This window comes from Mucilaginibacter hurinus (assembly GCF_003324525.1).
In the GTDB taxonomy this organism is placed as follows: Bacteria; Bacteroidota; Bacteroidia; order Sphingobacteriales; family Sphingobacteriaceae; genus Mucilaginibacter; species Mucilaginibacter hurinus.
Map to the genome: position 1 here is coordinate 115,344 of NZ_QGDC01000004.1, position 230,686 is coordinate 346,029.

The window sequence follows — 230,686 nt, forward strand, 5'->3', positions numbered from 1 at the left end:
AGTTTTATTTTTAACAGCAAAACTATCCATGCTATCTTTGAGCTCAATTGCTATACAATGACGCTCCTCGACTTCAAAGCCTCCCTTCAATTCCCTCACCCCGACAGCACTTTTTCAGTCTATTTAAAAAGCCTGTGGTATGACGGCAAAGGAGACTGGGACCGCGCACATGCGGAAGTTGACCAGCTCAGCGACCGGCAGGCGGCGTGGGTGCATGCCTATCTTCATCGTAAAGAGGGTGATATTTGGAACGCGGATTACTGGTATAAACAGGCAGGGCGGCAACGTCCGTCGGTGTCTTTAGCCCAAGAATGGGAACAGCTGGTAAACTACTTCCTTACTAGCTCTAATCCGCGTTAGCTGGCATCTGTTGGGTTTTTGTGAAAGTTGCAAGGGATATCACTGTTCAAATATAAACTTAAGTTGATACGACTATCCTCATCTAATGCCAAATTACCAATCTGACGTTGCCCCACCACCTGAGAACCCCTTATTTGATTGTGAGTCCCGGCCCTTATTTCCGCCCCAGTTGCCGTATTTGCTGGTATCGCTTTTATATCCATTAGAAGATTCAGTCTTATATGATCGTCCCGGACGATCTGACTGTCGATCATACGGTCGGTAATCACGTTCACGGTAACGTTGTTCAGGTATAGCATTAAAGGTGCGGCCCCTATTAATCAAATCCATGTATCTTTGGTTTTCAATCACTTTTATATTTTTACGCACGGCCTTTATAAAGCGTATCAAACCATAAAACAGCGTCAAAATTACTAAAAGGACTATGCCGGCTATTACATAATCATACCATTCAACGACGGGCAAAGGTGGTTCGTCATTGCTATAGGTTTCCATGGCTAATTGTCCTAAATCAACAGATAGTTCTTGTGCAATGTTATCTACCAATACATTTAAGCCATTGTAATAATTTTTATTTTTAAAATATGGTTTTAAACGCTCCATTATTTCAAAAGCTATTATGTCAGGTATCTTACCTTCTAAGTCTCGAGCTACCTCCATGCGTTGCTTTCTCTGGTTTATAGCAGCTACATAAACCAATCCGTCATCATTTTTGCCTACCCCCCATTTCCGTGCTATCAGCAATGAATAATCTTCTATTTCATAATCTTTGGGAATTTCGTTAACCAATACCAGCGCGAGCTGTACCCCTGATTGCTTTTCTATAATATGTATTTTTTTGTTTAACGAATCGATTTGATCCTCATTTAATAGGGAGGCAAAGTCGTTTACATAAGTATCCGGCAAAGGCTTTGGTATTTGAGAAAATGCAGTTAAACCGATAAAAACAAACAGGATAGTAAACAATCTTTTCATGTGCAGGTTGGTAAAATTAAGGTGAAAATAAAAATAATTTTTTACTTACCTTAAACGCATAATTAAACCAATTACTAAACATGAACGCGGGCGCTTTAAAAATCGCGGTTATTTATGTAGTTGCGGGCATTTTGTGGATCACATTAAGCGACCAGTTACTGCTGATGCTGCAAAATAGCCTTGATATTCAATTGCTTTTGCTGTTAAACGGCGTAAAGGGCATCGGCTATGTATTAATTACCGGCTTGTTGTTATATAAGCTGATTAACATGCATACAAAACGCCTGGCAGAAAGCGAGAAGCAATACCGCAGCTTTTTTGATTATAACAGTAGCCCCATGTGGATCATTAACAGGCGCACGATGCTATTTACCACTGTTAACGATGCAGCTACGGTTGCGTATGGGTACAGCCGCCACGAATTTTTAACTATGTCTGCCCTTGACATTAGCTTGCCAGAAGATATTAATAAATTGATTGGAGCCTTTAAAGATCTAAAAACAGGTATTAACTGCGTAGGCGTGCAACGTCATGTTAAAAAAAACGGGGATGTAATGACCGTAGAAATAACCGTGCATGTTATTGCCGGCCAAAAATCCGGGAATGTCATGTTAACAGCTATACCGACTGATGGTTATCAAGTAACTATTCAATAATCAATTTGCCTGCCCGGGCATACTCCCCCGCGCTAATGATTATAACATAAACACCTTTTGTTAATCCGGCCAGTTCCAAAGCCATAACGTGGCTCCCCGCGGTCTTTTGACCGGTTTCAAAAGATTTTAACGCTTTGCCATGATCGTCATAAATTATAACCGTGGCGTTTGAATTAAAGGGTAACGTGTATTTTAGATTTGTATAGATTGACGCCGGATTGGGATAAATGGCTATTTCATCCTTAATTACTTTGTTAACCGGAAGTTTATTGATCGTTAGTAGCGACGCGGAAGCCTCAGTGCGGTAAATGTCAATACCAAAAGCACTTCCAATCATTATTTCAGGTAAACCATCTCCATCAAGGTCACCTATCCAGTCGGGCAGGGTACTTACCGGGCAGGTAACTTCGTCTTTAAAATAGTCCTTATTTATTTGACCCGGCCCTGCCTTGTTGTTATATAAACTAACAGCACTAAAATCGGTGTTGTAGGTTACCAAATCCGGCCTGGCGTCGCCGCTAGCATCGGGCAATACAAAATTATTATAGTAATCACTTACCAGGTTAATGCTGTTAAGGCTGATTGGTATACCGCTGAATTTCCCCGTTGTTGATGTATTATGGATAAGCACCGGCGCTTTCCCCCCGGTTTTGCTGATAAGGACGTCTGTTTTGCCGTCTTTATCCATATCGCAAAGACTGAAGTTCACCGGCATAAAATTTAGAGTCACACTTACATACTGAAACGAAGAAGCGGTAATGACGCCTTTTAGCGCATTATTACGCAAAAGTGCCAGTGCCGAAGTTGAGGGGCTCGCCGCTACGATATCCGGCTTACCATCACCGTCCATATCACCTATATTAAAGCTTGACGGCTCAAAATCAAAAGGGATTGCAACCGGAGCACCAAACATGGTTTTAAATGGCTTGCCTGCAATATATACGTTGCGATATATTGATAGGTATCCGGCTGAATTAAGAACAAGCATATCCGGTTTACCATCGCCGTCAACGTCATGGAAGCGCGTCACTTTATCGCCCGGTTTTAGCTGAAAGTTATAACTTGCAGGTGCTTTTTCAGTGCTATCAGTTATAACAATGTTGAATAATTTTATATGTCCCGGCGTACTTACATTTTGAAAAAAGGACAGAGAATTGTTCGCGTTGGCAACAGTGCTATACCCTGTATTCATTAATATCACATCGCGTTTACCATCGCCGTCAAGGTCGTTTATGGCTACAATGCCTGGTTGCGGGCCGGTTGTATACTTTATCGGAGCAGCAAAAGAACCGGTATCTATTTCTCCTGTCTTAGTTTTATTTCGCAACACTATAAGCTGGCGCGCGGTAGGCGACGTGGCAAGCAAGTCCGCCTTACCATCGCCATCCATGTCGTTCAATTGCAAATCAGCAACACCCGTTATGCCGGGCAACCTTACTTTACTAGCGAGCGACGTAGGTTCGGGCGAGAAAGTAAGCTCAAAATCCTTGTCAGACATACAGCTAAGCCGGGTTTGCTTATTGATAATGTTAACCGGTCCGAACTTAGCGCCAGCGGGCACTGTAACCAGGAGTCGCGTAGAATTAGCACTATTAATACTTGCGCGTACGGGGCCAAAAAACACTGTGTTACTATCGGAGATAGCAGAGAACCCATCACCGCTTATAGTTATTTGTGTACCCACCGGTCCGCGGGATGGGGTTAATGTTGTTACCTTGGGCTGAGCGAAAACGCCGACGGTAGTTGCTAATGCCAGCAACAGTAAAAGCAGGGCATTAAAATTCATGGAAGACATGTAAGGAATTACGTTAAATTACAAAGATGTTTTCGCCAGCTTTAAGCGGATATGTTTTTCCCTTCCAAACAAAAGTGCCCGAAGTATTTTGCGGCAGGTCAATACCTATCTTCCACTTGCTATCTTTCAACACATAAGCTACCAAAATCTTCCCGTTGGGATGGGGTATCTCTCCGCTAGCATTGGTAAGCGTACCCAGGTGGGGTTCAATCTTTACCTTTTTAAAACCAGCGGCATCACTATCAATCCCCAAAACGCTCCTGAAAAACTCAATGTTCGGGCTGCATCCCCACGCATGGCAATCCGACCGCGTATTGTTTAAATCTGAGGTTTCAGCCCATGTAGTAAGCCCCATATTGATATTATTACGCCAAACGTCGAGCCAGTTTAAGTAGTCGTCGCCTAACCCGGCTTTTACAAGTGCCTGGTGCAGGTAATATTTAAAATAAATAGTGCATTGTGTTAATCCGGGAGTGTTTAACAGCCTTTTACCAAACGCAGGCATATCCTCATCGGCTACCATATTTGTTAGCAAAGCCAGTGCGTTGGCATGCTGCGAAAATGTGTTTTTTTCCTTGGTATCAGCAAATAGCTTTTTACCGGAATCCCAGTATTTTGATTGGATGGTTTGCTGCAACTTCGTGGCTTTACCTGCATAAAGCGCGGCGTATTGCACAGACCCGATTTTAGCCTCCATAGCAGCGGCCCATTGGTACGCCCACAGCAATTGCAGATCAACAATAGCCGAGCTTCCATCGCTTCCTTTGGGCGCCGCACCGTCTCGCCAGCCGGTACCGCCTACCCAGTCAACAAACGTCCAGTACGGTGTATTTTTTAAGGAGCCATCGGGTTGCTGGTACTTAGCAAAAAATTCCATTATGGCTCTACAACCCGTAAGCTTGTTTTTAACAAAGTCCGCATCGCTCCGGTACATCCAGTAATCGTGCAACATACCAATATACCATAATGAAAAGGTAGATATGATTTGAGTGGTATGGCTAGGGTACCGGCTCAGTGTAACACCCTCGGGTAAACGCGAGTGATCCATAAGGTTTAACGCATAGCGCGGCAAACGGTCATCGGCGCTGTTAAAATAAGTTACCAGCGCTTGTATGCGCGTATCGCCTATGTACTGCAATTGTTCATAATACGGGCAGTCGGTATAAGTTTCAAAAGCATTTAACCTTGCTGTGCGCCAACCAATATCCAATATCTTTTGTATCTCGGTATTGTCTGAACTGAAAACCGATGGCTGCTTGAACGGATAGCCGGTAAAAGTGCCGTACAAACTATCAATTACCAATGGTGAATTTTTTGTTTGCACATATAGCCTTAAATATCTGTATGTACGAAAGTTAAACGTAGTAAACGCCTGACCGGCTTTGCCGTTAGACGTAATGGTGTCTGTTAAACCCCTGAAATCCTTGCCCGCTACGTCATTCCGATTACTTTTACGCATGCCTTTTGTAGGTATATAATCAAACAGAGATTCGGCGTAACCTACAGACAGACCGGCACCCTGGCCCTGGCTAAACTTTAAGGTAACGTATGCGTTGGTTTCATAAGTTTGGTCCAGTAATATCATCACCTTCTTGTTGGCAGGAATAGTTAACGGCAAAACTTTTTTGGGAATGGGATTTGGTACGTCCATACCGGCAACCTGGCGCACTTCCGTAATTGGCTGGTAAGTCATCTCCATGGCTGGCAGCGGCGATGGTACCAGCATATAACCAAACCCGTCAGTAAATCCTTTGGGCTGTCCCGCAAAAAGGCTTGCTGCCGTTGGCCATTTACTGTCGTCAAAGGCTGCTGTATGCCAGTCAGTTATAGTTTTATTCATGTCAACCTTTTGGCCGTTTATTGCCACAAAATATCCCCATACCGCATCAAAGGCTTTATCCTGAACACACTTCCAACTGCCGTTAGTATTAATTACCTCCTCGGCGGCCGTGTTACCCTGTACAATAAATGCAGACCGGAGGCTTGACTGATACTCGGGGCGCAGGTCGGCCTCGTTCCAAACAACTGCGGCTATGCTGTTCTTACCAGCCTTAAGATATTTGGCGATATCAACCGTATTATAGTTCCAATTATAAAAGTCGCCGCGTGTTGGCCCGACTGACGCCAGCTTACCATTAACATACAGCTTATACCGGTTATCGGCCGAAACATGAATAATAAACTTTGACGGCTTACCTGCTACATCAATACTTTTACGGAAATAATAAACCCCATATGTTGTTCCCTTATCAAACAATATATTCACGCCTATCCATTGCGCATTCCAGGCGGTGTTTGCTCGTAAAGTGTCCTGGCAGCGGCCTTGTTTGGTTAATAACAAACACATACCAGCGACTAATACAAAAAGGTATTTCATGATAAATAAGAAAATAGCGGATTATAATTCCTGCTAAAATAGGCGGCACTGTTTTAACAACTGTTATGAACTGTGATGACATTTAAGAATGGACCTGGCTATGGTTGGTGCAGCCATTAATTATAACAGTACTGCTTAGTGCGGTGGCAGCTGTAATTTATTGTTTTATAGACAATTTGCGCCACCTGGGCGGTTTGCTAAGTAGCGGTTACATAATTAGCCTGGTCGTTAATTTTTTCATTTCGGATAGGAATTGTGCTTGGCCTACATGGCGCCATGTGTGACTAACCCGGAATGCACAACCCAATGCTAAGCGGTTAGGCTATCAAATGCAGTTTGAGTACTATTAAAGCATATATCCTTTTATTAGTATCATCAATGTAGCATTGTATGGCTAGTTCACGTAATATCTGCAAAGCTATTTGAAGTGAACATTACTACATTATATAAAACCTTAACACTGGCATTAGCGCTGCTGGTATCTACAGGCCCAATGGGATGTAAAAAAGATGATAATAAATCAAAGAAAGCCGACGGCGTTGTATTAGATTTTGGGAATATCAAAGCCGACGGCTGCGGCTGGGTTATACGTATAGACCAGATAGATTACTCACCGCAAAATCTTGACGAAGCGTTTAAACAGGATAACCTGAACGTTACTTTAACATACGATCAATTGGCTACCCGCTTTCAATGCGGCCTTGCAGCAAATATTGGCTTACCGCAAATAAAAGTTAATGATATCCGTCAGGTTAATAAGGATCCACATCGGGCTGAATGATGCTCCCTTTACTTAATTTGGTGGTTTGAAACTGTGTTATAATATCCCTTATAACAGTTTTTGCTTTGTTGATAGATAAGCCGTCTTTTTCAAACTTGAGCATAATCGCCTGTATATAGTAATTGCGTATACGGCTTACTAAAGGTGGATGCGGCCCGATTACGCGTTCGCCGAATTGCTTACGAAGTTCGTTTGCTAAATATACTGATTGGTTGTACAGCACCTCAGGATCTTTATGCTTAATATCCAGATTTACAATTCGATAATATGGCGGATAATGAAAAGATTTACGTTCCTCCATCTCGGTAAAGTAAAGGTCATGATAGTCGTTTTCGATGACTTGCTTTATTACCCGGTGGTTGGTGTCATAAGTTTGTATAACCACCTTGCCCCTTTTACCACGCCGGCCGGCCCTGCCGCTAACCTGCGCCAGCATCTGGTAACTGCGTTCATTTGCCCTGTAATCCGGAAACCGCAGCAGGCTATCCGCGTTTATAATACCTATTACCGTGACGCCCGAGAAATCGAGCCCTTTGGCTACCATTTGCGTGCCTACCAGTATATCTATTTTTTTTTCTTCAAGGTCATTTAACATATTTTGCAGGGCATTGCGCGAGCGTGTGGTATCCATATCCATGCGCGCAACGCGTGCATTCGGCAGTATCATCCGTAGTTCATCCTCAATTTTTTCGGTACCAAACCCCTTATATTCCAAATGTGTTGATCCGCAAGCCGGGCAAATTACAGGCGAATCCTCTTTATAACCACAGTAATGGCAATGCAGCTTGCCACTGCTTTTATGATAGGTAAGGCTTACATCGCAATTAATACACTTTGGCGTGTGGGCACAAATCCTGCACATGAGCAGCGGGGCGTATCCACGCCTGTTTTGAAACAATATTACCTGTTCCTTATTGGCAAGCGCCTCCTCTATGTCTTTCATCAATACGCCGGTGAAATGCGATTGCATGGTTTTCTGTTTGGTTTCTGCAGTAATGCTAACCACTTCGGTTACCGGTAATTCCACACCGCCAAATCGTTCTATCATTTCTGCAAGGCCATACTTATGTATACGGGCATTAAAGTAGCTTTCAAAAGAAGGCGTAGCTGACCCGAGCAGTACCTTACCCTTATATAAGTTGGCCAAAAATATCGCCACGTCGCGTGCGTTGTAGCGCGGCGCCGGGTCAAATTGTTTATAAGATGTCTCGTGCTCTTCGTCAACTATTATCAAACCCAGGTCGGCAAACGGCAAAAATACCGATGATCGCGCGCCCAGTACTACCTTGTACTCATTGTTCAGTACTTTCTGCCAAACCTCCGCCCGCTCATTATCATTAAAGCGTGAATGGTAAACGCCGATGGACGCAACAAAGTAAGCGCGAAGCCGCTCAATGATATGTGTGGTTAAAGCGATCTCCGGCAACAGGTATAATACCTGCCTGCCGGTGGCAATCATCTCCTCTATCAAACGTACGTATAATTGCGTTTTCCCTGACGAGGTAACGCCATATAGCAGCACTGTATCTTTGTCCTCTAACTGACGCCTGACATCATCCAGCACAGTTTGCTGGGTATCGCTTAAGTTGAACAAGCCCGTCTCTTCTTCAGCCTCATACAGTAAACGGCTCACATTAACTTCCTCAGCAACAAAAACTTCTTTATCCAAGAGTGCCTTTATAGCAGCCGCTCCTGCCCCGCTGGCCTCTATTATATCGTTTTTTGATACAGATTTTTGCTGTCGCGACAGCTTAATGTATGCAAGTAAGGCATCTGCTTGCTTTGGTGCCCGCTCCAGTATGGTGAATACCTCACGAAGGTTGTCCTGGTCGCGGTATAGTGGGTTAAGGGAAATAAAGGTACGTTTTCGCGGTTTGTACTTATCGTTAACCTCTTCAGATATATGAATAATGTTTTTTTCAAACATCATTTTTAATACAGGCATCACGGTTTTTTGCCCGAGTAATTTGGCTATATCGCTTACAGTTAATTCAGGCTGCAGGTCCAGCGCTTCGGCTATTAAAAACTCCTTGTCATGCAATTGTGTACGGTCGTACTCAAAGCCTTTATTTAAAACTATCCTGGTTTCGCTTGCAAGCTTTAATACCGATGGCAGAGCCGCATGCATTACCTCGCCTATATGACACATATAGTACTCGCTTATCCATTGCCACAATTGCAACTGCGCATGGGTAACTAATGGCTTATCATCTAAAACCTCCAGAACGTACTTTGCCTCGTATTTTTCAGGAGCTTTCTCCCCTATTGATAAAATGATAGCAGTATAAAGCTTGCTTTTACCAAACTGCACTACCACCCTCTTGCCTATCTCTATAGCTTCGTTCATCTCATAGGGCACACGGTAGGTGTAGTTTTTCGCTATCGCAAGCGGCAATATTACCTCTATGAACAGTGTTTTTCTATCCGCGTGTTGTGCTTCGGCAAACTCTAACATCGGCTGGCTTATTTAAGCTGCTTCCACGCGGCAATGGCCATCAATACCCACCCGCAAATAAGTGATAAACCGCCCAGGGGTGTTACAGGCCCCAGGATAGCCAACCAGCTCCAGCCCAAAACATAGCGACAGGCTAACAGGTATAGTGAGCCCGAAAACAAGATAATGCCTATCAGGTACGCGTAATAAGCAAATCCTACCAGGCCGCCGCCGGTTTGCGTAAGTGTTGACAGGAAGAGCAAGGCGAAAACGTGGTAAAAATGATATTGTACAGCAGTTTGCCAAACATCCAATTCGGCCGGAGCGATATGCGGTTTCAAACCATGTGCGCCAAATGCGCCAAGTATTACAGCCAAAGCGCCCAGCACGGCTGCGGTCAATATGATTTGTTTTTCCATTTTAAGATAAAACCCCTAAGTTACTCAATTTTGGAAGATACCTGTACGCTTGGTATAAAATCGCTAAATTGCAAGTGTAAACACGTAGATGAAAAGATTAGTTATACTCACCGGAATTTTGCTGGTAGCCGCCGGCTATATCACCTACGCTTATTTTAAAAATTTAAGCCCGCCCGGCCTGCGTACTGATCAAATAATACGTAATATACCCGATAGCGCTGCTTTGGTATTTGAATTTACCAATGATGAAGGCTTTTACGACATTTTTAAAGATAACAGGCTTTTAACCGCCGTTGCCGGCAAGCAAACGCTCGCCGAGTTAGACACCGTTCGTAAACACCTGTTAAAGAAAACCACGCTCAATTCTTTTTTCTACGGTCAAAATGTCTTTCTATCCGTGCATCCCGCAAAAGGCTACGGTGCCGACTTTTTAATGACTATGGCAGCCGAAAATGGCTTTGAAAGTAGCGAGCTTGATAAACTTACAACCTTAGCAGGTAAAGACATGACCATATCCCCGTTTAACGCATCAGGAAAACGAGGTTATGCTATCTTCATTAAAGCCTTAAACAAGCCCTTTTTCATTATCAACAAGGGTAAAAATATTTTTTCGGGCAGCTTCTCTAAAGCGCTTATTGAACAGTGCGCCCATTTCGGCATACGTGATAAACAGCGTTTTAGCCTGCTCCCGGCCCAACAAAACTCTAACTCGTTAGCTAACCTGTATATCAACTATACCCAGGTAAAGCCACTTTTAAGTAGTTTATTTAAGCATGAAACAGGATTATTCAGCAATATAAAAAAGCTTTCGGCTACCGGAATTTTAAGTCTGAATTATAAAAGCGACGCGTTAATGTTTAACGGCACTACTACGCCGGATATTGGCACCTCTGCCAGCTACATTAATTTGTTCATTAATCAACAAGCGGTAGAAAACAACTTAAAAGACATTTTCCCGTCTACAACGGCTTATTATTCAAGTTTCGCCATGTCAAATATTCGCCGCTTTATTGCGGACCTGTCGTTATTGCAAAAAAATCAGGGCATTGCTAAAAAACGCAACGCGTTGTTTTACAGCATTGATAACGAAACCGGCGTAGACCTGAGGTCAGCGTTTAACGACGCGCTGGGTAACGAGTTTGCTATAGTAACCACCCGTTTTCAGGAGAAAATTGCTATTATTTCAGTAAAAAACGGCTCACGGCTTACACCCGTACTAATGAATGTGAGCACCGCAATAAGCGGCGACCGGGGCCGGTTTAATTATGACCGTGTGCCGTACCACTTGCTTGGTGACGCTTTTGCCATGTTCAGGAAACCTTACTTTTTGATAATTGACAATTACCTCATACTCGCCAATAGTATAAAAGAGATTGACAGTTACTATGAAACCTATATTAACCGTAAATTTTTGGCTAAAACCGAGGGATACGACGACTTTGATAACCTGATGTCGCAAAGGAGCAACGTATGCGCATTTATTAACTTCAAGAACTCGAACGCCGTATTGAAGCGTGACCTGCTGGGCGAAATTTATACCCAATTTAACGATGAGACATCCGGTTGGAAAGATGTTTATGGTGCATCATATCAACTAACCGCTTCGGATAAAAACTTTTATACAAACTTTTGTATTGGTTTAAACCCGTTGGAAGACGAAGACACCATAGAAACAGCTAAGTAACCAGCCGAACATATCTCAGCAAATGACGTACAAAAGAAATTTTAACCTCGTACATTAAAACACAGGTTGCTTATATGAAGAAACTCATATTGCTGGGATGCTTGTTGATTTCGTCTGCCGAGTTGCTTGCGCAACAGTTTCTTCAATACAACACCGAAACGGTTTATGATTCATTTGAAAACCCTTCGCAACGCTCCTTTATCCGCGATACCACCCGGAAATTTGCTTTCAACTTTTTCTTTCCGAGCATCACTACAAATGGTTATTTAACAGGCAATGTGCAGCAAACACTGGTTAACCGCCTTAGTAACGCACAATATGATAATAGTAACCTGCAAATTGGTGAAGGTAAGCGCAATTACTTAAACCTGAACATAAATGCCTACTTGTTTATGTTTAAAGTTTACCTTGATCAAAAAGGCGACCAGGAACTTGGCCTATCCATGAAGCTGGTGGGTGAAGGCAGGGCCAATGTGACTGACGAAACCATAGCACTATTTAACGGCGGTCGTGATTTTGGAATGAATGATTACTCAGGCGTGTTTAATTCAAGCGGAGCTGCACAGGTTTACCAGCAATATGGCCTGTCATTTCGCGAGAAGGTAACGCCAAGGCTTGCACTTGGCATCAAAGCAAATTTCTTACTGGGCGTTGAGCAGCATAAATTAAACGTAACGCGGTCTGACCTGGCAATAGACCGTGCGGCCAATACCGCTACGTTTAGCGCGAAAGGCTCATATTATAAAACAGGGCGCACCATAATGGGGCTAAAAAACCCGGGGCTTTCTGTAACATTAGGTGGCACATACCTCTATGAAAACGGGATGATTTTGCAGGGTAACATTAAGGATCTCGGTTTTATCTACTGGGGGGACGAGCCAAGCCGGGTAAGCATTGACGGTACCGTTGTGATAAATAACTTTACGTCAGGACAAAGTGAAAAAAATGTCGACGACAAACTCTCCGGTTTAATAAACCGCAGTCCATCCAACAGCAAAGGCTTTTTTACTGGCACCAATGGCCTTGCAGAAGCAAGCCTGTCAAAACGTTTTTGGCTTGATGACAGACACCGCTTCAGGGCGTTCCCGACTTTGCTTTTGCAGAAACAATTGTTTTACGATGGTATAACGGGTGTGCTGATGAGTCATTTTCAATATAATAAGTTTAACTTATCTGTATCATCAAGTTATGATAACCGCAACCTGTTTGCAGCAGGTATGCAATTCATGTACAAAGCCCCCAATTTTGAAGTTTTTGCCGGTACAGAACGAATTATACAAACAAGGCGGCTGGCTTCGTCACTTATGTCAGATAAGATTTACAATAACACGGCATACACCGGCGCCGACATATTTTTAGGCATGTCTTTTAAATTTGGTTATCCCATAGAAAGCCCGGCCAATAGTAGTTTTGTTCCAATGGGCAGTGAAGGCCCTGGTTTTTTGGGCCGTATTTATAATAAAATTTTTAAAGGAAGCGCAAAAAAGGTTGGTGAGATGGAACGCTACTGATCTTTAATTATTACACCTTTTTTGTTCCCGCTATAAAATCTTTGAGATAATATGGCTCAAAATAGGCTACGTCCTCTACATCTCCGGAAGACAACTTTTCAAACGCTTTATTTGTGAGGTAAGCTGCCGAGTTTGCAAACTCAGGCATAAACAGCGCGTTAGGATTACCGCCAATTACATCCCGGCATTTTTCTGCCCCATCGCCAAAGAACAGTACAGGCCTATGTTGTAAATAATCATCAAAACTACGTTCCTCTATTACTAGGGCGGCGGTAGCTTGCAGTCTATTGCTTGCTCCATCAAATACGGCGGTGTAAACTTCCATACGGCGTGCATCTATCATAGGGCATAGCAAAGTTCCCTGCGGCAAATCAACGCTGTTTATAGTTCGTACACCATCGGCCATAGCCTGTAAGGTTTCTACGGCAATTAACGGTTTATCCAGTGCATAGCACAGGCCCTTGGCTGTTGAAACCCCTATACGCAACCCCGTGTATGAGCCGGGCCCCGAGCTAACCGCTATCGCATCTATATCAGCATAGTTTACAGCATTGCTTTTAAGGAGCTCATCTATAAACAACGTGATAACTTCGGCATGGATATTTCGTTGATTTATTTGTTTTAAGCCTATAACCTCCCCATCTCTGGCTAAAGCTACAGAACAGGCAGTGGTTGCAGTTTCTATCTGGAGTATCGTCGTCATAAATCAATCAGGTACCGGGTCGTGGCCATGCCCTCCCCACGGGTTACAACTGGCAATGCGTTTTAACGTTAGCCACCCGCCTTTAAATGCACCGTGCTTTTTAATAGCCTGAATGCCATAATGAGAGCAAGTGGGCGTATACCTGCACGAGGCGCCCGTTATTGGTGAAATAAAATGCTGATAAAATCTTATCAAAAGTATAAAAAGCTTTCCAGTAATATGTTTTATACCACTCAATATCGTTTTCATTTAGCAACCTCCCCGCACAGCTGAACTAACAATTTCACCATCTTTTTTTCAACTTGTTCATAACCGGCCAGTTCTTTACCAATATATCCAATGGAGATAATAATCTTTTTACCGGTACCGGTAAGCTGGTTATACAAGTGCTGCTGCTTGTGCAAGCGATAGGCCTCGCGGGCCCGGCGTTTTATAGCATTACGATCTACAGCTTTTTTGAAACGCTTCTTTGGAACCGCAAATAAAACTTGCGCAGGGAAGTGCTGAGATGCCGCAGAAGGCAACCATGTTACCCTGAAGGGATAACATAAAAAAGAAGAACCACTATGAAAAAGCTGCTCAATGAGCACTTTATTACATAACCGTTCTTCTTTTTTAAAAGTATACATTGTGTTGCGTTTATTGGAACCCAAAAGTTATTAAACAATCCGGTTCACGTTTTCGCAACAGAAAAACCAGGATTAAGCTTTGTGACGACGCTCGTCAGATACAGTTAACCTTTTGCGGCCTTTAGCTCTTCTTGCAGCTAATATTCTTCTGCCATTGGCACTCGCCATGCGCTCACGGAAACCGTGTTTATTTCTTCTTTTTCTTTGAGAAGGCTGGAACGTTCTTTTCATTGCTATATATTCTATCCGTTGCTTTTAAAAACAAGAGCGCAAATGTAGCTGATTTTTCGCACTTATCAAACACCTCTTATGCAAAAATTATTAACTTATCCACGTTGGCCGGCCAATATATCGCGAATTTGGGTAAGCAATACTTCTTCTTTTGAGGGTGCCGGCGGTGCTGATGGCGCTGTCTCTTCTTTCTTTTTCAGCGCGTTAATTGCCTTTACCACCAAAAATATGCAAAAGGCAACAATCAGAAACTGGATAACCGTGTTTATAAATTTGCCGTACAAAATAGCAACCTCAGGCGTTTTGGCCGCCTCGTCCGCCGCTTTAAGCAAAATCTTTTTGTCAGAGAAATCCACCCCGCCCGTCAGGTATCCAATCGGGGGCATAATCACGTCATTTACCAGGGAGGTTACAATTGAACCGAAGGCGGCGCCAATAATTACACCCACAGCAAGGTCAACCACGTTGCCGCGCATGGCAAACTCTTTAAATTCTTTTACAAAGCCCATAGTTTTAAAGTTTGAGTTTTATTAAAGGTAAAAATTATTATTCCGTTAAAACAAATAAATTCTTTTTGCCTTTAACATCAAAGCAGGCCACCGCTAACTTATTTTTAAAGTTGTTAATTAATTGATGTATTTTTGGGCCTCTACTGATTATGCTAAGACAAAACCTTCAACAAAAACTTTTACAAAAACTATCACCTCAGCAAATACAATTTATAAAATTGCTGCAGGTGCCTACAGTGGCGTTGGATACCCGGATAAAAGAGGAACTGGAAGAAAATCCGGCACTTGAAGACCTTAGCCTAACGATAAGCGAACCAGAAGAACAGTATCCTGACCGCGACCCTGACGACGACGACTATAACAGTGATAATGAAGGCAGTGAAACGGATGAGTTTAATATAGACGATTACCTGCAGGATGATGATATGAATGATTATGGCTCGCGCTATGATCAGAATGGCGACGATGAGGATGAAAAGAAAGAGATGCCCATTGCCATACAAAGCTCTTTTATCGAAAACCTGCAATCGCAGCTTGACATGCTGCCACTATCTGATAAAGATTTCCAGATAGGGCGCCAGATAATTGGCAGCCTTGATGATGATGGCTACCTGCGCCGCCCCATTACTTCGCTTACTGATGACCTTGCATTTTCGCAAAATGTAATGGCTGAAGATGAAGAAGTAGAAGATATGTTAAAAGTAATACAGGGTTTTGATCCGGCCGGTGTTGCTGCACGATCATTACAGGAATGCCTGCTGATACAGTTGCGAAAAAAAGACGCGAATGACCCTGTAGTTAAAAAAGCCATTTTAGTAGTTGAGGAGTACCTTGACGAATTTACCCGTAAACATTATGACAAGCTTGAGAAATCGCTTAATATGTCATCTAATGAACTGAGGGCAGTAGTTAACGAGATATTGAAGCTTAATCCTAAACCCGGGGATTCGAGCGAGGTGAACACCAAGCAAATGCAGGTGATACCTGATTTTCACATTACTAATAATGATGGCGTTTTAATTCTCACTTTAAATTCAAAAAACGCGCCCGAACTGAAGGTGAGCCGCTCGTACCAGGAAATGTTCCAGCATTACGACAAGGCGTCGCAAAAAGATAAAAAGCTAAAAGAAGCGGTGCAGTTTGTAAAGCAAAAGCTTGATTCGGCCAAATGGTTTATCGACGCCATTAAGCAACGCCAGCAAACATTGCTTAAGACAATGAATGCCATAATGCATTATCAATACGACTTCTTTTTAACCGGCGACGACAAGAGCCTTAAACCGATGATACTGAAAGACATTGCCGATAAGATAGGCATGGATATTTCAACCGTATCAAGGGTAGCCAATTCCAAATACGTACAAACCGAACACGGGACGTTCCTGCTTAAATCATTCTTCAGCGAAGCGATACAAACCGAAAGCGGTGAAGAAGTTTCAAATAAAGAAGTTAAAAAGATACTGGAAGAGCATATTGGCAAAGAAGATAAGCGTCACCCGCTTGCCGATGAAAAGTTAACCGAAATACTAAAAGAAGCCGGTTATAACATAGCGCGCCGTACGGTGGCCAAATACCGCGAGCAAATGAATATACCGGTAGCCAGGTTAAGGAAGGAGTTGTAAAGGCATCTTGTTTGAAATACCCCTAAAACGAACCATCGTCCATTATAAGGCAGGTAGACAGAATCCCGACAAGATGTCGTCACAGTATAGCTTTATAATTTCAGCTCACTCAAACACTATCAAAAAATTAAAAAAGCGTCATTGCGAGCGTAGCGCGGCAACCTCTTTAGGCAGGCAAATATACAAGGTTGAGTTACACAGTTCAGCGATTACTACGCCACCCCCGCAAGACACCGGGAATGTTATAATGAGTTATTAAAAGAACTTGTCCGGGTTAGGTACAATATTTAAAAACTTCTCAAAATTTTCAGTGTAGTGCGTTTGATCAAGCTTATAATAAAACGCGCCTTTTTTTGAGGATAGCTTATCTTTTTCGGCCAGTTTGATCAATAAGCCGGTGGAGAGGAGTTTACGGCTAAAGTTACGGTCATCAAATTCTGTTTGATATACGCCCTCATATAAAGCCTGCAATTGCGGGATAGTAAACTTTTCAGGCAATAGCTGGAATAAAATAGGGTGCAGCGCGGCTTTGTACATTAATTGCTTGCGGGCCATTTTAACCATCTCGTTGTGGTCAAATATCAGGTCGGGCATTTCGTCAATCAAAAACCACTCGGCATGGTGCTCGTCATTCAGCTGCTTCTCATATTTATGTATATCAATAAGGGCGTAATAGGCTATAGATAACGTACGTTCAACTGGGTCACGGTCCGGCTGACCGAAAACCTTAAGCTGATCCATGTAAACGTTTTTTAAACCGGTACGATGCTCCAGTACCCTGTTGGCTGCATCGTCGGGAGTTTCTGTGGGTTTCATAAAACCGCCCATCAGGCTCCAACGTCCCTTTTCGGGTTCAATATTACGCTGTACCAGCAGTAGCTTAATCTTCCATCCGTCAAATCCGAATATTATACAATCCGTGGCAACTAAAACTCGCGTCTCGCCGGTATACTTTTGCATTTTATCCACTAATTACATTATTTTTTTGAAGATCCCCGGATAGCCAGTTCAGTGTGTAATGTTATCGCATGCGTTTTAACATTTTCAGCCGCCGGATTTAGTTTACTTAATAAAGTCGTAATTACGTTATTAGCAATTTCCTCCGTAGGCTGCGAGATAGCCGTAATTGGGGGCGAGTGGAGTTCATACACATCCGAGTCGTCAAATGATACTACGGCCAAATCACTTGGTATACTTATGCCCAGGTTGTTTATAACCTTTAAACCGCAGGTGCCTATGTGGTTGGTTCCAAATATTATGGCATCAATGTCTTTACGCTTTCTCAAAAAAGAAGTAATGGGTTCAACCAGGTACTTAGGGTTCTGGTTAAAGGTTAGCTCTTTTAAAATAGGTTTAAGGTTATTTTCCTTCAGCGCCATTTTATAGCCTTTTGCCCGATCCTGCATTTGCGACTGGTTGGAAAAGAATGTCAGCAAGGCAATATTCTTATACCCCTGCCCTATCAGGTGCTGGGTGGCATTGTACGCGCTAAACAAGTTATTTACTATGATATAATCCGTATCAACCAGCGGCAAATATCTGTCAAACAACACTACGGGCAGGTTGTCTTTTAACAAATCACTCACATCGTCCTCTATACCTTCAGGCGGTGCAATAATGTAACCATCAACATGCCTGTCACGAAACATACCAATAAGATCCTTGGTTTTCTCGGTATTGTTATATGTGCTGCAATAAATTATCTTATAACCATTTTCATAAGCACGATCTTCTATAAGTCTTGCAATACTGGAAAAGAACGGGTTCGAGATGTCCTCCACCATCAAACCGATAATATTTGACTTACCTGTACGTAAACTTTTTGCCAGCGAATTAGGTTTGTAACCTACTTCTTTAACGAGCTTTAACACGCGTTCCACCAGTTCGGCGCTTATCCGCTTTTCCTGCGCGCGGCCGTTAAGTATAAAGGATACAGTAGTTTTGGATATATTTAGTTGATTAGCTATATCTACTATCGATAATCTTTTTTGTGGCATTTTGGGGTTTCAGGTACGGGTCAAAATGAAATAACCCCCTAAGATATTACTTTTATTTATAAAATTGAACAATCGATTGTGTAAATAGGTGCCCTTGGCTACTTGGATTAATGTATGCCTTAAAGTTTTATCCGTGGATTTAACTTAGTGTAAAAGAAAGCAAAACTGAATATAACAGCGTAGCAAATTATTGGCAGATAATAGGCCTCAGCTATATTTTTGTCTGCGATTTTACCCATTAAATAAGGGAATACCGCACCGCCTGCTACACCCATTACAATAAATGATGAGGCCTGCTGGGTTTTACCGCCAAGGTCTTTAAGTCCAAGGCTAAATATAGTGGGGAACATGATGCTGAAAAAGAAATTGATAAATAATAACGCGCAAAACGAAACCCAGCCAAATGCCTGCGCCACTATAATACACATTACAATATTACAAAAAGCGAATATTGCAAGCAGCTTGTAAGCAGCTATATAGCGCATTAAAAATGTGCCGATAAACCTGCCAACCATCATCATAACCATACTCACGGCAAACCATTTGGCAGCTTCAGCGTCTGTCATTTTCAGCACTTCATGACCGTAATTTATAAAATAGGCCCACGTGCCACCCTGTGCAGCAACATTAAAAAACTGGGCAATTGCCGCGAAAACAAAATGCTTATTTTGAAACAATTTTTTTTCGACGTGAAGATCGCCTTCTATTGCATATGTATCTGTTGCTATTACGTGTGGATCGGTCAATGCCGGCACTTTTACAAAAGAAAACACCAATGCTACCGAGGCTACAACAGCCCCTATAACTACGTATAATATTTTTACCGATGTAAGATCAGTGGTATTAAGCGTATCGCCGAATATCACGTAAGCTCCGATAAGCGGTCCAATCACTCCGCCTAAACCGTTAAAAGATTGTGCAAAATTCACGCGCTGGTCACTCGTACGTTGATCGCCTAATGAAGCGGCGAAAGGGTGCGCCACTGTTTCAAGTGTTGCCAACCCACAGGCCAGCACGAATAAGGCAATCCTGAAAAAGTTGAATGATTCGGCGTTAGCTGCCGGTACAAACAAAAAGGCACCTGCAGCATACAAACAAAGACCTAATAATACACCATTCTTGTAACCATACTTTTTCATAAACAAACCTGCAGGTATACCCATAATGGCATAAGCGCCAAAAATAGAAAACTGCACCAAGCCTGAATCGGCTTTTGATACGTTGAGTACGTTTTGGAAATGCTTGTTAAGTGAATCACCTAGAGTAATTGCAATCCCCCAAAGGGTAAACAGTGAAGTAACAAATGCAAATACAACATAATATTGTTTCTCGGTGAGACGGGGTTTAATGCTTTCCATAGCTGATTATAATGTAGGTTTGTTGATTTAAAAGTGGGCTAAAATAGTATATATAATATAATTACATTGATTTTGGGTAATAAAACTTCTGCACAACCGCTGAAAACTTAAACATGCAACCAGCTTATTGTGCAATTACCGGGAAAGACGATATCCGTAATCTTGCTGCACCCATTGGCACCAGTGTTAAGGCTGTTTTGGGTTCGGTTGATGTTACCGGACTGGCAGGTAATATGCCGCACAAACCATACTGATCTATCTGCCATGCGGGTATTTGCCGGCCCTCGGCATTTATTTGTATGGGCGGTGCAGACGTATTAGCAAAAGGATTATCATCTTTTGGCCATGCCTTTCTTACTACCGTAAAAGATGCCTCAGGTTTGGCCGGATTTAAAATTAACCCGTAATTCCAGGCGCTTGCAGGGAATATCTCCCAGCTCGGCCATTTAGACGCGTCAACGTTTTCCTGCCACCGCGAATCATGTATGGCGGTTTCCTTGCTGTCTTTTTTTACATAATTCTCGTCTATCTTCAGCGAAAATGTAAGCGGGCCGTAATTCACGCTTGCGCTATTTTTATTTTTAACCCATTCCCTAATTTTTACTTCCATGGGCAGCCTCAGCGTTATACGGTCGCCATTTTTCCACTCATTGTTTAATTTTATGTACTCCCCTGCTTTGGTGATTACTTTTATAGCTTTTCCGTTAACTTTTACGGTAGCGCTATTGCACCACACCGGGACACGTAAATAAACCGGGAATGCATTCTTTTCAAAAGTGATCACCTTCATTTCTACCGTTTCTTCAAAGGGATACTTTGTAGTAGTAACAATTTTGGCCAAACTGCCGTTACCTACTTTTGCTTTCACCTCGCCCTCGGCATACAATTGCGCCACCAGACCGTTATCCGGCGTAGCCATCCAGCTATTTTCTGTATAGTACACCCATCCGGCAGTATGGTTGTGCTGGCAGCAGCGGCTGCTAAAAGGGTTCATATTTAAAAACGGGCCTTCGTTATAAATTCCCGGTGCATGGTTCTTGCCGTCGCTTATTACCATATTAGGAGCGGTTAGGTATCGCAGCGACTTGTAATCGCCGGTAAATGCCGCCGGGAAGGTATTAAACGCTACATCTTCACAATTATCCGCCCAAAAAGCATCGCCGGTAAATTGCATCAGGTACCCGTCGGATGTTATTTGTTCTACCATACCGCAGGTTTCAACCGCCTGCCGCGGATCTGTGTAACCCTCGCGCGAATGCTCATCACCGCCGAACATACCGCCCGGTACCTGACCCCATATTGATCGTATCCAGTTATGGTTATCATAAGTGGCCTGCAGATCTGCAGGGTTATTGCTTTGCAGATAATAGGTAGCCGGTTCCCTGAAACCTTGCGCCACATTTACATTGTGAAGGTTGGGCAATTTATCTTTTTGGCGCCAGTTAGCCGTATTATTATGCAGCTTGGTAGCCAGGTCAAGCAGCCAGGCCTCGCCGGTACGGTTGTACAGCCAGTACACGCTAATGATGTTATCACCACCGCGGCTGTTCTCCCAATAGTCTTCCAGCAATTTGTCGTCTGGTATGCTCAGCTCCCATTTAAAATATTTGCCCATCAGGTCGAGTACGCGTTTGTCGCCTGAGTATTCGTAATAAGATTGCAGGCACCACAACATCGGCATATTGGTCCACAGGTCGCGCTTACCCTCACCTCTTTCCACAGCCGGGCCGAAATCGCCATTTTCGCGCTGATTAGTTAGCACGGCCTCAATCCAAAATTTGGTTTGCTCCAGCATTTTGGGATCATTCAGTACATAAGCTATGTTACCGTAACCCTTTAACCAGTAAGGTAACTCTTCCCACCCGTAAGTACCCTTTCCCTCTTTATTGAGCCAGGCATTATCCTGCTTGCTCAACCAAATACTTATATCACCTAAGTTACCTGTAAGCCCATCGCGCTGCAGTTCCAGTTGCTTTTTAAGCCAGCCACCGGGCTTTACAGCACCAACCGGCAATTTAACAAAATGCGATGGCCGTAGCGGGGCCTTGTTTGATACGTAAAACTTATTCAGCTCTTTAATATCGGTGGTTTTTACCGAAATGGCTGTTTGTGCCTCCGCCAGTCCGCACCATGCAAGCAGCACATTTGCAACTACGATACTCTGTAAGCGCATTATTTTTTGTTCAGCTTATCGTTTAACACTTTCATGAAATAACCACCAACAACGCTGCGTGCCTGGAAACCGACCATTTTACCGTCCGTTGTTTCGTGCCAATCGTTCAACGGTACGCGCGAAGGCGTTTCCATGGCAAATTTATATATCGGGTCTACCAGTTTATTGAAATCCTCCCGGCTGTCTGCAAGGGTGGCGGTCCACATTATCCAGTCAGACTTGGTGTATGTTTTGCGGCTATCTAAAGGCAAGCCGTATTTCTCTTGTTTAGTTAAATAATATTTAACCTCTTTATTATATACCGTCTGCGGGAACAAATTAAGACCTAAAACTTTATCCCAAACAGTATTATACTTTTGGCTCCACGTACCTTTATTGTCAAACGTAAGCGCATAATGGTCTCCGTCATCAGCCAGTTCCATCCAGCGGTTAACCATATCTTTTGCAATGATGCGATATTTTTCAGCTGTGCGTTTTTCGCCTATCTGATCGGCCATTTTAGCATAGCAGGCAATACCAACTATAGCTTTAACAGAAAGGTTGGCATTGCGTGCCAGGTGCCCGGCAAAGTCATCAGTGCAAAGCTGTGTTTTAGGGTCAAAGCCTTCTTCAACCAGGTAATTCACCCATTTAGTAAGTGTGGGCCAGTGTTTTTTTGCATAACCGGCATTGCCCTCTACTTTTGCAATGGCCGCCGCGAGTATAATCATGTTACCTGATTCTTCTACAGGCATATCCTCGCCATAAGTTTGCCCGTTTGCCAGCGGATAAGTACCCAAATCATGCGCGGCGAAGTTTTTAGGGAACTTACCACTCTCACTGTAATAAAATATACCGTTCATCATCCCTTTGAGTAAACCCGGGTTGTAAATAAGATACAACGGTGCCGACGGATAAGTAATGTCCACCGTGTTGATAGATCCATTACTAAAATTTTCCTTAGACATCCATAACAAATCGCCCTGCGGACTTTTTACCAACTGATGGCCCGCTATACTTTGCCGGTAAGCCAATACGCAAAGATCAGCGTATTTTTTACCACCTGCATCTTGGGCATCCCTATACATGCTTTTATTGAAGTTTTCGCATTTTTCAATAACTGAACTGTATTGACGTTCAGCAAGCGCTAACTGACCTTCTATTGTTTCTTTACCGGACGTATTCCACCACGGACGAAGGTTTTTCCCAAAGTATTGAATCGAATAAATATCATCATAACCTATCTGTAAAAATTTCTCGATAGGCACATTACCTACCCTGCCGAAAGGTATCACTGTGTTTAAGGATAAATTTCGCCCTGCTGATGCCGTTGATTGCACGCTGCCATTACGAAAAGCTGCAACCGCTTGTTGTCCTGCCGTAATGTATTGTGCTGCGTTAGCGGTTTTAGGGGCAGCTATATACATATAACCCCAATCTATACGCAGGTCATCGCCCTTTTTTTGCAGGATAGGCTGTTCCACAGTCCCGGCTTTTAGTATGGACAACGTCGGCGTGGTATATTTTGTAGCCTTTACCTCCTGATGCGGCTTGTTAACAGCAATATCAGTAGATGCGTTAAGGCACACTTTCACAGCGTGAGTTTTACCATCATTAGCCTTTACTTTATAAGTTATATAGGATACCGGCCGCGCCAGAATTCCGAGGTCACTCATAAGCAGCGGAGATGTAAAGATTATTGAAAGATCTACTTTGCCGGCAGTGAAGTTGTAAATGGTTTGCGTAGCATTTATTTCAACGCTTTTCTGATCGGCGATGGCTATTGCCTCCTCAGGTTTCTCTTTTTCTTTATCTACTAAACCAAAGTCAAGCCACTGGCCGCCTTCGCTGCTAAAAATATGTACGGCAATTACATTTTTACCTACTCTTAATTTATCCTTGTCGGCATCTTTAAGCGGTATCATGGTAAAATCGTTTGTCCAGCCTTTACGGTCATAAATCCTGTCGCCGTTTAAATATACTTCCACGTTGTCATCGTGCGAAAGTTTCAGAAAGAGCTTGTTAATATCCTCTTTACCCAGTGTAAATGTGCGGCGCACCCACATATCCCTGCTTGTCCAACGGGTTTTAGCACCGTCGCCGTCGCCGATAGGCGCCAATCCTGTTTTCCAGTCATTGTCGTTGAAGTCGCTGGCGTACCAATTCGCCGCAGGTTGGTTTTCGGTATACTGCACCTGGTAGGCCTTTTCATCAGAGGCTGCCAGTACTGTGCGGTATGTGTCAGGTTCCTTGCCCAAAAACCGGTAAACCGTGCCATCAACCTTGATAAGACCCATTAAAGATTGTTGGGTACCTGTCCAATGTTTTGTCGGCGAATCGGTCAACTTATCAGTGGTAGACCATATACTGAAGTATGGATTATGTGTTATTAACGGGTACGCGGGTGCCTTCCGGTCCTGTGCTTGTACCAACTGGGCAACAGCCAGCATCAACGCTGTTAAAAGAGTGTGTATTTTCATGGTATGTATAGTTAATAATTGTCAGTACGACAAAAATAAAAATTAAGTCATCATTCCTACTCCGGCGCGCCGCGTCCCGGCAACAACGCAGAGCACGTATAAAACAATGCTATGCCTTGGTAATTGCGTATTAATGTACTAATAAACCATGATCAACTGATCTTCGGTTTACTATTTTTTTCCTACACGGTTAGCCGGATCATAAATAGCTACCGCCACCTGCGAGTCGGCACATCCGTAGTATAAGTACCATTTGTTTTTAAAATAGGCTAAACCTTCTATAAACACGGTACCGGCCGGGTATTGACCACTTTTTTCGAAAGGCGCTTCGGGTATTAAAAAAGGCTTATCTAAACGGTAAAGTACTTTGGTAGGATCTGTAGCTGAAAACAGTATCTGACCGGCGCAGTAAGCGTTGGCAGTATAACGGGTATCACCGCCAACCGCGTTATTTTTACCATTGTACATTAAAACAATACCCCTGTTAGTGAGAACCGCGGGTGGGCCGCATTCGGTAAGCTGGCTATCAAAAAATCCCTCGCGGGGTGAGGCAAGTTTTTTCAGTGTGCTGTCTGCGTTAATTAATGGCGTCCAGTTAATCAGGTCAGGCGATGTAGCAGCATAAACATGCTCCTCCCCCCAATACATAAAGTACTTGCCGTTTACTTTTGTTATAATCTGCTTGCCGTTCACCAATTTTGTAACAATAGAGGCCGACTTGGTGGGGATATTGAAGAACTTACCGTTATATGCTTTGCGAAAAACAGATCCATATTTCGTCCATTTTACAAGATCTTTTGAGTGAGCTACGGCCAGACGCGGCACTTTTTTGTTCCACTGGGTATACAAAATTACGTAAGTACCATTTGCAGTGACCGCCACCCGGGGGTCTTCGCAGCCCCCCGGCCATTCAAATTCTTTTTGGTTGTCTTCGGCAGGAAATAATACCGGCACCGGCGATCTTTTCATGGTAACGCCATCAACACTTGAGGCTAAACCAATGCGCGAAGTTCGGCTTCCTATGCCTTGCCCTGAATTGTCTTCGGCGCGGTATAACACCTGTATTTTTCCATCCTTTACTGTCGCAGCGGGATTAAAGGTGTCGCTCGGCTCCCACCTGGCCATCTTTTTCTGCATAGGGTCGTTAAACACCGACGACGTATCCGGACTAATTACCGGGTTAGCTCCTACAGGACGAACAAAAGGCCCTAACGACCACGATGGCAGGTTGGTTTGTGCCTGCTGGGCGATAGCATTTCCGCTGATAAGCAGGAATGCTATTGCCACCTGCATTAATTTATAAATTTTATTCATTTTTTGGTTGTATATCATCATAAATTATTCTTATCTGTTGATAAGGGAAGTTAACATTAAAATAAGCCCTTTTTATTCAATCCCCCCATGCGTGAAGATAAGATTATTTAAGCTTCACCAGGTTTAGATCAACACCCTCTATTTTAATTATCGATACGACGGCTGCTCAATACCAGTTCCCCAGTTTTTATCCGGGTAATCAGATAACGAAAAGTCGACCGTACCGCCATTTTCTAACTGTTTTAAAGGTATCCACGGATTATTCCAGGTTTTGCCATTTATCTTTAACGACGTTACGTAGGGTTTATGTTCTGAGCCGCCTTTAATAGTTAGTACTTTTCCGTTTTTAAGGTGAACTTTTATTAATGGAAAAGCCGGGCTGTTTACTGAAAAACCACCAACCCCCGGTATCATAGGGAACATCCCTACATTGGCAAATACATACCATGCACCCATAGCGCCCAGGTCATCATTACCAGGTAAGCCCATGGGGCGGTTGCTGTACTGCTCTTTTACAATACGGCGTATCAGCGCCTGCGTTTTATATGGCTTGCCTATCCAGTTGTAGGTCCATGGCACTTGGAAGTCGGGCTCGTTGCCGGCGGCAAACCATTCCTCGTGATAATTTGCATTTAGTTTCTCAAAATACTCATCCAGACGTTTGTCCGCGGCTTCAGGGCCACCTATCGTGTCAACCAACCCTTTAATATTGTAAGGCACCATCCAGAAATAACTTTTATAACTAGCCTCACGCATATCATCATTTTGGCCTTTCCAACCACCATCAGCGGTACGGCCGCGCAGCCATTTGGTGCCGGGGTCATAAAGTTTCTTCCATAATCGCGAGCGCTCCAGATATTTTTGGTAAGTAGCTGTTTGCTTTTGCGATTGCAGCGCGAACTGACCGATGGCGAAATCGGCTGAAGTGTACTCCAGGCTCCGCGACGCATCCGCATAACCTTTCCAGTATTCTTCCAGTTGCGGACGGGTAAGCCTGTCCTGTGATTTCGTGCCTGGTATTTCTGCGCCTCGGCGCATTACTTGCAGTGCGGCTTTGGTGTCAAAACTTTTAGCCCCAAACGCATAAGCATTAGCGATTACTATTGATGTTGGATCACCTTGCATTATACCCGTCTCGGTGCTGGCCATTACCCAGCGCGGCAGACCGCCGCCACTCATATTAGCGAAATTGACGGTTGAGGTGATCACATCACTTGCTTCTTTAGGCGCAAGTAATGCCATCAGTTGTATTTGGGTGCGATAGGTATCCCAGTTACTAAACGACGTATAGTTATCAAAACCAACAGCCTTGTGCACTTTATAGTCAGCCCCTATGTATTCGCCGTTTATATCATTTGAGATATTAGGATGTGCCAGTGCATGGTATAAGTGGGAATAAAATTGCGTGGTTAAGTCTGCGCTTCCGCCCGAAACTTCTATTTTTCCCAAATACTTATTCCACGCCGATTGGGTTTGTGCCTTTACGGTGTTGAAATCCCATCCTTTATTTTCGGCAGCGAGGTTTAACCTGGCATTTGCAAGTGATACATATGATATGGCGAACTTATAACGGATAATTTTGTTTTCGGCCACATTAAATGTAAAGTATGCGCCGGTGTTAGCACCAACAGCAGATTTCGAGCCTGCTTGTATATTCTTGCCGCTCCAGGTTCCAGAAGCAACCGGCGTAACATCAAACTTAGCAACAAAATAAACCCGGTAATTTACAGGTTGCTCTTTGCCGCAAAAGTAACCACCGTCGGCATAACCTTCGCAAGCACCCGCGCCCGTAATATTGATATTTGCTTCTGATAATACTGTGCCATTAGTACCGGAGCCTATTACTATAGTAGCACGTTTCTCTCCTGCCGGATACGTGTATTCGGCCATACCTGTACGCTTTGTTACTGTAAGGCGCGCCTGTATATCATCAAATAAAGTAGTGTTGTAGTACCCTGCAACAGCTTTTTGCACCTTATAGTTCGGCTTAAAACCTGTCATACCATCCGGTGATTGCGTTAATTCTCCTTTAAGCGGTAACGTCGGAAAGTTACCCATGTGGTCGCAACCGGCACCGCTTAGCTGATTTACCACAAAACCCCGGTCAGCCTCAAAAAATGTAGGGGTAAATTGTACCAGGCCCATGGGATATAGCGCACCCGGAAATGTGTACCCGGCTTCAAGATAGCGCTCATGCACACCATGACCTTTTCCCAGGTTGCCAATTTGGGTATTTACCTTATCAGCATAATTCACACCAACCTGTGCAAATGTAAAGTTTGGTATTGCTACCAGGCATGCTATTCCAGCTGTTATTAACGCGCGTGGAACTACGCTTTTTTTTGCTTTTTGTATAAATGTCATTTTTGAGGATTATAAGCGGATACGAAGTTATACCAACATTGTAAACAATGCATAGGGTATGTACACCACGCCCATCAACAAAAATAATTAATAAAAGGATTTAGCAAAATATAAATATGCAAGGATTTTTGTGTGTGCCTAGTCGTCAATGTACTATTTATCTCGCCATACAACTTTACGCCCATAAAGCAAATAGCCACTAGTTATCCCGCACGCATCTAAAGCCCAAATGTTCCATGCCGCTGTCTTCAGTAGTTTTCATCCGCCTTGCAACCCGGTAACCGGAGCAGTAACTATCGTTACATAAAAAAGAACCGCCTCGTATTACCCGCTTTTTAGCATATGGCTCTTCAGGGTCATAACTACTTTCAGGCCCTTGAGGATTATCTGCTAAGGAGGCTTTATAATAATCTGGGCGGTAATAGTCACTGCACCATTCCCACACGTTGCCGGCCATATCATACAGCTGATAACCGTTAGGCGCGAAAGATTTAACCGGGGCACTGTAGTAAAACTTGTCCTTTAAGGTGTTTTTTTCGGGGAAGTCGCCTTGCCAGCTGTTCGCTTTCGGCGCGCCGGTATTTACGGATTCATTTCCCCAAGGATAAATGTTATTCGTCAATTTCCCCCTGGCCGCCCACTCCCACTCGGCCTCAGTAGGCAAACGCTTGCCTGCCCATTTACAGTACGCCTGTGCATCATACCAGGAGATATGCACCGCCGGATAATTCTCTTTGCCTTTTATGGATGAGCCCGGTCCCTGAGGGCGTTGCCAGCTTGCCCCTGCTTTCCACTCCCACCATTGCCCGTAATCATTCAGATCTACGTTTCTGCCGGGTGATTTGAATACCAGCGATGCGGCGATAAGCATACTTTCATCGGGCTTTTCGGTGCCGGGGGGAAGTTGCTTTTTTATCTCCTCCCAGTCGGGCTTACGCTCGGCCGTGGTAATATAGCCCGTAGCTTTAACAAATTTCATAAACTGAGCGTTCGTAACCTCCGTTTCATCCATCCAAAAATCATCCACGGTAACCTTATGTTTAGGATATTCATCCGGCGACGCCTGGCTGTTATCACCACCCATCTGGTAAGTACCGCCTTTTATATAAACCATACCACTATTTGAACTATCCGCGACTGCGAACTTGTCTTGCGTTACAGCGGTTGGAAAGCGTGGCGGGATATCAACACAGCAGGCTTTTTTTTCCTTTTCACTGCTTTTTTCATTACACGCGGTTAACATAACTGCTGTGGATAAGAAAAAGCAAAGTGTAGGTATTGATTTCATATCTGGTAGATAGACGTATGAAAAATTCAACGGGACCGAAAGGGATAAAAGATTTTGATCACAAAGTTTATAGCGATTTTACATAGCGATGCGCTGACTTGTGCAATGACTAATAAAAGTCTTAACGCGCTAAATATATATATTACAAATTATGGTTCAGTTAACTCTCGTGGTTTTGGAACAATTAAGTGGCTTTCGGTTTTATATTGCCAAACAATCTCCGTTGATAAGCAATAACTACCAAGCCAATAGTTCCGCCTAAAATCATAAAAAAGCATATAAGTTCAGCCTGGGTAAATGCCATGCCTAAAAAATGATATTTGGGGTTTATGCGAATAGATTCCATCCACATCCGCTCCGCGCCGTTCAGAAGCAAAAATATGCAAAACATTATTCCCCCAGTGCGTATATATTTACGAATAGCCCATAAAAAACCAAACAATAGGATACACAAAGTAGCTTCATAAAGTGGTGTAGGATATACCCCTTGTGCAAGTTGGTTACAATATTCACCTATGCAATTTTTTATTGGTACCCCCTCGTTTAATACGTTGTGCGGATAGGTGTATGACCATGCCCAATCTGGCAGCCAGCCTAACCATCCGGGCTTGGGGTTTGTATTTACTATCCCCCAGTCGCCGTCACCTGATAACTGGCAACCTATACGCCCCACACCATAAGCAAGCATCATTCCCGGTGAGCCGTTATCTGCCAGGTGTATTAACTTCATGCCGCGGTTGTACCCTATATAGAGGTAAGATAGTGCACCGAACACCAATCCTCCATAGTAGGTAAAGCCATTGAACGAAAATAAATGGCCAAACGGATCTTGAATAAAAAAGTGCCAGTTTTCGAGGCAATCAAACAACTTGGCGCCTATAAATCCCCAAAAACCTACTGAAAAAACGATAAGCGGCATTAACTCATAAGGGTGTACCAGTTTGTCAACTACAACGGGCTTTTTTCTTAGCTCCTTTCTTCTATCGCTATAAGCCCAATAAGCAAGCCCGGCGCCGCACAAAATACCGGTTAATAAGTTGCCCTTAAGTGAAAAAATAAAGCCTCTGGGATCGGAGGTAAAATCTGACAAGTAAAAGAGGATTCCGAGAATTTTATAACCCGCGATGAAACCCAGCAAACCATTGACCAATAGTTCCAAAGCCGACGCGGGTCCGCCGACTACTTCCTGTATCGTGTATGGTTTAAACACTCCTATTTTTTCGCGTCTTTTAAATTCTGATTTAAAAACGAAGTAGGTAACTATAAAGGAGACCGCAATAAAAAAGCCTAACGTTTGGATAGGTAATACAACTTTAACACGAAAGAAATATTCGACAAGATGTGAAAGCGTAGGAAACATAACGGTAGTTTGCCGTCTAAGTTACTTATTGGAATAACAACAACAGTTACCTTTCTAATTATTTAACAAAAAAAAAGCACTGCAATTGCAGTGCTTTTTTTTTGTTAAATAATTAGAAACCAACCTGTAGCCCTAAATTTATGACACGCGCGTTAATGTAAGCATCACCAGCGGTGTTTGTCTTAATCTCTGGGTCTTGCTGATATTTGTTGTAATTAGTCCAAGTAAATAAGTTATACCCGCTCATATATATACGGGCGTTATTAAGTTTAAACGGCAACAAACTGTTTGGTAGCTGATAACCAATATCGACTGTTTTTAAACGTATGTATCGAGCATTAACCTGCCAATAATTAGACGGATAACTGGTTGGGCTATTAATTGACGTTGGTAAAGATGTTAACCTCGGGAACTGTGCATTTGCTGCATTTTCAGGAGTCCATCTTTGTAGATAAATAGGCTGGAACTGGCTTTTGAATGGTTCAATACCGTTGCCCTGTACAATAAAGCTGTACCCGAAAGCCCCCTGAAACAATACGTTGATGCTAAATCCTTTATACATTACGCCAAAGGACAAACCCAAATTGGTAGTTGGAATGTTAGGGTTGCCAATGGCTATCTTGTCAAAGTTGTCAATCACCCCATCACCATTTTGATCCTCATATTTCAGGTCGCCAGGACGAATTACGTCAGTGGCACTGCTTAAAGAGTACGATGGTACAGGAACTGGGGATTTATAACCAGTAATAATTTGCTGACCCGGGTTATTAGGGTCAGGACCCATAACAGGAATACCAGTAGTGTTATCGAGCACATAATTTCTAACTTGTTCAACTTCCTCCGGTGAATAATATCCTAAAGAGTTGAAACCAAACGGCTGGCCAATTGGTCTGCCTGTCGTACGCAACCATTCAAATGCCGGTGAAGCTTCATCAGCAAAAAGTATTTTGTTGCGTGCGTATGAGAATACAAAACTGGTATTAAATTGTACTTTACCAATTGAAGAGTTGTAAGTGATTTGACCGTCAAAACCTTGATTTTGCGTGCGGCCAATATTCACAGCCGGCAGGCCAACGCCTAATATCTGCGGCGTGCCGTTTGGCGTGATCAACTGATCGTACCTAATATCCCGGAAAACGTCTAGCGTTAATGACAATTTATCCTTCAGGATATTCATATCCAAACCAATATTAGCTTTCTTTGATTTCTCCCATACTACAAATGCATTACTTTGCGCGCCTTCAATTATGGCGGTATAGTTAATAGGCGTTTCACCGAAATTAGTGCTTCCACCTTGTGAATAGGTTTGCAGGTAAACGTACCTGTTACCCGGAGCTGCGTCCGAACCAACTAAACCATACGATCCTCTTAGTTTAAATAAACCTACTCCTGGCAATATCTTTTTGAAAAAAGGCTCTTCAGAGAGACGGTAGCCTACCGAAAATGCAGGAAAATAGCCGTACCTATTGTTTGCCGCAAACCTGTCGGTACCGTTATAGCCCACAGTTGCATCAAAAAGATATTTGCCTTTATATTCATAAGTTGCCTTGGCAGAAATACCCCTAAAGCGCTGTGGTACCCCAACTAAATCTGGCGCCAGAAAAGGACGTACGTAAACGGTATTAGATATTTGATTTAATAATATCAAACCGGTAACATGGTGATCTTTTGCAAATGTACGGTCGTAAGTTGAATATAGTTGTAAATTAACATTGGTTGCAAACTCATCTGTTTGACCAATCTGGGAATACGTGCCAAATACGTAGCTGCCACTTGGTCCTGGATTAAGAATATACGGATTTTGTCCTAACTCATCCAATGCCCTGTCATAAAAAAAAGATGGTAGCGTGCTTCGTATAACACCTTTTGAAAAACGATCGATACTTGAGTAAGCAATTTTAGTAGATAAAGTTAATCCTTTGGTTATTGAAGATAGATCCTGGTTTGCGTTCAATAATACGTTAAAGTCAGTTCTCCTTTCATGGTTATAACCATAGCTGGCAAGCCTGGCATTCAAAGTTGGGAGTCTTTCCTTATTAAATATAGAGTTAGCATAAGCATAGCTGCCATCCGGGTTAAGGAATGGAGCTGACATAGACGACTGCTTATTAAAGTCATATATTTCGGCAACGGCTTCCTGGTTCCGAGGGGAATTCAAATCCGAGAAACGCGTAGTTATATCCAACCTTACGTTCAATGTTTTATTGGCCTGCAGATCTAGATTAGAGCGAAAGTTATACCTGTTGAAATAGTAGTTTGTATTTACCAGGTTAGTAGGATCAGAAAAATCGCGCACGTTGCCGTTTTGAATGAGCGCTCCACCTGACACAAAATACTTTAATGCGGTAGTACCACCCGATATATCGATATTTGTATTCGCTTGGTATGAATTTCTGCGGAATATTTTGTTATACCAGTCTGTGTTGGGACGGCCATCAAAATCATCGTTGTTGTTAAACAACTCTAGATCTTTTTGTGTATAAGGCTCAGGTACGCCATCGTTACGATAGGCCTCATTGATTAAAGTAGCTGACTGAAACGAATTTAAAAACTTAGGAACACGTGTTGGAGCTTGCGAACCGCCTTCAACTCTCAAGTTAACCTTAGGAGAGCCTGATTTACCACGACGGGTTTTCACTACTAAAACACCATTTGCACCTTTGATACCATATATTGCGGTTGTAGACGCATCTTTAAGTATCGAGATCGACTCGATCTCGTTAACATTTATTTGTTGTAATTGTTCATAAGAATACTCAATATCGTCAACGATGATCAGCGGCCTGTTACCATCAGGATTTAACGAGCTAATACCGCGAATAAAGAAATCGGAAGCATCACGACCCGGCTGGCCAGAAGACTGTTGCGAAAAGAACCCCGGCAATCTACCTGTTAGAGCATTCTGTACGTTAGCTGTAGGCACTGTACGTATAGCTGAGGCGGATATAGAACTTACTGCACCTGTAGTGGTAATACGGGATACATTACCATAACCAACTACTAAAACCTCGTCAAGACTTTGAGTACTTGCCTGAAGTGTAATATTCGCTTCTTTACCCGCAGTTACATTGAACTCCTGCGGAGAATAGCCTACAAACTTTACAACTAATACATTGGAACTGCCCCGTAACATCAGTTTGAATTTACCATTAGGATCTGTTACCGTAGCGTTTACCGGTGTAACCCCTTTTTCGGTTACAGTAGCACCCGGTAGTACTCCGCCAATGTCTTTAATTGTACCTGTTATTACCCTGTTTTGTGCAAACAACAAGGCAGGTAGTATCACCATTATAATTTGAAGGAGAAGTATTTTTTTTCTCATAACTGCTTAATTATTAATTTGAATAGTTTGTTACCAGCCTGGATTTTGTTTCATATTAGGGTTCTTCAGCACTTCATCATATGGTATCGGATAGAAATATGCCTTTGGTGCATCAAAGTTGGTAGTTGCCACTGACGGTTGGTAGTTATATATAAAATTATTTCCGGCCCTTACAATCGATATTCCACGTCTTGGAGTATTCATCACTGTTTCGGCTATTTTCCATCTTCTAATATCAAAATACCTTTGTTCTTCAAACGCTAATTCAATGCGTCTTTCGTTGCGAATAATTTCACGCATTTCCTCTTTTGTCATATTAGCTTTTAGGCCAAATCTTTGGCCCTCACCGGGTGGGATTCCGGCACGTAATCTTAAAAGTCTCAATGGATTATAAACGCTCGCATCTGGCGCACTAAGTACTTCGTTTTGCGCTTCAGCATACATTAGCAGTACATCGGCATACCTAAATATTACCCAATCGTGCCATGCATTTCCATAAGTTCCTTCCTCTTCCCAATTGCCCATAAATTTCCGCATATAATAACCAGTACGAGTTTGCGTCTGGCCGATATTAGGCTTGCTCTGACCACCTTCATAGGTTTGTACATTGGTTGCAAGCCAACGCCTGTTATTATAAATAATGTTAAATGCTAGTCGGGGATCGCGCTTAGGGGCGTTATTTAATTGGCCGTATGGATCATCTTGATTATATCCTGATGTTGGATCGCTGATGGCTTTCCCGTTTTCCATGGGAAAAGCATCAACCAGGTCCTGAGTGGGGCTTGTAATACCTTTTCCAGATGGACTATTCAGACCAACCGGACCATTATTTATTTCAATACTATTATTGTTGCTGCCTTGACGGACAAAAATCACTTCTTTATTGTTTGGTGTTATAAAGGCTTTTGTATAGGGCATTACAGTATCCAACCCCGGCAAATCAACTACAACTTTAGCTGCCGTTGCAGCAAGTTTCCAACGATTTGCATCCGCAGAAGCATAACCTGTAAATGGGTTCGAACCTTCGATATTGCCGCCGTTATACAATGGACTAGCTGCCAATAACAGGGCTTTTGCTTTTAACGTAAGCGCGGCGGCATTAGTAGGCCTGTGTGCATCGTTATTACCAGCCGGAAAAGAAATAAGCGTATCTTGAATAGCATCGCACTCTGATACGATATAATCAATACATTCAGCAAATGAATTACGGGGTAAACGTACATCATCGTCTATCTGATAAACCTTATCGCCCATTAGCGGTACGCCGCCGTAACGCTTAACCAACTCAAAGTAAAAGTATGCACGCAAGAATCTTGATTCTGCCTGCCATACTTTGTTCACGGGAATGCCTTTACCTGATTTAGCTTTAGTTGGCACCACCATTATGTTATTAACCATGATGTTACATTTGCGTATGGCCTGGTAAGCAAGTGCCCAGATATTTTCCTGCTCGGGCAGATTAAAAGAGTTATATGCGGTGTTGGCCAACACAATTGTACCATTGGTGTTGTTGGTTAACGATGTAATAGCATCGTCACTTGCTGCATCCAGGTAATCACCACCTACCCTGTTATGGCCGTTAGGCAACAGGCGGTATATGCCTAGTAAAAACTGGCGTGCCTGGGTACCATTTGAATCCCTTTTGTCAAAAACATAGTCTATAGTAACCCGATCAACCGGATATGGCTCATATTCTTTTTTCTTACATGAGGTCACCAAAATCACTCCGCACACTAACAGCGCTATTTGATTCTTAAAATTCTTCATAATATTAACAATATATATTGTTCGTTTTTTATAGTTTAACACTTACACCTGCACTTATCACCCTTTGTATAGGATAAGGAAAATTGCCCGAGTTTCCGAAATAAACCTCTGGATCAATACCTATACCTTTATAACCTGCAATTGTCCACAAGTTGGTACCATTAGCAAAAACGCGTATTCCAGATATCTTCAGTCCTCTGATCCAGTTGTAAGGCAAATTGTAGCCGATCTCAGCATTTTTTACCCTGAAGTAGTTACCTGATTTGATGAAGAATGTTGAATATTGTGAGTTATTACCATTACCCAATGATAACCTTGGCAAAGTAGCGGTTGATGCAGTTTCAGGGGTCCACCTATTGTAAGCATTTGAGTACGCCTGGCCCCAAGGTGCTATATAGCCAAAAATTGACGGTTGACCCAGAAACGGAGTAGTAGTTAAAGTAGAATTGATTTGACGGTTAAATACGCCTTGTAAGATAACACTTACACTAAAGCCTTTATAATTAATCCCTAAACTTGTGCCATAAAACCAAAGTGGCTTTAAGCCGGCAATAGCTTTTTGGTCAAACCTGTCAATAACATTATCACTATTTAAATCAGCATACTTAATATCGCCCGGTTTTAAAGTGTACCCTGGTGTTGAGGCGCTTGAAGCAGCGTCCTCACTATCTTTAACAAGGCCTAACGCCTGATAGCCAAAAGAAGCAGTTGCTGGCAAACCGGTGCGTCTCATCCAGTCGTACGGGTAAGGCGGCTCGTCCATAAATACCCTTTTTGACGAAACTATAGAAGCATTTCCACTGATAAAATAATTCAGATTATCAATGTTGTTCTGGTAAGTCATGGTTAATTCGCCACCTTTGTAAACTGTAATACCTAAGTTTTCCGCGGTATATGGCGTACCTAACAGTGCGATGTTATTACCGCGTACTTGCAGCAGATCAAAATACCTGTCGCGATAAAAGTCTGCTGTAATAGTCAGCTTGTTTTTAGCTATTGATATATCAGTACCAATGTTAAACTTATTTGCTTTTTCGAAGGTGATATATGGATTAGCCAGCGGACTTTCATTAGTTGTTGGTATACCCGAGTGCTGTGTACCTACAGGGTAAGTGTCGAGCGCGGCACCAGCATATGTTTGCAAGTAACCATAATATTGGAATGCATCGATATTGTTATTACCTGTGCGGCCGTAAACTGCGCGCCATTTCCATGAGTCAATCCATGAAATATCTTTCATGAAGCTTTCATTGGCCATTTGCCAACCTATGCCAAATGCATAAAACGTACCGGCGTTATAGCCATCATTGTAGCGATTATAGCTACTTCTGTTCACTGTTGCTTCAGCGTAATACTTTTCATCATAATTATATGATGCCTTTAGAGCAGTATTAAGTGTTTTACCTGAAAGGTCATAAGTGAGTGCGGTGAAACGGCCATCAGTCATTAACATAGCGCTTACATTATGCTTTCCTTTAAATTGCCTATCGTAAGTTAATGCGCCTTGTACAAACGAGAACCTTGATGATATGGTAGTATAGAAAGAGTTATTTTGCGGAAGAGCCGTACCTGCTACGCCATATTGGTCATTTCTGAAAAAAAATGTTGGGTTTCTGAGGCTGCGGTTAAGCGTATTTAATGACTGAAATGCTAAATTGCCTTTAACTTTTACAGCTAAGCCCTTTACAAAATTATCAAGGGAGTACCGTATATCTAAATTGGCTAATATGTCTTGTGCGTTATTTTGGATATATCCTGATAGTTGCGACATAGCCAATAAATTGTTTTGGAACGGACCGTCAATAGTACCACCCAATGAACCGTTAGGATTACGGATAGGATAGGCATTATTAGGTGTGTAAAAAACACGGCCTAAAACTCCTCTGAAATCGCCGTTGCCATCACCACCAGGCTGGTTGCTTTTAATAATACGGCCATATAACTGCAAATCAATGTCAAGGTTTTTGGTCACTTTAACGGATATGCTTGAATTTATAATATAGCGGTTTAAATTAGTATTGGAATTATACTTAACATCGGGGCTGGTTTTAAATAAACCATCTTGGTTAAAGTAACTCATTGATATGGTATATTTCGCCCTTTCAGATCCTCCGTTTACGTTTAGCTTATAGTTTTGTATGGGCGCATTGTTACGGATTATCTGCTCATTCCAGTTTATATCAGGATATTGAATTGGATTGCTTTGGCTGCGGTAGCCCGCAAAGTCAGCCGCCGAAAACCGTGCGGGTTGCCCGTCGTTCGATAATGCCTCATTATATAAATAAGCATATTCATAGGCCGATAAAGGATCTTTAGGCAAACCCAAATTTTGCTGAACCCCTGCTTGTGCCGTAAATGTTATACGTGGCTTACCAGCCCGGGCACGTTTTGTTGTAACCAACAAAACGCCACGTGAGCTGTTAATACCCAAAAACATTGTAGATAATGCATCTTTTAAAACTGATATGGACTCGATATTTTCCATATCAATCCCGGTTATATCACGCTGAATACCATCAATTATAGTTACAGGTGCCTGCCCCCTTAACAGCAGGTTAAATTCGCTGTTATCACTCGGCGTCATGTTATGTGCGTCCTCGTCAATAAAGTTTAGTCCTACAAAAGGCGCAACCGGATTAGTTACTGTAGGTATCGAAAACCCACCAACCTGAGTGGTATTTAAGCCTGCAAGTTGCCCTGGCAACGCGTGTAGGAAAAGTGACGAATTTGTTGGCGTTAATTGGTTGGTATAGATAGTACTTACCGAGCCTAATAAAGCTGATTTTTTTTTCGTTTCGTACAACAAAACTATGTCGTCAGGATTTTGAATATAAGTATCAATTAATCTTACAACCAAACTATCGGTATTCTTTACCGATAGCTCCATTGTGTTAAAGTTTGGAGCTTTAAATGTTAGAACGCTGCCAACCGGTGCGGCAATCTCAAATAAACCCTCTTCATCTGTTGATATTGACGATGTATCTCCTTTAACATTTACGCTGGCACCCTTTATCGGATGCGCGTCAGCATCGATAACCAAACCTGATACTACGTTCTTTTTTTTAGCACCAGTAGTATCCTGCTGCACGGCGGCCAAACTACTTTGGGTTAGGAAAAGAATCAAGGCAATGATTCCAATAAAACATTTTTTTGAGTAGCAATTAAGCATCGAGTCAAATTTTAATTGTGATAACTTTTGTTACAGCCAGCTCCAAAATTCCAGAGCTGACTGGTGCTGTATTATTTAGTATAACTAATTACACTTAAACTTAAATTTAAAAGGCTCAGCGGTGTTATTGTAACCGACCTGTACCGATTTTGACGCATTAGTTATATAATAACTCAATGAAACTAATTTTTGAGTTTTTGAGATATTAAAGAACTTACGTGGCCATATAACTTTCTGGAACTTTCCACTGCCAGGTAAAGTTTCTGTCAATTTCGTTTTATCAGATATTTCGTCAACGGTAATAGTTTGCCCATCCTCGGTCACAGCAGTTCCCTTAAAATAAACAGCGTCTGCACCTTGCAATGGGTTTGTAGCTGCGTTACTGTCAAAAACAATAGTTGTAAAATCATTGTCTAAAGACTTTGGAGGATTTATTATTCCTAACTGAGGGGAACAAAAATCAATAAGATCGCCAGTGGTTCCACCAGTTACACTTAAACAATCAGTGTAAAAATCGTTATAATATGTTCCAAATTCGTTAACCACCAATCCATCTCTTCCTGAGGTAATAACGTAGGCAAGCCTCACATTGGCATCATTGCCGTCAGCTCCCACCTTTAATTTTATAAATAGCTTTCCCTTTGTAGTTTCGTTATTACCATAAGTAACATCCTCAGAACGGAACACCACCCATTCCAAATCTTCAATAAAATTATTACCTATACCAAACTTGCGTTTAAGATTGGCTGGCCAGTTTAGGCCTCCGGGATTAAAGCCCGAACCACCTGCAGCCACCTCACTGTCTGGTATATGCTTCATTTTACCATCCCCTTTTGTACTTGTGTACTCTATAGTGGTATTTTCAGCACCTTTCCATCCAACTGGCATGAGCATAGCAAATATCATAGGCCCTGTTTGTGAAGGGTTTTCATTCGTCACTACAGTAAAATCCACAGTAATATCAATTACATCTCCTACTTTAGCAGTATATGGCTGGTCTACCTTATCCACTTTGAAACTACAGCTAGCTATAATAACTCCTATAATTGTACAAGCTAAGATTGTCCATAACCTTTTAGCTTTTATCTTTATATTAAAATTCATTTTCAATTTCTTTTAATTTTTAATGTCCCGGAATCATTCTGCCTCAACCAATGTGTATACATACGTGGTTTGAGTACAACCTGAGCTAAAATTAAGCTCAAGCCTACGTTTTCCGTCAACGGTAGGATAATTGAAAGCAGTAGATGCAGCGCTTCCCCCAGTTGGGGTAAAAGTTATTTTAAACGGATATTGAGGATCATCCAACCCAAAACTGCCATTCTCATAAACCAGAAACGGAAGCTCATCTGTTAGAGTATAGTTGCTACCCTCAAATTTTATCCTAAACTTGGTAAAATCATAACCTGCAGTAAGGTCGGTACCATTACGTGTAGCTTTCAACACCTTCCATGACCCTGATAATTGTTTATTTGGTTCAGTTATGGGGGTAACTTTTTCGACTTTACATGACGACCATACCATCATTAGCATTGCTACAATTACAATCCCAACGTAATTCCATTTACATTTACTTTTCATTATTTTATAACCTATAATTGAATAATCTTACTAATACCCGGGGTTTTGACGCATTTCAGGCGACTTAGCTACCTCATTTTGAGGTAACGGCCACAAATACATAGCAGTGCGGAAATTGTGTTTGCGTAACTCAAATACTCGGTAGGTTACATTTTTACCACTACGCTTTACCTCCATGCCATGCATCATTTTATCGAGTTCGGTTCCTTTTTTCCATCTGCGGACATCCCAAAAACGATGTCCCTCAAAGGCAAGTTCTACACGGCGTTCATTGTGTATGACCTCTCTAAATTCTTCTTTACTTAATGAACGCGATATTGTGTAGGGGCTTAAACCAGCACGCTGCCGAATAGCTTCAATAGCTAGAAAAGCGTTTTCTCTGTCAGCATTTAATTCGTTTAAAGCTTCTGCATAGTTTAACAAAATTTCGGCGTAGCGCATGAGCGGTATAAGTCTATCGGTACCAGCTTGCAAGGCTGCGGCTACGTTAGCACTATCAACCATTTTGTTAGTATAGTAGCCGGTCCTGGTCCCTCTGAAAACGGCGTCCTGATCTTCCAGTATAACCACTTGCTTTCCTTCGTCATCTAATACCGGATTACCATTTGCGTCAACAGGAGTGTAAGTTCCTGTAAACGTGTTAATCGGTGAATAGCCTGGTATTGTACCTGTTGAACCGCGGATAGGGAACAAACGTTGATCATATACAATCGAATATTTTAAACGCGGGTCACGGTTAGCATACGGATTGTTGGGATTATATCCTGATGTAGGATCAGTAATCGGCTTGCCATTTTTCATCCCGAAAGCGTCAACAGTTTCTTGGTACGGAAACGCGCCGCCACTACCCGCTCTTGACGGAGGATTAAATAACCTCTCCAAATCCTGGTTTGCTGAACCGGTTGGCTTCATTACCTGGAATATATATTCGTCGTTTATCCGCTTCGGAAAAAGTTCATAAAATCCAAGACCCGGTTGGGTGTTATTAACATTCAGACTATAACGGCCAGTACTAATAATAGCGAATGCGGCATCAGCTGCGGCCTGCCACCTTGCTTGGCTGGTCCCGCTAGTATGGCCCACTAAAGGTTTAACTTCTGCAGAAGCGATACTCAACGGACTGTCACCGGCAATGCCAGAGTCTTCATTAAATAAAGGGCTCGCAGAATACAATAGCACCCTAGCCTTTAACGCCATACATGCCCCGCCAGAAGCTCGTCCGTAGGTCTGTCCACTTTGCTCAAACGGCAACACCGCTGCAGCTGCATCACATTCAGTTATAATATATTCTAAAACTTCATCGTAAGTGTTGCGTTTACCTGATATTTTATCGGTATAGTTATATAACGTGTCACCCACAATCGGAACACCACCGTAATGTTTGAGCAATAAAGAATAATACCAAGCTCTTAAAAAACGAGCTTCCGCCTTCATCTGATTCTTACGAGCTTCTGCCAAAGGAATTATCGGAAGTCTCTTCAAAAGCAAATTAGCGGCTCTAATCTGTTTGTAACAAGTATTGTATATATCTACCGTACAGATACCGCCGCAATTTGGGTTATCCGGGCTTACAGTTGTGGGATTAACCTGTCCAGTGGCAAATTGCAAAGACGGAGACGCTGTAATGCTACCTACCTCAGACTCATCGGCCGCAGCATCTAAGCCACCGTTCCCAAAACGGTCGGCTTGTTCGCTATAGCCTATGCCTATATAAATATTAGCTAAAAAACCAACACTATACGCGCTATCAGCAAATACAGTACTGTCATTCAGGTTAGTGGTGCTGCTTGGCTCAAAAAAACCACTTTTCGTACATGATACGAATCCGGATCCCATTAAGGCGAACAGAATAATTGCAATACCAGGAACGTAAATTTTCTTCATATTAAATTGTTTATAAATTATTTTTCATTAACTCAATTCTCTGTTCTCCCCCACAAACCCCTAATATCAATTTAGTTAACACACGTATACCAACGCGTCACTCAAAATGGTTGGATGGTTTTGGAATTGGTTGATAAAATTTAGATTTCTGTGATAAAAGTAAATATTAAATAGACTCTTGTCAAACTTTTTTTTTGAAAAAACGTTAAAGCACACGTTAAAATGGCTGTTTTTTCAAGTTATCAATTTTCATTTTGACATGTAAATACAACTAGCTTTTTAAAAATATCAATAGCAAAGCACATTCTTTAGTTATATCTTAAGAGTTAACCGACCTTATTGCAATAATGCTAATAGTATTCCTTGTAGCTATCCTGATTTGAAATCACTTTGTTTTTGTGAAAAAGTGATTGAAAAACAAGGCTTGATACCCTATTGCATCTGCCCAATATTCCCACGTATGGCCTCCCGGACGGCTTATAAAGTCGTGCGAAATATTATTATCAAGCAATTTTGTATGTAATGCTGTATTTACATTATAAAAAAAATCTCCGGTGCCGCAGTCGATAATTATCTTGAGCGAGCCCGGCACCAGTAAATGGGTTAAATTTATTACTGTGTGTTCATCCCACCGCTTATTAAACTCGCTGTACTTACCCAACCTGTCAGCAATGTTCCAGTTTAACGGAAAAGGCCTGATATCAACACCTCCGCTCATGCTGCCGGCGGCACCAAAAACGTCCTGATGTTTGAAAGCCAGGTATAGCGCACCATGTCCTCCCATACTCAAACCGGTTATAGCCCGTCCCGAACGATTTTTTATTGTAGCGTATATTTTATCGATAAAGTTCACTAATTCAGTAGCTACATAGGTTTCGTATTTAAAAGATGCGTCAACAGGACTGTCAAAGTACCAGCTCGAAAACCCACCGTCAGGACATACTATAAGCATGTTATGCTGGTCGGCTATCCGGGCGATACCAGGAACGCTTTTTATCCAATTGGCATAGTTACCGCCGAAGCCGTGCAACAGGTAAAGTACCGGATAGTTTTTGTCTTTTACATAACCCTCGGGCTTAACTACTACCGCTTTGATATTCTTTTTCATCGCGGCGCTGTAGGTTGACGCCGTGTCAACCGAGGCCGCATTTAAAATGGCTGTATTGGCGAGTATAAACAGCAGTAAGGTTGAAATTTTTACTCTAATCATTTGTTTAAATGTTGGTACAAATATATATTTTATCTAATTTTCACTAAAACGATTTTACGAACTAGCGGCTTGTTGATAGTGTAGATCGCGTCTGTAAGTACGTCCATTTGTTTTTGCCATGCATTTCGTACGCTTTTAAATTGCGATTTGGTGTAACTATCTTTATTCCCGTTTATAAAAGGTTGAGTTTTGGCATACTTTATTACGGTATCCATAGCGGCTTTATCATCTGCAAATAATTTTCCTTTCTCTTTTAAAAGGTCAAACTGCATAAATGCATACACCCTGAAACGTTTTTCTATCTCCCAGCGCTCTTCATTCAACTCACGTATTTGAATAGCCTGCTGATATTGAGGGGTGTACATCTGCTCGGCCAGGTTTACACCAGCAGCTATTTGCTCACCAGACCACTCTCCTATTTGCTGATTATCGATTAATAATTTGTAGGTGCCTGCGGTTAGCCCTTTTACGGTTATAACTTCACGGTTAAATTCGTCCATAAAAGGCACTACTTTTAAGGCTTTGGACTGCGGGCTTTGCTGCCCCCAACCCCGTGCTATGGTATCCAGTGGATATGGCAGTGAACCGGCCAGGTAATCAAAGCTAATATCGTTACCCTTTACAAGCACATTTGTTACGGTTGCATTTACGGATTTCTCGACACGTCTTTTTGAGGCATTGATTACTACATCTGCAACAGGCTTGTTGGCAAATCCCTGTGCCTTTAAAAATAGATACGCCATAACCATATGCCCATCGTTATCCGGATGTATACGATCGGTAGGTGTTAAACTGTACAGTGAATCCGTCTGCTGACCTTTTCTATTGATCTCCGTCATCGGGTGATAAAAATCAACTAGTCCCCAGCCGCGCTGCTTCACAGCTTGTTGTTGAAACGCGATCACTTTTTTAAAAGCATCCGCTTTACCCGGATAAAGATTGCCCTTTATTTTCACTTTATCGTCATACGGCGATCCTAACATTAAAATTTTACGGATTCCGATTAGCTTCTGCAGCTTATCTGCCGCAACATTAAATGCCGCAAATGAACGCTCTAGTTTTTTTTCGGCTATTGCTTTTGCGTCCGGCTTGTACCATTCAAAGTAACCCGTATCATTCATGCCCCACGTAAAAGCAATCACGCTCGGTTTTTTCGAAAGCACGTCTTCCTCTAACCTGTTCCCCATTTGTACCACGTCATCTCCGCCTATACCTGCATTTAAAATAGTTATGCGTTGGTTAGGTAAGCGTGTCATGTAGTATAACCATATATAGCTATGGTAATGCCCGCCATCGGTAATACTGTTTCCTAAAAAAGCTACCCTATCACCAGTTTTAAAAGGAGCTACCTGTTGCGCATTAACCGATTTAACTACGGTTCCTGCCAATATTAACCCCACAAAAAGTTTTACTCCTTTGTACATCTAAGTTATTTTACAGTTTAGTTATTATTTAACAGGTTCTATACGTGCCACCCAACCACCATCTTCCACCATTTTTATGTCTATAACTTCGCCAGCGCTTATTGGCATAACCATCCGCTTAAAGTCCATTGCCTGTATATCAGCGTTAATCCCGTCTTTTATAAACGTTATTTGATACTTTACCGCTTTTTTTAAGAAATCCGTTTTAATACTAAGCGTGCGCGATTTACTATTCGTCATAGCACCTACAAACCATTTGTCATCCTTCCTTTTAGCAGTAACAATGTACTCACCGGCTTGCCCTTCAAGCACACGCGTTTCATCCCAAGTTACCGGAATCTGTGTAATAAATTTGGTAGTCTCGGCCTCGCGCAAGTAATTAAACGGATTGTCGGCCAACATTTGCAGTCCGCTTTCAAACACTACGTACATAGCCAAAATGTGAGCACGGGTACCTATACTCATTACATTGGGCCAAATTTTATTACGGTGATCTTTAGGATGTGCTGATAACATTGCTCCCGGAGTATAATCCATGGCACCTACAGCATTACGTAAAAACGGGAGGTATAAATTATTGTCGGGCGTTGCAAAACTGCTGAAGATGTTTTGCTCCATGCCTACCACCCCTTCGTACGACAATACGTTAGGGTAAGCTACTTCCAGCCCAGCCGGTTTAAACGCCCCGTGAAAATCAACCAGTATGTTGTGTTTAGCAGCCTCTTTAGCAACCCGTGTATAGTAGTTTACCATCCATTGATCGCTGCGGTCCATAAAATCTATTTTCACACCAGCTATGCCCCATTTTTTAAGCGTTTCAAATACGTTAAAGTTATTTTCAACAGCCAGCCAGGTAAACCATAGTATAATTTTCACGTTTTTTTGTTTGCCATAGGCAATAAGTTCCTGTAAGTTTATGGTAGGGTTAGGCTCAAAGGGATTCATGGTGGTTTTAGCCCAGCCTTCGTCCATAATGATATAAGGGATACCGAACTTTGAGGCGAAATCAATATAATATTTATAGGTATCCTGGTTATAGCCAGATTTAAAATCAACGCCGTATACATGCGCGTTATGCCACCACTCCCACGTCACCTGGCCGGGTTTGATCCAGCGTGTGTCTTGTAACTGGTTAGGCGTAGACAGGTTGTACACCATCTGGTTTTCTACTAATTTAGCATCGTCGGCGGTTATAACCATAAACCGCCATGGAAAAGTGCGCGTGCCGGCGGTTTTAGCAATATAGTCTGCCTCTTTAACTACCTTTAAATTCCTGTCGCCATTGGGTGCGTACGCTAACGGTAATTTCGCAAAAGTTGCATTTACAGCTTTGTCACCAGTTGGTTTAATAAAAAGGCACGGATAATCATATAAGTCGGCCTCAGATAGTAAAACTTTATATTTCCTATTATCAAACAAAACAGGCAGCGGAGACATCCTGTCTGTACGCATCGCTTTCAGGTCGCCGCGCGTATAGCGTATTTCGTAGTTAGAAAAACTCTCTGTTTCCTGGTAAGAGGCTTCTACTGCCGCATCAAAATTAAGATGAACATCTTCACTGTTTACCTCGATCGAATCCTTTTTTGCGGTGATAAACCGGTAAGCAATGCCATTATTATATGCTCTAAACTCAACGCTGAATTCATTTTTGAAATCCATGCGCAATAAGTTATAATGGTTAACTACTGTGCTGTTTTTTAGCGGTACAACCGGTTTTGACGTTGTGTTTACGGCAGAAAATATCTTTTTAATAAGTTTCGGATTTTCGCCTAACCTGCCCTTATTAATATTGAGCTGCAGGTATGAATTGCTCAACAGCGGATACCCGTTAAATGTAACCGAGTAAACTATCTTCTTGTTCAAATCGATACTTACCTTGATGCGCTTATCAGGCGAGAGTAAGTCTATCGGTGTGCTGAAAAGCGGCACACTAACTCCTAGCAATAAACAAGTTATAAGTATCTTTTTCATCTTTGAATTATTTGGTTACGCCCCACGTTTTTGACGGTTTGGGCCCCATGGTTAATTCCAGGTAGCCGCCTGCTGCAATATCGCTGTAATCAATATAGCATTTTTTATAAGGTTTGCCGTTAAGACGTGCGCTTTGGATGTATACGTTTTTAGCCGAGTTGTTTTTAGCCGCTATGGTGAAAGTTTCACCTTTAGCATACTCTTTATCCAACTTATATACGGTTTTATCAAAAGATGGGCTGGTTATTTCCTGCCTGGTATCGCCCGGACAGATTGGATGAATTCCGCTTGCGGCCAGTACATACCAGGCCGACATTTGGCCAACATCTTCATTACCCACTAAGCCTTCTACCGAATTTTTATAGGCCCTGCGTGTTATTTCACGCGTCCATTTTTGCGTATCCCATGGCGCGCCTAACCTGTTAAACAAGAACGGCACCTGGTGAACCGGCTCATTAGCGTGATTGTAAAAATCGTTCCACATCATGTTATCGGGCGTTTTGTTAAACATCCAATTCATATCGGCTATCATTTTCTTATTTCCACCAATTAACTTGGCTAAACCAGCAACATCATGAGGTACAAACCAGCCCTGTTGCAGGGGGTTGGTTTCCATACAACCGTACCATTGCTTAAGTCGGCCCGAATCAGGCCACGCGGTCCAGTTACCTGCTTTATCTTTTACCCTAAACCAAGCCTTCTCCACATCCCATATGTTATGATACGCCTGTCCGCGTTTGTTGTACTTTTCGTAGTCGGCGGTTTTGCCAAGTGCTTTGGCCATAGCAGCCACGCACCAGTCGGTATAGGCATACTCCAATGTATGGGCAATACCAAAACCTTCACCTTCGGCTGTATAACCCTTTTCGCCATTGCCAAACTTTTCAACCGAGTTAACCGACATATCGTAGGCTTTCTTAACATCGTAATTACGGATACCCTTAGCATAAGCGTCAGCTATCATAGATACAGCAGGGTTACCAAGCATACATCCGCTGTATGAATTCAAAAATTCCCAGCGCTCTAAATAATTTTTGCCCTTCTCATCCCCCAGCGTTACCAGTGAGTTAATCATATCATTTACAAGCGATGGGTTAATAATGGTTTGCAGCGGCATCTGACTACGAAACACATCCCATCCGCTAAAAATGGTACGTTTTTGAAATCCGTTTGGCTTATGGGGTTTATTATCTCCGCCGTTGTAATGCCCGTCTACGTCACTAACAATACGCGGATCAATCATTGTGTGATAAAGCGCGGTATAAAACACGGTTTTTTGATCCTTCGTTCCGCCGGTTACAGTTACTTTTGACAGGGCGTCATTCCATAACTTTACAGCTTGTTTATGCACACCGTCAAAATCCCAATCAGGTATTTCAGCTTCAAGGTTATTTTTAGCACCGTCCATGCTTACAAAAGATATACCCGTTTTTAACAGCACCTGCTCATTGGCATGCGTTGCAAACCCGGTGTAAAAACCTAAATGCTTACCCTCTTTTTCTTTTACATTGGGCAACACGTCGGCAATTGAAATTAAGTGCTGATACTCTTTACTTTCAATAGCTTCGCGTTTGCGATTTTGACCTTCAGGAATATTAGCGCTCCAAACTCCGTAGCTGGTAAGCGGCCGATTAAATTTTGTATAAAAGTAAACCGTATAATCGCCATTGCCGTCACTATTTCCCCAACCGCCTCCATCAGGCGTGCATTTCATCCAGCCTTGTATGGTGTAATCGTCAACCACTTTAACATATTGCAAAGTTGAAGTTCCGCCTACCCTGCGGGCAAGATCGATTTGAATGCGTGCATCTTGATGTTCAGGAAAAGTAAATCGCATAATGCCGCTATGTGGAGCTGCGGTCATTTCAGCCTTAACTTTGTACTTGTTCAGGAAAACGGAATAGTAGCCTGCAGTAGCTTTTTCACTCTTTTTATAATAAGTTGACCGGTATCCCAATTCAGGATTGCTTAATTGCCCTGAAAAGGTGTTAAGCTTGCCTGTAGTTGGCATAACTAAAAAATTACCCAAATCACCAAACCAGCCAATGCCGCTCATTTGTGTAAAGGCAAATCCTTCGATACTGGTATGCTCGTAGCTATAGCCCGAGCCGTTATCGCCGCCTGTTATGGTATTCGGATTTACCTGCACCATGCCATAAGGCGTTGTAGCACCCGGAAATGTTTTTCCTAAGCCATGATATACACCTGCATCGGCAGTACTTGTACTGGCCCCAATGAAAGGATTTACATAGTCAGCAAGCGTTTGAGCGTTTAATTGTCCGCTTATTAAAAAAGAGGCAGCTACAGCCAGTACGTGTTTTTTTATCATTTTATTGGTTAGTAATTGCAGATAAACCTGAAGCCCTTAGCTTTTGCATATCAATGATACAAATTATCTACCTGCCAAGTTATATTTTTATTTTTTTATGTATTGCTAATTAGATTTAGCAGCATTAATAAATTTAATGGTACGCACACCAAAACGTGTCGCCGAAACCATTACAGACGCGTTCCCCCTGGCGTTTTTAGTAACCTGCAGGGTTTCTTTTTTATCGCCATTCAATTCTACCATTTCCACTTTATCGGCACTGAAGTTGAAAGATAGTTTGCGTGCAAGGTTATCGCCCTCGGCATTAAATAACCGTACCAACATATCATCTCCCTCAAACGTAACCGACGATACCTCGTAACCTTCGCCTTGTACATGAATAAGCGACTTTCCGCTGTCATTTACACCCGCATTACTTTGCACCGCTACTAAAGGCTCATTCCATTTCACACTTTCACTCCATATGCCCGCTTTGTCCCATTTGCCTGCATGCGGTACTAATGCATAATTTACAACGGTTGGGCCGTCAATTTTGTAGTTACGCCCCCACAGACCAACGCCCGAATACTGCAGCGTAAGCCCCAGCGGATGGTCCCCACCATGTGCGTAGTTGGTAGTATGGTCGGTGAATAAGGCCATGCCGTAAGTATTGTCCTTATCAGTAACATCAACCCAGTTAAGCAACACGTTATGTTTTATTTTATCCCAGTCGGTAAAAAAGGTGTTGGTTAAACGGCTTTCTGTAACGTCATACGGCGCGTTCTTGTAAACCTTCTGTCCCTGTAAGTTAAGCGGGAATAGTGCCATCAGCTTTTCCTTATCGTTATAAAAACCTTTGCGGTTATCATCCGCCTTATACGTTCCGGGTGCGGTGGGCTCACCAATTTCAGGATTGCCGCTGTAATTTATTTTTACTTGCAGGTCAATTTTCTTTTCACCCTGTATAACAGTAAGCGTTTGGGTGAATTTGTGGTTGCCAATGCTACCTTTTATCTGCAGCTTTGAACAGTAAGGACCATTATCCAAAATGGTTACCTCAGCTGGCTTATCCTGGCTTGATAAAAAGCCTCCCTCTTTGCTGAAATTGCCCCTAAGTTCATTAAAGCCGCGTACGTTAGCTTTGTCAACAAATTCCTTATTACTTAATTTTTTGGCCACCAGGCTTTCGATATTACCACCTTTTGCGGGGTTGATGATAATAGTATATAAATCGCTCTCAATTTTGTACTTGCCATTGGCTTGTTTGGTGACCATAGTACTTTTAACTGCAGAAGGGGTTTTCACAGATTCCCTGAAATAGGTATTATACCCCATTGCAGGCACGGTAGCCTTAAATATAACATGTGGCGTAGCGTCAGCTGTATCACGTATAACCTGTCCTGTAACAACTTCTGTATTGCTTACCATTTTCACCGGCCCGCTACCTGTATAACCAGGCATGGGCACGCTCACCCAGCCGGTACGTGCAACGCCTAACGTGTTGTATACCCGCACCGTGTTCATCTTCGCCTGCGTGGTACTTATATGCATTGTACTGTCTGCCACGCGGTTAGTGATACCTGTCCATTTCACCACCTTGTCGGCCCAGGTATTACCTTTGCGGCCATTGTAAGGCACTATCCAGCAGTCGTGATGTTGCGAAAGCATCAATCCGCGCCACGCGTCTGTAAAACCGTCCTCGGGCCAGGGGGCATTGTTATATACTTTATTTATAGCGGCAATTTTTTCAGCCATAATTATTTTATTCTCTGCTACGCGCACCTCCTGTGCCAGCTTTTGCAGCACCTGCGCTCCCCAAACTAAACTCACCAGTACATCTTCCTGGCTGAAATTCCAGTCCTGCGAAGGCTTTTTTACAGCCACGTTTTCAAAATAATTTCGCCAGGTTGTATACTCGGTTGGTTGGTAAGATTTTTCGCCCTTGCCAAGGTATAAACCATTTTTCCATCCGGCATCCTGCAGTGTCATACCTATCGGATGTTCCATACCATAAGCAAACGCATCATTAATGTAATCGTGATGATTGTAAAATGCGTTGGTTTGCCAGGTTGAACCGGGAAGCAATTTTTCGGTCGCGTAACGCGGAGATGTAGGAAGTTTAGTACCGTCGGGCCCTACCCAATTAATTAATTCGCCGCCAAATGGTGCTACATAGCCACCCCAACAGGTATTTGGATTTTTTAATGAAGCGTGGGTAAAACCAAATGATTTAAGTATCTGCGGCAGTGCGCTGGTAAAACAAGGCTCTTCTGACGAATATGTGGTAAACCGCACGGTCGGGAAATGCTCGTTCACCATCTTAATACCGTACTTAAACTGGCGTATGATGCTCTCGCCGGATATGTTATAGTTGTAGGCCTGCGCGTAACCCGGATTCACATATTCTATACGCATTGTTTTAGAAGATTGATCTTCTATCAGTGCCTTAAGTTCGTTATAAGCGTCCGGGTCTTTTTTCCTGGTATCGGCCCATGTTTCAGGTTCTATCTCAAGGTTCATCTTCCATTGCGGATGTTGCTTTACAAGATCAACCATAAAGCGTGTATACCAATCGGGATAGTGTCCCCATATCCCACCGTGATAGCCATCAATAAAGTATGCTTTTTTTTGCTGGCCGGATGCGGTACCAGTAAATAGCGCGAGTGCGAGTATGGTAGCGCATGCCGTTTTAGGGAATGTAAACACCCCTGCAATCTTAAATCTCATAAAATGTCAAACTGGTTAAATGTTGCAACATCAACAGGCCGCAAATATATCGAATAAATTGTTTTAGCAATTCTCTATCTAAAATTTTACATCAGTTGTAACCACGCAAAAACTATTTGCAAACGGTCCGTTAAACTTTGTTTACTACTATTGAATATTACAGCAGCTTAGGCGTGCCCGATGTGTTGCCAAATCGATAGTTAAGGGTAACTTCATGTATGGCATTGTTAGCTACAACAAGCCCTGATGATGCACCACTAAACTGGTAGCTGTAACCTAGCCGCACTGAGCTGAAGTTGAACGATACGATACCTGCAAACTGGCTGCCGTCCCCGTCACGAAGATAATTTGCGCCCAGCCCTAACATTTCTTTTAAATAAAAGGTACCTGATACGTTGACCCGTACCGGCAGACTGTTGGTTACCGCTATAAGGGTTGCGGGTTTAAATTTTACATCTTCATTTAACGTTGCCAGGTACGCCCCCGTTAAATAATAAGTACTGCGGAAATTGGTGTTATTGTTATCTGTTTCTGAACTGCCAAGTTGGTTTATGGTAAGCGTTGGCAGGGATAAGCCTATGTAATACTTACTGCTGTAAAACATCACACCGAAACCCAAATTAGGCCGCGTCTCCCGCACATCATACGGAAAGGTTGGATCGGCGTAGGGAGACAGGCTCGTGTTATCTACAACAAAGCGGCGTACTCCCGCGTTTAGTGAAACTGCCAGAAAATTTTGGGTGGTTAGCTGAACTGACTTAGCAAAAAAGAGGTTTACATCAGTAAGATTTTGATTACCGATACCGTCATTTTTCACAATTGCACCAATTGTTCCGCCGATTGATTCGACAGGAAGGTTAGCATTAAATAATACAGTTGTTGGCGCTCCTGGAATTCCGGTAAATTGTTTGCGGACAACCGTGTTTAACGATCCGGCCTTATCCAGCAGCGAATAAGCCGCGTTAACCGGTGTCAGGTTATCCATATATTGGGAATAATCTGAATTGATTTGTGCGTTTGCCGTATTGTTAAATAATAATATTACTACACTGGCTGTTGTAATAATTTTAGCGTATTGCTTGCTTAAAAAAGGTTTCATTAACCGGAAAGTAATATTTTGCCCTAAGATACTAAATTCTCCGTGTTACACTTACCTTTTTTATTAGACCCGGTTCTGCGGGGCGCCGCTACTGATAGATTGTAAATGGCCCAACCTGCTTCTTAGCTACTATTGTTTATAAATGCAATCAGGGAAAACAAAAAAGCAGGACATGCGTCCTGCTACTAATGTATGAAATATTGTGATGGTTGCTTAAAACCTGAAGGTTACATTTCCTAACACCGCTCTTGTGCGCATCGGCTCGATAGTGCTCCACCCTTTATAATATTGTTTATCGGTTAAGTTATCAACTTTAACAGATACAGTAAACGCTTTAACAGCATATGACACTGAAGCATTTAAAACGGTGTATGCAGGCAAGGCGAAATCTCCTGTTGTCGCCCGGCTAAGTATGAGGTTTTTGCTGGCATAGTTACCACCGAAGCCAAAACCTAAGCCTTTTGCCGCGCCCCGCGGTATAAAGTAGCTTAACCATGCGTTAACTAAATGCTGCGGCCCTGCGCCTTCGGGTCTCTTGCCTAAATAATCAGCTACATCGGTTTGTACAACTTTGCTGCTGTTGCGGCTATAGCCTGCTATTATATTCAAGCCCTCTGCCAAATTTGCTGTAACGTCAGCCTCAAAGCCGCGACTGTAATTTTTACCGTCTTGCGAATAAGTCAAATCGGGTCCTCCGCCAATTGCGCGGACAACGTTCGATACGTTTATTGAATAATAACTAAATGTGGCTACTATGCGGTTATTGTCCAATATATTTAATTTAGTACCAAATTCCAGTTGATTTGCCTGTTCCGGACTAAAAGTCACCCGTCTGTTCCCACCATCTAATCGCGGGTCTACATTCGTAAAACCGTTCATGTAGTTACCAAATATTGATACCCGGTCTTTAATCGGCTGGTATACCAAACCAAACTTAGGCGATATATTTGTTTGTGTGTATTTACCCGACGCTACATCCTGCAGCCCGTTATCAAAATGGCTTAAACGGGCACTTATCATGGCTAAAAAGTTAGGCGTAATGTTAATTACGTCTGATATATAGGCGGCGTAGTGTCTTTGCTGTGCGTTACTTACAGACCCGCCGGTAGCCACCAATATGCTATCAACATTCGGCACAGTCAATACACCAGAATCACCTCCTCCAATAGTTACGTCGCCTACAACACCATAGCCCGTTCCGTTATCAATATTCACCCGGTTGAAATAATCTAGTCCTATAACTACCCGATTATGCATTCCGGCAATATTAAAATCCCCATTAAAGTTCTGCTGTAAATTGGTTGTTGTAGTTGTTGAATTTAGCTTGGTGATATAGCGTTGGAATACTGATGGGATATTAGGATATCCGGGTACGTATTGCGAAATCTCATAAAGGTAAGAATAGTAACCGTCCGACTTCGCGGTACTGCGCGACACAATTGTTTGCGACGTCCACTCGCTTGACAATTTGTAGAGCGCCTGCGCCTGCACATTAGTTACCGGATTTTTGATACTAAGGTTGTTGTTGGTATATGATAATCTGGGATTGTATCCTAAATCTTTTATGTTATCAACCTTTAACTTAGCTCCCCTATCTAAAAACAACATTGTCGGGTTAGTACCTTCAGCACTCAGTATTTCCGCGTTAAACAAAAAAGTCAGTTTGTCATTCACGTTGTAGGTCAGTGACGGGGCAAAAAAGCGGTTTTTCCTGAAGCCTTGATCCTGAAAACTGTTTTCATCATGGTAAGCTCCGTTAATACGAAGTAAAACCTTCTTTTCTTTGTCAAGCGGTGTATTAACATCAACAGTAATACGATTAAGCCCAAAACTCCCCGCAGTATAGGAAACCTCACCGCCAAATGTTTCGTAAGGACGTTTGGTTACCAAGTTAATTAAACCGCCATAGGATATCAAGCTGCTGCCAAACAAAGTACCCGAAGGGCCTTTAAGCACTTCAATACGCTCGATGTTTGCAATATCTAAACCTCCGTTAGTTAAACCAGCCAAACCGTTCACCAAGGTTGGCTGTACCGCAAAGCCACGTAGCGAGAAATAGCCAGCACCATCGCCGCCACGTCCCGTTGATGACCAAAGCTTATCTAAGCCTGGTACATTTTTTATTGCGTCGTCAAAGTTATTGATAAGTTGCTGTTTCATTAATTCGCTTGAAACAACATTATACACCTGGGGATTTTCAAGGTTTTTAAGCGGCATACGCGCCACAAAATCACTCTCTTTGTTGATGATCTTACTATCCTTTCGTCCCTGCACAGATACTTCCTGCAAATCATTCATGTTTTCAGTAAGCATAACTTCAATAAGTCCTTGCTGGCCGGCGGCAATTGTTACTGTTTTTTGTTGGGTTGACAAGCCAACCGCGCTAATCACAACGGTATAATTACCGGCCGGGATACGGTTAATAAGCGACTCTCCTTTTTCGTTGGTGGTGCCCCCCTTTTTTATTTCCTTTATCAAAACAGAAATACTTGATGCGGGTAGGCCATCAGACGTAGTTACAATGGTTTTTAAACTGCCTGTTTGCTGGGCAAATAATAACAGTGGGCTAATCAATAATAAAATTGTGCAGGTAAAAAGTTTCTTTATTTTGTTTATTTAGACCAATTACAAATAATGGCGCAAACAAAAGAAAAATTATCCGGCATTCAAAATATTTGGTTAAAAATTTAGGAATATTATTTATATGATGTTCCCCGGGTGGGTTCTGAAATAGGCTAACTTTGCCTTAAACATATCTGCCATTTTACCGGCACGCCATTTAGCTTCAGAGGCTTTTTCACCGGCAAATAACTCATCTACCGTGGCATTAAACAGCTGCAGCCATGCTTCAAAATGAGCCGATTCGATAGGGAGTTGGGCATGCGGCGGAAACGGGCGGCCAAAATATGTATACTCTTCAAGCAACACGGTTTGCCAAAACGAATACATCTTTTGCAAATGTGGTTCCCAGCTATCGCCTATCCGCTGATTGAATACAGGCGCTAATAATGGGTGTAACTGCACTTTACTGTAAAATGTATCAACCAAAAGTTTAATGTCATCAAGTTGAAATATGTCCTGTGGCCCGTCTTTCATTAAATGCAAAGATAAGTAATACCCTTAGTGTCAATAAATGACTGTGATCATTTAATTATTTTTAAATTTATAATATCACTCTAGATAGTAAACAAAACGTCACCAATTGCTATTTAACTACCATGAAAGAAATGCCTGTCACTGTACGCCGGTCGCTTGAATTATTAGGACTTCTTGCCGCGGGCACATTATTTATCATCGGCCAAAATATCATCATGCCATTACTTATGGCATTTTTTATCAGCCTGATGCTGCTGCCCGTACTGCGTATGTTACGTAAGATTAAGATACCTGAAGCGGTGTCAATATTTTTGCTCATCCTGTTGCTGTTCGTAGTCCTGGGGCTTATTGTATGGCTTTTCTCGGCGCAGATAGGCTCGTTGATAACCGATTTTCCGCAAATAAAGCAAAATGTAAGCAAGCATCTTGACGCTTTAAGCAAGTGGATAGCCGAAAAATTTGATTATTCGGCTACAGAACAGTTGAAATTTATAGATGAGCAAAGTAACAGCCTGCTAAGCTCCACTGGTAACATTTTAAGCGGGGCCGCAAACTCTGTAACTGGCTTACTGTTATTTTTTGGACTAATACCTATATATATATACCTGATACTGCTATACAAAAACCTGCTTATTCGCTTTGTTTTTATGTGGTTTGATGCCGAACAGCATAAAAGTGTGGAAGAAGGTATGCGTGCCACTGAAGGAATTATAAAAAGCTACCTTATCGGTTTGCTGATACAAATAACCTACATCACCGTTTTATTAGGCGGAATACTTTTCCTTTTCGGTATAAAGCATGCCTTACTTATAGGTATTATTTTCGCCTTTTTAAACCTCATCCCCTATCTGGGCGCTTTAATAGGTAATATTTTGGGTGTGCTGATAACATTGGCATCTTCTCAGGAGATATCTGATATAATTATTGTGTTGGCTACCATTGCGGTGGTGCAGTTTTTGGATAACAACATTTTAATGCCCCGCATTGTGGGCTCCAAAGTAAAAATAAACGCGCTTATTGCTATAGTAGGCGTAATTGTAGCGGGCACTATGGCAGGTATATCAGCCATGTTTTTAGCGCTGCCTATGATAGCCATATTAAAAATCATTTTTGACCGCTCAGAGCAATTTAAGCAATGGGGTGTATTGCTGGGAGATGAACGGCCGCAGCAAAGCCCTATGAAAGTGCCCGCTTTCCGAAGAGGTAAAATCCCAAAGGAGCCTACCACGCAAAAGCCTATTGGTCATTAGTCAGTCGGTCGTTGTTCAATAGCAGATATTATCAAGCCGAAACGCTTAGCTAAAATGAATGATGATAAATGTCTATAATAAAAAGCGTCATGCGAAAATGATTCGCATGGACGCTTTTTTAAAAACTTAAATTTTTATCGCATCCTTTCAGCGGCGGCATCCCAGTTTACAACGTTCCACCAATTCTCAATATAATCAGCGCGTTTGTTTTGATATTTCAGATAATACGCATGCTCCCAAACGTCAAGAGCCAGTATGGGCGTGCCTTTTATTTCTGCATTGTCCATCAGCGGATTATCCTGGTTCGGTGTTGAGCCTACTTTTAGCTTGTTTCCATCTTTAACCAGCCATGCCCACCCAGAACCAAAGCGTTTAGAAGCCGCCTCACCAAATGCAGCTTTAAATTTATCTAATGAACCAAAAGAAGCATCAATTGCGTCCATTAGTTTGCCGGGCTGCACGGGCATACCGGGTGCACGCATACTGCTCCAAAAAAAATTATGGTTCCAGGCACCGCCGCCGTTATTACGAGCCTTGGCTGATAGTTTTGAGGTATTAGCAAAAAAATCTTCAACCGTGTTATACGGTATCTTCTCAGCAATAATAGCTTCATTTACAGTTTTTACATAAGCTGCGTGATGCTTGGTATAATGTATCTCATTGGTCTGACCGTCAATATAGGGCTCTAATGCTTTATATTTAAAAGGCAAATCTATTTGCTTAAATTTCAACGGCTCAGCTGCGCTAACAGGCGTAACATCCCCGGCCAGGGTATTTGTGATAAACGAATTACTGATGCCAATGGCCGCGGTAGCGGCCAAAGTATGCTGAATGAATTTTCTGCGACTGTTGGATTCCATAGCTGCTTGTTTTAGTTTGTTCGAAATTACATATTTATCCCTAACAACATCAGCATGTAACAGATGTTTTAACATAGCGGCATAGGCGGGCATAAAGCTATTTCAACGCCGCCGCCATCCTGTTCAGCTGCCATATGTGTCTTTGGTTATGGTAAGTAACAAAGGTTAACGCTTCATACCTGGTAAGGTATTCAGGCCCGGGCTTAAATGAGGTACACGTTTTACTAAGATCAACACTTTTAACCAGTGCCGATAAATCTTCCCGGGCGTTTATAAGCGATGTAATCAAACCGCCCCGGTCATAATCCTTTATATCGGGCAGCACAAATTCCGGCGACTCCATGTGTATGCTATAGTTTAAAAAATCTTCTTTTATCTGGGCGGCGTATTCATCAGTCTGCCTATGAGTATCCTTAACCGGCCCGTTCAGCATATCAATAAACCCGGTTGTCACCTTATGCACATGGGCCGCCATCTGGCCGGGCGTCCAGCTACCTTCATAAGGTATAATATTCACCTCGTTGTCTGAAAAAGTTGATAGCAGGTTTATCAGGTCATCCATTGTGCTATCAAATACTGCTATCAAAGGCGCTGCTTCAATTTGTTTATTCATGGCTGTGAGTTTTACTCAAATATCGGTGCTATTCAAATCTGCAAAAAGGTATAAACGCGACCATATAGGGGGTAATTTAGGACAAAATATCGCTGATACAGACTTCAATGCGTAACTAAAATTATATTTACTTTCTTAAAACTATAATATTTTATTAAGTGTTGCCTATATATCAAACCACAAAAAACTAACAGTTATGAAGGCAGCAGTATTTCACAAACCAGGCGATATCAGTGTTGACAATGTTGACGATCCACGAATTGAGGATCCGGGAGATGTTATATTGCGTGTTACCTCAACCGCTATTTGCGGTTCAGACCTCCACATTCTTAGCGGCGGTGTGCCACAGGCTTCAGACATGGTTATGGGCCACGAGTTTATGGGCATTGTTGAAGAGGTTGGCGCGGATGTAAAAAAATTAAAAAAAGGCGACAGGGTTGTAGTTCCATTCCCTATTGCGTGCGGTCATTGCTTTTTTTGTACCCATAATGCATCGCCTTCATGCGAAAACTCAAATTATAAACACTATGGTCCCAATGGCGACCTGCTTGATCAAAAAGGCGCGGCGTTATTTGGCTATACAGACCTTTACGGCGGTTACTCCGGCGGGCAGGCAGAATATGTGCGCGTGCCTTACGCCGATATAAGCCCGCGTATAGTGCCGGATAATATGACAGATGAGCAGGTGCTTTTTTTAACAGATATTTTCCCTACCGGATGGTCGGCCATTGACTGGGCTCAGCTTAAAGGCGGTGAAACCGTTGCCATTTTTGGCTCAGGACCTGTAGGCTTAATGGCACAAAAAGCCGCCTGGATAAACGGCGCGGGAAGGGTAATAGCGATAGACGTGCTGAATTACAGGTTAGACAAAGCACGCAGCGTAAATAAGGTTGAAACACTTAATCCGCATGAGGTAGACGTAGTAGAAGCCATAAGGCAAATGACAGGCGGTCGTGGCGCCGATGTTTGCGTGGATGCTGTTGGTTTTGAGCCGGAGCGTAATTTTTTAGAAAAAGTGAAAGCCGCCGTTAACTTTGAGGCGGGCAGTATGAAGGTGCTGGATATGGCTTTCAAGGCTGTGCGCCGTAGCGGCACCGTTACTATAGTAGGAGTTTACGGCACGCCTTATGATAACTTCCCATTGCACCGGATGTTTGATAAAGGCTTAACTATACGCCAGGGACAAGCACCGGTTTTAAATTACATTGATCACCTCATTAATCTTGTAAAAGAAGAAAAAGTAGTGCTTGACGACATTATCAGTCATACTTTACCTCTTAGTGAAGCTGCACGCGGCTATGAAATGTTTGAGAAAAAGGAAGATGATTGTGTGAAAGTGGTATTAAAACCGGGAATGTAGACGGTATTGACGCAAATAAAGCAAGAACTTAAAAATTGAACAATGGAAAACAATAAGTATGCATTAATAACCGGTGCCACAGAAGGCATTGGATTGGAGTTGGCAAAATTATTTGCCGCGGATAAATATAACCTGGTTATTGTAGCGCGTGATCAGCAGCAACTGGCTAATACAGCGGTTCAATTACGCCAGCAAGGCATCGACGTAGTTACGGTTGTTAAAGATTTGTTTAACCGCGATGAGGCATTTGCCTTATACGATGAAGTAAAAAGTAAAGGAATTGAAATAGATGTGCTGGTGAATAACGCCGGGCAGGGTGTTTACGGCCTGTTCAAAGACAACGACATTGAACGGGAACTAAATATTATAAACCTGAACATTGCATCGCTGATTATAATAACGAAATTGTTTTTAAAGGATATGGTTAGCCGTAACCAGGGTAGGATATTGCAGCTTGCATCAATAGCCGGCACAGTGCCTGGCCCGTGGCAGGCAGTATATCACGGCACCAAAGCTTTTGTGTTATCATTTAGCGAAGCCATACGTAACGAACTAAAAGACACTAACATTACTGTTACAGCGCTGCTGCCGGGTGCCACAGATACTGCATTTTTTGACAAAGCCGGCATGCTTGAAGCAAAGATTGCGCAAGACCGTGAGGCCATGTCAGATCCGGCGGACGTTGCCAGGGATGGATATGAAGCGCTGATGGCGGGTAAGGACAAAGTAGTATCCGGCTTTAAAAACAAAGTGATGGTTGCAATGGGTAACGTTACCCCTGACACGGCAGCCGCTGAAATGATGAATCAGCAACAAAAACCTGCAGACTTAGATAAGTAAACACCTGCCACCCCCGCTTGCCGGGTGTGGCTTATTTTTAACCGCAATATGGATCCTTCAATAAAAAAAGACCAACACACCAACCGCGACGGCAAGAATGTAAGCCTTTGGCAAGACGGGGTAAAACTATACCGAGCTGAAGCATTATTTATTGACAATGTATATGATGTACTGGTTATTGGCGGCGGCATTACCGGTATTACAACCGCATTATTGTTACAGCAACAGGGCAAAAATGTTGTTTTAGCGGAAGCCAAAACAATTGGATTTGGCACTACCGGCGGTACCAGCGCTCATCTTAATACTTTTTTTGATGCCACTTATCCTGAAATAGACAGTGACTTTGGTGCAGACGCATCTAAATTACTTGCCCAGGGCGGCATTGAGGCTATGGCATTTATTGAAGAAATGGTGAAAAAATATGCAATTGACTGCGACCATGAGTATAAAGATGCCTATCTTTTTTCACAAAATGAGGATGAGTCAAAGCAATTGGACGACATTTTAACTTCGTCAAACAACGCTGGTATAAAAGTTACGCAAGTTGATACAAACGGGGTAAATGTGCCTTTTGAAAAATCGATCCTGTTTAAAAATCAAGGCCAGTTTCATCCGCTTAAGTACATTAGTAAACTTGCGGAAGAGTTTGTTAACGCTGGCGGTGTAATATTAGAGAATACATTTATAAACGACATAAAATCTGACGACGAGATACATATTGCCACAAGCGGTGATTTAAGTATAAAAGCTTTTAACATGGTGTATGCCACCCATATGCCACCCGGCATCACGTTGTTTAACTTTAACTGCGCGCCATACCGAAGCTATGTAATAAGTGTTACATTGGCTGATGACAACTACCCCGACTGCCTGGCATATGACATGAAAGAGCCCTACCATTACTTTCGTACGCACACTGTCGACGGAAAGAAACATCTTATAGTTGGCGGAGAGGACCATAAGACAGGACACGACGACCCTGAGAAAGCGTTTGAAGAGCTGGAGACGTATGTACGTCAACATTACAAAGTTACATCGGTTAATCACAAATGGTCATCACAATACTACGTGCCTGCAGACTTACTGCCCTTCATAGGCCGTTTGCCAATGGCTGCTAACAACGTATTTGCAGCGACGGGTTACAACGGTAACGGAATGATGTTTGGTACTCTTGCAGGTAAGATACTGGCCGATTTAATTGCAGGTAAACAAAACCCGTATGCAAAGCTCTTTAGCCCATCCCGTATCAAACCAATTGCGGGCTTTAGTGAATTTGTAAAAGAAAACGCTGATGTTGCTTACCGTTTTGTAACCGATCGCTTCTCGGCAGAAGAAATTGATTCGCTAAAAACACTTGAGAAAGACAGCGGCGCCATTGTAAAATATAATGATCAAAAGCTTGCCGTTTATAAAGACGCTGAAGGCGGGATACATGCCCTAAGCCCGGTATGTACACATGCCGGCTGTGTCGTAAATTTTAACGCTTCTGAAAAAACGTGGGATTGTCCATGTCATGGCGGACGGTTTGATATAGACGGCAACGTGCTCACAGGCCCGCCGATGAAAGAGTTAAAAAAAGTAAATCTTACTTAAAAAAACGCGGCAACCGTTGTAGCGTTCAAGAGCACCTCTGCTTTAGCAGAGGTGCTTTACACATAATTCCCGCTCAGCTTTTTATAGGCGGCAGAGCGCATAGCCAACAACGTAATTACAAGCCCCATTGCCCCGGTGAGTGTAAATAATAATGCTAGTCCCCTTTCGGGGCCCACGCCAAACCATCCGCCAATTAAATCAACGCCCCTGCCTTTCGTCATGTACGGGATAAAAATAAACTGAGCTATCGGGCCTATAATGAATGCGGTAACCGGCGATGCCGCCTGTTCAATACTTTGCGCAAAGCCAAATACCCTTCCCTGCCGTTCCGGTGGTATTAGCTTTTGCATAATAGTTTGCTCTGAAGCCTCTACTACGGGAATAAGGCACAAATAGATGAACATACCTATCGCCAGCAACACAATAGACGATTGAATTGTAAAGAAACAGCATATGGTCCACATTATGATGTTACTGATAAACATAGTGTAAACAGGATTTTTGCCTAATCCTTTTTTTGAAACAATGATACCCCCTATAATAAAACCTAAACTCAACACTCCCCACAATACGCCCCATACTTGTACTGAAACCAGCGCAAGGCCATAAGCATCCATAAGCGACATAAATACGCCGCCTATAAAATTATTAAAGCTGTTAAAGAAGATAAGCCCAAAAAGCCCCGGTACCACTTTAATGGCGTTGATGGTTCCGCGCACATCAATTTTACCTGTTCCGTGTTCTTCGACGTGTACTATGCCTTTCTCTTTTATGGGCAAAAATAACAGGTGCACAAGTGCTATAAGTGTTAAAACCAATGCAAATACGAGCACCCAAAGCATACCTAAAAAACCGATGGCCATCCCGCTGAATATGGAAGCCACAAGGAACGAAACGCCATTAGATGTGCCTACCATACCGTTTGCCCGATCCCTGTTTTCTTCAGGGATAAGTATAGTAACCAGTGTGGAAAGCGCTATAGTGCGGATATTTCCTGCTATTGCTCCAAACAAAACCAGCACAATAAACACCCACAATATAAGGTTCCCCGGATTCTTGAATACCGGTTCAGGTGTGAATATGTAAATCAAAACTGCACCTGTATACAGTATTAACGTTGCGATGCTTGATATCATCATCGCTTTTTTCTTTTTAAACCTATCAACCAGGGAGCCTAAAAAAAAGCCCGAAATCGCAGTTGTGCCCAGGTATATCCCTGCCATTATCGACGTGGCCAATACCGATTTTGTTTGAAGATAAAGCCAGAAGGTAACAGCGAACCAAACAAACATGTTGGTTAAAAACGCCGTAAGAGAATTAACCAAAACGGCATAAAATACTCTAGTCATAAAAATATTATCTCAGCTTATAAGCGTCGTTTACAACCCTACGTAAACATAGCCAATGTCGCTACAAAGATATTTTATTAGTTACCGGTTATCACGGGCGTAAATGCGACTAATTGAGGGGGTGAACTAGCCACAGTTAAGTAAAAACGCTGTATATCTTACCAGTTGGTTTGTTAGTTATTAGGCGCCAGTTTATATTGGATAACTAACGTGCCTAACCGGGTATGCCTACCCTTAATAGGCCTTGTAGCTAACAATACTTTATCATTCTTATTCACCAGTTTCACCTCATTACTATTTAATAAGTTCTTATCCGCTATCCTGCCGAAATCTTTTCCCTGATAGCTTTTATTAGTGGCTACAATAATTTTCCCTTTCTCATCAATTACAGCCAGCAGCATAAAATTTTCCTCCTTCACCATTTCGTCCAGGTAGCGTTCAACTTGCTTTAAATTGCGTTGTTCTATCTGGGCTGCAAGAGCCCATACCAAGGGTTTGGTAAGCAATTTAATATGCTCTTCATGCGAATGCACCACCTCCTTTTTTGCCTGCCCCTTAAAACGGATACTTGATTTTTCAGCCTCTTCCTTAACATGGATCACCTCATTGGATTTAGTTACCCATACGGCCACAACAATTATTACAGATAACAATGCCACTATCCACAACCTGTTCTTAACGCTATAAGATGATAAACCTGCCTCAATTTCCTTTAAAGCAATTTCATCTTTAATCTCATCATTTTTTTTGTCCATAACATTTTATATTAATTAAGGCTTTAGCATGCGGGTTACCCGCTTGCTGTTACCCACTATCCATACAGTGTCCCCCGGTTCAAATACAAGGGTAGAATCGGGATTGAGTATACGTTCGCCATTACGTTCAATACCTACTACAAGGCCCTGTGTATTTTCGCGGATACCTGAATCGCGTATGCTGTGTCCGCAAACCGGCGACTTACTGCTTAGATTTATTTTGTGGAGTTGCATAGCGTTTTTTATCTCTTGCTCATCGCCGTTATAAGGTTCAGCTACTTCTACCACCGCTTTAATCCTTGCCATTTGCTCATCCGTACCAATCACTAATAATTTATCGTACGGATATATCCTTTCATCGCGGGCAGGTGTGGTAATCATGTGTTTCCCGCGCTCGATAAGGGCAATGTTTACGCCATATTGTTCGCGCACTGCAATTTCCGCAAGGGTTTTGCCTATAATTCCAGATCCTGATGATACGGTGAGTTCAGACAAATGCGCGTCCCACGGCACAATTCCTGCCTTTGGGTTCTCTATTTCGCGCTCATTCAAATTATTAAAAAAACGTTTCTCCAGGCGGTTGTAAAACGATTGTAACTTACGCGAGAATACTAATATGGCGAGTGCTATTATCAGTGCGGCGAAACCAATGGCCAGGATAGTATCGAAAAATATATTTAATAGAAATCCAACAAAAAACACAGCCAGTGCAACACGCAAACCTTCCAAAGCCACAAGCGGGCCGCGACTGTATTTATTATTTAACCACAAGTGAGAGTAAGCTTTTTTCTGTATGCGACGTATTGCTATGGCCCACAGGAAAGGGGCCATTAATAAAAATGTTATAGCAAGCGTTACGTAATTGGCATTGGGCTCATCAATAAATCCGGCAACAAACGGGTGCAGAAAACGTTCGGAAAGGAAAATGAGTGCAATGATAATAACCGAATGAATAAAGAAGTTAAACAAGTAAGATTTAAGTAACACTTTCCAATCACTTGACGTTGTTATTGACTGCGTGCTATTGCTATAGCTATTGATATTAGTAATCCATTTTTTGGGGACTGTGCGCTCAATAAAATTATAAAACGGATCAGATACTTTTATGAGATAGGGAGTTGTGAATGTGGTGATAGCTGATACCGCTACCGCTATAGGATACAAAAATTCGCTTGTTACCTTTAAAGTAAGACCAAGGGTAGCAATGATAAACGAAAACTCCCCTATCTGGGCCAAACTCATGCCAGCCTGTACCGATGTTTTTAAAGGCTGACCAGACAATAGCGCCCCCGCTGAAGTACTTATTAATTTACCGGCTATGGTAACACCGGTTATAATAAACACAGGACCGGCGTATTCAACCAGCACTGCGGGGTTAATAAGCATACCTACCGATACAAAGAAAATGGCAGCAAAAAGATCTTTTACAGATTTTGTGAGGTGTTCAATACGTTCCGCCTGCGAGGTTTCGGCTAATATAGAGCCCATGATAAACGCTCCCAGCGCGGGTGAAAATCCCGCCTGCACGGCCAGGATTACCATAAGCAAACACAAGGCCAGCGAAACGATGAGCATCGTTTCGTCATTCATCAATTTACGTGTGCGGTTTAAAAATGTTGGCACCAGGAATATACCGCCTAAAAACCACAATGTTAAAAAAAAGCCCAGCTTTAGCACCGATATAAGCATCTCATCGCCGGCAAACTGGCGGCTTACCGATAGTGTGGTAAGTAATACCAGGAGTAATATGGCTATAAGGTCTTCAACAATAAGTACCCCAAAAACAAGCCCGGCAAATTTTTTATGTTTTACCCCCAGTTCTTCAAAAGCCCGAATGATAATTGTAGTGGATGAAACGGAAAGTATGCCGCCTAAAAAAATACTGTCCATTGCCGACCAGCCCATTAGCGCGCCTGCTAAGTAGCCAAACCCAAACATGCTTACTGCTTCAACAGTAGCGGTTATAGATGCGGCGCCGCCAACCTTGGTTAACTTTTTAAAACTAAACTCAAGCCCAAGGCTAAATAGCAAAAAAATCACGCCTATTTCGGCCCAGATAGCTATACTTTTCTCATCGGCAACGGTGGGAATAAATGAAAAATGCGGTCCTATCAGTATACCTGCCAAAATATAGCCGAGCACTAAGGGTTGTTTTATCTTTTTAAAAACCAATGTAGTCACTGCTGCTGCAGCAAGTGTAAGCCCTAAGTCAGTTATCAGTTGCGGTAAATGCACCATAGTATTGCGGTAAAGTGTTAATATTAACTAAGGTTTAATGGCAATATAGCCAAAATAGCTCGGTAAAAAAAGCACATGAATAAGCATGATAAGTTATTTAACTGTAAACAAGTAAAGTACGTGCACCAAAAAATTAGTCCGTTTTAAAATAAATCAGTGTTTAAACACTAGTTGTTAAAATATGGTTAGAATAAGCCGGACAAGTAATTATCGAAACCGTGCTCCTGGACGGTAAGCTCAAAGTAATATATCAAAACTAATTCCCCGACGAAAAAAAACGCTATTTTTGCACCCTTAATAAAAATACTGTTTTTCAACTATGAGCACCGCCCTATCCGAACAGGAGATATTACGTCGCGAATCATTACAGCAATTACGAGCATTAGGCATCAACCCCTACCCTGCTGAAGAATTTAAGGTAACCGCCCTGGCCAGGGACATAGCCGAAAATTTTGACAGCAAGCCGGATGCTTATAAACAGGTAGTGATTGCCGGCCGTATCATGACGCGTCGTATTATGGGCAGCGCTTCTTTCGCTGAATTGCAGGATTCTAGCGGCCGAATACAGGTATACCTTAAACGCGATGACATATGCCCGGGCGAGGATAAAGCTTTATATAACACCGTATTTAAAAAACTGCTGGATATTGGCGACTATGTAGGTGTAAGAGGGTATGTTTTTTTAACCCAAACCGGCGAGATATCTGTACACGTGCAGGAAATGACTGTCCTGTCTAAGTCGCTAAAGCCCCTGCCGGTTGTAAAACGCGATGAACAGGGCAACATCCATGATGGTTTTACCGACCCCGAACTTCGTTATCGTCAGCGCTACGTTGACCTAACGGTTAACCCGGAATTTAAACAAATCTTCATCAATCGCTCAAAAGTGATTAGCGCTATGCGCGGTTACTTTAACGCGCAAGGCTGGATGGAGGTAGAAACGCCTATTTTGCAGCCTGTACATGGTGGCGCAGCAGCACGTCCGTTTGCTACGCATCACAACACGCTGGATATGCCCCTGTTTTTACGTATAGCCAATGAGTTATACTTAAAAAGATTGATAGTAGCCGGCTTTGACGGTGTATATGAGTTTGGCAAAATGTTCCGTAATGAGGGCATGGACCGCACACATAACCCAGAATTTACCGCCATGGAGATATATGTAGCCTACAAAGACTATATATGGATGATGGGCATGGTTGAGGAATGTTTGGAGACGGTGGCAAAAGCTGTGCACGGCAGCGCTGTAGTTAAGGTAGGCGAGCATGAGATAAATTTCAAAGGGCCGTATGAGAAACTTTCCATGTATGACTCAATATTGAAATACACGGGCATCAATGTATCAGAAATGGACGAGGCAGGCTTACGTAAAGTATGCGCTGATTTGAATATTGAGATTGATGACTCAATGGGTAAAGGCCGCCTTATCGATGAAATATTCAGCGAAAAGGTTGAGGCGAACTTAATACAGCCAACCTACATTACCGACTACCCTATTGAAATGACCCCGCTGGCAAAAAAACACCGCAGCAAAGAGGGTTTGGTTGAGCGTTTTGAGTTATTTGTATTAGGGAAAGAAATCGGGAACGCATACTCAGAACTAAACGACCCTATAGATCAGCGTGAGCGGTTTGAAGAACAATTAATTTTAGCCGGCCGCGGCGATGAGGAAGCGATGGCCATGGACGACGACTTTTTACGCTCCCTGGAGTACGGTATGCCGCCTACATCGGGTTTGGGTATAGGTATTGACCGCCTGGTTATGCTAATGACTAATCAGACTACGATACAGGAGGTGTTATTCTTTCCGCAAATGAGGCCTGAGAAGAAGTCAAAAATATCGACACTTGACGATTTTTTAAACATCGGCATACCGGCGGAGTGGGTACCTGTACTTAACAAAATGGGATTCAATACCATTGAAGAGTTAAAAGCAGCCAATCCAAACAAAGTTTTCAATGACTTGGGATGTATGCGTAAAAAGATGAAACTCGACAATGTTATGCCATCTAAAGATGATGTAATGAAGTGGTTTTAGTAAAGCGGCAAAACAATTTCCACAGTTTTAATTCACATATGTGAAAAAAATAGCGGCTATTGCTTAACAATTTCTTAACAAAAGAATAACTCTCGTAAAACTTTCGCATAAAAACAGTTGTTTAATTTTATAGTTAAATACTATAAACAATAACTGTTATGACAAATTCTATAATTGAGATTACAGAAAACGAATACCTGATAAAGTTAAACAAGAGCACATTCGACTTGTCCCTTATACGAAATATTTTAAGGATGGTTGAAGTTTCAAACCCAACCGAAGACGACTTTACGTCGAGCGACATGCATATAGCGCTGGATACAAATTCATCTGAACCCGGTTACTACGGAACGCTGGAAGAAAAATAATTGAGGAATAATCCTTTTTATTGGATTAAAACTGCGGCCTTCCGCTACGCACAACCTGCTGCTTGTCCATCTGTGCCATCTGCGCTTTCATCATTTTTATCTGATCAGCAAGCAATTTATTCTTATCGTCTTTAGCAGCCTCCTGCAAGTACATTTGTGCTTCGCGCTTATTACGCTTAGCCATTGATATGCCCGCAAGGCTAATTTTTGCCAGCGCCGTGTTATGCGACATGCTCATGCCCAGTTGCAGCGCTTTTTTAAAGTATCTTTCTGATTTCATCGGTGCCTTGCGCGATTCTATCAACCCTATTAGCAGGTTATAGTAGCCGTGCTGTCCTTTGTATAATTGCTTCTCGTAGTCGGTAATCTTTAATAGCCATTGTTCCGACTTTTCTGTGTTCTCCTTACGTAAAAAGTATTGCGCCATAATCATGTTTTCGTTATAAAAAAAGCTAAGAAGTACAATTCCGCCTAAAAGAAAAACGGTGATTCCCCAGCCCCAATAGCCGAAACCGCAAAGCGTTACGCCGCTACCCATAATTAAACACGCGATAATTAACCGGACAATATTTGACATAATTTTTGTATACTATTTTAAAGTGCAAATATCCGTTTATTTGTACTCTAAATCAAACATCCGGATATAAATTTATGGCGATAGACATTCACCCGTCGTGGTTAAAGGTTTTAAAGGACGAGTTTAATAAAGACTACATGATAAAGCTCCGGCAATTCCTGAAGGATGAAAAGGAGGCCGGACAGGTGGTTTTTCCTAAAAACAAAGACATTTTCAATGCATTTAATACGACCCCTTTTGACCAGGTTAAAGTAGTAATTTTAGGGCAAGACCCTTACCACGGCGATCACCAGGCACACGGCTTATCGTTCTCAGTGCAAAGGGGCATAGCTATACCCCGCTCGCTTAATAATATTTATAAGGAATTAAAAACCGATATACCGGGCTTTAATTTACCGGCGCATGGTAACCTCCAGGAATGGGCCGAACAAGGCGTTTTGCTGTTAAACGCTACTTTAACCGTACGCAGAGGGCTGCCTGCATCACATCAAAAAAAGGGATGGGAAACTTTCACCGATGCTGTGATAAAAAAACTATCCGACGAGCGGGGCGGAATTGTATTTATTTTATGGGGCAGCTACGCGCAATCAAAAGCTGCTTTAATTAATACATCCAAGCACCACATCTTAAAATCTGTACACCCTTCACCACTGTCTGTTGAACGCGGTTTTTGGGGATCGAAACCATTTTCAAAAACTAACGAGATACTCGTAAAGGAAGGAAAAAAACCTATTGACTGGCAGATACATTAATTATACTTTGCAGGCAAGCATGACGAAAATTGCCATCTACCAACCTACTTATTAATAGTTAGTACACTGACTGCGTTGGGCTTCATGTCCAGCACATTATCTTGTGCCAGTGTGCTGGTTATGGCTGCATTTTCGCCCGAAATATCGTCTACAGTTGAAACTTTAGCCCTCTTAAAATCAACCGGAAGTTTAATCACTGTATTGGTATTACGTTTATTTACTATTAATAGCTTTTTTCCTTTCGGTGTGATAAATGCCTGATAAGCATAATCCAGTTCATTCCATTCCAATTCCGGCTCGATCAATTTATCACCGGGGCCAAAATTATCATTAATCAGTTTCAGTGTCCAGTACCTGGCGTTGGGCTTTGCGTTTTCCCAGTTCATCATGCTTACATCAGGATATTGCCCGGGATAACCTACCAACTGCGAGGATGATATAACATCGATGCCCAGTTTATTCAACTCAATAAACATATAGGCATACACTGCTGATGCCAGGTTCCAGTATGATGCAGGGATAGGCTTTTTGCGCATTTCGTCGGTCAGGAAAGTGCCCAGTTCGTTAAGTGTCACTTTAACGTTGGGATTTAACCTTTTGCGTATGCTTTCAATATATTTTACACTCGTTACAAAATGATCAACACGATCGTAATACGAATACTGGAAATGCTCAAACGGCTGTTTAACACTACCACCGGCATAAAAATGATATGATATCATATCGATGGGCACGCCCGGTTTATGATTTTTGGGGTTGAGAAAATACTCGAAGAATGTAGGATTTTTGTAATCAACAGACGACATGCCGACAAACTTTGTTTCGGGGGACAGCTTACGCAAGGCCGTTACAATACTGTCGTACAGCCGGGTATATAGTTGTGGCTTGATATGATGCTCCAACTCAGGTTCGTTAAGTATCTCCCAATACGGTATTTTAAGGTAATGTCCTGATTTGTGATATTTCCCTAATTCGTCTGTAAACCCGCCTTGTGTATACCAGCTGAATACACGCACAAAATAATCGGTTACCTCTTTCAATGTAGAATCACGAAATTCACTGCCGCCTGTATAATTAAACGCGATTTCATCTGGATCTGCAGGGTAAGGCACCGGCTTTGTCGTCTTAAACATCCACTGTGGTATGGTAGAAAAATCTATGTGTGTTACATGGCCTTTAGATGCGTTTAAAAAATCAAAAACCAGCGGGTCGATCAAGCTGAAATCCCAGTATGTACGCTTGCCGTCCGGCGGTTGGAGTTCAGCCACAGAAAGTTTGGGATAAGGATACCAGGCAAGGAAACGTGCATGTTCAACTCTGACATCGCGCAAAGCCTTATAAGCACCGTCATACATATTTGATCCTTTGCGCAATTTAGCATTTACCACTACCAGCATGCTTGGCGATGATTTTGAAATTGATTGCACGTTGTTCCAGTTGATGTTAAGGGATGATTGCGCAAAACAGCAGATGTTACATAAAAGAGTTATAACAGTCAGGAAATTCTTCATTTTAAAAAGGATCTAGTTTACATTGGCCGACTAATATAACTAAAAACAAATACCTGAAACAGCAACGGCCCCGTAACCGGGGCCGTTGCTGAACTGTTAATTTTAAGAAAAAATTATTCTGCTGCCTTATGATTTAATAAGGCCAGTTCTTCTTTTGATATAGGTGCGTCTTCGTCATGTTTACGACCAGCCAGCCTGTCTTTTAAACGGGTACGCAGCAAATACATACATGGCACCAATATCAATGTGATTATGGTAGCGAAAGCTAAACCAAAAATCATCGTCCATGACAATGGCCCCCAGAAGGCTACGTTATCGCCACCAAAGTGTATGTGTGGCTCGAATGAAGTAAATAATCCTACAAAGTCAATATTAAAACCTACCGCCAGTGGCAATAAGCCCATTATAGCTGCAAAGGCGGTTAATATAACCGGTGTCATACGTGTACGTCCGGCTTCCACAACGGCATCGTGCAGGCTCATGCCCTGCTCCAGCAGCAAATCGGTAAACTCAACCAGCAATATACCATTACGCACCACCACACCGGCAAGGGCGATAATACCCACACCGGTCATTACAATGGTGATGGTCATGCCGAAGATGCTTACCCCCAGGAATACACCGATGATACTGAAGAATATCTCGCTGATGATAATTAGCGTTTTACCAAATGAGTTAAACTGCATCATCAGTATAACTAATATAAGCATAAACGAAATAACCAAGGCCGACAGAAGGAACGTTGCGGCTTCAACCTGATCTTCCTGACCACCGCCCTGGCGTATAGTAACACCATCGGGTGCTTTAAAGTCTCTTATTGCCTGCATTATTTGCATATTAACCTCATTAGCATTAAAGCCTTGTACCACGTTTGAACCAAGTGTAACCACCCTGCGCTGCTGCTTGTGCTTTATATTGCTATACGTGTTTTTATACTCAATAGTAGTGAAAGCCGAGATGGGTACCTGGCGGACCTGGCCACCCATGGCCATGTCGCGATAGGTTATCCTTAAGTTTCGGATTGCGTCGATATCATGGCGCTGCTCCTCAAGGGCTTTCACCTTAATTTCGTAATTATCCTCTGTAGTATTACGGAAATCGGCCGCCTTGGCACCATATATAGTAGCACCCAAAGCCTGCGTTATCTGGGCCGAGCTGATACCTTCGCGATTGGCGCGTTCACGGTCAACCGTAAATACAACCTGTGGCTTATTAGCCTGCACATCCGGCTGTAATTCCTCAATACCGCCAATATTTTGCTTTATCAGGAAGTTTTTAAGCTTGACGGCCGCTTTGGTAAGCGTATCAAGGTTGCTGCCTGCTATCTCTATGCTTATATCCTTTTGCGTTGGCGGGCCTCCGCTTTCCTGTGCCACGCTTATTTGCGCACCGGGTACCACCCCTTTAACAGACTCACGTACTTTTGCAAGTATCTCTTTAGTATCAATACCCTCACGTTTGGCAAATTCAACAAAGGCTACTGTTATTTTGCCTTTGTTAGGATATTCACCCTGGTCTTCGTCCGTCGGGTCAGTTACTCCTACGGTTACGTTTGATATAATTGATTTAACAACGTCTTTATAAGGCGTTACGGTAGCAGCAACGCGCTGCTCCAGTTTTTTGGTCACCTCATCGGTATATGCCTGATCGGTTCCTGTAGGCAGTGTTATGTATACATAGGCAAAGTTAGGATCTGCCTGAGGGAAAAATTCCACTTTTGGTGACCTGATAGCAGTAAACACCAGACTCAGAAAAAACAGCACAATTACACCACCTAGTACCCACCACGGACTGCGCACAGCCTTTTCCAGTATTCGGGCATACCAGTTTTGGAAACGTGGCCAGGCACCATTCTGGAAGCTGTCTATCCACTTTACAAACACAAAGTGGTTAAGCATGTAAAGTACCCACGCAAATACAACAAAGTTGCCAACACCAACATTTATAAGGTAGCCGATAATGGCTATAATCGCCATTACTATGCTAACCTTTTTAACGGTTTTATCAAACGTCGGTTTATTATGCTCGCCCTCAAGGTGCGGCTTCATAAAGTCAACCGCGAATACCGGGTTAATAATGTAAGCCACCAGTAACGATGCCAGCAAAGTGATGATAAGCGTTATAGGCAGGAAGAACATAAAGTGACCAATCAAACTGTTCCAGAATGCCAGCGGGATAAAAGGTGCAAGCGTAGTCATGGTGCCAGAAAATACCGGTAGGAACACCTCACCTGCAGCCATTTTTGCGGCTTTGGCAATGGGTACTTTACCGTTATCAAAAATACGGTGCGTGTTTTCAATAACCACAATGGCATCATCCACCACAATACCCAGCGCCAGCAGGAACGAGAACAGCACAATCATGTTCAGCGTAAAGCCTATTGCCGGCATAACCAGGAATGCGATGAAGCATGATAACGGAACGGATAACGCCACAAATATGGCGTTAGTAGTGCCCATAAAAAACATCAATATGATGGTTACCAGTATAAAGCCGATAATGATGGTGTTCACCAGCTCATTAACCGTACTGCGGGTCTTTTCGCTTTGGTCGCCTGTAACTGTTATATCCAGTCCTTTCGGAAACTCTGTTTCCTTTTTGTTCTTAACCAGCTCGTTTATTTTATCTGATGCCTCAATGAGGTTTTCGCCTGCACGTTTGCTTACATTCAGCGTAATTACGTTTTTAAACACCTTCTGATCATTGGTTTTTAAACGGGCATAGCTTTCCTGGTCGGCAAAACCATCGCGAACTTCGGCAATATCGCGCAGGTAAACAGCCTGGCCGGTAGGGTTGCGTATAACCATGGCGGCAACCTCCTCGGCATTTTTAAAATCCTGCCTGATGTCGATACTACGACGCACTCCATCCATTTTTATGGTACCGGCAGAAGCAATGATATTTTCACCACCCACAGCCTGAATAATATCACCATACCCAATTTGCGCCGCTGTCATTTTGTTGATATCAACATTTATCTCAATCTCCGGCTTAAGAGCGCCGACCATATCAACTTTAGATATCTCTTTCATGCTCTCAACTTCATCTTTCAGGTTGTCGGCATACTCCTTAAGCTTCTTTAAGTCGTAATTACCTGAAAGGTTTATGTAGAGGATAGGGAGATCGGCAACGTTAATGTCTGAAATGGAAGATTCTTTCAGGTTGTCGTCGCCTTGGGGCAGGTCTGGTTCAGCCTTATCTACAGCCTCTTTAACATCTTGTTTGGCATCGCGTATATTAATGTTGGCGTTAAACTCGACAGTAATAACCGACACGTTTGGCAAAGAGTTAGAAGTAACTTTTTTTAACCCTTTTAGCGACTTCAATTTTTTTTCTATCTGCCGGGTAACCAGCAGTTCAATATTCTCTGGCGATTGCCCCAGGTACATGGTTTGTACAAACACTTTGGACTGGGCAATATCCGGGAAATTTTCTTTCGGCAGGTTAATATAGCTTATTAACCCCAGCACCGTTATAATAATGGTAAGGGCATATACTGCCGTTTTGTTATCTATGGCCCAACTGGAGGGCTTAAATTCTTTTTCAACATCTTTCATAAACACATCAGTTTAATTGTGATTAATTAATGCCTTGCATTACTTTTACCTTATCGCCGTCTTCAAGATCGGTTGCACCTTCAACAATAACCTGTTGTCCGGCACTAAGACCCGAAACTACTTCCACACGGCCATTTGATATGTTCCCGGTTTTTATTACTACCTGTTTTGCAATACCGTTTGCGTTCACAAAAATATAATCGCCGGTCTCCGATTTTTGAACGGCCTTGATTGGTATGGCAAGCGCATTAGTTTTGGTGTAATCCGCAATTTTCAGCACAGCTGTCATGTTAGGCCGAAAGCTGTTGCGCGATGGCAACTTTACCTCTACAGGAAAACTACGGGATGCTGCATCAATAGCTTTACCGGCGAAGCTAACTTTAGTAACCACTGAATCGCCAACGTCAGGCACTACTACCTTTACGCTGTTGCCGGTAGCTACGCTGGCCGCATATGACTCCGGCACATTGGCTTTTACTTTCAATATAGCATCATTAACTACGTGCACCCCTGTTTGACCCGGACTTGCAGCCTGGCCAAGTTTTAGGTCCATTTGGTCGACTGTACCGTTAATTGGTGATATAATGCGAAACTGGTTTGATTGCTGACGTAATGCAGATAATGATTTCTCTGCACTTTGCAAATTTGTTTGAGCTTGTAAAAATTGCACTTCGGTACCAATTTTCTGATCCCAAAGATTTTTTTGCCTGTTATACAGCTGGCGCATTAATGCTACCTGTGATTCGGCCTGGGCTATTTGCTGGCGCAATACGCTGTTATCCAGCTGCACCAATGTTTGGCCTTTGCTAACACGCTGGCCGGTTTTAACGTAAATGTTGGTGATAACACCCGGTGCTTGCGGATAGGCAATAACGTTATCCTGGGCATCTATGCGGCCCTGAATTTCAACGTAATTACTGAACTTGCCCGGCTCTACAGCATATACTGTTACATCCATTACCTGGGCAGAATCCGTCGGCCCTATCTCGGCCTGTAGTTTTGCAATTTTGTCGCTAAGTTCACCCTGCTGCTTTTTTAAATCTGCCAACTGGGCTTTTTTATCTTTTGGTTCGCTTGAGCAAGCTGCTAAAAACAGCATTGCCGCTATGTATACTAAATTTTTCATTTTAATTGTATGTTGTGATTGTGATATTGTTAATTGATGCGTCCGTAAGCCTTGTCAAGATCAACCTTGCTCACCAATACATTGTAAAGCGCCTCGATGTACTGATTGTCAGCCTGCTCCAATGCGGTTTGTGCCTGCGATACTTCTATACTTGAACCTACACCCTGCTGGTATTTGATCCGAGATACCCGTAATACTTCCTGCGCCAGCTTTTGATTATTTTTTTGGTTATTGAGTGAATGAAGATTGTTAAGATATGTTGTGTATGCTGACCTTGCCTGTAACTTTATCCCGTTTGCCGCGTTATGCAAATTGTTCTTTGCCTTCTCAACATTAATCCTTAGTTGTTTTAACTGATTGATACGCTGTCCGCCACTGAAAATAGGAATATTCACATTGAAGCCAACGTAACTGAAAGTATAAAATCTGTCAAACAAAAATTTCCATTGATTTTCTTGAAATTGACCAGTGTAACCACCATTAGCAACTATTGTGGGCAAAAATTCAGCCTTTTTAGCTTTTGCGTCCAGTTGATTAAGTTGAACGTTGTTTTCAAGTAATCTATACTCTATTCTATTACGGTAGAAGGCTGTATCAACACTATTTTCAGCCACCTGCTTATTTATGTCAATGTCTTCAAGTTTATTAATAAGAATCAACTCGTCTTCAAGTGGCATACCCATTTGAAATTTGAGCATCTGATTGCCCAGCGCCAACGCCCGAACAGTGTTTTCACGAGTTGTTACGAGGTTATTATATTGTACTGATAATCGGTCAACATCGATTTTTTCTACAAAACCCTGCTTGTTTGAGGCTGTGGTTTCGTCAAGTTGTTGCTTAAGCTGCCTGATGTTTGCATCAAGCAATTTGATTTGTTCATCGCTAACCAATACTTGGTAATAAGCCTTAGTAACTGCGGCATTGGTTTCAATTTTTGTACGAATCAAACTTCGCTGTGATAGTTCCTTAAATACTTTTACAGCTTGCAGCCCTACTATAAACGTGCCGCTAAACAACAACTGGGTTCCCTGTATTGTATAATTATTTGTGTACTTGATCGGGCCAAATGGAAATTGCACTAGACGTGCATTCAAATCAGGCACCTGTCCCGGTTGCAAATTAAAAACGTTTGGTCCAATTGTAACCGGCGACTTTAGATAATCATTAAAGGTTATTGAGCCGTTTATCTGAGGTAACCCGGTAGCAATTGTTTCCTTTACTTTGTATTCTGCACTTTTAACATCCAATTGAGCATTTTTAACCGAATCTTGATTTTCATAAGCATAGTTTATAGCATCCTGTAAACTAAACTTGTATAAGCGCGGCCCGGGAGGAGGGCTTTGCTGTGCCACACTGTCGAGCGCGAATAGACCGGCTAACAGTGAAAAAATTATTTTTTTTGTATTCATTTATTAAAGTGATTGTGAGGGTTAATATTCTATTGTTTAAAGATGACTGGGGTAATTATTTCTTTTATTTCCATTGGTTGATTGTTTTAACTACAAAATAACTGGGTGTGTTGACAGCCTTGTGTCAGCAGGTATATTTATTATTTATCAAGGGTACTTCTATATTCGTCAAGTAATTTATATCCTTTGAGCGTACAAACGCCGAAACAGAAATGCTCTAAGAACTGGAACTGAACCTTCCAGGTGTTAAATTCGGTTACAGGGAATATCCGGGTGTTAAAACCCATTTCAACCTGGCTTACCCGCATACGTGCGATGATACTTACATCAAGTTCATGGCGTATATAGCCTTGCTCCTTACCCTTGATCAATAGTTCTTCTAATATTTTCACAAGGAAGTCTGCTTTGAAATTTTGAAACATTCCCCAGGCTTCGGGATGATATTTTTGCATATCGTGTATTACTATCGGGTTAATACGGGAAAAAATCTCTTCAGAGCATTTCATCATGTTAATCATTTCCTCAATAACATTGCCCGATTGTGCCACGATACCACAAATACGGTCTTCATCTTCCTGAAGCTTTCGTTTAACCAGTCCGCTTACCAATTCATTTTTGTCCTTAAAAAACTGGTAAATGGTTTTTTTTGACATACCCAGGTGTCTGGCGATGTCATCCATGGTAACGCTTTTTATACCTGCTGTCAAAAAAAGTTCTTCGGCACCTGCGATTATCCTGTCTGTCTGTTCCATATTTCGACACAAAACTAAGGAAACATTTTATGATTTTAAAGTTTCCTTTGTTGTTTACGTTGTTATGACATTTACGCTTATTACCGATACCGATGATATAAATTTTTGTCGTACGTAATAGTAATTCACTAATTCATGGATGGTTCATTCGTCAATCACTCAATCGCTCATCAAACAAATAACTATCTTTGCGAAAAAATAATACTCATGCAGCTAAACGCTTTAACAGCTATATCTCCTATCGATGGACGTTACCGCAATACTACCGCTAACCTTGCCGCTTACTTTTCAGAATATGCCCTGATAAAATATCGTGTGTATGTAGAGATAGAATATTTTATTGCCTTATATGAGCACCCGCTGCCACAACTTCAGGATTTTGATAGATCCTTGTCAGAAAAGTTACGTGACATTTACAAACATTTTAGCGAAGCCGATGCGGAAAGCATTAAACAGATAGAGAAGACCACCAACCACGATGTTAAGGCCGTGGAGTATTTTATAAAAGAGCAGTTTGACAAGCTGGGTATCCAGCAATACAAGGAATTTATCCATTTCGGCCTTACCTCGCAGGATATTAATAATACCGCTATACCCTACTCATTTAAGCTTGCGCTTACCGAAAGTTACTACCCTGCTATTGCAGAGCTGGTGAACACCTTAAAGGGTTATGCTGCTGATTGGAAAGATATACCCATGCTGGCACATACACACGGGCAACCCGCATCGCCAAGCCGTTTAGGTAAAGAGATTGAGGTGTTTATTGAGCGTATAGAAAAGCAGCTGGAGCAATTACAGCGAATACCATTTTCGGCTAAATTTGGAGGCGCTACGGGTAATTTTAACGCGCATAAAATTGCTTACCCGGCAATAGACTGGAAAACCTTTGGCAACCATTTTGTAAATAACGTACTGGGTCTTAGCCGCTCGCAGTTCACCACGCAGATAGAGCATTACGATAACTTTGCTGCTCAATGCGACGCGCTTAAACGCATTAACAACATACTGATTGACCTTGACCGCGATATGTGGACTTACATCAGCATGAATTATTTTAAGCAAAAAATAAAAGCCGGCGAAGTAGGTTCATCAGCGATGCCGCATAAAGTAAACCCTATTGATTTTGAGAACTCGGAAGGGAACCTGGGAATTGCTAATGCATTATTTGAACACCTGGCCGCCAAGTTGCCTATATCCCGCCTGCAGCGCGATTTAACTGACAGTACCGTTCTGCGTAACATAGGCGTGCCCGTAGCACACACGCTAATCGCTATTAAATCAACTATACGAGGACTTAACAAGCTGTTGTTAAATGAGGCTGCCCTCAATGCCGACCTGGAAGCTAACTGGGCAGTAGTGGCTGAAGCTATACAAACCATATTACGCCGTGAGGCTTATCCAAATCCATACGAGGCTTTAAAGGAACTTACGCGTACTAATTCAGCGATAAATGCTGCCTCTATTGCCGAGTTTGTGGACGGCTTGGATGTGAGCGATGCTATTAAAGAGGAATTAAAGAAAATTACGCCCCAGAATTATACAGGGGTATAAAATCCAGTTGCCTAACGTCAAGTTATTTTGGGCAACCAAGCGGAAAATGGTAACTGTATTTGAGATCATAAGTCGCGATCTAGTCAACCTACCGTTGTCACCCACAGGTCATAACTAATTCAGGACATACAACAAAGCGAAAAAGCTGCTTAAATTTGCTTTTTATAAATAAGGACCAGACATGAACATCAACGTATATACTGAAGCTACCCCAAACCCGGCGACCATGAAGTTCATTGTGAACAAGTTGCTGATAAATGGCAGTGTTGATTACCCTACCAGAGAAAGCGCAGAAACATCAGCCTTTGCTAAAGAACTGTATAAATTCTCATTTGTAAATGGAGTATTTTTTGCCAGTAACTTTGTTACCGTTACCAAAACCGAGGGTGCCGACTGGGCGGATATTGAGCCGATACTGAAAGAATTTGTTAAAGGCGCGGTGGAATCAGAACTTACAGTGCAAGCGAAAGAACAGGAGGATGTTAATTTTGAGGGTACCGATACTGAAGTAAAGATACAGCAAATATTGAACGACTACGTACGCCCTGCGGTTGAACAGGACGGCGGCGCTATCGCTTTTAAATCTTTTGATGAAGGTGTAGTTACCGTTGAGCTTCGCGGTTCATGCAGTGGCTGCCCTTCATCAACAATTACTTTGAAAGCCGGTATTGAGAATTTACTGAAACGCATGGTGCCTGAGGTTACCGAGGTAGTGTCGGAAGCATTGTAATTATTTGCACATCGCATAATAGTAAAGAGAAAGCCCGGCAAGCCGGGCTTTCTCTTTACTATTTAACGTTATTACGAGCGGTAGCGTGGCAATCCCGCAAGCGACGTAATCGCTCGAATGTTCGCAATGCATGGTTTAGAGATTGCTTCATTCCTGGCGATGACGCGAGGGGTTCCAATCAATTTTTTTTAAAAGTACTTCTGTATCACTCCTAACAGCTCCCCTGTTATTTTCCCGTTACTGGCTACAAGTTCGCGTGAGTCAATGCATTCATCACCGCCTTTAAAGTTTAAACACTCCCCTCCGGCTTGCCGGACTATTACTATACCTGCGGCTACGTCCCACGCGTTAAGGTTATACTCATAAAACGCGTCAAATCGGCCGCAAGCTGTATAAGCCAAGTCAACTGCGGCTGACCCTAAACGGCGCACGCCATGGCAATTCTTCATCAGGTCGGCAAATAGTTTCAGGTAGGCGTCCTGTTTCCCTAAATCATCATATGGGAATCCGGTAACCAGTAAGCTCTTATCAAGGGTAGATGTGCTACTTACCTTGATTTCGGCATCATTTAAATAAGCAGGTGCTCCTTTCCATGCATAAAAGCATTCGTCCATGTTTATTTCGTAAATAACGCCGGCTATCAGTTCGTCGTTATTTTTAAGAGCAATACTTATAGAGAACAGCGGCATGCCGTGTATAAAATTGGTTGTACCGTCCAATGGATCGATTATCCAGTTGTAATCCCTACCTACGCGTGTACTTGTTTTTTCCTCGGTGATAAAACCGGCTTCAGGCAGTATTTTTTCTAATCCGGCTACCAGCTTTTCTTCAGCAGTTTTATCTACGTATGATACCAGATCATTAAGCCCCTTGTATTCTATCTTATCGGTACTAAATGTCTTTCTTTCCTGCCGGATGAAATCACCCACCTCGCGCGACAGTTCAACTGTACGACGCACTACTTCTTCTAAATTCATTTCTTTTTACTTGACAAACCGAATGTAAACACCTTATGTATAAAATAGCTTGCAAAGAACAAACTTAATGCCGTTAATATGCGCGCCAGCGGAGCGTAAACATTAAGCGGCTTTACAAAAAGATCCATAATGAGCATGCTGGCAAACAACCCGACAACCGCTATGCTGGCAAAACGCAAAAACTGTGTGCGCGGCGATAGCTTCGACTCACTAAATACAATATAACGTGTAATTAAAAAATTGACGATAACACCTAAGGAAAACGATACAGTAAGTGAAAGTGTATGGTTGCCTACATTAATCCCTATAATAGGGTACTGCCGTTTAGTGAAAATATAATTAAAGCATACATAAAATGAAGATACATCTACAAAAAAGCCTGCCCCGGCAGACAGCAGGAACCTGAATATCCGGCTTTGCATTAAGGTATGCCAGGTGTTCATCATCACTTTTGAGCAATCGTGGCTGTTTTTCGGGTGCCTCTAACAATCAACACTGCACCGGCCAAAACCAGTACGAGGGATATTAACTCGGCTTGTGTAAACATTATTCCAGCTACATGATATTTGGTATTTACCCTTATTAGCTCAATAAAAAAGCGCTCTATTCCGTTTAACACCAGGTAAATACCAAAAAATACACCCGGTACATGTATACGATGACGAAGAGTCCACAAAAACCAAAACAGCAATAGGCATACTACGGCCTCATAAAATGATGTTGGATATACCGGGTAACGTAATTCATAACAAAATTTACCTATACACCCGGGTATAGGCGTATCAACCATATTTACATTATGCGGAAATTTAAATGCCCACATCCAATCAGGCGCCCAGCTTAGCCAGGCCGGTTTTGGCGAAGTATTGATAATACCCCAATCGCCGTCGCCGGATAGCTGGCATCCGATGCGCCCAATGGCGTAGGACAACATCATGCCCGGACCCCCGATATCAAGCATGGTTAACGGCTTAATACCATGTTTGCCGGCTATATATAATACCGCCGCGCCACCGCAAATTAAGCCGCCATAAAAAGTAAGCCCGCTAAAACCAATAAGCATGCCTACGGGATCAGCCATAAAATCGCCCCAGTTTTCCAACGCGTTGAACAGCTTTGCCCCGGCAAACCCTGCCACCGCCGCCCACAGCAATATAGTGCCCATCAATTCGTGCGGGTGCACTGTAACGCGTTTGGTAATAGGCTCTGCAAGCAGTTGTTTTTTGTTTTCGGCCCAGGCCCAGTAAACAAATATACCGGCCATAATAATACCGCCCAAAATATTGCCGCGGGATGAAAGAATAAATTCCTGGGTATCATTAACCAGTTGCGGGTAGTTTATAATGGCATCCAGTAGTTTGTATCCTACTAAAAAACCAAAAACACCATTGCCCAAATATTCGCCAATTGATAATGGTTGCCCTATAGTAACCGTTTTTTCAAAAGGGTGTACCTGGCCCAATCTTTCTTTACGCTTAAACTCCTGTACAAATGCCCAATATGCCGCCATAAACGCAAGCGCCACGAAAAAACCAAAAGTTTGTATAGGCAAAGGGATGTCTAAACCGGTGAAATACTTTATCAGATCGGATATACCAGGAAACATAGGCAATAAGTTTGGGGGCGAATATAGCCTTTAATGAACAAATATTTCTTCGGCCTCTGTAACTTCTACATCACCATCCGGTGAAATATTTGTTAACTGCACCTGTTTAAGCTCGTTAACCAATACAGGGTCATACTTCGCTTTCACCTTGACATAATTACGTGTAAAGCCATGCATATACCCGTCCTTTATGTCACCCTCAAATAACACTTCAGCTGTGTTACCCAACTGGGACTGATAAAAAGCGCGCCGCTTTTTATCGCTTAAAATATGCAGCATTTTGCTCCTGTCGGCACGGGTTGAACCTGGTACGGCACCGGGCATTTCAGCAGCAGGCGTGTTTTCACGCTCCGAATAGGTAAATACGTGTAGGTATGAGATATCCAGTTCGTGCAAAAAGTTGTAAGTATCTATAAAATCTTCGCGCGTTTCGCCGGGGAAGCCGACGATCACATCAACGCCTATACAGCAATCGGGCATTATCGCTTTAATCTTTGCAACCCTGTCAGCGTACAACGCCCGCTTGTAGCGCCGACGCATCAGGCCTAAAATTTTATCAGAGCCCGACTGCAGCGGTATGTGAAAATGCGGCACAAACCTTTTTGACGTGGCTACAAACTGTATGATCTCATCCGTAAGTAAATTGGGCTCGATAGACGATATCCGTATTCTTTCAATACCCTCTACCTCGTCCAACGCTTTTACCAAATCAAAAAACCTATCCTCGCGCTGCCCGTTACGGATCCCAAAATCGCCCAGGTTTACGCCCGTCAATACGATTTCTTTAACGCCGGATGCAGCAATCTGCTGCGCCTGCTGCAATACATTTGCAATAGTATCACTGCGGCTTGCGCCACGGGCCAGTGGTATGGTACAAAAGGTGCATGAGTAATCGCAACCATCCTGAACTTTTAGAAAGGTGCGGGTACGATCGCCAATAGAGTATGACGGTACAAAGGTATTCACCTCGGTAATGGGTTGATTATAAACCACAGCCTTTGGCCTTTTAGTCAGGTCGGTAATATGATCTACTAACTGAAATTTCTCGGCAGCACCCAAAACCATATCAACCCCAGGTATCTCAGCAATCTCTTTGGGCTTTAGCTGGGCATAGCAGCCAACAATAGTAATGTAAGCATCAGGCGAAACCTTCAAGGCCTCCTTCACTATCTTGCGGCATTTCTTGTCGGCATTTTCAGTAACCGAACAAGTGTTTATAACATATACATCAGGCCTATCGGTAAAATCAACCGTGCTATAACCAGCCTGCGTAAACATGCGGCCTATGCCTGATGTTTCCGAGTAGTTAAGCTTACAGCCCAAGGTATAAAACGCTACTTTCCTGTTCATTTGAAGCTGCAAAGATAGGGATTTTGGTTGAATTGTTGATTGGTGTTGAATGAATGGTTGATGAAGTTAATTAGGTAAGTAGTTGTTTTCCTACTGTAATTTCTAACGAAGAGAAATATTATACGCCAGACAAATCAAAATGTATGTTGTATAGAATCTCACTCTTTACCCAATAGCAGTCTGGGAAAGATGACAAATAGGAATTGTGTAAAGCAAGTGCAGTGGCATCTGTTCACGTTTATCCCCGCTTTCTGCTCATACTGCACAGGCATTAGCCACTGGCCGGTATACGCGTCAACCAGGTTCATATTGCAGGGCTATTATCTGTTTACAGCAAACCTACTTACACTGCGATAATTTATTAACAAATACGTTCACCGGATAATCAGGCGTTACTTTTTTCACGCCGTTTGTCGGGTCGAAATCTGTTTCGCTGGTAAAAAATCCGGCATGGTATATATTGCCATTTTCATCTACGTTAATAGCTTCACCGGCTTGTGCATTTAAAATAGAAGAAATATTGTAAATGCCTCCGGCGGCTACAAAAGCCCCGGCAACAGAGTATTTATCCATAAATATCTGCGGCTGCGAAGAAAGTGTCATGTCTTTTAACCTAAACCCTCCGTTCCCATTATCAAAATCAGGGTTACCTGTGTAAGTACCTGTAAAATACACATTGCCATTACGGTCGATAGCCATATCATTTCTTTCTATATATTGCTCTTCAGCTGGCAGTTCTTTACGCCATACAACGCTTCCGGTAGCATCATCAATCTTAAGTAATACCTCGTGATAACTTGTTGAGAACAGCTTTATATGGACGTATATATCGCCCATAGCACCTTTTTCTGTCATCATTTTCCGGTAGCTGCTGGTTGTAAAACCATCAGGTATCAGTTTAAACCAAACCTGCTCGGCATTGCTGTTAAACTTTGCCACAACAATGCCGCCTTTATTGCTGATAAGTGACTGCCCAATTATTATAAATCCGCCATCGGCAGTAAGGTGTAATGAATTTAATTTTTCGAGGCCCTTAAGCGCGGTTTTCAGGAACAGTTTATTTATTGGCCTTGAGCCGGAAGGGCTCCATTTTTGAAAGATAAAACCACTGCCCGGCAAATCCGTATCAGGCTGTCCGTGTGTACCTATTGAGTAGCCTGCATCGTAATTGCCTATCATAAATTGGTTACCGGCGTTATCAACTTTCATATCCACATACGTATTGCCTTTCCGGTTTAATACAATCGCAATTTCGTCATGCCGTACAATAGCGCCTTCACTGTTCAGCACAGCGCAATAAGTGCTGTTAAATAAGTGAGGATAATCAGGCCGCATATAATCGATAGTTTTAAAAACAGCATATATTTTGCCGTCATCGGCAATGCCCATGTTTATAATAGGTTCAACACCTCCTATTTTCTTCGTCCATTGAAGTACGCCAGCAGCATTATATTTTGTAATACTATTTTCGGGACCGTAGGCGGCAATATATACATTGCCGGCTTTATCAAACTGTATGCCGGTTGCCTTGTTGCCATTTAGCTGTACGGTTCCTTTATACGCTACGCAACCGCTAGCAAATAGATTCTTTTTCCCCTGTAATGCTTCTTGCATACCTTTAGGCCCAGTAAGTACTTCAGTTTTTTTACATGATGTTACCGCAAGCACCGCAATAGCTAATAAGCTGTAGTTTTTGATAAATTTCATATATGCGATAAGGTTTATATAGTATGCATTATTGTAAAATCTTATTAATCAATGCTTTGGCAAGATATAAAAAATAACATAACTTCAATCAGGTTGAATATGATTAAACGTACTCATTTCGGTTACGGCAATAAGTGTCAATTTAAATTGCTCACCCAGGTAAGCAATGGTAGCAAACAAGTGCAAGATATTGCTTACTCAATCAACTATACCACCGGTAACTATCATTCTCCAGCCCTATCAAATCTATTACCCGGTTAACCACTGTCATAGCTACATCCTCAATGGTTTTGGGCTGACTGTAAAACGAAGGTATAGCCGGGCAAATAATGCCGCCGGCAAGGGTCACCGCTTCCATATTACGGATATGTACTAGGCTAAAAGGCGTGTCGCGCGCCACCAGGATAAGTTTCCGGCGTTCTTTAAGTATTACGTCTGCCGCGCGCGCAATCAAATCGTCAGATGTACCCGAAGCTATACGACCGAGTGTACCCATAGAGCATGGCACTATCAACATGGTATCAAACTTTGCCGAACCCGAAGCAAATGGCGCGTTAAAATCTGTTTTACTGTAAAATTTAAAGGGATAGCCGCGATAATCTTCGTTACCAAGCTCAATTTTCCAAACCTCTTTGGCATTGTCAGACATTACTACCGCTACTTCAGCTATTTGCTTGTTTAGCTGATGCAATTTATCAAGTAATAGTTTGGCGTAAATGGCACCGCTTGCACCGGTAAGGGCAACAACTATCTTTTTTTTCATAGTACAATGATAACAAAACAGCGGGGATAAAGTTGCTGCACAAAAAAGGGTCGAATATGACTACCCGACCCTACATCTACCTATGAAAAACATGCCCTATGAAAGGGCATTACAAAGATAATAACACTTTTACGATAATTTAATAATTTATTCAAAAATAATTTACGTACGCACAGCGTAATTCTTTTCGATAAGTGTTTGTATAATCCCATCTACCATACCCACGCTGGGCACATAAATATTTTTAATGCCCGCTGTCTTCATAACCGTCATATATATTTCGCAGGCAGGGATGATAACGTCTGCCCTATCCTGGTTTAAGCCTAACACATTTATGCGGTCTTTTAACGAAAACGACTCCAGATATTGATACATGCTTTTTAGCTTGGTAAACGGGAGTGGCAGCTTATCCTTCTGATCGCTTAGCTTGTATATTTTATTGATGTTCCCCCCCGTGCCTATACCAGCGATATCTTTAAATCCTTTGGTATGCTTGCGAATGAACTCGCGCATTTCGTCCCAGGTTTCTTCTTTATCCTGGTTGTCCAATATGCGTATAGTACCCAGGTTAAACGAGCGGGAAGCTATTAGTTCACCTGCCGAAAACAAAGACAACTCGGTACTACCCCCCCCCACGTCTATATACAAGTAATTTTTGCTTTTGTCGATATTTTGCTCGGCATGGCTGGCATAGATAATTTTTGCTTCCTTTTGGCCATGCACAATCTCAAGGTCAATGTCTGCCTCGTCTTTTATCCTCTTTACTACATCGGCACCATTTTTTGCTTCGCGCATAGCGGATGTAGCGCAAGCCATATAGTCGCCTACTTTATAAACATCTATCAGGTGCCTGAAGGCCTGCATAGATTTCACGAGGTCGGCTGCTTTTTTTTCAGATATCTGCTGATTTAAAAAAGCGTCGTCTCCCAGCCGTAGCGGCACGCGTATGAGGGTATTTTTTTTAAAAGATACTTCAGCATCATTCTCAATAATGTCTGCTATCAGTAATCTTACAGCGTTTGATCCTATGTCTATTGCGGCGTATCTCACAGGGTTTTATTTTTTAGGTAATTGTAAATTTCTATTTGCGCCCGGTGCGGAATGTCTGACCGGGTTTTATGGTACTTATTGGAGTTGGCAGCGTTTATTTCCCGCGCCTTGGTATTATCAGCCAGTTGTATATCAATAATATCCCGTATCTCTTCTTTCAGCCGCTCGTCATACACCGGGAAACCCACCTCCACGCGGTTATCAATATTACGGCTCATAAAGTCTGCTGAAGTAAGGTAGATGAGTTCTTTGCCGCCATTACAGTAAATATGCACCCGGGCATGTTCCAGATATTTATCTACAATGCTTATTATACGTATGTTTTCGCTGTACCCTTTTATCCCCGGCACCAGGCAGCACATACCCCTTACAATCATCTGTATTTTTACGCCAGCGTTGCTCGCCTGGTAAAGCTTTGATATCATTTGCTCGTCAGCAAGGCTATTCATCTTCAAAATCATGTACGCCGGCTTGCCTGCTTTTGCATTTTTAACCTCATTATCTATAAACTTATAAATGGCCGGACGCGAGTCTATCGGTGAAACAATAAGGTGCTTAAGTCCTTTAGGCAACGCACCTTTATTTAATGCCTTAAACACATTTACCAGTTCAGCGGTAAGTCGTTTGTCTGCTGTAAACAAAGTATGATCTGCATATATCTGTGCGGTTTTTTCGTTATAGTTGCCTGTAGAAAGGCAGGCATAATGTACCATTTTACCCTTCTCAGTTCGTGTTACCAAACATATTTTTGAGTGTACTTTGTAGCCCGGTATGCCATAAACTACTTTTACCCCCTCCTCTTCAAGCCTGCTGCTCCACTGTATGTTGTTTTGCTCGTCAAAACGGGCACGCAGTTCTACCAGGCAATGTACTTTTTTGCCATTTTTTGCTGCGTTAATAAGCGCGTGCACAACCCGTGAATTTTCAGCTAAACGATAAACCGCTATGCTGATCTCTTTAACCTTCGGATCAATAGCCGCCTCGCGTAAAAAGTGAATAACGTAATCAAATGATTGATAAGGTGTACTTATTAAATAATCTTTCTTCGCGATCATTCCCATCAAACTTTTTCCAAACGATAAGTCACTTACCGGCAATTGCGGGTACCTGGTGTACTCAAGTTCTGGCTGGCCAACATTGGGGAATGCTATAAAATCTTTAAAATTATGATAACGGTTGCCAGGTATCAGGCTCTCACCCTGCAAACCCATTTTTTTTAACAAATGCTGCATCATGTCATTGGGCATTGCCGTGTCGTAAAGCAAACGCATGGGCTTACCTCTACGCCGCTTTTGCAAGCTTTTAGATAATGCCTCTATAAACTTATCGCTTACTTCTTTATCAAGGTCCAGCTCAGCGTCACGGGTGAGCTGTATTGAATACGCTTCGATGGTATCATGATCAAAGATGAAAAATATGTCTTCCAGGTTATACCTTATGATGTCGTCCAGCAGGATGATAAACTTAAGATTATTAGTTTCGGGCAATACTAAAAACCTTGAGAGATTATCAGGAAATTCTATTAAAGCATAACGCGATTTTTTATTTTTAGTGAGCTTCACAAAAAAATAAATGGTACGATCGCGCAGCTCTGGCAATGGTTCGCCGTCATGCAACATTACCGGCACTAAGGTAGCAAGTAGTTTTTCGCGAAAATAATTCTTCACAAAAGTGCCGCGGGCAACGTTCAATTGCTTTTCGTCCAACAAAAATATTTTCTCTTCGGCAAGCTGCTTTACTATAATGTTCTCATAAAGGTTATTGAACTTGCGCTCCTGCTTTACTACAATATTCTTTATCTGGTTCAGTATTTTTTTAGGGTTATACCCAAGTATCTGTTTGGATTTTTCGTTAAGGTTAGTAAGCCTGTTCAGGGTGGCTACCCTAACCCGGTAAAACTCATCAAGATTAGATGAAAATATGGCTAAAAACCTTATCCTGTCAATTAAGGGAACACCCGGGTCGGCAGCTTCCTGCAACACCCTGTCATTAAAGTATAGCCAGCTTATCTCCCTGTTAATTAAAGGTATCTGTTTATTATCCATAAATACTCCAACCAGACTACAGCCGGGTGTTGACAAATTTGCTATTTATTTGTTAATTTAATATTAACGCAATATTAGCTTCGTTATTTATTAACGTTTGAATGTAGCTATTATAACGTAGCTTTGATGTAATTAAAACCAATACTATGCCATCATTTGATATTGTAAGCAAGATAGACGGCCAGACACTGGATAACGCTATTAACAACGCAAAAAAGGAAATACTTAACCGTTATGATTTTAACGATTCAAAAAGCACTGTAGAACTTGATAAAAAAACGAATGTAATTACGATTGTTACGGAGAATGACATGCGTTTAAAAGCGATAGGTGATTCCATTATTACCCGTATGATGAAGCAGGGACTTGACCCGAAAGCACTTGACTTTGGCGATGAGCATTACGCGTCAGGCAATATGATACGCAAGGAGATAAAAATTAAGGAAGGTCTGGATAAAGAAGCCTCAAAAAAAGTAGTTAAGAAAATTAAAGACAGCGGCCTTAAAGTACAAGCCAGTATTATGGACGACCAGGTGCGTGTGCAAGCCAAAAAGATTGATGATTTGCAGGCAGTAATAAGTCTTTGCCGTGGAGAGGACTTTGGGCAGCCGCTGCAGTATATTAATATGCGGAATTAATATCAGCAAGAATAACGGCAGCGGATTTGCTGCTGTTATTCCTGTTATATATATTATTGATATTGATAAAAAGTATAATCTACATATATAGGATCGCCATTGTAAGAAGACACTGACAAATCGACATCATCAATAACTGGTGCCGCGCCGTACGGTCCATATCCGAATGTTAACGTACCATAGCTTGTACCTTGATATATAGTCATTGGAAATGTTGCCGGGAACCCACCTACTGAAACAGTGACATCCATATCAAAATCCGCTGGCATTGTCAACCTGCTACTAAAGCTATTTGTTCCTGTTAAAGTTACCCACGCATATCCTGTATATCCAGGCGTCGTTGTCTGGTATGCAAAGTGTACTGTATAACTAGTAGTCAACGAATAATACTTTAAGTTCGAAAATGACTTAGCTTGTGGCAAAAACGGATTTTTTGCAAATGCTGAAGTAGCAAGCATAACAAGCAATACTATTCCAATTAACTTTTTTACTGTTTTCATAATGTTTGAGATTAGGATTTATTTTTGGTTAATAATTATCCTAAAATTAATTACAATTAACTAGATGTCAAAGAGTAAGCTGAATTAAATATTTTTATTTTGCTGACTATACTATATTTTGATTTTTGCAAGAAAGCCGGGGGCAGTACCTCCCGGCTCAATAACAACTACCAGGTAGGCTGTATGGAACTTAAGCTGGCATCAATGCTGCTAAAAGGTACATCAACAAACTTAGGGCGATAATTGTCGGCCGGCCATTGCGTCGTACCCTCATCATTACAAGTACTTGGCGGGCACCATGAGTCATTTACGTATTGTTTCAACAACCTACAGTTGTTGACATAAATAATTGTATATATGTATGTACATTTAGTGCACTTTGCCAAAAAAAACCGGGTATCTTACCCGGCCTTTTTTGTGTAATTCTGTTACCAGGTTTGCTGCACAGTGCTTAAAGTACCATCAATGTCAGCGACCGGAACGTTGATGAATTTTGGACGATAACCAGAAGCCAGACGTTGTTCAGTACCAGTATTACATGCAATAGTTGAGCACCATGAATCATTAACATTATATGATATGATGAGGCTATTACCCCCCACAGTTAATTGCGGATGTACCTGCGCATCATAGGTCATCACGTTTGCATCAGGTATGGTGTACAATGTTTTACGGGCCGGAGAATTTGTAAATGGTCCCCATGGGTTAGCTTTTGGTGCATAGGCGTATATTTTACGACCTGCGGAGCCGGTGCCGCAATCCAACACCGGTTTTGCCGACTGGATCAAAACATATTTGTTACTTACTTTAACAACGCTTAGGTGGTTGCTGATATCAGATAAAGCAGGAGCAATATTTAATGGAGTAGTTGATGTGGTTGACCAGGTTGGCACCCCACTGCTGTTAACAGCGGTGAGAAAACTCCAGGTGCTTCCGTTGCCAATATTGGCTTTAGTGGTTTTTGCAAGATATATGCTGGTACCCTGGGTGCCATAAATGTAAACGTCGCTGCCTGAAACAATGGTCCATGCGCCCCACAAACAAGTTTGAGCGCCATTTACATTACGTATAGTAATAGGCTGGCAAACAATATCTGAGGTAGTCCCGGTTGTATTACTAAATGAGCCTAAATAAATTTTAGAGATCACCATACTGCCGTCATATTTGCCCATCAGCACCTTGATGTTAGTACCATCCTGAAAGCCATGATGCGGCCACAGCCTGTAGCCAGTGCCTGTTGTCCAGTAGGCCAGCCCGTCTTCAAACTTTAACGGCGAAGCTGCATAGCCGCCTGATCCACCCCAGTTACCCTCAATAGACTCCCAGGCGGAAGTGCTGTGGGTAAAACGACGGATGTTGTTTACTGCCTGGAACATGCAATTACGGGTAGCTGTTGCAGGGTTAGTGCCTGTAATGCCGCCGATATGGCTATCGCCATGGAAGAAGAACGATTTGGTAAGTACGCCACTGGATACGTACGGAATTGAGATTGTGGCATCGCCCGCAGTCCAGTCCCAGGCCCCGCTGGGCGCAAAGTAATTAGTCCACGTTGGGTTTGTAGTTGTTGCGTTAACTTCAAGGCCACGTCCCGATAATGAGTTTTCATTTTTTTTTAACTCATTTTTTTGACAAGAGGTGAAAGCCAGCGCTACGCCAATGCCCGAAAGAATCAGGTTCTTTTTCATAATTAAGATTGGTTTTAGTAAATGTATTTGTTTATAAATGGTAAATCTAATTTATATTGTTTATATGTATATACATAATAATTGATTCATTTTATTTCTAAACACTTGACTTACAGGCCAATATTTTGTAATATATGTACAAACATACATTATAATCAAAGTTTTTCATGCCACTTATAATGAAAAAGGCCATACTCCCCGGGGGGAGTATGGCCTTTTATCAAACCAACTTATTATGAAAACAAACCTTATAATTACTTAATAGCTATCTCTCTTGATTGAATTTTAGCTTCCTCTTTTTTAGGCACAGTTAACTTAAGTATGCCATCAGTATAGTCGGCCTCAATTTTACCATGGTCGACAGTTTCGGGCAAGGTGAAAGAGCGTACAAATGAATTATAGCTGTATTCGCGCTTGCTGTATTTCTTAGTATCTTCTGCGTTATCGGTTTTCTTATCGGCCGATATGCTTAATACGTTTTTGTCGAGATTGATCTTAAAATCTTCCTTTTTTAAGCCGGGTACAGCCAACTCAATATGAAACTCACTATCGTTTTCAGAAATATTTACGACAGGTACGCGGGTTGCCAGTTTATCGCTTACAAACTGATCATGTAATATCGAGTCAAATACATCGTTAAAAAATGGGTTAACGGCAAAGCTTTTTTTCGGGTTGTTAAATTTTACTAAAGTCATTTTTTATGTCCTCCTAAAGTTTTTAAATCTTTTTATTTTACCTTCGCTAACGTTTATCAACTGCTATACCAAGCACGTTTTTTAAGCAATACCCTGACCTTTTGTCGCGCATAAAAATATTTAACCGACTTTTTGACATCAATGGCTGAAAATCTTTCATATTATAAATATAAAACAGATATACCTATCCGTTTTTCGGATATGGATGCTTACGGGCATGTAAATAATGCAGTATATCTTACCTATTTTGAAATTGCCCGCTCCAACTATTGGCGCGATGCTATAGGCTGGGATTTAACCAAGACGGGTGTTATACTCGGCAGATCAGAGATTCAATATTTAAAGCCTTTAACGATCAATGATAAAATATCATGTTATGTACGTACTACGCGCATAGGCAATAGCAGCTTTGATGTAATGCACGTATTGGTTAAGCATACACCCAATGGCGACGAGGTTTGCACCACCGGCAAAACCGTTTGTATCAGTTATGATTACGCCGCAAATAAATCAATTCCTATACCGCGCGAAGAACGGCAGAAGATGATAGAGTATGATGAGCCGCCGTTGATATTGAATACGAATTAACGGCTCACTGACTTAAAAAGAGGAAATCGTGCGGCGCTTGGCGCTAAGTACTGCGGTCAGTGGCCGGGAATGCTTTATATCTTTATTTTAAAGTTATAAGCGCCTTCAGCACTCCGTCAATTACTTTACCCATGCGAAAAATATCGAGCGTTTCCAGAGTGTCTGTTACCTCATGATAGTTTTTGTTTCGGTAAAAGGATGTATCAGTGATCATTAACGCACTAAAGCCGAACTTCCAGTAATTTAAATGATCGGAAAAATCAATACCCGGCAACATTTCCGGCCCTGTAAACTTCTTTGTTTTAATGGCTGCCGATTTAAATTGCTTGCAAAACTCCTTTGCAAATTTGCCTGAGCCGAATTTTCTTACCAGTGTAATATAATCACCTTTGTTACCGTAAAACCATGAGAGCATGCCTAATGGGTAATCCTGTGATTTTTTTTCGTCTTTAAAATAACCTATCATCTCCAGCGATACCATCCCATAAACATCTATTTTATTTTCAGCCAAATATTTCGCATGCACATAACTACCCATGTACTCTGTACGAAAATAAGGCGGTTCTTCTAAGGTATACGCCACTAGGTCAATACGATAATTTAGTTGTTTACCTTTTAACAGCCGCGCCAATTCAAGCAAGCCAACCACCCCGCTTGCGTTGTCATCTGCGCCTTCCTGGTTACCGCAAACATCATAATGCGCACCTATAACTACCCTCTTTTTGTTTTCAACACCGAACGAACATATTACATTTTTATAAATGTGCTCACCAATCTTATACTTCTGCACAGTAACATCTTCGGCATAAGAGCTAAACACTTTTTTAATATAATCGGCGGTTTTATTAAGCTGATCGATATTAGCGTGCGTACGGTAATCTTTTGTCTTGGTAATGGATGTTAAGTGCTGTTTGATTATAGCTGTATCGGCAAGTGACGTTGCAAAACCAGGCAAGGCAAGAAATACAAGCATGCATGCGAACATGTGCTTTAATGGTGCGATCACTTTCGCGCATGAGGTTCTCATTTTATTGATATTGAAGATACTTTGATTGTTTACAAAGTCTGAGACTAAAATAAGATATCACCGCCTTTTGATGCCTTGGTTTTTATTGTATTTAACATTCTTACAATGATTCAATTTAAAATCTCCGGCATCTGTATCCATTCATTAACAAATCCGCACATCTTCTAAGTTGCACGTCTAAAATATCTTCCCCGGATTCAAAATCCCGTTAGGGTCAAAAGCCTTTTTTATTCCCTGCCACAACTCAAAATGCACTGGCCGGTATTTCACCGGCATAAATTCCTTTTGCACTAATCCAATGCCATGCTCGCCGGATATGGTGCCGCCTAAAGCTACAGTGAGTTTAAATATCTCGGTTATGCCGTCATCTAACTTATGTTCCCAATCGTGGTCGCTCATGCCGGCCTTTATAATGTTAACATGCATATTACCGTCACCCGCATGGCCAAAGCAGATTGAGTCGAACCCGTATTTATGCCCGATGTGTTTAACACCCTTAAGCAACTGTGGCAAAAGTGCCCTGGGCACAACAGTATCTTCTTTTTTATAGACAGGATTTCCTGCTTTAATGGCCGGGTTTATACTTCGGCGTATGCGCCACAAACCTTCCTTTTGAGCTGCCGTATCAGCAAACAAAACATCGGTGCAATTGAAGCTCTCTAAAACGTTGTTTATCTTATCCGCATCCTTTAGTATTACATCCATGTCGGCCCCATCAACTTCTATCAGTAAAAACGCCTGTGCGGCATCATGCAAAGTAAAACTAACAGAACTGTATTGAAGCACAAGTTCAACTGCCGGCCGCTCAATAAATTCAAGGGCGGATGGGGTAACACCCGCTCTGAATATGGCTGATACCGCTGCGCATGCATCCTCGCTGCAAGTGAATGACGCCCACATTAATACATTGAATGCAGGCAAGGGTATTAATCGTAACACTGCTTTAGTAATAATACCTAAGGTTCCCTCCGCCCCTATCATCAATTGTGTTAAATTATAGCCCGACGAATATTTTAGCGTGTTTGCGCCGGTCCAAATAATTTTGCCGGACGGCAAAACCATTTCCAGGTTCAGCACATATTCGCGTATGCCACCGTACTTCACTACCCTTGGCCCTCCCGAGCAATGTGCTATATTCCCACCTATCATACTGCTTCCCTTACTCGATGGATCTATCGGGTAGTATAAACCTTTATCGGCACAAGCATCTATTAGCACTTGTGTGATTACGCCCGCTTCAACTGTAGCCTGAAGATTGGCCGTATCTATATCTACTATTTTATTAAAACGCTCCATCGACAGCAGCAGGCCGCCCATTACCGGCAGCGCGCCGCCGCTTAACCCTGTGCCGCCGCCCCGAGGCGTAATGGGTATCAGATGCCTGTTACAAAGCTTTAACAATTCGGCTATTTCTACGGCAGCGCAGGGTTTAACCACTACTTCAGGATAAAATACTAAACCGGACGTTTCATCCCTGCTGTACCTTTCAATCTCCGGCTTTCCTGTTAACACAAACTCGTCACCGATAATATGCCGGATACTATCCAGTATCTGATCTGTTATTATGTTAAAGCTCATTCTTTATAGTAATTAACCACAATGCCCGAATTTTTAACATTCCCTTTCATTGGTGGAAACATCTTTTTTAAGGTAAGTTGTACATGGGTTATATAGGGGTAATCGTTTTTTATCCTATCTACAATCGCATATGCTACGGTTTCGATAAGCTTCCGAGGGGTTTTCATTTCCTCACAACAAATATTAAACAGGCGTTCGTAGTTTATTGTCCCGTTCAGGTCGTCATGCGCTGCTGTATTATCCCGGGTAAAGCTGACAGCCAAATCAATAACAAAGGTGCAACCCAAAAGCTGCTCTTCGGGGTAGTAACCATGGTGGGCGAAAAACTCAGCCCCTTGCAATAGTACTGTTGTCATCCTTCAAAAGTAAACAAGATAAATAAATCCGGTAGCTTTGACTAAATTTACGAACCAAATTTGTGAACCGATGGCTAAATCTGACCTTTTTGAATCGCCTGATTACTATTTGCTCGACGAGTTATTAACCGACGAGCATAAATTAATACGCCAAACAGTTAGGAAATGGGTGAAAAAGGAGGTTAGCCCTATTATTGAGGCACATGCCCAAAAAGCGAGGTTCCCTAAACAGTTGTTAAAGGGGTTGGCCGAAATAGGCGCCTATGGCCCCACCATACCCGCCGAATATGGCGGAGCTGGGTTAGACTACATGGCCTATGGCATTATTATGCAGGAAATTGAACGCGGGGATTCGGGTATACGCTCCACCGCATCTGTACAAGGTTCATTGGTAATGTACCCTATCTATGCATATGGCTCTGAAGAACAAAAAAGAAAGTATCTGCCCAAATTGGCTTCTGGCGAAATAATCGGCTGTTTTGGACTTACGGAGCCCGACCATGGTTCTGACCCCGGCAGTATGACCACTAATTTTAAGGATGCCGGTGACCATTATATTTTAAACGGTGCTAAAATGTGGATATCGAATGCCCCTTTTGCAGACATAGCAATTGTTTGGGCTAAAGATGAAAACGGAAAGATACGTGGGTTGATAGCGGAGCGCGGTATGGAAGGTTTTTCTACCCCTGAAACACATGGCAAATGGTCTTTACGCGCTTCGGCTACGGGTGAACTGGTATTTGATAATGTTAAAATACCCAAAGAGAATATTTTACCAAACATAGCAGGTATAAAAGGTCCGCTGGGCTGTCTTAACCAGGCGCGCTATGGTATAGCGTGGGGGGCTTTAGGCGCGGCGATGGACTGTTACGATACCGCTTTAAGATATGCCAAAGAGCGCAAGCAATTTGGGAAACCTATAGCTGCTTTTCAATTACAGCAAAAAAAACTTGCCGAAATGATAACCAGTATAACTAAGGCCCAACTACTGGTTTGGCGCCTGGGGACACTCAAAAATGAGGATAGGGCCACACCCGCACAAATATCAATGGCTAAGCGAAATAGTGTTGAAACGGCCATAACCATTGCCCGGGAAGCGCGGCAGATATTGGGTGGCATGGGTATAACAGGCGATTACCCTATTATGAGGCATATGATGAATCTTGAGTCGGTAATTACCTATGAAGGAACGCATGATATACACTTACTTATAACCGGCCTTGACATTACAGGGCAGGAAGCATTCAAATAACGCTTTTTTATTTACTCTTAAGTTCGGTTTTAATTTGTGAACAGTTATATTTGCTTTGTTATCTGTTAGTTATACTATTGACCCATTACCTCTTTTATTTATTGCAACGCATATTGTCTTTCGGCTATGGCCGGGTTTGCCTTTTAGCGCTTTTCATTTTAGCCGGCTGTACCAAGCCGGAGGTTAACCAGGCCGAATACTCGGAAGAATTTAAGCCTATCTTTGAGACTGTTACAAAACTATATGATCAAAACCGGCCAGCCGAGGCGATCCGGCATCTTGACTCAGGGTTTCATAAAATAGCCAATCCTACTATAAACGATTATTTCAGGTATTATTCCTTTAATTACGTTGATGCCAAGAAAATAAAGCACGACTATTTTAAGGGGCTGCTTTATGCTGATACTATGTTTATGTACGCTAAAAAAAGTGTTAACGAAAAGCAGTACGCCGCAAATTTCTCTGAAGCGAACTATGCCAAGGGCGACGCCTTTTTTGCACTGAAAAAGTATACCGAAGCCTATCAATACTATTACCAGGGATACTTGTTAGGGAAAAATTATCTTAATAAGGCGGCCCTCGCAGACTTTACTTACCGTATGGGAATGATCATGTACAAGCAAGGTCATTTTAAGCACGCAGTAAAGTATTTTAAAGAAAGTTACGGGCAAACACCTTTCAATAAAACAGACTTTGCAGCATTTTATCGCCGGCAGGAAATACTTGACAACATCGGCCTGAGTTATAAAAAGCTTGGGAAGGACGACAGTGCTATGGTATACTTTGACAAAACGCTTGCCTACATTGACAGTAATACAGCCGCATATAAAAACAGGGACAACGTACTGCAAATGGCGCGGGGCGTTGTATACGGCAATAAAGCTGAGGTACTGATGAACCGCAGACAGTATACCGCTGCTGAGAAAATGCTTAAAAAAAGCATAGCTATAAATCTGCAAAAGGGGAACGACTACAGCGACGCCCAGTTAAGCGAAATAAAACTAGGACGCTTGTATCTTACCCGGAATGAACTTGCGCCTTTAAAAGATCTGCTTGATTTGATGGCTATACAGTTTGATACGGTTAAAAATGAAATAGCTGAAGCTGATTGGGCAGCACTACAGGCCGAATACCACATCAAAAATAAAGAATTTGAAAAAGCTGTTGAGTACCTGCAGTTACATAATTTGCGAAAAGACTCTATAAATACAAGATTAAGTTCTCTTAAAGAAACAGACGTTACGCAACAGGTAACCAACTACGAAAACCAACGTAAGATTGATACGCTGCGAAACAACAACCAATTACAAAAAATATATCTTGTACTGGCACTGGTGTGTGCTATCTTGCTAACGCTAATAATATTTTTAATACAGCGAAACTGGAAACGCTCGCGAAAGGAAGTGTTAACTGTTAATAAGCTTAATAAACAAATTAATGAGCAAAATACGGTACTTGAAAATGCCCTTACGGAATTGAATTTAAGTAGCCGGGAAAAGGACAGGATATTGCGCACTGTTGCTCACGATCTGCGTAATCCACTTGGGGGAATTGCTTCATTGTCAAGTGTAATGATGGATGATGAAGATTACACGGCAGACCAAAAAGAGCTTATAAACCTCATTAAGGAAACCTCAAACAACTCGCTTGAACTAATTAATGAAATACTAGAGGCTACCAATAGCGGCACGGCCAAATTTGTTACGGAACCGGTAGAAATAAATTCGCTGTTAAGTAACAGTGTTGAATTGTTGCGCTTTAAAGCTGCTGAAAAAAATCAAAACATACAACTTGAGCTGCTTGACCATACCAAAGAATTGAATATAAGCCGCGAAAAAATATGGCGTGTAATCAGCAATCTTATCAGTAACGCCAGTAAGTTCAGTCCCTTTGGTGGTACTATAAACGTTAAAATAACAGATGAAGGTGACGAAGTAAAAATCGCCGTTAACGATCATGGTATAGGAATTCCTGATAACATTAAAAACGAAGTTTTCAATATGTTTACCGATGCTAAGCGCCCTGGTACTGCCGGCGAAAAATCATTCGGTCTCGGGCTGTCAATTTGTAAGCAGATCATTGAGAGACACAAAGGTAAAATATGGTTTGAAAGCATCGCCGGCACCGGCACAACATTTTATATAAAGCTAAATGCGGCGTAATTGAAGAGCGGCGGAGTTAAATTACATTGCTATCATTCGCCTAAAAACGCTGCATACCATTTACCTGATGCCTTTATAATGCGCTGTTGCGTGTTAAAGTCAACGTAAACCAGGCCGAAACGGGGATGGTAACCTTCGGCCCATTCAAAATTATCAGTTAGTGTCCATACAAAGTAGCCGCTAACGTTATATCCCTCCTGCTTAGCCTTTAATACTTGCTGCAGATGCGTTTGCAAAAACTCCACACGCTTAGGGTCTTCAACCTTACCATCGTTAACCCTGTCCGGAAAAGCGGCTCCGTTCTCCGTAATGTATAGCTTCCTTATTTGCGGGTAAGCATTAAACTGCTTCAGCATATGGTATATGGCCGGCGGATACACCTCCCACTTCATATCGGTTAACTGCACTTTACGCTTTTCAGCCTTTACCAGGGTAGCGCCGATGTATGGAGTAAAAAAAGAGTATTTTACTATCTCGCGGGTGTAGTTTTGTATTCCTATAAAATCAAAATCAAAGTGCATGTTATCCTCGTCGCCGGGGTGCATATATTTCTTCAGTTTGTTTAAAACCGGTAAATCGTTTACCGGATACCCTAACCCTAGTATCGGTTCAATAAAAAGCCGGTTTATTAATGCATTAGCCCGTTTTGCTGCGCCAATGTCGCGAGGCCGAGTAGAATAGGGCTCAATATACGAGCAGGAAAAAGTAGTGCCTATTTGTGCCTGGGGGCATAGTTTACGCAGCAGCCTGCCGCCCGCAACCATACACAATACCGCATGGTGCACTGCCGGCAAAAAATTCTTCAGCCCGCTACGGCCCGGGGCATGTATCCCCAAAAAATACCCTGCCCCCGTAAATACGGATGGCTCATTCATCACCATCCAGTTTTTAACCTTAGTCCCGTAGCTTTTTGCACATACCTCTGTATAGTTGCTAAACCAATCAACAACGTCACGATTCGTCCACCCTCCGCGATTTTCCAGCGCTTGCGGCAAGTCCCAATGGTACAAGGTTACCCATGGTTCTATGCCCTGCTCAATACAGTAGTCAATTACTTGATGATAATGGTTGATACCGGCCGTGTTTACTTCGCCCGTGCCATTGGGCAATATGCGCGACCACGCAATAGAAAACCTGAAATTAGGTACATTGAGCTGCTTAACAAGGTCAATATCTCTTTTATAGGTATGGTAAAAATCACAGGCGGTGTGCGCTTTATCGCCGTTAAGTACTTTGCCCTTTCGGGCGGTAAAAGTATCCCAGATAGATTGCCCCTTTCCATCTGCATCACAGGCGCCTTCAGTTTGAAAAGCGGCAGTAGAAACTCCCCAAACAAAGTCTTCGCCAAAAAGATCTTTTTTTATTGCAGGTTGATGTATGGGACGGTCCATTAAATTGAGCTAAAAAACAAGCCCAAAATGTACAATATAATTGTATTTACGAAGCGTTTAATGATAAAATACTTAGTGTATATATAATGAGCGCATGCTCCTCATCAATATCCACTCACGGATGGGTGCAACAACAGAAATAAATATCCTGGCAATTTTCATAGCTGTATTTTTAATCAAAGTTAGCATGCAGGTATTAAAGTATGGCGCTGTTAATGTTACGTTATTATTAAAATTCAACAACCTATATTTTAACCAGGTTAGCTATTTTTGCAGGATGAAGGCGCATTTCATAAAGTTATTCAGGTACAACCATTACTACAATATGCAAATGTTGCCTCTTGTTTTAGACGCCGGAGAAACAAAGCCCGCGATATTACTGGCCCATATTTTAGCCGCCCAGCAAATATGGCTGGCTCGTTGCAAAGGATTACCCATCACAAACAATATAGTATTGTGGCCTGCAGAAGTAAACCTTACTGACTTAGGAGATGGCCTCACCCATAACCACACCGAGTGGGAGGCTTACCTTGATAACATCAGCGAAAGCCGGTTGGATGATATGCTGGATTATAAAAACCTTCAGGGTCAACCTTTCACGAGTAAATTAATTGATATTTTTACACATGCTGTTAACCACGGCACTCATCATCGCGCTCAAATAGGTCAGCACTTAAAACTAACCATATTGCCGGCAACGGATTACATAGCTTTTACACGACTTTAATTTTCCGATACACATGAAAAAAACAGCATTATTGGCACTGCTTGCGGGCATATTATACAGTTGCAGCGGCAACAGTAGCCAGGAAACCGGAGCGGATACCGCACAAACACAAGACGAAGCTAAACAATTATTTAGCAGGGTTATTGCCGTACATGACGAGGTAATGACTTACGAAAGAATGATATTGGAAAACCGGGCAAAATTGGATAGCATAGCTAAGCTTGATTTACCCTCCCCTGTTAAAGATTCGGCAATTTTATTAAGCAAAAACCTCACCGTAGCAGAAAATGCGATGAGCGATTGGATGCATAAGTTTGAGCCTGATTATTCTGCAAAATCAAAAGGTGAAGCCATAAAGTATCTTACGGCTGAAGAGTCTAAAATTAAAAAGGTGGATACCTTAACCAAAAATGCTATAAGGGCGTCATGGGAGTTTTACACTAAATACAAAAAGTAATGAGGCAACTTTTGGGTATATTAATACTATGCTTGCTTTTCGCATGCACATCAAACAAAATTAAAACGTTACCGATATATGGCGACCGCGAACCCATTACCAAAATAACTGACGGCAAGGAGGTAACCGACACGCTTTACCATACTATACCGGCATTTGCCTTTGTAAACCAATATGGCGACAGTATAACTAACGACAGTTTAAATGGTAAGATTTACGTTGCTGATTTCTTTTTTACTACCTGCCCTTCAATTTGCCCCAGTATGCACCGCAATATGTTGAAGGTATATAAAGAATTTGAGGGCGCGACTGATTTCAGGATACTTTCACATAGTATCGACCCAAAATACGATAGCGTACAAGTGCTTAAAAAGTATGCCGATGCACTTGATGTAAAGGGTAACACATGGTGGTTGCTGCAGGGCGACAAAGAAGCTACCTACACCTTATCAAAAAGTTATCTGGTGACTACACCGCGTGAAGATGAAAAAGAAAAATTCATTCACGATGGCTATTTCATCCTGATAGACAAGCAAAAGCGGATACGCGGAGCTTACGATGGCACGGTTGAAGAACAGGTAATAAAGCTCATAGAAGACATCAAGATATTGCGTAACGACCCTGAACAAGCCACAAAATGAAAAAAGCCGGCATAATAATATCACTGTGTGCCGCTATAATTGTTTTTGTAGCATCGTGCCAAACTGATCAGCAGATAGAATATATGCGTTACTATAGCGGCGGCCAAGGGCTGTACACTGTTAACTGTCAAAACTGTCATGGTAAAAATGGCGAGGGATTATCAGCTTTGATGCCCCCTTTAACAGATACAGCTTTTATCAGTAAAAACAAAGATCAACTTGCGTGCTATATTAAAAATGGCATGACCGGAATGGTAAAAGTGTCCGGAAAATTTTATAACAACACCATGCCTCCGATTGAATTATCGCCCATTGAAATAGCTAAAGTGTTAACGTATGTAGGTAACTCTTTTGGTAACCGTGTAGGTTTGATAAGTTTAAAAGACGTTGAGAATAACTTAAAAAATTGCAAATAGTGCTAAGCTCCAGGCATAACTTTATGTATGCGCAGCCGTGCAACTAATCTATAGCTCAAAATCGTTAACTTTGCGACGCAAAACGTTCTATCGCTATCCCGATTTGTCGGGAGGGAGGAAAGTCCGGGCAACGCAGAGCATCCTGCTTCCTAACCGGAAGGCGCCGACAGCCGGCGACAGCCAGTGCCACAGAAAATATACCGCCCCAACTTGTTGGGGTAAGGGTGAAAACGTGAGGTAAGAGCTCACGGCGATTACGGGCGACCGTAGTGGCGGTAAACCTCAGGAGTTGAAAAACCAAATAGGTCCCGGAAGTGGAGTGGCTCGCTCCCGTATAACGATTTATCGTATCGCCGGGATGGGTAGGTTGCTAAAGCCTGTCAGCAATGGCAGGCGCAGATTAATGATAGAAGTCGCTTAAGCGATACAGAACCCGGCTTACAGATTTGCTGCTGATTAACCCCTTTCTCCGGAAAGGGGTTTTTTATAGTGCCTATCCGCATGGCAGCGAGGTGCAAAGATGCTGACGGACAAAAGTAGACCTCAGAAATGGGTATCGTCCGGCATTTATGATAAGAAATTCTACTGATCATATCATCCGTTTCAAATAAACATTCATTCTCAAAAACCAAAAGTGTTTATTTTTGTATACATATAATATATTAGCAAAATTCAACTTTTATCTTTCTCAATAACATAACATATGGCTAAAATTTTAATTATTGATGACGAACGTGCTATACGCAGTACCCTGCGTGAAATACTAGAGTATGAAGATTACCAGGTAGAGGATGTAGACAATGGCGTAGATGGATTAGAGATGATCCAAAATAACGACTACGATCTTGTGCTGTGCGACATAAAGATGAACCGGATGGATGGCATGGAAGTGCTTCAGGAAGGATTAGCCATTAAACCCGATCTTCCTTTCATTATGATATCCGGGCATGGCACAGTTGAAACCGCGGTTGAGGCCAGCAAAAAAGGAGCATTTGATTTTATATCAAAACCACCCGATCTTAACCGCTTGCTTATTACGGTACGTAACGCCCTTGATCGCGGCAGTTTGGTTGTTGAGGCAAAAACTTTAAAACGTAAAGTATCTAAAGTTAGGCCGATACTCGGCGAATCGCAGGCTATAGTTAAAATTAAGGAAACGATAGATCGTGTCGGCCCTACCGATGCGCGGGTATTGGTAACAGGCGCCAACGGCAGTGGTAAAGAACTTGTTGCGCGCTGGCTGCACGAAAAATCAAACCGGGCAAATGCGCCGCTCATAGAAGTTAACTGCGCGGCTATTCCGTCAGAACTGATAGAAAGCGAGCTGTTCGGTCATGAAAAGGGATCTTTTACCTCGGCCATCAAACAGCGCATAGGCAAGTTTGAGTCAGCCAGTGGGGGCACTTTGTTTTTGGACGAGATAGGCGACATGAGTCATTCAGCACAGGCAAAAGTGCTGCGCGCCTTGCAAGAAAATAAGATAACACGCGTGGGCGGCGAGAAAGAAATAGAGGTGGATGTACGTGTTATAGCGGCAACAAATAAAGATTTACTTAAGGAGATAGAGGCCGGGAATTTCCGTATGGACCTTTATCACCGGTTGAGCGTTATTTTGATACACGTACCCCCGCTAATTGAACGAAAGGATGACATCACTTTGCTTACCCAAAACTTTTTAGAGGAAATATGCGCCGAATATGGCATGCCTGTTAAAAAGATATCTGAGAGCGCCCTTGATGCCCTTAAGGCGCTGCCATGGACCGGTAACATCCGCGAACTGCGTAACATGATTGAGCGTCTGATTATCTTAAGTGATAAAACCATTACCGACAATGATGTGCGTGCGTTTGCAAACCCTTCGGGCCCGGCAACTGTTACAACTGGTGGCGCAGCAGCAGCGGCCGCAGCACCGCAAACCGACTTTAACCAGTTTAAAAACTTCCAGGAGTATAAGGATTTTGCCGAACGCGAATACATAAAGTTTAAGCTGGAAAAAAACAACTGGAACGTTTCAAAAACAGCTGACGACATTGATATTCAGCGCAGCCACCTTTATAGTAAGATAGAAAAATACGGTTTAAAAAGAGGCGAATAAAACAGCCGGGAGAGGCCAAATAAAAAGAGCTATGGCAATCGCCATAGCTTTTTCTATTTCAGCGATCCGTCTTTCAACGCTCGCTTAACACGGTCAAGTATCATCCCTACCCCATTGGTCTTTATCTCAAACACTGTAGCCAGTATCATACCTAATTTTCCGGCCGGGAAGCCTTTGCCATGCAGCCATTCGAGATAGTAGACCGGCAGATCGCATATTAAAGTGCCTTTGTACTTACCAAAAGGCATCGTCATTTTTACAGCATCAATCAGTACCTGCGGGTCGGGTTTAATATTTTCCACCCTGTAAATATAGCGTATTAACGCCGGGCAACAGCCCGTGTAATAAAAAAGGCTGCCAGCGCGGCAGCGGCTGTTACCGCGCCAACCTTTAACTTTATTTTACTATCCTCGGTATATGACGGGATATATTTAACACCTGTCTCGTCGGCAATTGCAGCCCGCTTAACATACCTGCCATGCGCGGGCACAGCAAGCTCCTTAAAATGATTGGCGAGGTAATTCAGGTCCTGTTGCAACTCTTTGCCGCGCATAACAAGGCCATGGCCAGTTGCTGCTATGCGAGGTTGCAAAGCCGCCAGTTTTTGCACTGATTTTTGTGCTGAATGCCAATCGCTGGTAAAATACTTGGGGGGGCCTGATAGTTTTTTTATGAAGTTAAGCGCGTATATCGCAGACTCCTGCCGGGTAGTTACAAAAGCGTCACCTGCTATCAGTGTAGTGTTTAAAGGAAAAAACAGTGAAATATGCCCCGGGCTGTGGCCGGGCGTGTGTATTACCTTCCACTCAGGTAATTGCGGTATGCCTTCGTATTTATCAATAGGTATTACCCGGCCGCCCAGGTTAATAGGTTTTGTTGGATAAGCCCATGCCATCAGGCTCATTAAGCCTCCACCCACTGTAGGGTCGCCGGGAGGGTATGATGATGCACCGGTAAGGTAGGGTATCTCCAGCGGATGCGCATATACCGGAACATCCCAATATTCAAGCAAATCCTCAAGTGCCCCTACATGGTCAAAATGGCCATGTGTCAGTACTATCGCCGCAGGTTTAGTGCCCGGGCCAAATAGCGCCTCGGCCATAGCGATTATCTTTTTTGCTGTTCCGCGTAAACCGGCATCAACTAACACCCAGCCCTTACCGGCACCCCTGCGGTTAGCTATCATGTAAATATTTACAAAGGTTATTTTCATCCCCCACACGCCCTGCGAAACCTGGAAATAATTTGGCTTTCTCATAATTAAGATATAATAGCAGTTAACAAAACGTCATTGTTAATGGTTTTAATAAATATTTAATACCAATTTCATATACAATGTAAACGCCGGGGTATAAATACCTATTGCTTAAAACAGAAACTAACGATGGCTGTTCCTTTAAAAAAAGGATAGTTATGGATATGATAGAAGCTACGTTAACAGGATCAGACAGCGAAGTACCGGGTACAGTAAGGCAAATTGGTTACGATGGATTTGATAACGCTTATGAATTTACTTCAATAGATGGCACCTTGCAACTGGTAATTGCCCGCGATGAAGACGGCCACTGGGTGCGCGTTGCCGGCAGCGAGCCATATTTTTCGGGCTGGGTTGATGAATTAGTTGAACAGTTAAAGGTTTTAAGAGTAAACGGTTAAAATGCAGTACAGGGAAATAGGCAAATCAGGTATACAGGTTGCGCCATTGGCTTTTGGCGGTAACGTTTTCGGTTGGACCGCTAACGAAAAAACATCTTTTAACCTATTAGATATGTTTGTGGATAACGGCCTTAACCTGATAGATACAGCTGATATGTACTCCACCTGGGGACCCGGTAACAAAGGCGGTGAATCAGAAACTATTATAGGTAACTGGTTAAAGAAAAGCGGAAAACGAAATAAGGCAGTGATTGCAACCAAGGTTGGAAAGCCTATGGGGAATGGCAAGCAAGGTCTTTCCAAAAAGTATATTACTACTGCGGTTGATGACTCATTAAGGCGTTTACAAACTGATTACATTGACTTATACCAGGCGCATGAGGATGACCCCAACACCCCGTTGCTAGAGACCATGGAGACATTTGACATGTTGATAAAGCAGGGTAAAGTACGCGCAGTAGGCGCTTCAAACTATAGTGCAAGCCGCTTTGAAGAAGCACTACGGGTAAGCAAGGAGCATAACATTGCTGCCTACCAAAGCCTTCAGCCTGAATATAATTTATACAATCGGAAAGAGTTTGAAACAGAATTTGAGCCGTTATGCCTTAGGGACGATATCGGCGTAATAACGTTTTATGCGCTGGCTAAAGGCTTCCTTACGGGGAAATACCGCTCGGCGGCTGATTTAGATAAAAGCCCTCGGGGTGGCGGCGTAAAGGAATATTTAAACGAACGCGGCTTTAATATACTTAACGCATTGGATGAGGTTGCGTCCCACTATGCTACTACGCCTGCTGCCGTAGCTATAGCCTGGGTTATGGCGAGGCCCGGCATCACGGCCCCTATTGCCAGTGCAACCAGCAATGAACAGTTAAACGGACTTGTAAAAGCCGCAGGAATAAGTTTACAGTTGGCTGACCTTGAACTGCTTAATTCAGCTAGTGGCTATGAGTAGCGGGCCGCTTTTGGTGCAAGCCCGCTACTATTAAGCAATTAATTGATAATTGCACGCAAGCATTTGTTTTGCTTTACCCGCCGCGCGGTTTATAGCTTCCTGTATCCTTTCGCTTTTTACGTCATCAGTCGCTTCAATTAGTGCCCGGCGATATTCCGCTATTGCGCTTTCCCAATTCTTCTGGCGCTCGAGGTACAAGCCTGATAATTCATAAATACCAGAGGTGTCTGCTCCGGGTATAGTCAATGCTTTCGCCTTTATATGGTTTACCAGCCGCTCCATATTTAAAAAAACGGCAAGATGCATATAGTGGTAATATACATCCGGGAATAAGGGTTCCAGTTCTGCGCAGGTTTTGTAATGGTAACCCGCCGTTTGATAATCCTTAATCTGGTAATAATATATCATACCCAGCTGATAATGAGCACGCGCGTACCTGTTGTCGCTGGCGATGATTTCGTTTAATAATCGCAACCCCTGTGGCGACTCACCATAATTCAACTCATCAACCGCGCGTAAATATTTCTCTTCAATAGTAGTATAAATGTCCATAGTATTGTCCAAATAAGCCTGATATACATCAAGCATATAAATAAGTAATAAAAATAAAATGTAATGTCCTAACGTTAAGCGTTAAAACGGAGATGAGACGCGGAGTGACGATGCAAAACGCTCTCTGTACGCAACCATAGGCCACGCGACATGTACAGAAAGATAAGTGTTTTTAAGTAGCATCGTAGTATGTTTTGCGCAAAAAAAAAAATAACCTATTGTGTTGCAAAACATTATGAAGAAATCAACATACTTACGGCTGGCATAAGATGCTTCGTTTTGTTACGGGCAAACCCGTATGCAAGAAAAATTATAGCTTAATTAAGCGCTGCGTAATCGTTGTATCTCTTCAAGCACTTCTGTATTCTCAACAGCGCCTGCAGCAATAGCTTTGCTTTTTACAGCCTCAATAAGGTAATTGTTTTTAAGTTCCTTTTCAGATACCAGTACACTGAAATCGGTATACTTCATCCCTTCTTCATAGGGGTACACTGTATAGCCCCTTTTGTCGGCATCATAGTGACCCAGTTCAAATACCTCTTCCTGCTTTTTTCCTTTTATTTTTGCACCCCTCACCAGTTGGTAGGCATCATTTATCGTTTCGAAATTTACGTTTTTCATAGTAATGGCCTGGTTGCAATAACTTTGCCATTTTTTTATATAAGGCTATGAAAACCATGTAAAAATTTCATTTTGTGTAAGTTGTGTTTTATTTTCTCCTTTAATATCTTTTATAATACACCCCTCGCTCATCTGTATAATTCGGTTTCCGTAATTATAGGCATCTTTCAGGTTGTGGGTGATTAAAATTGAGGTCAGTTTAAAGTCTCTGATAATATTATCAGCCGTTTTCATCACTATATCGGCAGAGCGGGGATCAAGCGCTGCCGCAGGCTCATCAAGCAAGAGCACTTTGCAAATATCTGTTACGCTCATCAATAATGTTAGTGCCTGGCGTTGCCCGCCGGATAATGTACCCATGAGCTGCCCGGTCTTATTTTCCAGCCCCATACCCAGCGTAGCTATCTTCTCCCTGATACTATTTTTAAAAGCGGTTGTTACGCCCACTGAGAAACCTTTGGCACTGGTACGTAAAGCAGCTAACCTAAAGTTGTCTATAATACTCAGGTCGGGCGCTGTACCGCTTAACGGATTCTGAAAAACACGTGCAATCCATTTGCTACGATCATAATCATTCAGGCGTGTAACATCGGTGTTATTGATGCTTATGGTACCCCGCCCAGGTAAAACGCTCCCGGCTACCAGGTTAAGCAGGCTGCTTTTTCCTGAGCCGTTAGATCCTACAATCACCAAAAACTCGCCGTCGGCAACTGTAAGGCTCACGTTATTAACTGCATGTACCTGGTTAGCCTTACCACTGTTAAACACCTTATCTACGCTGTCAAGTACTATCATCCTGAATGTTTTAATAACAAACGAGGCAAGCTTACAATAAGCAATACAAACAAGGCGGTTACCATCTTTAACAAATTGGCATCAACACCTAAGCTTAAGGTAATGGCTAACACCATTTGAAAAACTATGGCTCCACATAACACTAATGCCAAGCTTGTCCAGGTTGATATAATGCCAAGCCAGTTTATAATTGTTTCGGCAATTATTACCGAACCCAAGCTTACTATTACAATGCCTATGCCCATGTTGATATCGGCAAAACCCTGGTATTGTGTAGTAAGATACCCGCTTAGCGCTGTAAGCGAATTAGCCAGTGCCAGCCCTGTTATCTTCATTTTATCGGTATTTACCCCCAGGGCGCGTATCATGGTTTCGCTGTTGCCCGTGGCGCGCATGGCCAAACCAAAATCTGTTTTTAACAAATAGCCTATCTTAACGGCAAGTATCAGCACAAAAAAGGCCAATATCCAAAAGGCATTATTGTTGGGGTCGGTTGAAATCTGCAGGATGTCAAACAGCGTATGCGTGCCTATCAGCGGGATATTTGAACGCCCCATCAAGGTAAGATTTACTGAGTACAAGGCCGTCATCACCAATATACCGGCGAGTAAGGCATTAATTTTAAGCTTAGTATGAATAATACCGGTTACCGCCCCGGCCAAAGCGCCTGATATTATTACCGCAGGCAGTGTAAAATATACCGGCTGATGCTGGGTAAGCATTATAGCCGTAACAACGCCGCCTAACGTGTAACTGCCGTCGGTGGTAATGTCTGGTATGTTAAAAATTTTCATGGATATATAAATTCCCAGCGCGATGCCTGAAAAGCACAATCCCTGTAACAGCGCGGTGAGATAGAAATCCATGTTATTTTACGGGTTCGAAGTTAGCAGGTATACTGATATTATATTTCTTTGCCATTACCGGGTTATAGGCATGCTTGCGCACCTTAACCATTTCCGGCTTTAACCCTTTAGTACTTTTGGTTTTAAGATATTGCGCCGCCTGCTCACCGGCCTGGTAGCCCCATTGGTAAATATCGGCACCAAAGGCGGCAACGGCGCCGCGTTGTACCAACCCGGCTTCGCTGGTAAAGATCGGCACGTTCTTTTGGTCGCAATTTTTTCGGATAGTTTCAAAAGAAGCAAAAACGGTATTATCGGGATTGGCAAAAAAAGCGTCGATATTTTTATTCAACAACGATTGCGTAACCAATTGGGCATCGGCAGATGCGTTTACCGGTAACGCCACAAGCCGCACGTTAAGGGATGCAGCCAGCGTTTTAATACGCTCCATAGCGTCAGCCGATTGCGGCTCAGATTGGTTGTATATCATGCCGACAACAAGCTTTGCCCCCTTAGGTTTTATCAGCTTTGGGATTATAGAAAAAGAGGTATCAATATAATTCATATCCTCTACCGCGCCGAACAGATTTGCCGGCGCTTTACCGCCCTGCTCAACTTTCATTAAAGCCGGCGTAGGCGCAACCATGGCAAAAATGGGAATGGTTTTATTTTTTTGTACGGCAGTAAGCGTGGCTAAAGTGGTACAGGTAGCGTAAAGGTCAACCTGTTCGGTAGCAAAATAATTTACAATTTGTGTAAGCGAGGGTATATCGCCCTGTGCGTTGCGATATTCTATATGTACAGTGCCGCTTGCATCGCTAAAGCCGTTTTTTTCTAAGGCATCAGTGAAACCGGTACGCGCCTGAGCAATGGTAGCATCCTCAAACGCATCTACAAAACCTATAACAGGTACGTTATTGTCTTTTTTAGACTTGCAGCTTACTACAGCCGTTACCACTAAAATTGCAGCAATAAGTTTAAAACGCTTCATGGCACTAAGTTATATATTAAGCCGGAAAGCTGAAAGCATGGAAAGGGAAAAGCTACTACCGTATTCAGCTAAACCAGCTTATAATTCTGACTAATTTTTCGGATTTCAAAAGCCAAAATCCCTTCATGCTTTCGGCATTCAGCTTAAAAATCATATTTTAGCCCGTAATGATACCTTTAATTTCAAAGCTCCCGCAAACCGGCACTACTATTTTTACTACCATGTCGGCCTTAGCCAATGAAGTTGGCGCAATTAATCTCTCGCAGGGCTTTCCGGATTATGATTGTTCGCCGGAGTTGACCGAAATGGTTAACCGTGCGATGAATACATCATGCAACCAGTATGCACCTATGGCAGGTGTGCTGGCATTACGCGAGCAATTATCCATAAAAACCGAAAAGTTATATGGTGCTTATTATAATCCTGATACAGAAATTACCATAACCGCCGGCGGAACGCAGGCTATATATACCGCTATAAGCACCGTAGTAAACCCCAATGATGAGGTGATTATTTTTGAGCCTGCTTTTGACAGTTATGCCCCTGCTATAAAACTGATGGGGGGCGTAGTCAAGTCGCTGTCATTGGAACCACCTGAGTACCGCATTGACTGGGAAATGGTGAAACGGCTTATAACTGGCCGTACCAAAATGATTATTTTAAACTCGCCGCATAATCCAACTGCAACCATTTTGCATAAGGAAGATATAGACCAACTATATAGCATTATTAAAAACCAGGATATATTTATTTTAAGTGACGAGGTATATGAGCATTTGATATATGATGGTGCCGAACACCAAAGCATGGCGCGGTATCCTGATTTAAAGGAGCGCAGTTTTATTGTCGCGTCGTTAGGCAAGCCCTTCCATGCCACCGGGTGGAAAATAGGCTATTGCATGGCGCCCGAATATATGATGAAAGAATTCAGAAAGATTCACCAGTTCCTGGTGTTCAGTGTAAATACGCCAATGCAATATGGATGCGCTGAATATTTAAAAAATGAGGACCATTGTCTGGGGCTTCCAGATTTCTTTCAAAGCAAGCGCGATTATTTCAGGCAGGGACTGGCGCAGACCCGGTTTAAGCCTTTGCCTTGTTACGGATCGTACTTTCAGTCAGTAACATACAATGACATTACTGATGAAAAAGATATCGACTTTGCCATTCGCCTTACGCGTGAGGCAGGCGTGGCTTCAATACCCGTTTCGGTGTTTTATACCAAAGGAACAGATAACAAGATTTTGCGATTTTGTTTTGCTAAAGCACAAGAAACGCTGGACAAAGCCGTTGATAGATTGATTAAAGTGTAACGACAACTAAATTTTATTCAGTTTCGTAAAAGTAATAGCAGCCGAACCCCTAAGCAATTTTTAAGTTATGGATAATCTTAAAGTAACTGTTTTTCAGGCATACCTTTTTTGGGAAAACCCTGATAAGAACCTGAAAAATATATCATTGCGATTATCTGCCATACGCGAGAAGACCGACCTGCTTATACTACCCGAAATGTTCAACACCGGCTTCACCATGAATGCCGAAGCGCTTGCCGAAACCATGGAGGGTAAAACGGTAACCTGGATGCACGAAACCGCAAAAAAATTCGACTGCGTGGTTACAGGCAGCCTGATTATAAAAGATAAAGACAGATTTTACAACCGCCTGGTATGGATGCGTCCTGACGGCAGTTACGAATATTATGACAAGCGCCATCTGTTTGGCCTTAGCAAGGAAGACGACACTTACACTGCCGGGTCTGAAAAACTGGTAGTAGAACTAAATGGCTGGAATATTTGCCCTATTATTTGCTACGACCTCCGTTTTCCGGTATGGCTGCGTAACGTTGGCGGCGAATATGACCTGTTGATTGTGGTTGCGAACTGGCCTGAGCGCAGGGCGCTGCATTGGCGTACACTAATACCGGCACGTGCAGTAGAAAACCAGGCTTATGTAATTGGTGTGAACCGGGTGGGACATGACGGGAATGAAATATATCATTCAGGCGACTCAACCTGTATTGACCCGAATGGCAACGTAGTGTATTATAAACGCGACGAAGAGGATGTTTATACTTTTACTATAAATTTAAATGAGGTACAAAAGGCCCGTCGCGCCCTCCCCTTTTTAAAGGATGCCGATAGCTTTAATTTGAAAAAATGATAGCACGGTTACGCGTTATGCTATTTATAGCGACGTTATTTGTATTAGCTATCCCGGCATCAGCTCAAAAAAAGAAAGATAACACGTCTATGGTAAACGTGTTTATTGGCACACAAGGCGAAGGCCTTGCATCGCCCGGCCCGGCGCTGCCCTACGGCATGGTACAGATAACCCCGATTACCCGGCTTTCAGCTCCCGCTTATCAATACACAGATACTGTTATTTACGGCTTTACGCATAACACGGTTACAACATCTGACAGCACAAAAAACAACAGCCTGTTATTTATGCCTACTACGGGCACGCCGGACTTATATGGTAAATCCAATTGGTCTGCTTATGCAAAAAAAGAAGAACAGGCATCGCCGGGTTATTACAAAACATTGCTTACGAGGTATGGCATAGAAGTGAGCATTACCGCAACAATCAGGGCGGCGTTGCATAAATACGATTTCCCGAAAACAGATAAGGCCAATATTATTATCGACTTGCAGTATGGCACCACTGCGCAAAACGCCTGGCTGGAGATAGTCAATAAGCATGAGATTCGAGGCTGCCGAATGACAAACAACCGCCGCTTGTATTTTTATGCCAGGTTCTCAAAACCTTTTAAATCATCCGGCATAACAACGGGGAATGCACCTGAACAAGAAAAACCCAGGATGGAAGGCAAAGCCGTTAAGATGTTTGTGCAGTTCGATAATCCCGGTGATGTTATGGTAAAAGTAGGTTTATCACGCGTAAGCGAAGCTGGGGCTTTAAAAAACCTGGAAACAGAAATACCCGGATATAATTTTAAAGACATTCAGAAATTGGCAAAAACCGCTTGGATTGATGAACTAAGCAAAATACAGGTTGAAGGAGGCGGACCAACAAGGCAAACCCAAAATGCAGCTGCATCTATGAGTGGCATAAATCCCAGCCGGCGCGGCAAAACACCTGCACCTGATTATGGCCTGCTAAGGCGTACTGCGTTCTATACCGCACTGTATCATGCCAAATTAAGCCCATCCGTAGGCAGTGATATTGACGGACGATATGGTGATGATACAGGTAAAACAGCTGTCGCAAAAGATTTTATTTTTTATGACGTGTCAGGCTTGCCCGGGTCAAGTAGGCATAATTACCAGTTGTTAACACTGCTGGATCATAAGCGAACGCTGGATATCATTAAAAGCTTCACGGCGTTACCAGCTACAACAGCATTAAAAAATGACTTCAGTACATTGCTTGCTGATGCCTTTGCTAAAGGCATTATACACGGTCAAGTTATACAGTCTGATAAATACACGGCGGCGAAACTTAAATATGTTCCGATGCGTTGGCACGAAACGCAACTGGATAGTTTGTTTAAAAATCCGCCCGGCGTAACCCAATACAGTTATTTACCTTTCATGTACGGCCTCACAAAGTCGCCCTACAAAGCACAAGTAGTGCTTAATAGGCTGTTAAATACCTTTACAAATGCCTCCAATGGGCTCCCTAGTGGTGATGCAGCGGGGGAGGTATCGGCATGGTATGTTTTAAATAGCATGGGTATATACAACTTATTGCCCGGTAACGGGCAATACGCCATAGGTCTTCCTCAATTTGACCGGGCAACCATAACGTTACCGCTAGGCAAAAATTTTACTGTATTAAATGCCGGTGCCAGCATAACACTCGGTAATATATATTTACAGGGGATAAATCTTAACAAAGAGCGCTACACCAGGTTGTACATCAATTACAACGATATGCTTAAAGGTGCCGAACTTGAAGTATTTACCGGCACCATGCCCAACCAGCTTTTTATGGAAGATGCGGAAAAGCCGTTGTTAGAATAAGGCCATAAAACAAAAGAGCTGAAATCATCGGATAACAGCTCTTTTGCTTGGTTTAACCGGGATTATCGTGTTACACCCTCAGTTATATGTACCACGTAGGCGTCATGGGCATCAAGCCATGGGAAAGTTATATCAAAGCTATCTTTCATAGGCATTACCGCATCATATACCGTTTCAAGACCATTAACCGGCGCACCGCCGTTCTCCCCTATTTTCTGCACCTGTACATGTATAAGTCTTGATGGCGGAAGATAGCCGGGGAAAGCCCTGCTCAGCTTAGCAAATTTTACCTTAACATCACCGGGCACCAGGGTAAGCTTGGCCCCAAGCAATATGTTAATAGATTTGTCGGCAGCGTTTTTGCCGGCGAAAAGATCGACATTCTTACCCGGGATAGTAGTAACAGTCTTACCGGTTACGTCACCGTAACCCTTGTATACCCACCATGATGCTTTGCGCTCAAATGTTGGCGTTAAAATATCATTAAGGGTACCGGTAGACTGGTCGCTCCAGGCCGCGTGAATGGCTGCGTCAACCTGTGCCCTTTCCATTTGTGCAATTAACCATGCATGTTTACCGGCGTATTGCTCAGGCACAAGGGTATATTCGTTAATATTGATTTTGATTTGGCTAAAGCCGTTTATTTTTTGCCACACGCGTATATCCTCTACCTGCTTTATCACGTTAGAGGGGAAATGCCAGCTTATAACATCTGGTACAACGCCGTGGCGCTTTGCCCAATCTAAAAAGTTAATCACTGTATTGGCATTGTTTGATGATAAACTTGGCGCTACAATAACCGCCTTAGGAAGCATCTGACGTATGATTCTGTAAGCCCTAAAATATGCGTTTAGTATTTGGTCCTGCGGCCGTGGCCAAAAATAAGGGTGGTCGGCTTCGTTCCAAATGTCAAACTCAACATTGTCAGTTATACCTGCTTTTATCACCTCGTTCACCTCGTTCTTAACAAAGGTTTCCCATATCTTCCAGTCGCCGTTATCACCGGGCATAAACGGTGAGGTATAACCAAAATACCAGTTGTCTGATAGCACAAGTTGCTGCTTAATGCCCAGTTGCTTCATGCGTGCAGCCTGTGTACGCGTAGCCGGTGGCGTGGCCCGCACCATAAATATCTTCAATGGTAGCACAAGCGAATCATGCGGCGCAATCCCGTCTGTAGTGAAGCCGTGCAAAAAACCGCTGGCAACATGGTTAATGCTTCTGCCGGTGCCGGTAAAGTCAACAGTAACTGAGTCTGCTAATGAGGGCGGCTGTACCCCTTTTTCAGTAGCTAAAACGCTGCCCGCCCATGTAAGGCCAACCTTAATACCATCCACAGTTAGCGTTGGGCTGGTTGTAGTTACATTTTGTCGCAGCCTGAAACTCTCTAAGCTTGTTACGTCGGCGTTGATAGGCACATTAGTAAGCATAGGCGCAGGTTCGGCGCCTGAAAGATCAGGATTTACCCATAACGAAGCGATGTCATTACCATCACCCTCAACAAACTCGTAAGCGGTTACAACCAGGTAAGTTTGGTTAAGGCTGTAAGTGTCGGGCAACCAGGTTGCTGTTCCTGACCCACCGTCTAAACCGATGTTGATACCCTCGCCCGCAGCGCGCACCATAATCCTGTTTTTGAACAAACTGCCGAAGAAATGAGCAAAATAGTCGCCGGTGGCGGTAGCTGCGCTCACGTTAATGAGCATTGATGCATATACCCTAGTGCCTGCACCAGATCGTTCGCCAAAGTTTAAATTCAGGTCTTCATTGCTGGCATTCAATAATTCAACCTTATTACCAACTTCGCCGGGCAAATAACCTTCATAGCTGAGGTTGCCTGCAACTATTTGTGTTTGATCGGCGGTGCCACCTATTCGCGTCCAGCCGCCCGTGCCGTTTAGCTTGCCGGTAGTATAGTCAAATGGTTCAAATATAAGGTTATTAGGATCGGCCGCATGCACAGATAGCTTACCGGTAGTTTTTCTGTCGGCAGACGAAAAGTTATCTTTTTTACATCGTGTTAGGCCGCATAATATAGCAGCCAACACTATTACACTGGTAAATTTGTTCATACAAAATAAAGCTGTTTTTAAGTTTATTGGTGGTTTATTTTTAACGCAGATAAATGTTGCAATAAAAATTTGTATATACAAGTTAACATTGAATTTAAAAGCTAAAATTCCCATTGTATAAACTTGTAAACACCTGAAAAACAAAACCTCTATCAGCTTTCATTCTGCAGCAGGCTGGCCATATTTTGCAGCTCTGCTTTCTCTTCGGCAGGCAAAACCGGGTATTTAAGATCAAGACTCTTAAGTGTATCTAATATTATTGCTGAAACCGCTATCCGCGAAAACCATTTTTTATCAGCAGGAATAACATACCAGGGACAATCATCAGTAGCCGTCTCTTTAATAGCTGTTTCATACGCATCCATGTAGTCATTCCAATGCTCACGTTCCTTTACATCACCTGAAGAGAATTTCCAGTTTTTTTCCGGCTCTTCTATCCGCTTTAAAAAGCGCTTCTTTTGTTCATTGCGCGATACATTGAGGAAGAACTTTATCATCACTGTACCACTTGCATGTAAATGCTTCTCAAATGCGCGTATGCTTTCGTAACGATGGGCCCAAAACTTTTTATCAATCTTTTTCAGGCTGTCAATACCGGGCAAATTTTCGTTAAGTATGTATTCAGTATGCACCCTGGCAACCAGTACATTTTCATAGTGCGAGCGGTTGTGTATGCCTATGCGTCCGCGCTCCGGCAAAGCCTTATAGTGCCTCCATAAAAAGTCGTGATCATACTCTTCGCTACTGGGCTGCTTAAAGCTAAAAACCTGGTAGCCTTGCGGGTCAAGGCCTGACATGGTACGTTTTATAGTGCTATCTTTGCCGGCAGCATCCATGGCCTGGAATATAACCAGCAGGGCGTATTTGTTGGTTGAGTACAACTTATCCTGCAACAATGCAATCTGGCCGGTAATATCCTTTAAAACCGCGTCGGCATCTTCTTTACTAATATCCGCTGTGTATGCCGTATCATGGGCCTTAAGTGCAAATCCTTTACCACTGGTAACTTTCAGTTTATCAATTACACCTCTCATAAACATTGTTTAAAACAGCCATTAAAATTTAGCTGTTAAATTTGCGTTATAAATATTTGTAATGCCTGTTATCAATTAAAAGGCATAATTTTTTCATCTTTACCACATGTTCCGACGCATACATAACCAATTCCTGCGCTATTTTGTTATCCTCATATATTTTATAATTATCTTTTTTTGTGCGATAGAATTAAACTTCCTGTGGATATTCGGCTATTCGCCTGATATGCAGGATATTAAAAATCCCGTGCTATCAGTAGGCTCAGAAGTTTACACTGCTGACGGAAAACTCATAGGCCATTACTACCGCGAAAACCGTTCGCCTGTTGAATTTAATAAGATATCGCCACACCTTGTTAACGCGCTTATAGCAACAGAAGATGCGCGGTTTTATAACCATAATGGTGTCGACATTTTTTCCTTTTTCAGCAGCATGCTGTCAACCGCGCAGGGCGACAAGCGTGGGGGGAGTACTATTACCCAGCAATTGGCTAAAAACCTGTTTAATACCCGTAAACGCAAATCGCAGGGCATCGCAAAGAATATTCCGGTGTTGCGCACCGTGGTATACAAGTTTAAAGAGTGGCTCACAGCGTTTAAAATTGAGCACGTATACAGCAAGCAGCAAATACTAACATTATATTTTAATACAGTTCCGTTTGGCAACAACTCATTCGGCATTAAAACGGCTACGCTAAAGTTTTTCAACAAACAACCCAACCGCGTTAACGCTGCACAAGCCGCCACGCTGATAGGCATGCTTAAGGCTACTTCAACGTACAACCCTGTACGCAACCCTCAAAAATCGTTTGAGCGGCGCAACATTGTGCTCGGCCAAATGAAAAAGTACAAGTATATAAGTGATGCGCAATATTCGGCATATGCAAAACAACCGCTTAAACTAGATTTAAGTTATGTCGATCAGGATTCGCATGGCGACTCATACCTACGCCGGGCGGTTGAGAAGTGGCTTGACAAGTGGTGCGAAGAAAATGACTACGACCTATATGAAGATGGTTTAAAGATATACACTACCATCGATTCGAGGCTCCAGCAATATGCCGAGGAAGCTGTTACCGAAAAAATGAAGTCGCTGCAAAGGCGGTTTAACAATGTGTGGGGCAATCAAAACCCATGGCGGGACTCAAAGGGAGAGGAAATAAAGGATTTTATATTAAAAAATGAACAGCGCCTCCCGATATATAAACTACTCAGAAAAAAATATAACGGCGATAGTGTAAAAATACAGGAGTATTTTAATACGCCCAAGCGGATGAAGGTATTTACATGGAATGGCGAAAAGGACACGACCTTTTCCAGTGTGGACTCCATAAAATACTACGCCCGGCTGCTGAATACCGGGATGATGACGCTTGAGCCATCGACAGGGAAAATAAAAGTGTGGGTTGGCGGTATTAACTACAAGTATTTTAACTATGACCACGTTAGGCAGGCCAAACGGCAAGCCGGATCAACTTTTAAGCCTTTTGCCTACCTCACAGCGCTTGATAATGGCTTTACCCCCTGCGATAAGTTTACCGATAAGCCGGTAACTATCAGGTACAAGGATAAAGGTAAAGATGAAGAGTGGTCGCCTAAAAACGCCGACTTTAGCTTTTCATACCGGGATATGTCATTACGCTGGGCGATGGGTAAATCGGTAAATTCCATTACAGCTCAGATAACCGAGCAGGTTGGCTGGGATAAGGTTGTTGAATACGCGCATAAGTGCGGTATTGAAAGCCACCTCGAATCGGTACCGTCGGTTTCATTAGGATCAAATGATGTATCGGTTTACGAGATGGTTAGGGCATACAGTACCTTTTTAAACAAAGGAGAAAAGGTTGACCCGTTGCTGGTAACCAAAATAACCGATCACCGCGGAAATACGATTGCCGAGTTCAGCTTAAAAAAAGAGCGCGTGCTTAGCGAAGAGATAGCCTGGCTTATGCTATATATGTTTAAAGGCGGTATGGAAGAACCCGGCGGCACATCACAGGCCTTATGGGAGTATGAGTTATGGAAAAAAAATAACCAGATAGGCGGCAAAACCGGCACCTCATCAGATTATGTGGACGGTTGGTACATGGGTATCACGAAAGATCTTGTAACGGGGGTTTGGGTAGGTGCGGATGACCGCAGCGTGCATTTTAAAACCTCAGAAACAGGCGAAGGATCGCGCACTGCCCTACCTATATTCGGACGCTTTATGGAGAAGGTTTATGAAGACCCTAAATCCGGTTATACCTATGGCCCGTTCCCTAAGCCGGGTGTTAAAATCACAAAGCAATACATTTGTCCTTCGCCCCGTATAGTTATTGATACCGTAGTTGTTGACAGCTTGGATACAGGTATAGATTCATTAAGTACCGACCCGATTATCAGCGTGCCCGAAAACCCCGAAGGTATTACGCCGCCCGCACCCGAGCCACAGCAGTAAGCTTTTCATTAACCAGCCATTTGAGTAAATTGCATTGCTTTTGAATAGCCACTATGGATAAACTTTACACGTTATTTTTACGGCGAAATACAACAAAATATGCCGTTATTATTGTTTGCCTGCTGCACTTGCTCGTTACCGGTTTTGAGGCCAGGGCCCAATATTTCGGCCAAAATAAAGTGCGCTATAAAAAGTTGAATTTTAAAGTTTACAAAACACCGCACTTTGACGTGTACTACTACATGAAAAACGACAGCCTGGTTAAGCGGCTGGCGCAAGAAAATGAAGTATGGTATACATTGCATCAAAAAATTTTCAGGGATACGTTTGAAAAAAGGAACCCGGTAATTTTTTATAACAATCATCCTGATTTTCAGCAATCAACGGTTATTGAAGGTGAAATTGGCGTAGGCACGGGTGGTATTACCGAAGGTTTTAAAAACAGGATTATTATGCCTGTGATGGAAACTCATCACACCACCCGGCATGTTTTAGGGCATGAACTGGTGCACGCCTTTCAGTATCACATGTTGTTAGGAAAAGATTCATCCAGTTTTGAAAACCTGGCCAATATACCGCTATGGATGGTTGAAGGCATGGCCGAATATCTCTCCATCGGAAAAAAAGACGCTTACACGGCAATGTGGATGCGGGATGCCTATCTTAATAAGGACATTCCTACGGTTAAAGCGCTTACCAGTACTAATAAATATTTTCCATACCGATACGGCGAAGCTTTTTGGTCGTTTATCGGTTCAACGTATGGTGATACGGTGATTGTACCGTTTTTTAAAAACACTGCACGCTTTGGCCTTCAATACGGCATCAGGCGTACTTTTGGATTTGATGATAAAACCCTGTCAACGTTGTGGAAAAACTCTATTGAGGCCACATACAAGCCGTTGCTGAAAGATACTGTGCAAAATGTAGTGGGTTTAAAAGTGATTGATAACAAAAACGGCAGCGATATGAATGTTGCCCCTGCCATCAGCCCGGATGGCAATTACCTTACATTCTTATCATCAAAAAGCCTGTTTTCAATAGATCTGTACCTGGCAGATGCGCGCTCGGGTCGAATTATAAAAAAGCTTACCAGCAAGGTTTCGGCCACGCATATTGATGAGTTTAACTTCCTGGAATCAGCCGGAGCCTGGTCGCCGGACAGCAAGCAATTCGCGTTTAGCGTATTTAGCCACGGCAGAAATAAAGTAGTGGTGGTTGATGTGCCAAGCGGCAAGGTGAGGCACACTATTGCCATGGGTAAGGCCGAGCAGATCAGTAATCTTTCCTGGTCGCCCAATGGTAAAACCATTGTTTTTCAAGGATTGGCCGAGGGGCAGGGCGACCTGTACTCGTATAACTTTAACACCAAACAAATAAAACAACTCACCAACGATTGGTTTTCCGACTACCAGCCCAGCTATTCAAAGGATGGCAGGAAAATCATATTTACCAGCGACCGTACCACTTATGACAAAGGATTGGCACAAGATGTAAGCTTTAACCTGGCCGAACTTGATGTTGCTACGGGAGCTATTACTGATATAAAGGTATTCAACGGCGCAAACAACTTAAATCCGCAATACAGCGGCGACGGCAAGAAAATTTTCTTCCTGTCAAACCGCGACGGTTTCCGCAATTTATACAGTTACGAACTAGCAACCGGTAAAACCGATAGGTTGACCGATTACTTTACAGGAATAAGCGGCATAACCGAGTTTTCACCGGCGCTTAGTGTTTCAAACAATGATGATATTGTATACTCCTACTACCGCGCGCAAAAATACACCCTGTACAATGCCAAAGCCACCGATTTTAAATCCGTAACGATAGATCCCGGTCAAACAGATTTTACGGCGGGTATGCTGCCACCTCCCCGCGCAGTTGGTGTAGACCTCATCAACGCTAACCTTAATAATTTTCTGGCCTTTCCGCGCTTGCCGGTCGACTCGATAACTCCCGCGCAATACCGCGCTATGTTTAAAATGGACGCGGTGAAAAGCAGCGGAATAGGTATAGGTATAAATAGTTACTACGGCGCAGGATTATCAAGCGGTATACAAGGGATGTTCAGCGATATACTGGGCCAGCAAAAAATTTATGCGGGTGCTGCAGTTAACGGGCAGATATATGACTTTGGCGCATCAATCACTTACATCAATCAAAAAAGCCGGTGGGACAAGGGCATTGGTTTGTCACACATTCCTTACCAATTTGGTTTTTTTAACCAAACCGCTACGCCAACCACATATAAGAACAAGCCGGGATATATCATCCGGAATGACAGTTATTTTGTGCGAAACTTCGAGGATGCTGTAAATATTTTTACATCATATCCCATCTCGCGAATTAACCGTGTGCAATTTGGACTGGGCGCCTCATACAACTCATACCGCACCGACAGATACAGGGATAGTCTAGTTAGCCTGCCATCTGTTGATAGTACCTATTACTTAGGCAGTGAAAGAAAAAAAGTAAACAACAGTGAGGCAGAGCGGGCACTGGGCTTCAGACTCAACTCTTATAGCCTGGTGCGCACCAGTGTAGCTTTTATAGGAGATAACTCATTTTTCGGCGTAACATCACCGCTGAACGGGTATAGGTATCGCATTGAGGCTGAATATATTTTCGGCACATTCAAGTTCTTCTCACCTACCATAGATTTAAGAAAATATGTGCGCGTAGCACCTGTTACCTTTGCAGGACGCTTATATGGTACAGGCCGCTTTGGTAATGCAAATGGGTTGTATCCTTTATATGTAGGTTATCCGTTTTTAATTAGAGGTTATGAGGGGCTAAGCTTTTACAACAACAGGGCAGCCAATTCAAATGCCTTCGGCATTAACCAGTTATCAGGGAGCCGCATAGCTGTCGCTAATTTAGAAATTAGGTTACCCTTTACCGGGCCCGAAAAACTTGCGCAGATAAAGTCGGGGTTTTTATTTACCGACTTAAACCTGTTTTTTGATGCGGGCCTGGCCTGGAATGCCGGAGACAAAATTTATTTACAGAAAGAACCGCCGGTTATTGGCCAAACCCAACAACTGGATAGCAACGGGCAACCGGTTATAGATGCCGGGGGCAACCCGGTGCTTACCCCGGTTTATGGCCGCACCCCGGCGTTCAGCGCCGGTATATCAATGCGCGTAAACGTTTTTGGCGCTTTTGTGCTCGAACCTTACCTTGCGATACCTTTTAACAGAACCAATATAAAGAAACCGGTATTTGGCGTGGCATTTGCACCAGGATGGTAAACGTGTATGGACCAATAAACAAAAGTGTTAGAGATAGCTGATTACCTTAAAATTTAAATAAATGTTAAAGCATAAAATAGTACTGGCATCTGTTTTATTGGCCTGCAGCCTTGGCTCGATGGCACAAAATAATATTCAGTCGAAAAACATCAACGGAAGTATATTTTTGCCATCTCGGAACATAACGGATAATCTTGCTGCCGCGCCTGATTTTTCTGCATTCTACAATTTGCTTAAGGCATCCGGAACCATTAACACGCCTGCCCCACCGGTCACTTTCCTGGTTCCTGGCAATAAAGCGTTTGCCAAACTGGCGCCGGGTGAGTTAGACACTCTGGTTAAACCGGAAAACACAACAGCATTGGTTGCTATGATCAATAAACATATTTTGCCCGGCAAATTAACGGCGGCGTCAATAGCACAGCTGATTAAGCAAAACAACGGCTCAACCGTACTTACTACTGCCGCAGGCACAACCATAACCGCTAAAATAGATGCTAACCGCAATATCATCCTCACTGATGCTGATGGAGGTACGAGTGTCATAAGCCGCTTTGACATTGCTGTGCAAAACGGTTTAATGCACGTTGTTACTGAAGTTTTGTAAGGCCGGTTTTTACTTTTAATTATTAAGCATATTTGCCAGTATGCAAAACCCGGGGCATTTGATCAAAAGTTAGGTAACAAGGTCAGGCGCACTTTACCGTCCATAAGTTGGTACTGATTTAAGTATACGCAGCAGAGTTAATAGCAGTTACATATCCGTTCTTCGTTAGGCGTGGGATTGTGTAATATGAATGTTTGTGGATGTTACTTTTCTTTGTCATAGACACAAAGAAAAGTAACCAAAAGAAAAGTCCTAGTCAGAGCGAAATGCTTCCTGCGCGCTCGGCCATACACCCGGCCCGCCCCGCTCTGACTTGCCCTCCGCTTTTCTGGATAAAGTGGTAAAGTCTTAAGCAACAAAATCAAAAATCAAGAAATGAGCCTGACGAACAGGAATTGACATTAAAAACTGGCATCGGCTGGCACGGCCAGTGCTTTAGCATTAACTTTAACAGGGTCAGCAGCCGGGAGTTTTCTTGTTGGTACTTTTTCTTTTGCGGAAAAAGAAAAAGTACATCCACTGACTTTAATAACGCACTTTACCCATACTAACAGGGTACTGATGTAAGTGCCGGCAAAAACGCTAAAACTAAATCACCAAAGCCTGTACATGTTTTTTACAACCGAACGTTAAGTTGTTACGTAATTTAGTATATGAGGAAATTGATAACAGCCATACTATTTATAAGCGCTGTCACCGCTGTGGGATATGTAACCACCAATGGCCAGCATAATAAAAAAGCGACTAAGAGCATTAGCCAGACGGAGAAAGCCGAGTGGAAGAAAAAGCTTACACCCGAGCAATACCACATTATGGTTGAACAGGGTACAGAGCCCCCCTTTAAAAACGCTTATTTCGACAACCACGAAACAGGCGTTTATGTAAGCGCCGCTACCGGGGAAGTACTTTTTTCATCGGCTGATAAATATGACAGCGGAACCGGCTGGCCAAGCTTTGTTAAACCGGTAGACTATAGCAAAATTGCGATAGTAAAGGATTACAGTTTTGGAACCGTACGCGAAGAGGTAGTTGAAAAAAGCACCGGACTGCATTTGGGTCACGTATTTGACGACGGTCCCGCGGAACGTGGCGGAAAACGATATTGTATGAATTCGGGCGCTTTGAAATTCATTAAAAAATAACATTTGCTGTATAAACAGTGAAGCCTCACTATTGATGAGGTGAGGCTTTTTCATAAGCAGATATAAGTAAATATTTAAATCCCGTAGTCTACACGGGCGCTCGGCGCAAGTTTTACAAAGCGTTACAGCAAATCCAGCGGCTGGTTTAAAAAGTGACCGACCTGCGTGCCGACCCTATCGACGGGCGCAGCATTGGCCTAACCCGCATATTGTTTTCCATATTTAAAGCGCCGGTTAAATCAATCCACTCCTTGTTTACAGCCCGTATCAGCTTCTCCTTTTGCGGACGTGTAAAAGTGCTTACATATTTGAAACGCTCCATTGCCATATCCTCTGAATTTATCTCTTCAAAATATACAAGGCGGTTCAACTGCTGTGCGCTGTCAAAAAACAGTGTTGGCATCTGTTTATAAAAGTCTAAAGTCTTTAGTAAATCAGAGGTTAAACCCACGTGCAAATTGTTACGGTTACGGTCGGTAATGATATAAATAAAGCGTTTCATGATAAAAAAATTTGCTGTTTGAAAAATAATTACTAATTTTATGAGCATAAAAATACTAACAATTTTAGCAAATCCAAATTTTTATGTCAATTATTTCATCAAATATTAAATACCTAAGGAAAAAGAAGGGTTTAACGCAGCAACAGTTTGCAGATCAGGTTGGTATAAAAAGGTCGTTGGTGGGTGCTTACGAAGAGCAGCGGGCCGAGCCTAAATATGAATTGCTAAAAACTTTGGCAACCTTTTTTGATGTTAGCATTGATGATTTCATCAACGAAACTATAAACGATAAGTGGGTGCCTAAACCAAAAGGTAATCCGGCTAATTTACGGGTATTAAGCATATCAGTAGACAAGGAAGATAACGAAAACATTGAAATGGTGCCACTTAAGGCCAGCGCCGGTTATTTAAATGGTTATGCAGACCCTGAATATGTAGCCCAATTGCCTAAATTTTATTTGCCAATGTTTAAACAGGGTACGTACCGGGCATTTGAAATAAAAGGTGATTCAATGCTGCCCCTTGCTTCGGGCACTATTATAATAGGCGAATATGTTGAAAACTGGGCTGATGTAAAACCGGGCGAAACGTATGTGGTGATATCTAAAAGTGACGGTGTCGTTTACAAACGTATAGGCAACAAATTTAAAGAGAACAAAAAATTAAAGCTGATATCGGATAACCCTGTATATGAGCCATATGAAATAAACGGCGAAGATGTGCTGGAGATTTGGAAGGGTAAAGGTTATATATCAACCCAGATGCCGGTACCTGCACCCGAGCCTACTATGGAAAGCCTTACCAGCATGATGGCGCAAATGCAGCGTTCAATATCAAAACTGCAAAGCAACAATTAATTACACTTGCCGTTAAACTTTTAAGCGTTACATTTATCCAACTATCTCAAAAAACATAAAGGATGAAAAAAATTTTGTTAATATGCTGCTTGTTTTTAGGCATAGCAGCTGTAAGCCACGCGCAGGGAAATGCACGCAGGTTTAACCCCGAAGACAGGGCAAAACGTTTGCAAACACAGTTTAAACTAAGCGACGAGCAAACCGCCAAAATAGCTGGCATTTATAAAGAGCAAGGCGCTAAACTTGACAGCTTACGCAATACCGGCGGTGGCCGCGATCAATATCGCCCGCTTATGGATGCTACCAACACAAAAGTGAAAGCGGTATTAACTCCGGAACAGGCTGCCGCATTTGAAAAATGGCAGACTGAAAGGAGAGGCAGGATGAGAAGAGGCGGCGACGGTGGCGCAACTACTGCACCACCCCCACCTGCACCTCAGCAATAATTTTAAAGCGGCTATCGGCCGCTTTTTTTATTTTAGCAAAAATTTAAAACTGAGTTTTGAAATCAACCCACGCTTTTATTGACGCCAGGCTTGCCGAAAGGGAGGTTACCGGAACATACCGCAGGCTAAAGCCGGAAAGCGGACTTGTTGATTTTTGCTCCAACGACTACCTGGGTTTTGCGCGTTCAAAAACGCTTAAACAGAAAATTGCAGCAGAAATTGCTAACTACCCGGATAGCATGAACGGCTCGGCCGGATCACGGCTTTTATCGGGAAATTTACAATACACGGAGGATTTAGAAAGCCAGATAGCCCGTTTACACTTAAGCGAAGCAGGGTTACTTTTTAACTCCGGTTATGACGCCAATGTAGGCTTATTTTCTTCGATACCCCAGCGCGGCGATACTATTATACTTGACGAATTAATACACGCGTCGATAATAGATGGCGCGCGTTTAAGTTACGCAACCCGTTACAGCTTCGCCCATAACAACCTGGCTAGCCTGGAGTCAAAACTTAAAGCAGCGAAAGGGAACATCTATATAGGTATTGAAAGTGTTTACTCCATGGATGGCGATACCCCGCCGCTACATGACATTGTAGCAATTGCGGAAAAGTATGGTGCTGCCCTTATTATAGATGAGGCGCATGCAGTGGGGCTTTACCAATATGGCATGGTGCAGCAATTGGGCTTACAAAATAACGTATTTGCGCGCGTTGTTACCTTTGGCAAAGCCCTAGGTTGTCACGGCGCTATTGTGCTCGGTAGCGCATCGCTCAGGGATTACCTGATTAATTTTGCACGTTCTTTTATATACACCACCGCGGCATCTTTTCATCAGCTAGCAGCTATAAAAATGGCTTATGAGGTATTAGCGGGTGCCGATACCGATATTCAGCAACTTAAACATAATATTGACTTATTTAAAAATGGGATACAAACAGGCACTGCCTGCCCCCTGTTACCCAGTGATAGCGCGATACAGTGCATTGTGCTAAAGAGCAACCAAATTGCCGCAGATGCGGCCCGTATAACACAGCAGGCAGGGTTTGATGTACGCCCGATATTTAGTCCCACTGTACCGAAGGGTACCGAGCGCATCAGGATTTGCCTGCATGCTTACAACACCACCGAAGAGATAAATTTATTAACTGAAACCCTTAACCACTTAACTCATGGCAGGTAAGCAACCTTTATTTATTACCGGTATTGGCACAGATGTTGGCAAAACGGTTATATCGGCTATATTGGTTGAGAAACTGAAGGCGGATTATTGGAAACCTGTACAGGCCGGCGACCTGAGCAATAGTGATACAATGAAGGTGCAGGCTTTGGTGAGCAACAACGTTTCAGTATTTCACCCTGAAAGCTACCGGCTTACCAGGCCGTATTCGCCTCACAAGGCGGCTGACCTGGATGACATAACAATTGATCTGGAAAACATCCGCCTGCCGCAAACCGAAAATCAATTATTAATTGAAGGCGCCGGGGGGCTAATGGTTCCCTTAAACGATTATTCGCTGGTTATCGATTTAATTAAGCGCCTTGGCGCTGTAGTTATACTGGTGTCTAAAAATTACCTGGGCAGCATTAACCATACCCTGTTATCCGCAGCAGCTTTAAGGCAATATGGCATACCCGTTGCAGGCATTATTTTTAACGGAGCGATGGATATTTACTCGGAGAGCTACATTTTACAGTATACCGGCCTAACACTTTTAGGGCGGGTACCTGAATATAATGTATTATCAAAGCAAACCGTTATTGAAGCGGGAAACCTGATTAAACTATAACACCCTCGTATTTGTCACAAATGAACAAATTGCTACTTGTTTTCATAGTTTTAATAAAAGGTTTGATATTGCAAGCACAGAATGAGCTTTCAGAAAAGCAAACTCAGACCGAATTGTTAGAATTTTACAAACAATATATCACCATTGTCGCAAGTGGTTATTCGGAAAATAAATCAACCTTCCTTAAAAAAAAATACTGCACCAAAAATCTTATCGCTAAACTACCGCAATTGATTGAAGAATGCGATTGCGACCCATTCTTAAAAGCACAGGACAGTAACATAAGGTTTTTAAGAACTTTGTCGATTAAACAGGCAAAAGAACCAAACACCTATAAGGTTTCTTATATAGCTGATGATAGGATAATCATTAACCTAACTGTTATTAAACAGAACAAAAGTGTCACAATTGCCAGGATCTGGTAAAAGGCAATATACCTCGCTTTAAGATTGATAGTTTTAGACTTCAAATAATTTACCACACATTTGCGTTGTATTAATACATATTATGAAAAACATCACGGTAATAGGTTCGGGCACGATGGGCAACGGCATAGCGCATACGTTTGCATTGTACGGTTTTAAGGTTGCACTGGTTGACGTAAATGAAGATGTGTTGTACAAGGGTTTACAAACCATAACCGCTAACCTTGACCGGCAAATAACTAAAGGTGACATTAGCGAACAAGAAAAAAATAACGCTTTAACCAATATTACCACTTACACTGATTTGTATACCGGGGCTGCTAATGCCGACCTGGTTATTGAAGCGGCTACCGAAAACAAAGAAACCAAACTAAACCTGTTTAAACAATTAAGCGGGGTATGCGGCGAGAAAACGATACTGGCATCAAATACATCGTCCATATCTATAACACAAATAGCTGCCATAACTAAAAACCCCGGCAATGTTATAGGGATGCACTTTATGAACCCGGTACCGGTAATGAAACTGGTAGAGGTGATACGCGGCTATGCCACAACTGATGAGGTAAATACCACTATAATCTCGCTGGCTAAACAACTGGATAAAATACCGGTTGAAGTGAGTGATTACCCCGGCTTTATCGCAAACAGGATACTAATGCCCATGATAAATGAGGCGGTTTACAGTTTATTTGAAGGCGTTGCCGGCGTGCAGGAGATAGATACGGTAATGAAACTTGGTATGGCCCACCCCATGGGACCGCTACAATTAGCCGATTTTATCGGTCTTGACGTTTGCCTGGCCATATTAAACGTATTGCACAGTGGTTTCGGCAATCCGAAATATGCACCCTGCCCCTTGCTTGTGAATATGGTTGCCGCCGGACATACCGGGATTAAATCGGGCAGTGGATTTTACAAGTATAAAAAAGGCAGTAAAGACTTGGTTGTTGCTGATAAGTTTAACCTAATGGATGACAAGAACCTGGCTAAGCCCAAATAATCCAGTAGGGGGTATTAAAAGAGAGCCCCGTGTGGTCTTAGTAGTATCTAATACTCGGATCAATTGTCACAGAAACACCATTATAACTGTAAGCTGAAAACCAACCATTTAACAAATCATTAGGCAAAGACACGATGTGATCAGAGTATGTTGTTTCTACGTTACTTACGTTAGAATTCGCCGGTATTGTCCACACAACATCGTCAGTGCTGTTAGCGGTTACTTGTATCGTATAACCTGCGGAAAAACTGACAGGAATTGTTAATGGCGTAGAACCAAAATCCTCAGTAATGTTGATATATGAATAATAGCGATATGACGATCCCGGCACTAAAACGTCTTGGTGAACAGATATTCTCACGGTGTAATAATTAACCATTTGAATTTTTTTTGGTTTCCACTTGGAGGCATCGTATAGATCGGACATCTTAATCAAAGAAACTTTAGCATTCGCAACCGATGGAAGTGCTAGCGCAATCAACAGTGCACACAGCAACACTTTTTTAAGTGCTTTCATAGGATAAAGGATTAAGTTAAATTTAAGGTTAATTATCCCAAATATAAAAAAATCCCAATAATAAATTTAAATAGAACTATCTAAAGAAATATCGTAATGCTGTAGCGTGTTGTTGCGGTCGTGACTTCACTTGTTATAAATTATTAGAGCTTTGGTAGCCTTACATCCGCTCCGGCACCATAATACCCAGCAAGCCCATTCCTTTCTTTATCACTTTGGCTGATGCAGCAGCTAATTGCAGCCTGAATTGCTTTAAAGTTTCATCTTCGGCCTGAAGTATCGACTTCTCGTGATAAAATTTATTGAACAACTTAGCCAGATCATAAACGTAATTGGCAATTACCGCCGGTGTGTATCCTGCCGCGGCCTCTTGGATAACTTCAGGGAAACGGTTAAGCACCACAATTAAATCACGCTCAACACCTGCAAGTTCTACAATTTCCACCCGTTTGTTTTCAGCGTCCACCCTGTTTAATACTGAGCGGATACGCGCGTGCGTGTACTGTATAAACGGTCCGGTGTGCCCCTGAAAGTCAACCGACTCGTTCGGGTCAAATAATAACCGCTTTTTAGGGTCTACCTTTAGCAGGAAAAACTTTAAAGCTCCCATACCGATAGTCTTATACAACATTTGCTTCTCCTCGTCACTAAAGCCATCTACCTTACCCAGTTCCTCGGTACGCTCCCTGGCCGTCTGCACCATTTCCGCCATCAGGTCATCCGCATCAACTACTGTACCCTCGCGCGATTTCATTTTGCCCGACGGCAAGTCGACCATGCCGTAAGATAAATGGAACAAACCATCGGCACCAGCTTTACCCAACTTTTGCAGGATCAGGAATAATACTTTAAAATGGTAATCCTGCTCGTTCCCTACCACATAAATAGATTTATCCATGCGGAAGTCATTATACTTTAACTGTGCAGTGCCCATGTCCTGGGTAATATAAACAGAAGTTCCGTCTGAGCGTAATACTAGCTTCTGATCAAGGCCATCAGCCGTCAGGTCAATCCAGACAGAGCCATCCTCCTTTTTAAAGAACACGCCTTTTTCAAGGCCTTCTTCTATAATATCTTTACCGAGTAGATAGGTGTTTGATTCATAATAGTATTGGTCGAAGTCAACCCCTAATGATTTGTACGTATCAGCAAAGCCGGAGTAAACCCAGCCGTTCATTGTTTTCCAAAGGCTAATCACGTCGTCGTCGCCCTGCTCCCATTTCAACAGCATCAATTGCGCTTCTCTTATCAAAGAGGCGTTCTTCTTTGCCTCATCTTCGGTTTGCCCGTCTGCTTTTAATTGTTCTATTTGCTTTTTGTATTCTTTATCAAATATCACATAATACTTACCCACGAGGTGGTCGCCCTTTATGCCGGTTGATTCAGGCGTTTCTCCATTGCCCCATTTTTGCCAGGCAAGCATTGATTTGCAAATATGAATACCCCTGTCATTCACCAGGTTTGCCTTAACCACTTCATAACCGGCAGCGGCTAAAATTTGCGCTACCGAATAACCTAAAAGGTTGTTGCGTATGTGGCCCAAGTGCAGGGGCTTGTTGGTGTTAGGTGATGAATATTCTACCATTACCCTTTGTCCGTTGGGCGCAAATACGCCAAAGGTGTCAGGTAATATGTGGCTATATAAAGTATTGAGCCAAAAGCTATCGGCTAAGCAGATATTTAAAAATCCTTTTATTACGTTAAATGCCTCAACATCGGTTACGTTGGCTACAAGATACTCACCTATATCATTACCTGTTTGCTCGGGTGATTTTTTTGAAAAACGGGTAAACGGAAAAGTAACAATGGTTAGCTGCCCCTCAAATTCTTTACGGGTCTCTTGCAGGTTGATGTCCGTTTGGGCAATATCGGTGCCGTATAATTGTTTAACAGCTTTAACTACGGCTTCGGTAATAAAATTCATTCGCCAAAATTAATTAAATTGACGGTAGTTAAGTATAAAAATTGGTTAGCGCTTGCAATTGTTCAACAGCAGTTGGTTACTGTGCCTGCGCCTTACATGCCGTCTAAAACTTATATCTCACATCTCATCACTAATAATTAGATTTGTTTTACTAACCTCGTATTATGAAGCTGAACGATGAAAACTTTAAGCTGGATGTAACTTCAGAGATAGGTACGCTGCGCGCTGTACTCATCCACAGCCCCGACAGCGGACTAGGAAAGGTTGTACCATCAAAAGCCCAGGATTGGCTTTTTGAGGATATTGTACACCTGGATACACTGCGTAAAAAGGAATATGACTATTATGTAAAGTTGCTGCTTTACTTTTTAGATCCTGATAAAATAAAAGGGAAATTAAGGCAACTGGAGACTGACAGATCATTTTTTAAACCTGATAATAAAGACTTTTACGCATCTACCAGGGTGATAGAGCTACAAACCCTGCTTAGTGACATTTTAGAGGAGGATGACATCAGGAAGAAGCTTGCCGCATCTGTTTGCGCCATTGAGGGCTGTAATTATCGGCTGCAGTTAAAATTAATAGATACAAACCCTGTTGAGCTGGCCAAAATATTTATATCAGGTGCATTACATAATGATGAAATGATATTTGCGCCTATCCCTAACCTTATATTTTCGCGGGATATTGGTATTGCCATTAATAATCACATACTACTTAATAAGCCGGCCAAAAAAGCGCGCTTCCGCGAAACCTTGCTGATGCGGTATATATTTTTCAATCATCCCCTGTTTTCGCGATACCGTGATAATATTTTAGAGATACCTGAAACGGTACAACATTTTCTTCGCCCCGGCGAGGATAATGACACCAAAACAACCTTAGAAGGCGGCGACGTAATGGTGGTTAGTCCGCAGCACCTTATAATCGGTTGCAGCGAGCGTACCAGTACCAGCGGTGCTGACGAAGTTATAAAGCTACTTTTTGAAAATAACGTGGTTAATAAGGTAACGATAATGAAGATACCCCACAAACGCGACTACATGCACATTGATACGGTGTTTACGCAGGTTCGACGAGATATGTGGGTACTGCTGCACTCACTGGCGGTATCTGACAAGCCGGCAAAGGAAGCAGGTCCTGCAGCCTGGTTTGCCGATAAAAAATCAAAGGACAAGCCGGAGATAGTTCAGTTTAGAAAAGGCAAAAAACCCAAAACCTTTAATAACATTGAAGAACTACTTGACGATATCAGTGTAAAGGATCTGGGCAGCACTACTAAAACCCGATTTATTTACTCAGGTAATAACACCTTCCCCTATGACGCACGCGAGCAATGGACCGACTCGTGCAACTTGCTGGCATTAAAGGAAGGAATTGTGGTGGGTTATGACCGTAATGAAAAAACCGTAGAGGCATTTAAAAAGAACGGATTTTCTATTATAACGGCTGAGGATTTACTGAACAAGTTTGAAAAGAATGAACTGAACCCCAAAACGCTCACAGATACTTTGATACTTATACCATCAGCCGAACTGTCAAGAGCGCGTGGCGGTTTTCATTGTATGAGCATGCCGCTCAACAGAGACAAAATACTTTAGTAAGGAGCTCAGATATCACTCAGATATTAGTCGGAATACAGTATGACCGACAGCAACATTAGGTTACCAAAATATTGCTTAACTTGATAGTTTTGACGAGGGTTAAGATTTAATTTTAGCGTTTATAATTGATATGCAAAGCACTTCCAATATATTAATGGTTAGGCCTGTAAACTTCGGTTTTAACGAAGAAACAGCAGAAAGTAATACCTTTCAAAAGCGTGGGGCGGCACAGCAGGATCTACAGGTAAAAGCACTGCATGAATTTGACGGTTTCGTACGAATACTCCGCGATAATGGTGTACACGTTACCGTTATAAACGATACGCCCCAACCACACACGCCCGATTCGATTTTCCCTAACAATTGGGTATCGTTTCATGATGACGGTACCGTATTTATGTATCCGATGCAGGCACCTAACCGCCGGCTTGAGCGGCGCGAGGATATTATCCGCAATCTGCAGGGAGAATTCGACATATCGCATGTTGTCGACCTGAGCAGGTTTGAACAAGAAAACAAATTTTTAGAGGGCACCGGCAGCATGGTGCTGGACCGGGATAATAAAATAGCTTACGCCTGCATTTCGCCACGCACCAGCGAAGATATACTATCTATATTTTGTGAGCACACTAGCTACAGCCCTGTATTATTTCATGCAGTTGACGAAAAAGCCGTCCCTATTTACCATACCAATGTATTAATGGCAGTTGCAGAAAAATATACGGTTATTTGTTTAAACAGCATAAATGATATCACTGAAAAGGAAAATGTTATTCGTTCACTTACATTAAGCAATAAAGAAATTATCGATATTAATTTTGAGCAGATGAACCGCTTTGCCGGTAATATGCTTGAAGTTAAAAATCAAACGGGCGAAAGCTTAATACTGATGTCAAAAAGTGCATGGGAATCTCTTGATCAAGCTCAACGCGCTATCCTTTTAAAATATAGCAAACCTGTTTACGCAAATATTGAAACGATTGAAACAATAGGCGGCGGAAGTGCCAGGTGCATGATGGCGGAAGTGCATCTCCCCTGCAAAAAAAATAGGTTGACCTGACTTTGCTATTATCTAAAAGCTGCACTGTACCTGTTTAGATTGACCGGAATGAGTTCAATATTATTCGCCTGTGCTACTGAACTCATAGGTATGTATATATGGGGCGCCATTACCTGGTATGCTCCAGGTAGTACGCAACGTGTACTTTACATTTTTTTGCCTGCGTGTTACAGTAAAACGTTCGCCTGCAGTTGTAGACTCGTAAAGAATGCTGGATACCAAACCAATATCCACGGTTGCTTCCTCGTTAACAGATATAAACTTTGCATTCCTCCTGTTATACACTGTAAAAATATCCTTGTAATAATCACCGTCCCTATCGTTATCTTTAATTGTTTCAACATTGGTTATAGCTATTTGCACCGAATCAGGATTACCCCCATACCAGATAATTTCCCGCGACGATTTTCGGCATGCTGATATTAAGGCAATTGACAACAGGATGAGCGTGGTGACAGCAATTTTCTTCATAAAGCCGCAAAGATACAAAATCCGAATGTATAACACTTCTAACGTCGTCAGTGACTAAGCGTCACACCAAGTTTTAAATGTCGGGCTAACTTCGAATAAATTACATTGCAACTATAAAAATTCTGCTAACAAATGGGGTAAATATCCGTTTAAAAATTACATTTTTGCCAAAATTTTTAAGCATGCAGAGTTACCAGGAATTTCTTGACCTGAGCGTTGGCTTTCCGCAGGAAGGTTTTGAGATAATAGATGATGAACTATATTTTCATGATCTGAACTTAATGGAGATGATAGAAACGTATGGCACGCCATTGCGTTTTACCTATTTGCCCATCATTTCAAAAAAGGTACAGCAAGCTAAACTGCTGTTTCAGCAGGCTATTGTTAAAAACAATTACCGTGGCACTTATAAATATTGCTATTGTACCAAAAGTTCGCACTTTAAGCATATTGTTGAAGAAGCTTTAAAAAACGATATTCACCTTGAAACGTCGTCAGCTTTTGATATGCCGATGATTGAAGCCCTTGAAAAGAAAGGCACGGTTACCAAAGACATTACAGTAATATGTAATGGTTTTAAAACCTTCCAGTACAAACAATACATTATTGACATGCTGCACGATGGTTTTAAAAACATCATCCCGGTACTTGACAATAAAGAAGAATTTAATATTTATGATGACGAGGTGGAAATGGACACGCCATGTAACCTCGGTATACGTATAGCATCTGAGGAGCAGCCCGACTCGCAGTTTTATACCTCAAGGCTTGGTATACGGATGGAAGACATCATAGACTTTTACCACAATAAAATAGAGAAGAACCCTAATTTTAAGGTGAAGCTGCTCCACTTCTTTATTAATTCAGGTATATCTGATACACCATATTATTGGAACGAGCTTGAAAAATATGTTACGCTGTATTGCAAGTTTAAAAAAATAAACCCCGATCTGGATACATTGGACATAGGCGGCGGCATGCCATTTAAAGACTCGCTGGTATTTGATTTTGATTATGAGTACATGATCAACGAAATTGTTAGCCGGATAAAAGAGATATGCGCCGTTAATGACACTATTGAACCGGATATTATTACCGAATTCGGTAAATACACCTGTGCCGAAGCTTCCGGAATATTATATAAGGTAATTGGTCGTAAACAACAAAACGACCGCGAAAAATGGCTGATGCTGGATGGCTCGTTTATTACCAACCTGCCTGACGTTTGGGCGCTGAACCAAAAATACATTCTGCTGCCCGTTAATAACTGGGACAGCGAATATGACCGGGTAAACCTTGGCGGCATAACCTGCGACGGGCAGGACTATTACAACCAGGAAGCACACATGAACAGTGTGTACATGCCTAAAACCCGTAAAGTACAATACTTAGGCTTTTTTAACACCGGCGCATACCAGGAAGTACTAAGCGGATATGGTGGTATACACCACTGCCTGCTGCCATCACCCAAACATGTTATCATCCGCCGAAACCGTGATGAAACTTTCAACTTTGAGGTGTTTGGCGAGGAGCAAAACAGCAAGCAGGTGCTGAAGATACTTGGGTATACTGCGTAATTGGTTGATTAGTGATTGGTTGATCAGGGATTAGTCTGCTGATCTGAATAATTTGCTGAGGTGCGAATTAGTGATTAATACGCTCTTGAGGTGGGTATTGTCCTTTTATCCAAAAAAGTCCTGTTAAAAAAACAGGCAGGTATATTGGTGTGTATTCAGATTTTTGCCAAAATTTAACCAGCTTTGCTTTAGCAACTTCTACAGCAATGAAAAATCTCCAATATCTTTTATTATTTTTTGTAATTGTTTCAAGTGCTGCCTTTGCTCAAACGACAAAAAATACAACAGCGTACACTCAAAAGACCCCGTCTTCGGACGGTACGGGTAAATGGTATAAAGGCCGTGAAATAGCCCCGTTTATGGATTTTGCCGGCGCGGCATGGCTGGAACGCAATACACGCAACAAGGAAGAAAACACTGACCGCGCAATTGCCAGGCTGCCCTTACAAAGCAATAGCGTAATAGCCGATATCGGCGCAGGGACAGGCTATTATACATTCCGCATAGCCGACAAAGTGCCTGCCGGACGGGTATATGCGGTAGAAATACAGGACGAAGCTCTAGCCTATTTAAAAAACAGAGCGGGTCAACGCAACTTGAAGAATGTGACAGTAATAAAAGGCGCAGACAAGTCGCCTAACCTGCCGGTAAACGCCATAGACGTAGTTATAATGGTAGACGTTTACCACGAGTTAAGTTACCCATCCGAGATGTTGCAGGCTATACACCGGTCTCTTAAAGAGGGCGGGAAGCTTGTACTACTTGAGTACCGTGCCGAAGACCCTAAAGTGGCTATAAAGCCCCTGCATAAAATGACGGTAGAGCAAGTAAATAAAGAGTTGGCAGCCAACAGATTCAAATTAGTGCAAAAAGAGGACTTTCTGCCCATGCAGCACTACTTAGTATATCAAAAGCAAGCTATAAAATAGACAGCTATCTGTTTGCGCCGGATTGGGCGCCGTGCAACTGAGTTTAAATCCGCGACTTTGGGAGCGCTGGTTTGGTTAACTGTCAAACTTATCCAGCAGCTTTAGTAAAGTTTCAAAATCCTTGGGGTATGGCGCGTGTACAGTTACCTCTTCATCGTTAAGCAATTTAAAAGTCACCTCGTAAGCGTGCAGGGCAAAGCGTTTCATAATTGGCAACTCTTCCTGCTCTTTACCTAAACGATATTTTCTTTTTAACTTAGAGAGTAACACTGGCTGGCCTTTATACATCTCATCGCCTGCTATAGAGGCGCGCTGCGTAGCCAGGTGTATGCGTATCTGGTGCATGCGGCCAGTAACAGGGCGGCACTCTACCAGCGTGTAATGTTTATAATACTTAAGGGAGTTAAACCAGGTTTCGGCACGCTTGCCCTCCTGGCGGCTGATGGTAACACTGCTTTTACCAACGTTAAGAATAGGAAGATCAATGAAGAGGTTTTCAAAAATGTGGGTACCATCTATAACAGCATGATAAACCTTTTTCACCCTGCGCTTCTCAAACTGCATGGACACTGAGCGATAAGCTTCAGGATTTTTAGCTATAATAAGTGCTCCGGAAGTCTCCTTATCCAGGCGGTGGCAAATCTGGGCATCCCTACTGTAAGCTTTGGCCAGGCGCAGCATATTCACTTCGCCCCCCTCCCGCTCATCAAGCGTACTGATGAACGGTGGTTTATTTACCACTATAATATTGTCATCCTCAAATAATATCAGATCGGCAAGCCTGGGCTGTTTCATAAGCCTCCAAAAGTACGTATTTTTTTGCAGGTGCAGGCGTGTGTCAGTTTGCGAAGGCGCTATTCGCTAAGTACTCAGGAATGAATCAACGTGCGTACCACCCGCTCCCGGCCACGTCGCTAACGCCCGGGAATGTTCTGCACATGCGCCACTAAATACCCAACCATTTCCTTTATATACAGGTTCCAGGCAGGCATTACAGCGGCGTCTGGCAATAAGTCATCCCATGAAACTTCGCTGTCGCCGTTAAATTCGCAGGCATACGGTACAACGGACATACCTGCCTTCCGGAAGATGTACTGCGACCTTCGCATATGGTAAACTGAGGTGACCAGCAGGTATGGTGGTTTTAGTTTGCTGCTATCGAGTAATCGGCGGGTATACAAAGCATTCTCTAATGTATTGCGCGAATCCGGATCGACCAGTACAGCACTGTCGGGCACATTGAAGTGTTTTACCTGCTGCTGCACCCAGGCACCTTCCCTAAACGCGCTTGGATTAAGGCCGGCATTGCCCCCGGTGATAACAAGGTGCTGCACATTTCCCGCATTTTTTAATTTAACTGCCTGTATAAACCGGTTAGCCGATGGACCAAAATAGCCCTTCCCTTCACTATCCTCCTGTGCATAGCCCCCTAATATAATGGCAGCGCTGTACACCCGGCCGTCAGCTACCTCTCGCGGCGGCACATCCCACCAACTTGAAAAACACCGTAAAAGCAAACGGTTGCTGAAAAGCAGCAGTAACATAACGCCGGTTACCAATAACCAACGTTTTAACCCCGGGCGTTTTACAATCAACCCCGCAACCAGCAACACTACTACCCATGTGAGAGGGAGTATAAGTACAAGGAGGAGCTTGGAGAGGATAAAATACATTGGTGTAAATATAGCGGATAGAGATTGGAAGCCGGTTGCACACAGTTGATGCAAAGCTGTTTTTTTGAAAGGGGGCGTTTAGGAAACTTCAACGCTTTGAAAAAAATTTTTCTCGTAAAAGGATTAATGCATATGTTCTGAAAGATGTGATTTCCGGATATTGATTTGATACCCGAAAGAATTAGAAACGTAAGCCACTATATCTTCTACATTACTGACAACAGTATCTTCTATACGATAACCTAAGATTACTTCCTTTACTTTGATGATTGGAAAGCGGTTATTTAAATAATTGGATGATGCTTCGTTGATAATCTTGGAGATACGCCTGAATTCTTTACTTCCTAAAAGCGGCAACTCTACAAATGAATACTTTTTCCCGTTTTTCAAAACCGAATGTTTCACTTCGCAAATATGAGGCTCGTTGCTTTTTAAAGTATATAAATGATCATATTCATTATATGTTAATATTCTAATTTCTTTTTCATATTCCCATATCTTATTTTTATGAAGTGCCATTAATGCAGTTAATGCGTATGGCAGATCGCCGCTTTGCAAAGGCTGATTATTTTCTTTTTGAAACAAATTATGAAAATCCATAAATTCGTTGTACCTGCTTACTGACTTAGCATCTCCGTACTGAACTTTAGATATTAAAAAATTTGACCAATCCTTTTCATAATTAACAATCTCAAAAATAATTGCGGCCCCAAAGCCATCATCGCCATATAAACGCCACATGGGGAACTCGTCTGGTTTTTTTTTATTTAACACTCTACAAAACGAACCACAAAAAAAATGTGATTTATATTTTTCTATCTGCTTTTTGTTAAAATCCATTTTCAGGTTATTGATTATAAATCTTAACTCTTGCGGGTCGTTTAAAGCTATCAAATTACTAAGTCTAAATAATCCGCTATTTAAAATCTCAATGACATTTTGCAAGGAAGAAGTGTAGTGTATGACATCATATTTTCTTTTTACATGATACTCCGTATTTATCAGATTTTTCGACTTTAGACTAAATTCCAATTTGCAATGTCTCGGTTCGTCACCACTGTACAGCGAAAATCTGCTACCAAATTCTAATCCAGGGTAAAATCCCTTAGCTCTTTTGATGTATTTATCAATTAAACCGTCTAAGTATGGGCTTTCGCGCTTCTTCGGCATACTTACACTACCCCCACTCTATCAATCTCTATCATTAGTCTTTGTGTTTCAGTCATGGCCACTATCATACGCTGATAATGCAATATGTCATCAAAACTTAATTCACGCCCTTTGCGGTCTTTTAGCCACTTTTGGGCGGGTTGATAGCCGCCTATATAAAACTGCCAGGTGCCCGCAGGTACGCCTTCAAAGTATTGGTCCTGATTGATATATACACGCCCGGCGGTGTAACGTGTAGCATTTACGATATTATTACCGTCAACGGGGTAGCTTGTAATGTAATTATCCACTTCGTTGCTTTCCAGTAAATGCAATTCCCGTAACTCGCCACCTAATTTAACCAGTTGCCAAAATGTACCTGCATCTTTAGGGTATGGCACCCGCGGGAAATCTATTTTTAAAAACTCTTTGTATTTGTCACGGTAAGCGGGGCTATGTAGTACGGCATAAATGTAGTCTAAGATATCAATTGGAGAAAATGTATTCTCTATTTGTTGCTTCTCATTGGTAAAGTGTAAATCCAGCTTGATTGCAAATTTGTCAAGGAATAACTTATTTAAATTCGGTATCCTTTCGAGACCAATATCTATATTTTCCTGATTTAACGAAGTCTTTCTTGGATATAGATAAAGTGGAAAAACGTTACCGCAACCAAATTTTTTAGCAGAAGCAATTAAATTTGCATCGCATATATATTTTGTTACGAAAACATGCTTGAAATCAGGGTAAACTTGTTTGGGGGCTATCAAGCCAATATTGTCATTTTTAAAATTAGACATGGTTTTACCTCGAGGACGCCCCATAATTCCATTAGCATAACCTGTAAAAATTGCCTTCCGGATATCGAAAATACGATAATTATAATTTACAATTGAAGACTTATGCTCGGCGATATCCCTTTGCGCATTGGTAATTTTACCGATATAGTCATTCGAAAGATTTAATTTAGCGAGAATATCATTTACTTTATCGTTTAATAATAGTTGCATATTTCTTTCTAAAATCATTTGATTTTCATTCACACTTAAATAATCAAATTCTGTTTGGACCCCCGAATTATCCTCGATAAAAACATCTTTAACAGAAACAAATTCATCATATAAGTCTGAATTAGAAAAATCTTTCTGTACATAAAAAAAATTTCCGTTATCTATTTTAAGGGCCTCCCAAGGTATTGTAGAAATCGAATTATTGGATAATTTAGAATACTTAACATCTCGCTTACCATAAAAATCAAAGCTAAATACTTCGCCTAAATAATTTTTATCGAGATTTTTCTTTATGAAAATATTTATGCTAACTCCTTGCATAATATCAAATACATTCTGGTCCGTTCCGCCGTCTTGTGACTTCTCTCTTTTCTTGGAATCTCCGTGTAGATTTAGTATGTAAATTTTATCAAAACTCTGTAATAAGCTTTTTCGCATTTGCCGATGAATTACTCCATCAAGAAAGCTATTGTTAGAAATGTATGCTAGCACGCCCTCACTATTAGTGTCAATAAAGTGTTGACCAAAACGGATAAATTTTATGTAGTCATCACTTAAGGGTTGGATATTGCGTTCATTTAGATCTTTTTTGTAATCGGAAATAAGATTTTCTATCCAAGCGCCTTTATTACTACTACTAACACTATACGGCGGATTACCCATCACAACCATCACGGGCGTATCCCGCTTTATATGATTAGCTTCGTTAGCCTCACTGCTCAGCCAGTTTGCAAACAATGTCCCGGTATCCTGGTGATGTTCCTCTAAACTATTGGTAAGATAAATACGAAAGCGCTGGTCGCGGGTGGCTTTGTAGCCGGTTTCTGTCAGCAGCATATCCAGTTTTAAATGTGCCATAGCATAACTGGCCATAAGTAACTCAAAACCGTTTAAACGTGGTATCAAATGATTTTCAACGTAACTGCTCCATATTCCTTGCTGCCCTTTATATTTGTTATAGATATGCTTCACCACCTCAGCTAAAAAGGTACCTGTACCTGTAGCCGGGTCAAGTATCTGCACTTTATGCACTTCTCGTTCAATTTCAACCTCCTTAAGCTTAGAAGTCCTGTCAGATGTTGCTTTAGTAACTATTTTATTTTTTATTTTTATTTTACTGTTATCAGCAAGACCTTGCGGTAAATTAAATTCTGTTTTTAAAATATCATCAACCGCGCGCACTATAAAATTCACTACCGGCTCGGGCGTATACCAAACCCCGCGCGATTTACGCAGTGCAGGATCGTACTCGGCCAAAAAGGTTTCGTAAAAGTGGATAACAGGGTCGTTGGTTTGCGTTGATTTCCCAAAATTTTGCAGGAGTGCCGCTACATCTGTCGCCCTGAAAATCTCCGCCAGCGCGTCAACTATCCACACGATGCGGCTATCCAGGTCATAGCCTGCTATATATTGGAACAATTTGCGTAGAAATGGATTTGTCTTAGGTATTAGCTCTGCCGCTTCCTGCCTCGAAAAAGTAGGTAAAGTTGGATCGTGTAAACGCGCGGCAAACATACCATAAGCAATGGTCTGCGCATATATATCAGCAAAATCCTTGGGCTTAATATCATGTATCAATATATCCTTAAAAGCGTTCATCTGGTCTTTTAAGGAACTGTTCTCTTGATTTTCGACATCACTGGTTAAAGCTTTCTCTATTACACCGGCCAATAACTTGGCTTTATCAGCCATCATCACAGCAAGCTTTTGCGACGATTTTATGGTTTGACTTACGTGGGTGCAAAAATTTTTTATGAGGCTGTTAAATTCATTAAAGTTTTGTGGCAGCGGAGTAATCTGACTGCCAATTATTTCTGCAACGCTTACTTTGGTTTTTAATTCACCATCGACAAATAGCCAAAACTCTACATAATCGGTAATAATAAGGTTGTTAAGTGATTTGCGGTATCTGTCAAATTGTTCTTTGTAATCTTTATGACCGATGTTTTTCCCAATATCCTTTGCTTCGATGTAGCCAACAGGTATCCGGTTACGTGTAATGATATAATCCGGCGCACCGCATTGTATCCGTGATGGCTCATTTGTTACTTCAACGCCGGCAGCTATGCTTTCAAGCAATATTTGAAGATCGCCTCGGTAACTATGTTCAGTAGCTATTCCAGAGCCGTATTTGTTATTTACATTAATGAGGTACTGATCAATTGTCATGATATACTTTAGTACATAAAGAATGCAAAGTAATTATTTTGGAGCGATATCTCACAACGGCGTTGGCGAGCACCCTAAATTGTATAAGGTTCCCATATTACAAATCACGAGTTATCAGTAATTCGCTTAATTGCCATAACTTTTCCCGATAAGCTACGTTGTTAGCATCCGCCGACGGCTTAACAGGCTTCTTCTTCTTAAAATATCCGCCGCTTTTGGTGTGCAATGTGGCTTGCGTCGCCAGGTACACAGTGGTTTCTGCTCCTTTTTCGGGTGATATCATGAATGGCCTTGCCAGGCTAAGCAGCAGCCTGCTAAAGCCGCTTAAACCCGTACCAAAGCCGCTATTTACCACTCCCGGATGCAATGCGAAAGCAGTAAGTCCTTTATCGCCAAACTTGTCGGCTATGGATTTGGTGAACCATATATTGTAAAGTTTGGCGTTACCATAAGCTTTCCAGGCAGAATAACTTTCTTTACCCTGCAAATCATTAAAGTTTGGGCGCCCTACCCTATGCGCTTCCGAACTGACATTTATAATACGTGCCTGGCCTTTTATTAGTAAAGGCATCAATTGTTGGGTTAACAAAAAGTGCCCTAAGTGATTTACGGCAAACGTCATCTCGAAACCATCTTTGCTTGTGCGGCGTTGCGGGAATATGCCACCGGCGTTGTTTATCAGAACGTTGACAGCGAATAGACGGCTCTTTAATTTTTCGGCCGCAGTGCGTACACTGTAAAGATCAGACAGGTCGCATTTTACGCTATATATCTCCCTGTTACCGGTTTGCCGGCTGAGCTGTTTCGCAAGCTCATCGCCTTTTACTACATCCCGTACAAGGAGGTAAAGAGCATGACCCTTTTTTGCCAGTTCATAGGACGTAGCTTTGCCAATGCCCGATGTTGCGCCGGTGATAATTGTGGTAATTGCAGCCATATTGTTATAACTGGAATACCTTATTGAATATCTATGTTTACCATAAAGATTATTCTCTGCATATTTATTTTTCGCCCTATTACTAACAACCGGCATCAGCTCGCCTGCGCCAGCTTCTCGTGCTCCAAAATTTGCAGCAAGGCTTTTTCAGCCCGGTTTAGCTCTGAAGCTTTAATATCCTTTTCTTCGTCAAGTTCTTTAATGTATTTAAATATGGCACCGTCTTCGTAACTTTTAATAACCGTTGGATGCACATAGTACTTTTTGCATACCGTACGTGTATTGCCTAAATTAAGCGCCACTTCATCAAGTACACTTACAATCTTCTTTTTACACTCAGCTACGGTATCAAATTCGCCGGCTTCTTTAAAAGCATATAACGCGCTTACACTGCCTGCCCAGGTCCGGAAGTCTTTGGCAGTAAAATCTTCGCCGGTTATTTCTTTTAAATAGCTATTAATGTCGCCCGAGCCAATGGTGCAACGTTCGCCACTATCGTTATAAAACTGAAAAAGTTCTTTACCCGGTATATCCCGGCATTGCTTTACAAGCCGCGCAAGTTTTTTGCTTTGCAGGGCTATCTTTTGATAAACGCCCTTTTTTCCCTTAAACTCAAAGCGCATGTTTGAGCCTTCTATCTTAACATGTTTATCCTGCAACGTTGTTAATCCAAACGAGCCGTAAAGCTTTTTGTACGACTCATTTCCCACCCTTATACTGGTTAATTCCATCAATCGCACTACCAGTGCAACTACTTTGCGGTAGTCTAGATTTCGGCGTGCAAGGTCGGTATCAACTTGTTGCCGTATGGCCGGCAGGTGCGCCGCAAAAGTTTGTAGCCGATAGTATTTTGATTGATTACGTATCCTGTTCCAGTCTGCATGATAACGGTATTGTTTACGTCCTGCGGCGTCTATACCTGTAAACTGCAGATGCCCGTTTTCATGGGGTGATATCCAAACATTAGTGTAGGCCGGCGGTATAACCAAACGGGTAAAACGGTTAATAAGTTCCTTGTCCTTTATCAGCATACCGTCTGCATCGTAAAAACTCCAGCCCTTGCCGCTTTTTTTTCGCGTATAACCGGGCATGTTATCGGCCACATAGCGCAGGCCAACTGCTTTGGCAGTCACCTTTGGGTCTCGGCCAATTTTTTCGAGTTTTTTTTGTAGTCGGTTCATTTGCATAGTATAACACGGGCGCGTTAGTAAGGTTTGCTTTGATACCTGTTATCAAAAAATAAAAGAATTACAAAAGGAGATTGATTTGGATTTATAAAGTTTACCGTAAGCTGAACATCATGCCCAAACAATTTTTCGACCTTAGCTATTCCATTTTAAACATCAACCAAATGAAGTACAATTTTTTAGGCAATACAGGTTTACTGGTATCTGAGCTATGCTTTGGCACCATGACTTTTGGCGGCAAAGGATACTGGGAAAATATAGGCAAGATACAGCAGCAGGGTGTAAATGAACTGATGCAGGTGGTTATTGATTCGGGGATAAACTTTATTGATACAGCTAACATCTATTCATACGGTGAATCAGAAACCCTGCTCGGTCAGTCAATTATTGATCTTGGCCTTAACCGTAACGAACTGGTTATAGCAACCAAAGTACGCGGCCCTATGAGTGATAAACCTAATGATGTGGGCTTGTCGCGCTACCACATTTTCAACTCTGTGGATGACAGCCTGAAACGTTTGCAAATGGACCATGTTGATATACTATATGTACATGGCGCGGATTTGCGTACTTCTGTTGAAGAAACCATGCGCGCTTTAAATGATATTGTCATAACTGGCAAAGTACGTTACATTGCGTGTTGTAACTGGCCGGCATGGATGGTAATGAAGGCACAGGGCATTGCCGAAAAATACGGCTGGAATAAATTTATAGGGCTCCAATACTTTTACTCATTATCGGGGCGCGACATAGAGCGTGAGATATTGCCGCTGGCTGCTGACCAGAACCTCGCAGTTTTTCCATGGAGCCCACTGGCAGGTGGTTTCCTCTCTGGCAAATACAGTCGTGACGGTGACAAGGCAGGCGCACGGCGCGACGCTTTTGATTTTCCGCCGATAAACAAGGAAAAAAGCTACGACATTATAGACGTTATTACTGCTGTAGGAGAACAACATGGTGTATCGGCCGCGCAGGTAGCACTGGCATGGGTACGGTTGCAAAAGGACATAACCAGTACTATTATAGGTGCTAAAAATGTTGAGCAATTGAAGGACAACCTTCAGTCCACGACAATAGAATTATCTGCCGATGAATTGAAGAAGATTGACGAGGTAAGCGCCCTTGAAAAAGAATATCCGCAATGGATGGTTGAGAGACAGGGAACCGGAAGATAATCTGGTAACATGATGGTGATTAATAGTAAGACGGTATCGCTAAGATACCGTTAATGCCAGCTAACGATGCCTCGCTATATTTCACAATTAAATGCTACTTTAACCGTTCAAATAATTAAATTTTATTTATGCGTTTTATAGCATTGCTTGTACCCTTTATTGTCATAGTCTTCTCGTCAAATACGCTTGCGCAAGGCTGGAAAGATGGTTATTATTACGATACCACTTTTACCAAAGTAAGCGGACAAATAAAAAGCAGTGAAAAATTCATCTGGTTTAAAAGAGATAAAAAAGCGGATAAAATTAAAATACCGGCCTACAGCATGAACAGTTACGTAACCGGAGCTGACAGTTTTATTGTATCGCGCATGCCTGAAATGGCCGACATTCCGATAATTAAAGTATTGATTGATAACCCGGTAAAATTGTATACTGCGAAAAAAACAGCTAAGATTGGCTGGGGTTCTGTGCTGGCAGGTGTGGCTATTGGTGTAGGGTCGGGCGTGGCTACAGGGGTTACCGTGATGCCCAGCTTTGGCGGCGGCAAAGACATTTACTATTTATACGGTTACGGGCCCGAAAGCTTACAATCGCTCACACGAAAAAATTTTATTGAGGTAATGAGCGGCATTATGAGCGATAAGCCTGAAATTGTTGAAAGAATAAAGGATAAAAGGATGAATATTAATAATGTGCATGAGTGGGTTGAATTTTATCATAAAGAAAAAGCAGCGCAACCCTTGCCTAATTGATATTATGTGATTAATGACAAATAATTTATAATTATTGTTAACCTGATAAAATTACCAATATGCGTAGCGTGATACTTTTGGCATATTTATTAATAACCTGCTTTGCCGCAAAAGCTCAGCTTTTTAGCGGTAGTTTTAAAAAGGGGTTTTATTATAACGACACAGGAGTAAAAGTGCCCGGCACTATAAAACCCGAACAAACATTTATACTTTTCAAACAAAAAGGATCATCCGCAGAGCAACAAATATCAGCGGGAGATATTAAAGGGTATGTTATAGCAACTGACAGCTTCACCGTTTCGCACAACGCAATATTAGGTAAGCCGCATTTTTTAAAAGTGCTTATTAATAATGCCACTAAGCTGTATTTTTATAGGGCCGACGAGAAGGTAAACTTTGAAACTTATGCAAAGGAGATACCGGCCGGCGCTACAACCAATTTTAAAAAAGGCACCGGCAAAGAGCGCTCAAAATATTATTTTTATGGAAAAACGCCCAACGCTTTACTATTACTCAACGACCAGAACTTTGTTGAAGTAATGAGTGGTATTATGGCTGACAAACCAGAGATTGTAGAACGTATAAAAGACAAAACCGTTAACCTTGATAACCTGAATGAATGGGTTATTTTTTATAACAAAGAAAAAGCTGATTACCCCCCGGCTTTGGGAAATTGATTGTTTAAAATTAACACCTGCTATCTACTCCATGCGACTATCGTTATATATAACAATACTATTTTGCTTGTTTAACGCCTTAACAGCCCGGGCTCAAAAATGGTTGCCCGGCAGCTTTACGGATAATAAAGGCAATACGGAAACCGGCTTTGTACGTATAGATCCGCCCGGTAAGGCCCCCGTTAAAACTGAAGCGTTTATTGAATTCAGGGAAAACGAGAAGATGAACCCGATTAAATTAAGCGCGGGAGAACTACGCTCTGTTAAAGCAGGCATAGATAGCTTTCTAGTTGCATATGCACCCGGCAACCAAAACTGGAACGGAAAGGAGCTTGACTTTGTTAAGGTAGTACTTGATGAGGATATAAAACTGTACCTTGGTAAAGGCAGCCGGGGCGGTGGCTTCGGCATTACGCCTGGTTTGTCGGGCGGGTTTGGTGCCGGAAGCGGCACTTATGGAGGCGTGGGTGGTGGCGTAGGCATAGCACTGGGAGGCAGAGGCGGCAAATCCAAAACAATGTATTATTTTGGCGCTAATACCGCTGAAATGCAGCCGGTGAGCCCTGCAAACTTTAATGATATCATGAGCGACATTATGATTGACGAGCCGGAGGTGGTGGAACAAATTCGAATGAACAAGTACAATCTGGGTAATATCGAGAAGTTAATTGAATATTATAACAAATCAAAAGCTTCACGCCAGCAGTAGTTTACCCAAAATTACCTTTCGCCTGTCCGACAATGGGTAACTCTATATACTACCCCCCACCGCAAATGTTTTTAAATTACATGCAGAGTTCCTCCGGGTTTAAAAACTATATAATTCTATCAAAATACTTGTTTGCCCCGGTTTGCCCGATAGCGATATTTACAATAACCAACTATCAGGACGTTGGTTATTGTGCTAATGGCACCTTACTGCTCCATACTTAAATATGGAATACCTGATTAGAAACCAACTATTATAAACTTGCTAAAAGGATTAAACGGGAATAGTTAACGCAGCCAACCAAGTGAATTCAAAATATTTCACTGACAAAATCTAAATAACGTTCGCTTTTCATTTATCTAATATTAACCATGTCAACCGCATTACGTATTTACGAAGAGAACGGCCGGAAATATAAACCAGACCGGTGCGAACCCCTTAAAAACAGTTTTAAAGCAGGAAAAATTCAGTTGGATGCCTGGGGACGCTTTGCATACCCGGGGCACCGCCTGGATGACGACTTGTTACCCGGTATAAACAGTATTGGCTGCTGGGACGCCTACTTTCCGCAAGATTGGGGACTGGAATGGCATCGCAATGAAGGTATAGAGATATCATTCCTGGAAACCGGCCATATGCCCTTTGCCCTGGATGGATCAGAATATATGGTTAACCCCAACGAACTGGTAATTACCCGGCCTTGGCAACCCCACAAGGTAGGCAACCCTACCATATCAATTGGCAGGTGGCATTGGTTTATATTAGATGTTGACGTAAGGCAGCCCCACCAGGAATGGAACTGGCCAAAATGGATAGTGCTTAACCGTGCAGACCTTGACGAGCTTACTACCATGCTGAGGCAGAATGAACAACCGGTATGGAAGGCTAACGATGACATTAAGCGCTGTTTTCAGAAGATTGGAGCTTTACTCAAAAATGACCCGGTAAACAGCGAATCAATGGTGATCATTTACATCAATGAGATTTTTATTCACCTGCTTGAATTATTCAGAAAGGGTAATATAGGCTTAAACCAGTCGCTCACTGAAAGCCGGCGCACCATCGAACTTTTCATAGATCACCTGGCGCATAATATAATTGAACCCTGGACCATTGAATCAATGGCCGAACATTGCCATATGGGTGTTACGCGTTTTACCTATTACTTTAAAATGTTAACCAATAAAACGCCTATGCAGTATCTTAATTTCATCAGGATAGAGCAGGCAGCTAAATTATTGTTGAATGACCGGGAGCAGCACATAAGTGCTGTTTGTTACGAATGCGGATTTTCCAGTACCGAATATTTCTCAACGGTATTTCGCAAAGTGTATAAATGCTCACCCACATCATTCAGGTTGTTATATGAGATGAAAAACGGCTATGCCAAACACATTTAATTTTAAAGGCATTTTATAATAGCCCCTTAATATTTTCAATACGCTCTTTTAGTAATGCATCCATTTTATACACTGGTGGTTAAAAGTATTGAAAATATTTCACTGGTGTATTCTGCATAGTGTTATCTGTTTATTAACAGTTTTTTGTACATACAAACTAACAAACAACCATATAAACAAACATTATGAGAAAACAACTAACCTATGCCTTAATGGCATCATGTTGCCTGTTTGCGGCAAGCTGTAAAAAAAACGAGCCGGGCGCACAGGCAAATCAATCAAAAAACCAGGTAAAGCGCATTGACGTAGCCGGCGAAATGACCGGTGTAATCCCCACCGGAGTTTACCGTTTTGTACCCGAAACAACTGACGCGTCTACTCCTCAAAAGTCAATAGGTGTGGTAGATTCGTCGTCAACTGTTAACGGCAAGCTTATTGAATCACGCGACTTTGCCCATAACAGGGGGCAAGAGTGGCAAGTTACCAGCCTGGGCAGCGGCCAGTACCGCATAGTAAATATTAATAGCGGTAAAGCACTTGATGTACCCGGCGGCACTGCTGATGAAAACGAACAGCTGTGGCAGCAGCCTGTAAATACAACTATAAACGGACAGAAATGGGTTATTGAACAGCAAGGCAGCAATGCCTATTACCGCATAAAAACTGTGGTAAATACTGCCCGGGGTCTGCACGTAGCGGCTACCACAAACGGCACGGCCGTACGTAACAACGCCTACGCCGGTCAAACAGCTAATAAAGGCTATTTCAGGATATATCGCGTCGCTTATAAGGACAAAGCGGCTACCAACTTTTTTAAACGCACTACCGGTTGGACCAACGGCGACGGCGCAACATCCGTTAAACTTAGCAATGGCAAGGTGCTGTGGCTAATGGATGATAGCGGTTTAAACCTTGTGCATTCAACCAATGGTACCATACCTTGTATATTTTCTGTAAATAACTGCGCTATATTGCAATCATCAACTACCAATTGGTCAAACACGGCAACTACCTTAACAGGCACCGGTAACCCTTACGGGTTGTTCCGCAGCAACACAACCAGTTCGGTAAACTATAACTGGACGTCGTCAGGTTTTGAAATAAGCGGGACCGCTTACATATTTTGCTCAAGCATGACTGATACCGGACATATTCAAAATGACGCGCTAGGTAAATTCAATATTAGTACAAATACGGTTATCGGTTACCAAACTTTGCAATCATTTTATCGTGCAGACCTTGATGCCGCCGATGGTGATGGCGAAGGCATAATTGAATTTGGCCGGGGCTTCCATAACGACGGCACTTACGTTTATGCCTGGGGGCAGCATAAGCCCTGGATAGGCGGCGATGTGTATGTCGCCCGTTTCCCGGCCACCACTGCAGGTGTAGCCGGCGCGTGGAGTTTCTGGAACGGATCAAGCTGGGTAGCGGGAGTTAACAACGCAGCTATAATTGGTTACGGCGACGCGCCTAACCCTTTTATATGCAAGGTGGGCACCAAATACCTGATGTTTAGTAACGAGTTAAGTACTGCTTGCAACCAGGGCACTAAAGTATACGTCAATGTTGCTAATAATCCTTATGGGCCATTCAATTACGCTGATCGTAAACATATATACACGATGGATGATAAATTCAGCGGCAATAGCCCATGGTTCTACTGGGCACAAGGCCATCCGGAACATATTGCGAATGGCGAAATCCTGGTTACTTACAACCTTAATGGCGCACAACCTTGCATTGCATGTTCTGGCGCTAACAATCCCGATCTGTACAGGCCGAAAGCTATACGCGTACCTTTAAAGATGATAGATCCGTCATTATAAATTTTCTTTTTTATAATTATTTGGTTAGCCCGTTTGTGTAATACACAGCGGGCTTTTTTTGCATACCCGACACCGATTCAGCCGCTGTTTAAGGTAAATAAGACCTGAAATAGCGTATAAATGGGACAAAATAAAGTTCGACAATTCCCTTTTTTGTATTGGTATTTGCACGAAGCAGGTATCCCAATAATAAACCAAACAACAAATTATGAAAAAACAATTAACGTATGTCCTGGCGGCGGCATGCTGTCTTGTGGCGGCAGGCTGTAAAAAAAACGAATCGTTAACGGCAAGGCAAAAAGATGATCAATCTGCTAAAAGAGTGATGGTTGGCGAGATGACCGGCGTACTACCTACAGGTGCGTACAAACTGGTTACTTACGTTACTGCACCGGCTACCAACAAAGCCGTAGGTATTATAGGCGGCCTTTCAGGCACCGCAGATGGCGTAAAAATAGAACAGCGCGGGTTTATGACCAATAAAGCACAGGAATGGCGCATCACCAGCCTGGGCTCAGGTGAGTATAGCATTGTAAACATTAATAGCGGGAAATGTATCGATATCCCGTTCGGCAACGCGGTATCCGGCGCCGAGGTGTGGCAGTACCCTTACACCGGCGACAACGCGCAGAAATGGATTATAACAGATATAGGCAGCGGCGTTTACCAGATAAAAGCGAAACTAAATAATACCCTTGGCCTTAACGTAACCGGCGGCTCAACGGCCGATGGCGTAAAGATTAGTTTGAATAGCTTAACAACCAATAATTCTAAATTTTACATTTATCGCGTAGCGTATAAAGACAAGGTTGCTACCGATTTCTTTAAACGCACCACCGGTTGGACAGCAGGTGACGGGGCCATGTCTATCGGTTTATCAGATGGTCGCACATTGTGGAATTTCGGCGACTGTCATCAAAACGATTACAGTGCGGGTACAGTGCCATGTTTGTTTAATGTAAACAGCTGCGCAATCGTACAGCCTTCGGGTAACTGGAATCCGGCATCAAGTACGCTGTTATTAGGCCCAACTAATCCCAATGATGGCAAGAAGAACCTGTATCGCAGCAACGCTACAGCCGAGTACTTTAATTGGCCAACACATGGTACGCAGATAGGTACTACGGCCTATATAATGTCTGACGTGTGGCATTATACCCACATTCCCGCAGGCACCACACAACAGGTGTATGATAAGCCGCAATGGATAAAAGTAAACACCTCGTCTATTACCACCGCCCCTACTTATGTCGACCTACCGGTGAGTTTAAATCCTAACAGTAATGGTGGTATTGAATGGGGTTTTGGCCTTATAAAAGAAAGTGATGGCTACCTGTATGTGTACGGACGCAAGCAAGGCGGGTTCGGTGTAGGAGCAATATATGTAGCCCGCATATTACAAAGTGCACCTGAAAACGTTAGCGGATGGACGTTCTGGAACGGTTCGTCATGGGTATCCACGGTCGCTTCGGCGGTCTCTATTGGTGAAGCGCCAACCACCAGTTTCCATATCTCAAAAGTAGGCTCAAAATATTTGTGTGTAGTATCGCATTTCGCGCTAACTTGTTTAGATAATGCTCAAAATATTTATACTGCAACAGCAAGTGCTAAAACAGGTCCATTCCCTTCTACAGCCGGCTCTTCATCATGGAAGGTTATTTACCAAATAGACGAACGTGCACCTAACGGCAATTTCCCAAGCTGGTATCTGCCTATAGCGCATCATCAATTTACTGCCAATAACGAGTTACTGATAATATACTCAGTGAATGGCTATGGCGCTCCGCTTGCACCAGCCTGTTACAATGAGTGCAACGGCAGCTTCAGAAAAGATCCGGATACCTACCGTCCGAAAGCGATAAGGGTTCCATTAAAACTTATTGATTCATCTCTATAAAAGCTATTAACTTTATTGTGTAGAACGGCTAAGCCCTGCGGTGTGTAGGGCTTAGCCGTTCTATTTAAATAGGTCAAACCCGTATTTGGCATCGCTCCAGAATTCATCCAACGCAATAATGCGAGGTTTAAAAAATGATATCAAAGCTGGCCAGTCGCCTTTATTAAATATACTTACACCAGGCAAACGCTTTATAATACGGCTCACTGTTTTGCCATTCTCGTTGGCAACGTTCAGCTGCCATTCCCAATCTTCATTAAGCACGTTATTTAAAATAGTTTTGTATTGCTTAAACTGATCAAAAAACAACTCTTGTATCTCCGGGTCGGGGTGTGCTATTTCTATTGCAATAAACGCGTCGCGGTTACCGGCCTGCATTTTAAAGTAAAGCTGCTTTATACCGGTTTTATAATTTATCCAGTTTGTTTTTAAGCCTTCGGCAGACGGGTGCGGCGCTAAATACTGGCCAAACGCTGTCCAGAATGCTTGCTTAAGCTGCGATGCTTCGTCTTTCGAATACACGGATCAGATGGTTTTATAAACGGCAAAGCCTGTTTAATATACTTTGGTGCTGCGGATATGTTTTAAGCATCTCGCTTTTCCGCGCCATTTCAAATTCGCTAAAATCAAATCCCGGCGCTACCGCACAACTAACCAGCGAAAACCCTTGCGGTGCTGCTACTTCGCTGGCAAACCACAAACCTGCCGGAATCACCAACGAAAAGGAGCCGGTTTCAGCGTCTGAAAGTTCATGGGTAATCAACTGCCCGGCATTATCTAAAACATGGATGTGCAGGGCTTCGCCTTTGTGAAAACACCATATTTCATCGGACTGCAGGCGGTGAAAGCCCGAATAGTCGCCGGCCTGCAATAAGTAATAAATTGACGTGCAAGCCTTTTTTAAAGCATCTTCGCCCTTACGTACTACCTCGCGCGGCGACCGGAATACTTCTTTATAATAGCCACCCTCGGGATGTGGCTGCATCTGTAAAGTATTGATATAGTGGAATGCCGGAAAAGTAGCCATAAAATGATTGTTTAAGGAGCTAAAATGGCAAAAACAAATTAATTAGCATGTATACCCGGGTATGTTTTTATTTGCTAAAAGCGTGCGAAAACAAAATAAGATACTAAATAATAGCCTATAGGTTAATTCTATTTAAAGCGCATTATCATACATTTGTATGCACATATCAAAATTAACCAATATATCTTAAACCACTATGGCAATAACATGTAAAGCAGCGCTGGCCGACGGCAAAGGCGGTTACCTTATTGATACTATTGAAATTCAGGACCCACAAGATGATGAAGTACTGGTAAAGATAAAGGCTGCCGGCCTTTGCCATACCGACTGGGATTCGCTTACCTGGGGTAAAGTATTTGTGCTGGGTCACGAAGGTGCCGGTGTAGTTGAAAAAGTTGGCAGCAAGGTTAAACATGTTGCCGTTGGCGATAAAGTGCTGCTTAACTGGGCTACACCCTGCGGCAAATGTTTCCAGTGCCAGGAAGGCAACCAAAACATTTGCGAGAATAACTCACCTGTTGCTGCTGGCGGTAACGGGTATACACCGGGCCACGCGCATATTGAGGGTACTACTTATAAGGGCAACAACACCGAACGCTCTTTTAATATAGGCACTTTAGCCGAATATACATTAGTAAAAGATGTGGCCGTAGTAAAAAACCATTCCGATAAAATGTCATTCCCGGCAGCTGCCATTATAAGCTGCGGCGTGATGACGGGTTATGGCTCTGCTGTTAATGTAGCGCAGGTTGCACCGGGTACATCGGTAGTTGTATTAGGCAGTGGCGGCGTAGGTTTAAATACCATACAGGGTGCAAAGGTTGCCGGGGCAACAAAAATTATCGCTATTGATATTAACCCGCAACGCCTTGAGATGGGATTAAAATTTGGTGCAACGCATACCATTTTGGCCGACCGTAATGATACCAACCTGTTAAAAGCCGCCGAGCAGGTTAAAGCGATGACAGACGGCCGTGGTGCCGACTATTGCTTTGAGTGTACCGCTATACCGGCGCTGGGTGCAGCCCCGCTGGCCATGGTACGCAATGCGGGTAAAGCTGTACAGGTAAGCGGTATTGAGGAAGATTTAACCATTGACATGAAGCTGTTTGAGTGGGATAAAATATACATCAACCCGCTATACGGCCGCAGCCGTCCGCAGATAGATTTTCCAAGAATAGTTGACCTGTATGAAAAGGGAACCATAATGCTTGAAGAAATGATAACACGCACCTACCCGATTGAAAATTTAGCCCAGGCTTTTGAGGATATGCTGGCCGGGCGTAATGCAAAAGGTGTAATTGTATTTGATTAAATATAAAGGATGTCTAAATTCAGAACTATTAATTTTTCTACCCACGTTGACGGGCTTGAACATGTGCGGTTTATAACGGCAAAAACACCTAACTTAAAAGGGCGTGGTGATATATGCGCTTTTATACCCCCCGGCACACAACCGGGCGACAACCTGCCGGTTGCCATACTGATGCATGGGGTATATGGCAGCGCCTGGAATTGGGTGTACAACGGCAACGTTCACTTAGCTGCGCTTACCATGATAGAACAGGGTGAAATACCACCTATGATACTTGCCATGCCGTCTGACGGGTTGTGGGGCGACGGATCGGGCTACCTGCCTCACAATGGTTATAACTTTGAAAAATGGATAACGGAAGATATTTTAAATGCGCTTATTGAAACCGTACCCGGCGCAACGGCAGCATCGCCTTTATTTATAGCGGGGCTATCAATGGGTGGTTTTGGCGCATTGCGTATCGGTGCCAAGTATGGCCACCTGTTTAAAGCTATGGCAGGGCACTCATCTATAACCTCGCTGCCGCAGATGAAGCTCTTTGTTGAAGAAGACCTGGCCGAATATGCTCAGTCTGACAACACGGATGAAGACGTGCTGGCCACCGTACTCAAATACAAAGACACTTTACCGCCAATGCGTTTTGATTGCGGCGAAACAGATCTGCTCATTGAATATAACCGTGAACTTCATCAGCAATTAACAAACCACAACATCGCGCATAGCTATGCAGAACATCCCGGTGAGCACGAATGGCCATACTGGAGCCAGCATATACAAACTTCGCTTAAGTTTTTTGCTGAGCAGTTGTAATAATTAGCCTTAACAATGTTTACAACTGTCAAGGCTAATTACTTATCCACTTATCCGTACGAAAAGGCTCTGCCGGAAGCCCTGCAGAATTTTGCAGGTTAGTGACCGGGAAGTTAGTAAACGCATACCGCACCGCCAGTACCGGCATTGGCGTCCCTTCAGGTATTGCCAGTTCCACGATATTGTCGCGGATAGTCGCAGCGGCCTGGCGAAACACACTATCAGCACCCGCTACATAAAAATGTTGAGCAAGGGGTTTGCCGCCCGCATTTAAACCATTTGACGTACCTGCAACATACTCAATAATAACCTTATCACCGTTTACTTTATGGCCGGCATACTGCGGGCCTACAGCCTGAATGTTTTTATGACCATACGTTTGGTTTAATGCCAGCAAGGCAAGTCGCTCGCCTGTTGGCTTCTTGTTTTGCCAGTGTATATGCACTATCTCGTCTATATCCATATTTACCGCCATACCAGTATTTGGCGTATGGGTACGCACCAGCATTTGATCTTCCCTGAAACGGGCATAGTCGCTGGCTTTCGGGTCATCGCCCCAGGGGTTTGTAAAAAAGAATTTTGCAGCGTACGGGGTCATCTGCACAAAATAAAAAGGCAGCTGTCCCTGGTTAAAAATTGCGCGCCAATCTTTTATCATAGCTGAGTTGAGACGTGTATACATTCCGGGCGGGTCATTTCGGTTGCCCTCCCCCTGGTCCCACAAAAATCCCTTGACAGCCAGCTTTTTTAGCGGATATATCATCCCGTTATACAATTTCGACACCTTATCATGCTTGTAAAACGATTTCAGGGCATCATCACTATCTATCACTTTACGGGCAGTCCACTCCTCGCCGGATGTGGCACCGAGGGCAGACACTACCAAACCGATAGGCACATTGATTTCGATATGTACTTTACGAGCAAAAAAGTAAGCAAGCGCACTAAATTTACCTGCATTATCCGGTGTGCATTTATTCCAGAGTGCGTTATGCTTTAAATTATCCTCAGGCGCGTCTGATCTGCCGTAAGGTATCTTGAAGAGTCTTAAAGCCGGATAATTCGCGGCTGCAATCTCAGCCTTATAATCGGTTACACCCGGAAAACCCGGAAATGGCGATATGGAATCTATTGGCATTTCCATATTTGATTGCCCGCTGCAAATCCACACATCACCAATCAGGATATTATTAAGCCTTATTACCGCGGTATTGACTATATCTTTAACCACGATAATTTGCGCCTTGGTATTTGCGGATGCCGCAGGAATTTTTACCTCCCAAACCCCCTGGCTATTTGATGTAGCGGCAAACGACTTTCTACTCCAGCTTACCGTCACTTCTATTTTGTGACCGGTAGGTGCCTGCCCCCAAACCGTAAAAGGTTTATCCCGCTGTACTACCATATTATCACCTAAAACTTTCGATACTGAGAAGGCAACAGAATCCGGTTGCCGGGCCAGGCAATAACTGCCGGTGAGACAAATGATAGATATTAATAAGTAAAGTCTTTTCATGCAATTTAAAAGCGTATATCAAATAACCGTTAATTTCCCGACTAATGCAATCGATTTCAATTTTAACGGGTGCAAAAGTTACATTGAAATTCTTTATACAGTATAAATAAGTGACCGGCCTTCTATTATGCCATACAGGTAGTATATTTGGCGCTTAATCTTCATCTGTCACAGTCACTTATGCATAAAAAGCTATTGTTTCTTTTCTTTATACTTCTTTCCGTTTACGATGCAGTTGCACAAAGTACAACTGTGCACGGCATTGTGACTGATGAAACAGGCGTTGGCATACTGGGTGCAAGTGTATCAGTAAAAGGTACTGCTAACGGTACCGCTACCGATGTAAACGGTATGTACACTTTACGTACTACAAACAACGCGGTGTTAAATTTTCATTCCGTTGGCTACCTGCCGCAGGAAATAGCACGCAACACCCGCGACACGATAAACGTTATCCTGCTAACCGATAGCAAACAACTTACCGAAGTAGCGGTAACGGCTTTAGGCATTAAGCGCAGTCAAAAATCGATTGGTTATGCTACACAGCAGTTGCGCGGGGAGCAGCTTACCATGACAAAAGAACAAAACGTGATAGGTTCGCTCGCCGGAAAAATTGCGGGTGCGCAAGTAATCGGTTCATCCGGTGCCAGTTTGGGCGGTACGCAAAAGATAAAGCTAAGGGGTATAAACTCACTAAGCGGTGCCGGTGAGCCGCTCATAGTGCTTGACGGCACGCCTATAGCGCAGCAGCATTTTGGCGGAAATGAAAATGGCGTAGACCTTGGTAATATTTCGCAAGATATCAACCCTGAAGATATTGATAAGATCAGCGTATTAAAAGGCCCTACGGCATCTGCACTTTATGGACTGCGGGGGCAATACGGGGTAATTCTAATTACTACAAGCAAAGGCACGGTTGGCGATAAAAACATTAAGGTAAGCGTACGCAGTGCTTACACGGTAGACCATATCATTAATTTTATGCCGTTGCAGAATATTTACGGCGTGGGTAACAACCAAACCTTTTTAACCCTTGCCAACGGTCAAAAATATGTTAACGGTAATGACGAAAGCTGGGGCCCTAAGATGGACGGCACCCCTGTACGTATGTTTTACAGCTTTTATCCGCAGGACGCGCAGTACGGGGAGCTAACGCCTTTTGTGCCACAACCGGATAACATTAAGAATTACTTTGAAGCCGGCCATAATTTTAACAACGGCATCACCGTTACCGGCGGCGGCGATAACAGCACTTTCCGCCTGAGTTACAACAACACCTACATAAAGGGTACCATGCCCAATACGTGGCTGCGCCGTAATAACCTGGCATTGAATACATCACTGGTGCTATCATCTAAATTAACTGTGGGCGCCAATATAAATTACGCCAACAACAGCGCACAGCGGCCCACGCAGGGCTACCAGGGATCGTTTACCGGGGCAGTACAATGGTTTCAGCGTAACCTGGATGTTAACAGGCTGCGCAATTACAGATACCCGGACGGTACCATCCTGAACTGGAATGTAAATCCAAATGCCGAGGGCGTGATCGTAAACAATAAACCCAGCGACTGGAATAATCCTTTTTTCGACGCGTTTGCCGTATTAAACAACGATAACCGGAACCGGGTATTTGGTGACGTGCACGTAACCTACCAGTTGATGCCGGGTTTAAAATTGAGTGGTTTTGCGCGGTCAGATTTTTTTACGCAGAATGCGACACACAAAGAGGCTATTGGCGGCAGGCTTAATGATGGCTACTCAGTAATAAAATACCAGAATACCGAAAACAATTACGAATTTTTGGGCCAGTATGATAAGCGTTGGGGCGATGTAACATTTAATGCGATAGTTGGCGCAAACCTGTTAACCCAGGATTTAACCGGAACCTCCCAAGCTACTGTAGGAGGGCTAACCAGCATTGGAAATTATACGATAGCCGCCTCTGTAGACCGGCCGGTAAGTACATCAGCTATTACCCGGAAACAAATTCGCAGTGCCTATGCCATGGGATCCGTTGGCTTTAAAGACACTTATTTTATTGATGCTTCAATTCGTAATGATGTATCATCGTCATTGCCTGCTAATAATAATTCGTACTGGTATCCTTCGGTGTCGGGTAGCTTCGTGTTCAGCGAACTGTTTAACTGGCGGCCACTGTCCTTCGGAAAACTAAGAGCCAGTTACGCAATAGCGGGAGCTGATCTTATCCCCTATCAAACCTCGCAGGTTTACCTGCCGGGCTTGCCGTATACATCGCCGACAGGTACTATTACAGGTTTAGTAGTTCCAGACCTGCTTAGAAACCCTAATATCAGGCCATCATTTGCCAATTCATTTGAGCTGGGCACAGATCTTAACTTCTTTAACAATCGCCTGGGTATAGCCCTCACTTATTATAATCAGCAAAATAAAGATCAGATCATCAACCTAACCGTATCAGGCGCCAGCGGCTATGAGCAGGCTGTAGTAAATGCCGGCCTTATAGAGAACAAGGGGGTGGAACTATCACTTACCGGGCAGCCCTTTAAAACGAAGCTATTTACCTGGGACGCGACGTTTAACATTGCCCGGAACAGCAGTATGGTGAAATCCCTGTATCCGGGAATCAATACCTACCAGTTAGCGGTTAATACGTATTCGGGGGTATCGGTTTTTCTTAACTCCATTGTGGGGCAGCCTTTTGGCAGTCTGGTTGGCCAGGCATATCTGCGCGATGCCGTGACCGGAAAAATATTGCTGGGTACTGATAATATGCCAATAGTTGAAACTAACCATAATTTTGGCAGCGTACTGCCGGAGTTTACGGGCGGTTTTCTGAACAACTTCCGTATTGGTAAAGTGAATGTTGGCATTATGATAGATTTTCAAAAGGGCGGCCAATTTTTTAGCTGGAGTAAGATGCTAGCAGTAAAATCAGGTCAGGCAGCTGAAACGGCCGCATTGAACGACCGTGGCAAAAATGTTCGTGACCCGCTTGATGAGGGCGGAGGGTATAAAATAACCGGCATATCACAGGCCACCGGGCAGGAGGTTACCGCCTATGTTGACGCCCGTACTTACTTCAGGAACAACATTGGCACACGCATATATGAAGAATGGCTTTACGATGCTTCATATATCAGGCTGCGCGAAGTAAGTGTTGGCTATGTTTTTGATGGTGAATTGTTAAAAAATACACCATTCAAATCGGCCAAATTTGCGCTTATCGCCCGTAACCCATTAATGATTTGGCAAAAGGCGCCAAAAGGACTTAATCCCGCTGAGTTATCATCTGGTGGCGCGCCCATTAGCTGGATAGAGAAAGGTGCGCTGCAAACGGTACGGTCATTCGGCGTTAATTTAAACCTTGCATTCTAAACGATTAACATGAAACTATTATACATATATATCAGCGCAATTTTAATAAGCGCGGCTTTGCTGGCCGGCTGTACAAAGTTTAGCGACTCATTAATCAAAGATCCGAATAACGCCACAACAGCTTCGGGTATGCAGCTGATAGCGAATGCCGAAATGGCTTTGCCTTCCTTAAGTTCATCACCTTACGGCGTGCATTATCCTCAATACCTGTCAAACACCTCGTTTACGGATAATAGCCGCTATACCACCGTGAACTTTAGCTTTTATCCGTTTTATACAGGGCCTTTAACGAACCTTGAAAATGCCATCAACGCGCAATTAGATGCCAACCAAGGACCTGTGGTAAACCAGTTAGCGGTAGCAAAAATTTTAAAGGCTTACTTTTACTGGCACATGACCGATAGGTGGGGATCGCTCCCCTATTCGCAAGCGTTGCAGGGCCGCGCCAATTTTACCCCGGCTTATGATAGTCAGCAGCAAATTTACAACTCACTTTTTGCTTTGCTTGATGAAGCTAACTCCACAATAGTGACAACCAACGGCAATCTAAAAAACGACATTGTTTATAGCGGTGATATACTTAAATGGAAAAAATTAGGCAATACCATCCACCTGTTAATGGCTTTAAGGTTAAGTAAAGTTGATAATGAAAAAGGTAAAGCTGAATTTAAAAAAGCGCTTAGTAACGGCATTATGACGACTAATAGTGATAATCTTGCCTATCCGCATTTAAACGACGCCAATAACGAAAACTACTGGTATAATTCATTTACCCAACTTGGACGTAATTGGTTTGCCGTAAGCAAGCCATTGGTAGACTACATGCTGCCGCTGAACGACCCGCGACTGCCGGTATTTGCTAATCCTAATACAGCCGGCAATTATGTTGGACTGGAATATGGCAAAGCCGTACCCAACTCAAGTGATATTGACCAGGTATCGCTGTTGGGCTCGTCACTGCGCAGGCAAAACTCGCCGGTTCATCTGGTAACCTACGGACAGGCTTTGTTTGCCCTGGCCGAAGCCGCCAAGCTTGGCTGGATTGAAGGCGGCGATGCCGCCGCTAAAACAAATTATAAACTGGCAGTTGAAAATTCTATTGCGCAATGGACGGGCAGCACTGCCGGAACAGCTGATTTTTTAGCACAGGAAAACGTAAAATATAATGCCGTTAAAGCCCTTGAACAGATTGCCACACAGCGATGGGTGCACCTGTTTTTACACGGCTACGAGGGCTGGGCAGAATGGCGCCGTACAGGTTACCCCACGTTAGTTGCTGCCCCGGGCGCCAATGGCGACAGGATTCCGCGCCGTGAAGGCTACCCGACGCAGGAACGCGCCAACAATACAACCAACTACAACCTGGCGGTATCATCTTTCCCCTACGGAGGTGCCGACGATTTGAACACCAGGGTTTGGTGGGATAAGCCATAATTATTAAATTTAGCATCACCATAATAAACCTGATAGATTTATTTTGAGCCTTCAATTAATTCCTCAATCCGTTAAAATATTGCAGTATTATAATCATGAATAAAATGACATTATCGCCGCAACAACAAGCAGACTTACTCGCCGTACTTAAGGCACGCTTTGAAAAAAACATGGAACGCCATGAGGGCCTTAAATGGGCCGATGTGCAGGCAAAACTTGAAGCAAAGCCCGAAAAACTGTGGTCGCTTAATAGCATGGAAATGACAGAGGGAGAACCCGACGTGATTGGCTATGATGAAAAAAGCGGTGAGTTTTTATTTTATGATTGCTCGGCTGAAAGTCCTAAAGGCCGGCGCAGCTTATGTTATGACCGTAAAGCACTTGATTCGCGAAAGGAGCATAAGCCGCAAAACAGTGCGATGGATATGGCTGCAGAAATGGGCATTGAGATATTGACCGAAAATCAATACCGTGAAATGCAACAGTTAGGGGCCTTTGACTTAAAAACATCAAGCTGGATAGCTACTCCTGATAATATAAGAAACCGTGGCGGTGCGTTATTCTGTGACCGGCGTTACGACACGGTGTTCGTTTACCATAATGGCGCTGAGTCTTATTACGCCGCGAGAGGCTTTCGCGGAAGTTTATACGTTTAGTGAATATTCCCGATCGTCGCTATAATTCCGACGGTTCTTTTAAGGTGTTGGCATCTATCGGTAGTTCGCGCGAACGCTCACACCACTCCCCGTCTCTTAGTATTGAGCGGGCTACAAATACAGAGAGAAATTGGACTAAAGCAACTGCCAACAGCGCGTAGCGTAACGCGGCATCCTCGCTAATGTACCGCGCTATCATAATAAACAGCATACATCCAAACAAACGTCCAACATAAATACCAACTTCATGACTAAATATGTAAGCAAATTGATTGCGTTTTTCTTTAGCCGCCACACACTCTATAACACCTAACTGAATAGGGAAATACGCCAGGTCAAGCAAGGGCCGCGCGAAAACCAGGCATCCTACAAAAAAAATTGCTCCCAGCGCGTTAAATAATGCCATGTTAACAAACGCTCCGAGTACAAAAAGGCCAAGGCCTGCGGCAAAAATTTTAGTCCGGTGCTCGGGCCTGGTAACCCGCCCCAATATGTACAGCATTATCGCGGAAAGAAATGAACCGGTTGACTGTATTGATCCGACCGAACCTTCCTCTCCTACTAACTTCATAATTAACATTACCGGCGCTGCTATGATGAATCCCTGCGCCACCCCTTTCAGTGCAGCCAGGGCTTGCATCTTATCCCAAAGGTGATGAAACTTCCAGTATAGAAATTTAGCATTCGGCGGATTTGCAAACCTGCCTTTATGCGCTATAACTGATGCAACTATGGTAAGCAGTATCACCAGTATGGTGAGAATATGGTATGCGCTGGTGACACTGCCCCCTAGCCATCCGAGCTTTTGGGTTGATGCAATAAAATAACCGGCAATAAGCGGCATCACAATAGAGGCACAGGTAAAAAAGAATGTCTCAAGGCCATAATAATAATTACGGTTATCATCTTTTGTGCTGTTGAGCGCTAAAAAAACCCGGTTTGCCCAAAAAAAGCCATAGGAGAGCCCCATAATAAACCCTATAAGCGCTATGCCGAAAAAACTCAGCTCAGGCATCAGCATCATAATGCCCATATCAATCCCGCTGATAATCATCCCTAAAGCATAAAGGCGAGAGATTGGGAACCGCCTGAGCAGGTAACCGTTTAACATAAAGGTAATTGGTATGCCGGTGCCTTGCGCCAGCTGGTAAACCATTACCAAACTGACATCATTTGATTTACGTATGATGTACGCGCCTAAAAAAAGCTCAATAACGGGCAATGCGAATGCGTACACCATGTTAGTAAGCAACAACATCCGCATTGGCCTGGGCTGGCTGCTAAAAACCTTATATTCATTCAGCAGCTTGCGCATATTATATTAGTTGCAAATGCGGCCTTATTTTAAGTTCAACCACATCACATCGTTCGGGTTGCGACAGCGCGTACAGCACTGCCTCGGCAATATCTTCTGCTTTCAGCATTTTGAGTTCATCAACTTCCTGCTTCTTTTCACCGATAGATTGAGGCTGCATGTCAGTATCAACAGCACCAGGTTCAATCAATGTTACTTTAATGCCTGCCTCGTTTACTTCCTTACGTAAACTTTCGGAAAAACCTTGTATAGCTGATTTAGTAGCCACATATACCGAGCTGTCTTTTTCCCGCACGTCAGCACTCATAGACCCTATATTAACAATATGCCCTTTCTTTTTCTCTTTCATCCTATCCAATGCCATGCGGGTACACGCCATATAACTCATTACATTAGTATTGACAACCTTTTGCCAATCCTGGTAACTGCCGTCTGATATGCCCTGGAAAGCTAAGGCCGCGTTATTAACCAGCACGTCTAAACCAGGCAACACACTATCCGCTTCGCTAAACAGCTTTTCTACTCCTTCTTCGGTAGACAGGTCTGCGATTACTCCATGTACACTACCACTTATATCTTCACCAACGCTATCAAGTGTTTCCCGTAAGTGCGACCCATCATGCCCCGCTATCAACACCCGCGCTCCCTGGGAAGCCAGCAAGATAGCAGCCGCCCTTCCTATACCAGTAGTACCACCGGTAACTATCACCGATAAACTATCCATTCGTCCACTCCCCTGCCGGTTGTTTTCTAAAGTTCCCATAGTCATTTTTGTTTTTGTGTCTTTAATGTCTCAGAATATTAATTCTGATATGGCATCGTTTGTTTTATACTTTTAATTAAATTTTTTACACATATTTCTAAGTATTCGGCATTATTATCTATTAAGAGAACATCTTTTATCATAACGCAAACAAGTGGGTGATTTTATTCGTTGGTGTTGTAAAATAAACCGTTTTTACAATGGCTGGAATATCTGTGTGGGCGGCTGGAGCTGCCGCTAAACTCGCCGATGGCGGGTCGCCAATTTACACCAGAGAGATTCAGGGATTTATATTTGCCGTTCATCATACCGACGATATTTTATGGATCGTCGCAACCTGGCCCGGTGGCGCCAGGACTTCTTTCCGTACCGCTTACGCCCCTGATAATCTTACGGTAAATAAAATTACTGAGTCGGCAGAAGGCGTAAGGTTGGACATTGCTTCCAATGTCGGCGCTTTTACCGTGGCTATTGATTTCCCGCAGACCGGCAACCCGGTGCTGCACTATACGGTGCAATTATGGCCCGGCCTGGATATGTTTATACCTTTTTGGCCCAGGGACGTAATTATGACGCCGGCAAACGGTAACATCGGGGGCTCGGCAGGCGACATACATATTTCGCAAATAGGTACCCGTTCGGGACTTGTCTATGCCAGTTTCGCCAGGCCAAAGGCAGGCACTTTACTCTATTTTCAAAACCTTACTGCGCTGGCTGATTACCACAGCGATACGCAAACATCGGCTGCCGATAATGTTGGCGGTCAATGGCCTGAAATAGGCTTAAGTTTGCCTGCTGCTATTGAAAAACCATTGCTTGCCGGCAAAACCTACACCATATCAGATGCCTGGATAACTTTTAGCAATGACACCCCGGCTGATCAATTTGACATTGCTAAGGGCTATTTAAATGCGCTTTCACAGATTTATATGCTCATACCAAAGCCGGAGCCAAAATATCATGATTACCCTGATGTATTGAATAAGGCGCTTTATGACCTGCAAAACAACAAAGGATGCTGGACATACCACAACGGGCACCCGTACCTTAATGCCTATGTGTGCGATTACTATACCCCACCTGAAATAATGGTGCAGCTAGCTGTACTGTTGCCCGTTCAGGATTACATGCGCTGGAGCGGTGAGCGCTGCGTAATAGAGCAGGATATCATTAATGCCCTGCCAGCATTTTTTAACGAAAAGCTGGGTACTGTAATGCGGTGGCTGCCCGCCCAGGAAGATATGCTGGACAAATCTGAAGAACAAAAAGTTCCGAAGGTAATGGATTCATGGTACCTGCATCATCCATTGCTTAACCTAGCCCGGGTTGCCCGGGCAGGAAATAAGATAGCGAAAGAACTGCTGCTTAAATCAGTTGACTATGCTATAAAGGTAGCTCACCACTTTAATTATAAATGGCCGGTGTTTTATCAAATGGAAACGCTCGAGGTAATTAAAGCCGAAACGAAGGAAGGTGAAGGGGGCGAGAAAGATGTAGCCGCCTTGTATGCACATGTAATGCTTCAGGTTTGGGAGATTACCAAAGAAAAGAGATACCTAAATGAAGCGGAAAAAGCGGCCAGGTCACTCGTGCAGCATGGCTTCAACATCTTTTACCAGGCAAATAATACCATGTTTGGCGCAAAAGCTATGCTGCTTTTGTATAAGTATACCAAAAAAGAGTTTTATCTCAACCTATGCTATTTACTTATAGCCAACGTATTTAAAAATGTATCGTTATGGGAATGCAGGTATGGCTATGGACCAAATTTCCCTAATTTTTTCTCGGTGTTTCCGCTTAATGACGCGCCCTACACGGCAGTTTATGAGGAACAGGAGGTGTTTGCAGGTGTCCACGAGTTATTAGCCAATACTCATGGCGTAGATTTTATGCCGTCAGCAGCCATGCTGCTTGCCGAATTTGTACGCCACACAGTGCACCGCGCAGTTTATTATTATCCTACACTTCTTCCGGAGGATATGTTAGCTGAAAAAATCAAGACAGGTGAACTTGACCCGAAACTTTGGGTAGCGCTTGAGGATATCCACGACGGCTGGGAAAAATCAGGAGAGGTGGGCCAGGAAGTGTATGGCGCCGGGCTTGCCTTTGGTATAGTACCGCGGCAGTATATTAAGATACCAGACCACGATTTCCTTATTTTTGTTGACTACCCTGTATCAACCCCGCAAATTAAAAACAAAACAATAAGCTTTAATACACTTGGCGTAAAAGAGCTGAACTGCCGGATGTGCATAGTCAAAACAGGCAAAAGTAAGCTGCCCCGGTTTAAAGTAATGACCGGCAGCGCTGATGACCAGCTTAGAATTGACAGCAACAAAGCCAAAAAGGATCGGCACGAATATTTACTCCATGGCGATCAAAAGGTAATAATTTCATGGAGTTAGCACGGCATTAAAGCATAAATGGTTGCCCGATAAGCTCAGGCAACCATTTATGTTAAATTGCAGCAGGTTATTGTATAATCAATTTACCTGTTTTGTTGAAATCCAGGGCTTTAACGTTTATTAAATATATACCGGTTGCAAGCCCATCAGTATTTATTTTAACGCGGTTGATACCCGCCCCTTGTGACTTGACTTGATAAGCACGAACTTGCTTACCGTTTTTATCAAATACTTCCACCTCAACGTCTGACTGTGAAGGCAGATTATACTGCACATTTGAATAAGCCGTTGCAGGATTTGGATAAATTGTCAATTCTTTAGCCAGTTCGCTTACAGGCTGTTCAGGCGTAACTGATGACGGGGTTAAGTTGCCCGTATTCAGGTTCTGAATTATAGATATAGTGTGGCTTTCTAAATTAGTAACCGCCAGATCGGCACGTCCGTCGCCATCAATGTCACCTATGTTAATGTTGTCGGCATCATTACCTCCATCCAATTCCTTTTTCTGTGTAAATGAACCTGAGGTGATGTTGCCTCTTGTCGCTGCGTTATAGTACACCATTATTTTGCTTGTCCCAAAAAACGTCACTACAATATCCGGTTTACCATCACCGTTAACATCGCCAACGCTCACTTGTTTCGGGTTAGCTAATGTACTTATGTCAACTTTGGCAGCAAAAGCCTCATAATTAATATTGTTGCTATAAACCGTATTGCGTAACACAGATACCGTATTACTGCCTTTATTGGCAACGATCAACTCAGGTTTGCCATCACCGTCAAGATCACCGGCAGATATACTTTGCGGTTCAACTCCGGCATTAAAAGCGTTGCCGTTAGCCTGATTATAATATGCGCCGTTAACAAAATTATTCTGTATTACATATAGCCGCCCCGAATTGTCAATTGTTACAAAATCCGGTTTACCGTCAACATTCAGATCAGCAATCCAGTTAGCCTGACGTGATCCATAGGTCGAAATACTACTCCTTATAAATGAATTAGCTGCCAAGGCCCCGGTAAACCTATTAAGATAAACAGAGGAAGCATAATAGCCGTTTGATTGATCATTGAAATATATATCAAGCTTCCCGTCTCCGTCAAAATCAGCAAGTTTTATATCCAGCGGGCTATTCAGCAGTGGAATATTAAATTTATGGCTGAACGAAGTATTATCAATACTACCTGGTGAACTACTGTTACCGTACACACCAATAGTTTTATCGGTACTGTTTGCTACTACCAACTCAGGCTTACCGTCACCATCAAGGTCGCCGGCTGCTATTGCCACAGGTCCGCCTGCGGCAGTTATCTCTATTGCTTTTGAAAATGACGATGCTGCAATTTCACCTGAAACGGCCTTGTTATGAAAAACAAGAATTTTATTAGCACCCGGGCTGGCTACGATCATATCAGGCTTACTATCAACATCTGCATCAAATATGCACATAGCATAGGGCTTGCCGCTTGTGGCAACGGTAGCGCGCGGCTTAAAGTTTAACTGGTCTGAATCAAACGTAAGGTTAAAATATCTTTGGTAGTAAGCGGCTAAACCTTTACTTAAGTTTTGTACGCTAACGGGGCGGTATGTTGCCCCCGGCGGAGCTTTAACGGTTAACAAATTAGAAGTTGAGCTTAAAACCTTGGCCGGCACACTACCAAAATATACAATGTTAGCAGACGGAGTTGTGTTAAAGTTAGTGCCGGAAATTGTTACAGTTGTACCGGCTTTGCCTGATAACGGGGTCACAAATGTTATAGCGGGCAAGTCAAAATCCGGGTCATTTCTTAAAATAGACCCTGCATCCGTAACTATATCAGGTTTACCGTCATTATCTAGATCAGCTACACTAACACCAACGCCGCTTGAAACGACGTTGGTATAATGAACCATAGGTAAAAACTTATTTGATTGCACCGCGCCCGCCGTATTTACATTAAGTATAAAACCCACTCCGGAGTTATAATAGCCGGAAAGTATGATATCCGTCTTTGCATCCCCGTTTATATCTCCGAATGAGATACCTGACCAACTCATGGTAAGTGGTATTTGAACCGCGGCATCATAATTTAAGTTTGCAGTACCGGTATTGTTATTGCGGAATACCGAAAGCGTATTATTACCGGTCAGCGTAACCAGGTCATTCCTGCCGTCCCCGTCTATATCTGCGAGCGCAAATCTGTTCGGATTAGTCATCGCTTGTTGAGCAGATAACTCAAAACCGTTAGATGTGATTTGTTTATCCATGGCATTTTTATACATCATGACGCCCCTGTTTGCATAATCCGGATTAAAGCCGATTACGTCAGGCTTCTTATCTGTATCCATATCACCTACTAATCTCATATTAGTACTCCCGGTTATAGTTTCGACACCTTTTTCAAGTGAGCCTGTATGAAATGAACCCGGTACTGAGATATTACGGTATACGCTAAAAATCTCGTTGCTGTAATTTACCCTGTAACTTATACCAACATCGGGCTTACCATCGGCATCTACATCGCCAATACTTAGTTCGGTAGCTTCGCCCGGAAGCTGGAAATCTACGCGCGGATCAAACGAATATTGCGTAATGCCACCCGAATCAGCAATATTGCGCATTACCGAAAGTTGGGTACCATTATTACTCAAAAACAACAAATCGGGTTTACCATCTCCATCCATGTCTTCAATCATTATTGAACGGAGTCCGTAAGATCCTGCCTGGAAATAAGTTTGCACGAAGTTTATTCCGGCAGAATCTGTTGTTGTATTACGCTGTATGTGGATATTGCTGTAATCAATAGCTATTATATCAGATTTGCCGTCTCCGTCTAAATCGGCAACCTTGCTATCGCTGTAGTTATTCCACTGTGAAGTATAAACCACCCGCTTGAAATCTATCTGCGACAAAATGCTTTTACCCTTATGTTTTATGATAAAAGGAGCCGTCGATTTGCCGGCAAGACCGGTAGATAGATCCAGTACCCCGAACAGCTGCTGTGTAGCCCCTGACGGAACTTTCACCGTTAGTTTGCTGGTTGTAGCTGATTGTGGTATAACACTTACGGCACCGAAAACTATTTGATTTTTATCAGCCTGCGTATTAAAGTTGCTGCCGTTTATCGTAATCAGTTCGTCGACGGCGCCTGATTGCGGAGTAAATGAACTGATAACCGGAGCAGGATGCATAGTGGCCGCGTTGTGTATAAGTGATATAGTATTGCTGCCAAAATTAGCGACCGCCACATCAGGTTTGCCATCATCATCAAGGTCGCCGGCCATTAATGACTGTGGACCGTTGCCAACAGGTATATCGCTTTTTTTGAAGGTAACGCTTTCGCCTGAAACTGTATTGATCAACACCGAGATATTTTGTGAGGCGCTGTTGGCAACCAATACATCAACCTTACCATCGCCGCTAAAATCATTGAGGGTGACAAATATGGGGGATCCTGATGTAGCAAAATCCCTTTTTGTATTAAACGCCCCAGAGGTTATATTGCCTGATGCGTGCTTATTTGTAATCACCGAGACGTTACCCGAGCCCTTGTTAGCCGTAACAATATCCGGTTTCCCATCGCCATTAACATCGCCTACCGCTATCGACTGCGGGTTTTTGCCTGCGGGCAGATCAATCTTACCTGCAAAACTAAGCACCTGCGATGCGGCGGCTGTACGGTTTTGTATAACAGATACAGAATTGCCCGCGAAGTTAGCGCTGAGAATGTCTGGCTTACCATCTGCATTTATATCAGCCACAGCTACAGAAGAGGGATTGGTACCTGTTTGCACAGTTGCTGTTACAAAACTTAGCTTGCCTTTACTGACAATATTACGCAACACCGTAAGGCTGGAACTCCCTGAATTCGAAACAACAATATCAGGTTTACCATCACTATTTAAATCGGTTACAACAACTGATGACGGATTTTTACCAACGGTATAATCTACCCTGCCAGAAAATAAGCTACCCTCGGTGGCGCGGGTGTAAACAGATATACTGCTATTGTTATAATTGGCTACAACCATATCTGTTACGCCATTACCATCAAAGTCTGCAAGTGCCATTGATGCCGGTGCTGTACCTGTGTTTACTTTAACAGGCGGCCCAAACGAACCGGACTTAAATGCACCTTTACCTGTAATGTTATTCTGGTAAATATAAATACTGTTTTCGGCACCACTGCTTACAAGTATGTCCGGCTTTCCATCGCTGTTCACGTCGCTAAACACTACTCCTACCGGGTTCCGGCCCGTTGCTATATCAAACTTTGAATCAACCAATGGTGCTTTTGAGAGGTACGTGGTATTAAAAGCAGTGGATGCATACGCTGATAAACCCTTGTATTTATTTGTAATACTAATAGGCTGATAAGTTGCGCCGTCCGGAACACTCACCTTAAGTAAGCCAGGAAAACCACTAAGTACCGTTGCCCTGGTTGCGCCAAAATAAACCACATTATTCTGAAGAATTTCGTCAAAATTTTTCCCACTGATTGTTACTACCGTTCCCGGTGCACCGGATGACGGGGCGACAGCTGTTATCACCGGCGCAGAGTTAACCAGGCCGTTTTCTAACACTGAAACCGAGTTACTTTCACCACTTACGCTTACTATGTCGGGCTTGCCGTCGCCGGTAACGTCGCCAAACACTGCGGAGACAGGGCTTTTACCCGCAAAATAGATGGCAGGAGCACTTATGTAATTGTTATAATTATTGTAAACTGATAACGAATCATTAGTAGAATTCATCACGATAACATCGGGCTTACCGTCACCATTAAAATCTGATACACCTATACAACTTGGCTGCGCTTTTAAATTGTAAATATTGTATCCGTTAAATGTATAACTGGTTACGGTGTCTTTTACGGCGTTTGATTGGTAATAACTAAAAGTATTTTGAGCTTTGGTTGCAGCCAGTATGTCCGGTTTTCCATCGCCGTTAATATCTGCGGTTGCAATGTGCACTATGCTGCCGCTGCTGTTAAAATCCACCCTTGAGGCAAATGTTTTATCGTTTATTGCACCTTTAAGGGCCTTATTGCGTAAAATAGATAGATTGTTTGAATTGGAATTACCCGTTATTACGTCGGGCGCGTTATCGCCGTCTATATCTGCGACGGCTATTGTAGCCGGGTTCCCTCCGGTAAAAAAATCTACCTTAGGTTTGAATGAATTGGCTGATATGCTTCCGGGTTCGTCAATAGCATTATGAATTACTGAAAACCCGGCCGCACCTGCGTTGGCTGATAATATATCAATTTTGCCATCCCTATCAATATCAGCTAACACTAAGGCAACAGGCTTTTCCCCGGTTGTAAAATCTATTTTTGCGGCAAAAGAAGATGACGTTATAGCTGGCCCTGTTGATGTATTCCTGAATACAGATATAGTATTGCTACCCTCGTTAGCTACTACAATATCCGGCTTACCGTCGTTATCCAAATCAGCTACACCAACACCAGATGGGTTTATACCGGTTTTTAAATCGGTACGGGTACCACCTTTATACGTGTTTTGAAATATCGAAACTGTATTACTTGCCCTGTTAACAACAACAATATCGGGTTTGCCGTCGCCATCCAAGTCACTTATCGCTGATCCGCCCGGTTGGTTACCAGTGGGGGCGGTTATTTTGGTGCTAAACGAGTTTTTATCTAAAAACCAGTCGGTCAGTACGCCTGAAATAAATTCAGAAGATGAGCTTGCTACCCGACCTTTTTCGGCATTCAATACAGTAATAGGCTCAAAGGTGCCTCCGATGGGTACTACAACTCGCAAGGTAGTATCAGTAACACCGGTTACCTCAGCCTTTACAGCGCCAAATCTTACTATATTTTTTGAGGCTGCAGAACTGAAACCTTTTCCTGTAATTATAACATCAGCACCTACATTACCTGCCTTTGGTGATACATTTTTTATAACAGGCGCCATAAACGGGTTATTCTGAATCACTCCCAAGCCCCGGCTATCTCCCAACAATATATCAGGACGTCCATCCGCATCAAAATCGGCAATTTTCAAATCATTTTTAAGCAAGCCCGCATTCAATTTAGTCTGTTTAGCAAATGAGTTTATGTTGATTATGTTGCCTGTGATGTTATTTTTGTAGATAGTAATTCCGCGTATGGTATCCAGCGATGTTCCATAATATGCATATACTGAAGATATAATATCAGTTTTACCATCGCCATTCATGTCATTAAAATGAAGCGTTGATACATACTCATAAGGTGAAGTGTTATCCAGATTAAAACTAACTCCGGGTAAAAAATAGCCGGCTGTGCTACTACCGTATATGTTACGAAATACAGTAAATTTTTTACTGCCACTGTGCATAACAATTAATTCACTTTTCCCGTCATTGTCCAAATCATTGAAATAGATGGCGCGTGTACCCGGCAAGCGCGTGTCAAAACTAATTTTAGATGCCAATGCCGGCACACTGCCAACTTCGCTTATGTTCCTGAAAACTGTTATTGTGCCGCTGTTTGTGTAGGCAACAACAATATCAGTTTTGTTATCGCCGTCAATATCTGTTACATCAAGTACTGCAAGCTGGCCAACTGTAGCCACAACAATTGGATTTGAAAACTCCACTTCTGTTGCTGATGCAGAAACATTTCTGCTGACAACAATCTCGTTCTTATCGTTTATTGAAACTGCATCTATCTTGCCATCATTGTCAATATCAACCAATTTCAGCGCACGTACCGAAGATTTCATTTCTGTAAAACTGGGCACTTCAGCTCCAGGCGTTGAAGTGTTTAGGTTATACGTTAAATTACCGTTGCTTAACTGTACCAAATCCAGCATTCCGTCGCCGTTGATATCCATTGCCATATTCGAAGAGTTTATAGCAATACCTTTTTTTACAAATGATGCGATGCAGAGATTTCCTTTTTCTGCTACGTTTCTAAAAAAATGGCTATCCGCTACTATGTCTATCTTGCCATCACCGTTAAAGTCGCCAACGTTGGTAGCTACCCCATAGCCTACCTGCATTAGTTCAAACTTTTTTTCAAACTCCAAAGGAGTTATATTGCCACGGTTTATAAAAGTTGGCGAAAACGGCTGGTTACTAACGCTCACGCGGTTTTTAGTCGTATTACTTACAGATATGGGTCCATGCGCGGCCCCTAAGGGTACTTTAACAATAAGTTTGCTTTTGCTGCTTTGTATCACTTCGGCTTTTACTGTACCAAAATAAACGGCGTTGTAATCCTTAACATCATTAAAGCCTTCTCCATTTATTGTAATTTCGGTACCTGCAATAGCCGCCTGAGGTGAAAAGGATGATATAAACACCGGTTGCTGAATACGATTATTGCGTACTACCGTTATCGCGTTTTCGTTCATATTTTTAATTACGATCATATCCGGCTTATAATCGTTATCCAGGTCGCAAACATTTAAACCAGCGGTTGCGCTTAATGGCAAATCAATTCTCGACGGGTAACTCAAACTCAAATACCCTGGCTTTCCTTTAAATACAGATATGGTTTTGGCCGTAGCGTTTAGTGTGGCTATATCCAACGTTCCATCTCCATCAATATCCCCCAGTTTAACTTCAACCGGCGCATTACCCGTCACATATTCCAGCTTGTTTTCAACCTGAATAACGTTATTTACAACACTCATATCAAATACCGTTACCGTATTGTTGCCCTTGTTTGTGACGACATAATACGGACTCTGCCCGCCGGCATAAGCGCCCACGGCTATATCGGACGGGTTTAGCCCGGCATCAGCAACAAATTTTTCTATAAAAGATGGTTTAATATCGGTGCCTTGCGCTACATTGTTTAAATGAACCGAAAAAGTGTTATCACCCGAATTGGTCACAATAACGTCGACCTTACCATCATGGTTAACATCAGAAGCTATAATTGATGATGGTGATTTGCCGCTTGCAAAATCTGCCTTGTCAGCAAATGATGTCGCAGTTATATTAACTATGTTTGAGGTATTACGCAGTATCGAAAAGGTATTGTCGCCGCTGTTAACAACGGCTAAATCCGGCTTGCCGTCAACTGTAACATCCACTGGTATAAGCTTGACGGGGTTTAAGCCGGTGGCAAAGTCTACCTTGGGTGAAAAAGATGTGGCAAATGCACCGCTGCCCGGAGATAAATTATGCAGCACAGATACGGTGTTAGCAGTCCCGTTAACCGTAATAATTTCAGGCTTGCCATCATTATTAATGTCTTTTATAACTACACTGACCGGGCCGTCTCCGGTTGCATATTTCATTACTGTACTAAACGAAGCCTCTGTTAATCCTGGTTTTACTGTTACATTAGTATATGCGTAAACATTGTTATCGTTTTTATTAACAACCACCAAATCCGGCTTATTATCACCGTTTAAATCGCCAATAGCCGTGGCCACCGGCGTGTTACCTGATGGTAAATTGAAATTTTCAACAAAGTCAAACTCGTTAATCTCATAGTTTGATGCATACTTAGGCGCAAACGGCGCTGCACTGCTTACAGTAAGATTCTTATCCTTATTAAGCACAGTTATATACTCGTAAGAGGCACCTGACGGTATAGTTACTGTGATGTTTTTTCGCGTGGACGTGACTACAGGGGCTTTTATCGTGCCAAAGCGAACCTCGTTATTGGCACGCTCGGCACTAAAATTCTCGCCATCTATCCCCAACTTTAAACCGATGCTATTGGTTGAATAGGGCGTTAAACTTTTTATGATAGGCAACGCCATTGGATTATTGCGATTTATTGCTATACTTTTTTGTCCGGTGACCATATCGGTATAACCATCGCCGTCAATGTCACAAAAAGAAATACCTACACTGGACGGATTAATATAATTGGTTTGCCTTTTCAAAAATGAACTTGTAGTGATCGTGCCGCCGACAACTTCATTGCGAAGTATATATATCTGCCTTTTCTCATTAACGGTGACTAACGATTCGCAAATCAATTCGGGTTTGCCGTCCCCATCCATATCTTTTGCAGCAATTGAAGTAACGCCGGCCCCATCAGAGTAACCTATGTTTGGGCCAAAACTTATAGCATTAGCGTCTACGGAAGTATTTTGAAAAATAGAAAATTTATAGGTACCGTCCCGGTAGTAAGTGGTTAGTAACTCCGGCTTCCCATCCCCGTTTATATCTGCAAGTGTTTGTGAGCTTGGGAAATAAGTGGGCATAAGTTCGACAGCGGGAGTAAATGAACTTGTGTTAATTAATCCTTGAGATGAGACGTTACGGTAAAAAGTTGTCTTTCGGTTATAATTGCTAACCACAATATCCGGCTTACCATCGCTATTAAGGTCGCTTATACTTACAAGCATATTTTGGCCCTCGGTATTTTTATTAATTTGAACATCTACTTTATCATCAAATGAACCCGGTAAAATATTACCCATTACAGATTTATTACGCCATATCGATATAGTGTTCTGCCCATTGGAAGTTACAAAATCCGGTCTGCCATCTACATCAACATCCGCCACATGAAATATTATAGACGCAGGTATATTTAGTACAATGCTGGTGAATGAAGCAGAGTTAATAGTGCCTGGTATGGATGAATTTATTAGCACAGCGATTTTGCTGTTACGGTTGCTGGTAATTATATCTGGCCTTCCATCGCCGTTGATGTCAGTAACACTCACCAGGTAATGGTCCTTAAAAAAACTTATTTTAGTAAATGATTCTTTTGAAACACCCGCCGCCTTTCTATGGTAAATTGCTAATCCATATTCATCACCACCGGACACGAGCACATCAGACTTTCCATCTCCATCAAAATCGGCTACCGCTGTTCTTCCATAGTTATAATATCCATATCCGTTAAAATGCAAATACACTTCAGGGTCAAAGTCTACGTTTTGCCCTATAGGTACCGGGACCGCCGATGTAACAGAAAACGATGCCGATGAATACCCGGAAAGCTTGTTTGTAATATTAACTACTGATATTGGATTGTAAACCGCCCCTGCCGGCACCTTCACAGTTAGCTGGGTGGCCGAAGCCGTCAAAACCTCGGCTTTAACGCCACCAAACAAAACAGCGTTATCCGTACCGGATGGATTGAAGTTGCTACCGGCAATGGTTACTACCGCACCAATATTACCGCTTGTTGGGCTGAAAGATGTTATGACCGGCGCCTGGCCAAATGATTTACCGATAAAAATTGAAGTGAGCAGGATGAGTAAGATTCTCTTCATGAAGGCTTATGTGAACAGGTTAAGTATAAAGTATTTTAGGCGACCAATATACTTATTATTCAATGTAATATAAAAAGCTAATTCGGGTTGAAAAGCAGCTTATATTCAAAAGATACCTGAAAAATAACAACGCTCAGATAGCATAAAACTGCCCGGTGGCGTACTTACCCAAACGGACAGTTTTCTAACTTAATAATTTGTTTTGGCGTGCGCTTCTTATCAGTAACCGGTAATTAAAAAGCCGTACGGTTATTACACCGCGCGCGAGGTTAAACTTGTTATTGACCTCTTTCGCGGGGCAAAAAGTGCACCGCTATTAGCGGGTATGCTAATACCAGTGCAACAATTACAGATATCGTCATCATCATATTTTAATGGTGTTTTTACTGAACCGACGGTGGCGGTGTTTTAACCCCCCAGTCAATTTTAGGTTTATTGCCCATTACCAGCCTGAGCTTGCCGCCCTCCATCAGCTCATCAAGGTACAGCCAGCAATTGTTAAGCGGTTTGCCGTTAAACTCCGCCGATTGTACATAGATGTTCTGGGCCGAATTGTCTTTGGTTTCTATCGTCAGCGCTTTGCCGTTGCCTAACTTTACTGTCGCCTTATCAAACAGCGGGCTGCCCAGCTGTATGATCGGCCTGGCATCGGTAAAGCCTTTTACATCAAACAAACCCAATGAGGCCATCACATACCATGAGCCCAGCTGACCCTGGTCTTCGTCCTGCCCGTACCCATAGCCGTGTATGCTTTCTGTGCCGTAAAACTCGTCGCATATGGCGCGGGTCCACTTTTGTGTCAGCCACGGCTTGCCCGAGAAGTTGAACAGCCAGCTGATGTGCAGGTTGGGCTGGTTGCCATGGTTATACAATGATTTGATGCCCGCAAACGCGTCGATGGTCTTGCCGCCGCCAAAGCCGCTTTTTTGCGCCGTGGCGAATATCCCGTCAAGCCGGGTGTTGAACTCATCTTTGCCGATCGCCTCTATCAGGGCTTTAGGGTTATGCGGTACGTAAAAGGTGTACTGGATGGCATTGCCTTCCTGGAAACCGCGCCACGCTTCGTAGGGGTCGAAACGGTCTATAAAGGTGCCATCGGCCTTTTTGGGATGGATCAGCTTTTTGGTGGGTTCAAACAGGTTCTTCCAGCCATCGGCATAGTTTATCAGCTGCGCATAGTCCTGCTGCTTGCCCATGGCTTTTGCCATCTGCGCCGCGGCAAAGGCGCTGAAGCTGTACTCCATGGTGTGCGAGGCTGAAAAGTGCGACCCTGTCGAGTCGGTTACATCGGCTTCCAGGTAGGGTGAATACCCATGGTCTACAAAGGCTTTGGTATCCATTTTACCTGACCCTACCTTGCGCCCTGCCCACTCCAGTTCGTTGGCCTTTACGGCTTTGTAGGCCAGCGCGGTGTCATAATCGCGGATGCCGGCATTATAGGCCGCGGCTATGGCCAGCCCTACAAAGTTGGTGCCTACCCCTGATACGAAGTTGCTGTTGGCTATGCCATCGCCAAACCAGCCCCGGTCTTTGTATATCTCCAGCTGGGTGTGTACAAAGTCATTGTACTGCCCGGGGTAGGCCAGCGTCCATAACTGGGTGATGTTCCAGAAACCGCCCCAGATGGCGTCGGTATTGTTAAAGTTATAGCTGAAGTTCCCTTTCCGGTCTTTGGGCAGTACGCCTACTGCGCCGCCGAACCGGGGGAACGAGCCGTTGACGTCGCTGGCGCTGCCGCGGCCAAGCAGCGCGTGGTACAAACCGGTATAGAATTTTACTTTGTCTTTATCGTTGGTGCCTTCTACATACAGCTTGCCCAGCTCTTTTTCCCAGGTTTCCCGGGCCTGCTGCCTGGCCTGGTCAAACGTGAGTGACGCGGCTTCTGCCTGGTAGTTTATCCTGGCATTGGCTACCGAGGTGTAGGATAGGCCTACCTTGAGCTCTATGGCTTCTTTATCCCCGGTTTTATATTCCAGGAACAGGCCCGCGCCTTTGCCGCCGGCCGAGGTGGTGTTGTGCCGGATGCCCTGCGCGTTGAAGCTGCCTACCGCACCGGGCTTTTTACTTACCTGCCCATAAATGTACATCGCTACTATGCCGCCTTCGTCGTACTTTTGTACGTATTTCGGGTAGGTGATCACAAAGCCTTCAAAGTGGGTGTCATCAATCATTTTTATACCGGCATCGCGTACTTCGCCGCTTTCGCCCTGTACGTTGCCGATGTCGAACAGTATCCTTGACTTGTCGTGCTGCGGGAAGGTGTAGCGGTGGAAGCCCACGTGCTTGGTGGCCGTCAGCTCGGCCGTTACGCCGTAATCATCCAGCAATACTTTGTAATACCCGGGTTCGGCTGTTTCGTTCTTCCGGTCAAACCGCGAACGGTAACCGCCGTCCGGGTCTTCCAGCTTGCCCGGTTTTACCTTCAGCTCGCCCGTGGCGGGCATTACGCTTACTCCCCCTACCTGCCACTCGTGAAAATGCACAAAGCCTTCTATCGAATTGTGCCGTGTATCGTAACCTACTGCTTCCCAGCCTTGCGCATTACCGTAGCTGCCGTTGGTGGACGGCGCCAGCTTGGCCATGCCGTAAGGGATGGCCGCAGGTGTGTAAAAAAACCAGCGGCTGTGCGCCGTGCCGATGTTCGGGTCGACATACGTCAGCACGCTCCTGCGCTGTGCCCCGCACGCCATCAGCAGTAACACCGCCGACGTGAATATCATATACTTTATAGGGTTGACTGTTTTCATCGAAATTTTAGTTATGGAGTGCGCGCCTAAAAAAACCTGGCTTACTTTACTGTAAATACATCTATATTTCCGCCTGTTTTAAAAAGGTCATGCGGTATAAAGTATCCGCTAACAGGTTTGCCATTTACCTTAATGGCAGCCAGTTTTCTTCCCTCGCCGGTATGCGTTATAGTCAGCAATTTTCCGGCACTGGTTTTCCATCTAACAGTTTTAAACAAGGGTACAGTTACAATGTACTCCGGATCGGTAGCTGAAAAGGTGTACAGACCTAACGAACTGAGTACATACCATGACGACATTTCACCGGCGTCGTCCATACCGCACAGGGCCAAGCCGTCATCACCTATGCCATAAAGGTTGTTTAAGATATAGTCAATTACCTTCTGAGACTTTTCGGGCTTGTTTATAAAGATATAAGAGAAAGGCGCCTCATGATCAGGTTGATTACCATGACTATATTGACCTATCATGGTTTCAACGTTGCGGGCAATATGATTAGGATTCCATGGCACTGTGAACAATGAATCGAGCTTCTTTTCAAACTTCACAGGGCCACCGTGCAACTCAATCAGGCCGGGCATATCATGCGGCGCAAAAAACGACATTTGCCAGGCGTTTGCCTCCCGGTACATATATTCATAATAAGGTTGTTGCGGATCGAAATTTTTTATCCAGTCGCCATTTTCAAGCCGGCCGCGCATGAAGCCGGTTGATGGATCAAACATGTTTTTATAGTTTTTTGACCGCGCCATCAGTGTGCGGTAATTAGCCGTATCTCCCAGCTTTTTCGCTATCTGCGCCAGCGAGTAATCATCATACGCGTATTCCAGCGTTTTAGATACACCCGCCTTTGCCTTAGTTTCTACCTCAGGGTTGGCATTATCCGGATCAGATATATAGCCTTTTTTTATATACTCTTCAATATGGGGCCGGGCACCTGGAATATTAGCGTTCCGCAATAAAAGCTTGTAAGTAGCTTTTATATCAAACCCATCTATCCCACGTAAATACGCCCCCGCTATAGATGAAGCTCCGTGGTCGCCGTGAAAGAAGGTCGGAATAAACCCGGTTTTTTCACCCACATCTTTCATGGATTTAATTACATCCAAAGTAACGTCAGGCGATATTAAACCAAGCAGCACATCTTTATTTCTATAAGTATCCCATAATGATGGTTCGGTATAATATCTGAAGTCAGCTTTTACTACATTCTTTTTAGCATCCGTAAACTCGCCGTTAACATCACTGCGCAATGCCGGCCACAATAGCGAGCGGTAAAGCGACGAGTAAAACATTTGCGTTTGTTTAGGCGTGCCGCCGCTGACATCTATTGACGACAAGAGCTTTTCCCATACATTGCTTGCTTTCGTACGTATCTGACTAAAACTTTGCGCACCTATTTCCTGCTCAAGATTTTGTTTAGCATTGGCGGCACTTACAAAAGACAGGCCTATTTTCAGCTCAACTGGCTTATTGCTGCTCCCGTCAGCCAGGTGAACTAAAACATTTCCAAAACGCAACCCATCGTCCTTTTTATCAACCTTTGTAATTTGGTTACTGATGGTAGCGTAAAAATATATTCGCTCTCCCACGTCTTGGTAACCTTGTATCGTATAAGCATTAAGTTGCTCAAATTTCCATCTGCGTACTTTATTGTTGGCCCTACCCAGGTCAAACAGTACTTTCCTGTTTTTTGCATCACTGAATGCATACTGATGGAAGCCGCATCTTAATGTCGACGTAAGTTTCACATTCACTTTATAATCATCAAGATAAACCTGGTAATATCCGGGCTCAGCACTTTCATTTTCATGAGAGAATTTCGATCCATATTTTTCCGCGCTTTCAGTAACGGGCAAAACGGGTATGTTGCACAAGTTCCAGTGCCCTTTATTGGTGTGGGTAAACCCTAAAATAACGTCATCTTCATATTCATATCCGGCTCCTGACCCATATTCAGTCATCGGGCTTAATTGCACCATGGCGTTCGGCAACGAACTGCCCGGAAACGTAAGCCCGGCCCATGAGCGCCAGCCTTCGGGTAATTTGTAGCCCAGTATCTTTGGATCATTTAATGGCGCTGTACCTATAAATGGGTTCACATACTTCACATATTTGTTTTGGCTTATGCCCGCAAAAGGCATAAAAGTGGCAAGCAGCATAGTAAATGCTGTTTTAAATGGCTTGTTCATAATAGACAGATGTATTTTAACGGCGGTTATGTTATATAACCACCGTTATTGAATTCGAAATGATGTCGCGCTTATATTACGCGCTTAACTTTGCAGTAGTTGCGGCTTTGATAAGTAAGTTTCCCAAAGCAGTTCACCAAACAAAGTGTTTGTCCATGCGAACCAGCTACGTGTGAATTTCTTAACGTCGTTTTTGTGAAACGATTCATGCATAAATCCTGTACCGGCATGCGTAGTTTTAAGCAACTGAATACATTGCTTTATTTCCTGATCGTCATTACTGGTGAGTGCCCGCATAATGATACTCATTGGCCATATCATATCTTTACCCACGTGCGGCCCGCCAATGCCTTCGCCCGCTGTGCCCTTAAAAAAGAACGGGTTATTTTCAGACAACAACATTTTACGGGTATTTACATACACAGGATCGGTATTCTTTACTGCACCTAAATAGGGAAGTGATAGTAAACTCGGCACGTTGGCGTCATCCATCAGGTTGTAACTACCAAAGCCGTTTACCTCAAACGCGTATATTTTTCCATACATCGGATGGTCAATTACCGCATGCTGTTTTAGCGCCTGGTCAACTTCACTGGCAAGCGCCGTTAAATCGGCAGCTAAGGTGTTGTCTTTGGATATCTGCGTAACCATTTCGGCTGCCTGGTTCAAACTGGTTACCGCAAAGAAATTAGACGGTATCAGAAAAGAGTATACGGTGGCATCATCACTCGGTCTGAAGGTTGAGCAAATCAAACCTACCGGTTTCACCGGGTAACCAAAGCCGTTCATCGGCACACCATCGGTAGCCCAGGCAGTTTTTCGCTGAAACGAATAAGGGCCGTCGCCGTCCTTGCGCTGCTGTTCTTTAAACGTCTTTAATATAGTTTGTACGGATGTTTTCCAGGTTTCATTAAAGGGCTTCACATCGCCTGTTAATTTCCAGTAGTTGTAAGCAAGCCTTATAGGATAACAAAGCGAATCTATCTCCCATTTACGCTCGTGCAAGCCGGGTTTCATATCTGTTATATCATCCTTCCACTCCCCAACCTTATCAGGACTGTCATAAAAGGCGTTAGCATACGGATCGCGCAAAATATTTTCGGCCTGCCGGTTAATTATACCAGCAATCAATTGCTGCAGCGCGGGGTCTTTTTTTATTAAAGAAAAATATGGCCATACCTGTGCACTGCTGTCGCGCAGCCACATAGCATCTATATCACCGGTAATCACATAAGTATCAGGCCTGCCATTTTTTTGTTTAAATGTAACGGTTGTATCCAGGGTATTAGGGAAACAATTTTCAAAAAGCCAGCCCAATTCCTTATCCTTCACCTTAGTTTTAAATTCCTTAATCGCCGCTTCTACCGCTTTACTGGTAAAGTTACGTTTTGATGCCGCCACTCGTACCACCGGAAATTCTGCCGGTAATGCCGCCGCGTATTTACTAACCAATACGCCTGCACCAAGCATAGCAGTACTCGCTAAAAATCGTCTTCTTTCCATCTTCTGTTAAAATGCTTACTGTGAAAATGCAATGCCCCGGTTAAGGGGCTATTGCTTAAAATAAGTTTGCCTTGTTCAACTGAGCAGCTGCTTCTATAAGCATCATACCACTTAATTGCACTGTTAAGTCCGTCGGACCTGTTTCTTTTTTACTCCAGTCGGGGCTTATCTTCATCGAAGGCCTTGCTATGCCATTGGTGTATAGCGTCTCGGCATTAAACTTCAAATATTTAACAATCTCATTCCGGTTAATTGCAGGGAGGCCCTCCTCTTGTGCCAGCAAAGTCAAATACCTTACTAAAACGCCTTTAAACAACCCTCCATCGCCGCCGCCTTCAGCCTTCATGATACCTCCAGGGCTTAATGCGGGGCTTTTCATGGTAGCTTCAGCATTACGCCACGCCGCGTCAAGATATTTGGCATCATTAGTAGAACGGTATAATTCAAGCGCAGCACCCATAAATATGCCTTGGTTGTAGGTATAAAGGTTTTTATCAATTTGCCCGTCTCCCTTTGAGTTTACGCCATCCCAGGCCAACCCAGTACCGGAGTCAAGTAACTTGCCGGCTAACCAGTTATATAAACTAATAGCAATATTAAGGTCTTCTTCGTTATTATTTACGCGACTAAGGCGTGCGGCAAAAATAATCGCCGGAGCATTTGCCGGGGTGTTCTTATAATCAAGCTGCGTTTTACGCCATGCAATGCCGCCTCCTTGATTGTCGTTTATGCCTGTTTTTATATCAGTCCATAAAAAATTGGCCGCGTCCAGATATGTTGCGTCGTCAGTAAGCTCGTACGCGCGCAAACTTGAGAGAGCCAGCCACTCCATATCATCGTAAAAGTTATTACTGAAGGTGTTGCCGTTACTTTCCTTGATACCGTTAAGTAAGGATTTCATGCGTTGAGCGTAAACCTCATCATCTGTGCGCATGTAAGCATCAGTCAATACATCCAACACATGTGCGTTTGGCCAATAATGAAAAGTTGTGTTGCCTGCATCATTTAGCACATAGTATTTGGCGTTACCTGAAAGAAACGATGTATTCAATTTATTTTGCAGCGAATCGGCGGTACCCGCCCAGGTATAATTAACAGGAGGCCGCTGGTTTTGGTTACCGTATAACGGGAACGCTTCGTCCTTACAGGATGATAACGCCAGCGGCAGCAGGCCTGCGGCAATAAGTAGTTTATTGATAATTTTCATAAACACTATTATTTAGCGCTGTATGCTGATGTTATTAGCATACAGCGCTTGTAAACATTTAATTATTTAATTGTAACCGAATGCGTGTAGGTACTCACGCCAAAGTCAAGCCTTATATCAACGTTTTTGTTATCCGCATCGCCGTTAAATTTAAAGCTGTTATCATACTGTGCAGGAGTTACCAACACAACATCAAAATATATTGGCGGGGTAGATGGGTCAGGGCGGCCATTGTCGCCATTACGGCTTCCGTAAAATTCAAACTCTTCTTCGCCGCCGGCTTTCTTAACGGTGAAACGGAATTTATACCGTTCGTCACGACCCCACGACTCTTGTTTGAATACAATTGGTTCGTTAGTGGCCTGCCAAACGCCTTTTCCAACATATGGTAATTCAAATTGTACTTCACCGTTTGGTGAAAACCAAAAGCCTACCGATACTATTTCAGTTATCTCAGCGGTTTGCGTTTGGAAGTTAAGCACTATACGGTAAACTTTTTCACTTTCAACAGTAGTTTCACCGTCCGGCTGTAATACTGTACCCGCTACTGAATAAGTAGCCGGCGTACCGCTGTTACCGTCAACAAAATGATAAGTACCTGGCTTTAGCTTAGTATATATCTCAAACTTACCATCGGGATTTTTACGGAAGCTTTGTGCCTGGTCCAGGTCGTCACCACCTTCGGTAGCAGTACCTGTTATGTACAACACAGCAGGAGCCCTGAGGCCTGACGGACGTTCCATTTCAACAACGCGCGATATTGTGGCTTGTTTAACGTTGATGCCCTTTGATGACATCACAGTCCATTTTAATTTGCCTTTGCCAAGTGGCTCAATACCTGCCAGTTCAGCAATAGTATTTAAGGTACCGTAGCTAATTGTAAGTTTATTTAGAAGACCGTTTTGATCAGACGGCAAAACGTATAAAGGTTTTGAAAAATCACCGTCTTCCTTGTCAAAAGCTACTTCATATTGTACAAAGCCGTTGTCCTCTGATTTGGCTTGCTGCCATTCAAAATTAACGCTGCCTTCGGCGTTTAAAATTTTAACCTGTTCATTATCCGCAGGGAAAAACAAGTTGGTAACCGGAGTTACATTAGAGTTTTTTAATGTTTTATCCTTTTTACAACCAGTAAAAATTGTGGTTATGAGGGCTGCAACCATTGTGCAGTAAATAATCTTTTTCATATCAGTTTTTGATAATTAATAGTGAATTAAGAAAAATTACCAGCCGGGATTTTGTCCTAAGTTAGGATTCAATGCCCTTTCGTCCTGAGGTATTGGCCACAAGTACGCCCTGCTGGCATCAAAGCTGCGCTGGTTGGCGCGGATGTAACCATTGTCAATTCCGGGGGGACCAAATTTCGCACCATGCGCCCAGCCGTTCAATACATCCTCGGCGATGCGCCAGCGGCGTATATCAAATATGCGTAAGCCCTCTAATGCTAATTCGGTACGGCGTTCGTTACGCACAACGTTAACCTGGTTTGCCGACGCATTATAATCAAGAGCAGCCGGGTTAGTAAAGCCGGCACGCTGACGGATAGGTTTTATTGTTTCATTCCAAACTGAAGCGTTCATCTCGTCCATCTCGGCCTTTGCTTCAGCGTACATCAGTAGCACATCAGCGTAGCGTATCAAAATCAGGTTCAATCCAGAAATGAAATTAATACCGGCTGCCGGATCGTAATACTTACGGAAGTAGTATCCTGTGGGTGAGCTTATACCGCCGGGTCTGTATTCGTCTGGTCCAGCTGAATTCGGATCAGTACCGGGCTTGGTATAAATTTTCTTTACACTGCCATCAGGCAATTTCCAATCGTACTGATCGTAAACCACTGTGTAAGTAAGACGCGGATCGCGGTTGGCATACGGATTGTTTTCGTCATACCCGGATCCGGACTCATTGATGCGTTTTCCGTTCAGCATCAGGTAGCTGTCTACAAGTTCTTGCGTAGGCGAAAGCGCATTTGTACGGGCGCCTACAGACAACGGAGCAATATCAAAGAATTCGCTATGCGCACGCAGTTGCGGCACATATTGTAGGTCAAGTATCACCTCGCTATTATACTCATTCTGCTGCAAGAACAATCCCTCATATGAAGGGAACAGACTATACGTACCGTTGTTGCCGCTCATAAGTTTTTCGCACTCGGTTACTACATCTGCCCATCGGCTTTCATATAACAATACCCTTGCCTTAAGTGCAATAGCTGCACCTTTTGATATACGGCCTTTATCAGGGATGCCATAGTCAGTGTTAACCGGAAGAGTAGCCGCGCACGCGTCAAGTTCATTCAAAATAAAGCTGACTACCTGGGCTTTTGGTGTGCGAGACGTTGTTTTTGTTTCTTCTACAGTTGGATCTTTGGTGAACAAAGGCACATCACCAAACCATGTAGTTAACATAAAATAATGCCATGCCCGTATAAAACGCGCTTCAGCCTTCATCCTCTCCTTTAAGGTGTTGTCCATACCTGGTACCCTGTCCACGTTTTCTAAAAATATGTGGCAGGTTTTTATCCCGGTATAATTTACTCGCCACTCGTCGCGCAGGCGGCCTAAGGCAGGATCATACGTGCCAGCTGCAATTGATGCTGCGCCCGCATTATCTCCCCTGCCATTGTAAGCATTGTCTGACAACGCCTCGTTATAAAAGAAAAAATTATTTGGTGGGTTAGGCGGATTATCATTTGGGTTTGATGCCGGGGTGGCATTAAACATAGTTGAATACGCCTGATTTAAAACACTGCTCGCCTTATCAACAGAAGTCCAGAAATTTGCGTCTGTAAATACATCAGTTGGTGTGAGATCAAGCTTTTTACATGCTGATAACATAGTTACCAGTATGATGAAATAAGCTACTTTTGCTATTTTTGAAAATTTCATAGTGGTAAATATTAAAGTGAAATATCTAGTCCAAAACCGTAATAAACCGGCACAGGATAGTTACGGCCGCTATTGGCACCGCCAGCACCCAAGTTATTATCAAACTCAGAAACTTCAGGATCAATAAATTTAATACCCGACAAGGTGAACAGGTTTTGACCTGAGAAGTATGCACGCACTTTTTGCATACCTATTTTTTGAGCAACCTTAGCAGGTAACGTATAACCTAACTGTATATTTTTAACGCGCAAATATGCACCGTTATATAAATACATGTCAGATCCGCGCCTAAAGTTATTGGTGTTTGATTGACTTCCGTTAGCAGCTAAACGTGGGTAGCGCGCATCAGGGTTCATCGGCGTCCAGTAATCTAACTGATGCTGGTACATCACTTGTCCATAGTTAAAGTGGAAAGGCTCCACAAGTTCACCACGTACAAACATGCTGCGTTTACCTACGCCTTGCACAAACAAAGCAAAATCAAACTGTTTGTAAGATACATTGTAGTTAAAGCCGAAGTTAAAGCGCGGGAAAGGATTGCCCAGTACAAACTTATCGTTTTCATCTATCACACCGTCTTTATTTACATCAACATAACGTATATCGCCGGGTACTACGTTTAGCCCGGTAGGTTTTGGCCCGTTGTTGATATCATCAAGATTTTGGAAATATCCATCGGTTTTGTAACCTACGTATGATGCCAGCGGCATACCTACTTTTAGCAGTATCTGCATTTCATCATAGCTGGTCAATCTTTGGTCGCCTTCAAACTTCAACACCTTGTTTTTTGAATCGCCCACGTTGAAGTTGAAAGTATGACGGAAGTTTTTTGTATTAATGCGGTAGTTTGCATTAAACTCCCATCCCTGATTTCTAACCTCACCGGCATTGTAAAGCGGCAGGCTTGCACCAAAGGTTCCGGGCACCGCCGGTTCAACCAAAATATCGCGCGTTGTTTTATTGAAATAATCAAATGAAAGTGTAAGCATGTTTTTCAGGAATCCTGCATCAACGCCCAGGTTAAGCGTTGCGGCACGTTCCCAGCGTAAATCCGGATTTGCAAAATCAATATCTACACCTCCAACAAGCTGGTTGTTAAATCCGTAAACATTTGGAAAACGCCTGAAACGATTTTGAAACTGATAATTACCTACGTTTTGATTACCCAGTACACCATATGAACCACGTATCTTCAGATCGCCAAATTTATCGCGGTAACCTTCCATAAAATCTTCCTGGCTTATACGATAGCCTGCAGATATGGATGGGAAAAATGCACTCCGGTTTTGTTTATTAAACTTAGAGGAGGCATCTATCCTAAAGTTAAATTCACCATAATACTTGTTTTCGAAATCATAAGTTACACGACCGAAAGCCGAATTAAGGCTGGTTTCGTTGGTGTTTTGCAGGGTTCCCCTTGATGATGGAACAATTTCCGTTTCACCAATAGGTGTACCAAGTTCAGGATCGGTAAGCCGGTATCGTAACTCATTGCCTTTGCCGGTAAACGACTCGTTAGCCACACCAACTAAAACACCAATACTATGTTTTTTTGCAAAGGTTTTGTTGTACTCAGCAAGTAACTGTGTATTTAAAAATAAGCTTTTGTAATTTATATCATTGGTATTACGATCAGCTCCGTAATTACCCATGGGCAAAAACTTCACCTCCTTAACTCGTTCCAGCGTATGGTTGCTTACTAAAGTTCCACCAAAAACACCTCTTAACTTCAGGTCATTAGTAATCTTTAGTTCTGCGCTGATGTTTGCATTAATACCATCGTCATCTGCCTGACGGTAACCGCCCTGCTCAAGTATACCTAACGGGTTAAACTGAGCCAGCACATCATTTGTAAGATAATTACCATTTTCATCCTTTATATCATAGTATGTGGGCGTACGGCCGGCATCTACAATAAGCGTAGAAGTATTAAATGAGTGCTCTTTACGTTCTGTACGGTTGTACGCCAATATACTGGTTAGCTTCAGTCTGCCAATTTCGTTAGTCAGGTTTACACGAAAGTTATACCTGCGCGCGCCAAAACCTGGCCCCACAAGGTTATTTCGCTGATCAAGCAGCCCGGCAGATACCAGGTAAGTTGATTTTTCGCTGCCGCCGGTAATACTTACATTATGATTTTGCTGCATGGCGTTTTGTAAAATGGCATCTAAAAACCACTCCCGGTCACCTCTGGTTTGAAAATCACGCACTTGCTGCGGACTAAAAATCGGCGACAGGGCAGCATTAACATTAGCCTCATTACGTAAAATGGCATTTTCAAAAGCATGTACAGGCCTGTAGGTTATCCGCGGGACCTGTGAACCAATCAAACCATTATAATTTACCGTAGCCTTAGAGTTCTTCTGTCCCTTTTTTGTGGTGATAAGCAACACGCCATTTGATGAACGCGAACCATAAATAGCTGCAGCGCCGGCATCCTTTAGTACGGTTGATGTTTCAATGTCTGATGGATTGATATTATTTACGGCATTAAAATCTTCATATACTATACCATCAATTACTAACAGCGGGGTATTGTTACCAAGCGTACCTATACCACGTATATTAACGTTTGGCGCTTGTCCCGGTTCAAGGCTGCGCTGCTGGATAATAAGGCTGGGTAAGGTTCCCTGTAAGGCCTGTAAGGCGTTTACTGCAGGTTTGCCTTCAAAAGCTACCGTGCCTACCTGGTCAATAGCGCCTACTACGCTTGAGCGTTTTTGTGTACCGTACCCTACCACAACTACTTCGTTAAGGGTAATACGATCCTCAATAAGTTGTACATTAATAGCAGTTTGCCCATTTACAGGAACTTCTTTGGTTACAAAACCTATAAAAGAGAATACAAGTACGGCATCGTCAGGCGCGTCAATGCTAAATGCGCCATTGGCGTCAGTTGTGGTTGCAATAGTAGTGCCTTTAACTGATATGGTTACCCCAGGCAGCGACAGGTTAGCTGCATCAGTTACCTTACCCTGTACTTTTACTTGTTTTTGTTGTTCCTGGCTTCCAGGAATTGTTGTTGCGAAGGTTGGTTCGCTTATTACTATTACATCACCAATTACTTTGTAAGTAAGGTTGTATGGTGCCAAAACCTCGCTCAATACCTGTTTAACACTTTTATTGTTAGCGTTGTAGGTAATGCTTAGCGACTGCTTTAATACCATATCGGTATAAGCAAACCGCACGTGCTTATCAGCGGCAATTTTATCAAGCGCGTCAACAAGCCTGGTTTTTTTAAACTTAACCGTTACTGGCGCTTCTAAAAACTGCTGTCCATAGGTGTTGCCAGCGATGGCCGTAAGGCACATCAGGCATACAACAAAGCACGCAAGCGAGGTAATTTTCATTAATAATAAGGCATAATGAACCACTCTATCATAAAACAGAGATTTATTCATAATTTTGAAAAAATTAAAATGTTAGAAACTAAAGTGTTTTGTTTTGAATTCCAGCTCGACACAAACACACTTAATGATTAACCCAGCATTTTTGATTTCCCTGTACAAAATCCGTTTTGGACAGGGTTTTTTGTTTAAGTAAAGGTCATTCTCATGGTCGATTTTTTTTGTTACAATTGGTTCTGTTAGTTTTATATTTGTTTATCAATAAATGTTCAGCATCCTTTGCCCTGTAAATGGTAACGGCTTCCCTTAACTACAGCCTTACCTTTTACAAGTTTGGCCATAACAGCCATAATATCCTTAAACGGCACATTTGTGAAATCTGCCGAAATGAAGCATCGCGATAAATTATTATCAGCATCTATCTCATAATTAAATTTCCTCGAAAGGGTTTTTAATACGTCATTTAAAGGGACGTTTTTAAATACCAGTCTATTCTCTTTCCAGGCGCTAACTGTGCTGATATCAATGTTGGCACTCCTGGTGATGGTTTGCTTCCTTTTATCATACACCACTGCCTGTGAAGGCGTTAAAAACACCGTTTCAAATTCCAAAGCGGCACTTTTAGCGGGCACTACACCCACTTTACCACTTACTACGTCTACTTTAAGCAAATCCTCATCTGCATATGCCTGTACATTAAAGCTTGTTCCTAACACATGGGTAGATATATCGCCGGTGTGTACAATAAACGGATGATCTGCATCATGCGCTACGTCGAAAAAAGCCTCTCCTTCAATAGTTATCTCGCGCAAACTCCCTCTAAATCTTTCGGGATACTTTAGTTTACTGCCGCTGTTAAGCCATATTTTAGTACCATCGCCTAATGTAATGTGTGTTACGTTGCCATTGGCGGCCGCAACTTCAAGCATATTAATAGGTGATAAATAATTTAAAATGTTGTTACGGTTAAACCACGATAAAAACACAAATACAGCAATAACGGAAGCGGCTACCAGCCATCTAGAATATGACGGCTTTACTGTAACCGTAGGTTCATCAATTGTGTTTGTGATATTCGCATAAACTTTGCGGCTGTCAAATCCTGCATTCTCTTCATCCGCACGTACTTCGTCCAGGTCTAACTTTTCAAAATATTTTTCAATAAGCTTTTCCTGCAACCGCATATTATCGCGCGCGTCATCCCCCTTTTCGCCCTTGTTTAAATTGAATCTTCTCATTGGTTTACAGTATAAGGATGCAATAAAACACCCCACCCCCCAAACAAATGATAAATTTTTTTATAATTAATTATTTAACACTGCTGCCAATGCAACAACAGGAAGGTAATCGGTAAGTCCTGTACGCAAATAACGCAGGGCGATGGTAATTTGATTTTCTACCGTTTTAACCGATAAATTCAGCCTGGCGGCTATTTCTTTATTAGACAGGTATTCCTTGCGACTTAAAATAAATATCTGACGGCATTTTTCGGGCAGGCCGGCGATACTTTCTTCCAACAGCTTTGCAATATCATCGTGCATCAATTTGCTGTCAGTTGCGTACTTATCCATCAAATCTTCTATAACAGATACGTCGATGGTGGCCTTTTGAGTACGTACATAAACCAATACCCTATTTTTTATTGCTACTTTAAGGTAGGCCTGCAAGTTTTCGATATGCAACTGATGCCGCTTGAACCACAGATCAATAAATAATTCCTGAACAAGATCTTCGCATACATCTTTATCCCTGAATAACGTATTAGCTACCTTGAATATTTTAGCTGAGTACCGGTTATAAAGCAACTCGAATGCGTTCCGATCATCCAATCGAAGCAGTTCCAACAATTTACTGTCGGGCCACATTTGATGTTGCGCAGCAACGTACATAGGATTTTAAGTAGATAATTGGAAGACATAATTACAAAGAAAATATTGAATTAAAAAGATTTTTTTATGAGACACCTTACGGTGCTTATAAGTTACTGCCGCGGCCCGGCTATTTAATTTCGCAAATAAATACCGAAAAGGAAGGTTAACAGGCATATATTTTGCTGTTAAGGCTTGTAAATACATTGTATGCAACCAATTTTTATAACCCTGTTAAACGGCCGGCAATTGATGATTATACCGGATACACTTGCCCACCTTAACGGCCATGCCATTCTTACTTATACTTATAGCATTTTTCTTCATGATCATCATGATGAAGTGCACGCAGCAATTACCAAAGAAAACGCCTTACATCTTCAGCAAAATGATGATCCTGAATACTGCGGATACCTAACGTTTGAAAAACCTGATTCTTTGTTCACTTACGTTACCGACGGCCAAAACGAACTTGAATCAGACGAGATTGAAGAAATTATAGAAGAACTGAGCCACATAAGAGACTTTGGCGCATGGAAAGTAAAAAAGAGAGAGTAATCACTGTACCTTTACCGGCCAGGTCACCAATTAATTTACAGTATAAGCAAATTTAAGGCATGAGGGTTTTTCTACATCTACAGAATAAACCACCTCGCTTAACTCACCCGTTAACTTGTTTATCTTAAATACGAAAACATTGTTACTTTCCTCGTTGGCCACGAGCGCGTAGTTCCCGGTTTTATCAATCACCAGGTTGCGCGGCGATTTGCCCATGCAACCACGACGCTGTAAGAACGTTAATCGCCCTGTGTGTTGAGCTATAGAATAAACTACTATCTCATTAGCATCGCCCCGGTTGGATGCATAAAGGAACAGCCCATCAGGGGACGCCTGGATATCTGCTCCGCTCACTTCTCCGTCAAAGCCGTCGGCAAGCATGGTAATGCTTTGCACTGCCGTTAACCTGCCATCATTATAATCAAACACTAACACATCTCCCGATAGCTCGGTAACTACATAAACATACCTATTATCGGCTGAAAACGCTATGTGCCGCGGACCGCTTCCAGCCGCAACACTCATTTCTGAAGCGAGTGTTAATTTAGGGTGCCCTGCGCTATTATAACGATAGCTATATATTTTATCAGTTCCTAAATCAGCACATAAAAGGTATTGTTCGTCAGGCGACAGATACACATTATGTACATGAGGTTCGCTTTGCCGCTCTTTATTAATACTACTGCCCTTGTGCGCTATCAACTGCACAACGTGGGTTAATCCACCGTGTATATCTACAGGTAATACGGAAAGGCTTCCGCTTTTATAGTTAGCAATAAAAGTGTCGGTAGCTGCCTCATTCAGCGCAATGTAACAAGCGGCCTGGCCACCCACATCCTGCTTATTGATTAGGGTTAGTGCACCAGTTTCGGCAGAAAATGAAAAAGCATACGCCTCGCTCCCTTCTTCGCGCTCGCTCACTGCATAAACGTAACGGTAATCTTTGTCTACGCACAGGTATGACGGGTTTTCAATGGTTTCAGACTGGCCACAGTAATCTAAGTGCCCTGTCCCGGCATCAAAATGATAAAGCTTAATACCTCTCGGTTCATCACCGGTATAGCCTCCCACTAATAAATATACGGTTTCCATATCGGCAAACTTAAAATCTGTTATACAACAATGTCATATCCCGTAACCGGCGGGTAAAGTATTCGGCCTCGCTAATATCAGTCAGGCGCCAAACCCAATTGTTTTCAGTTGATGCAGGTATATTAACACGTGCTTTGTCATCCAATCCAAGCACATCCTGTAACGGCACTATCACAGTGTTAGCCACAGAAGCCAATAGCATACGGTGTAATATTTCATGTATATTTTTCGGCGTTACCTTCTGCCCAGAGTACTTCTTTATCCGTTTGGAAGTTTTTTTGTCAATAACATCCGCATACCAGCCAACTGTGGTATTATTATCATGCGTGCCGGTGTAAGCAACGGTATTTTCGGTGTAATTATGCGGGATGTATGGCGACTTCGCTATGTCATCGCCAAAAGCAAATTGCAGTACCCGCATGCCCGGCAGTTCAAACTCATCACGTAATTGGTAAACGTCTTCATCTATGTCACCCAAATCTTCTGCTATAAAAGGCAGTTCGTTTAATTTTTTTTTAACCGCAGAAAAAAAATCCTTTCCGGGTCCGGGCTGCCATGATCCGTTGACGGCGGTATCTTCGTCTGCCGGCACTTGCCAGTAGGCCGAAAATGCCCTGAAATGATCCAAGCGCAATAAATCATATAACTCAAGATTTTTTTTAATACGTTGTATCCACCAGGCGTAACCGGTTTGCTTTAGCTTATCCCACCTAAATACCGGCATTCCCCATAGTTGCCCGTCGGCATTAAAATAGTCCGGCGGGACGCCCGCCACAGCACGCATATTACCTTCATTATCTAAATCAAACAGGCCCTCATTTGCCCATACATCAGCCGAATCATAGCTGATATAAAAAGGCATATCGCCAATTATACTTACTTGTTTTGAGTTACTGTATAATTTTAACTGCAACCACTGTTGCTTAAACGTGTACTGCAGCCATTTCTCTTTTAAAATCTCGTCGGCGTGCTTCTCAGCGAAACTATTTAACGCTGCCTTATCGCGCAGTTTGTAGTGTTGCTGCCATTGATACCATGGTTTGCCTCCATGATGATATTTTAACACTGTATATAATGCGAAATCGTCCAGCCAGGCTCCTTCATCATTACAATAGTGTTTGAAAGAGCTGTCAGACTTTTCAACCAAACTTGCCTTAAAATTTTGCCATGCCTTTTCAAATAGCGGTTTACGAACTTCTGCCGCTTTTTCATAATCCACCACATTGGTTATAGACAAAGTTGCATCAGCCACATCCTTTTCGCTTAGTAACCCCTCGGCCAGTAATACTTGCGGACTTATTAGCAATTTGTTTCCCGCTACGCTTGAAAATGAACTGTACGGTGAGTTACCGGCGGCCGGTTCCGTAGGGCTCAAGGGCAGTATCTGCCAGTATTTTTGATGACCGCTTGCTAAAAAGTCTACAAACTTTTTGGCTTGCGGGCCAATATCGCCGATGCCAAATGCAGCAGGCAAGGATGTAATATGCATCAGTATGCCTGAACCCCGTTTGTTTGCCGGACGCTCGCCTTTTACTATACCTACCGGGAATGCCCCCAAACCATTTTTAAGCATTATTTCATTACCGCTAAGTTTTTTAGCGGTTAATAAGTTGGTATATTCTCCTTGCATATAATCCGGCAATATTACACGTGTATTATGCCAGTCTATCTCATCCGGGTGCAGGTTATCACTCATCAACGCAGCTACATGCAAAGGCACGATAGTTACTACGTACGTATTCCGGTAAGCGCGGGCAAAGGCCATAACATGCTCCTTGTGTTTACCTTTTACCTTTAATGGAATATAGTCGCCTTTTTCAAACAGTCCGGCATGTTGTTTACGCAGTTCAAACAACTTTTTGGCGAGCCAAAGTTTGATTGTCCCATTGTAGCGATCGGCCCATAATGCCTTAACCGGATCAGCATTTTTTTCAAGTTCATTAAGTATCTCGTTATTACGGGTGTAATCAACCGGTCGCCGGTTATCAGGATCAACTAAACTAAGGTCCCAGCGTTCGCAGCCCTGGTACACGTCGGGAATGCCGGGAGTTGTAAATTTAAGCACCAATTGCGCTAGCGAATTGATGATACCTAAGTCTGCCATTTTTTTATAAAATGGTTCAAACGTTTGCCAAAAGTCTGATTCTTTATCCAACAAGCCTGATGCGAATTGCTTGGCAGCAGTTTCATATTGGTCATTGGGTGCCGCCCATTGTGTATGCACTTTAGCTTCGCGCAAAGCTTTTTCGAGGTATTGGTGTAATCGCTGCTCATAATCTCCCGCGTCTGCGTCCGGCATGGGGTATGATCCTGCGATGGTCTGGTAAATAAGGTATTCGTCATTGCTATCAGGCGCCCCATTTAATTTGTGTACTTTATTTTGCTTACTCCAACGATTCACTAACGCTGCCCACTCATCTGCCAGGTTAGTAAGTACGTTTAAACGGGCGCGGACATCCTCTCCCCGCTTGGTGTCATGGGTAGCAGTACCACTCATCGCCAACGGCCACTCCTGTTGCCTTGCTTTCATATACTCATGAAATTGCTTACGAGTGATACCGAAAGCTTCGGGCGAATCACCTACTTCGTTATGACCGGTAAAACGGTTGTAGGTATACATTAAAGTATCTTCAACGCCCTTGGCCATCAGTGGGCCGGTAAACTGCATACATCGCTGATAAAACTTCAGCCGCTCGTTATAATTGCCGTCTTCGTTGCCAGTAAAGATGGTTTGTAAAACCTCTGTAGCCTCGCTTAACTCGGGCTTACTTGGTGTGATGCGCTCTAAAATTTTATTTATTTCTGTTGCCTCTGTACCATCAAGCAGAAAAGCATTTCCATAATACCTGTACACGGGGCACCCTATTAAAAATTCCGCTATAGCCTGCGCAATAGTATCCTTACCAATGGCATCAAGCTTTGCAGCATTAACCACGTTCAACTTGTACAAATACTCTACCAGGTTGCTAAGTTCGCCACCCATGTGCTGTTTAAGAATATAAGCTTTTTTATCTGTTATTTGCCGACCAACAGGTGGCTGAACGCCTGCTAGTTTTTGGTAAAGCCCGTCAAAATGCTTTTCATTGTTTTTACTGGTGTACAAGTTATTTACCAGGGCCAGGTAGTCATACCCTGACGTACCCTGTATTGGCCAATCGGCAGGAAGTTTCTCACCGGCTTCCAGTATTTTTTCAGCCACGATATAAACATTTTTGCCAACCAGGTTACGTAAATTTTGCAGGTACGCGACCGGGTCGTATAAACCATCAATATGGTCTACACGCAAGCCCTGAAAAACGCCCTCGCTGACTAATTCATGTATAAGCCTATGGTAGTGGTTAAAGACCTCCGGAATATGCATGTTCAGGCATATCAATCCGTTTACTGTAAAAAAGCGACGGAAGTTGATTTGGGTGTCAGTTTCCTGCCAGCTGCATAACCGGTAATGTTGCTCGTCTACAAGCTGCTGCAAGCGCTGCTTGTCATTGTTGATTACATCAAGATTATTATCGATAAATGTTTTTATCCCTTCATTTTTATATAATGACGCCAGTTGGAGCTTAACCTCGTCGGTTGCCTTTGCAAAAGCTGTGGGTTCACTGATTGACAATATATCGCCTAGCTGCTGCGACAGTTGGGCTATTGCCTGATTATTCTCTGCTGACAGTGATAGCACCCGGCTGTATGAAGATAATTTGAGCGGATACACGGTGTCATAGTAGGACAAGCTCAATCCACCATTATAATATACTGTTTTTAACTCTCCGTTTTTTATACCTGCTTCCAGGCTGTCGCCTAAAAACGGCACCATCACACGTCCTGCAAAAAGCTCGCTTGTACCGGCCATATCATAAAAAGTTGCGTACTGCGATAGCGAGCCTTTCTCCAGCACATCAGTAAGCCATTTATTGTTGGGATGAAAAGCCATATGGTTAGGCACAATATCCTGAACCCACCCTATACCTTCGTCGCGCAACGTCCTGCTGATCTGCCTTAATTGTTCAATTGTACCAATTTCGGGATTAATGCTGAGAGGATCTGTGACATCATACCCGTGAGTGCTGCCGGGCACTGCCGAAAATATCGGCGAAGCGTAGATGGTATTTATCCCTAGCCGTTTGTAATATGGTATAAGCGCCTGGAATTTTTCGAAGTTAAACTCCTTATTAAACTGTATACGGTAGGTGCTAACTGGGTTAAACATGGTCATTGTGGTAAATAATAATTGATTGAGCCGGCACAGCAGCATTAGTTACTGTTAGTGCTGGGTGCAACATATCTAAATTACCGCACCAGCGTGCATCAGCGCTGGCAAACAACATACGCCAGCTATATTCCGCAGGTAAACCGACGTGTGCAATTTCTCCTGAAAAGTTCATCACACAAAGGATATGCTGATCATGATGCCAGCGGTGTATAAGTAAAACGTTTTTATCGGCATCAACATCTGCACTCAACTGCGCCCGGCCTGAGCGCTGTAGCACAGGGTGCTCTTTTCTAAGTCCTATAAGGGCTTTATAATAATTCAGAAGCTGTTTATGATGAGATTGCTCCTGCAAATCCCATTGCAACTTCGAACGCTGAAACGTCACTTCTGCTTGCGGATCGGGCGTTTCTCCCTCATTATGGAAAGCTTCAAATTCTTTTTTTCGGCCCGCGCGTACGGCCTCAATTAAATCCTTGTCTGTGTGACTAATGAAGTACTGAAAAGGATTTGTTTCACCCCACTCCTCCCCCATAAACAACATGGGCAGATACGGGCTTACTATTACAGCAGCTGCCAGCAATTTCTGCATTTCAAAACTATGTAACTGGCTTGTACGCTCACCAAGCATACGATTACCTACCTGGTCGTGATTTTGTGAGAATACCACAAATTGATGGCCGGGGTTGCTGGTTTTTGCGCCAAAATTTTTTTGCCTGTGCGGCGAATAAATGCCGTCATATACATAGGCATCTGTATACGCTTTTGCTAAATGGTTAATGCCTGAAAAATCAGCATAATAGCCACTTTTTTCGCCGCCTGCTGTAACCCGCAGGGCATGATGGAATTCATCTATCCACTGCGCATCCATGCCATAGCCCTGGCGCTGTAACGGCTCAATAAACTTCGGATCATTCAGATCAAGCTCCGTAATCAAATAATGCGTGCGGCCTGTCACCTCCATTAGTTGATCGGCATACTCTTTAATTTCTTTAAGTATGTGCTTGGGGCTAAAGTCCTTTATAGCATGCACTGCATCCAACCGCAACGCGTCGATATGGAAGTCTCTAAACCACATTAACGCATTTTCAATAAAATAACTCCGCACGCCGTCACACCATGCATCGTCATAATTAATGGCATTACCCCAGGGGGTATTGTATTTTTCGGTAAAGTACGGACCAAAGTCGTTAAAGTAGTTGCCTTCCGGTCCCATGTGGTTATATACCACATCAAGTACTACGGCGATACCCCTGGCATGGCAGGCATCCACTAAATCAGCCAATCCATACGGCCCGCCGTATGAGTTTTGTACAGCAAACGGGCATACGCCATCGTATCCCCAGTTTCTTGTGCCCGGAAACTGGCCTACGGGCATAATTTCAATAGCGGTTATACCTAAATCCGCCAGATAGTCAAGTTTTCCAACTATAGCTTTGAAAGATCCTTCGGGTGTAAAGGTGCCGGTATGGAGTTCATAAAACACGTAATCACCCAACGGATGGTTTTGCCAGGCCGCATCTGTCCATTTAAATTCGCGCGGGTTTATTGCGGCAGAACACCCGTGTACACCTTCGGGCTGAAAAAGCGATGCCGGATCGGGCCTTTCGGTTTCGTTGTCCAGTAATATCTTGTAGTTATCCCCAGCGCCTAACCGGTCTGTTTCTGCAACCCAATAGCCGTAGTCGGCCTGCTTTAACGTTACCTTTGCAGCTTCCTTGCTCAGTAAAAGTTCTACCTTTTGGGCAAAAGGTGCCCAAACCCGTACATGGGCATTACTACCCGACTCAAAGTTTACACCTATTCTTCTGTTATTAACATCAATGTCTTTCATTCCGCTTTACATGATGTTGTAATAAAATAACAGAACGCCCCTGCACAGATATTTTTTCTTCCGCCTCATGGGTGGTTCGCCTAACCTTGTCCATGCTGGTATCCAGTACCTTCAGCCAATTATCCCCATATTTTTTGGGCGGCAGTACATAGTCAATAGCCTCATGAAATGCGTTAAATATCAGGTAAAAATGATCATCTACTATGCGCTCTCCCTTAGGGTCTAAAGCATGCAAACCGTTACCATTCAAAAATACAGCGAGGGATTTGGCAAAGTCATGGCTCCAGTTATCTTCGGTCATTTCGGTACCATCAGGTAAAAACCACCCAATATCCTCCAAACCGCGCCCGGTAACGGGCTGTCCCTGGAACCACCTGCGACGCATAAATGCAGGGTGCTCCCTTCTGAATGCTATCAGTTTTTGGGTAAACTCTAAAAATTCTTTATCGGCATCTTCCCAGTTTAACCATGATATTTCGTTATCCTGGCAGTAAGCATTGTTGTTGCCACGTTGTGTACGGCCCATTTCGTCGCCTGATACAATCATGGGGACACCCTGCGATAAAAACAGTGTTGCAAAAAAGTTGCGTTTTTGTTGTTTGCGCAGCTTTATTACCTCCTCGTCGTCTGTGTCCCCCTCGGCACCGCAATTCCACGATCGGTTGTGGCTTTCGCCATCGTTATTGTCCTCACCATTTTCATCGTTATGCTTTTCGTTGTATGATACAAGGTCATGCAGGGTAAAGCCATCATGCGCTGTTATAAAATTAATACTTGCTGATGGCCTGCGATAATCGTCCTGGTACAAATCAGGGCTGCCGGTAAGCCGTTGTGCAAACTCTCCCAGCATACTGTCGGCACCACGCCAGTAGTCGCGTATGCTATCACGGTACTTGCCATTCCACTCGGCCCATCCCGGCGGAAACTTACCCACCTGGTAACCACCTTCGCCTACATCCCAGGGTTCAGCAATTAGTTTAACCTGCGATATAATGGGGTCCTGGTGTATAATATCGAAAAAAGCACTTAAGCGGTTTACTTCATGTAACTCGCGAGCCAGGGTTGAAGCAAGATCAAATCTAAAGCCGTCCACGTGCATTTCAATTATCCAGTACCTAAGGCTATCCATTATGTATCGCAGCACATTGGGCAGCATCGCATTAAGGGTGTTGCCCGTACCGGTATAATCCATATAATACCGCTTATCATCTTCAACCAAGCGGTAATATGAAGCGTTATCAATTCCTTTAAAAGACAATGTCGGCCCCATTTGATTGCCTTCACCAGTGTGATTATAAACCACATCCAGTATCACTTCTATACCTGCTTTATGCAGGGCTTTAACCATCTCTTTAAACTCTGCTACCTGGCCGCCAGTTACACCTTTTGAGGAGTAGCGCACATCAGGTGCAAAAAAACCAATAGAGTTATAACCCCAATAGTTTGATAGGCCTTTCTCAACCAAATATCTGTCGTTAACATATTGATGTACAGGCATTAACTCTATTGCTGTAATGCCCAGATCGGTTAGATGTTTAATAATTGCCGGGTGACCGATAGCAGAATATGTTCCCCTGATGTCGTCCGGAATCTCGGGATGCTGCATGGTTAAGCCCCGTACATGCGCCTCATAAATTACCGACTGGTGGTAGGGCCGGCGCGGTGGCTGATCATCACCCCAGTCAAAATTGCTGTCTATAACAACTGATTTCGGAATGTATGGGGCGCTGTCACTTTCGCTAAAGCTTAAATCCTCAGCCTCATGCCCTATTTCGTACCCAAATAATGAGTCGTGCCAATCAATAGTTCCTGCAATGGCCTTTGCATAAGGATCGATTAATAGTTTATTAGGGTTAAAACGATGGCCATTTTCGGGCTCGTAGGGGCCGTGAACACGATAACCGTATAATTGACCAGGTTTTATTCCGGGCAGATACGCGTGCCAGATATGGTGCGAGCGTTCGGTAAATACTATTTTATGCGACTCAGTAGTGGCGTTGGTATCATCAAAAAGGCATAACTCCACCCCAGACGCATTATCGGCATACAGTGTAAAGTTTACTCCTTCGCCATCCCATGTTGCACCTAGTGGATAGGGTTTCCCCGGATAAGAAATTGTTTTCATACAATAGGCAAATAACAATTACCATTAAATTGTTTTTCTAATTAATTATTTTACTTCTAATTAAAACTTTAACTACAAACAAATGTTACCTTTATACCAATGCACGCCTTAAGTATGAAAAGAGTTTTGATATTGAGTACTGAGCGGTCAACCGTTCACGCGCTGCAAAGTCAGCTTTCTGAGTTTGAGTTGCATGTGTTAACAGACCATCATTCATTTTTTGAGACTGTGCGATCATACAAGCCCGATGTAATTTTAATTGACTTTTTGCTTTCGGAGAAAAATGGCGGCGGCATATGCCACCAACTAAAAAGTGATCCTTCTACAAACAGTTATCCTGTGGTACTATTATCTGAATTTACGGACAGGCCTGAAAGGTTTGGCTGCGATGCTATCGTCATGAAACCGTTTAACGGCATTGAGTTGGTACAGAGTATTTACCAATTATTAGCTATGCCTAAAGCAGGATAGTATTCAAGGATTATTCTTAAATACGCAAAGTACGACGCGCATTCTGACGACTATTTTCGGGCGCCATGTTGCTGATGAGCGTTATTATCACCAGCCTGTTTAAAAGCCGGCAAAACCACCTCACCGAAATCGCGGATAAAAGCTTCCTGGCTTCGGTTAACGTTATGCAGTATAATATCGTTAAAGCCGAGCGTCTTATACTCCAACAGCCATTTCAGGTGTACGTGTAAGTCTGCCGAAATATGTACATGGGCGTGCATGTCATCGGGTTTTACAAATTTTGACATAGCATCGAAATGCGCCGGCGTTGCCAAGTCGCTTAATACCGTTCCGGCGAAGATATTAGTCTTCCATTGATGCCAGGCGCCATCTAAAGCCTCCGCTTCAGTTGCGGCATACGATAACTGCACTTTTAACGCAAGAGGTTTGCCGGCGCCGCCATTATCATTAAAAGCGCTGATTATCTCTTTTAGCCGGGTTATTGGTTGCTGAGCTGTTAGCAAACCGTCGGCCCAGGTACCTGCCCATGCCGCGGTTTCGGGAGTTAGCGCGGCGCAATACAGTAATGGAGCGACACGAGGGCGCGTGTACAATTTGGCATTGCTTACAGTAACCAACCCACTATGGTTAACCGTTTCACCTGCAAACAGCTTGCGTATTACCTGCGCACTTTCTAATAAACGCTGGTTCCGTTGCTGTTTGACGGGCCACCGCTCCCCGGTAATACTTTCATTAAGTGCCTCGCCACTGCCAAGCGCCATCTTAAAACGACCCGGATAAAGTTCTGCAAGCGTGCCGGCCGCTTGTGCTACAATTGCCGGGTGATACCGTTGCCCGGGCGCACAAACCATACTGTAAGGTAACGCTGTGGCATACATTGCCGCGCCCAGCCACGCGAATGAAAACCCGCTTTGTCCCTGGTTTTCGCCCCAGGGATGAAAATGATCAGAGGAGTTAATGAGATCGAATCCGGCTTGTTCAGCCAGTTTTACAAAATCAAGCAACTGAGACGGCGAGAATTGCTCATGCGAGGCCTGGTAACCGATATTAACCATAGTAATGTTTAAAAAAAATTTTGAAGACAACGATGAGGAATTGCCCATGTTGATCCTATACCTCAAGTGCTACAAATACCGCCCCGGTTCGCTCCTTATCCTGTGCAGTCTCAAAGGCTTTGTTAATTTCATCCAGCTTAAAACTATGTGTAATTAATTTTTTGGCATTCATCTTCCCTTTGGCTACCAGGTCAAGTGACATCTTCATTTCAGAATGAATACCCCAAAACGAATAGCTCGCACTTGGAATGATTTTTATCTCTGCTTTTTGTATATGTTGCCATTCAAGCGGTATGGCAATCTCCCCGGTGTCAAAACCGCCCACAATAACCACTTTGCCGCCTATACGGGTGTATGAAATAGCCTGCGGCAGGGTTTCAGGCATCGAAGTTCCGCCGGCGCATTCAAAGGCTATATCTGCACCCTTGCTATCGGTAAACTCCATAACCTTTTTTAGAGCATCTTCTTTTTTACTGTTTATCACCAAATCTGCTCCAAGTTCACGTGCTATATTAAGCGAAGAATCTACTACATCCGTAATGATTACATCGGCACCGCTCAGCTTGGCTAACTGCAGCTGCGCCAGCCCTATAGGACCAGCTCCAATCACCGCTACGGTATCGTTTAATTTTATACCGCTTAACTGTATAGCATGCAAACTAACCGAAAAGGTATCTAACAGCGCCGCCTCCTGGTATGATACATGATCGGGCAGCAGATGCAGCTTTTCTGCCGGGGCTATCAGGTATTCGGCAAATGAACGCGAAACTGTTTCCATACGAACAGGGTAAAGGTTTGGGCAAAGATTATACTGCTGTACCCGGCACCAATCGCAAATGCCATCCCCAAGCAGGGTTTCAACTACTACCCGGTCGCCGCGTTTTACGTTGGTCACTTTCGGCCCTACATCTACCACCTTGCCTGCCAGTTCATGCCCCGTTACCTTGTGCACCAGTTCCGGCTCCTCTTTTTTCCAATGACGCAGGTCGGTTCCGCATATGCCGGTAACCTTAATGCGTACCAGTACCCAATCGGGATGCGGTATTTCGGGGGTATCCACTTCTTCTACATTAAATTCTCCGTTCTCTGTTTTAAGTGCTGCTTTCATCTTTTTTAACTAGTTATTTTACGGCCGGCGTCCACATACTAAGTGTACAATTGGGGCTGGCGCCTGCATGGGCACCGAAACAATAGCGCCGAGCGTTATCATTACTGACATTTCCATAATAGTTATCTGGCCGCCCATACGTTTACCCAGCCAGCGCACTATAACCAGCAAAAACATGTAAGTAGCCAGTCCCCGGATAAACACTTCAAGCAGGAAAAGAGGCGGTGCTTCACCAAGTAAAATCCGTCCGATATCGGAAAGATCAATCTCTTCCTTCTTCATACTTAAATAGTAGGTGTTCCTCCTGTAACCTGTATAGTGGCGCCCGTTATATAACTGGAATCTTCTGACGCCAACAACACATAAGTAGCCGCCAGTTCTGCTGGCTGGCCCGCACGCTTTAACGGAACGCTCTCACCAAATTTGGCAACATCGGTTCCGGGAAAGGTGGATGGGATAAGCGGCGTCCAGATGGGCCCCGGCGCAACACAATTTACCCGGATGCCTTTTTCGCCCCAAAGCTGCGCCATGTTTGCAGTGAAATTTTGTATAGCTCCTTTTGTGGCTGCGTAGGCTATCAGCACAGGCTTGGGCTGATAGGCATTAACCGACGTTGTGTTAATAACAGTACTGCCCGGGCGTAAATGCTGCTCGGCATACTTACACAAGTAAAACATTGGATAGATATTAGTTTTAAAAGTGCGGTCCCACTCCTCAGTGCTCACTTCCTGTAACGATTGACGCGCCATTTGAAAGGCGGCATTGTTAACCAGTATGTCAAGCTGCCCAAATTCGCTTAGTGCCGTGTCAATCAGTTTTTTGCAATGCGCCTCATCACTGATATCTCCCGGCATAAGTATAGCTTTCCGGCCCTCATCTTCAACATAACGCGCTGTTTCACGTGCATCTTCATGTTCGTTAAGATATGATATAAGCACATCGGCGCCCTCGCGCGCAAATGCTATTGCTACCGCTCTGCCTATGCCCGAGTCGCCGCCGGTAATAATAGCCTTCCGTCCGGTCAACTTACCCGATCCACGGTAGGTTACTTCCCCATGGTCGGGTATCGGATCCATTAGTTTAACTTCGCCAGGCACTTCCTGCTCCTGTTCCGGGTAAGGCGGTTGTTCGTATTTTTCTTTTGGATCCTGGTTCATCGCTTTGCTCCTGTTTATTTTATCTACTTATTTTCGGGTATTTGCTGTCCGCCCTGGCCACGGCCGGTGGCCGGGTCAATAATGCTGTCAACGCCAACGGTATCCGGCATGGGCGTATCAATTGTTATAGATTCACCGTCTGCCCCGGCACCGCCGCCTGATGCATCCTTACTATTGCTGCCACCACATGATGCTAAAGCCAGGCCTGCACACATGCACGCTATAATTAATTGCCTTTTCATAATCATTTTACTGGTTTTACTTATTACTTTTAAACATCGACTTGATTACCATTACTGCGACCACCCCTGTAATTACCTGTCTGATAATCTTTTTAGGATTATGCTTCAACGTTGCCTTAAAACCCCGCTCGGCAAGTATGTTAGGGAAATGCCCTTTTTTGATATCATCGATTATGCCTTCATATACGTTAATGCGATCGGCCAGAATCAATGGCAGCCAGTGGCGGTAGCGGTCTTCGCTATGCTTAAACGCCCATCGCCGTATAGCGCCGCTTAATCCGCTTGGTGGCACTGAAGTACCAAACACTGCCGACACGGTGGGTCGCTCGTTTGATTTTAAAATTTCTACTGTTACTGGCTGCTGAACCGACCGCTCATAATTGATGCGGTTATGGTCATCGCCGGTATAGTTTTTCATTGGATACGTAGGTTCGTTATCCGGATCGGCATCCATGCCCCACCCGGGTATTGATTTATAATCTGTTATCTGGTTTTCCATGTTATTGTTATTTACTAGATGGTATAAGTACCGTTTTGATACAGTTATCCAGCTTTGATGAAAAAATATTATACGCGTCAGCTACTTCCTCCAGCGGGATGCGGTGCGTAATTAATTCACTTGGTTTTAGTCTGCCTGATTGCACATGTTCAATAAGACGCGGCAGCAGCCGCTTAACCGACGCCTGGTTAGCCCGTATGGTTATACCCTTATTAAGAACATTGCCAATAGGTATCAGGTTAAATGGCGGGCCGTAAACACCAACAATTGATACGATACCCCCTTTTTTTACAGAGTTAATTGCCCACTGTAAAGCGGTACCGGCACCCGCTTGTAAAAGCCCTACGCGTCCTGTTAACGTTTGCAACGTATTACCTTCAGCTTCACACCCCACACAGTCAATACATACGTCAGCCCCATACCAGTCGGTAGTCTTTTTCAAAAAAACAACAGGATCTTCAAGCGACTTAAAGTTATACACCTCGCATTTAGCGTAGTTTTTTGCAAATTCCAACCGGTAATCAATATGATCTATAACTATTACCCTAGAAGGGCCGAAAAACCATGCACAGCGTGCAGCCATAATACCGATAGGCCCGGCACCAAATATTACTACCGTATCACCCTCTTTTATACCGCCCATTTCTGCTGCCTGGTATCCTGTGGGCACAACATCGGTTAACATAACAGCATCGTCCGGATCCATGTCAGCTGGTATAACAGTCGGGCCTACATTGGCGTAAGGTACGCGAACATATTCGGCCTGTCCGCCGTCAAAACCGCCCGCTGTATGCGAATAGCCAAATATACCTCCTACGGCAGTAGCCATAGGGTTTGATTCGTGACAGTTCCCGTAAAGCCCCTGCTTACAAAAGTTGCACTTCCCGCAGGCTATATTAAACGGTACCAGTACGTGATCGCCCACTTTTACATTGGTAACCAAGGGGCCCACCTCTTCCACAATACCAACAAACTCATGCCCGAAGGTTTGACCAACCCGGGTATCAGGCACCATGCCATGATATAAGTGCAGGTCGGACCCGCATATGCAGGTTCTTGTAACCCTGACAATGGCGTCTTCAGGGTGCTGTATTTCCGGCATCGGCCGTTGTTGAGCCCTTACCCTGTAAGGACCGCGATAATTCATTGCTAACATAGCTGCGTTTTAGTTTAGTAAACGATAATTAAACTTTACCCGCCAGTATTTAATATTCTAATTCCGACCGGGTTACTTTTTAGGACTTAACAGGCGGGAAGAGATGATGTTTTAATTTGTAATTAATAATTTTAGAAGCCCGTATTAACTCCAATAGGGAATAACCTGCTTTGAAAATCACACAGAAGAGCTATTTGAAGCTAATATTGAGTAAAAGTTGTGCTATTATAATTTACGTTGTAAAATATTTATTTTCTTAAAACTACAACACAATTTTAATGTTAACAATACTATCCGTTAATCTGATGCCGTTTACAACTCCCGATTTAAAACACAAATAATAGATGTATACATTAGGAATCAATGCCGTTTTTCACGATTCAGCAGCATGCATTATTAGGGACGGCGTTTTGCTTGCCGCTACGGAAGAGGAGCGATTTACTCATTTTAAACACGGCAAACGGCCTGTTCCATTTTCAACATGGGAACTTCCATTTCACGCCATTGATTACTGTTTGCAAGTGGCCGGCATCCATATCAATGATATAGACCATATCGCTTACTCGTTTGACCCATATTTGCTGATAAATGATAAATACCGGGGCAAACCTACTATTGACATACCCTTTGAGGATGGTGATTCACATTTAAAAACTGAGTTTGGCAATGTATGGGATCCGCTATTTTTAGCATCTATAATAAATGCGCCAGGCCAGTTGCGGGATGGGTACCCCCATCACTTGCAAAAACGTTTCGCGGGCTGTGTTATTCAGCGCGACAAATGGCATTTTGTTGAGCATCACATATCGCACGCGGCCAGCGCTTTCCATTGCTCACCATTTAAAAATGCCGCGGTGATGACGGTAGACGGCAGGGGTGAGCTGGCAACCACGACGTATAACATTGGTACCGGACAGCAACTAAGCCGTATCGGCCAGGTAAATATGCCGCACTCGCTAGGCCTGTTATATGAAGATGTAACTACGCATTTGGGCTTCCTGCATTCGTCAGACGAGTATAAAGTAATGGCGCTGGCATCATATGGAAAGCCGGAGTTTGTTAACGACTTTAGAGATATAGTGCAAATTGGCGCGAACGGGCAATACACTATCAATAATCAAAATCTTACAGAACGCTTTGGGCCTAAGCGCATGCGGAATGAAGAATTTACTACGCATCATTTTAACATTGCGCACTCAATGCAACTGGTACTTGAAGAGGCTATGCTTGAACTTACCGGGTGGCTGCAGCATGAAACCAGAGAGGAAAACCTGTGCCTGGCTGGCGGCGTTGCCCTGAATTGTGTGGCCAATGCCCGTATACGTGATCGCGGCGCGTTTAAAAACGTTTGGGTTCAACCTGCTTCCGGCGACGATGGCACCGCCCTTGGTGCAGCCCTTTGGGTAGATGCCCGGGTAAGAGAAAGCGACGAGCGTAAATTTGAAATGACCCATTGCTATTGGGGACCTGAGTACAGCGACCAGGAAATAGAGCGTTTATTAAAATTATGGAAAGTACCTTACCGCAAACTGAATAATATTGCTGACGAAACTGCTGACGTGCTTGCCGAAAATAAAATAATCGGCTGGTACCAGGGGCGCATGGAATTTGGTCCGCGGGCGCTGGGCAGCCGTTCAATACTGGCATCGCCAATTACGCAGGAGATGCAGGCGCGGCTAAATGAGGTTAAGGACCGGGAAGATTTTAGGCCGGTAGCACCTGTAGTGCTTGAAGAGGAAGCATCCGATTGGTTTGAGAACGCCCGCTATTCGCCTTTTATGTTGTTTATATACGATGTAAAACCAGATAAGGCAGAAAGGATACCTGCGGTAAGACATACCGACGGCACGGCCAGGATACAAACTATAAATGACCAGCAGCACAAAAACTACTACGATTTGCTTAAAGCCTTTCATCGTAAAACCGGGGTACCGGTATTGGTTAACACCTCGTTTAACACCCTTGGCAAGCCAATTGTATGTACACCGCGGGATGCTGTGGAGTGCTTTTGGACATCTCCTTTCGATGCCCTGGTTATTGGTTCGTTTATTATTGAGAAATAAACACAATGATCAGCATTTCAGTAATTATACCCACTTATAAGCGTAGCAACCTGCTTAAAAAATGCATAAAGGCGCTTTTAACCCAAAGGTTTGACAAGGCACTTTATGAGATTATTGTTGTGAGCGACGGTCCCGATGATGAAACCCGGCGTATGCTGAATGACTGGACGGGGTACAATTTCCCTTTGATACGTTTCTTTTCTTTACCGCAAAAAAAAGGCCCCGCGGCAGCCCGTAACTATGGCTGGTTAAACGCGAAAGGTAACATCATTGCATTTACTGATGATGATTGTTTACCAGATGCCAATTGGCTTAAAGAGATAGTTACACATTGTAAACCTGATGAAGACATTGCCGTTACAGGCCGTGTAATTGTGCCTGTAACCAAGCGGCCTACTGATTATGAACTTAATACCGCCAACCTGCAAGAGGCTGATTTTATAACGGCTAATTGTGCGTGTACAAAACGGGCTTTACACAAAGCTGGTGGCTTCGATGAAAAATTTTGTATGGCCTGGCGTGAAGACAGTGACCTGGAGTTTAAGCTAATCAATAATGCTATCCCTATAAAGCGGTTGCCAAGCGCCGTAGTGGTGCACCCCGTGAGACATTCTGCCTGGGGAATCAGCGTTAAGGAACAGAAAAAAACAATGTATGATGCGCTGCTTTACAAAAAGCACCCGCATTTATTTCGTAAAAAAATAAAGCCAGCCCATCCTGTTTTATACTACTTGATAATTGCATCATGTTTGGCAGCGCTGGCCGGGTTGGTTTCAGGAAATGATATGCTGCGGAACACCGGATTAATTACCTGGATGGCTTTAACAATTTATTTTGTTTGCAAAAGGTTAGCTGTAACAAAACTTACCGCAAGCCATATTATCGAAATGGTTGTTACTTCATTGATAATACCATTTGCATCAATTTTCTGGCGGTGGTATGGTGCCATTAAGTACAGGGTATTATTTATTTAAGTAAGATGAAATTAGCTTCCGATAAGATTAAAAAGATCGCCATTTTCAGGGCTCTGCAATTAGGCGATATGCTTTGTGCTATACCCGGCGTGCGTGCTTTGCGGCATGCGTACCCTAATGCTGCTATTGTGTTAATTGGTTTGCCGTGGGCAAAATCCTTTACCCAAAGATTCAGTCGCTACTTTGATGACTTTATTGAATTTCCGGGTTATCCGGGCTTACCCGAGCAGCCATTAAATCCCGGTGCATTTACAGCGTTTTTAGCTAAAGTGCAAGCCTATGAATTTGATTTGGCTATACAGATACAGGGGAATGGAACTATTGTTAACCCCATGATTGAGTTATTCGGCGCTGCATATACAGCGGGGTTTTCAACACACGGACACTATGCGCCGGACAATGGCCTGTTTATGCCGTATCCTGACTATGGGCCTGAAGTGGAGCGGCATATTCTGCTTATGCAGCACCTGGGAATAAACGCTCGTGGCAGCGAACTTGAATTTCCGTTAACAACTAAGGATTATGATTCGCTTGATGCACTGGAATTGGATATCACCCCGAAGCGTTACGTGTGCGTGCATCCCGGTTCGCGCGGGCAGTGGCGGCAGTGGCCCACAAAATATTTTGCTTCGCTGGCCGACTACTGCATTGAACAAGGTTATAAAGCGGTGATAACGGGCACCACAGATGAACTGGAGATTGTTGAATCAGTGATAAGCCATATGCGCAACACGCCCATTAACGCGGCAGGAAGAACATCAATGGGCGGAGCAGGCGTATTAATACAAAATGCCGCCATGCTGATATCAAACTGTACAGGTGTTTCGCATATAGCTGCGGCATTTAAAACGCCCAGCATTGTTATAAGCATGGACGGCGAACCGCACCGTTGGGGACCGGCTGACAAAAGAGTGCACCGTACTATTAACTGGCTGGAAGCGCCTGACTTTCACTCGGTATTTCGCGAGACGGTGGAGATGGTGAGCCTGGCGGCCGGTTGAGCAATTCCCGCACAGCGTTAATTATATCACCGGCTCCCGGTACGCCCGTAGGTACATGATATAAAGTTTTATTAACGTACGCGATAACCTCATTACTACTGCGCAAATGGGCCGGCACAGGAAATTGCAAAACTTTACAAGGCACCTGCCATGGCGTATGTTGCGGATTAGTTTGTGCATAAAGCACTACTACAGGCGTACCAACCGCTGCCGCGATATGTACTGTACCGGTGTTCACTGAGATAAGCACCGGCGACTGTTTTACGAGCCAGATAAACTCATCTAAACCAAACATACCGGCAACCGAAAAACTTCCGGGTCCTGTTTGTTGTTCCAATATATCTGTAAGTTCCTTTTCAGCCGCCGAGCCTGTAAACAATACCTGGTAACCGTTATTCGTAATTAACTGCTTTGCAGCTTCAATCCAAAGCCGGTTAGGATACATGCGCTTTTTTTCGCTAACACCAGCGTGCAAAATAAGCCATGGGCGGTTAATGTATATACCTCTCTGTAGCATCTTTGCTAACACGCCGGTTCGCAACCGTTCGTCTACCTTTACACCCAGCGCTGTATTTACAGTGGTTGCCCCCACTACGGCCACCAGGTCTAAATCCCGTTGTACCTGGTGTTTAATGTGCTGGTAAGGTTCTTTATCAGGTACCCAATCCGTTAGTAAATGATAGGGATTTTCGCGGCAGTAGGCCAATATCCGTGGTACACCGGCCAGGTACGCCAGCATAGCCGCCGGTAACGGATTTTGGCTGTAAACCGTAAATATGATTGCGGCGTCGAAGTTTTTTTTCGCTAACGTGTCTGTCAACTCGTTAAAGCGTTCACGATCAGGCACGCCAGCCGTTTTAACCCACGGCAGGTCGTAAACGATAACGTCGTCAACTTCAGCAATATGCTTTGCGATACCTTGTGCAGCAGACGAGGTTAGTACTGTTATGTTAGCGTCAAAGGTTTCTTTTAAGGCGCGTATTGCCGGCGCACTCATTATCAAATCGCCCATATTGTCAGGGCGTATGCATAAAATATTTTTACAGTTACTCCACCTGTTCATGTTGGGTTGTATTTAATATAGAAAGAGCCGCCTCGTTAATGCTGCCGCATATCAGTGTCGGTGTCCGGAATTCACCTGGCACCCATTCTGTTTCATTACCGTTATTTATTAATACTGTTTTGCAGCCTGCACGGTGTCCCGCCTCTACGTCATTCAATATGTCGCCTATCATCCACGAATCAGCCATGTTTATCTGCAGGTCGGCTGCGGCTTGTAACAACATACCGGCTTGCGGTTTACGGCATTCGCACGCCAAGGCGTATTGCGTTATAATTCCGTCGTCGTGGTGAGGGCAGTAGTAAAATCCGCTCAGATGCAAGCCGAGGTTGGCAAGCAACTGCTTAAGGCGGTGCTCAACGCCAATTAATTTATCCTCGGTAAAGTAACCCCGCGCCACCCCTGATTGATTGGACACTATCACCAGTATGTAACCTTGCGTTTGAAGGCGCCTTAAACCATCTATAGCGTCCGGTTGTATGGTAATTAATTCCGGGTTAACGTTGTAAGGAATATCCGGTATAAGCGTACCGTCTTTATCAAGAAAAACCGCTTTTTTACTATACATGATTACGCGGCCCTGTCTTTACGGTCAACCTGCAGTTTGTACATCAACCTGTTTCTTGATAATACCGGATGCACACTTTTGTAGAGCGCGCTCACCTGCAACGCTACCTGGTGCCATGTAAAATATTTGTTTACGCGCTCAATGGCATTCTCGCTTACCCGGTTTAACAAACTTGCGTCAGCTAATACCTCCTTCAGCTTATCAGCCAGGGCAGCCGGGTTATTCGGCGGCACCAGCCAACCGGTTTCTTCGTTTGCAACACTATACTTTATGCCGCCCACGTTTGAACCTATAACCGGTGTACCGCATGCCATGGCCTCAAGGGGGGTAATACCAAACGGCTCATACCACGGGGTTGTAATGAACACGTCGGCCGCATTATAATAATATTTAAGCTGACTGCGGTTCTTACGGCCTGTAAATATTATCCTGTTAACAACGCCATTTTGTTCGGCCAGTGACAGCAACCTTGCGTATTCGGGGTTACTTTCGGGCTGCAAATTATCAGATTCGCCACCCACTATTACTAAGGTGATTTTTTTGCCGGCTTGTTTTAACTTGCCAAGGGCGAGTATAACATTATCAACACCCTTACGGGGCACCATTCTTCCAAGTTGCAGAATTATGTGTTCGCTTTGCGGCAAACCGGTAATTTTACGCGCCACCTCTTTATCCATGGGGTAAAATTCGGTCGCGCTAAAGCCGCATGGTATAATGGTTATTTTATTTTCAGGGGCTTTATAGTACTTCATCAAATCTTCTTTGTCCTGCGGGCATTCAGCAATTACAAAGTCTGCTTCCTGCACAGCCTGCTGTTCAATTAACAGTCGCTCTTCCGGAAAATTATCTTTTTCGGCCTGGTGTATCCGCCGCACATGTCCCAGTGCGTGGAAGGTTACTACGAAAGGTATATCAAGTTCTTTTTTAACGCCGATGGCTACCAGCGCAGACATGAAAAAGTTGGCATGTACCAATGAATAATGCAGTTGGCGATTAACAATAAATGCAATCATATTGTCCTTGAACTCCGTCATATATTGCAACAGCTCTTCCTTTATAACCGGTTGAGCGGGCCCCGCCTGTATATGTATAACACGTACACCAGGAACCCATTCAACTATAGTGGGTGTATCTTCACTGTCGCGCCGCGTATAAACATCAACCGCGTAGCCTTGCCGGGCAAGGTGCCGGGCTAATTGAGCCACATACACATTTTGTCCGCCTGTATCCACGCCGCCAAGCACGGCCAATGGCGATGCATGTTCGCTTATAAAAGCTATATGGTTATTTTGAAACTTCATAGATAGTGTTGTTTATGCGTAGATCATGTTGTTTGCCGGTGATCACTTCTGCAAATAGCTTTTCCCAATCTTTTGTAAAACGCGATATATTAAAGCGTTCCATAGCCATGTCGCGGCCTCGGCTGCCAATTTCTTTTGCAAGCTGGGGCTCCTGAATCAGCATTTTCATCTTCTCTGTCAGGAAATTAGTATCGGTATGTATGTACCCGGAATACCCGTTATCAATTACCGCCGACAGTTCGGTAGTAGCCAGCCCTACAACGGGCATCCCCATCATCAGTGCCTCGCAAACCGCAAGGCCCAAACTGGTATATCTTATCGGGTTAAAAAAGAAACGATAACGACTTTGAAACTCAGGCAATTGGGGGTGCAAAACTTCGCCCAAACCCCACGCGCCGGTACCCATACCTACAAGGTCAAGCGGCACATGTTGTTTTACTTCTTGGAATATATCGAACCCCAGCAGCCTTCCGCGTGTGGGAAGATTATTTATCACGACAATGCCTTTACTTAAATGCCCGGAATACGTAACTTTTGGCATAGTAACGCCATGTTCTATTACATGAGTGGGCACGCCATTGTTATTCCACATCAGCCGGTTAAAATGCGTAACGTGTACCAGCGTAACATCCGTGTCATCAACAACATGTTTAGTATCGGTTGGATGCTGCCGTGGCGGGTCATGCTCAAGGTAAATTTTAGGAAGTTCCCGTTGCGCTTCAGATAGTATTTCAAACTGATCTTTAAGGTAATTTTGATTTGTCTGAAAAAGTATGCAGTCAAATTGATGGTTCTTAACTTCCTCAGCTGCTATTTCAATAACATTGCTGCCAAACGGAAAGGTCTCTCCCCGGCCGTAATAACCTTCAGTTCTATCGTTTTTTACAGGGATGTAGATAGTATAATCGCCTTGAGAGAGATAGTATAAATAACTCCCGTGAATGTGCCAGGTGAATATTTTCATATGCATTTAATACCTTAAAAGCGTTTGTGCCAAACACATCAAGAATGACACCACTTTTACTTATAAGTAATATAAAAATCCTAATAATTAAAAACAGGCTGATTATAAGGGCATTAAATATTTAATTAATTACATGAAAGGCAGGAGGTTATTGCCGCGAGTGTTCACTTATACATCACCCTGGCTGATACTAATTAATTTCTAATTAAAATCGCGAAGAATTTAGGCGTCAGGGTTATTTAAAAACTTTAAAAAAAAGAAGCAGCCGCGCTTATATGGCGCAACTGCTCCCATTAAACTGATCTACTATTGGCCGTTATCTGTTGTGGTGCCGGTGCCTGTATTGCCAGTGCCGGTACCGGTGCCTGTGTTACCAGTGCCATTGCCCGTGCCTGTGCCAGTACCGGTACCTGTATTACCAGTTCCTGTGCCTGTCCCCCCTGTGCCGGTACCCGTACCTGTACCAGTACCTCCAGCACCCGGCGTTCCGGTTCCCGGTGCAGGGGGTACGGTTGTACCGTCGTCCATCCCGGTTGTGTCAGGCATGGTGTTCATGGCGGTATCAGTCATCATGGTATCATCCGTCATTGCAGTATCTGCGTTATCCTGCTGATTGTTTCCTGCGCATGATGCAAGCGCCATTGCGGCAAACATACATGCTATTAAAATTGGTTTTTTCATAAGATGTGTTTATAAGTAGTGATGTGTTTTTTGAATTTATTTATTGTTATTATCCGGCTAAGTTTGCCTATGGTAGTTATAGGCCCGGGGTTCCGCACCTGTTTCTTTGCCCTCATTACCTTTAGGCGCATTTTGTCGCATTTTTTCAAGCTGGTCTTCCTGGTTAGCTCCATCAACTATTTCAGACGGAGTAAGTGCTTGCTTATTTTGCACCTCTTTATCTGGATCCGGGTAGTGCTGTTGTCCGGGTGCCATGTTGCCTCGATTTGCCATTACTATTGTTAGTTAAAGAAATTATAATTAATTACAGCTCCCTGGTAAACATGGCCGGGAACAACCTTTTTACAAAGTCATGCCGTCCATGTTATGTGTTAAGCCCTAGCGTGGACATATGTTACCCCCACTAATTTGATTTTACCATATCGGGGTCGGCTTGTTCTTCCTCGCCCGAACCGGCGGCACCTTCATCGTCTGCAGGCACAGTTTCGCCGGAGCCCTCGCCCGGCGCTCCATAGCCGGAGCCCTTCTCTACCTCATCCTGTTGCAACTGCCGGCCGCTGCCGCTATTAAGGCTTCCTTCTTCCTCGCCCATATTTTCGTCGCCGGTTAAGCCGCCGCTGGGGTTCCCATCCTCTTCGTAGCTTCCCTCATTTCCCATTTGGCTTTCCTGCCCGGGTAAACGCTGTGAACTTTGGTCTCTGTCTTCTCCAGGTCCGGTGGGCTCTCCGCCGGCAATACCTGCTGCTGTTGTAATTTCCATGGTAAATTTATTTTGGTTTATTTTTTAATATTTAAACTATCAAGGCTGTCCCTCACCACCCGCTGCGCCATATATCTGCCCGTTGGCAAAGCTGCCATCACTTGCTGCCAGCTGAACATAAATTGATGCAAGTTCAGCAGGCTGACCCGGCCTCCCTAAAGGCGTCTGCTGGCCAAAGGTGGTCTGTTTTTCAGGGGTCGAACCGCCTTCGGCCACTTGTAAAGGCGTCCAGATAGGCCCGGGTGCCACGCCGTTAACACGTATACCTTTAGGGCCAAGTTGTTTAGCCAGTGATTTTACAAAATTTACGGTAGCCGCCTTGGTTATGGCATAATCAAACAGTTCGGGCGATGGATCATAGGCCTGCACTGAAGCTGTGCCGATGACGGCCGAGCCCGGTTTCAGGTAAGGCAATGCTGCCTTGATGAGCCAAAATGGTGCGTAGATATTAGTTTTCATTGTCCAGTCAAACTGCTCTGTAGAGAGGTCAGCTATTGACTGATGCACTTGCTGCCGGGCTGCATTGCATACCAGTATGTCAAGGCCGCCCATTTGTCGGGCAGCATCATCAACCAGGCGCTTGCAAAAACCTTCGTCGCGTAAATCGCCGGGTATGGCCACAGCTTTTTTACCTGCAGCCTTTATCAGTTGAACAACTTCGCGGGCATCGGGCTCCTCCGCAGGCAGATAGTTGATAGCTACATCCGCACCTTCGCGTGCGTAAGCAATAGCCGCAGCCCTGCCCATACCCGAGTCGCCGCCGGTTATCAGCGCCTTACGCCCCGCCAGCCGGCCGCTGCCTTTGTAGCTCTTTTCGCCATGATCAGGCCTTGGCTCCATTTTGCCCGCAAGCGCCGGCCAGGGCTGCACCTGCCGTTTAAAGGGCGGCCGCGGATATTTTGTTGTAGGATCTTCCAAAGCCGGCGCGGCACTCAGGCTATCATCAATTGAACTACCCAACGCAGGCGAGATAGCCGATATAGCCAGCCCCGCCCCTATACCGCCTATTAACTTTCGGCGTGTTATTTTATTTTCGTTGCTCATGTATTAATGGAATTAGTGGTTAGCATCAGGTTTATCGTTATAAGGTTTTGCAGTGTCGCTACCGGCATTACTTTGGGCGGTGGTATCGCGCTCAAATGTTTTCGCCTGCCCCTGCGATTCACTGTCAGTTGCGCTGTCAGGACTGCCGTTGCCGCATGAAGCCAATATGATGGCAGCGCTTGTGCATGCTAATATTAATTTGTTCTTCATATAGTATTTCCCTAATTGTTACTATTATAAACTTTATATAACCGCACTTAAAACCAACAGGATAAGCAATAGTACCACTATAATGGCTACCTGTACCCTTAACAACTTTTTCCCGCCATGATAAGAATACGGTTTACATATTCGTCTTCGATTGCGGCTATGCATAACTTATTCACGTATTTCCTGTAAATCAATTTATCCTTTTGCCCGTAAACTTGTTTGAGCAACCAGTTGTTATAAAGACTGTCAGCAAAAGCATTTACTATCAGACGCCGGTATTTGGCAGCCATATCTAAGGATCGACAAAAAAGCAGCCTCAACAATTAATCAGACAACAAGCAGTGTTTATATATTGTTCTAATTAATTTATTAAATTTTAGGTTATGCGCTTTAACTATGGCAACTAATTTGATGTGCAGCCTGTACGCGAAACGGAAGACATATTTTGATTAATAAAAAACTATAAGCCTGATCTGCTCCTTGTTGATTTTTTGCTTGACGGCATCAACGGCGGCGAAATACGCGCCCATATAAAAAACGATAATACTACATGCAACCTGCCGGTTGTCATTGTATCAGCGTATGGTAAAATGATACAATCCCTGGGCACTTACGCTAACACCGGCCTTAACAAGGCATTTTTAATCGGACATATAGACCGTGAGCTGCGCTGGCATTTTTCTTCAGATAAAAAAAAGCAACTGTGTTTTATATCGCGCACCACCGAAATTATAAACGCTGCAAAAGGCGACATGGAACATGTGGAGTACCATCATATAAAAGTTAATGACGATAATGAGTGCCTGAACAGACTTAAGTTGAACAAGGGACAACTATTGTATATACAAGGCAAAGTACAAACGCATAGCTTTGTTGACGCAAAAATAAAACGCTATAAAACTGAAATTTTAGCCCTGCAATTGGTCGATATCATTGCTCCGGTGCCCGTTGCAACCGTAAGTGTTTTACCATAACGGCGGGTAAGTAAAAGACACTGCGCTATTAAACCAACAGCTTTTTGCTGATCGTAGTGAAGCATTTGGTTTACAGGTGCGTCACTATCATCCGGGCTCGGCCAGGCGCTCAATTTTTAGCCCACTTACAGCCGCTCATCCGGTACAGCATCAAAAGCAGATGGCAACCGTATATAAAACAAACTTCATCGGCTGAAAGTGAGCGTATTTGAACCTGGGTTAGTACAGCAACTGCTGAACATATTACTGGGTCGCCCTGTTATTTGGTTCGGTCCAATTATCAGTTCGGAATGGCACAGCCGGCAAACCTTCCCCGTTTTCAAGGTTAGTGGTTGGATAATTGGTAAAGGCGTACCGTATAGCTACCGGCTGTTTAACTTTTTTACAGGTTAAAACTACCGTGTTCGCTACTATCTGCGCTTCCGCTTGATGGAATTTCTGGTCATCGCCTGCAACGAAAAAATATTTAGGTGCCTTACCGTCGCTTGTTTTTAAACCGCCTGCAACCGACGCGGGTTCAAAATGAACAACGGTTTTGTTTTTGCTATACTCGGCATAGTGAAACTGCGGCCCCTTATAAGCTACGTCAAGACGATTGTATGTACGGTTAAGGGCTACACGCGCCAAACGCGAGGCAATCGGCTTTTTATTTTTTGGATGAATATCCTGCGGATCGCCTACATCCATGGTAACAACCATCGCCGTATTGCTGATATTTGACAGTTGCTCCTGCGCCTCTCTGAAAAATGCATAATCGTTCAATGTGGAATCCATTTTTTGATATGCGTGCGGCGCAACCTGTACATAATAAAACGGAAGATCGCCCTGTGCAAATCTTTGCCTCCAGGTTTTAATTAAGGTGCCTGTAAGTTGTATGTAACTCTCCCTCTCTGACCGGTTAGACTCGCCCTGGTACCATAGAAACCCTTTAATAGAAAGGTTGTGGAAAGGATAGATCATACCGTTATAAATTAGATATGGGTACGAAGTAGTGCCAAAGGTAAATTTATTCAAATCACTATTTTTATACGCGTCGCCCTTATAAAATGGATCAAGGTAGGTGGCTTTTAATAATGAATCACCGGCCAGCACTTCTTCTGGTAGATAGGCTTGCGCTACTGACCCACCTACTCCGGAGTATATAGCTCCTATAGGAATATCAAGCTGTTTTTGTAACTCAACGGCATAATAATAGCCAATGGCACTAAAATCCCGTACAGAAGCAGGAGAGCATTCCTGCCACTTTCCTTCGAAAATCTCAGATGGTTTATCCTTCCAATTAAACTTAACATTCAATACTCTCAGGTTGGGATAATTTGCCGATGCGATGGCTTTTTCGGCATCTTTCACTTCGCGCATGGCAAACTGCATATTTGACTGACCGCTGCAAAACCATAAATCGCCGATAAGTAAATTACTTAATTCAACTTTTTGGTTGCCTGATGTTACTTGGATAGCATGCTTGCTATAATCCCCTTTTTTTGCAGCCGGTACGCTAATTATCGCCAGAAAATTATTTGATGCGTCTCCTTTTACTGTCACGCCGTTTTCGAGCCAGTCGGCAGTTACCGTTACGGACTGGCCTTTTTTAATATGCCCCCAAATTTTTAACGGCTTGTTTTGCTGCACAACCATATTACTTTGCAAAGGCAAAGCCACGCTGAGATTAATTGTAGAATCAGCCGATATCAACTGCTTGGTTAGGGCAAAGGTGTTAAATGGTATTAACACCAACACAAAAAATTGGTAAAGCGCTTTAAAGCGGCGTTTCAAAGATAAATTCATCTGCTCTGGTGCTTTTGCCCTGCTTAAGCCGGCAAGTGATTTTAGTATGGTAAAAGTTAGAATAATGAGCCCAGCAGCCTGTTTTTGTCCTGGGCCTCATTACTTCAAAATATCATCAATTAATTTTTACTAACTGTATTTTATGATTAACTGGCTTGTTACTCGCATAAATCTCGTTTACAAGGCTATCCATCTTATCCTGCCATGCTTTTTGGGTGGCCGGGTTACTACCACGTTCGTACAAGTCATTGTCAATCCAGCCGTTTGTTTTTTTCATTTCGCGCATTTTTGCCCACGACGCACTGTCGTTATCAACTTTTATACCGCCCGCCCGCGCAAAATTGTAAACCTGTACCGCGTAGCTGCGCGTTTCACGTTCAACAGTGCCACGTTCTTCATTCTTTTTAAGTATCTCCATTGCCTGAAGATATTGTGGTGTTGTTTTTATTGCAGCCATATTTACGCCCTTTGCCAGGTCTTCAGCAGTAAAACTGGCCATAACTTTGCCGTCTATTTTCAATTCATAAGTTTTGCCATCCAGGTTTGTTACACGTAACATTTCCTTGTTAAGATCATCCATTAATGGCACATATCTTAAAGCTGCAGAAGCAGGCTGTTTATCACCGTTATGTAACTCCTCGTCTATCGGAAAAGGCAGCGACTTGGCCAGGTAATCAAAGCTTAGCATATTTTGTGTGCCGGTAACATTCTTTATCACGCAGTTATTAACTGCCGTAGCACGTTTCTGAGATGCGTCAACCGTAAAATCCGCAACGGGAACGCCTTTAAGGCCTTGATTGCACAGGTATAAGTAAGCCCATACAAGGTGTCCGTATGATTCCGGATGTATCCTGTCACCGCTTCCGCTCAACGTGAAATTTGAATCAACTTTTTGGTTGTCTTTGTTCAATCGGTCCATAGGATGATATATATCCACAAATGGCCACCTGTTGGCTTTTGCGGCAGTAGCCTGCATTTGCACAATACGCTCAAAAGTGGCAGGCTTAGGCGCCCATCCTTTGTCCTTCTTTACTTTGGTCTCCAAATCGTAAGGTGATCCTGACATCAATATTTTCTGAATTTCGGGATGCTGGTTAAGCTGTGCAACCACCAGTTTAAATGCGCTGTCGCACTTAAACACCAATTTATCAGATGCTACAGCCGGATCAGACATTGCGTACTGGAAATATCCGGAATCATTCATTCCGAAAGATAAGTTGATGATATTTGGGTTTTTGCTGAAAATATCTTCCTGTAACCTATTATTGATGTTGGCAATTATGTCGCCCGCAACGCCACCGTTCAGAATGGTGAAACGCAAATCAGGAAAACGCGTCATGTAATATAACCAAATGTAATTGTGGTAGCGTCCGCCATGGGTAATGCTATTACCTAAAAACATTACACGATCGTTCTTTTTAAACAGTTTAACCGTAGGAGTTTGCTGTTGCGCCGGGCTTTTACGCATGGTTTTATTTGAACAGCTTTGCGTGATAGCCATTACCGCCAGCAGCAATAAAAGAGGCGTAAAGCATTTATTAAAACGCATACGCAAGTTTGATTTGGCGCTGAACGTATTAGTATTATAGTCTGGGTTAATCGTAGTCATTATTTTATTGTTTATTTAATTAGCTGTGTTAATAGTGTTATGTGGTTACATGCCTATCATAGAATACGGAACACGTACGCCTTTAACCTGGTAGTGGATAGATGGCTGCTCGTTATTTTCGCAAGCGTTATCGCTCACACCCGCGCAACCCGCGCCGTAGTTAACCGAATAAGTTAACAGCAATTCATTTTTGCCGTTATCGAATTCAGGATGTACCATAGGCGTGTAGTAACGGTTAAGGTGTCCGCGGTACCTGTCTTCTATGCTAAATACTTTAACAGGTGCGGTGAACGGCCCTGTAGGGCTGCTTGATGTTGATAAATAAATGCTGTGCGGGTTAGGGTCACAAAAATAACCAAGGTCGAGCTGCATCATGATGTATTTACCTTTTGAGTAGCCTATGGCCACGTTTGATTGTGAAGTGCCTACCCTTGCTGCCTGGCTTGAATTTGGCGTAGCAGCCCACGCGGTACCATTCCAAAAAGTCCATGTAGCTGGATCTGATTCTGCAAAGCGCGCAACATAGATATTGTTCGCGTTGAAGAAAACCCCTTTGCAACCAAACACATACACGTAGCCGTCGCCGGGTTTGTTCATACCGGTTATCCAGCTAATGTCAGTTTGATCCGATACCCCTTTTATAAGTGTACGTTCAACTTCCCATTGGTTTTGGCCCGGAGGGTTAACCTTCAGTTTAATTATGCTTTGCTTGGTAGCGCCGCCAAATTTTATTTCAGCATTATGCATATACACAAATCCGTTTACCTCAATACCCACGCCAGGCCAGCTTACATCTGTACCCGGCTGATTATCAACTATCTGACGCGGACGATTGTGCCTGCTGTTGGCAATGGTCATGTTAGGTGTATTGTCAGGGTTCCAATCCGTTTTTGACGGTTGTATCAATATGGAGTTATTGTACTGGAAAAAACCACACTTTAAATTGCCGTTTGGCGTAAGCCGGCTACCATCATAAGCATCCTCGGTTACCCACAGTACACGGCCATCCGGCAATGGTATACTGCTTCCCTGGTCAAACGCTACCGAACCTTGTGATGGCAGCGTGCGGTGAAAAAAGTTAACTACCTGATCGTCCCGGTAAGCATCAGGAGCTAACCTATTATATCCCCATAACTGCGCCGACCGTCCGGTATAAGGCGTTAGTTGCGCAACACCGGCGCCGTTGCTGGTAATAGCAAGGCCGCTTGCTTTATTTATAGCCCTGTAAGTTTTATTGCCGACAGGCGTAATTTCCCATAACTGACTGCTTGAGCCGTTTTCGCTATTCTGCACTAATACCTGGGTATCCTCATATTTAACAGATTGCAAAACCTTTCCGCTGCCCAGGTTCATAATCTTGAACAGGTTATTGCCCATATAGGTCAAGCGAAATTTCTGATGTGCTGTACCCGAAAAATCCCCTACTCCAGCGGTAGCATAATTATTTAACGCAAAATTGGGTATCTGACCGCTTTTGTTATTTTCTTTAGCTATAAACTGGTACGTACCGTGTTCGCCGGTAGCTGCAAAGGTTTGCAAA

Annotated in this window: 179 protein-coding genes and 1 other RNA gene (1 of these 180 running past the window's edge); 63 read left to right on the forward strand and 117 right to left on the reverse strand. The window is 43.1% G+C overall.

Features of this window, described 5'->3' with window-relative positions:
• Window positions 1-57: 57 nt before the first annotated feature.
• The gene (locus tag DJ568_RS08210; RefSeq protein WP_114004785.1) at window positions 58-360 is read left to right on the forward strand and encodes a hypothetical protein; all 303 of its coding nucleotides are present in this window, start codon (window positions 58-60) and stop codon (window positions 358-360) included.
• Between the two features lie 93 nt (window positions 361-453).
• Here the strand turns inward: DJ568_RS08210 and DJ568_RS08215 are convergent, their stop codons facing one another.
• The gene (locus DJ568_RS08215; RefSeq protein ID WP_114004786.1) at window positions 454-1,335 is read right to left on the reverse strand and encodes a TPM domain-containing protein; all 882 of its coding nucleotides are present in this window, start codon (window positions 1,333-1,335) and stop codon (window positions 454-456) included.
• 80 nt (window positions 1,336-1,415) lie between these two features.
• Here DJ568_RS08215 and DJ568_RS08220 point away from each other — a divergent pair, with 80 nt between their 5' ends.
• Window positions 1,416-1,991, forward strand: a complete 576-nt coding sequence (locus DJ568_RS08220; protein WP_114004787.1) for a PAS domain S-box protein — start codon at window positions 1,416-1,418, stop codon at window positions 1,989-1,991.
• Here DJ568_RS08220 and DJ568_RS08225 read toward each other — a convergent pair.
• A complete protein-coding gene (locus tag DJ568_RS08225; RefSeq protein ID WP_158534897.1) occupies window positions 1,981-3,777 on the reverse strand; it encodes an FG-GAP-like repeat-containing protein in 1,797 nt (598 codons plus the stop codon). The genes DJ568_RS08220 and DJ568_RS08225 overlap by 11 nt on opposite strands.
• A 22-nt stretch (window positions 3,778-3,799) precedes the next feature.
• On the reverse strand, window positions 3,800-6,163 hold the full coding sequence (locus DJ568_RS08230) for an alpha-L-rhamnosidase-related protein (RefSeq protein ID WP_114004789.1): 2,364 nt from the start codon (window positions 6,161-6,163) through the stop codon (window positions 3,800-3,802).
• Between the two features lie 427 nt (window positions 6,164-6,590).
• Between DJ568_RS08230 and DJ568_RS08235 the strand changes: the two genes are divergently transcribed.
• Window positions 6,591-6,944, forward strand: a complete 354-nt coding sequence (locus tag DJ568_RS08235; RefSeq protein WP_114004790.1) for a hypothetical protein — start codon at window positions 6,591-6,593, stop codon at window positions 6,942-6,944.
• Here DJ568_RS08235 and priA read toward each other — a convergent pair.
• Together priA and DJ568_RS08245 are read right to left on the reverse strand one after the other, a co-directional pair.
• The gene (gene priA / locus DJ568_RS08240; protein ID WP_114004791.1) at window positions 6,916-9,399 is read right to left on the reverse strand and encodes a replication restart helicase PriA; all 2,484 of its coding nucleotides are present in this window, start codon (window positions 9,397-9,399) and stop codon (window positions 6,916-6,918) included. The two genes, DJ568_RS08235 and priA, sit on opposite strands and share 29 nt — an antisense overlap.
• Window positions 9,400-9,407: 8 nt before the next feature.
• Window positions 9,408-9,797: a DUF423 domain-containing protein gene (locus tag DJ568_RS08245; RefSeq protein WP_114004792.1), complete on the reverse strand. Its 390-nt coding sequence runs from the start codon at window positions 9,795-9,797 to the stop codon at window positions 9,408-9,410.
• A gap of 88 nt (window positions 9,798-9,885) precedes the next feature.
• Between DJ568_RS08245 and DJ568_RS08250 the strand changes: the two genes are divergently transcribed.
• Complete coding sequence (locus DJ568_RS08250) at window positions 9,886-11,481, forward strand: hypothetical protein (RefSeq protein ID WP_114004793.1); 1,596 nt, start codon at window positions 9,886-9,888, stop codon at window positions 11,479-11,481.
• Window positions 11,482-11,555: 74 nt separating this feature from the next.
• Complete coding sequence (locus tag DJ568_RS08255; RefSeq protein WP_114004794.1) at window positions 11,556-12,992, forward strand: DUF5723 family protein; 1,437 nt, start codon at window positions 11,556-11,558, stop codon at window positions 12,990-12,992.
• A gap of 10 nt (window positions 12,993-13,002) precedes the next feature.
• Here the strand turns inward: DJ568_RS08255 and tsaB are convergent, their stop codons facing one another.
• The 5 genes from tsaB to mscL all read right to left on the reverse strand — a co-directional run bounded on the left by tsaB (window position 13,003) and on the right by mscL (window position 15,064).
• A complete protein-coding gene (gene tsaB, locus DJ568_RS08260) occupies window positions 13,003-13,695 on the reverse strand; it encodes a tRNA (adenosine(37)-N6)-threonylcarbamoyltransferase complex dimerization subunit type 1 TsaB (RefSeq protein WP_114004795.1) in 693 nt (230 codons plus the stop codon).
• Between the two features lie 3 nt (window positions 13,696-13,698).
• The gene (yidD, locus tag DJ568_RS08265; RefSeq protein WP_114004796.1) at window positions 13,699-13,944 is read right to left on the reverse strand and encodes a membrane protein insertion efficiency factor YidD; all 246 of its coding nucleotides are present in this window, start codon (window positions 13,942-13,944) and stop codon (window positions 13,699-13,701) included.
• Window positions 13,941-14,324, reverse strand: a complete 384-nt coding sequence (locus tag DJ568_RS08270) for a ribonuclease P protein component (RefSeq protein ID WP_114004797.1) — start codon at window positions 14,322-14,324, stop codon at window positions 13,941-13,943. The genes yidD and DJ568_RS08270 overlap by 4 nt, the downstream gene beginning before the upstream one ends.
• Before the next feature lie 72 nt (window positions 14,325-14,396).
• Window positions 14,397-14,555: a 50S ribosomal protein L34 gene (gene rpmH, locus DJ568_RS08275; protein WP_100340369.1), complete on the reverse strand. Its 159-nt coding sequence runs from the start codon at window positions 14,553-14,555 to the stop codon at window positions 14,397-14,399.
• 95 nt (window positions 14,556-14,650) lie between these two features.
• A complete protein-coding gene (gene mscL, locus DJ568_RS08280) occupies window positions 14,651-15,064 on the reverse strand; it encodes a large-conductance mechanosensitive channel protein MscL (RefSeq protein ID WP_114004798.1) in 414 nt (137 codons plus the stop codon).
• A 149-nt stretch (window positions 15,065-15,213) separates the two neighbouring features.
• Here mscL and rpoN point away from each other — a divergent pair, with 149 nt between their 5' ends.
• Window positions 15,214-16,686, forward strand: a complete 1,473-nt coding sequence (rpoN, locus tag DJ568_RS08285; protein ID WP_114004799.1) for an RNA polymerase factor sigma-54 — start codon at window positions 15,214-15,216, stop codon at window positions 16,684-16,686.
• 255 nt (window positions 16,687-16,941) lie between these two features.
• On the opposite strand, the gene DJ568_RS08290 is transcribed toward rpoN, so the two are convergent.
• The 23 genes from DJ568_RS08290 to DJ568_RS08400 all read right to left on the reverse strand — a co-directional run bounded on the left by DJ568_RS08290 (window position 16,942) and on the right by DJ568_RS08400 (window position 56,557).
• Entirely contained in the window at window positions 16,942-17,646 is a 705-nt protein-coding gene (locus DJ568_RS08290; protein ID WP_114004800.1) for an NUDIX hydrolase, read from the reverse strand.
• A gap of 17 nt (window positions 17,647-17,663) precedes the next feature.
• A complete protein-coding gene (locus tag DJ568_RS08295; RefSeq protein ID WP_114004801.1) occupies window positions 17,664-18,683 on the reverse strand; it encodes a LacI family DNA-binding transcriptional regulator in 1,020 nt (339 codons plus the stop codon).
• 119 nt (window positions 18,684-18,802) lie between these two features.
• Window positions 18,803-20,041 (reverse strand): L-fucose:H+ symporter permease, encoded by a 1,239-nt coding sequence (gene fucP / locus DJ568_RS08300; protein ID WP_114004802.1) that lies wholly within the window; start codon window positions 20,039-20,041, stop codon window positions 18,803-18,805.
• A gap of 124 nt (window positions 20,042-20,165) precedes the next feature.
• Window positions 20,166-22,214: a beta-L-arabinofuranosidase domain-containing protein gene (locus DJ568_RS08305; protein WP_114004803.1), complete on the reverse strand. Its 2,049-nt coding sequence runs from the start codon at window positions 22,212-22,214 to the stop codon at window positions 20,166-20,168.
• On the reverse strand, window positions 22,214-24,673 hold the full coding sequence (locus tag DJ568_RS08310) for a glutaminase family protein (protein WP_114004804.1): 2,460 nt from the start codon (window positions 24,671-24,673) through the stop codon (window positions 22,214-22,216). Before DJ568_RS08310 ends, DJ568_RS08305 begins: the two co-directional genes overlap by 1 nt.
• A 171-nt stretch (window positions 24,674-24,844) precedes the next feature.
• Window positions 24,845-25,987: a glycoside hydrolase family 130 protein gene (locus DJ568_RS08315; protein ID WP_233496654.1), complete on the reverse strand. Its 1,143-nt coding sequence runs from the start codon at window positions 25,985-25,987 to the stop codon at window positions 24,845-24,847.
• Window positions 25,988-26,134: 147 nt separating this feature from the next.
• Entirely contained in the window at window positions 26,135-28,351 is a 2,217-nt protein-coding gene (locus DJ568_RS08320) for a GH92 family glycosyl hydrolase (protein ID WP_114004805.1), read from the reverse strand.
• A 199-nt stretch (window positions 28,352-28,550) separates the two neighbouring features.
• The gene (locus tag DJ568_RS08325; protein ID WP_233496655.1) at window positions 28,551-29,594 is read right to left on the reverse strand and encodes a formylglycine-generating enzyme family protein; all 1,044 of its coding nucleotides are present in this window, start codon (window positions 29,592-29,594) and stop codon (window positions 28,551-28,553) included.
• Between the two features lie 229 nt (window positions 29,595-29,823).
• A complete protein-coding gene (locus tag DJ568_RS08330; RefSeq protein WP_114004807.1) occupies window positions 29,824-30,999 on the reverse strand; it encodes a prolipoprotein diacylglyceryl transferase in 1,176 nt (391 codons plus the stop codon).
• A 112-nt stretch (window positions 31,000-31,111) separates the two neighbouring features.
• Window positions 31,112-34,321, reverse strand: coding sequence for a SusC/RagA family TonB-linked outer membrane protein (locus DJ568_RS08335; RefSeq protein ID WP_114004808.1), 3,210 nt, complete (start codon window positions 34,319-34,321; stop codon window positions 31,112-31,114).
• 30 nt (window positions 34,322-34,351) lie between these two features.
• Window positions 34,352-36,088 (reverse strand): RagB/SusD family nutrient uptake outer membrane protein, encoded by a 1,737-nt coding sequence (locus tag DJ568_RS08340; protein WP_114004809.1) that lies wholly within the window; start codon window positions 36,086-36,088, stop codon window positions 34,352-34,354.
• A gap of 28 nt (window positions 36,089-36,116) precedes the next feature.
• On the reverse strand, window positions 36,117-39,212 hold the full coding sequence (locus DJ568_RS08345) for a SusC/RagA family TonB-linked outer membrane protein (RefSeq protein WP_158534898.1): 3,096 nt from the start codon (window positions 39,210-39,212) through the stop codon (window positions 36,117-36,119).
• Between the two features lie 129 nt (window positions 39,213-39,341).
• A complete protein-coding gene (locus DJ568_RS08350; protein ID WP_114004811.1) occupies window positions 39,342-40,361 on the reverse strand; it encodes a DUF4961 domain-containing protein in 1,020 nt (339 codons plus the stop codon).
• A gap of 33 nt (window positions 40,362-40,394) precedes the next feature.
• Complete coding sequence (locus DJ568_RS08355; RefSeq protein ID WP_114004812.1) at window positions 40,395-40,838, reverse strand: DUF5004 domain-containing protein; 444 nt, start codon at window positions 40,836-40,838, stop codon at window positions 40,395-40,397.
• 30 nt (window positions 40,839-40,868) lie between these two features.
• Entirely contained in the window at window positions 40,869-42,722 is a 1,854-nt protein-coding gene (locus DJ568_RS08360) for a RagB/SusD family nutrient uptake outer membrane protein (RefSeq protein WP_114004813.1), read from the reverse strand.
• Between the two features lie 385 nt (window positions 42,723-43,107).
• Window positions 43,108-43,932: an alpha/beta hydrolase gene (locus tag DJ568_RS08365; RefSeq protein ID WP_199560922.1), complete on the reverse strand. Its 825-nt coding sequence runs from the start codon at window positions 43,930-43,932 to the stop codon at window positions 43,108-43,110.
• 29 nt (window positions 43,933-43,961) lie between these two features.
• A complete protein-coding gene (locus DJ568_RS08370) occupies window positions 43,962-45,356 on the reverse strand; it encodes an SGNH/GDSL hydrolase family protein (protein WP_114004814.1) in 1,395 nt (464 codons plus the stop codon).
• Window positions 45,357-45,380: 24 nt separating this feature from the next.
• Window positions 45,381-47,327: a glycoside hydrolase family 97 protein gene (locus DJ568_RS08375; RefSeq protein ID WP_114004815.1), complete on the reverse strand. Its 1,947-nt coding sequence runs from the start codon at window positions 47,325-47,327 to the stop codon at window positions 45,381-45,383.
• Window positions 47,328-47,334: 7 nt separating this feature from the next.
• The gene (locus DJ568_RS08380; RefSeq protein ID WP_114004816.1) at window positions 47,335-49,656 is read right to left on the reverse strand and encodes a GH92 family glycosyl hydrolase; all 2,322 of its coding nucleotides are present in this window, start codon (window positions 49,654-49,656) and stop codon (window positions 47,335-47,337) included.
• Between the two features lie 105 nt (window positions 49,657-49,761).
• The gene (locus tag DJ568_RS08385) at window positions 49,762-52,362 is read right to left on the reverse strand and encodes a glycoside hydrolase family 38 C-terminal domain-containing protein (protein WP_114004817.1); all 2,601 of its coding nucleotides are present in this window, start codon (window positions 52,360-52,362) and stop codon (window positions 49,762-49,764) included.
• A gap of 157 nt (window positions 52,363-52,519) precedes the next feature.
• Window positions 52,520-53,461: a PorP/SprF family type IX secretion system membrane protein gene (locus tag DJ568_RS08390; protein ID WP_114004818.1), complete on the reverse strand. Its 942-nt coding sequence runs from the start codon at window positions 53,459-53,461 to the stop codon at window positions 52,520-52,522.
• Window positions 53,462-53,674: 213 nt separating this feature from the next.
• Window positions 53,675-56,035 carry a TonB-dependent receptor gene (locus DJ568_RS08395; protein ID WP_233496656.1) on the reverse strand — a complete coding sequence of 787 codons (2,361 nt, stop codon included), beginning with the start codon at window positions 56,033-56,035 and terminating at the stop codon, window positions 53,675-53,677.
• A 126-nt stretch (window positions 56,036-56,161) separates the two neighbouring features.
• Window positions 56,162-56,557, reverse strand: coding sequence for a group III truncated hemoglobin (locus DJ568_RS08400; protein ID WP_114004820.1), 396 nt, complete (start codon window positions 56,555-56,557; stop codon window positions 56,162-56,164).
• A gap of 122 nt (window positions 56,558-56,679) precedes the next feature.
• Here DJ568_RS08400 and DJ568_RS08405 point away from each other — a divergent pair, with 122 nt between their 5' ends.
• Window positions 56,680-57,807 carry an AI-2E family transporter gene (locus tag DJ568_RS08405; protein WP_114004821.1) on the forward strand — a complete coding sequence of 376 codons (1,128 nt, stop codon included), beginning with the start codon at window positions 56,680-56,682 and terminating at the stop codon, window positions 57,805-57,807.
• Window positions 57,808-57,941: 134 nt separating this feature from the next.
• On the opposite strand, the gene DJ568_RS08410 is transcribed toward DJ568_RS08405, so the two are convergent.
• Together DJ568_RS08410 and DJ568_RS08415 are read right to left on the reverse strand one after the other, a co-directional pair.
• Window positions 57,942-58,667 carry a superoxide dismutase gene (locus tag DJ568_RS08410; protein WP_114005013.1) on the reverse strand — a complete coding sequence of 242 codons (726 nt, stop codon included), beginning with the start codon at window positions 58,665-58,667 and terminating at the stop codon, window positions 57,942-57,944.
• 97 nt (window positions 58,668-58,764) lie between these two features.
• Window positions 58,765-59,280, reverse strand: a complete 516-nt coding sequence (locus DJ568_RS08415) for a DinB family protein (protein WP_114004822.1) — start codon at window positions 59,278-59,280, stop codon at window positions 58,765-58,767.
• A gap of 196 nt (window positions 59,281-59,476) precedes the next feature.
• On the opposite strand from DJ568_RS08415, the gene DJ568_RS08420 reads away from it, so the two are divergent.
• The 3 genes from DJ568_RS08420 to DJ568_RS08430 are packed head-to-tail and all read left to right on the forward strand — an operon-like array spanning window position 59,477 to window position 63,073.
• Window positions 59,477-60,640, forward strand: coding sequence for a zinc-dependent alcohol dehydrogenase (locus DJ568_RS08420; RefSeq protein WP_114004823.1), 1,164 nt, complete (start codon window positions 59,477-59,479; stop codon window positions 60,638-60,640).
• A gap of 42 nt (window positions 60,641-60,682) precedes the next feature.
• On the forward strand, window positions 60,683-61,480 hold the full coding sequence (locus DJ568_RS08425; protein WP_114004824.1) for an SDR family NAD(P)-dependent oxidoreductase: 798 nt from the start codon (window positions 60,683-60,685) through the stop codon (window positions 61,478-61,480).
• Window positions 61,481-61,528: 48 nt separating this feature from the next.
• Complete coding sequence (locus tag DJ568_RS08430) at window positions 61,529-63,073, forward strand: FAD-dependent oxidoreductase (protein WP_114004825.1); 1,545 nt, start codon at window positions 61,529-61,531, stop codon at window positions 63,071-63,073.
• 56 nt (window positions 63,074-63,129) lie between these two features.
• Here DJ568_RS08430 and DJ568_RS08435 read toward each other — a convergent pair whose 3' ends face one another.
• The 3 genes from DJ568_RS08435 to DJ568_RS08445 form a co-directional block, all read right to left on the reverse strand.
• Entirely contained in the window at window positions 63,130-64,422 is a 1,293-nt protein-coding gene (locus tag DJ568_RS08435; RefSeq protein WP_114004826.1) for an MFS transporter, read from the reverse strand.
• 173 nt (window positions 64,423-64,595) lie between these two features.
• Window positions 64,596-65,177, reverse strand: coding sequence for a hypothetical protein (locus tag DJ568_RS08440; RefSeq protein WP_114004827.1), 582 nt, complete (start codon window positions 65,175-65,177; stop codon window positions 64,596-64,598).
• Between the two features lie 15 nt (window positions 65,178-65,192).
• Entirely contained in the window at window positions 65,193-67,415 is a 2,223-nt protein-coding gene (locus DJ568_RS08445; RefSeq protein WP_114004828.1) for a cation:proton antiporter domain-containing protein, read from the reverse strand.
• A 319-nt stretch (window positions 67,416-67,734) separates the two neighbouring features.
• Between DJ568_RS08445 and lysS the strand changes: the two genes are divergently transcribed.
• Both lysS and DJ568_RS08455 read left to right on the forward strand, forming a co-directional pair.
• Entirely contained in the window at window positions 67,735-69,453 is a 1,719-nt protein-coding gene (gene lysS, locus DJ568_RS08450) for a lysine--tRNA ligase (protein ID WP_114004829.1), read from the forward strand.
• A 158-nt stretch (window positions 69,454-69,611) separates the two neighbouring features.
• On the forward strand, window positions 69,612-69,821 hold the full coding sequence (locus DJ568_RS08455; protein ID WP_114004830.1) for a hypothetical protein: 210 nt from the start codon (window positions 69,612-69,614) through the stop codon (window positions 69,819-69,821).
• Window positions 69,822-69,846: 25 nt separating this feature from the next.
• On the opposite strand, the gene DJ568_RS08460 is transcribed toward DJ568_RS08455, so the two are convergent.
• Entirely contained in the window at window positions 69,847-70,398 is a 552-nt protein-coding gene (locus DJ568_RS08460) for a DUF2892 domain-containing protein (RefSeq protein ID WP_114004831.1), read from the reverse strand.
• A gap of 74 nt (window positions 70,399-70,472) precedes the next feature.
• On the opposite strand from DJ568_RS08460, the gene ung reads away from it, so the two are divergent.
• A complete protein-coding gene (ung, locus tag DJ568_RS08465) occupies window positions 70,473-71,150 on the forward strand; it encodes a uracil-DNA glycosylase (RefSeq protein WP_114004832.1) in 678 nt (225 codons plus the stop codon).
• 44 nt (window positions 71,151-71,194) lie between these two features.
• On the opposite strand, the gene DJ568_RS08470 is transcribed toward ung, so the two are convergent.
• The 5 genes from DJ568_RS08470 to DJ568_RS08490 form a co-directional block, all read right to left on the reverse strand.
• Complete coding sequence (locus DJ568_RS08470) at window positions 71,195-72,661, reverse strand: glycosyl hydrolase family 39 (protein WP_199560923.1); 1,467 nt, start codon at window positions 72,659-72,661, stop codon at window positions 71,195-71,197.
• 113 nt (window positions 72,662-72,774) lie between these two features.
• Entirely contained in the window at window positions 72,775-76,218 is a 3,444-nt protein-coding gene (locus DJ568_RS08475) for an efflux RND transporter permease subunit (protein WP_114004834.1), read from the reverse strand.
• 22 nt (window positions 76,219-76,240) lie between these two features.
• A complete protein-coding gene (locus DJ568_RS08480; protein ID WP_114004835.1) occupies window positions 76,241-77,344 on the reverse strand; it encodes an efflux RND transporter periplasmic adaptor subunit in 1,104 nt (367 codons plus the stop codon).
• Window positions 77,345-77,373: 29 nt separating this feature from the next.
• A complete protein-coding gene (locus DJ568_RS08485) occupies window positions 77,374-78,753 on the reverse strand; it encodes a TolC family protein (RefSeq protein WP_114004836.1) in 1,380 nt (459 codons plus the stop codon).
• A gap of 140 nt (window positions 78,754-78,893) precedes the next feature.
• The gene (locus tag DJ568_RS08490) at window positions 78,894-79,505 is read right to left on the reverse strand and encodes a TetR/AcrR family transcriptional regulator (RefSeq protein WP_114004837.1); all 612 of its coding nucleotides are present in this window, start codon (window positions 79,503-79,505) and stop codon (window positions 78,894-78,896) included.
• 207 nt (window positions 79,506-79,712) lie between these two features.
• Here DJ568_RS08490 and purB point away from each other — a divergent pair, with 207 nt between their 5' ends.
• Both purB and DJ568_RS08500 read left to right on the forward strand, forming a co-directional pair.
• Window positions 79,713-81,056 (forward strand): adenylosuccinate lyase, encoded by a 1,344-nt coding sequence (gene purB, locus DJ568_RS08495; protein WP_114004838.1) that lies wholly within the window; start codon window positions 79,713-79,715, stop codon window positions 81,054-81,056.
• 181 nt (window positions 81,057-81,237) lie between these two features.
• Window positions 81,238-81,786, forward strand: coding sequence for a NifU family protein (locus DJ568_RS08500; RefSeq protein ID WP_114004839.1), 549 nt, complete (start codon window positions 81,238-81,240; stop codon window positions 81,784-81,786).
• Between the two features lie 188 nt (window positions 81,787-81,974).
• Here the strand turns inward: DJ568_RS08500 and DJ568_RS08505 are convergent, their stop codons facing one another.
• From DJ568_RS08505 to ppk1, 8 genes are all read right to left on the reverse strand, one after another.
• Window positions 81,975-82,763 (reverse strand): inositol monophosphatase family protein, encoded by a 789-nt coding sequence (locus DJ568_RS08505; protein WP_114004840.1) that lies wholly within the window; start codon window positions 82,761-82,763, stop codon window positions 81,975-81,977.
• Window positions 82,760-83,209, reverse strand: coding sequence for a GtrA family protein (locus DJ568_RS08510; protein ID WP_114004841.1), 450 nt, complete (start codon window positions 83,207-83,209; stop codon window positions 82,760-82,762). Before DJ568_RS08510 ends, DJ568_RS08505 begins: the two co-directional genes overlap by 4 nt.
• Window positions 83,209-84,369, reverse strand: coding sequence for a prolipoprotein diacylglyceryl transferase (locus DJ568_RS08515; protein WP_114004842.1), 1,161 nt, complete (start codon window positions 84,367-84,369; stop codon window positions 83,209-83,211). Before DJ568_RS08515 ends, DJ568_RS08510 begins: the two co-directional genes overlap by 1 nt.
• Before the next feature lie 30 nt (window positions 84,370-84,399).
• The gene (gene mtaB, locus DJ568_RS08520) at window positions 84,400-85,719 is read right to left on the reverse strand and encodes a tRNA (N(6)-L-threonylcarbamoyladenosine(37)-C(2))-methylthiotransferase MtaB (protein ID WP_114004843.1); all 1,320 of its coding nucleotides are present in this window, start codon (window positions 85,717-85,719) and stop codon (window positions 84,400-84,402) included.
• Between the two features lie 339 nt (window positions 85,720-86,058).
• Window positions 86,059-87,426 (reverse strand): hypothetical protein, encoded by a 1,368-nt coding sequence (locus tag DJ568_RS08525; protein ID WP_114004844.1) that lies wholly within the window; start codon window positions 87,424-87,426, stop codon window positions 86,059-86,061.
• 202 nt (window positions 87,427-87,628) lie between these two features.
• Window positions 87,629-88,189, reverse strand: a complete 561-nt coding sequence (locus DJ568_RS08530; protein WP_114004845.1) for a UbiX family flavin prenyltransferase — start codon at window positions 88,187-88,189, stop codon at window positions 87,629-87,631.
• Window positions 88,190-88,351: 162 nt separating this feature from the next.
• Window positions 88,352-89,239: a Ppx/GppA phosphatase family protein gene (locus DJ568_RS08535; RefSeq protein ID WP_114004846.1), complete on the reverse strand. Its 888-nt coding sequence runs from the start codon at window positions 89,237-89,239 to the stop codon at window positions 88,352-88,354.
• On the reverse strand, window positions 89,236-91,284 hold the full coding sequence (ppk1, locus tag DJ568_RS08540) for a polyphosphate kinase 1 (protein WP_114004847.1): 2,049 nt from the start codon (window positions 91,282-91,284) through the stop codon (window positions 89,236-89,238). The genes DJ568_RS08535 and ppk1 overlap by 4 nt, the downstream gene beginning before the upstream one ends.
• Before the next feature lie 146 nt (window positions 91,285-91,430).
• Between ppk1 and DJ568_RS08545 the strand changes: the two genes are divergently transcribed.
• Entirely contained in the window at window positions 91,431-91,922 is a 492-nt protein-coding gene (locus tag DJ568_RS08545) for a YajQ family cyclic di-GMP-binding protein (protein WP_114004848.1), read from the forward strand.
• 53 nt (window positions 91,923-91,975) lie between these two features.
• Here DJ568_RS08545 and DJ568_RS08550 read toward each other — a convergent pair whose 3' ends face one another.
• The 4 genes from DJ568_RS08550 to DJ568_RS08560 all read right to left on the reverse strand — a co-directional run bounded on the left by DJ568_RS08550 (window position 91,976) and on the right by DJ568_RS08560 (window position 94,802).
• Entirely contained in the window at window positions 91,976-92,422 is a 447-nt protein-coding gene (locus DJ568_RS08550) for a hypothetical protein (protein WP_114004849.1), read from the reverse strand.
• 167 nt (window positions 92,423-92,589) lie between these two features.
• On the reverse strand, window positions 92,590-92,745 hold the full coding sequence (locus DJ568_RS17195) for a hypothetical protein (protein WP_158534899.1): 156 nt from the start codon (window positions 92,743-92,745) through the stop codon (window positions 92,590-92,592).
• 105 nt (window positions 92,746-92,850) lie between these two features.
• A complete protein-coding gene (locus DJ568_RS08555) occupies window positions 92,851-94,107 on the reverse strand; it encodes a hypothetical protein (RefSeq protein ID WP_114004850.1) in 1,257 nt (418 codons plus the stop codon).
• A gap of 254 nt (window positions 94,108-94,361) precedes the next feature.
• Entirely contained in the window at window positions 94,362-94,802 is a 441-nt protein-coding gene (locus DJ568_RS08560; RefSeq protein WP_114004851.1) for an Hsp20/alpha crystallin family protein, read from the reverse strand.
• 141 nt (window positions 94,803-94,943) lie between these two features.
• On the opposite strand from DJ568_RS08560, the gene DJ568_RS08565 reads away from it, so the two are divergent.
• Window positions 94,944-95,390 (forward strand): acyl-CoA thioesterase, encoded by a 447-nt coding sequence (locus DJ568_RS08565; protein ID WP_114004852.1) that lies wholly within the window; start codon window positions 94,944-94,946, stop codon window positions 95,388-95,390.
• An 82-nt stretch (window positions 95,391-95,472) separates the two neighbouring features.
• On the opposite strand, the gene DJ568_RS08570 is transcribed toward DJ568_RS08565, so the two are convergent.
• From DJ568_RS08570 to folB, 3 genes are all read right to left on the reverse strand, one after another.
• The gene (locus DJ568_RS08570) at window positions 95,473-96,417 is read right to left on the reverse strand and encodes a M28 family peptidase (RefSeq protein ID WP_199560924.1); all 945 of its coding nucleotides are present in this window, start codon (window positions 96,415-96,417) and stop codon (window positions 95,473-95,475) included.
• 177 nt (window positions 96,418-96,594) lie between these two features.
• Window positions 96,595-97,995, reverse strand: coding sequence for an FAD-binding oxidoreductase (locus tag DJ568_RS08575; protein ID WP_114004854.1), 1,401 nt, complete (start codon window positions 97,993-97,995; stop codon window positions 96,595-96,597).
• Window positions 97,992-98,351, reverse strand: a complete 360-nt coding sequence (gene folB, locus DJ568_RS08580; RefSeq protein WP_114004855.1) for a dihydroneopterin aldolase — start codon at window positions 98,349-98,351, stop codon at window positions 97,992-97,994. Before folB ends, DJ568_RS08575 begins: the two co-directional genes overlap by 4 nt.
• 70 nt (window positions 98,352-98,421) lie before the next feature.
• Between folB and DJ568_RS08585 the strand changes: the two genes are divergently transcribed.
• Together DJ568_RS08585 and DJ568_RS08590 are read left to right on the forward strand one after the other, a co-directional pair.
• A complete protein-coding gene (locus DJ568_RS08585; protein ID WP_114004856.1) occupies window positions 98,422-99,603 on the forward strand; it encodes an acyl-CoA dehydrogenase family protein in 1,182 nt (393 codons plus the stop codon).
• A 101-nt stretch (window positions 99,604-99,704) separates the two neighbouring features.
• On the forward strand, window positions 99,705-101,765 hold the full coding sequence (locus tag DJ568_RS08590; protein WP_147238730.1) for a tetratricopeptide repeat-containing sensor histidine kinase: 2,061 nt from the start codon (window positions 99,705-99,707) through the stop codon (window positions 101,763-101,765).
• 32 nt (window positions 101,766-101,797) lie between these two features.
• On the opposite strand, the gene DJ568_RS08595 is transcribed toward DJ568_RS08590, so the two are convergent.
• Window positions 101,798-103,156, reverse strand: coding sequence for a GH1 family beta-glucosidase (locus tag DJ568_RS08595; protein ID WP_114004858.1), 1,359 nt, complete (start codon window positions 103,154-103,156; stop codon window positions 101,798-101,800).
• Between the two features lie 94 nt (window positions 103,157-103,250).
• On the opposite strand from DJ568_RS08595, the gene DJ568_RS08600 reads away from it, so the two are divergent.
• The 6 genes from DJ568_RS08600 to DJ568_RS08625 all read left to right on the forward strand — a co-directional run bounded on the left by DJ568_RS08600 (window position 103,251) and on the right by DJ568_RS08625 (window position 107,492).
• Complete coding sequence (locus DJ568_RS08600; protein WP_114004859.1) at window positions 103,251-103,883, forward strand: DinB family protein; 633 nt, start codon at window positions 103,251-103,253, stop codon at window positions 103,881-103,883.
• Window positions 103,884-103,896: 13 nt separating this feature from the next.
• Window positions 103,897-104,340, forward strand: coding sequence for a hypothetical protein (locus DJ568_RS08605; RefSeq protein WP_114004860.1), 444 nt, complete (start codon window positions 103,897-103,899; stop codon window positions 104,338-104,340).
• On the forward strand, window positions 104,340-104,981 hold the full coding sequence (locus DJ568_RS08610) for an SCO family protein (protein WP_114004861.1): 642 nt from the start codon (window positions 104,340-104,342) through the stop codon (window positions 104,979-104,981). The genes DJ568_RS08605 and DJ568_RS08610 overlap by 1 nt, the downstream gene beginning before the upstream one ends.
• Window positions 104,978-105,397, forward strand: a complete 420-nt coding sequence (locus DJ568_RS08615; RefSeq protein ID WP_114004862.1) for a c-type cytochrome — start codon at window positions 104,978-104,980, stop codon at window positions 105,395-105,397. Before DJ568_RS08610 ends, DJ568_RS08615 begins: the two co-directional genes overlap by 4 nt.
• Window positions 105,398-105,471: 74 nt before the next feature.
• Window positions 105,472-105,854, forward strand: an RNA gene (gene rnpB, locus DJ568_RS08620) — RNase P RNA component class A.
• 246 nt (window positions 105,855-106,100) lie between these two features.
• On the forward strand, window positions 106,101-107,492 hold the full coding sequence (locus tag DJ568_RS08625; RefSeq protein ID WP_114004863.1) for a sigma-54-dependent transcriptional regulator: 1,392 nt from the start codon (window positions 106,101-106,103) through the stop codon (window positions 107,490-107,492).
• 53 nt (window positions 107,493-107,545) lie between these two features.
• On the opposite strand, the gene DJ568_RS08630 is transcribed toward DJ568_RS08625, so the two are convergent.
• Both DJ568_RS08630 and DJ568_RS08635 read right to left on the reverse strand, forming a co-directional pair.
• Window positions 107,546-107,794 carry a DUF3820 family protein gene (locus DJ568_RS08630; protein ID WP_262510673.1) on the reverse strand — a complete coding sequence of 83 codons (249 nt, stop codon included), beginning with the start codon at window positions 107,792-107,794 and terminating at the stop codon, window positions 107,546-107,548.
• 17 nt (window positions 107,795-107,811) lie between these two features.
• The gene (locus DJ568_RS08635; RefSeq protein WP_233496657.1) at window positions 107,812-108,750 is read right to left on the reverse strand and encodes an MBL fold metallo-hydrolase; all 939 of its coding nucleotides are present in this window, start codon (window positions 108,748-108,750) and stop codon (window positions 107,812-107,814) included.
• A gap of 155 nt (window positions 108,751-108,905) precedes the next feature.
• On the opposite strand from DJ568_RS08635, the gene DJ568_RS08640 reads away from it, so the two are divergent.
• On the forward strand, window positions 108,906-109,148 hold the full coding sequence (locus DJ568_RS08640; protein WP_114004865.1) for a hypothetical protein: 243 nt from the start codon (window positions 108,906-108,908) through the stop codon (window positions 109,146-109,148).
• 1 nt (window position 109,149) lies between these two features.
• The gene (locus tag DJ568_RS08645; protein WP_114004866.1) at window positions 109,150-110,103 is read left to right on the forward strand and encodes an aldo/keto reductase; all 954 of its coding nucleotides are present in this window, start codon (window positions 109,150-109,152) and stop codon (window positions 110,101-110,103) included.
• Window positions 110,104-110,133: 30 nt separating this feature from the next.
• Here the strand turns inward: DJ568_RS08645 and DJ568_RS08650 are convergent, their stop codons facing one another.
• The 5 genes from DJ568_RS08650 to DJ568_RS08670 form a co-directional block, all read right to left on the reverse strand.
• Window positions 110,134-110,691 carry a tetratricopeptide repeat protein gene (locus tag DJ568_RS08650; protein WP_114004867.1) on the reverse strand — a complete coding sequence of 186 codons (558 nt, stop codon included), beginning with the start codon at window positions 110,689-110,691 and terminating at the stop codon, window positions 110,134-110,136.
• Window positions 110,692-110,976: 285 nt separating this feature from the next.
• The gene (locus DJ568_RS08655) at window positions 110,977-111,276 is read right to left on the reverse strand and encodes a hypothetical protein (RefSeq protein WP_114004868.1); all 300 of its coding nucleotides are present in this window, start codon (window positions 111,274-111,276) and stop codon (window positions 110,977-110,979) included.
• Window positions 111,277-111,321: 45 nt separating this feature from the next.
• Window positions 111,322-112,071 carry an ABC transporter ATP-binding protein gene (locus DJ568_RS08660; RefSeq protein WP_114004869.1) on the reverse strand — a complete coding sequence of 250 codons (750 nt, stop codon included), beginning with the start codon at window positions 112,069-112,071 and terminating at the stop codon, window positions 111,322-111,324.
• A complete protein-coding gene (locus tag DJ568_RS08665) occupies window positions 112,068-112,937 on the reverse strand; it encodes an ABC transporter permease (protein WP_114004870.1) in 870 nt (289 codons plus the stop codon). Before DJ568_RS08665 ends, DJ568_RS08660 begins: the two co-directional genes overlap by 4 nt.
• 1 nt (window position 112,938) lies before the next feature.
• Window positions 112,939-113,907 (reverse strand): ABC transporter substrate-binding protein, encoded by a 969-nt coding sequence (locus DJ568_RS08670; RefSeq protein ID WP_114004871.1) that lies wholly within the window; start codon window positions 113,905-113,907, stop codon window positions 112,939-112,941.
• A 167-nt stretch (window positions 113,908-114,074) separates the two neighbouring features.
• Between DJ568_RS08670 and DJ568_RS08675 the strand changes: the two genes are divergently transcribed.
• From DJ568_RS08675 to DJ568_RS08685, 3 genes are all read left to right on the forward strand, one after another.
• The gene (locus DJ568_RS08675) at window positions 114,075-115,220 is read left to right on the forward strand and encodes a methionine aminotransferase (protein WP_114004872.1); all 1,146 of its coding nucleotides are present in this window, start codon (window positions 114,075-114,077) and stop codon (window positions 115,218-115,220) included.
• Window positions 115,221-115,287: 67 nt separating this feature from the next.
• Window positions 115,288-116,067 carry an amidohydrolase gene (locus DJ568_RS08680; RefSeq protein ID WP_114004873.1) on the forward strand — a complete coding sequence of 260 codons (780 nt, stop codon included), beginning with the start codon at window positions 115,288-115,290 and terminating at the stop codon, window positions 116,065-116,067.
• The gene (locus DJ568_RS08685) at window positions 116,064-117,893 is read left to right on the forward strand and encodes a glycoside hydrolase domain-containing protein (protein ID WP_114004874.1); all 1,830 of its coding nucleotides are present in this window, start codon (window positions 116,064-116,066) and stop codon (window positions 117,891-117,893) included. The genes DJ568_RS08680 and DJ568_RS08685 overlap by 4 nt, the downstream gene beginning before the upstream one ends.
• Before the next feature lie 62 nt (window positions 117,894-117,955).
• Here the strand turns inward: DJ568_RS08685 and DJ568_RS08690 are convergent, their stop codons facing one another.
• Both DJ568_RS08690 and DJ568_RS08695 read right to left on the reverse strand, forming a co-directional pair.
• Window positions 117,956-119,965, reverse strand: a complete 2,010-nt coding sequence (locus DJ568_RS08690) for a hypothetical protein (protein WP_147238731.1) — start codon at window positions 119,963-119,965, stop codon at window positions 117,956-117,958.
• 152 nt (window positions 119,966-120,117) lie between these two features.
• The gene (locus DJ568_RS08695; protein ID WP_114005015.1) at window positions 120,118-120,999 is read right to left on the reverse strand and encodes a polyphosphate kinase 2 family protein; all 882 of its coding nucleotides are present in this window, start codon (window positions 120,997-120,999) and stop codon (window positions 120,118-120,120) included.
• 106 nt (window positions 121,000-121,105) lie between these two features.
• Here DJ568_RS08695 and DJ568_RS08700 point away from each other — a divergent pair, with 106 nt between their 5' ends.
• The 4 genes from DJ568_RS08700 to msrB all read left to right on the forward strand — a co-directional run bounded on the left by DJ568_RS08700 (window position 121,106) and on the right by msrB (window position 128,442).
• Complete coding sequence (locus DJ568_RS08700; protein ID WP_114004876.1) at window positions 121,106-123,439, forward strand: penicillin-binding protein 1A; 2,334 nt, start codon at window positions 121,106-121,108, stop codon at window positions 123,437-123,439.
• Between the two features lie 53 nt (window positions 123,440-123,492).
• On the forward strand, window positions 123,493-126,693 hold the full coding sequence (locus DJ568_RS08705; protein ID WP_114004877.1) for a DPP IV N-terminal domain-containing protein: 3,201 nt from the start codon (window positions 123,493-123,495) through the stop codon (window positions 126,691-126,693).
• A gap of 61 nt (window positions 126,694-126,754) precedes the next feature.
• Window positions 126,755-127,300 carry a fasciclin domain-containing protein gene (locus DJ568_RS08710; protein ID WP_114004878.1) on the forward strand — a complete coding sequence of 182 codons (546 nt, stop codon included), beginning with the start codon at window positions 126,755-126,757 and terminating at the stop codon, window positions 127,298-127,300.
• A 653-nt stretch (window positions 127,301-127,953) separates the two neighbouring features.
• Window positions 127,954-128,442, forward strand: a complete 489-nt coding sequence (msrB, locus tag DJ568_RS08715) for a peptide-methionine (R)-S-oxide reductase MsrB (protein ID WP_114004879.1) — start codon at window positions 127,954-127,956, stop codon at window positions 128,440-128,442.
• Window positions 128,443-128,587: 145 nt separating this feature from the next.
• On the opposite strand, the gene DJ568_RS08720 is transcribed toward msrB, so the two are convergent.
• Complete coding sequence (locus tag DJ568_RS08720) at window positions 128,588-128,944, reverse strand: GIY-YIG nuclease family protein (RefSeq protein WP_114005016.1); 357 nt, start codon at window positions 128,942-128,944, stop codon at window positions 128,588-128,590.
• Window positions 128,945-129,027: 83 nt separating this feature from the next.
• Between DJ568_RS08720 and DJ568_RS08725 the strand changes: the two genes are divergently transcribed.
• The 6 genes from DJ568_RS08725 (at window position 129,028) to DJ568_RS08750 (ending at window position 133,469) form a co-directional block, all read left to right on the forward strand.
• A complete protein-coding gene (locus DJ568_RS08725; protein ID WP_114004880.1) occupies window positions 129,028-129,801 on the forward strand; it encodes an XRE family transcriptional regulator in 774 nt (257 codons plus the stop codon).
• A gap of 62 nt (window positions 129,802-129,863) precedes the next feature.
• Complete coding sequence (locus DJ568_RS08730) at window positions 129,864-130,247, forward strand: hypothetical protein (protein WP_114004881.1); 384 nt, start codon at window positions 129,864-129,866, stop codon at window positions 130,245-130,247.
• Window positions 130,248-130,303: 56 nt separating this feature from the next.
• On the forward strand, window positions 130,304-131,434 hold the full coding sequence (locus tag DJ568_RS08735; protein WP_114004882.1) for an aminotransferase class I/II-fold pyridoxal phosphate-dependent enzyme: 1,131 nt from the start codon (window positions 130,304-130,306) through the stop codon (window positions 131,432-131,434).
• Complete coding sequence (gene bioD, locus DJ568_RS08740; RefSeq protein WP_114004883.1) at window positions 131,424-132,041, forward strand: dethiobiotin synthase; 618 nt, start codon at window positions 131,424-131,426, stop codon at window positions 132,039-132,041. Before DJ568_RS08735 ends, bioD begins: the two co-directional genes overlap by 11 nt.
• 20 nt (window positions 132,042-132,061) lie before the next feature.
• Entirely contained in the window at window positions 132,062-132,466 is a 405-nt protein-coding gene (locus DJ568_RS08745) for a hypothetical protein (protein WP_114004884.1), read from the forward strand.
• A gap of 82 nt (window positions 132,467-132,548) precedes the next feature.
• Complete coding sequence (locus tag DJ568_RS08750) at window positions 132,549-133,469, forward strand: 3-hydroxybutyryl-CoA dehydrogenase (protein ID WP_114004885.1); 921 nt, start codon at window positions 132,549-132,551, stop codon at window positions 133,467-133,469.
• 37 nt (window positions 133,470-133,506) lie between these two features.
• Here DJ568_RS08750 and DJ568_RS08755 read toward each other — a convergent pair whose 3' ends face one another.
• A complete protein-coding gene (locus tag DJ568_RS08755) occupies window positions 133,507-133,986 on the reverse strand; it encodes a hypothetical protein (protein ID WP_114004886.1) in 480 nt (159 codons plus the stop codon).
• Between the two features lie 160 nt (window positions 133,987-134,146).
• Window positions 134,147-135,910 (reverse strand): arginine--tRNA ligase, encoded by a 1,764-nt coding sequence (gene argS / locus DJ568_RS08760; RefSeq protein WP_114004887.1) that lies wholly within the window; start codon window positions 135,908-135,910, stop codon window positions 134,147-134,149.
• A 164-nt stretch (window positions 135,911-136,074) separates the two neighbouring features.
• On the opposite strand from argS, the gene DJ568_RS08765 reads away from it, so the two are divergent.
• Window positions 136,075-137,511, forward strand: a complete 1,437-nt coding sequence (locus DJ568_RS08765) for an arginine deiminase family protein (protein ID WP_114004888.1) — start codon at window positions 136,075-136,077, stop codon at window positions 137,509-137,511.
• Between the two features lie 133 nt (window positions 137,512-137,644).
• A complete protein-coding gene (gene ctlX, locus DJ568_RS08770) occupies window positions 137,645-138,574 on the forward strand; it encodes a citrulline utilization hydrolase CtlX (RefSeq protein WP_114004889.1) in 930 nt (309 codons plus the stop codon).
• Between the two features lie 60 nt (window positions 138,575-138,634).
• On the opposite strand, the gene DJ568_RS08775 is transcribed toward ctlX, so the two are convergent.
• Window positions 138,635-139,045, reverse strand: a complete 411-nt coding sequence (locus DJ568_RS08775) for a hypothetical protein (protein WP_114004890.1) — start codon at window positions 139,043-139,045, stop codon at window positions 138,635-138,637.
• 182 nt (window positions 139,046-139,227) lie between these two features.
• Between DJ568_RS08775 and DJ568_RS08780 the strand changes: the two genes are divergently transcribed.
• Together DJ568_RS08780 and DJ568_RS08785 are read left to right on the forward strand one after the other, a co-directional pair.
• Entirely contained in the window at window positions 139,228-140,622 is a 1,395-nt protein-coding gene (locus tag DJ568_RS08780; protein ID WP_114004891.1) for an arginine decarboxylase, read from the forward strand.
• A 206-nt stretch (window positions 140,623-140,828) separates the two neighbouring features.
• Window positions 140,829-141,551, forward strand: a complete 723-nt coding sequence (locus tag DJ568_RS08785; protein WP_114004892.1) for a class I SAM-dependent methyltransferase — start codon at window positions 140,829-140,831, stop codon at window positions 141,549-141,551.
• 75 nt (window positions 141,552-141,626) lie between these two features.
• Here the strand turns inward: DJ568_RS08785 and DJ568_RS08790 are convergent, their stop codons facing one another.
• The 6 genes from DJ568_RS08790 to DJ568_RS08815 form a co-directional block, all read right to left on the reverse strand.
• A complete protein-coding gene (locus tag DJ568_RS08790) occupies window positions 141,627-142,346 on the reverse strand; it encodes an RluA family pseudouridine synthase (protein ID WP_114004893.1) in 720 nt (239 codons plus the stop codon).
• Between the two features lie 119 nt (window positions 142,347-142,465).
• Window positions 142,466-143,224 (reverse strand): YdcF family protein, encoded by a 759-nt coding sequence (locus DJ568_RS08795; protein WP_114004894.1) that lies wholly within the window; start codon window positions 143,222-143,224, stop codon window positions 142,466-142,468.
• A gap of 123 nt (window positions 143,225-143,347) precedes the next feature.
• Window positions 143,348-144,394, reverse strand: coding sequence for a DUF2971 domain-containing protein (locus DJ568_RS08800; RefSeq protein WP_114004895.1), 1,047 nt, complete (start codon window positions 144,392-144,394; stop codon window positions 143,348-143,350).
• 2 nt (window positions 144,395-144,396) lie between these two features.
• Window positions 144,397-147,552: a type ISP restriction/modification enzyme gene (locus DJ568_RS08805; RefSeq protein WP_114004896.1), complete on the reverse strand. Its 3,156-nt coding sequence runs from the start codon at window positions 147,550-147,552 to the stop codon at window positions 144,397-144,399.
• Window positions 147,553-147,649: 97 nt separating this feature from the next.
• The gene (locus DJ568_RS08810; RefSeq protein WP_199560926.1) at window positions 147,650-148,489 is read right to left on the reverse strand and encodes an SDR family oxidoreductase; all 840 of its coding nucleotides are present in this window, start codon (window positions 148,487-148,489) and stop codon (window positions 147,650-147,652) included.
• 95 nt (window positions 148,490-148,584) lie between these two features.
• Window positions 148,585-149,670: a DNA topoisomerase IB gene (locus DJ568_RS08815; protein WP_114004897.1), complete on the reverse strand. Its 1,086-nt coding sequence runs from the start codon at window positions 149,668-149,670 to the stop codon at window positions 148,585-148,587.
• 119 nt (window positions 149,671-149,789) lie between these two features.
• On the opposite strand from DJ568_RS08815, the gene DJ568_RS08820 reads away from it, so the two are divergent.
• The 7 genes from DJ568_RS08820 (at window position 149,790) to DJ568_RS08850 (ending at window position 158,115) form a co-directional block, all read left to right on the forward strand.
• A complete protein-coding gene (locus tag DJ568_RS08820) occupies window positions 149,790-150,851 on the forward strand; it encodes an aldo/keto reductase (protein ID WP_233496658.1) in 1,062 nt (353 codons plus the stop codon).
• A 128-nt stretch (window positions 150,852-150,979) separates the two neighbouring features.
• On the forward strand, window positions 150,980-151,603 hold the full coding sequence (locus DJ568_RS08825) for a hypothetical protein (RefSeq protein ID WP_114004898.1): 624 nt from the start codon (window positions 150,980-150,982) through the stop codon (window positions 151,601-151,603).
• A gap of 59 nt (window positions 151,604-151,662) precedes the next feature.
• On the forward strand, window positions 151,663-152,280 hold the full coding sequence (locus DJ568_RS08830; RefSeq protein ID WP_114004899.1) for a hypothetical protein: 618 nt from the start codon (window positions 151,663-151,665) through the stop codon (window positions 152,278-152,280).
• Between the two features lie 67 nt (window positions 152,281-152,347).
• On the forward strand, window positions 152,348-152,989 hold the full coding sequence (locus DJ568_RS08835) for a hypothetical protein (protein ID WP_147238732.1): 642 nt from the start codon (window positions 152,348-152,350) through the stop codon (window positions 152,987-152,989).
• Between the two features lie 371 nt (window positions 152,990-153,360).
• Window positions 153,361-154,389, forward strand: coding sequence for an AraC family transcriptional regulator (locus tag DJ568_RS08840; protein WP_114004901.1), 1,029 nt, complete (start codon window positions 153,361-153,363; stop codon window positions 154,387-154,389).
• 185 nt (window positions 154,390-154,574) lie between these two features.
• Window positions 154,575-156,218: a DUF5005 domain-containing protein gene (locus DJ568_RS08845; protein ID WP_114004902.1), complete on the forward strand. Its 1,644-nt coding sequence runs from the start codon at window positions 154,575-154,577 to the stop codon at window positions 156,216-156,218.
• 208 nt (window positions 156,219-156,426) lie between these two features.
• Window positions 156,427-158,115, forward strand: a complete 1,689-nt coding sequence (locus DJ568_RS08850; RefSeq protein WP_114004903.1) for an RICIN domain-containing protein — start codon at window positions 156,427-156,429, stop codon at window positions 158,113-158,115.
• Between the two features lie 60 nt (window positions 158,116-158,175).
• Here DJ568_RS08850 and DJ568_RS08855 read toward each other — a convergent pair whose 3' ends face one another.
• Both DJ568_RS08855 and DJ568_RS08860 read right to left on the reverse strand, forming a co-directional pair.
• Window positions 158,176-158,637 carry a DUF4268 domain-containing protein gene (locus DJ568_RS08855; RefSeq protein ID WP_114004904.1) on the reverse strand — a complete coding sequence of 154 codons (462 nt, stop codon included), beginning with the start codon at window positions 158,635-158,637 and terminating at the stop codon, window positions 158,176-158,178.
• Window positions 158,638-158,650: 13 nt separating this feature from the next.
• Window positions 158,651-159,142 carry a cupin domain-containing protein gene (locus DJ568_RS08860; RefSeq protein ID WP_114004905.1) on the reverse strand — a complete coding sequence of 164 codons (492 nt, stop codon included), beginning with the start codon at window positions 159,140-159,142 and terminating at the stop codon, window positions 158,651-158,653.
• 196 nt (window positions 159,143-159,338) lie between these two features.
• Here DJ568_RS08860 and DJ568_RS08865 point away from each other — a divergent pair, with 196 nt between their 5' ends.
• The gene (locus tag DJ568_RS08865; RefSeq protein ID WP_114004906.1) at window positions 159,339-160,457 is read left to right on the forward strand and encodes an alcohol dehydrogenase catalytic domain-containing protein; all 1,119 of its coding nucleotides are present in this window, start codon (window positions 159,339-159,341) and stop codon (window positions 160,455-160,457) included.
• A 9-nt stretch (window positions 160,458-160,466) separates the two neighbouring features.
• Entirely contained in the window at window positions 160,467-161,267 is an 801-nt protein-coding gene (locus tag DJ568_RS08870) for an alpha/beta hydrolase (RefSeq protein ID WP_114004907.1), read from the forward strand.
• Window positions 161,268-161,301: 34 nt separating this feature from the next.
• Here DJ568_RS08870 and DJ568_RS08875 read toward each other — a convergent pair whose 3' ends face one another.
• Entirely contained in the window at window positions 161,302-162,783 is a 1,482-nt protein-coding gene (locus DJ568_RS08875; protein WP_114004908.1) for a sialate O-acetylesterase, read from the reverse strand.
• Window positions 162,784-162,963: 180 nt separating this feature from the next.
• On the opposite strand from DJ568_RS08875, the gene DJ568_RS08880 reads away from it, so the two are divergent.
• From DJ568_RS08880 to DJ568_RS08890, 3 genes are all read left to right on the forward strand, one after another.
• On the forward strand, window positions 162,964-166,143 hold the full coding sequence (locus DJ568_RS08880; RefSeq protein ID WP_114004909.1) for a SusC/RagA family TonB-linked outer membrane protein: 3,180 nt from the start codon (window positions 162,964-162,966) through the stop codon (window positions 166,141-166,143).
• A gap of 9 nt (window positions 166,144-166,152) precedes the next feature.
• Window positions 166,153-167,577 carry a SusD/RagB family nutrient-binding outer membrane lipoprotein gene (locus DJ568_RS08885; RefSeq protein ID WP_114004910.1) on the forward strand — a complete coding sequence of 475 codons (1,425 nt, stop codon included), beginning with the start codon at window positions 166,153-166,155 and terminating at the stop codon, window positions 167,575-167,577.
• Window positions 167,578-167,672: 95 nt separating this feature from the next.
• Complete coding sequence (locus DJ568_RS08890) at window positions 167,673-168,233, forward strand: DUF4256 domain-containing protein (protein ID WP_199560928.1); 561 nt, start codon at window positions 167,673-167,675, stop codon at window positions 168,231-168,233.
• Window positions 168,234-168,252: 19 nt separating this feature from the next.
• On the opposite strand, the gene DJ568_RS08895 is transcribed toward DJ568_RS08890, so the two are convergent.
• Both DJ568_RS08895 and DJ568_RS08900 read right to left on the reverse strand, forming a co-directional pair.
• Window positions 168,253-169,548: an MFS transporter gene (locus DJ568_RS08895; protein WP_114004912.1), complete on the reverse strand. Its 1,296-nt coding sequence runs from the start codon at window positions 169,546-169,548 to the stop codon at window positions 168,253-168,255.
• A 1-nt stretch (window position 169,549) separates the two neighbouring features.
• Window positions 169,550-170,311, reverse strand: coding sequence for an SDR family oxidoreductase (locus DJ568_RS08900; RefSeq protein WP_233496659.1), 762 nt, complete (start codon window positions 170,309-170,311; stop codon window positions 169,550-169,552).
• 200 nt (window positions 170,312-170,511) lie between these two features.
• Here DJ568_RS08900 and DJ568_RS08905 point away from each other — a divergent pair, with 200 nt between their 5' ends.
• Entirely contained in the window at window positions 170,512-172,716 is a 2,205-nt protein-coding gene (locus DJ568_RS08905; RefSeq protein ID WP_114004914.1) for a hypothetical protein, read from the forward strand.
• A 67-nt stretch (window positions 172,717-172,783) separates the two neighbouring features.
• On the opposite strand, the gene DJ568_RS08910 is transcribed toward DJ568_RS08905, so the two are convergent.
• The 10 genes from DJ568_RS08910 to DJ568_RS08955 form a co-directional block, all read right to left on the reverse strand.
• Window positions 172,784-182,899: an FG-GAP-like repeat-containing protein gene (locus DJ568_RS08910; protein WP_114004915.1), complete on the reverse strand. Its 10,116-nt coding sequence runs from the start codon at window positions 182,897-182,899 to the stop codon at window positions 172,784-172,786.
• Between the two features lie 383 nt (window positions 182,900-183,282).
• Window positions 183,283-185,646, reverse strand: a complete 2,364-nt coding sequence (locus DJ568_RS08915) for a GH92 family glycosyl hydrolase (protein ID WP_233496660.1) — start codon at window positions 185,644-185,646, stop codon at window positions 183,283-183,285.
• 41 nt (window positions 185,647-185,687) lie between these two features.
• Entirely contained in the window at window positions 185,688-187,838 is a 2,151-nt protein-coding gene (locus DJ568_RS08920) for a GH92 family glycosyl hydrolase (protein WP_114004916.1), read from the reverse strand.
• Between the two features lie 84 nt (window positions 187,839-187,922).
• Window positions 187,923-189,341, reverse strand: coding sequence for a glycoside hydrolase family 125 protein (locus tag DJ568_RS08925; RefSeq protein WP_114004917.1), 1,419 nt, complete (start codon window positions 189,339-189,341; stop codon window positions 187,923-187,925).
• Between the two features lie 55 nt (window positions 189,342-189,396).
• A complete protein-coding gene (locus DJ568_RS08930; protein ID WP_114004918.1) occupies window positions 189,397-190,548 on the reverse strand; it encodes a glycoside hydrolase family 76 protein in 1,152 nt (383 codons plus the stop codon).
• A 62-nt stretch (window positions 190,549-190,610) separates the two neighbouring features.
• Window positions 190,611-191,735: a SusE domain-containing protein gene (locus tag DJ568_RS08935; protein WP_114004919.1), complete on the reverse strand. Its 1,125-nt coding sequence runs from the start codon at window positions 191,733-191,735 to the stop codon at window positions 190,611-190,613.
• 36 nt (window positions 191,736-191,771) lie between these two features.
• Complete coding sequence (locus DJ568_RS08940) at window positions 191,772-193,436, reverse strand: RagB/SusD family nutrient uptake outer membrane protein (RefSeq protein ID WP_114004920.1); 1,665 nt, start codon at window positions 193,434-193,436, stop codon at window positions 191,772-191,774.
• 11 nt (window positions 193,437-193,447) lie between these two features.
• A complete protein-coding gene (locus tag DJ568_RS08945; RefSeq protein WP_158534900.1) occupies window positions 193,448-196,786 on the reverse strand; it encodes a TonB-dependent receptor in 3,339 nt (1,112 codons plus the stop codon).
• Window positions 196,787-197,052: 266 nt separating this feature from the next.
• Window positions 197,053-198,021, reverse strand: a complete 969-nt coding sequence (locus DJ568_RS08950) for a FecR family protein (RefSeq protein ID WP_114004922.1) — start codon at window positions 198,019-198,021, stop codon at window positions 197,053-197,055.
• A gap of 66 nt (window positions 198,022-198,087) precedes the next feature.
• The gene (locus DJ568_RS08955; protein WP_114004923.1) at window positions 198,088-198,672 is read right to left on the reverse strand and encodes an RNA polymerase sigma-70 factor; all 585 of its coding nucleotides are present in this window, start codon (window positions 198,670-198,672) and stop codon (window positions 198,088-198,090) included.
• Between the two features lie 189 nt (window positions 198,673-198,861).
• Between DJ568_RS08955 and DJ568_RS08960 the strand changes: the two genes are divergently transcribed.
• A complete protein-coding gene (locus tag DJ568_RS08960; protein ID WP_114004924.1) occupies window positions 198,862-199,209 on the forward strand; it encodes a hypothetical protein in 348 nt (115 codons plus the stop codon).
• Window positions 199,210-199,239: 30 nt separating this feature from the next.
• On the opposite strand, the gene DJ568_RS08965 is transcribed toward DJ568_RS08960, so the two are convergent.
• Genes DJ568_RS08965 through glgX form a run of 4 tightly spaced genes read right to left on the reverse strand, consistent with a single transcriptional unit; the run spans window position 199,240 to window position 208,464 of the window.
• A complete protein-coding gene (locus DJ568_RS08965; protein WP_114004925.1) occupies window positions 199,240-200,301 on the reverse strand; it encodes a lactonase family protein in 1,062 nt (353 codons plus the stop codon).
• 10 nt (window positions 200,302-200,311) lie between these two features.
• Entirely contained in the window at window positions 200,312-204,505 is a 4,194-nt protein-coding gene (gene treY, locus DJ568_RS08970; protein ID WP_114005020.1) for a malto-oligosyltrehalose synthase, read from the reverse strand.
• Window positions 204,498-206,339 (reverse strand): malto-oligosyltrehalose trehalohydrolase, encoded by a 1,842-nt coding sequence (gene treZ, locus DJ568_RS08975; RefSeq protein WP_114004926.1) that lies wholly within the window; start codon window positions 206,337-206,339, stop codon window positions 204,498-204,500. The genes treY and treZ overlap by 8 nt, the downstream gene beginning before the upstream one ends.
• Window positions 206,326-208,464: a glycogen debranching protein GlgX gene (gene glgX / locus DJ568_RS08980; protein ID WP_114004927.1), complete on the reverse strand. Its 2,139-nt coding sequence runs from the start codon at window positions 208,462-208,464 to the stop codon at window positions 206,326-206,328. The genes treZ and glgX overlap by 14 nt, the downstream gene beginning before the upstream one ends.
• A 114-nt stretch (window positions 208,465-208,578) precedes the next feature.
• Between glgX and DJ568_RS08985 the strand changes: the two genes are divergently transcribed.
• The gene (locus DJ568_RS08985) at window positions 208,579-208,935 is read left to right on the forward strand and encodes a response regulator (protein WP_158534901.1); all 357 of its coding nucleotides are present in this window, start codon (window positions 208,579-208,581) and stop codon (window positions 208,933-208,935) included.
• A gap of 50 nt (window positions 208,936-208,985) precedes the next feature.
• Here DJ568_RS08985 and DJ568_RS08990 read toward each other — a convergent pair whose 3' ends face one another.
• From DJ568_RS08990 to DJ568_RS09020, 7 genes are read right to left on the reverse strand one after another with little or no spacing between them, the layout of a single operon-like run.
• The gene (locus DJ568_RS08990; protein ID WP_114005021.1) at window positions 208,986-209,990 is read right to left on the reverse strand and encodes a TIGR03885 family FMN-dependent LLM class oxidoreductase; all 1,005 of its coding nucleotides are present in this window, start codon (window positions 209,988-209,990) and stop codon (window positions 208,986-208,988) included.
• A 55-nt stretch (window positions 209,991-210,045) separates the two neighbouring features.
• Window positions 210,046-211,098 (reverse strand): zinc-dependent alcohol dehydrogenase, encoded by a 1,053-nt coding sequence (locus tag DJ568_RS08995; protein WP_114004929.1) that lies wholly within the window; start codon window positions 211,096-211,098, stop codon window positions 210,046-210,048.
• An 18-nt stretch (window positions 211,099-211,116) separates the two neighbouring features.
• Entirely contained in the window at window positions 211,117-211,380 is a 264-nt protein-coding gene (locus DJ568_RS09000; RefSeq protein WP_114004930.1) for a DUF421 domain-containing protein, read from the reverse strand.
• 2 nt (window positions 211,381-211,382) lie between these two features.
• Window positions 211,383-212,255 (reverse strand): glucose 1-dehydrogenase, encoded by an 873-nt coding sequence (locus tag DJ568_RS09005; RefSeq protein ID WP_114004931.1) that lies wholly within the window; start codon window positions 212,253-212,255, stop codon window positions 211,383-211,385.
• Between the two features lie 23 nt (window positions 212,256-212,278).
• On the reverse strand, window positions 212,279-212,497 hold the full coding sequence (locus DJ568_RS09010; RefSeq protein ID WP_147238733.1) for a hypothetical protein: 219 nt from the start codon (window positions 212,495-212,497) through the stop codon (window positions 212,279-212,281).
• A 16-nt stretch (window positions 212,498-212,513) separates the two neighbouring features.
• The gene (locus DJ568_RS09015; RefSeq protein WP_114004933.1) at window positions 212,514-212,996 is read right to left on the reverse strand and encodes a hypothetical protein; all 483 of its coding nucleotides are present in this window, start codon (window positions 212,994-212,996) and stop codon (window positions 212,514-212,516) included.
• 7 nt (window positions 212,997-213,003) lie between these two features.
• Window positions 213,004-214,143, reverse strand: coding sequence for a zinc-dependent alcohol dehydrogenase (locus DJ568_RS09020; RefSeq protein ID WP_233496661.1), 1,140 nt, complete (start codon window positions 214,141-214,143; stop codon window positions 213,004-213,006).
• A 353-nt stretch (window positions 214,144-214,496) separates the two neighbouring features.
• On the opposite strand from DJ568_RS09020, the gene DJ568_RS09025 reads away from it, so the two are divergent.
• Genes DJ568_RS09025 through DJ568_RS09035 form a run of 3 tightly spaced genes read left to right on the forward strand, consistent with a single transcriptional unit; the run spans window position 214,497 to window position 218,190 of the window.
• Window positions 214,497-216,215 (forward strand): carbamoyltransferase family protein, encoded by a 1,719-nt coding sequence (locus DJ568_RS09025; RefSeq protein ID WP_114004935.1) that lies wholly within the window; start codon window positions 214,497-214,499, stop codon window positions 216,213-216,215.
• A gap of 5 nt (window positions 216,216-216,220) precedes the next feature.
• The gene (locus tag DJ568_RS09030) at window positions 216,221-217,189 is read left to right on the forward strand and encodes a glycosyltransferase (protein WP_114004936.1); all 969 of its coding nucleotides are present in this window, start codon (window positions 216,221-216,223) and stop codon (window positions 217,187-217,189) included.
• A 5-nt stretch (window positions 217,190-217,194) separates the two neighbouring features.
• Window positions 217,195-218,190 carry a glycosyltransferase family 9 protein gene (locus DJ568_RS09035; protein WP_114004937.1) on the forward strand — a complete coding sequence of 332 codons (996 nt, stop codon included), beginning with the start codon at window positions 217,195-217,197 and terminating at the stop codon, window positions 218,188-218,190.
• Here DJ568_RS09035 and DJ568_RS09040 read toward each other — a convergent pair.
• From DJ568_RS09040 to DJ568_RS09080, 9 genes are all read right to left on the reverse strand, one after another.
• Window positions 218,114-219,253, reverse strand: coding sequence for a glycosyltransferase family 9 protein (locus DJ568_RS09040; protein WP_114004938.1), 1,140 nt, complete (start codon window positions 219,251-219,253; stop codon window positions 218,114-218,116). The genes DJ568_RS09035 and DJ568_RS09040 overlap by 77 nt on opposite strands.
• The gene (locus DJ568_RS09045; protein ID WP_114004939.1) at window positions 219,237-219,818 is read right to left on the reverse strand and encodes a D-glycero-alpha-D-manno-heptose-1,7-bisphosphate 7-phosphatase; all 582 of its coding nucleotides are present in this window, start codon (window positions 219,816-219,818) and stop codon (window positions 219,237-219,239) included. The genes DJ568_RS09040 and DJ568_RS09045 overlap by 17 nt, the downstream gene beginning before the upstream one ends.
• A gap of 2 nt (window positions 219,819-219,820) precedes the next feature.
• Window positions 219,821-221,119, reverse strand: a complete 1,299-nt coding sequence (locus DJ568_RS09050; protein ID WP_114004940.1) for a glycosyltransferase family 4 protein — start codon at window positions 221,117-221,119, stop codon at window positions 219,821-219,823.
• Window positions 221,103-222,083, reverse strand: coding sequence for a glycosyltransferase family 4 protein (locus DJ568_RS09055; RefSeq protein ID WP_233496662.1), 981 nt, complete (start codon window positions 222,081-222,083; stop codon window positions 221,103-221,105). Before DJ568_RS09055 ends, DJ568_RS09050 begins: the two co-directional genes overlap by 17 nt.
• A gap of 306 nt (window positions 222,084-222,389) precedes the next feature.
• Complete coding sequence (locus tag DJ568_RS17390; RefSeq protein WP_199560930.1) at window positions 222,390-222,764, reverse strand: hypothetical protein; 375 nt, start codon at window positions 222,762-222,764, stop codon at window positions 222,390-222,392.
• Window positions 222,765-222,821: 57 nt separating this feature from the next.
• Window positions 222,822-223,037 carry a hypothetical protein gene (locus tag DJ568_RS09065; RefSeq protein ID WP_147238734.1) on the reverse strand — a complete coding sequence of 72 codons (216 nt, stop codon included), beginning with the start codon at window positions 223,035-223,037 and terminating at the stop codon, window positions 222,822-222,824.
• A 130-nt stretch (window positions 223,038-223,167) separates the two neighbouring features.
• Window positions 223,168-223,524, reverse strand: coding sequence for a hypothetical protein (locus DJ568_RS09070; RefSeq protein WP_114004943.1), 357 nt, complete (start codon window positions 223,522-223,524; stop codon window positions 223,168-223,170).
• 39 nt (window positions 223,525-223,563) lie between these two features.
• Window positions 223,564-224,568 (reverse strand): SDR family oxidoreductase, encoded by a 1,005-nt coding sequence (locus DJ568_RS09075; RefSeq protein WP_114004944.1) that lies wholly within the window; start codon window positions 224,566-224,568, stop codon window positions 223,564-223,566.
• A gap of 12 nt (window positions 224,569-224,580) precedes the next feature.
• Window positions 224,581-224,778, reverse strand: a complete 198-nt coding sequence (locus DJ568_RS09080) for a hypothetical protein (protein WP_114004945.1) — start codon at window positions 224,776-224,778, stop codon at window positions 224,581-224,583.
• A gap of 491 nt (window positions 224,779-225,269) precedes the next feature.
• Between DJ568_RS09080 and DJ568_RS09090 the strand changes: the two genes are divergently transcribed.
• Entirely contained in the window at window positions 225,270-225,752 is a 483-nt protein-coding gene (locus DJ568_RS09090; RefSeq protein ID WP_114004947.1) for a single-stranded DNA-binding protein, read from the forward strand.
• 243 nt (window positions 225,753-225,995) lie between these two features.
• Here the strand turns inward: DJ568_RS09090 and DJ568_RS09095 are convergent, their stop codons facing one another.
• The 3 genes from DJ568_RS09095 to DJ568_RS09105 form a co-directional block, all read right to left on the reverse strand.
• Window positions 225,996-227,537, reverse strand: a complete 1,542-nt coding sequence (locus tag DJ568_RS09095) for a sialate O-acetylesterase (RefSeq protein WP_114004948.1) — start codon at window positions 227,535-227,537, stop codon at window positions 225,996-225,998.
• A 115-nt stretch (window positions 227,538-227,652) separates the two neighbouring features.
• Window positions 227,653-229,146, reverse strand: a complete 1,494-nt coding sequence (locus DJ568_RS09100; RefSeq protein ID WP_114004949.1) for an SGNH/GDSL hydrolase family protein — start codon at window positions 229,144-229,146, stop codon at window positions 227,653-227,655.
• A 45-nt stretch (window positions 229,147-229,191) separates the two neighbouring features.
• A protein-coding gene (locus DJ568_RS09105) for an RICIN domain-containing protein (RefSeq protein ID WP_158534902.1) crosses the window boundary here: on the reverse strand, window positions 229,192-230,686 show its 3' portion. It continues 131 nt past the right edge of the window; only the last 1,495 of its 1,626 coding nucleotides appear in the window; its start codon lies beyond the right edge, outside the window; it ends in the stop codon at window positions 229,192-229,194.

What these genes read in the sequence shown, in the direction of transcription:
- DJ568_RS08210 (WP_114004785.1), top strand. Translation starts at nt 58, where the DNA reads ATGACGCTCCTCGACTTCAAAGCCTCCCTTCAATTCCCTCACCCCGAC.
- DJ568_RS08215 (WP_114004786.1), bottom strand. Translation starts at nt 1,335, where the DNA reads ATGAAAAGATTGTTTACTATCCTGTTTGTTTTTATCGGTTTAACTGCA.
- DJ568_RS08220 (WP_114004787.1), top strand. Translation starts at nt 1,416, where the DNA reads ATGAACGCGGGCGCTTTAAAAATCGCGGTTATTTATGTAGTTGCGGGC.
- DJ568_RS08225 (WP_158534897.1), bottom strand. Translation starts at nt 3,777, where the DNA reads ATGAATTTTAATGCCCTGCTTTTACTGTTGCTGGCATTAGCAACTACC.
- DJ568_RS08230 (WP_114004789.1), bottom strand. Translation starts at nt 6,163, where the DNA reads ATGAAATACCTTTTTGTATTAGTCGCTGGTATGTGTTTGTTATTAACC.
- priA (WP_114004791.1), bottom strand. Translation starts at nt 9,399, where the DNA reads ATGTTAGAGTTTGCCGAAGCACAACACGCGGATAGAAAAACACTGTTC.
- DJ568_RS08245 (WP_114004792.1), bottom strand. Translation starts at nt 9,797, where the DNA reads ATGGAAAAACAAATCATATTGACCGCAGCCGTGCTGGGCGCTTTGGCT.
- DJ568_RS08250 (WP_114004793.1), top strand. Translation starts at nt 9,886, where the DNA reads ATGAAAAGATTAGTTATACTCACCGGAATTTTGCTGGTAGCCGCCGGC.
- DJ568_RS08255 (WP_114004794.1), top strand. Translation starts at nt 11,556, where the DNA reads ATGAAGAAACTCATATTGCTGGGATGCTTGTTGATTTCGTCTGCCGAG.
- tsaB (WP_114004795.1), bottom strand. Translation starts at nt 13,695, where the DNA reads ATGACGACGATACTCCAGATAGAAACTGCAACCACTGCCTGTTCTGTA.
- yidD (WP_114004796.1), bottom strand. Translation starts at nt 13,944, where the DNA reads ATGAAAACGATATTGAGTGGTATAAAACATATTACTGGAAAGCTTTTT.
- DJ568_RS08270 (WP_114004797.1), bottom strand. Translation starts at nt 14,324, where the DNA reads ATGTATACTTTTAAAAAAGAAGAACGGTTATGTAATAAAGTGCTCATT.
- rpmH (WP_100340369.1), bottom strand. Translation starts at nt 14,555, where the DNA reads ATGAAAAGAACGTTCCAGCCTTCTCAAAGAAAAAGAAGAAATAAACAC.
- mscL (WP_114004798.1), bottom strand. Translation starts at nt 15,064, where the DNA reads ATGGGCTTTGTAAAAGAATTTAAAGAGTTTGCCATGCGCGGCAACGTG.
- rpoN (WP_114004799.1), top strand. Translation starts at nt 15,214, where the DNA reads ATGCTAAGACAAAACCTTCAACAAAAACTTTTACAAAAACTATCACCT.
- DJ568_RS08290 (WP_114004800.1), bottom strand. Translation starts at nt 17,646, where the DNA reads ATGCAAAAGTATACCGGCGAGACGCGAGTTTTAGTTGCCACGGATTGT.
- DJ568_RS08295 (WP_114004801.1), bottom strand. Translation starts at nt 18,683, where the DNA reads ATGCCACAAAAAAGATTATCGATAGTAGATATAGCTAATCAACTAAAT.
- fucP (WP_114004802.1), bottom strand. Translation starts at nt 20,041, where the DNA reads ATGGAAAGCATTAAACCCCGTCTCACCGAGAAACAATATTATGTTGTA.
- DJ568_RS08305 (WP_114004803.1), bottom strand. Translation starts at nt 22,214, where the DNA reads ATGCGCTTACAGAGTATCGTAGTTGCAAATGTGCTGCTTGCATGGTGC.
- DJ568_RS08310 (WP_114004804.1), bottom strand. Translation starts at nt 24,673, where the DNA reads ATGAAAATACACACTCTTTTAACAGCGTTGATGCTGGCTGTTGCCCAG.
- DJ568_RS08315 (WP_233496654.1), bottom strand. Translation starts at nt 25,987, where the DNA reads ATGAATAAAATTTATAAATTAATGCAGGTGGCAATAGCATTCCTGCTT.
- DJ568_RS08320 (WP_114004805.1), bottom strand. Translation starts at nt 28,351, where the DNA reads ATGACATTTATACAAAAAGCAAAAAAAAGCGTAGTTCCACGCGCGTTA.
- DJ568_RS08325 (WP_233496655.1), bottom strand. Translation starts at nt 29,594, where the DNA reads ATGTTAACCGCGTGTAATGAAAAAAGCAGTGAAAAGGAAAAAAAAGCC.
- DJ568_RS08330 (WP_114004807.1), bottom strand. Translation starts at nt 30,999, where the DNA reads ATGTTTCCTACGCTTTCACATCTTGTCGAATATTTCTTTCGTGTTAAA.
- DJ568_RS08335 (WP_114004808.1), bottom strand. Translation starts at nt 34,321, where the DNA reads ATGAGAAAAAAAATACTTCTCCTTCAAATTATAATGGTGATACTACCT.
- DJ568_RS08340 (WP_114004809.1), bottom strand. Translation starts at nt 36,088, where the DNA reads ATGAAGAATTTTAAGAATCAAATAGCGCTGTTAGTGTGCGGAGTGATT.
- DJ568_RS08350 (WP_114004811.1), bottom strand. Translation starts at nt 40,361, where the DNA reads ATGAATTTTAATATAAAGATAAAAGCTAAAAGGTTATGGACAATCTTA.
- DJ568_RS08355 (WP_114004812.1), bottom strand. Translation starts at nt 40,838, where the DNA reads ATGAAAAGTAAATGTAAATGGAATTACGTTGGGATTGTAATTGTAGCA.
- DJ568_RS08360 (WP_114004813.1), bottom strand. Translation starts at nt 42,722, where the DNA reads ATGAAGAAAATTTACGTTCCTGGTATTGCAATTATTCTGTTCGCCTTA.
- DJ568_RS08365 (WP_199560922.1), bottom strand. Translation starts at nt 43,932, where the DNA reads ATGATTAGAGTAAAAATTTCAACCTTACTGCTGTTTATACTCGCCAAT.
- DJ568_RS08370 (WP_114004814.1), bottom strand. Translation starts at nt 45,356, where the DNA reads ATGTACAAAGGAGTAAAACTTTTTGTGGGGTTAATATTGGCAGGAACC.
- DJ568_RS08375 (WP_114004815.1), bottom strand. Translation starts at nt 47,327, where the DNA reads ATGAAAAAGATACTTATAACTTGTTTATTGCTAGGAGTTAGTGTGCCG.
- DJ568_RS08380 (WP_114004816.1), bottom strand. Translation starts at nt 49,656, where the DNA reads ATGATAAAAAAACACGTACTGGCTGTAGCTGCCTCTTTTTTAATAAGC.
- DJ568_RS08385 (WP_114004817.1), bottom strand. Translation starts at nt 52,362, where the DNA reads ATGAGATTTAAGATTGCAGGGGTGTTTACATTCCCTAAAACGGCATGC.
- DJ568_RS08390 (WP_114004818.1), bottom strand. Translation starts at nt 53,461, where the DNA reads ATGAAACCTTTTTTAAGCAAGCAATACGCTAAAATTATTACAACAGCC.
- DJ568_RS08400 (WP_114004820.1), bottom strand. Translation starts at nt 56,557, where the DNA reads ATGAAAGACGGGCCACAGGACATATTTCAACTTGATGACATTAAACTT.
- DJ568_RS08405 (WP_114004821.1), top strand. Translation starts at nt 56,680, where the DNA reads ATGAAAGAAATGCCTGTCACTGTACGCCGGTCGCTTGAATTATTAGGA.
- DJ568_RS08410 (WP_114005013.1), bottom strand. Translation starts at nt 58,667, where the DNA reads ATGGAATCCAACAGTCGCAGAAAATTCATTCAGCATACTTTGGCCGCT.
- DJ568_RS08415 (WP_114004822.1), bottom strand. Translation starts at nt 59,280, where the DNA reads ATGAATAAACAAATTGAAGCAGCGCCTTTGATAGCAGTATTTGATAGC.
- DJ568_RS08420 (WP_114004823.1), top strand. Translation starts at nt 59,477, where the DNA reads ATGAAGGCAGCAGTATTTCACAAACCAGGCGATATCAGTGTTGACAAT.
- DJ568_RS08425 (WP_114004824.1), top strand. Translation starts at nt 60,683, where the DNA reads ATGGAAAACAATAAGTATGCATTAATAACCGGTGCCACAGAAGGCATT.
- DJ568_RS08430 (WP_114004825.1), top strand. Translation starts at nt 61,529, where the DNA reads ATGGATCCTTCAATAAAAAAAGACCAACACACCAACCGCGACGGCAAG.
- DJ568_RS08435 (WP_114004826.1), bottom strand. Translation starts at nt 64,422, where the DNA reads ATGACTAGAGTATTTTATGCCGTTTTGGTTAATTCTCTTACGGCGTTT.
- DJ568_RS08440 (WP_114004827.1), bottom strand. Translation starts at nt 65,177, where the DNA reads ATGGACAAAAAAAATGATGAGATTAAAGATGAAATTGCTTTAAAGGAA.
- DJ568_RS08445 (WP_114004828.1), bottom strand. Translation starts at nt 67,415, where the DNA reads ATGGTGCATTTACCGCAACTGATAACTGACTTAGGGCTTACACTTGCT.
- lysS (WP_114004829.1), top strand. Translation starts at nt 67,735, where the DNA reads ATGAGCACCGCCCTATCCGAACAGGAGATATTACGTCGCGAATCATTA.
- DJ568_RS08455 (WP_114004830.1), top strand. Translation starts at nt 69,612, where the DNA reads ATGACAAATTCTATAATTGAGATTACAGAAAACGAATACCTGATAAAG.
- DJ568_RS08460 (WP_114004831.1), bottom strand. Translation starts at nt 70,398, where the DNA reads ATGTCAAATATTGTCCGGTTAATTATCGCGTGTTTAATTATGGGTAGC.
- ung (WP_114004832.1), top strand. Translation starts at nt 70,473, where the DNA reads ATGGCGATAGACATTCACCCGTCGTGGTTAAAGGTTTTAAAGGACGAG.
- DJ568_RS08470 (WP_199560923.1), bottom strand. Translation starts at nt 72,661, where the DNA reads ATGAAGAATTTCCTGACTGTTATAACTCTTTTATGTAACATCTGCTGT.
- DJ568_RS08475 (WP_114004834.1), bottom strand. Translation starts at nt 76,218, where the DNA reads ATGAAAGATGTTGAAAAAGAATTTAAGCCCTCCAGTTGGGCCATAGAT.
- DJ568_RS08480 (WP_114004835.1), bottom strand. Translation starts at nt 77,344, where the DNA reads ATGAAAAATTTAGTATACATAGCGGCAATGCTGTTTTTAGCAGCTTGC.
- DJ568_RS08485 (WP_114004836.1), bottom strand. Translation starts at nt 78,753, where the DNA reads ATGAATACAAAAAAAATAATTTTTTCACTGTTAGCCGGTCTATTCGCG.
- DJ568_RS08490 (WP_114004837.1), bottom strand. Translation starts at nt 79,505, where the DNA reads ATGGAACAGACAGACAGGATAATCGCAGGTGCCGAAGAACTTTTTTTG.
- purB (WP_114004838.1), top strand. Translation starts at nt 79,713, where the DNA reads ATGCAGCTAAACGCTTTAACAGCTATATCTCCTATCGATGGACGTTAC.
- DJ568_RS08500 (WP_114004839.1), top strand. Translation starts at nt 81,238, where the DNA reads ATGAACATCAACGTATATACTGAAGCTACCCCAAACCCGGCGACCATG.
- DJ568_RS08505 (WP_114004840.1), bottom strand. Translation starts at nt 82,763, where the DNA reads ATGAATTTAGAAGAAGTAGTGCGTCGTACAGTTGAACTGTCGCGCGAG.
- DJ568_RS08510 (WP_114004841.1), bottom strand. Translation starts at nt 83,209, where the DNA reads ATGATGAACACCTGGCATACCTTAATGCAAAGCCGGATATTCAGGTTC.
- DJ568_RS08515 (WP_114004842.1), bottom strand. Translation starts at nt 84,369, where the DNA reads ATGTTTCCTGGTATATCCGATCTGATAAAGTATTTCACCGGTTTAGAC.
- mtaB (WP_114004843.1), bottom strand. Translation starts at nt 85,719, where the DNA reads ATGAACAGGAAAGTAGCGTTTTATACCTTGGGCTGTAAGCTTAACTAC.
- DJ568_RS08525 (WP_114004844.1), bottom strand. Translation starts at nt 87,426, where the DNA reads ATGAAATTTATCAAAAACTACAGCTTATTAGCTATTGCGGTGCTTGCG.
- DJ568_RS08530 (WP_114004845.1), bottom strand. Translation starts at nt 88,189, where the DNA reads ATGAAAAAAAAGATAGTTGTTGCCCTTACCGGTGCAAGCGGTGCCATT.
- ppk1 (WP_114004847.1), bottom strand. Translation starts at nt 91,284, where the DNA reads ATGGATAATAAACAGATACCTTTAATTAACAGGGAGATAAGCTGGCTA.
- DJ568_RS08545 (WP_114004848.1), top strand. Translation starts at nt 91,431, where the DNA reads ATGCCATCATTTGATATTGTAAGCAAGATAGACGGCCAGACACTGGAT.
- DJ568_RS08550 (WP_114004849.1), bottom strand. Translation starts at nt 92,422, where the DNA reads ATGAAAACAGTAAAAAAGTTAATTGGAATAGTATTGCTTGTTATGCTT.
- DJ568_RS08555 (WP_114004850.1), bottom strand. Translation starts at nt 94,107, where the DNA reads ATGAAAAAGAACCTGATTCTTTCGGGCATTGGCGTAGCGCTGGCTTTC.
- DJ568_RS08560 (WP_114004851.1), bottom strand. Translation starts at nt 94,802, where the DNA reads ATGACTTTAGTAAAATTTAACAACCCGAAAAAAAGCTTTGCCGTTAAC.
- DJ568_RS08565 (WP_114004852.1), top strand. Translation starts at nt 94,944, where the DNA reads ATGGCTGAAAATCTTTCATATTATAAATATAAAACAGATATACCTATC.
- DJ568_RS08570 (WP_199560924.1), bottom strand. Translation starts at nt 96,417, where the DNA reads ATGAGAACCTCATGCGCGAAAGTGATCGCACCATTAAAGCACATGTTC.
- DJ568_RS08575 (WP_114004854.1), bottom strand. Translation starts at nt 97,995, where the DNA reads ATGAGCTTTAACATAATAACAGATCAGATACTGGATAGTATCCGGCAT.
- folB (WP_114004855.1), bottom strand. Translation starts at nt 98,351, where the DNA reads ATGACAACAGTACTATTGCAAGGGGCTGAGTTTTTCGCCCACCATGGT.
- DJ568_RS08585 (WP_114004856.1), top strand. Translation starts at nt 98,422, where the DNA reads ATGGCTAAATCTGACCTTTTTGAATCGCCTGATTACTATTTGCTCGAC.
- DJ568_RS08595 (WP_114004858.1), bottom strand. Translation starts at nt 103,156, where the DNA reads ATGGACCGTCCCATACATCAACCTGCAATAAAAAAAGATCTTTTTGGC.
- DJ568_RS08600 (WP_114004859.1), top strand. Translation starts at nt 103,251, where the DNA reads ATGCTCCTCATCAATATCCACTCACGGATGGGTGCAACAACAGAAATA.
- DJ568_RS08605 (WP_114004860.1), top strand. Translation starts at nt 103,897, where the DNA reads ATGAAAAAAACAGCATTATTGGCACTGCTTGCGGGCATATTATACAGT.
- DJ568_RS08610 (WP_114004861.1), top strand. Translation starts at nt 104,340, where the DNA reads ATGAGGCAACTTTTGGGTATATTAATACTATGCTTGCTTTTCGCATGC.
- DJ568_RS08615 (WP_114004862.1), top strand. Translation starts at nt 104,978, where the DNA reads ATGAAAAAAGCCGGCATAATAATATCACTGTGTGCCGCTATAATTGTT.
- DJ568_RS08625 (WP_114004863.1), top strand. Translation starts at nt 106,101, where the DNA reads ATGGCTAAAATTTTAATTATTGATGACGAACGTGCTATACGCAGTACC.
- DJ568_RS08635 (WP_233496657.1), bottom strand. Translation starts at nt 108,750, where the DNA reads ATGAGAAAGCCAAATTATTTCCAGGTTTCGCAGGGCGTGTGGGGGATG.
- DJ568_RS08640 (WP_114004865.1), top strand. Translation starts at nt 108,906, where the DNA reads ATGGATATGATAGAAGCTACGTTAACAGGATCAGACAGCGAAGTACCG.
- DJ568_RS08645 (WP_114004866.1), top strand. Translation starts at nt 109,150, where the DNA reads ATGCAGTACAGGGAAATAGGCAAATCAGGTATACAGGTTGCGCCATTG.
- DJ568_RS08650 (WP_114004867.1), bottom strand. Translation starts at nt 110,691, where the DNA reads ATGCTTGATGTATATCAGGCTTATTTGGACAATACTATGGACATTTAT.
- DJ568_RS08655 (WP_114004868.1), bottom strand. Translation starts at nt 111,276, where the DNA reads ATGAAAAACGTAAATTTCGAAACGATAAATGATGCCTACCAACTGGTG.
- DJ568_RS08660 (WP_114004869.1), bottom strand. Translation starts at nt 112,071, where the DNA reads ATGATAGTACTTGACAGCGTAGATAAGGTGTTTAACAGTGGTAAGGCT.
- DJ568_RS08665 (WP_114004870.1), bottom strand. Translation starts at nt 112,937, where the DNA reads ATGGATTTCTATCTCACCGCGCTGTTACAGGGATTGTGCTTTTCAGGC.
- DJ568_RS08670 (WP_114004871.1), bottom strand. Translation starts at nt 113,907, where the DNA reads ATGAAGCGTTTTAAACTTATTGCTGCAATTTTAGTGGTAACGGCTGTA.
- DJ568_RS08675 (WP_114004872.1), top strand. Translation starts at nt 114,075, where the DNA reads ATGATACCTTTAATTTCAAAGCTCCCGCAAACCGGCACTACTATTTTT.
- DJ568_RS08680 (WP_114004873.1), top strand. Translation starts at nt 115,288, where the DNA reads ATGGATAATCTTAAAGTAACTGTTTTTCAGGCATACCTTTTTTGGGAA.
- DJ568_RS08685 (WP_114004874.1), top strand. Translation starts at nt 116,064, where the DNA reads ATGATAGCACGGTTACGCGTTATGCTATTTATAGCGACGTTATTTGTA.
- DJ568_RS08690 (WP_147238731.1), bottom strand. Translation starts at nt 119,965, where the DNA reads ATGAACAAATTTACCAGTGTAATAGTGTTGGCTGCTATATTATGCGGC.
- DJ568_RS08695 (WP_114005015.1), bottom strand. Translation starts at nt 120,999, where the DNA reads ATGAGAGGTGTAATTGATAAACTGAAAGTTACCAGTGGTAAAGGATTT.
- DJ568_RS08700 (WP_114004876.1), top strand. Translation starts at nt 121,106, where the DNA reads ATGTTCCGACGCATACATAACCAATTCCTGCGCTATTTTGTTATCCTC.
- DJ568_RS08705 (WP_114004877.1), top strand. Translation starts at nt 123,493, where the DNA reads ATGGATAAACTTTACACGTTATTTTTACGGCGAAATACAACAAAATAT.
- DJ568_RS08710 (WP_114004878.1), top strand. Translation starts at nt 126,755, where the DNA reads ATGTTAAAGCATAAAATAGTACTGGCATCTGTTTTATTGGCCTGCAGC.
- msrB (WP_114004879.1), top strand. Translation starts at nt 127,954, where the DNA reads ATGAGGAAATTGATAACAGCCATACTATTTATAAGCGCTGTCACCGCT.
- DJ568_RS08720 (WP_114005016.1), bottom strand. Translation starts at nt 128,944, where the DNA reads ATGAAACGCTTTATTTATATCATTACCGACCGTAACCGTAACAATTTG.
- DJ568_RS08725 (WP_114004880.1), top strand. Translation starts at nt 129,028, where the DNA reads ATGTCAATTATTTCATCAAATATTAAATACCTAAGGAAAAAGAAGGGT.
- DJ568_RS08730 (WP_114004881.1), top strand. Translation starts at nt 129,864, where the DNA reads ATGAAAAAAATTTTGTTAATATGCTGCTTGTTTTTAGGCATAGCAGCT.
- bioD (WP_114004883.1), top strand. Translation starts at nt 131,424, where the DNA reads ATGGCAGGTAAGCAACCTTTATTTATTACCGGTATTGGCACAGATGTT.
- DJ568_RS08745 (WP_114004884.1), top strand. Translation starts at nt 132,062, where the DNA reads ATGAACAAATTGCTACTTGTTTTCATAGTTTTAATAAAAGGTTTGATA.
- DJ568_RS08750 (WP_114004885.1), top strand. Translation starts at nt 132,549, where the DNA reads ATGAAAAACATCACGGTAATAGGTTCGGGCACGATGGGCAACGGCATA.
- DJ568_RS08755 (WP_114004886.1), bottom strand. Translation starts at nt 133,986, where the DNA reads ATGAAAGCACTTAAAAAAGTGTTGCTGTGTGCACTGTTGATTGCGCTA.
- argS (WP_114004887.1), bottom strand. Translation starts at nt 135,910, where the DNA reads ATGAATTTTATTACCGAAGCCGTAGTTAAAGCTGTTAAACAATTATAC.
- DJ568_RS08765 (WP_114004888.1), top strand. Translation starts at nt 136,075, where the DNA reads ATGAAGCTGAACGATGAAAACTTTAAGCTGGATGTAACTTCAGAGATA.
- ctlX (WP_114004889.1), top strand. Translation starts at nt 137,645, where the DNA reads ATGCAAAGCACTTCCAATATATTAATGGTTAGGCCTGTAAACTTCGGT.
- DJ568_RS08775 (WP_114004890.1), bottom strand. Translation starts at nt 139,045, where the DNA reads ATGAAGAAAATTGCTGTCACCACGCTCATCCTGTTGTCAATTGCCTTA.
- DJ568_RS08780 (WP_114004891.1), top strand. Translation starts at nt 139,228, where the DNA reads ATGCAGAGTTACCAGGAATTTCTTGACCTGAGCGTTGGCTTTCCGCAG.
- DJ568_RS08785 (WP_114004892.1), top strand. Translation starts at nt 140,829, where the DNA reads ATGAAAAATCTCCAATATCTTTTATTATTTTTTGTAATTGTTTCAAGT.
- DJ568_RS08790 (WP_114004893.1), bottom strand. Translation starts at nt 142,346, where the DNA reads ATGAAACAGCCCAGGCTTGCCGATCTGATATTATTTGAGGATGACAAT.
- DJ568_RS08795 (WP_114004894.1), bottom strand. Translation starts at nt 143,224, where the DNA reads ATGTATTTTATCCTCTCCAAGCTCCTCCTTGTACTTATACTCCCTCTC.
- DJ568_RS08800 (WP_114004895.1), bottom strand. Translation starts at nt 144,394, where the DNA reads ATGCCGAAGAAGCGCGAAAGCCCATACTTAGACGGTTTAATTGATAAA.
- DJ568_RS08805 (WP_114004896.1), bottom strand. Translation starts at nt 147,552, where the DNA reads ATGACAATTGATCAGTACCTCATTAATGTAAATAACAAATACGGCTCT.
- DJ568_RS08810 (WP_199560926.1), bottom strand. Translation starts at nt 148,489, where the DNA reads ATGGCTGCAATTACCACAATTATCACCGGCGCAACATCGGGCATTGGC.
- DJ568_RS08815 (WP_114004897.1), bottom strand. Translation starts at nt 149,670, where the DNA reads ATGAACCGACTACAAAAAAAACTCGAAAAAATTGGCCGAGACCCAAAG.
- DJ568_RS08820 (WP_233496658.1), top strand. Translation starts at nt 149,790, where the DNA reads ATGCCCAAACAATTTTTCGACCTTAGCTATTCCATTTTAAACATCAAC.
- DJ568_RS08825 (WP_114004898.1), top strand. Translation starts at nt 150,980, where the DNA reads ATGCGTTTTATAGCATTGCTTGTACCCTTTATTGTCATAGTCTTCTCG.
- DJ568_RS08830 (WP_114004899.1), top strand. Translation starts at nt 151,663, where the DNA reads ATGCGTAGCGTGATACTTTTGGCATATTTATTAATAACCTGCTTTGCC.
- DJ568_RS08840 (WP_114004901.1), top strand. Translation starts at nt 153,361, where the DNA reads ATGTCAACCGCATTACGTATTTACGAAGAGAACGGCCGGAAATATAAA.
- DJ568_RS08845 (WP_114004902.1), top strand. Translation starts at nt 154,575, where the DNA reads ATGAGAAAACAACTAACCTATGCCTTAATGGCATCATGTTGCCTGTTT.
- DJ568_RS08850 (WP_114004903.1), top strand. Translation starts at nt 156,427, where the DNA reads ATGAAAAAACAATTAACGTATGTCCTGGCGGCGGCATGCTGTCTTGTG.
- DJ568_RS08860 (WP_114004905.1), bottom strand. Translation starts at nt 159,142, where the DNA reads ATGGCTACTTTTCCGGCATTCCACTATATCAATACTTTACAGATGCAG.
- DJ568_RS08865 (WP_114004906.1), top strand. Translation starts at nt 159,339, where the DNA reads ATGGCAATAACATGTAAAGCAGCGCTGGCCGACGGCAAAGGCGGTTAC.
- DJ568_RS08870 (WP_114004907.1), top strand. Translation starts at nt 160,467, where the DNA reads ATGTCTAAATTCAGAACTATTAATTTTTCTACCCACGTTGACGGGCTT.
- DJ568_RS08875 (WP_114004908.1), bottom strand. Translation starts at nt 162,783, where the DNA reads ATGAAAAGACTTTACTTATTAATATCTATCATTTGTCTCACCGGCAGT.
- DJ568_RS08880 (WP_114004909.1), top strand. Translation starts at nt 162,964, where the DNA reads ATGCATAAAAAGCTATTGTTTCTTTTCTTTATACTTCTTTCCGTTTAC.
- DJ568_RS08885 (WP_114004910.1), top strand. Translation starts at nt 166,153, where the DNA reads ATGAAACTATTATACATATATATCAGCGCAATTTTAATAAGCGCGGCT.
- DJ568_RS08890 (WP_199560928.1), top strand. Translation starts at nt 167,673, where the DNA reads ATGAATAAAATGACATTATCGCCGCAACAACAAGCAGACTTACTCGCC.
- DJ568_RS08895 (WP_114004912.1), bottom strand. Translation starts at nt 169,548, where the DNA reads ATGCGCAAGCTGCTGAATGAATATAAGGTTTTTAGCAGCCAGCCCAGG.
- DJ568_RS08900 (WP_233496659.1), bottom strand. Translation starts at nt 170,311, where the DNA reads ATGGGAACTTTAGAAAACAACCGGCAGGGGAGTGGACGAATGGATAGT.
- DJ568_RS08905 (WP_114004914.1), top strand. Translation starts at nt 170,512, where the DNA reads ATGGCTGGAATATCTGTGTGGGCGGCTGGAGCTGCCGCTAAACTCGCC.
- DJ568_RS08910 (WP_114004915.1), bottom strand. Translation starts at nt 182,899, where the DNA reads ATGAAGAGAATCTTACTCATCCTGCTCACTTCAATTTTTATCGGTAAA.
- DJ568_RS08915 (WP_233496660.1), bottom strand. Translation starts at nt 185,646, where the DNA reads ATGAAAACAGTCAACCCTATAAAGTATATGATATTCACGTCGGCGGTG.
- DJ568_RS08920 (WP_114004916.1), bottom strand. Translation starts at nt 187,838, where the DNA reads ATGAACAAGCCATTTAAAACAGCATTTACTATGCTGCTTGCCACTTTT.
- DJ568_RS08925 (WP_114004917.1), bottom strand. Translation starts at nt 189,341, where the DNA reads ATGGAAAGAAGACGATTTTTAGCGAGTACTGCTATGCTTGGTGCAGGC.
- DJ568_RS08930 (WP_114004918.1), bottom strand. Translation starts at nt 190,548, where the DNA reads ATGAAAATTATCAATAAACTACTTATTGCCGCAGGCCTGCTGCCGCTG.
- DJ568_RS08935 (WP_114004919.1), bottom strand. Translation starts at nt 191,735, where the DNA reads ATGAAAAAGATTATTTACTGCACAATGGTTGCAGCCCTCATAACCACA.
- DJ568_RS08940 (WP_114004920.1), bottom strand. Translation starts at nt 193,436, where the DNA reads ATGAAATTTTCAAAAATAGCAAAAGTAGCTTATTTCATCATACTGGTA.
- DJ568_RS08945 (WP_158534900.1), bottom strand. Translation starts at nt 196,786, where the DNA reads ATGAAAATTACCTCGCTTGCGTGCTTTGTTGTATGCCTGATGTGCCTT.
- DJ568_RS08950 (WP_114004922.1), bottom strand. Translation starts at nt 198,021, where the DNA reads ATGAGAAGATTCAATTTAAACAAGGGCGAAAAGGGGGATGACGCGCGC.
- DJ568_RS08955 (WP_114004923.1), bottom strand. Translation starts at nt 198,672, where the DNA reads ATGTACGTTGCTGCGCAACATCAAATGTGGCCCGACAGTAAATTGTTG.
- DJ568_RS08960 (WP_114004924.1), top strand. Translation starts at nt 198,862, where the DNA reads ATGCAACCAATTTTTATAACCCTGTTAAACGGCCGGCAATTGATGATT.
- DJ568_RS08965 (WP_114004925.1), bottom strand. Translation starts at nt 200,301, where the DNA reads ATGGAAACCGTATATTTATTAGTGGGAGGCTATACCGGTGATGAACCG.
- treY (WP_114005020.1), bottom strand. Translation starts at nt 204,505, where the DNA reads ATGTTTAACCCAGTTAGCACCTACCGTATACAGTTTAATAAGGAGTTT.
- treZ (WP_114004926.1), bottom strand. Translation starts at nt 206,339, where the DNA reads ATGAAAGACATTGATGTTAATAACAGAAGAATAGGTGTAAACTTTGAG.
- glgX (WP_114004927.1), bottom strand. Translation starts at nt 208,464, where the DNA reads ATGAAAACAATTTCTTATCCGGGGAAACCCTATCCACTAGGTGCAACA.
- DJ568_RS08985 (WP_158534901.1), top strand. Translation starts at nt 208,579, where the DNA reads ATGAAAAGAGTTTTGATATTGAGTACTGAGCGGTCAACCGTTCACGCG.
- DJ568_RS08990 (WP_114005021.1), bottom strand. Translation starts at nt 209,990, where the DNA reads ATGGTTAATATCGGTTACCAGGCCTCGCATGAGCAATTCTCGCCGTCT.
- DJ568_RS08995 (WP_114004929.1), bottom strand. Translation starts at nt 211,098, where the DNA reads ATGAAAGCAGCACTTAAAACAGAGAACGGAGAATTTAATGTAGAAGAA.
- DJ568_RS09000 (WP_114004930.1), bottom strand. Translation starts at nt 211,380, where the DNA reads ATGAAGAAGGAAGAGATTGATCTTTCCGATATCGGACGGATTTTACTT.
- DJ568_RS09005 (WP_114004931.1), bottom strand. Translation starts at nt 212,255, where the DNA reads ATGAACCAGGATCCAAAAGAAAAATACGAACAACCGCCTTACCCGGAA.
- DJ568_RS09010 (WP_147238733.1), bottom strand. Translation starts at nt 212,497, where the DNA reads ATGAAAAGGCAATTAATTATAGCGTGCATGTGTGCAGGCCTGGCTTTA.
- DJ568_RS09015 (WP_114004933.1), bottom strand. Translation starts at nt 212,996, where the DNA reads ATGGAAAACCAGATAACAGATTATAAATCAATACCCGGGTGGGGCATG.
- DJ568_RS09020 (WP_233496661.1), bottom strand. Translation starts at nt 214,143, where the DNA reads ATGAATTATCGCGGTCCTTACAGGGTAAGGGCTCAACAACGGCCGATG.
- DJ568_RS09025 (WP_114004935.1), top strand. Translation starts at nt 214,497, where the DNA reads ATGTATACATTAGGAATCAATGCCGTTTTTCACGATTCAGCAGCATGC.
- DJ568_RS09030 (WP_114004936.1), top strand. Translation starts at nt 216,221, where the DNA reads ATGATCAGCATTTCAGTAATTATACCCACTTATAAGCGTAGCAACCTG.
- DJ568_RS09035 (WP_114004937.1), top strand. Translation starts at nt 217,195, where the DNA reads ATGAAATTAGCTTCCGATAAGATTAAAAAGATCGCCATTTTCAGGGCT.
- DJ568_RS09040 (WP_114004938.1), bottom strand. Translation starts at nt 219,253, where the DNA reads ATGAACAGGTGGAGTAACTGTAAAAATATTTTATGCATACGCCCTGAC.
- DJ568_RS09045 (WP_114004939.1), bottom strand. Translation starts at nt 219,818, where the DNA reads ATGTATAGTAAAAAAGCGGTTTTTCTTGATAAAGACGGTACGCTTATA.
- DJ568_RS09050 (WP_114004940.1), bottom strand. Translation starts at nt 221,119, where the DNA reads ATGAAGTTTCAAAATAACCATATAGCTTTTATAAGCGAACATGCATCG.
- DJ568_RS09055 (WP_233496662.1), bottom strand. Translation starts at nt 222,083, where the DNA reads ATGAAAATATTCACCTGGCACATTCACGGGAGTTATTTATACTATCTC.
- DJ568_RS17390 (WP_199560930.1), bottom strand. Translation starts at nt 222,764, where the DNA reads ATGAAAAAACCAATTTTAATAGCATGTATGTTTGCCGCAATGGCGCTT.
- DJ568_RS09065 (WP_147238734.1), bottom strand. Translation starts at nt 223,037, where the DNA reads ATGGCAAATCGAGGCAACATGGCACCCGGACAACAGCACTACCCGGAT.
- DJ568_RS09070 (WP_114004943.1), bottom strand. Translation starts at nt 223,524, where the DNA reads ATGGAAATTACAACAGCAGCAGGTATTGCCGGCGGAGAGCCCACCGGA.
- DJ568_RS09075 (WP_114004944.1), bottom strand. Translation starts at nt 224,568, where the DNA reads ATGAGCAACGAAAATAAAATAACACGCCGAAAGTTAATAGGCGGTATA.
- DJ568_RS09080 (WP_114004945.1), bottom strand. Translation starts at nt 224,778, where the DNA reads ATGAAGAACAAATTAATATTAGCATGCACAAGCGCTGCCATCATATTG.
- DJ568_RS09095 (WP_114004948.1), bottom strand. Translation starts at nt 227,537, where the DNA reads ATGAATTTATCTTTGAAACGCCGCTTTAAAGCGCTTTACCAATTTTTT.
- DJ568_RS09100 (WP_114004949.1), bottom strand. Translation starts at nt 229,146, where the DNA reads ATGACTACGATTAACCCAGACTATAATACTAATACGTTCAGCGCCAAA.